Origin of the sequence: Pseudomarimonas salicorniae (assembly GCF_023156535.1) — a bacterium.
GTDB lineage: Bacteria > Pseudomonadota > Gammaproteobacteria > Xanthomonadales > Xanthomonadaceae > Pseudomarimonas > Pseudomarimonas salicorniae.
In genome coordinates, this window is record NZ_JALNMH010000007.1 from 56,025 (window position 1) to 271,350 (window position 215,326).

At 69.6% G+C, this 215,326-nt stretch carries 164 protein-coding genes and 1 pseudogene (1 of these 165 running past the window's edge); 58 read left to right on the forward strand and 107 right to left on the reverse strand.

All coding sequences use genetic code 11. The annotated features are described in order from the left end of the window. Positions 1-901 carry the 3' portion of a magnesium transporter gene (gene mgtE / locus M0G41_RS09325; RefSeq protein ID WP_248208464.1) on the forward strand. 461 nt of this gene lie to the left of the window's left edge, so only the last 901 of its 1,362 coding nucleotides appear in the window; its start codon lies off the left edge, out of view; the stop codon is at positions 899-901. Between the two features lie 98 nt (positions 902-999). Continuing rightward, a complete protein-coding gene (locus tag M0G41_RS09330; RefSeq protein ID WP_248208466.1) occupies positions 1,000-1,527 on the forward strand; it encodes a hypothetical protein in 528 nt (175 codons plus the stop codon). A 13-nt stretch (positions 1,528-1,540) separates the two neighbouring features. Here the strand turns inward: M0G41_RS09330 and M0G41_RS09335 are convergent, their stop codons facing one another. Both M0G41_RS09335 and M0G41_RS09340 read right to left on the reverse strand, forming a co-directional pair. Further along, positions 1,541-2,317: a hypothetical protein gene (locus M0G41_RS09335; RefSeq protein WP_248208469.1), complete on the reverse strand. Its 777-nt coding sequence runs from the start codon at positions 2,315-2,317 to the stop codon at positions 1,541-1,543. 11 nt (positions 2,318-2,328) lie between these two features. Continuing rightward, on the reverse strand, positions 2,329-3,249 hold the full coding sequence (locus M0G41_RS09340; RefSeq protein WP_248208472.1) for a DUF808 domain-containing protein: 921 nt from the start codon (positions 3,247-3,249) through the stop codon (positions 2,329-2,331). Positions 3,250-3,406: 157 nt separating this feature from the next. On the opposite strand from M0G41_RS09340, the gene M0G41_RS09345 reads away from it, so the two are divergent. Next, the gene (locus tag M0G41_RS09345) at positions 3,407-5,911 is read left to right on the forward strand and encodes a DUF1631 family protein (protein ID WP_248208474.1); all 2,505 of its coding nucleotides are present in this window, start codon (positions 3,407-3,409) and stop codon (positions 5,909-5,911) included. Here M0G41_RS09345 and M0G41_RS09350 read toward each other — a convergent pair. Next, on the reverse strand, positions 5,890-6,270 hold the full coding sequence (locus M0G41_RS09350; protein WP_248208485.1) for a YchJ family protein: 381 nt from the start codon (positions 6,268-6,270) through the stop codon (positions 5,890-5,892). The two genes, M0G41_RS09345 and M0G41_RS09350, sit on opposite strands and share 22 nt — an antisense overlap. Positions 6,271-6,481: 211 nt before the next feature. Between M0G41_RS09350 and M0G41_RS09355 the strand changes: the two genes are divergently transcribed. Beyond that, the gene (locus tag M0G41_RS09355; protein ID WP_248208487.1) at positions 6,482-7,210 is read left to right on the forward strand and encodes a cupredoxin domain-containing protein; all 729 of its coding nucleotides are present in this window, start codon (positions 6,482-6,484) and stop codon (positions 7,208-7,210) included. Between the two features lie 66 nt (positions 7,211-7,276). On the opposite strand, the gene tsaB is transcribed toward M0G41_RS09355, so the two are convergent. The 5 genes from tsaB to mrcB are packed head-to-tail and all read right to left on the reverse strand — an operon-like array spanning position 7,277 to position 13,210. Next, the gene (gene tsaB / locus M0G41_RS09360; RefSeq protein WP_248208496.1) at positions 7,277-7,996 is read right to left on the reverse strand and encodes a tRNA (adenosine(37)-N6)-threonylcarbamoyltransferase complex dimerization subunit type 1 TsaB; all 720 of its coding nucleotides are present in this window, start codon (positions 7,994-7,996) and stop codon (positions 7,277-7,279) included. After that, complete coding sequence (locus M0G41_RS09365; RefSeq protein ID WP_248208498.1) at positions 7,993-8,400, reverse strand: VOC family protein; 408 nt, start codon at positions 8,398-8,400, stop codon at positions 7,993-7,995. Before M0G41_RS09365 ends, tsaB begins: the two co-directional genes overlap by 4 nt. After that, positions 8,397-10,361, reverse strand: coding sequence for a DNA repair helicase YoaA (yoaA, locus tag M0G41_RS09370; RefSeq protein ID WP_248208501.1), 1,965 nt, complete (start codon positions 10,359-10,361; stop codon positions 8,397-8,399). Before yoaA ends, M0G41_RS09365 begins: the two co-directional genes overlap by 4 nt. A gap of 13 nt (positions 10,362-10,374) precedes the next feature. Further along, positions 10,375-10,935, reverse strand: a complete 561-nt coding sequence (locus M0G41_RS09375; RefSeq protein ID WP_248208506.1) for a tetratricopeptide repeat protein — start codon at positions 10,933-10,935, stop codon at positions 10,375-10,377. Between the two features lie 40 nt (positions 10,936-10,975). Next, a complete protein-coding gene (mrcB, locus tag M0G41_RS09380) occupies positions 10,976-13,210 on the reverse strand; it encodes a penicillin-binding protein 1B (RefSeq protein ID WP_248208509.1) in 2,235 nt (744 codons plus the stop codon). 941 nt (positions 13,211-14,151) lie between these two features. Between mrcB and M0G41_RS18975 the strand changes: the two are divergent. Both M0G41_RS18975 and M0G41_RS18895 read left to right on the forward strand, forming a co-directional pair. Next, positions 14,152-15,261, forward strand: a pseudogene (locus tag M0G41_RS18975) (glycosyltransferase family protein); the annotation flags it as partial. Positions 15,262-15,858: 597 nt separating this feature from the next. Continuing rightward, positions 15,859-17,961 carry a glycosyltransferase gene (locus M0G41_RS18895; RefSeq protein ID WP_425511245.1) on the forward strand — a complete coding sequence of 701 codons (2,103 nt, stop codon included), beginning with the start codon at positions 15,859-15,861 and terminating at the stop codon, positions 17,959-17,961. A 35-nt stretch (positions 17,962-17,996) separates the two neighbouring features. Here the strand turns inward: M0G41_RS18895 and M0G41_RS09390 are convergent, their stop codons facing one another. Then, positions 17,997-18,389, reverse strand: coding sequence for a hypothetical protein (locus M0G41_RS09390; protein WP_248208521.1), 393 nt, complete (start codon positions 18,387-18,389; stop codon positions 17,997-17,999). A 251-nt stretch (positions 18,390-18,640) separates the two neighbouring features. On the opposite strand from M0G41_RS09390, the gene M0G41_RS09395 reads away from it, so the two are divergent. Continuing rightward, positions 18,641-18,796, forward strand: coding sequence for a hypothetical protein (locus M0G41_RS09395; RefSeq protein WP_248208525.1), 156 nt, complete (start codon positions 18,641-18,643; stop codon positions 18,794-18,796). A 145-nt stretch (positions 18,797-18,941) separates the two neighbouring features. Here the strand turns inward: M0G41_RS09395 and M0G41_RS09400 are convergent, their stop codons facing one another. The 3 genes from M0G41_RS09400 to M0G41_RS09410 form a co-directional block, all read right to left on the reverse strand. After that, on the reverse strand, positions 18,942-21,425 hold the full coding sequence (locus tag M0G41_RS09400) for a serine/threonine-protein kinase (RefSeq protein ID WP_343226475.1): 2,484 nt from the start codon (positions 21,423-21,425) through the stop codon (positions 18,942-18,944). 96 nt (positions 21,426-21,521) lie between these two features. Then, positions 21,522-23,705 (reverse strand): RelA/SpoT family protein, encoded by a 2,184-nt coding sequence (locus tag M0G41_RS09405; protein ID WP_248208925.1) that lies wholly within the window; start codon positions 23,703-23,705, stop codon positions 21,522-21,524. Between the two features lie 116 nt (positions 23,706-23,821). After that, complete coding sequence (locus M0G41_RS09410; RefSeq protein WP_248208528.1) at positions 23,822-25,915, reverse strand: hypothetical protein; 2,094 nt, start codon at positions 25,913-25,915, stop codon at positions 23,822-23,824. A 389-nt stretch (positions 25,916-26,304) separates the two neighbouring features. Here M0G41_RS09410 and M0G41_RS09415 point away from each other — a divergent pair, with 389 nt between their 5' ends. Then, positions 26,305-26,772: a hypothetical protein gene (locus M0G41_RS09415; RefSeq protein WP_248208533.1), complete on the forward strand. Its 468-nt coding sequence runs from the start codon at positions 26,305-26,307 to the stop codon at positions 26,770-26,772. Here the strand turns inward: M0G41_RS09415 and hrpA are convergent. Further along, the gene (gene hrpA, locus M0G41_RS09420; protein WP_248208537.1) at positions 26,765-30,628 is read right to left on the reverse strand and encodes an ATP-dependent RNA helicase HrpA; all 3,864 of its coding nucleotides are present in this window, start codon (positions 30,626-30,628) and stop codon (positions 26,765-26,767) included. The genes M0G41_RS09415 and hrpA overlap by 8 nt on opposite strands. Positions 30,629-30,674: 46 nt before the next feature. Between hrpA and M0G41_RS09425 the strand changes: the two genes are divergently transcribed. The 7 genes from M0G41_RS09425 (at position 30,675) to M0G41_RS09455 (ending at position 41,108) form a co-directional block, all read left to right on the forward strand. After that, positions 30,675-31,247 (forward strand): Dps family protein, encoded by a 573-nt coding sequence (locus tag M0G41_RS09425; RefSeq protein ID WP_343226476.1) that lies wholly within the window; start codon positions 30,675-30,677, stop codon positions 31,245-31,247. Between the two features lie 541 nt (positions 31,248-31,788). Continuing rightward, the gene (locus M0G41_RS09430) at positions 31,789-33,366 is read left to right on the forward strand and encodes an AbgT family transporter (RefSeq protein ID WP_248208545.1); all 1,578 of its coding nucleotides are present in this window, start codon (positions 31,789-31,791) and stop codon (positions 33,364-33,366) included. Positions 33,367-33,505: 139 nt separating this feature from the next. Then, the gene (locus M0G41_RS09435) at positions 33,506-35,083 is read left to right on the forward strand and encodes a peptide MFS transporter (RefSeq protein WP_248208549.1); all 1,578 of its coding nucleotides are present in this window, start codon (positions 33,506-33,508) and stop codon (positions 35,081-35,083) included. 138 nt (positions 35,084-35,221) lie between these two features. Continuing rightward, positions 35,222-36,532, forward strand: a complete 1,311-nt coding sequence (locus M0G41_RS09440; protein ID WP_248208552.1) for a metal-dependent hydrolase family protein — start codon at positions 35,222-35,224, stop codon at positions 36,530-36,532. After that, entirely contained in the window at positions 36,529-38,037 is a 1,509-nt protein-coding gene (locus tag M0G41_RS09445) for a tryptophan halogenase family protein (RefSeq protein WP_248208554.1), read from the forward strand. The genes M0G41_RS09440 and M0G41_RS09445 overlap by 4 nt, the downstream gene beginning before the upstream one ends. Next, positions 38,030-39,874: a DNA helicase RecQ gene (gene recQ / locus M0G41_RS09450; protein ID WP_248208557.1), complete on the forward strand. Its 1,845-nt coding sequence runs from the start codon at positions 38,030-38,032 to the stop codon at positions 39,872-39,874. Before M0G41_RS09445 ends, recQ begins: the two co-directional genes overlap by 8 nt. A gap of 34 nt (positions 39,875-39,908) precedes the next feature. After that, entirely contained in the window at positions 39,909-41,108 is a 1,200-nt protein-coding gene (locus M0G41_RS09455; RefSeq protein WP_343226477.1) for a BaiN/RdsA family NAD(P)/FAD-dependent oxidoreductase, read from the forward strand. 205 nt (positions 41,109-41,313) lie between these two features. On the opposite strand, the gene M0G41_RS09460 is transcribed toward M0G41_RS09455, so the two are convergent. From M0G41_RS09460 to ubiH, 3 genes are all read right to left on the reverse strand, one after another. Next, on the reverse strand, positions 41,314-44,517 hold the full coding sequence (locus M0G41_RS09460; protein WP_248208570.1) for a sensor domain-containing protein: 3,204 nt from the start codon (positions 44,515-44,517) through the stop codon (positions 41,314-41,316). Between the two features lie 83 nt (positions 44,518-44,600). Then, the gene (locus M0G41_RS09465) at positions 44,601-45,779 is read right to left on the reverse strand and encodes an FAD-dependent oxidoreductase (RefSeq protein WP_248208575.1); all 1,179 of its coding nucleotides are present in this window, start codon (positions 45,777-45,779) and stop codon (positions 44,601-44,603) included. Beyond that, entirely contained in the window at positions 45,776-46,972 is a 1,197-nt protein-coding gene (ubiH, locus tag M0G41_RS09470; RefSeq protein WP_248208576.1) for a 2-octaprenyl-6-methoxyphenyl hydroxylase, read from the reverse strand. The genes M0G41_RS09465 and ubiH overlap by 4 nt, the downstream gene beginning before the upstream one ends. Before the next feature lie 164 nt (positions 46,973-47,136). On the opposite strand from ubiH, the gene M0G41_RS09475 reads away from it, so the two are divergent. From M0G41_RS09475 to murU, 3 genes are read left to right on the forward strand one after another with little or no spacing between them, the layout of a single operon-like run. Further along, positions 47,137-48,084 carry a histone deacetylase family protein gene (locus tag M0G41_RS09475; RefSeq protein ID WP_248208579.1) on the forward strand — a complete coding sequence of 316 codons (948 nt, stop codon included), beginning with the start codon at positions 47,137-47,139 and terminating at the stop codon, positions 48,082-48,084. Then, positions 48,081-49,094 carry an aminoglycoside phosphotransferase family protein gene (locus M0G41_RS09480; protein ID WP_248208581.1) on the forward strand — a complete coding sequence of 338 codons (1,014 nt, stop codon included), beginning with the start codon at positions 48,081-48,083 and terminating at the stop codon, positions 49,092-49,094. Before M0G41_RS09475 ends, M0G41_RS09480 begins: the two co-directional genes overlap by 4 nt. After that, the gene (gene murU, locus M0G41_RS09485) at positions 49,091-49,783 is read left to right on the forward strand and encodes an N-acetylmuramate alpha-1-phosphate uridylyltransferase MurU (RefSeq protein ID WP_248208582.1); all 693 of its coding nucleotides are present in this window, start codon (positions 49,091-49,093) and stop codon (positions 49,781-49,783) included. Before M0G41_RS09480 ends, murU begins: the two co-directional genes overlap by 4 nt. Before the next feature lie 428 nt (positions 49,784-50,211). Here murU and M0G41_RS09490 read toward each other — a convergent pair whose 3' ends face one another. After that, positions 50,212-50,961: a ParA family protein gene (locus tag M0G41_RS09490; protein ID WP_248208585.1), complete on the reverse strand. Its 750-nt coding sequence runs from the start codon at positions 50,959-50,961 to the stop codon at positions 50,212-50,214. A gap of 211 nt (positions 50,962-51,172) precedes the next feature. Here M0G41_RS09490 and M0G41_RS09495 point away from each other — a divergent pair, with 211 nt between their 5' ends. Further along, entirely contained in the window at positions 51,173-52,057 is an 885-nt protein-coding gene (locus M0G41_RS09495) for a M23 family metallopeptidase (protein ID WP_248208586.1), read from the forward strand. Between the two features lie 268 nt (positions 52,058-52,325). On the opposite strand, the gene gdhA is transcribed toward M0G41_RS09495, so the two are convergent. The 6 genes from gdhA to pssA all read right to left on the reverse strand — a co-directional run bounded on the left by gdhA (position 52,326) and on the right by pssA (position 58,381). Next, on the reverse strand, positions 52,326-53,690 hold the full coding sequence (gene gdhA, locus M0G41_RS09500) for an NADP-specific glutamate dehydrogenase (protein WP_248208588.1): 1,365 nt from the start codon (positions 53,688-53,690) through the stop codon (positions 52,326-52,328). Between the two features lie 138 nt (positions 53,691-53,828). Beyond that, a complete protein-coding gene (locus M0G41_RS09505; RefSeq protein WP_248208591.1) occupies positions 53,829-54,677 on the reverse strand; it encodes an ABC transporter ATP-binding protein in 849 nt (282 codons plus the stop codon). Positions 54,678-54,800: 123 nt separating this feature from the next. After that, positions 54,801-55,622, reverse strand: a complete 822-nt coding sequence (locus M0G41_RS09510; RefSeq protein WP_248208593.1) for an MlaE family ABC transporter permease — start codon at positions 55,620-55,622, stop codon at positions 54,801-54,803. Next, positions 55,603-55,920 (reverse strand): STAS domain-containing protein, encoded by a 318-nt coding sequence (locus M0G41_RS09515; RefSeq protein ID WP_248208595.1) that lies wholly within the window; start codon positions 55,918-55,920, stop codon positions 55,603-55,605. Before M0G41_RS09515 ends, M0G41_RS09510 begins: the two co-directional genes overlap by 20 nt. Before the next feature lie 37 nt (positions 55,921-55,957). Beyond that, the gene (locus M0G41_RS09520) at positions 55,958-57,607 is read right to left on the reverse strand and encodes an ATP-binding SpoIIE family protein phosphatase (RefSeq protein WP_343226478.1); all 1,650 of its coding nucleotides are present in this window, start codon (positions 57,605-57,607) and stop codon (positions 55,958-55,960) included. 15 nt (positions 57,608-57,622) lie between these two features. Then, entirely contained in the window at positions 57,623-58,381 is a 759-nt protein-coding gene (gene pssA / locus M0G41_RS09525; protein WP_248208598.1) for a CDP-diacylglycerol--serine O-phosphatidyltransferase, read from the reverse strand. 260 nt (positions 58,382-58,641) lie between these two features. On the opposite strand from pssA, the gene M0G41_RS09530 reads away from it, so the two are divergent. Continuing rightward, positions 58,642-59,061 (forward strand): DUF4124 domain-containing protein, encoded by a 420-nt coding sequence (locus M0G41_RS09530; protein WP_248208601.1) that lies wholly within the window; start codon positions 58,642-58,644, stop codon positions 59,059-59,061. A gap of 1 nt (position 59,062) precedes the next feature. Then, positions 59,063-59,323 (forward strand): DUF4124 domain-containing protein, encoded by a 261-nt coding sequence (locus tag M0G41_RS09535; RefSeq protein ID WP_248208604.1) that lies wholly within the window; start codon positions 59,063-59,065, stop codon positions 59,321-59,323. A 429-nt stretch (positions 59,324-59,752) separates the two neighbouring features. Here M0G41_RS09535 and trpE read toward each other — a convergent pair whose 3' ends face one another. The 9 genes from trpE to M0G41_RS09580 all read right to left on the reverse strand — a co-directional run bounded on the left by trpE (position 59,753) and on the right by M0G41_RS09580 (position 70,645). After that, a complete protein-coding gene (trpE, locus tag M0G41_RS09540) occupies positions 59,753-61,225 on the reverse strand; it encodes an anthranilate synthase component I (protein WP_282452838.1) in 1,473 nt (490 codons plus the stop codon). Between the two features lie 251 nt (positions 61,226-61,476). Continuing rightward, positions 61,477-62,217, reverse strand: a complete 741-nt coding sequence (locus M0G41_RS09545; protein WP_248208609.1) for a proteasome-type protease — start codon at positions 62,215-62,217, stop codon at positions 61,477-61,479. A 61-nt stretch (positions 62,218-62,278) separates the two neighbouring features. After that, positions 62,279-63,109, reverse strand: coding sequence for a transglutaminase family protein (locus tag M0G41_RS09550; RefSeq protein ID WP_248208612.1), 831 nt, complete (start codon positions 63,107-63,109; stop codon positions 62,279-62,281). Next, the gene (locus M0G41_RS09555) at positions 63,109-64,044 is read right to left on the reverse strand and encodes an alpha-E domain-containing protein (RefSeq protein ID WP_248208614.1); all 936 of its coding nucleotides are present in this window, start codon (positions 64,042-64,044) and stop codon (positions 63,109-63,111) included. Before M0G41_RS09555 ends, M0G41_RS09550 begins: the two co-directional genes overlap by 1 nt. Then, positions 64,044-65,474, reverse strand: a complete 1,431-nt coding sequence (locus M0G41_RS09560; RefSeq protein ID WP_425511246.1) for a circularly permuted type 2 ATP-grasp protein — start codon at positions 65,472-65,474, stop codon at positions 64,044-64,046. The genes M0G41_RS09555 and M0G41_RS09560 overlap by 1 nt, the downstream gene beginning before the upstream one ends. Positions 65,475-65,585: 111 nt before the next feature. Further along, positions 65,586-67,127 carry a cryptochrome/photolyase family protein gene (locus M0G41_RS09565; protein WP_248208618.1) on the reverse strand — a complete coding sequence of 514 codons (1,542 nt, stop codon included), beginning with the start codon at positions 67,125-67,127 and terminating at the stop codon, positions 65,586-65,588. Between the two features lie 366 nt (positions 67,128-67,493). Then, positions 67,494-69,482 carry an ATP-binding protein gene (locus M0G41_RS09570; protein WP_248208620.1) on the reverse strand — a complete coding sequence of 663 codons (1,989 nt, stop codon included), beginning with the start codon at positions 69,480-69,482 and terminating at the stop codon, positions 67,494-67,496. Positions 69,483-69,498: 16 nt separating this feature from the next. Continuing rightward, a complete protein-coding gene (gene pdsR, locus M0G41_RS09575; RefSeq protein WP_248208625.1) occupies positions 69,499-70,188 on the reverse strand; it encodes a proteobacterial dedicated sortase system response regulator in 690 nt (229 codons plus the stop codon). A 157-nt stretch (positions 70,189-70,345) separates the two neighbouring features. Continuing rightward, positions 70,346-70,645, reverse strand: coding sequence for a flagellar basal body protein (locus M0G41_RS09580; protein WP_248208626.1), 300 nt, complete (start codon positions 70,643-70,645; stop codon positions 70,346-70,348). Between the two features lie 151 nt (positions 70,646-70,796). On the opposite strand from M0G41_RS09580, the gene M0G41_RS09585 reads away from it, so the two are divergent. The 3 genes from M0G41_RS09585 to M0G41_RS09595 all read left to right on the forward strand — a co-directional run bounded on the left by M0G41_RS09585 (position 70,797) and on the right by M0G41_RS09595 (position 73,731). Further along, complete coding sequence (locus tag M0G41_RS09585; protein ID WP_248208633.1) at positions 70,797-72,836, forward strand: marine proteobacterial sortase target protein; 2,040 nt, start codon at positions 70,797-70,799, stop codon at positions 72,834-72,836. Between the two features lie 131 nt (positions 72,837-72,967). Further along, the gene (locus M0G41_RS09590; RefSeq protein ID WP_248208634.1) at positions 72,968-73,162 is read left to right on the forward strand and encodes a hypothetical protein; all 195 of its coding nucleotides are present in this window, start codon (positions 72,968-72,970) and stop codon (positions 73,160-73,162) included. Beyond that, positions 73,159-73,731 (forward strand): class GN sortase, encoded by a 573-nt coding sequence (locus M0G41_RS09595; RefSeq protein WP_248208636.1) that lies wholly within the window; start codon positions 73,159-73,161, stop codon positions 73,729-73,731. Before M0G41_RS09590 ends, M0G41_RS09595 begins: the two co-directional genes overlap by 4 nt. 61 nt (positions 73,732-73,792) lie before the next feature. On the opposite strand, the gene rpe is transcribed toward M0G41_RS09595, so the two are convergent. The 3 genes from rpe to M0G41_RS09610 form a co-directional block, all read right to left on the reverse strand. Further along, complete coding sequence (gene rpe, locus M0G41_RS09600; RefSeq protein ID WP_248208638.1) at positions 73,793-74,476, reverse strand: ribulose-phosphate 3-epimerase; 684 nt, start codon at positions 74,474-74,476, stop codon at positions 73,793-73,795. Between the two features lie 305 nt (positions 74,477-74,781). After that, positions 74,782-75,153 carry a J domain-containing protein gene (locus M0G41_RS09605; protein WP_248208639.1) on the reverse strand — a complete coding sequence of 124 codons (372 nt, stop codon included), beginning with the start codon at positions 75,151-75,153 and terminating at the stop codon, positions 74,782-74,784. After that, a complete protein-coding gene (locus M0G41_RS09610) occupies positions 75,150-75,518 on the reverse strand; it encodes a c-type cytochrome (protein WP_248208640.1) in 369 nt (122 codons plus the stop codon). Before M0G41_RS09610 ends, M0G41_RS09605 begins: the two co-directional genes overlap by 4 nt. Before the next feature lie 73 nt (positions 75,519-75,591). Between M0G41_RS09610 and M0G41_RS09615 the strand changes: the two genes are divergently transcribed. Next, complete coding sequence (locus tag M0G41_RS09615; protein ID WP_248208648.1) at positions 75,592-76,488, forward strand: phosphoribosylaminoimidazolesuccinocarboxamide synthase; 897 nt, start codon at positions 75,592-75,594, stop codon at positions 76,486-76,488. Between the two features lie 175 nt (positions 76,489-76,663). Then, entirely contained in the window at positions 76,664-77,554 is an 891-nt protein-coding gene (locus M0G41_RS09620; protein WP_248208650.1) for a DMT family transporter, read from the forward strand. Between the two features lie 167 nt (positions 77,555-77,721). Here the strand turns inward: M0G41_RS09620 and M0G41_RS09625 are convergent, their stop codons facing one another. The 10 genes from M0G41_RS09625 to M0G41_RS09670 all read right to left on the reverse strand — a co-directional run bounded on the left by M0G41_RS09625 (position 77,722) and on the right by M0G41_RS09670 (position 87,577). Continuing rightward, positions 77,722-79,860 carry a carboxy terminal-processing peptidase gene (locus M0G41_RS09625; protein ID WP_248208652.1) on the reverse strand — a complete coding sequence of 713 codons (2,139 nt, stop codon included), beginning with the start codon at positions 79,858-79,860 and terminating at the stop codon, positions 77,722-77,724. Between the two features lie 93 nt (positions 79,861-79,953). Next, a complete protein-coding gene (gene lipA, locus M0G41_RS09630) occupies positions 79,954-80,934 on the reverse strand; it encodes a lipoyl synthase (protein ID WP_248208654.1) in 981 nt (326 codons plus the stop codon). Beyond that, positions 80,931-81,617, reverse strand: coding sequence for a lipoyl(octanoyl) transferase LipB (gene lipB / locus M0G41_RS09635; protein WP_248208657.1), 687 nt, complete (start codon positions 81,615-81,617; stop codon positions 80,931-80,933). The genes lipA and lipB overlap by 4 nt, the downstream gene beginning before the upstream one ends. Then, entirely contained in the window at positions 81,605-81,883 is a 279-nt protein-coding gene (locus M0G41_RS09640; protein WP_248208659.1) for a DUF493 family protein, read from the reverse strand. The genes lipB and M0G41_RS09640 overlap by 13 nt, the downstream gene beginning before the upstream one ends. A 59-nt stretch (positions 81,884-81,942) precedes the next feature. Next, entirely contained in the window at positions 81,943-83,178 is a 1,236-nt protein-coding gene (locus tag M0G41_RS09645; protein ID WP_248208661.1) for a D-alanyl-D-alanine carboxypeptidase family protein, read from the reverse strand. 66 nt (positions 83,179-83,244) lie between these two features. After that, positions 83,245-84,135, reverse strand: coding sequence for a septal ring lytic transglycosylase RlpA family protein (locus tag M0G41_RS09650; protein ID WP_282452839.1), 891 nt, complete (start codon positions 84,133-84,135; stop codon positions 83,245-83,247). Then, the gene (mltB, locus tag M0G41_RS09655; protein ID WP_248208663.1) at positions 84,135-85,112 is read right to left on the reverse strand and encodes a lytic murein transglycosylase B; all 978 of its coding nucleotides are present in this window, start codon (positions 85,110-85,112) and stop codon (positions 84,135-84,137) included. Before mltB ends, M0G41_RS09650 begins: the two co-directional genes overlap by 1 nt. 117 nt (positions 85,113-85,229) lie before the next feature. Continuing rightward, entirely contained in the window at positions 85,230-85,577 is a 348-nt protein-coding gene (locus tag M0G41_RS09660; protein ID WP_248208665.1) for a hypothetical protein, read from the reverse strand. A 55-nt stretch (positions 85,578-85,632) separates the two neighbouring features. Beyond that, a complete protein-coding gene (locus M0G41_RS09665; RefSeq protein ID WP_248208666.1) occupies positions 85,633-86,616 on the reverse strand; it encodes a patatin-like phospholipase family protein in 984 nt (327 codons plus the stop codon). Beyond that, complete coding sequence (locus M0G41_RS09670) at positions 86,606-87,577, reverse strand: helix-turn-helix transcriptional regulator (protein WP_248208669.1); 972 nt, start codon at positions 87,575-87,577, stop codon at positions 86,606-86,608. Before M0G41_RS09670 ends, M0G41_RS09665 begins: the two co-directional genes overlap by 11 nt. Before the next feature lie 132 nt (positions 87,578-87,709). Between M0G41_RS09670 and M0G41_RS09675 the strand changes: the two genes are divergently transcribed. After that, a complete protein-coding gene (locus tag M0G41_RS09675; RefSeq protein ID WP_248208676.1) occupies positions 87,710-89,476 on the forward strand; it encodes a sodium:proton antiporter in 1,767 nt (588 codons plus the stop codon). 72 nt (positions 89,477-89,548) lie between these two features. Beyond that, positions 89,549-90,316 (forward strand): DUF481 domain-containing protein, encoded by a 768-nt coding sequence (locus M0G41_RS09680; protein ID WP_248208678.1) that lies wholly within the window; start codon positions 89,549-89,551, stop codon positions 90,314-90,316. A 345-nt stretch (positions 90,317-90,661) separates the two neighbouring features. Here the strand turns inward: M0G41_RS09680 and hemC are convergent, their stop codons facing one another. From hemC to M0G41_RS09705, 5 genes are all read right to left on the reverse strand, one after another. Further along, positions 90,662-91,585: a hydroxymethylbilane synthase gene (gene hemC, locus M0G41_RS09685; protein ID WP_248208680.1), complete on the reverse strand. Its 924-nt coding sequence runs from the start codon at positions 91,583-91,585 to the stop codon at positions 90,662-90,664. Between the two features lie 10 nt (positions 91,586-91,595). Further along, complete coding sequence (locus M0G41_RS09690; protein ID WP_248208686.1) at positions 91,596-92,330, reverse strand: LytR/AlgR family response regulator transcription factor; 735 nt, start codon at positions 92,328-92,330, stop codon at positions 91,596-91,598. Next, positions 92,311-93,408: a sensor histidine kinase gene (locus M0G41_RS09695; RefSeq protein ID WP_248208688.1), complete on the reverse strand. Its 1,098-nt coding sequence runs from the start codon at positions 93,406-93,408 to the stop codon at positions 92,311-92,313. Before M0G41_RS09695 ends, M0G41_RS09690 begins: the two co-directional genes overlap by 20 nt. A 202-nt stretch (positions 93,409-93,610) precedes the next feature. After that, positions 93,611-94,300: a TorF family putative porin gene (locus M0G41_RS09700; protein ID WP_248208690.1), complete on the reverse strand. Its 690-nt coding sequence runs from the start codon at positions 94,298-94,300 to the stop codon at positions 93,611-93,613. A 193-nt stretch (positions 94,301-94,493) separates the two neighbouring features. Beyond that, on the reverse strand, positions 94,494-96,704 hold the full coding sequence (locus tag M0G41_RS09705) for a putative bifunctional diguanylate cyclase/phosphodiesterase (protein ID WP_248208692.1): 2,211 nt from the start codon (positions 96,702-96,704) through the stop codon (positions 94,494-94,496). Positions 96,705-96,923: 219 nt separating this feature from the next. Between M0G41_RS09705 and M0G41_RS09710 the strand changes: the two genes are divergently transcribed. Next, positions 96,924-98,615 (forward strand): long-chain-fatty-acid--CoA ligase, encoded by a 1,692-nt coding sequence (locus M0G41_RS09710; RefSeq protein ID WP_248208693.1) that lies wholly within the window; start codon positions 96,924-96,926, stop codon positions 98,613-98,615. A 48-nt stretch (positions 98,616-98,663) separates the two neighbouring features. Here M0G41_RS09710 and M0G41_RS09715 read toward each other — a convergent pair whose 3' ends face one another. The 4 genes from M0G41_RS09715 to M0G41_RS09730 all read right to left on the reverse strand — a co-directional run bounded on the left by M0G41_RS09715 (position 98,664) and on the right by M0G41_RS09730 (position 105,408). Continuing rightward, positions 98,664-100,367 carry an autotransporter outer membrane beta-barrel domain-containing protein gene (locus tag M0G41_RS09715; protein WP_248208695.1) on the reverse strand — a complete coding sequence of 568 codons (1,704 nt, stop codon included), beginning with the start codon at positions 100,365-100,367 and terminating at the stop codon, positions 98,664-98,666. 67 nt (positions 100,368-100,434) lie between these two features. Then, positions 100,435-101,424 carry a Nudix family hydrolase gene (locus M0G41_RS09720; RefSeq protein WP_248208698.1) on the reverse strand — a complete coding sequence of 330 codons (990 nt, stop codon included), beginning with the start codon at positions 101,422-101,424 and terminating at the stop codon, positions 100,435-100,437. 161 nt (positions 101,425-101,585) lie between these two features. Then, positions 101,586-104,318: a preprotein translocase subunit SecA gene (gene secA, locus M0G41_RS09725; protein ID WP_248208699.1), complete on the reverse strand. Its 2,733-nt coding sequence runs from the start codon at positions 104,316-104,318 to the stop codon at positions 101,586-101,588. Positions 104,319-104,472: 154 nt separating this feature from the next. Continuing rightward, positions 104,473-105,408: a M23 family metallopeptidase gene (locus tag M0G41_RS09730; RefSeq protein ID WP_248208700.1), complete on the reverse strand. Its 936-nt coding sequence runs from the start codon at positions 105,406-105,408 to the stop codon at positions 104,473-104,475. A gap of 26 nt (positions 105,409-105,434) precedes the next feature. Between M0G41_RS09730 and M0G41_RS09735 the strand changes: the two genes are divergently transcribed. After that, positions 105,435-105,881: a DciA family protein gene (locus tag M0G41_RS09735; RefSeq protein WP_248208701.1), complete on the forward strand. Its 447-nt coding sequence runs from the start codon at positions 105,435-105,437 to the stop codon at positions 105,879-105,881. A gap of 78 nt (positions 105,882-105,959) precedes the next feature. Here the strand turns inward: M0G41_RS09735 and lpxC are convergent, their stop codons facing one another. From lpxC to mraZ, 15 genes are all read right to left on the reverse strand, one after another. After that, positions 105,960-106,874, reverse strand: coding sequence for a UDP-3-O-acyl-N-acetylglucosamine deacetylase (lpxC, locus tag M0G41_RS09740; protein WP_248208703.1), 915 nt, complete (start codon positions 106,872-106,874; stop codon positions 105,960-105,962). A 242-nt stretch (positions 106,875-107,116) separates the two neighbouring features. Further along, positions 107,117-108,310: a cell division protein FtsZ gene (gene ftsZ / locus M0G41_RS09745; protein ID WP_248208704.1), complete on the reverse strand. Its 1,194-nt coding sequence runs from the start codon at positions 108,308-108,310 to the stop codon at positions 107,117-107,119. A gap of 157 nt (positions 108,311-108,467) precedes the next feature. After that, positions 108,468-109,703, reverse strand: coding sequence for a cell division protein FtsA (gene ftsA, locus M0G41_RS09750; RefSeq protein ID WP_248208706.1), 1,236 nt, complete (start codon positions 109,701-109,703; stop codon positions 108,468-108,470). After that, on the reverse strand, positions 109,700-110,449 hold the full coding sequence (locus tag M0G41_RS09755; protein ID WP_248208708.1) for a cell division protein FtsQ/DivIB: 750 nt from the start codon (positions 110,447-110,449) through the stop codon (positions 109,700-109,702). Before M0G41_RS09755 ends, ftsA begins: the two co-directional genes overlap by 4 nt. Then, complete coding sequence (locus M0G41_RS09760; RefSeq protein WP_248208713.1) at positions 110,446-111,390, reverse strand: D-alanine--D-alanine ligase; 945 nt, start codon at positions 111,388-111,390, stop codon at positions 110,446-110,448. The genes M0G41_RS09755 and M0G41_RS09760 overlap by 4 nt, the downstream gene beginning before the upstream one ends. Continuing rightward, positions 111,387-112,817, reverse strand: a complete 1,431-nt coding sequence (gene murC / locus M0G41_RS09765) for a UDP-N-acetylmuramate--L-alanine ligase (RefSeq protein ID WP_248208714.1) — start codon at positions 112,815-112,817, stop codon at positions 111,387-111,389. Before murC ends, M0G41_RS09760 begins: the two co-directional genes overlap by 4 nt. Beyond that, complete coding sequence (gene murG, locus M0G41_RS09770; RefSeq protein WP_248208716.1) at positions 112,814-113,881, reverse strand: undecaprenyldiphospho-muramoylpentapeptide beta-N-acetylglucosaminyltransferase; 1,068 nt, start codon at positions 113,879-113,881, stop codon at positions 112,814-112,816. The genes murC and murG overlap by 4 nt, the downstream gene beginning before the upstream one ends. After that, positions 113,881-115,179: a putative lipid II flippase FtsW gene (gene ftsW, locus M0G41_RS09775; RefSeq protein WP_248208719.1), complete on the reverse strand. Its 1,299-nt coding sequence runs from the start codon at positions 115,177-115,179 to the stop codon at positions 113,881-113,883. Before ftsW ends, murG begins: the two co-directional genes overlap by 1 nt. Further along, positions 115,179-116,261: a phospho-N-acetylmuramoyl-pentapeptide-transferase gene (gene mraY, locus M0G41_RS09780; protein WP_248208722.1), complete on the reverse strand. Its 1,083-nt coding sequence runs from the start codon at positions 116,259-116,261 to the stop codon at positions 115,179-115,181. The genes ftsW and mraY overlap by 1 nt, the downstream gene beginning before the upstream one ends. Next, the gene (locus M0G41_RS09785) at positions 116,251-117,627 is read right to left on the reverse strand and encodes a UDP-N-acetylmuramoyl-tripeptide--D-alanyl-D-alanine ligase (protein WP_248208725.1); all 1,377 of its coding nucleotides are present in this window, start codon (positions 117,625-117,627) and stop codon (positions 116,251-116,253) included. The genes mraY and M0G41_RS09785 overlap by 11 nt, the downstream gene beginning before the upstream one ends. Further along, positions 117,624-119,102 (reverse strand): UDP-N-acetylmuramoyl-L-alanyl-D-glutamate--2,6-diaminopimelate ligase, encoded by a 1,479-nt coding sequence (locus M0G41_RS09790; RefSeq protein WP_248208727.1) that lies wholly within the window; start codon positions 119,100-119,102, stop codon positions 117,624-117,626. Before M0G41_RS09790 ends, M0G41_RS09785 begins: the two co-directional genes overlap by 4 nt. Before the next feature lie 8 nt (positions 119,103-119,110). Beyond that, a complete protein-coding gene (locus M0G41_RS09795; RefSeq protein WP_248208729.1) occupies positions 119,111-120,880 on the reverse strand; it encodes a peptidoglycan D,D-transpeptidase FtsI family protein in 1,770 nt (589 codons plus the stop codon). Beyond that, positions 120,877-121,146: a cell division protein FtsL gene (ftsL, locus tag M0G41_RS09800; RefSeq protein WP_248208746.1), complete on the reverse strand. Its 270-nt coding sequence runs from the start codon at positions 121,144-121,146 to the stop codon at positions 120,877-120,879. The genes M0G41_RS09795 and ftsL overlap by 4 nt, the downstream gene beginning before the upstream one ends. Beyond that, on the reverse strand, positions 121,143-122,075 hold the full coding sequence (gene rsmH / locus M0G41_RS09805; RefSeq protein ID WP_248208748.1) for a 16S rRNA (cytosine(1402)-N(4))-methyltransferase RsmH: 933 nt from the start codon (positions 122,073-122,075) through the stop codon (positions 121,143-121,145). The genes ftsL and rsmH overlap by 4 nt, the downstream gene beginning before the upstream one ends. 11 nt (positions 122,076-122,086) lie before the next feature. Next, positions 122,087-122,533, reverse strand: a complete 447-nt coding sequence (mraZ, locus tag M0G41_RS09810) for a division/cell wall cluster transcriptional repressor MraZ (protein ID WP_248208749.1) — start codon at positions 122,531-122,533, stop codon at positions 122,087-122,089. A 380-nt stretch (positions 122,534-122,913) separates the two neighbouring features. On the opposite strand from mraZ, the gene M0G41_RS09815 reads away from it, so the two are divergent. From M0G41_RS09815 to M0G41_RS09830, 4 genes are all read left to right on the forward strand, one after another. Further along, the gene (locus M0G41_RS09815; RefSeq protein WP_248208751.1) at positions 122,914-123,660 is read left to right on the forward strand and encodes an electron transfer flavoprotein subunit beta/FixA family protein; all 747 of its coding nucleotides are present in this window, start codon (positions 122,914-122,916) and stop codon (positions 123,658-123,660) included. Between the two features lie 45 nt (positions 123,661-123,705). Beyond that, positions 123,706-124,641, forward strand: a complete 936-nt coding sequence (locus M0G41_RS09820; protein WP_248208754.1) for an electron transfer flavoprotein subunit alpha/FixB family protein — start codon at positions 123,706-123,708, stop codon at positions 124,639-124,641. A gap of 183 nt (positions 124,642-124,824) precedes the next feature. After that, the gene (gene glmS, locus M0G41_RS09825; RefSeq protein WP_248208756.1) at positions 124,825-126,651 is read left to right on the forward strand and encodes a glutamine--fructose-6-phosphate transaminase (isomerizing); all 1,827 of its coding nucleotides are present in this window, start codon (positions 124,825-124,827) and stop codon (positions 126,649-126,651) included. Between the two features lie 545 nt (positions 126,652-127,196). Further along, a complete protein-coding gene (locus tag M0G41_RS09830) occupies positions 127,197-131,363 on the forward strand; it encodes a putative Ig domain-containing protein (RefSeq protein WP_248208759.1) in 4,167 nt (1,388 codons plus the stop codon). A 120-nt stretch (positions 131,364-131,483) separates the two neighbouring features. On the opposite strand, the gene M0G41_RS09835 is transcribed toward M0G41_RS09830, so the two are convergent. The 4 genes from M0G41_RS09835 to M0G41_RS09850 all read right to left on the reverse strand — a co-directional run bounded on the left by M0G41_RS09835 (position 131,484) and on the right by M0G41_RS09850 (position 136,653). Next, positions 131,484-132,224: a pseudouridine synthase gene (locus M0G41_RS09835; RefSeq protein WP_248208760.1), complete on the reverse strand. Its 741-nt coding sequence runs from the start codon at positions 132,222-132,224 to the stop codon at positions 131,484-131,486. Then, the gene (locus M0G41_RS09840; RefSeq protein WP_248208929.1) at positions 132,221-133,267 is read right to left on the reverse strand and encodes a class I SAM-dependent methyltransferase; all 1,047 of its coding nucleotides are present in this window, start codon (positions 133,265-133,267) and stop codon (positions 132,221-132,223) included. Before M0G41_RS09840 ends, M0G41_RS09835 begins: the two co-directional genes overlap by 4 nt. Positions 133,268-133,572: 305 nt before the next feature. Next, positions 133,573-135,432, reverse strand: a complete 1,860-nt coding sequence (locus M0G41_RS09845) for a S8 family serine peptidase (RefSeq protein ID WP_248208762.1) — start codon at positions 135,430-135,432, stop codon at positions 133,573-133,575. 219 nt (positions 135,433-135,651) lie between these two features. Continuing rightward, on the reverse strand, positions 135,652-136,653 hold the full coding sequence (locus M0G41_RS09850) for a LysR substrate-binding domain-containing protein (RefSeq protein ID WP_248208767.1): 1,002 nt from the start codon (positions 136,651-136,653) through the stop codon (positions 135,652-135,654). 293 nt (positions 136,654-136,946) lie between these two features. On the opposite strand from M0G41_RS09850, the gene M0G41_RS09855 reads away from it, so the two are divergent. Beyond that, positions 136,947-138,518, forward strand: coding sequence for a S8 family peptidase (locus M0G41_RS09855; protein ID WP_248208769.1), 1,572 nt, complete (start codon positions 136,947-136,949; stop codon positions 138,516-138,518). A 150-nt stretch (positions 138,519-138,668) separates the two neighbouring features. Then, positions 138,669-139,802: an acyltransferase family protein gene (locus M0G41_RS09860; RefSeq protein WP_248208771.1), complete on the forward strand. Its 1,134-nt coding sequence runs from the start codon at positions 138,669-138,671 to the stop codon at positions 139,800-139,802. Positions 139,803-139,819: 17 nt separating this feature from the next. Here M0G41_RS09860 and M0G41_RS09865 read toward each other — a convergent pair whose 3' ends face one another. Then, positions 139,820-141,169: a hypothetical protein gene (locus tag M0G41_RS09865; protein ID WP_248208773.1), complete on the reverse strand. Its 1,350-nt coding sequence runs from the start codon at positions 141,167-141,169 to the stop codon at positions 139,820-139,822. A gap of 74 nt (positions 141,170-141,243) precedes the next feature. Between M0G41_RS09865 and M0G41_RS09870 the strand changes: the two genes are divergently transcribed. Further along, positions 141,244-141,915 (forward strand): 4'-phosphopantetheinyl transferase family protein, encoded by a 672-nt coding sequence (locus tag M0G41_RS09870; RefSeq protein ID WP_248208783.1) that lies wholly within the window; start codon positions 141,244-141,246, stop codon positions 141,913-141,915. A 14-nt stretch (positions 141,916-141,929) separates the two neighbouring features. Here M0G41_RS09870 and M0G41_RS09875 read toward each other — a convergent pair whose 3' ends face one another. The 15 genes from M0G41_RS09875 to M0G41_RS09945 form a co-directional block, all read right to left on the reverse strand. Further along, the gene (locus M0G41_RS09875; protein WP_248208785.1) at positions 141,930-143,261 is read right to left on the reverse strand and encodes a TolB family protein; all 1,332 of its coding nucleotides are present in this window, start codon (positions 143,259-143,261) and stop codon (positions 141,930-141,932) included. Positions 143,262-143,391: 130 nt separating this feature from the next. Then, positions 143,392-144,342, reverse strand: coding sequence for a polysaccharide deacetylase family protein (locus tag M0G41_RS09880; RefSeq protein ID WP_248208787.1), 951 nt, complete (start codon positions 144,340-144,342; stop codon positions 143,392-143,394). Positions 144,343-144,448: 106 nt separating this feature from the next. Next, positions 144,449-145,924 carry a lipopolysaccharide biosynthesis protein gene (locus M0G41_RS09885; protein ID WP_248208788.1) on the reverse strand — a complete coding sequence of 492 codons (1,476 nt, stop codon included), beginning with the start codon at positions 145,922-145,924 and terminating at the stop codon, positions 144,449-144,451. Beyond that, on the reverse strand, positions 145,924-147,198 hold the full coding sequence (locus M0G41_RS09890; protein ID WP_248208790.1) for an O-antigen ligase family protein: 1,275 nt from the start codon (positions 147,196-147,198) through the stop codon (positions 145,924-145,926). Before M0G41_RS09890 ends, M0G41_RS09885 begins: the two co-directional genes overlap by 1 nt. After that, positions 147,198-149,060, reverse strand: a complete 1,863-nt coding sequence (asnB, locus tag M0G41_RS09895; RefSeq protein ID WP_248208791.1) for an asparagine synthase (glutamine-hydrolyzing) — start codon at positions 149,058-149,060, stop codon at positions 147,198-147,200. The genes M0G41_RS09890 and asnB overlap by 1 nt, the downstream gene beginning before the upstream one ends. A gap of 1 nt (position 149,061) precedes the next feature. Further along, the gene (locus M0G41_RS09900; protein ID WP_248208798.1) at positions 149,062-150,234 is read right to left on the reverse strand and encodes a glycosyltransferase; all 1,173 of its coding nucleotides are present in this window, start codon (positions 150,232-150,234) and stop codon (positions 149,062-149,064) included. Continuing rightward, positions 150,227-152,038: an asparagine synthetase B family protein gene (locus M0G41_RS09905; protein WP_248208800.1), complete on the reverse strand. Its 1,812-nt coding sequence runs from the start codon at positions 152,036-152,038 to the stop codon at positions 150,227-150,229. Before M0G41_RS09905 ends, M0G41_RS09900 begins: the two co-directional genes overlap by 8 nt. Continuing rightward, positions 152,035-153,153, reverse strand: a complete 1,119-nt coding sequence (locus M0G41_RS09910) for a glycosyltransferase (protein ID WP_248208802.1) — start codon at positions 153,151-153,153, stop codon at positions 152,035-152,037. Before M0G41_RS09910 ends, M0G41_RS09905 begins: the two co-directional genes overlap by 4 nt. After that, on the reverse strand, positions 153,150-154,379 hold the full coding sequence (locus tag M0G41_RS09915) for a glycosyltransferase family 4 protein (protein WP_248208804.1): 1,230 nt from the start codon (positions 154,377-154,379) through the stop codon (positions 153,150-153,152). Before M0G41_RS09915 ends, M0G41_RS09910 begins: the two co-directional genes overlap by 4 nt. Continuing rightward, positions 154,376-155,539, reverse strand: a complete 1,164-nt coding sequence (locus M0G41_RS09920; RefSeq protein WP_248208806.1) for a glycosyltransferase — start codon at positions 155,537-155,539, stop codon at positions 154,376-154,378. Before M0G41_RS09920 ends, M0G41_RS09915 begins: the two co-directional genes overlap by 4 nt. Next, positions 155,536-156,315, reverse strand: coding sequence for a polysaccharide deacetylase family protein (locus M0G41_RS09925; RefSeq protein WP_248208808.1), 780 nt, complete (start codon positions 156,313-156,315; stop codon positions 155,536-155,538). Before M0G41_RS09925 ends, M0G41_RS09920 begins: the two co-directional genes overlap by 4 nt. A gap of 11 nt (positions 156,316-156,326) precedes the next feature. Next, on the reverse strand, positions 156,327-157,637 hold the full coding sequence (locus M0G41_RS09930; RefSeq protein ID WP_248208810.1) for a porin family protein: 1,311 nt from the start codon (positions 157,635-157,637) through the stop codon (positions 156,327-156,329). Between the two features lie 3 nt (positions 157,638-157,640). Continuing rightward, the gene (locus tag M0G41_RS09935) at positions 157,641-158,345 is read right to left on the reverse strand and encodes a CpsD/CapB family tyrosine-protein kinase (protein WP_248208811.1); all 705 of its coding nucleotides are present in this window, start codon (positions 158,343-158,345) and stop codon (positions 157,641-157,643) included. After that, on the reverse strand, positions 158,342-159,907 hold the full coding sequence (locus M0G41_RS09940; RefSeq protein ID WP_248208812.1) for an XrtA system polysaccharide chain length determinant: 1,566 nt from the start codon (positions 159,905-159,907) through the stop codon (positions 158,342-158,344). Before M0G41_RS09940 ends, M0G41_RS09935 begins: the two co-directional genes overlap by 4 nt. Next, positions 159,904-160,527, reverse strand: a complete 624-nt coding sequence (locus tag M0G41_RS09945) for an XrtA/PEP-CTERM system exopolysaccharide export protein (RefSeq protein WP_248208814.1) — start codon at positions 160,525-160,527, stop codon at positions 159,904-159,906. Before M0G41_RS09945 ends, M0G41_RS09940 begins: the two co-directional genes overlap by 4 nt. A 142-nt stretch (positions 160,528-160,669) precedes the next feature. Here M0G41_RS09945 and M0G41_RS09950 point away from each other — a divergent pair, with 142 nt between their 5' ends. Beyond that, positions 160,670-161,368 carry a J domain-containing protein gene (locus M0G41_RS09950; protein WP_248208816.1) on the forward strand — a complete coding sequence of 233 codons (699 nt, stop codon included), beginning with the start codon at positions 160,670-160,672 and terminating at the stop codon, positions 161,366-161,368. Here M0G41_RS09950 and M0G41_RS09955 read toward each other — a convergent pair. Further along, positions 161,343-162,749 (reverse strand): TIGR03013 family XrtA/PEP-CTERM system glycosyltransferase, encoded by a 1,407-nt coding sequence (locus M0G41_RS09955; RefSeq protein WP_248208818.1) that lies wholly within the window; start codon positions 162,747-162,749, stop codon positions 161,343-161,345. The two genes, M0G41_RS09950 and M0G41_RS09955, sit on opposite strands and share 26 nt — an antisense overlap. Before the next feature lie 381 nt (positions 162,750-163,130). Between M0G41_RS09955 and M0G41_RS09960 the strand changes: the two genes are divergently transcribed. The 9 genes from M0G41_RS09960 to M0G41_RS10000 all read left to right on the forward strand — a co-directional run bounded on the left by M0G41_RS09960 (position 163,131) and on the right by M0G41_RS10000 (position 181,548). Beyond that, positions 163,131-164,423, forward strand: coding sequence for a nucleotide sugar dehydrogenase (locus M0G41_RS09960; protein WP_248208826.1), 1,293 nt, complete (start codon positions 163,131-163,133; stop codon positions 164,421-164,423). A gap of 28 nt (positions 164,424-164,451) precedes the next feature. Continuing rightward, complete coding sequence (locus tag M0G41_RS09965) at positions 164,452-165,459, forward strand: NAD-dependent epimerase (protein WP_248208828.1); 1,008 nt, start codon at positions 164,452-164,454, stop codon at positions 165,457-165,459. A 3-nt stretch (positions 165,460-165,462) separates the two neighbouring features. Next, positions 165,463-175,338 (forward strand): non-ribosomal peptide synthetase/type I polyketide synthase, encoded by a 9,876-nt coding sequence (locus M0G41_RS09970; RefSeq protein ID WP_248208830.1) that lies wholly within the window; start codon positions 165,463-165,465, stop codon positions 175,336-175,338. Between the two features lie 8 nt (positions 175,339-175,346). Further along, positions 175,347-176,063 (forward strand): serine aminopeptidase domain-containing protein, encoded by a 717-nt coding sequence (locus tag M0G41_RS09975; RefSeq protein WP_248208832.1) that lies wholly within the window; start codon positions 175,347-175,349, stop codon positions 176,061-176,063. After that, positions 176,060-176,884, forward strand: a complete 825-nt coding sequence (locus M0G41_RS09980) for an alpha/beta fold hydrolase (RefSeq protein ID WP_248208838.1) — start codon at positions 176,060-176,062, stop codon at positions 176,882-176,884. Before M0G41_RS09975 ends, M0G41_RS09980 begins: the two co-directional genes overlap by 4 nt. Then, positions 176,881-177,747, forward strand: coding sequence for a cupin-like domain-containing protein (locus M0G41_RS09985; protein WP_248208840.1), 867 nt, complete (start codon positions 176,881-176,883; stop codon positions 177,745-177,747). Before M0G41_RS09980 ends, M0G41_RS09985 begins: the two co-directional genes overlap by 4 nt. Before the next feature lie 40 nt (positions 177,748-177,787). Next, positions 177,788-178,792, forward strand: coding sequence for a UDP-glucose 4-epimerase GalE (gene galE, locus M0G41_RS09990; protein WP_248208842.1), 1,005 nt, complete (start codon positions 177,788-177,790; stop codon positions 178,790-178,792). Positions 178,793-178,794: 2 nt separating this feature from the next. Beyond that, positions 178,795-179,157 (forward strand): VanZ family protein, encoded by a 363-nt coding sequence (locus M0G41_RS09995; RefSeq protein ID WP_248208844.1) that lies wholly within the window; start codon positions 178,795-178,797, stop codon positions 179,155-179,157. Between the two features lie 579 nt (positions 179,158-179,736). Next, positions 179,737-181,548, forward strand: coding sequence for a DUF885 domain-containing protein (locus tag M0G41_RS10000; protein ID WP_248208846.1), 1,812 nt, complete (start codon positions 179,737-179,739; stop codon positions 181,546-181,548). 45 nt (positions 181,549-181,593) lie between these two features. Here the strand turns inward: M0G41_RS10000 and M0G41_RS10005 are convergent, their stop codons facing one another. From M0G41_RS10005 to trxC, 3 genes are all read right to left on the reverse strand, one after another. After that, positions 181,594-182,037: a hypothetical protein gene (locus M0G41_RS10005; RefSeq protein WP_248208848.1), complete on the reverse strand. Its 444-nt coding sequence runs from the start codon at positions 182,035-182,037 to the stop codon at positions 181,594-181,596. Between the two features lie 103 nt (positions 182,038-182,140). Next, positions 182,141-182,929: an NYN domain-containing protein gene (locus M0G41_RS10010; RefSeq protein ID WP_248208849.1), complete on the reverse strand. Its 789-nt coding sequence runs from the start codon at positions 182,927-182,929 to the stop codon at positions 182,141-182,143. Positions 182,930-183,015: 86 nt separating this feature from the next. Next, positions 183,016-183,474 (reverse strand): thioredoxin TrxC, encoded by a 459-nt coding sequence (gene trxC, locus M0G41_RS10015; protein WP_248208851.1) that lies wholly within the window; start codon positions 183,472-183,474, stop codon positions 183,016-183,018. Between the two features lie 82 nt (positions 183,475-183,556). Here trxC and M0G41_RS10020 point away from each other — a divergent pair, with 82 nt between their 5' ends. Continuing rightward, positions 183,557-185,941 carry an FAD-dependent oxidoreductase gene (locus M0G41_RS10020; RefSeq protein ID WP_248208857.1) on the forward strand — a complete coding sequence of 795 codons (2,385 nt, stop codon included), beginning with the start codon at positions 183,557-183,559 and terminating at the stop codon, positions 185,939-185,941. Between the two features lie 55 nt (positions 185,942-185,996). Here the strand turns inward: M0G41_RS10020 and M0G41_RS10025 are convergent, their stop codons facing one another. From M0G41_RS10025 to M0G41_RS10035, 3 genes are all read right to left on the reverse strand, one after another. Beyond that, a complete protein-coding gene (locus M0G41_RS10025; RefSeq protein ID WP_248208859.1) occupies positions 185,997-186,944 on the reverse strand; it encodes a cation diffusion facilitator family transporter in 948 nt (315 codons plus the stop codon). 42 nt (positions 186,945-186,986) lie between these two features. Continuing rightward, complete coding sequence (locus tag M0G41_RS10030) at positions 186,987-189,992, reverse strand: ligand-binding sensor domain-containing diguanylate cyclase (protein WP_248208860.1); 3,006 nt, start codon at positions 189,990-189,992, stop codon at positions 186,987-186,989. A 74-nt stretch (positions 189,993-190,066) separates the two neighbouring features. Beyond that, positions 190,067-191,668, reverse strand: coding sequence for an electron transfer flavoprotein-ubiquinone oxidoreductase (locus M0G41_RS10035; RefSeq protein WP_248208866.1), 1,602 nt, complete (start codon positions 191,666-191,668; stop codon positions 190,067-190,069). 169 nt (positions 191,669-191,837) lie between these two features. Between M0G41_RS10035 and M0G41_RS10040 the strand changes: the two genes are divergently transcribed. Both M0G41_RS10040 and M0G41_RS10045 read left to right on the forward strand, forming a co-directional pair. Continuing rightward, positions 191,838-193,187 (forward strand): amidase, encoded by a 1,350-nt coding sequence (locus tag M0G41_RS10040; RefSeq protein WP_248208869.1) that lies wholly within the window; start codon positions 191,838-191,840, stop codon positions 193,185-193,187. 61 nt (positions 193,188-193,248) lie between these two features. After that, complete coding sequence (locus M0G41_RS10045; RefSeq protein WP_248208871.1) at positions 193,249-193,875, forward strand: alpha-ketoglutarate-dependent dioxygenase AlkB family protein; 627 nt, start codon at positions 193,249-193,251, stop codon at positions 193,873-193,875. Between the two features lie 266 nt (positions 193,876-194,141). Here the strand turns inward: M0G41_RS10045 and M0G41_RS10050 are convergent, their stop codons facing one another. Genes M0G41_RS10050 through M0G41_RS10065 form a run of 4 tightly spaced genes read right to left on the reverse strand, consistent with a single transcriptional unit; the run spans position 194,142 to position 197,711 of the window. Next, positions 194,142-194,837, reverse strand: coding sequence for an ABC-type transport auxiliary lipoprotein family protein (locus tag M0G41_RS10050; protein WP_248208876.1), 696 nt, complete (start codon positions 194,835-194,837; stop codon positions 194,142-194,144). Further along, positions 194,834-195,799, reverse strand: a complete 966-nt coding sequence (locus M0G41_RS10055) for an MlaD family protein (RefSeq protein WP_248208883.1) — start codon at positions 195,797-195,799, stop codon at positions 194,834-194,836. Before M0G41_RS10055 ends, M0G41_RS10050 begins: the two co-directional genes overlap by 4 nt. After that, positions 195,799-196,587: an ABC transporter ATP-binding protein gene (locus M0G41_RS10060; protein WP_248208886.1), complete on the reverse strand. Its 789-nt coding sequence runs from the start codon at positions 196,585-196,587 to the stop codon at positions 195,799-195,801. The genes M0G41_RS10055 and M0G41_RS10060 overlap by 1 nt, the downstream gene beginning before the upstream one ends. Continuing rightward, the gene (locus M0G41_RS10065; RefSeq protein ID WP_248208887.1) at positions 196,584-197,711 is read right to left on the reverse strand and encodes an MlaE family ABC transporter permease; all 1,128 of its coding nucleotides are present in this window, start codon (positions 197,709-197,711) and stop codon (positions 196,584-196,586) included. The genes M0G41_RS10060 and M0G41_RS10065 overlap by 4 nt, the downstream gene beginning before the upstream one ends. A gap of 148 nt (positions 197,712-197,859) precedes the next feature. On the opposite strand from M0G41_RS10065, the gene M0G41_RS10070 reads away from it, so the two are divergent. Next, positions 197,860-199,095, forward strand: a complete 1,236-nt coding sequence (locus M0G41_RS10070; RefSeq protein ID WP_248208889.1) for a threonine/serine exporter family protein — start codon at positions 197,860-197,862, stop codon at positions 199,093-199,095. Between the two features lie 24 nt (positions 199,096-199,119). Here the strand turns inward: M0G41_RS10070 and M0G41_RS10075 are convergent, their stop codons facing one another. Continuing rightward, a complete protein-coding gene (locus M0G41_RS10075; RefSeq protein ID WP_248208892.1) occupies positions 199,120-199,434 on the reverse strand; it encodes an H-NS histone family protein in 315 nt (104 codons plus the stop codon). Between the two features lie 149 nt (positions 199,435-199,583). Between M0G41_RS10075 and M0G41_RS10080 the strand changes: the two genes are divergently transcribed. Together M0G41_RS10080 and M0G41_RS10085 are read left to right on the forward strand one after the other, a co-directional pair. Next, positions 199,584-201,401, forward strand: coding sequence for a hypothetical protein (locus M0G41_RS10080; RefSeq protein WP_248208894.1), 1,818 nt, complete (start codon positions 199,584-199,586; stop codon positions 201,399-201,401). Between the two features lie 41 nt (positions 201,402-201,442). After that, positions 201,443-202,267: a hypothetical protein gene (locus M0G41_RS10085; protein WP_248208897.1), complete on the forward strand. Its 825-nt coding sequence runs from the start codon at positions 201,443-201,445 to the stop codon at positions 202,265-202,267. A gap of 172 nt (positions 202,268-202,439) precedes the next feature. On the opposite strand, the gene M0G41_RS10090 is transcribed toward M0G41_RS10085, so the two are convergent. Then, positions 202,440-204,134, reverse strand: a complete 1,695-nt coding sequence (locus M0G41_RS10090; RefSeq protein WP_248208899.1) for a proline--tRNA ligase — start codon at positions 204,132-204,134, stop codon at positions 202,440-202,442. 56 nt (positions 204,135-204,190) lie between these two features. After that, the gene (locus M0G41_RS10095) at positions 204,191-205,075 is read right to left on the reverse strand and encodes a hypothetical protein (RefSeq protein WP_248208902.1); all 885 of its coding nucleotides are present in this window, start codon (positions 205,073-205,075) and stop codon (positions 204,191-204,193) included. A gap of 137 nt (positions 205,076-205,212) precedes the next feature. Here M0G41_RS10095 and rfbB point away from each other — a divergent pair, with 137 nt between their 5' ends. The 5 genes from rfbB (at position 205,213) to M0G41_RS10120 (ending at position 209,584) form a co-directional block, all read left to right on the forward strand. Next, on the forward strand, positions 205,213-206,271 hold the full coding sequence (rfbB, locus tag M0G41_RS10100; RefSeq protein WP_248208905.1) for a dTDP-glucose 4,6-dehydratase: 1,059 nt from the start codon (positions 205,213-205,215) through the stop codon (positions 206,269-206,271). A 106-nt stretch (positions 206,272-206,377) separates the two neighbouring features. Continuing rightward, positions 206,378-207,262, forward strand: a complete 885-nt coding sequence (rfbA, locus tag M0G41_RS10105) for a glucose-1-phosphate thymidylyltransferase RfbA (protein WP_248208907.1) — start codon at positions 206,378-206,380, stop codon at positions 207,260-207,262. Further along, positions 207,259-207,816 carry a dTDP-4-dehydrorhamnose 3,5-epimerase gene (rfbC, locus tag M0G41_RS10110; protein WP_248208908.1) on the forward strand — a complete coding sequence of 186 codons (558 nt, stop codon included), beginning with the start codon at positions 207,259-207,261 and terminating at the stop codon, positions 207,814-207,816. Before rfbA ends, rfbC begins: the two co-directional genes overlap by 4 nt. After that, positions 207,813-208,724: a dTDP-4-dehydrorhamnose reductase gene (gene rfbD / locus M0G41_RS10115; RefSeq protein ID WP_248208909.1), complete on the forward strand. Its 912-nt coding sequence runs from the start codon at positions 207,813-207,815 to the stop codon at positions 208,722-208,724. The genes rfbC and rfbD overlap by 4 nt, the downstream gene beginning before the upstream one ends. Further along, a complete protein-coding gene (locus M0G41_RS10120; protein WP_248208910.1) occupies positions 208,724-209,584 on the forward strand; it encodes an ATP-grasp domain-containing protein in 861 nt (286 codons plus the stop codon). The genes rfbD and M0G41_RS10120 overlap by 1 nt, the downstream gene beginning before the upstream one ends. Before the next feature lie 244 nt (positions 209,585-209,828). On the opposite strand, the gene M0G41_RS10125 is transcribed toward M0G41_RS10120, so the two are convergent. The 4 genes from M0G41_RS10125 to M0G41_RS10140 form a co-directional block, all read right to left on the reverse strand. Beyond that, positions 209,829-212,318, reverse strand: coding sequence for an efflux RND transporter permease subunit (locus M0G41_RS10125; RefSeq protein WP_248208911.1), 2,490 nt, complete (start codon positions 212,316-212,318; stop codon positions 209,829-209,831). A 54-nt stretch (positions 212,319-212,372) separates the two neighbouring features. Beyond that, entirely contained in the window at positions 212,373-213,485 is a 1,113-nt protein-coding gene (locus M0G41_RS10130; protein WP_248208916.1) for a WD40/YVTN/BNR-like repeat-containing protein, read from the reverse strand. 151 nt (positions 213,486-213,636) lie between these two features. Further along, positions 213,637-215,001, reverse strand: coding sequence for a DUF1329 domain-containing protein (locus tag M0G41_RS10135; protein WP_248208918.1), 1,365 nt, complete (start codon positions 214,999-215,001; stop codon positions 213,637-213,639). A 67-nt stretch (positions 215,002-215,068) separates the two neighbouring features. Next, positions 215,069-215,326: DUF1329 domain-containing protein (locus M0G41_RS10140; RefSeq protein WP_248208919.1), on the reverse strand; the 258-nt coding region annotated here is incomplete at its 5' end.

The following is a 215,326-nucleotide window of genomic DNA, read 5'->3' on the forward strand; positions in this document are numbered from 1 at the left end:
CAGTGTCGACGTGGTGCTGCGCTACCTGCGCCTGCGCGGCGAGCTGCCCGAGCACACCGACCATCTGTACGTGGTCAGCCGGCGTCACCAGTATCTCGGCCGCGTCTCGTTGGCCGCGCTGCTGACCCACGAGCCGGGCATGCCGATCAACGAACTGATCGACGATGAGCAGCCCGCGATCCCGGTCGAGATGAGTGCCGACCAGGTGGCCAACCAGTTCTCCGACCGCGACTGGCTGTCGGCGCCGGTGGTCGACGGCAACAACATCCTGCTCGGGCGCATCACCATCGACGACGTGGTCGACATCATCCGCGACCAGGCCGACCACCAGACGCTGGCCAGCGCCGGCCTCGACGAGGAGGAGGACCTGTTCAGCCCGGTGCCGCGGGCAGCTCGGCGGCGCGCGCTCTGGCTGGGCATCAACCTGGCCACGGCTTTCCTCGCCTCCTGGGTGATCGGCCTGTTCCAGGCCACCCTCGAACAGGTCGTTGCGCTGGCGGTGCTGATGCCGATCGTCGCCAGCATGGGCGGCATCGCCGGCACGCAGACCCTGACGCTCATGGTCCGCGGACTGGCCCTGGGCCAGGTGGGATTCGGCAACATGCGCGCCCTGCTGACCAAGGAGATGCTGGTCGGCGCGCTCAACGGCCTGGTCTGGGCCGTGGTCGTCGGCTCGCTCGCGGCACTGTGGTTCAGCGACCTGCGCATCGGCCTGGTGATCGCCGCGGCGATGTCGATCAACCTGATGGTCGCCGCGCTGGCCGGCGTCGCGATTCCCCTGCTTTTGCGCCGACTGGCCATCGACCCCGCGCTCGCCGGTGGCGTGGTGCTGACCACGGTGACGGACGTGATCGGGTTTCTTGCATTCCTCGGCCTGGGCACCGCCTTGTTGCTGTCCTGAACGGTAGCGCACCCGCAGCTGAACGCCCCGTTTCGCCGGGGGCGGACGGAGCCGATCGACCGATGAGCGGGAGACGGCTTGTCGTAAAGTTCCGCCCCATGTTGAACGTCGCTCGCGGCCTGGTCGCCGCCCTCCTACTGGCCTCCGCGTCAGCCGCCCCGGGAATCAGCCTCAACGTCGGTGAACCCGGATTCGTTGCCCTCGACGGGACCTACTACGCCTACGGACTGCGCACGCCGGCGCCCGCAATCACCGGGTTCGCGGCCATGTCGATGTTGGGCCAGGAGGGCTTCTACCTGCAGTCCGTGATGGACACCGGAAGCTGCCAGCGCGGCGACGGCAGCCCTGCGACCCTGGCCGGCGCCGGCCAGCCTCGCCTGCGCTTTGCCGACACTCCGCTCTCGGCCGCCACGCCGCCCGAGGGCATCGCCCTGGCCCGCATGGGTACCAATCAGCTGGCAGGTCTCGGGGTGGCGAGCTGCGGCGGCATCAACGTGCTGTTGCTGAGCTCGCTGGACGGCGACCTGCGCTGCGGCCTCGGCATCCGCTTCCCGTTCGAGCGCGGCGACTGTCCGGGCCTCGACGCCGCCGACCCGACCTACATCAGCCACGGCGGATTCGAATAATCCAGGCGGGGGCTCAGCCGGCCGGCTGCTGCCCCTCGAGAATCTTGCTGGCCAACCAGGCATCCCCCTTGGCCAGCAGTTCCACCGGCGTCATGCTCCACCCGGTCAGGCCAAGCGCCTCGCCGACCACCCATTCGCGCTGCACCTGGCTGAACTCGCGGCTGCCTCCGGCCACCGCCTGCAGAAGCGCCTGCGATGGCATCGGCCCCTGCTCAACGGCCGCACCGGCCGGCGCCGCGACCGCACTCGACTGACGATTGGCCAGCCACTCCACCCGTGCCAGGGCAAGGCTCTGGGCGTCGCGGTAGGCATCGGCCCCGGTCATCTCGCGGGTGGCCTCCTCCAGCGCATCGCGCAGGGTCCCCAGTGCGGTCTGGGCCTGGCCGGCGCGCAGGATCATCTCGTTCAGCCGGGTGCGCAGGGCGGCCAGCTCGGAGTGCAGGCGCTGCGCCTCGGCCTCGGCTGCGAGCAGTTCCTGGTCGGGGTCGCGCAGCTCGCGCTGGTCGAGCAGGCCCATCACCTTGTCGCGCAGCTCGGAATAGATCTGCGGTTGGGCCAGCATCAGGCCGCGGCAGGCAGTCTGCCAGGCCAGCGCCACCTGCTGAGAGCTGGTGCGCCCCTGGCTCGGTTCCTCGACAGCAGCCGCGGCACTGGCCTGGCCGCGATCGATCTCGCGGATGGCGGCGTCGATCCGCCCGCCCAGCGCCGCACCCTGGTCGCCGGCCCCCGCGCGGCGCAGCGCGATCCGGCAGTCGATCAACAGATTGCGCAGAGGATGCTCGGGAGGCACGGGCCGCTCCCTCAGCCGGCCTCGGCCGGCTTCTTGCCGCGCAGGGCGGCGATGGCCTTGACCAGCGCCAGGACGACGATGCCGGCGAGAATGCCGACCACCGCACTGAAGAGCATCTCGCCCAGCCAGCCCAGCGCGCCGAAGGCGGCCATGACCGGCTCGAGGAGGTGGTGCAGGAAGGGGATGCCGTGGACCAGGATGCCGCCGCCGACCAGGAACATCGCCGCAGTGCCGGCCACCGACAGGAACTTCATCAGCAAGGGCGCCAGGCGCAGGATGGCCCGGCCGATCGCCTGCACCGCCCCGGAGGCGCTCTTGCTGAGGTGCAGGCCGATGTCGTCCAGCTTGACGATGCCGGCCACCAGTCCATAGACGCCGACGGTGATAAGCACCGCGATCGCGACCAGGGTGGCGAGCTGCCGGCTGAACTCGGCGTCGGCCACCGTACCCAGGGTGATCACGATGATCTCCGCCGAGAGGATGAAATCGGTGCGGATTGCGCCTTTGATCTTGTCACGCTCGAAGGCGACCATGTCGACCTGCGGGTCGGCCACCGCCTTGACCAGGTCGCGGTGGTGGGCCTCGTCCTCGGTCGTCGAGTGCAGGAAGCGGTGGGCCAGCTTCTCGACGCCTTCGTAGCAGAGGAAGGCGCCGCCGATCATCAGCAGCGGAGTGATCAGGAAAGGGGCGAAGGCGCTGATCAGCAGGGCCGCCGGGACCAGGATGGCCTTGTTGAGCATCGAGCCCTTGGCCACTGCCCAGACCACCGGCAGCTCGCGATCCGGCTTGACCCCGGTCACCTGCTCGGCATTCAGGGCCAGGTCGTCGCCCAGCACGCCCGCGGTCTTCTTGGTCGCGACCTTGGTCATCACCGCCACGTCGTCGAGCAGGGTGGCGATGTCGTCGAGCAGCGTGAACAGCGATGAAGCCATGTCAGGTCCTGGTGGATTCCCCCGCCGCGATTCTAGCCGCAGCCGTGCACGGAAGAGCACCCGTCGGCGCACAACGCGGTAAAGGCGCCCACCCGCCCCCCACAGAAGGCCGCACGCGGCGGCTATGATGGGAAGCTGAACCCCGTGGCAAGGATCCATGCACGTCCCCGCCATCCTGGTCGACCTTCGCAGCCGCTCGCTGCAGCGCCTTGCGGACCTGGCGGGCCAGCTGCTCGACCAGGCCGACGATGCGCTGTTCAATCTTGCCCAGCGCAGCAACGGCGGCAGCGAGCAGCAGGACCATCTGGATTCGATGCGCAATCTGCGCAAGCAGCGGGCAGAACTGGTCCGCGGCTTTTCGGCCGGCGTCGCCGACGGCCTGGCCCTGCCGCCCGGCGAGGCGGGGGCTCGGCCCGCCGATCCGGAAATGCCGGGCGACGGGCTCAGCCTGATCGCCATCGACGACCTTGAGGAGCAACTGGCCCAGGAGCGCCTCGCCATCGCGGTGTCGCGCCGGCACGCGGAACCGCTGCTGCGCTTTGGCGCCGCCTTCGCCCGGATCTGGGAGCGCGAGGCTGTGGAGGAGGAGGACATCCCCCTCGGCCCCCTGCGCCTGGCCCGCGTCCTCTCCCAGGCAGTGCAGCCCGCCGAACTGCCGGTGGCCTCGAGGCTGGTGGTGCTGAAACTCCTCGAACGACTGCTGATCGCCGAATACGGCGACCTGCTGGGCGACCTCAACCAGTTCTTGCACCAGCGCGGCATCGCCGAGGCCGCGGCCCCTCTGCCCGCGCTGCGCCGCTCCGCCCCAGGGATTCGCCGCGGCGCACCACGGCGCGCGGCCTCGGACCACGAGGCCGCTGCCGATGAAACGGATGCGTGGCCCGACTCCGAGGACGAGGTTTCGGGCGAATCCGGCGCCCAGCAGAGCGCAGCCGCCGACGCCTGGTTCGCGGCCATGGCAGAGATGTTCGCCCATTATCTGGGCACGCCGGGCGCGGCTGGGGTGGAAGGCATGGGCGACCAGGGCAATCCGTCTCCCACCGCCGCGGGCGCGCGTCGGGGATTCAGCTTTCCGCCCCCCGGCCCCGCCGCACCAGCCTCGCTCGAGCGCGCGCAGGTGCTGGCCGTGCTCCGCGGTTTCCAGCAGAACCTGCCGCGCTCGCTGCTGCGCGCCGCCGTCCAGCGTGGCGTCGCTCTTGGCGAACAGCTCAAGGTGGATCTGCTGGTGGAGGCCCAGCGCGGCGGCGAAAGCGCGCGCCGACTGGATCCCGCAGACGAGCAGGCGCTGACCCTGGTCGGCATGCTGTTTGATGTCCTCTTCGACCAGAGCCAGTTCAGCGACCAGATGCGCGGGCTGCTGGCCCGGCTGCTGCCGGCCTATGCCCAGATCGCCCTGCATGATCCGCAACTCTTCGCCCAGCGCAGCCATCCGGCGCGGCGCCTGCTGAATGCGCTGACCGAGGCCGCCGATGGCAACGAGGGCGGATCGAGCGCGGAGCGCGATGCCCTGCTGCGGATCACGGCGGTGGTCGAGCGCATCGTCCGCGAGTACCGCGGCGACATCGGGCTTCTGGTCGACCTCGAGGAGCGCTTTGCCAAGGTCGTCGAGCAGCGCAAGCACCGGGCAGCGCTGGCCGAGCGGCGCACGGCCGAATCCCAGCGCGGCCGCGAACGTCTGGACGAGGCACGCACCACCGCGTCGCTGGAGATCGCCGCGTTGACCGCCGGCCAGCACCCGCCGGCGCCGATCGACGAGTTCCTGCGCCGTGACTGGGGTCACCACCTGACCGTGGTGCTGCTGCGGGCCGGTGAGGACAGTGCCGACTACGCCCGCGCCCGGCGAATCGGCGTCGAGCTGTGGAAGGCGGTCGAAGCCAGCCGCCGCGGCGAGGTGATTCCGGACTCGCTGCGCGACGGCCTCCGGGCGGTCGACGCCAGTACCGGCCGTCATCGCAGCGAGGAAGTGCTGGCAGCGCTGGCGGCGCTCGGCCCCAGCGGCTCCCGGCCACAGCCGGCGCCCCCAGGCACGCCGCCGACTCCGCCCCGGGCCGCCCCGGCCAAGCCCCCTGCGCCGCCCGCGAGGCCGCCGGCGCAGCCCGCCCCCGCATCTGGCAGCGACGGCTCCGACGCCCCTGCCAAGGCATCGTCAACGACACCCGCCGCCCCGCCTGCCCCGCAACCTCGCATCAGGACCGCGGCCAAAGCCACCGACGAAGGCGGCGCAAACCCCCCTTCGCCGCAACGCCCCCCGGCGCCCGAGGAAGTCGGCTTCCAGGTGATCGAGAAGGTCGGTGCCAAACCCGAACTGCCGACCGGAGACATCGAGCTGAGCATCGATCCGACCCAGGTGCAGCCGGGCGACATCGCCAAGGTGCGGGCGCTGAAACAGGGCTGCTGGGTCGACCTGGTCGATGCACAGGGCGAAACGCAGGCGGCCAAGCTGAGCTGGATCAGCCCGATCTCCCAGCGAATGCTCTTCGTCAACCGCAGCGGCGCCCGGCTGTGCCTGCTCTCGCCGCCTGAGTGCGCGGCCCTGATCACCCAACACAAACTGATCCCGCGGGCCGCCGAAGAGGCGTTCGACCGGGCCATGGTGGGGCTGCTCGAGCGCCTGCGCAGCGAGCGCGGCGCCGAAGCCAATCAGCCCGCGCCGTCGAGATAGAACCAGCGCCCCGCTTCCAGTACGAATCGCGAGCGCTCGTGCTGACGAACCGCGCTGCCGCCACCATGGCGGAATCGGGCAACAAACTCGACGCCAGCGTGATGATCGTCGATGCGCCAGGTCCGCTTTATCTCAAGGCCCAGCCAGCGAGGCGGCGGATCATCCAGAGCGAGGGTTAGCGGGCGGGTCGAGGCATGCCAGGTCGACAGCAGGTAGGCGGCGTTTCCGCGGACGAATGCGCTGTAGCGGGAACGCATCAGGGACTCCGGGTCGGGTGCCGGGGCGCCGGCATGCAGCGCCCCGCAACAGGCCCGGTAGGAACGGGCCCGCCCGCAGGGACAGGCTTCAGCAGCGGACATGGCGGACTCCAATCGGGTCTCTCAAACTGAACATGACTTAACTCATTGTCAGGGCAGCCGCCCCGCGTCTGCCCCGCCAAGCGGCGCAACGCAGGGCTTTGCGAGCCATGCTTCGCCTGCAGTTCACACGCTACCGACACGCCGCGGACTTGCCCGCGACCAGACGGCGCCGGATAGTACGGCATCCCGCCACGCCATCGAGAAACCACGCATGAAAATCTGGCACCGGACTTTTGCGGCCGCCCTGCTGCTCGCCGCCCATCCCGTCCTGGGCCTCGATTTCACCGAAGTCGACATGACCGGGCGACGTTTCGTGCCACAGGAAGTCACCATCTCGGTGGGCGACACGGTGATCTGGCGCAACCGCGACGGCTTCCACAACATCGTCGCCGACGACGGCAGCTTCACCTCGGGAAATCCCAACAACGAGCAGTTCGCCTTCGAGCACACCTTCGACAAGCCGGGGATCTTCGGTTACCACTGCTCGGTCCACGGCGCCCCCGGCGAGGGCATGCACGGGAAGGTCATCGTGCAGCGCTCTTCCAGCGAAGCCGGAAACCTGGATCCGAACTCCAGCGGCAGCTGGTTCAATCCGCAGACCGATGGCCAGGGCTTCCTCATCGAGGTCTCGGCCATCCCCAAGGTCTTTACGCTGGCCTGGTTCACCTGGGGCGACAACGGGGCCTATGACTGGCTGACGGCAGCGGGCAACTACACGGGCCCCACGGCGACCCTCGTGCTTTCGCGTACGCGCGGCGGCGCCTTCAACGACCCCAAGCCGGTGCAGTCCAACGATGCCGGCACGGCGAGCTTCCGCCTGACCGGCTGCGACACCGCCGAATTCACCTTCAGCATGACCGACCCGCCGCGCAGCGGCACCATCCCGCTGCGAAAGCTGTTGCCGGATCCGCTCTGCCCGACCCAGCCGGCGGCGCGCTGATTTGGAGAACCCGACCTTTCGCGCCGGGTCGCATCCCGGCCGCGACGCGAACCTAGCCCCGATTTCTCAGCCGGAACGCGCCGCAGGCGGCGCCACACCACGCTCGATGAGCGTCTGCGCCACCTTGTCGCGCAGGTAGGCAGGCTCGATGGAATGGGGCGTGGTGAGCACGCCCTGGTCCCACTGGCGGGCGCCCAGTCGGGCTACGGCGGCTGCCTGGGGATAGCGATCCGGCTCGACGCGATCCAGACGGTCGGCGAGGCGCCGGGCCAGCGCGCCTTCTGCCGCGGCGAAGCCGCTGCCGACCCCGCTCCAGCTTCCCTCGGCCAGCGCGGCCGGCTCGACCTGCGCCGGCGCCGCCATCCATTCCGGGGCCAGCGGCTCGGCGAGACCGCTGGCGTCGAGGCGGAAGGCACCGAGGTAGACCTCGCCCATCCGCGCATCGATCGCGGCGAGCACGGCATCGCCCGGCCCTGCTTCGCCCTGCATGGCCAGCGCGGCAAGGCTGGAGACCGCCAGCAGCGGGCGGTCAAGACCAAAGGCAATGCCCTGCGCCGCGGCCACCGCGAGGCGCACGCCGGTGAATCCGCCCGGCCCTCGGCCGACAGCCACGGCATCGAGCGCGCTGCGGGCAACGCCCGCCTCGGCCAGCAGCGCGTCGATCCAGGGCAGCAGCAGCTCGGCGTGGCGCCGCGGCGCAAGCTCGCTGCGCTGGAGCAGGCTGCCGTCGACCGAAAGGGCGACGCTGCAGCACTCCGTCGCGGTATCCAGCGCCAGCAGGATCATGGGCCCCCGGAGGCCGCATCGGGCGGCTGCCAGAGCTCGACAAGCTGGCCCTCGGGATCGAGCACGTAGCCGAACCGGCCCTGCTCGCTGTCCTCGCGGCGATCGAGCACCTCGCAGCCTTCCTCGCGCAGCTGGGCGAGCAGGGCATCAAGATCGTCGACGCGCAGATTGATCATGTAGTCCCGGTCGCCCGGCTCGAAATACGTGGTGTCCTGTTTGAAGGGACTCCACACCGAACAAGCCGGTCGGCCGGTACCGGCCTCGGCCCACTCGAACACCGCGCCGCCCCAGTCCTGCACCGGCAGCCCGAGATGCCTGGCATACCACTGGCCCAGGGCGCCAGGATCACGCGCCTTGAAGAACACGCCCCCGATGCCGGTGACCCGTGCTCGCTTATCGCTCATGGCAGTTCCTCCCCGATGGGCTCATCGACCGCCTGGAGCGCCATCGCCTCGAGAAAGGCCAGCACCTCGGACTCCTCGCGGGTTCGGGCGAACGGCGGCAGGCTGTCGATGAACAGCCTGCCATAGGGCTTGGTCACCAGTCGCGTGTCGCCAAGCAGCAGGACGCCGCGATCGGCGTGGGTGCGGATAAGCCGGCCGGCCCCCTGCTTGAGCGCGATCACCGCGCTGGGCAGCTGCCAGTCGCGGAACGGCTGGCCGCCACGCTGGCGCAGGGCATCCAGGCGCGCCTCCAGCACCGGATCATCTGGCGCGGCGAAGGGCAGCTTGTCGATGACGACGACACAGAGCGCATCGCCGGCGACGTCGACGCCCTCCCAGAAGCTGGCCGCGCCAAGCAGCACGCCATTGCCCGAGGCGCGGAACTCCTCAAGCAGGCGGGTGCGCGGCTGGCTGCCCTGGACGTAGAGCGGGAACTCGCCGAGCGCCTCCAGCCGCTCGGCGGCGACGCGCAACGCGCGATGCGAGGTGAACAGCAGGAAGGCGCGGCCACGCGAGGCGCGCAGCACCGGCAGGGCTCGATCCAGCAGCCGCTCGACGAACTCGGGATGCGAGGGTTCAACCAGACCCTTCGGCAGGTAGGCCAGGGCCTGGCTCGGGTAGTCGAAGGGGCTCGGCTCAAGCAGGGTGCGCGGCTCGAACAGGCCGAGCTGGATCGCGTAGTGGTGGAACTGCTTGTTCACCGACAGCGTGGCCGAGGTGAAGATCCAGGCGGCGCCGCTGCGCTCGCGGAAGGCGCGCAGCGGCGCGGCGACATCAAGCGGGGTCTGCGACAGGGTGAAGCCGCGCGCGGTGATCTCGTACCAGCGCACCTCGCCGGCCTTGCCCTCGCCGCGCAGGTCGTCCAGCCGCTCGTGCAGGTCGGCACCGCGCTCGGCCAGCGCCTTGAATCCCGGACTGCGCTCCTCGAGAAGCTCGAGCTGGCGGTTGAGGTCGGCAAGCTGGTCGATCAGCGAATCGATATGTTCGGCCACGCCGGGCGCCTCGAAGAACCGGGCGATGGCGCCGCGCGGCGGCAGCGCGTCGACGGCCAGACGCGCCTCGCGCAGGCCCTGCTCCAGGGCGCGCACCGGCAGCTGCAGCTCGGCCAGGGCGCCGGTCACGTTGGCGCACTCGGACAGCGCATCGCGGGCCAGCTCCTGCAGCTGGCGCACCGAGACCGAGACGCTGAAGAACTGTGAGGCCAGCTCGGGCACCTGGTGGGCCTCGTCGAGGACAAAGGCATGGGCACCGGGCAGGATCTCGCCGAACCCTTCCTGGCGCAGCGCCATGTCGGCGAGCAGCAGGTGGTGGTTGACGACAACGAGGTCGGCCTCCTGCGCTGCGCGCCGGGCCCGCACCACGAAGCAGTCGTCGAAGAACGGGCACTCGGCGCCGAGGCAGTTCTCGGTGGTCGAGGTGACCTGCGGCCAGAGCGGAGAATCCTCGGGGATGCCTTCGAGTTCGGCGATGTCGCCGCGCGCGCTGGACCCGGCCCAACGGTGGATCTCGACCAGCTGGCTGGCGATCTCGCGCGAGGCGAAGCGACCCTCGTTGCGCGCCTGTTCCAGGCGGTGCCAGCACAGGTAGTTGGCGCGCCCCTTGAGAAGGGCGGTCTTCACCGGCACGCCGAGCGCCTTCCGCACGCGCGGCAGGTCGCGCTCGTAGAGCTGGTCCTGCAGCGCCTTGGTCCCGGTGGAGACGATCACCCGCAGGCCCGAGAGCAGGGCCGGCACCAGGTAGCCATAGGTCTTGCCGGTGCCGGTGCCGGCCTCGGCGATCAGCGCTTCGCGGGCGGTCATCGCCTCGGCCACGGCCTCGGCCATGCGCACCTGGGCCGGGCGCGGGCGGAAGCCGGGAATGGCCCGGGCCAGCGCGCCGTCGTCTTGCAGGGCCTCGGCGCAGCGCGCCGGCAGATCGGTCATCGGCGGGCGCCGATCACATCCGCACCGGCGGCTCGATCAGGCAGCGGGCAGCCTGGCGCGAGGCGTTCTCGGCGCCGCCGGCATCGCCGCGCTCCTCGCGGGCCAGACGCACCGTGGTCCAGTTGCGCCGGCACAGCGGGCCCAACCGCGGCCCGCGCTCGAAAGAGCGGGCGGCCAGCTGTTCGGCCTCGTCCAGGGCGCGCTGGGCCAGCAGGAGCTCGGCCCGGCGCTGCATCAGGTCCGGATCGTCCGGCACCAGATCGACGGCCTGGCGCAGGGCGCGCTCGGCGGCGGCGATATCACCCCGGCGCTCGGCGTCCTCGGCCTGCTCCAGCAGGTCGACCACGGTTCCATCGCGCAGCGGCGCCACCTCGATCACGTCGCCGGCATCCGCCGCGGCAGCGCGCACCTCGGCCAGCAGGTCGCGCGGCGGCGGCGGCGGCGGGACCTCGGCCACGACCGGGACCGGCGCCGGCGCGGTGGCGCAGGCGGCCAGCAGCAGGGCCGTCAGGGCGGCGCTGGTCGCGCGAAGCCGGAGGGGAGAGGCGGACAGGCGGAAGTCGGGGCGCGACATGGCACTCACGAAAGGGAAGGAGGAAGGGGCGCGGAAGGGATTATCGCTCGCGACGGCCGAACCAGTCGCGCAGGCGCGCAAGCGTACAACCGCGATGCTCCCGGGGCGAGAAGCCGGCGACGAAAACCAGCTCGGTCGCATCCTCGCATTCAGGATCGGTGCGCACGGCCTCGTCGGCCGCCACCCACTGCCGCTCCAGCCCGCGCTCGTCGATCGCCAGCGGTTCGCTGGGCAGTGCCCGGAACAGCCCCGACCACAGGCGCATGGCTCCGGTGGAGCCGTAGAGCCCGGTCGGCTGGTTGGCGTCGTTGCCGACCCAGACCACGGCCAGCCGGTCGCCGGTCCAGCCGGCGAACCAGCTGTCCCGGCCGTCATTGCTGGTGCCGGTCTTGCCGGCCGGCTGCAGCCAGCCGAGCCCTTCGGCCTGCAGCCGGCGGGCGGTGCCTTCGCGCGCAGCGTGCTGCAGCGACCAGGTCACCAGCCGCGCGGCCACCGCGTCCTGCTCGGCAGGTCCGGGCAGATGCTGGACGTAGCGGCGCAGCGGCTGGCCGCGGGCATCGAGCACGCCACGCACCGCGCGCAGCGGCTGCCGCTCGCCGCCGGCGGCCAGGAACTGGTACATCTCGGTCATCACCAGCGGCGACAGGTCGACCGCGCCGAGCAGCAGGGACGGATTGGCATCCGGCGCCAGCCCGGTGAGTTCCTCCATCAGCCGCACCAGGCGATCGACGCCGACCTCCATGCCGAGCCTGACGGTCGCCTGGTTGTAGGACTGGATCAGCGCCTGGTGCAGGTTGATCCAGCCATGGCTCCGGCCATCGGCGTTCTCGGGCGACCAGGTGCGATTGGCCGCGACGCGCAGGCTGAGGGGGGCATCCTCGACCGGCGTCGCCAGCGAGAAGCGCCCGGGCTGGGCGAGGGCCAGCAGGTAGACGAAGGGCTTGAGCAGGGAGCCGACCGGACGCCGCGCGGAGAGGGCGCGGTTGAAGCCGATGCCGCTGCCGGCGCCGCCGACCAGCGCCTGCAGCTCACCGCTGCGCGTGTCGGTCACCACCATGGCCGCCTCCAGCGGCACGCCCTTGGCCGCCTTGGCCAGCTCGGGCAGGCGTTCGGCGATGCTGCGCTCGGCGGCATCCTGGGCCATCGGGGCCAGAGTGGTCAGCACCTGCAGACCCTGGCCGTTGAGCTTGTCGGCTGGGTAGTCGCGTCCCAGCTGCTGCTGCATCAGCTCGAAGAAGGCCGGGTAGCGGTTGATGCGCAGCCCGGAGCGCGCGGTTACGCCGAGCGGCTCGCGCATCAGGGCTGCGCCCTGCTCGCGGCCGATCACTCCGGTTTCGACCATCTGCGCCAGCACCCGGTCGCGGCGGGCCCTCGCCCGCTCGGGATGACGGCGCGGATCGTGCAGCGAGGGCCCCTGGATCAGGCCGACCAGCAAGGCGATCTCCTGCGGCTCGAGATCGGCCAGCTCGCGGCCGAACCAGAACTCGGCGCCGGCCCCGACCCCATGCACGGCCTGACTGCCCTCCTGGCCGAGGTAGACCTGGTTCAGGTAGACCTCGAGGATCCGGCCCTTGTCGAAGCGTGCCTCGATGCACAGCGCGTAGGCCGCCTCGCGCAGCTTGCGCAGGAGGGTCTGCTCGCGGGTCAGATAGAGATTGCGCACCAGCTGCTGGGTCAGCGTGCTGGCGCCCTCCCGCACCTCACCGGCGCGCAGGTTGCTGAACAGGGCGCGGAAGATACCGCGGAAGTCGATCCCGGCGTGATCCTTGAAACTGCGGTCCTCCACCGCCTGCACCGCGGCAATGAGCAGTGGCGGCACCTCGCGCAGGGCGACCAGACGTCGCTCGGTACGTTCACGGCCGTACAGGGTGGCAATACGCGCCGGATCGAGCCGCGCCGCGGGCAGCGGGTGGCCCTCGCCATCCCGCAGCGCCCTCAGGCGACCGCGGTCGATCTCGAGCTGGAGCCGCCGCGAGGCGTGGCGGCCATCGAGGTCGCTGAACTCACGTGTGGTCAGCACGAAGCGCCCGCCATCGCGCTGGAAACTGCCAGGCCCGCGCCCGCCCTGGCGGTAGCCCGCAGCTTCGAGTTCGACGCGCAGGGCCTCGGGGTTCAGCGGCATGCCCGGCGACAGCGCCAGCGGACGCGCGTAGACCCGGGTGGGCTCGCGCCATGACAGGCGCCCGAACTCGCCCTGCAGCCAGCGATCGATGGCCCAGAAGTAGAGCACCAGGAAGCCGAGCAGCATTCCGCCAAGGAACAGTCCGGCCGGCACGAGCAGCGCGCGAAGGCGCCCTGTGCCCTGGGACGGGGTGGGACCGGAAGACTCGGATGCGGACTTGCGGGAGCTACGACGGACGGACACGGCAACCTGGACGGCGGGTGGCGGCTGGCAGCAGCGGCCGGCCACGGGCGATAATCCGCCAGTGTAGCGGTTTGCCCGGCTGGCACCGAGCCTGGCTCGGGAACCCGGGCGGGGCGACGGGATCGAAGCCGGCAAGGCGTCGGGCACGAGCCGATCCGTGCCGCGCCGGTACCCCGGAGGGTCCCACCGGCAATAAACCCGGGCCGCTACCGTTCTTCCTGCAAGGTTCCAGACCACCCGTGACTGATCCGACCCCCGCGCCGGCCCCGCTCCGGCTTTGCCTCGACGCCCGCAAGGTCGCCGCCGACCGTCTGCCAGCGCTGCGCGCGACCTGGCCCGAATCGACGCCGGTCTGCGTGCTCGGCGGTGAGGGCCAGCTGCCCGCCGGCTGGGAGCGCCTCGATGCGGATCCGCAGCTCGACGCGCCCGGCGCGCTGCGCCGATTCACCCAGCGCTACCCGGGGCAGTCCGCGCTCTGGCTGGATGCGACGACCGGCCTGCCGCCGCACTGGTGGCCGCGCATGCGGGCAGCCATCGAGGCCGCGCCCGAAGCCGTGATATCGCCGCTCTGTGATCGCCCGGCCAGTTTCTCCCCCGGCCCCGGAGACGCCGGGCTCGCCACCCGCGATGCCAACGCCTGGCGCGCCGCTGAGCACCGGTTGCTGCCGGTGGCGGAGTGGTCGCCCCGGCTGAGCTACTGGCCCGCCAGCGCCCTCACCTCTCTCGGGGAGGCCGGCCAGCTCCCTGCCGAGCAACCGGCCCTGCTGCTCAACTGCCTGCTGGTCGAGGGGGATCCCGCTGACCCCGCCCACGGCGAGCCCACGCTTGCCGTCTCGGCGCTCTCGGCCGCCATGGCCGAGCCGCGCGCGCCGCGCTGGCCGGGCCTTGAGCCACGACCGGTGCTGCTGCACCTGGTGCATGGCTGGGGCGGCGGCGTCGAGCGCTTCGTCAACGACCTGGTCACCGCCGATGACCGCCATGCCCACCTGATCCTGCGCGCCGACAGCGACCCCGGCCGCGGCCAGGCCGCCCGCGCGCTCTGCCTGCATTCGCGCCTCGACGAGCCGGCCCTCCGCCGCTGGCCACTTAACCAACCGATCCGCAGCAGTGCGGCACAGCACGCCGAGTACCGCGGCATCCTTGAGGCGATCTGCGCCGAGTTCGGAGTCGCCGCGGTGCTGGTCTCCTCCCTGGTCGGGCATTCGCTGGATGCGCTGCGCACGGGGCTGCCCACCACCGTGGTCTGCCACGACTATTTCCCCGCCTGGCCGGTGCTGCATGCTGACTTCGGCGATACCCGCGCCGACTTCCGCGAGGGCGCCATTCCCGACGCCATCGCCGCCGCCGGGCCCCGTTTCGGCTTCGCCGAGCGCCACCCCGCCTGGTGGCAGGGCCTGCGCAGGGTCTGGCTGCAGTCGCTGAGATCCGCCGCCGTCACCCTGGTCGCCCCCAGCCACTGTGTGCGCGAGAACCTGTGCCGGATCGAACCCGCGCTCAAATCGCTGCGCTGGGCGCACATCCCGCATGGTCTTGCCGGCTGGGGCGCCGACGCGCCGCGCTGGACACCTCCTGCCGACCGCCTTCGGCTCGTGGTGCCTGGACGGATCAACGCCGGCAAGGGCGAGGCGCTGCTTGAACAGATCGTTCCCCACCTGCCGGATGGCGTGGAACTGATCCTGCTCGGCGCAGGCCAATCCGGCATGCGCTTCTTCGGCGCGCGCGGCGTGCACGTGCTGCTCGACTACCAGCGCGACGAGTTGCCCCGGCGCATCGCCGCGCTGCGCCCGCATGCGGCCCTGCTGCTCTCCAGCGTCGCGGAGACCTTCAGCTACACCCTCAGCGAGATGCTGGCCCTGGGCGTCCCGGTGCTGGCGACCCGGCGCGGCAGCTTCATCGAGCGGCTCGAATCCCGACCCGGACACCGCCTGGTCGAGGTCGACCCCGCCGCCGTTCTGGAGGCGATCGCCGCGCTCAAGGCGGCCCCGCCGCAGCCGCTGGCGCCGGAGCCGCAGCGCGATACGGCGGACATGGCTGCCGACTATGCCTCCCTGCTCGACGTGGCTGCCCGCAGCCCTGCCGCCCCGTCGTTGGCCCCGCCCGAGACGGCGCAGCGCGATGCCGCCCGGCTGGCGCTCGCGCGAGCCGAACGCGAAGGCCGCCGGATGAGTGCAGCGCTGGCCGAGGCGCAGCGGGAGTCCAGCCGCAGGGCAGACTGGGCGCAGCAGGAGTCCCGGCTCGCCGCCGAACGCCTCGACTGGGCGCGCCAGCTGGAGTCGACGCTCGAGGGCGAGCGCCTGCAGTTCTCGCGAGCGGTCGCCGAGCACGAACGCACCCGGGCCGATCTGGCTGATCTTGCGGTCCGCGCGGAGAACGAACGCCGCGAATTCGAGGCGGCCCTCGGCAGTGAGCGGCAGGCGGGTGAGGAGCTGCGCCGTTGGATCGAAGCGGTGAGCGCCCAGCGCGACGAGTTCGAGCGCGAGCGCAATGCCATCCTCGCCAGCACCAGCTGGAAGCTGACTGCGCCCCTGCGCGTTGGCAAGCGCCTCGTCCGCAGCGTGCTGTCGCGGCTGAAGTTCAATGCGCGGCGCACCGCCAGCCTCGCCCAGCGCGGCCGGCGCAGCCTCGCCACCCGCGGCCTCAAGGGCACGCTGCAGCGACTGCAACGCGAGTTCGAGCCGGCGCCGGCGCCGCCAGCGCTTGCCGCGCCCCCCACGGTCAGCCCTCGCCTCGACACCGACGGCATCGCCTTCGCCCCGGTCGATGCGCCGCGGGCCAGCATCATCATTCCGGCCTACAACCACCTCGACCACACCCTGACCTGCCTGCGCTCGCTGGTCGAGCACCCGCAGCGCACCGCGTTCGAGGTGATCGTGGTCGATGACTGCGGCCAGGACCGCACGGCCGAGCTGCTGCCACGCATCCCGAACCTGGTGTTCCACCGCAACCCGGAGAACCTCGGCTTCATCGGCGCCTGCAACCAGGGCGCCGCCCTCGCCCGTGGCGAGTTCCTGGTCTTCCTCAACAACGACACCGCGGTGCAGGCCGGCTGGCTCGACGCCCTGATCGACACCTTCGCCGAGCGCGCCGACGCCGGCCTCGTCGGCGCCAAGCTGGTCTATCCCGATGGCCGCCTGCAGGAAGCCGGCGGCATCGTCTTCAGCGACGGCTCGGGCTGGAACTACGGGCGCTTCGACGACCCCGCCGACCCGCGCTACAACTACCTGCGCGAGGCCGACTACTGCTCGGGCGCGGCCATCGCCATCACCTCCGCACTGTTCGCCGAGTTCGGCGGCTTCGATGCCCACTACGCCCCGGCCTACTACGAAGACACCGACCTCGCGATGAAGGTCCGCGCCGCCGGGCGAAAGGTCTATTACCAGCCGCGCTCGGTGGTCATCCACTTCGAGGGCATCAGCTCGGGCACCGACACCAGTTCGGGCACCAAGCGCTACCAGGTGGTGAATCAGGAGAAGTTCCTCGCCCGCTGGCGCGGCACCCTCTCCGCCCACGCCGCTCCGGGCACCGACATCCTGATCGCCCGCGAGCATCGCCGAAGTTGCCATGTGCTGGTGATCGACGCCACCACCCCGCAACCCGATCAGGATTCCGGCTCGGTAAGACTGGTGAACCTGATGCGCCTGCTACGCGCGGAGGGATGCTCGGTCAGCTTCTTTGCCGACAACCGCGCCTGGGTGCAGCGCTATTCCGCCGACCTGCAGCAGATGGGCGTCGAGGTTTGGTGGCACCCCTGGATCAGCGATCCGCTGGCCTGGCTGGCCGAGCACGGCAAGCGCTTCGACACGGTCATCGTCAGCCGACACTACATCCTCTCCAACTACCTTGAGCCGCTGCGCCAGCATGCGCCCAGAGCCCGGGTCGTGTTCGACACGGTCGACCTGCACTACCTGCGCGAGCAGCGCGAGGCCGAGCTGGCCGACAGCGACGAACTGCGCCGCGGCGCCGCGCGCACCCGCGACAGGGAGCTGGCGCTGATCGGTTCCGTCGACCTGACCCTGGTGGTCAGCCCGGTCGAGCAGGCGCTGCTTGCCCGCGAAGCTCCGGGCGCCGCGGTCGATATCCTCTCCAACGTCCACGAGGTCTACGGACGACGCAAGGGCTTTGCCGAGCGCCGCGACCTGATGTTCGTTGGCGGCTTCCAGCATCCGCCGAACGTCGACGCGGTCACCTGGTTCTGCGATGCGGTGATGCCGATCCTGCGCCAGCGAAATCCGGACATCCGCTTTCACATCATCGGCAGCAAGGCGCCCGAAAAGCTGGCTGCGCTGGGGCAGCGGGAAGGCATCGTCTTCCACGGCTTCGTGCCGGACATCGCCCCGTTCATGGACGACTGCCGCATCGCCGTCGCCCCGCTGCGCTACGGTGCCGGGGTGAAGGGCAAGGTCAACATGAGCATGAGCTACGGCCAGCCCGTGGTGGCCACGCCGATTGCCGTCGAGGGCATGTTCCTCGAAGCCGGCCGCGACGTGCTGGTCGGTGAAACGCCCGAGGCGCTGGCCGAGGCCGTCCTGCGGCTTTACGAGGACGAGGCGCTGTGGATGCAGCTCTCCGAAGCCGGCCTGCGCAACGTCGCCGAGCATTTCGGCTTCGAGGCCGCCAGGCGCGCCATCCAACGCGTCCTGACGGCCCCGCGCCGAGGCTGAGCCGGGCCGGCACCGACGGCCAGTCCCGAATCCGGTCAGGCAGCCTTCTTGAACAGGCTGGAGACCGTGTCGGGCAGGAAGTGCTTCATCCACTCAAGGTCGAGCTTGGCCGGATTGTCAATGTACTCCTGCGGATTCTCGACCACGGACACCAGGTAGTCCTTGGAGACCTTCCACTCGGTGTTGTGCTCGCCCTTGCCGCGCTCGACCAGCTCGAAGCGACCGGCGGTGTACTTGATGGTGAAGTAGTCGAACGGATGCGCGGGGTCGTCGCCGTACAGGGCTACGGCCGAGACATGCTTGTCGGCGAACTTGTCGAAGCCCTCGATCAGCTTGCCGTAAACGCCCTCGCCGCGATTCTCCTTCAGCGAGCGGTTCACCACATCCAGCGCGTCCATGAACAGGGTGTAATGGTCGTTGTGGGCCATGGTGGGCCTCCTTCTTCTCGGTGAGTGGGGAGGGGGAGCGATGCGTCCCGGCGCGATGGCCCCGGCTTCCATCCAGGCTCAGGGGGGCGAACATTGCGCCCCCGGGGCAACTGATCGCGGCGGCTCAGCCGCGCTCCACCGTGCCACCCTAACGCGGCTGGCGAGCCGAAGGCGTGATGAGAGCTGAACGGCCCTCTTAGCACAACGGTTGACCGCGCAGAGCGGACTATGCAGTCGAAAGATTCGCCGTGGTGATCCAGATGATCGATGGGATGAAGAACCCCGACGACAGGAAGGGCCGCAAAGAAGGCATTCATAGGGTGCGGCTGGCCGCACCGGGCGTACCGTCCGAACGCCCGTATCGGTGCGCCCAAGGCGAGGCCGTAGAGTCGAGCTTGCTCGACTGACATACCCGATGGGATCGCCGTACCGCTGCGCTTAGGCGAGCTGAGCTCGCCTCTACGTGCGGTGGGGGCGGGACGGTGAGGCGAACGTCCGCTTTGCGCCCGAATCCGCCGTTCGAGATCGAGAGCCCTCGCCAATCGCAGCCGGCTAGCCCCCCGCCGCCTCCAGCCGGGCGCGCAGGGTCACCAGCTCTGCGTTGTCCGGGTCCAGTTCGAGCGCCTGCTCGAAGCCGTCGCGGGCTCTCTGCAGTTCGCCGGCGCCCAGTCTTTCCGCAGCGTAGCCGGCATAGGCCTGGCTGAGCCTGCGCTTCATCGCGCCCAGCCCCGGGGCACTGGCATTGGTGCTTTCCAATCCTTCGACGTAGCCGCGCGCGCGGCCCAGACGGCCGGTGGAAAGCGCCGTCTCGAAGTGCTCCGCTGCGCGCAGGGGCAGCTGCAACAGGCCCTGCCGGGCCTCCGCATTGCTTGGCTCGGCGCGCTGCACCTGGCGGTACTTGTCGTAGGCGCTCTCGCCTGGCGGGCCCCAGAGGTTGCCCGCCGACGCGGCCTCGGCGGCCTGGTCCAGCAGGTTGCGCAGACGCTGCGGGTCCGCCTCGCGTGCGCGCTGTGCCTCGAGCGTCTCGGCCCGCTGGCGGACGGCTTCCAGGCGGCTGCGGGCCTGGGCGAGTGCGCGGTCCGACAGCAGCGCGTGTCGTTCCAGGGTGCTTAGCAGTTCCCCTGCCCGTTCAATGTCATAGTCCGCGGCTGCGCGGTCGAACTGCGTGTTCAAGTTCGCCGCGATCCGCTCGATGCCTCGCTTGGCGCGCTCCTCGTCGGGTGACTCCGCCAGCACGGAGCGGAACAGCGCCAATGCATTGGCCTCGCTGGGCGCAGTGAGCCGACCACGCTGGAGCAGGTTCTCGGCCTCCTGGAGGGCGGTCTGGCGACGGCTGCCCTCGGCCTGCCGGGCCTCGGCGAGCCTGCCCCGCAGCGTCGGCAGATCGGGATGCGCGGGCTCGTGTCCGGCAACGCGGGCGATCTGCGCCTCGGCCTCGACGAATTCCCCGGCAGTGATGGCCCGGCGCGCCCGCTCGACCAGGATGGCCAGCACCTGGCCGATGCCGTCGCGGGCCAGGGCGTTGCCGGGATCCTGCTCCAGCACCTGTCTATAGAGGGCAAGCGCGCTGTCGGGCCCGCCGTCCAGGCGGTCCTCATCGCGTGCCTGGCGGGCCTTGTCCAGCCAGCCGGAGAGGGAGTCCTCGCGCGCGCCCTGCTGGCGCAGCTGTTCGGCGACGGCGTCGACGCGCGCGGCCGGCACGGCGAGCTGGCGGGCCTGTTCGAGGGCGGCCTCGGCGCCTGCCACATCGCCGGCTCCTGCGGCCTGCTCGGCCCGTAGCAACCAGCGCTGGCCAACCCGGGCCAGGCCATCGCGGGCACGCAGATTGTCTGGATCGATCGCCAGGGCCACGGTAAACAGCTCACGGGCGCCGCTGCCGGTGGCGTCGTCGCTCAGCCGCCCCTGGGCCAGGGCCTGTTCGGCGCGATCAAGAACCTCGGCGGTCTGGCTCTGTGGCAACAGGGCACGCAGCTGTTCCTGGTAGCGCCATACGCCGGCACCGGCACCGACCAGCAGCAGGCAGAGCATCCAGGGCCAGAGCGGCCGGCGCTGCACGGCGCGGCGTCGCGGCCGTGCGCGGTCGGCGATCAGCCCGCCGTCCACCGAGCCCAGGGTCGGTTCGTGGCCCGCTGCGGTGACCGGCTCGCTTGCCCGGTGCAGCGGCGCGAACTGCCCCGGCTGCGGCATGCTGGCCTGCGGCGGCGGGGTCAGCTGGGGGGCCGTCGAGCGCATCGGCGTCGGCGTGAAGCGTTGCTCGATCTCGGCCAGCTCCTGGGCCAGTTCGCCCCCGTCCGACAGCCGCCGTGCCCGGTCCTTGGCCAGCAGCCGATGCAGCAGGGGATCGAGCCAGCCCAGCTCGGCAGGCAGGTTCGGCAGCGGCGCCGAGAGATGCATGATGCCCACCGAGATCTGGTCCTCGGCGGCATACGGCACGCGCCCGGTGAGCAGCTCGTAGAACACGATGCCGAGGCTGTACAGGTCGGAGCGGCCGTCCAGCTCCTCGCCCCTTGCCTGCTCCGGACTCATGTAGCTCGGCGTGCCCATGATCGAACCGGTCATGGTCATCCGCACGTTGTCGTTGGCGCGGGCGATGCCGAAGTCGGTCAGCACGGCGGCGCCATCCTCGCGAAGCAGGATATTGTCGGGCTTGATGTCGCGGTGGATGACGCCGCGGGCATGCGCATAGCCCAGGGCCGAGGCCATCTCGCGGGTCACCCTCAGGGCGAAACGCAGCCCGCGCGGCCCGCGCTCCCGGGTCACCACGGCCCCGCCCGGCAGGTACTCCATCGCCATGTAGTGCATCTCGCCGCAGGCGCCGACGTCGTGCACCTGCACCACATGCGGATGGCGCAGGCGCGCGGCGATTCTCGCCTCACGCAGGAAGCGCTCGCCGAACTGCGGGTCGCCGGCCAGGGTCGGCGCCATGATCTTCAGCGCCACTTCGCGCTGCACCGACTCCTGCAGCGCCAGGTGCACGCTGGCCATGCCGCCATGACCAAGCGGACGCAGGATTCGGTAACCGGGAATACTGATCACGCGGTGGAACGCCCCTGTCGACGGCCGCCTGGTCCGCCTTCGATCCGAGGATAGCCAGCCGCGGCGGCGAGGAACAGCACGACGGGCGTCGGCGGCTCAGCCCGCCCGGCGCACCTCGAGCACGCCGGGCACTCCGGAAAGCCGCGCCAGCAGGGTGCCAAGCTGATCGTAGTCCTGCACCTTCAGGCTGAAACGCAGCTCGGCCGCCCCCTTGTCCTCATCGACCCGGCTGTCCAGCGAGAGGATATGCACGCTGCTGGTGCCGATCACGTTGGTCAGGTCCTTGAGCAGGGACTTGCGGTCGTAGGCGCGCACCTGCACGCCCACCGCGAAGCTCTGGCCGCCGCGGCGCCCCCATTCCACCGGAAGCAGGCGCTCGGGATGCCGGGCGGCGAGACGCTCCAGCGAGGCGCAACCTTCGCGATGGATGCTCACGCCACGGCCCTGGGTCAGGTAGCCGACGATGGCGTCGCCGGCTACCGGCTGGCAGCACTTGGCGATCTGGGTCAGCAGGTTGCCGACACCCTCGACGGTGAAGCCGGAGGCCGGCTTGGGCGGCTTGACGTTGGACGGCACCTGCCGGGCGGGCGGCGCCTCGGGTTCGGGCTGCTGCGCCTCATGCAGCGCGCGCGCGACCTGGGTCGGCCCGACGTCGCCCAGCGCCACCGCGACGTACAGGTCATCGAGCTTCTGCAGGCGCAGCTTGGGCAGGACGCTGGCCAGGTCCTGCTGGTGCAGGCCGAGCCGCTTGAGCTCACGCTCCAGCACTTCGCGCCCCTCGGAAAGATTCCGCGCGAGGTCCAGCTTGTGGAACCAGGCGCGGACCTTGTCGCGGGCGCGCGCGCTGCCGAGGTAGCCGTTGTGCGGCAGCAGCCAGTCGCGGCGTGGCTCGGAGGTCTTGCCGGTCAGGATCTCGACGCGCTCGCCGCTGCGCGGCTGGTGCGTGAGCGGCACGATGCGTCCGTTGACCTTGGCCCCGCGGCAGCGATGGCCGACCTCGGTGTGCACGTGATAGGCAAAATCCAGAACCGTGCCGCCGCGCGGCAGGTCGATGACCTGGCCCTGCGGAGTCAGCAGGTAGACGCGGTCCTCGACCAGCTCGGTCGACAGGCCCGCGGCCAGCGCGCCCTCCTCCTCACCCTGCGAGCTGTCCAGCAGCTGGCGCATCCAGGCGATCTTGCGCTCGAAGCCGGCATCGGCACCGCCGCCCTCCTTGTAGCGCCAATGCGCCGCGACGCCCAGCTCGGCGTGCGCGTGCATCTCCCGGGTGCGGATCTGCACCTCGACGGTCTTGCCTTCCTCGCCCACCACGGCGGTGTGCAAGGAGCGGTAGTTGTTGCCCTTGGGATGGGCGATGTAGTCGTCGAATTCCTTGGCGACCGGCGTCCACAGCCCATGCACCGTGCCCAGCGCGGCGTAGCACTGGCCGACGTCTTCGACCAGCACCCGCACGGCGCGGATGTCGTACAGCTCGGAGAAGGGCAGGCCCTTGCGCTGCATCTTCTTCCAGATGCTGTAGATGTGCTTGGGCCGACCCGCCACCTCGGCATCGATGCCGGCCTCGCGCAGGGCCTCACGCAGGCGTCGCTTGAACGCCTCGATGAAGCGCTCGCGGTCGGCGCGGCGCTCGTCCAGCAGCTTGGCGATGCGCTTGTAGGTGTCGGGCTGAAGGTAGCGGAAGGCGAGGTCCTCCAGCTCCCACTTCACCTGCCAGATGCCCAGGCGGTTGGCCAGCGGCGAGTGGATGTCCGAGGTCAGCTGGGCCAGCTCGCGGCGCTCGGCCTCGGGCAGGGCGCTGGCAAGGCGCATGCGAACCAGCTGGCGGGCGAGCAGGATCAGGACCACGCGCAGGTCGCGGATGATCGCCAGCAGCAGCCGGCGGAGCCCCTCGGCACCGCCCTGGGCATGACGATTGACGTAGATCGACCAGACCTTCTCGGCCTCGCGCTGGCCCTGAACCAGCAGCTCCACCGCGTCCGCGCTGCCGGGCTCGATGGGCGGCGCGGCCTGGCCTTCCGCCATCGGGTAGAGGGTCGCGGCGATCAGCGTCTCGCGGTCTGCCCCGAGGGTGTCGAGCATGGCCAGGGTCTGGACCAGCTCGTTCTCGAAGGGCGGATGCGAGGCCAGCCGCTCGCGCACCCAGTCGACAAGCGCTGCAGGCAGGGCCGGGGCGGATTCCGGCCGCTCCTCGATCCAGACGGCGAAACTCAGTGGGGGTGCTTCGGCACGCTTCACGGGGGATGCTGCAGGACTCAGTGAAACCTCGGGTGCAGGCGCCAGCCGGTCCATACCGGATGGCGCACGGCCACCACCTTAACAAACCCCTTCGATAGCGGCCGCGGAAACGAAGGCGCCGGGACAGGCCCGGCGCTTCGTGATCCGCTTGGCCGGCCCGATCAGGAGCTGGCGAAGCGGCTGAAGATGACGCGGGTGAGGGTGTCCGAATCCGGCGAGGTGGCGGCAGGCGTACCGTTGTCGCGGATCTTGAGGTAGCAGGACACCTGCGCCGCGCTGCCCCAGGCCTTGCGGTAGGTGAATGTCAGGCCGAAGTTCGTATCGCCACCACTCACGGAGGACGCAGGGACCGGACCGCGATTGCTGATGTTGGCCGCGGGACCGGCGCCCGTATCAACATAGCCGATCGGCTGGCCGCCGAAGCTGAACTCGCCGAGGTCACCCGAGCAGTTCGAGGTGACGGACTCGACGGTCTGCCCCGACTCGTTCGGATCGCCGGCATCGACCGCCTGCATGACCATCGGGATCACCAGGGTGCAGGTGGCATCGCCGCTGCTCTCGCAGTTCGGCAGCAGGTAGGAATCCGGGGTCGGACTGATCACCGCGCCGGCGGCATCCTTCAGCACGGGCTGCGCTTCCCAGGCGCCGTTGACGGTCGACTGGCGCAACTCGATGCGCTTGATCGGCATGCTGAAGGACGGTGCGTCATTGACCTGGCTGACCGCCACGGTCACCGCCACCGGAGTCGCCGCCGCGCCAAGCGAGTCGGTGGCCGCAAGGGTGATGGTGGCCGGCGAGCCGTTCGGGGTGAAGGCGTAGGCCGGGATGTTGATCGTCAGCGGGTAGCTGCCGCCCGACTCGGCGCCCAGCGAAACCGGCACCGAGGTCGGATTGCTGCTGGTCGCGGTGAACGTGGCGATGCCGTCCGGATCGGTGACCGTGCAGCTGTACGGGAACGAACGCGGGCTGTCAGCCTCGGTCAGGCTGAGGTTCTGCAGCCCGGCGCAGCTGATGGTCGGGCCCGGATTGGCGGTCAGCTGGAACAGCGCGGAGGCGAGGTTCTCGGCGACGCCCACATCACCCTGGCCGGTCGCATCGGTCGGGCTGAAGAAAACCGCGGCACCCAGCACGGCAAGATTGCCGTCGGCCGCGTTCGGCTGGCCGCCGACGCTGGCCGGGAAGTTTCGGGTCAGGGTGTAGGTGCGGGAGGCACCGCCGGCCAGGCTGAAGCCTGCGCCGCCGACCGCCAGCACGCCGCTGCCGCTGCCGCAGTCGGTGCCGGGCGCGGACTGCGCTTCGCCCGGTCCGCGGTCGCGGCAGGTCCAGCCCTGCGCTTCGACCAGCGGCAGAAGCATCGGGGCGGGGGCCGCGGTGTCGGCGACGAACTCCTTCAGACGGATGCCGTTGGCGGTCGCCGGACCGGCGTTGCGCACGCGGATGCGGTACTGCACCGGGCTGCCGATGGTCGCCTGCAGGTTGCGCCGCAGGTAGGCAGAGGGACTGCCGACGTCGCCGTCGAGGATCTCGACGCGCAGGTCGGCGCGCTGCGAGGGCGGCCCGACCACCTCGAAGCTGTTGCCGAAAATGATGTCCACCAGGGCATTGCCCGGGGCGGGCTGGTCCGCGGCACCCAGGGCCAGGGTCGAGTAGGGCAGCGCATAGCACTGGGCCAGCGGCCCGTAGGTGGCCGTGGCGCTCACCGGCGCGAATCGCGCCGAGGTTGCATCCCCCTGGACGGGAAGCTTGTAGGAGAAGCCCGCGATGCCGGGGACCGTCTGCACGCGGCCGTTGGGATCGGTGATCGCCAGCGAAAGCGAACCCGGGCTGCCATCGTGATAGGACTCGCAGAGCACCGGCTCGGTGGAGGAGAACACCAGCCTGTTGGCCGGCATGCCCGCACCTTCGGCGAAGGCGAAGCTGGGCGCAGCGCGCAGCAGGGCGGTGTTGGACGACCCGCCCTCGAACTGCACGGACAAGCCGGCCGTAGTCGACTTCAGCACGCAACCGTCAACGTTCTTGGGCGTGACCTCGACCAGCTCGAAGCCGCCGAACACGTCGCGCAGCGCAAGTCCGGCCGGGCCCGGCTCGCCAGCGGCAGCCTTTTCGAGCACCGGTCCGGCGCAGAGCAGGGACTCGCTCGCAACCGGCTTGCTGACCGGCATGGGCGCGGCAACAAGCGCTCCGCAGGAGGCCGAGGCCAGGGCGATGGTGATGGCTTCGGCCACGCGGCGCCGACGGGAAAAGCGATCAGTCACTCGGTCACACTCCTTCAGGAAACACAGCAGCATCTACCCGGCCCATCGCAGACTTCACGGGGACTGGACAAGGGCAAGTATACCGGCGGGGACGCGGGCCGGACCTGCCGACCGGCTCAAACATCGGCATCGGGATATCCCCGGGGGCCGGGTGGGATTGGGGCGCTGGGCCTGCGCAAGGCTTGATCCGATTCATACCGGCCTGGCTTCGGGATGCCGCCTGGGACGGATGCGACACCTCGTGCCCGAGTGTAGTGGAACCCCTGATCCGGTTCTGAATGCGGAGTTAATCCTCCCGACTGCCGGCGCACATCGGCGGCATGACCGGTACAATCGCGACCCGAATCCCGCCGATAGTGAGTCTGCCCGTGCGCCTGGTCGTCGTTTTCATGCTTTTTGCACTGCTCGTTTCCCACGTTTCGGCCCGGGAGTTCTCCTCGCTGGAAGAGCGCATGAGCGCGGCGGAGTTCAGGGCAGCCGGTCTGGACAAGCTCAGCGCGGAAGAACTGGCGGCGCTCAACGCCTGGATCCGCGGCGACCGCGCACTGGCGCCCGCCACGGGTGGCGCGCCGCTCCCGCAGAGCGTGGCCGAGACCGACCGTCGCGGCCTGAGCAACACGACTGGTTACGGCGACGTGATCGAGTCCCGTATCCAGGGCAAGTTCAAGGGCTGGAACGGCACCAGGACCACCTTCGAGCTGGAGAACGGCATGGTGTGGAAATCCACCGACCCGGCCGCCAAGCTGGCCGTGAACCTGGTCGACCCGGTGGTGCGCATCACCCCGGGCTTCATGGACGCGTGGTTCCTGCAGGTCGAGGGCTATAACGCCAAGGTCCGCGTCAAGCGCCTCAAGTAGGCGCCGGCAGGTCCTCCAGCAGCCGGGCCAGCCGCTTCGGCGAGACCGGCTCGGCGGTGCCGAGCTCCTGGGCGAACAGCGAGACGCGCAGCTCCTCCAGCGCCCAGCGCAGGTCCCACCAGGCCGACGGGCGGCGATCCGCGGCATAGGCTTCGAGCCGCTGCTGGAACGGCAGCAGCTCCAGCATCCGTGTCTGGTCGCGGCCCGGATCGCGCGCCAGCCGCTCGGCGCGCAGTTGCATGGCCCTGAGGTAACGCGGAAAGTGCTGCAGCCGCTCGGCCGGCGTCTCGCGCAGGAAGCCCGGGTGGACCAGCGACTCGAGCTGGGCTGAGAGATCGTCGTAGTTGGCCTTGGCGAAGCCGACCAGGGGCGGCTTCAGGGCCGGTCTCAGCTCGGCGTACAGGGCAAGGATCTGCTCGGCGAGCTTGAGCCGCTCCATCGCCGCCGCGAACAGCCCGCGGCGGACCTCCTCGCGCAGCGCGGCAAAGGCCTCGGCGTCGCGGATCCCGCCCAGCGGGCGGTTGCTGACCGCAAGGAAGGCCGACTCGACGATGTCGCCGCGTAGCCGCTCCTGCGATTCGATCGCGGCGTAGAGCAGGCCGAGCTTGGGACTGACCGGCAGCTGCTTGCGCGCCTGCTTGACCGCATCCTGCAGACCCAGCCGCAGCAGGCGGCGTACGCCCTCCGGGTGCTCACGCTCGGCCTCCTGCCGGTCGGCGCGGATCTCCAGCGCGACGCTGTCCCCGCGGTCGACCAGGGTGGGAAACGCGGGCACGCCCGCCTCGCCCTTGATCTGCTTGGGCACCGGATCAGCGGGAAAATCGGTGAGCCCGTCGCGCGCCATGCCTCGCGAGACCCGCGCGGCAAACGCCGCCTCGGCCTTGCCGCCGAATTGCGCGCGCAGCGAATCGAGGTCGCGCGAAGCCGCCAGCTCGCGGCGCCCATCGCGATCCAGAAGGCACAGACGGAAGCGCAAATGCGCGGGCAGCGCCTCGGGACTGAAGTCAGCGCCGCCGATCTCGGCGCCGGTGGCGCGCTTGAGGAAACGCGCCAGCTCGCCCTCGAAGACGTCGGCGGTCGGCGCGGGATAGGCCTCGAAGAAGGCCTGGGCGAAGTCCGGCGCCGGGACGAAGTTGCGCCGCAGCGCCTTGGGCAGGCCGCGGATCAGCTCGGTGGCGCGCTCGGCAGCAAAGCCCGGCACCAGCCAGGTCAGGCGCACCGGATCCAGCGCGTTGAGCAGGTGCAGGGGCACGTCGACGGTGACGCCGTCCTCCTCACTGCCCGGCTCGAAGCGGTAGCTGAGCGCCAGCCGCGCCTCGCCCAGCGGCAGGAACTTGGGGAAGCGATCCTGTTCGCCGCCCTCGCCGGGCATCAGGTCGACGACGCTCCACTCCAGCGCCGCCTGCTCGGCCTTCGGGAGCTTGCGGTACCAGGTATCCAGACCACCGGCCGAGTTGATCTCCGGCGGCAGCCGATCGAGATACCAGCGCGCCTGCCAGTCCTCGTCGGCGACGAGCCCGGCGCGGCGCAGCTTGGCCTCCTCCTCGCGCGCCTTCTCCAGCGTCTTCAGGTTGCGCTCGACGAAGCCGCAGCGGGTGTTTATCTCGCCGGGCAGCAGCCCCTCGCGGACGAAGATCTCGCGCGCCTCGTCCGGATACAGGCCGCCGTAGTGGACCGGCCGCTTGGGCATCAGCACCAGACCGAACAGGCTGATCTGCTCGGAGCCGATCACCCGGCCCTGAGCGCGCGACCAGTGCGGATCGAAGTGCTTGCGCGAAACCAGATGCTCAGCCTGCTCGACGACCCACTCCGGCTCGATCCGCGCACAGGTGAGGGCGTAGACGCGCTGGGTGTCCAGCAGCACCGCCGAGAGCAGCCAGTTGGGCGGCTGCTTGGCCAGCTTCGAACCGGGGAAGATCGCGAAGCGTCGCTGTCGCGGCGCCTCGAAGACGCCTTTTTCTATCTTGTGGCCGACCTGCATCGGCATGCCGGCGATCAGCGCGCGATGCAGTGCGCCGTAGTCGGCCGCCGCCTCGTTCTGCGTCCAGCCGGCCTCGCGGGCCAGCAGCAGCAGCTGCCGGTGCAGCTCGCGCCATTCGCGCATGCGCAGGAAGGACAGGAACTGCTTGCCGCACCAGTCGCGCAGCTTCGACTGGGTCAGCGCCTCGTGCTGCGCGCGGTAGGCCTCCCACAGGTTGAGGATGCCGACGAACTCCGACTTGGCATCGGCGAACTGCGCATGCGCGGTGTCCGCGGCGCCCCGCGCGTCGGCCGGACGCTCGCGCGGGTCCTGGATGCTCAGGAAGGCAGCAATCACCAGCAGCTCGCGCAGCACCCCGATCTCGTGCGCGGCGATCAGCATGCGCGAGAGCTTCACGTCCACCGGCCAGCGCGCCATCTGCCGGCCAGTGGGGGTCAGCCGGCGCTCCTTGTCCACCGCACCCAGTTCCACCAGCTGCTGCCAGCCTTCGGCCACCGCCCGCGGATCGGGCGGGTCGATGAAGGGGAAGGCGTCGACCTGGCCGAGGCCCAGCGAGAGCATGCGCAGGATCACCCCGGCCAGCGCGGCGCGGCGGATCTCTGGATCGGTGAAGGCCGGGCGGGCCTGGTAGTCGCTTTCGTCGTAGAGGCGGTAGCAGATGCCCTCGGAGATGCGCCCGCAGCGTCCCTTGCGCTGGTCTGCCGCGGCGCGGGAGATCGGCTCGATGTGCAGCCGATCAAGCTTCTGCCGCGGGCTGTAGCGCTTGACCCGCGCCGTGCCCGGGTCGATCACGTAGCGGATCCGCGGCACCGTCAGCGAGGTTTCGGCGACATTGGTCGCCAGCACGATGCGCCGCTTGGGCCCGGGCCGGAACACCCGGTCCTGGTCGCGCGCCGAGAGCCGCGCGTAGAGGGGGGCCACCTCGGTCTCGCGGTACTTGCGCTGCTCCAGCGCCCGGTGCAGCTCGTGGATCTCGCGCTCGCCGGGCAGGAAGATGAGGATGTCGCCCAGCCGGTCACCGCGGGTGATCTCGTCCACTGTGGCGACGATGTGCTCGGTCGGCGAGCGCGCCTCGCGCACCGCCTCGCCGGACTCGTCCTCGATCGCCACCCCGCCGTGCGGCGGCCGGTAGCGCACCTCGACCGGGTAGCTGCGGCCCTCGACGCTGAGCACCGGCGCGTCGTCGAAATGCCGGGCAAAGCGCTCGGTGTCGATGGTCGCCGAGGTGACGATCAGCTTCAGGTCACGCCGCTTGCGCAGCAGGCCTTTCAGATAACCGAGCAGGAAGTCGATGTTCAGGCTGCGCTCGTGGGCCTCGTCGAGGATGATCGTGTCGTAGCGCGACAGGAAGCGATCCGACTGGATCTCGGCAAGCAGGATGCCGTCGGTCATGAACTTGATCGCGGTGTCCTCGCGCACCTGCTCGGTGAAGCGCACCTGGTAGCCGACCACGCCGCCCAGCTCCACCTGCAGTTCCTCGGCCACGCGCCGCGCCACCGAGCGCGCCGCGATGCGCCTGGGTTGGGTGCAGCCGATCATCCCGGCCGCGCCGCGCCCGGCGGCAAGGCACAGCTTGGGCAGCTGGGTGGTCTTGCCCGAGCCGGTCTCGCCGGCGATCACCAGCACCTGGTGCTTGCTGATCAGCTCGACGATCCTTTCGGCCTCGCGCGAGACCGGCAGATCCTCCGGGAACGCCGGGGTCGGCAGGCGCTCGGCGCGCGCCGCCACGGCGGCCTTCGAAGCCTCGATCTCGGCAAGCAGGCGTGCCTGGGCCTCGGCATCGGGCTTTTGCTGCAGCTGGCTGGCCCGGCGGCGCAGCCGGCCGTAGTCGCGGGTGGCGACGCCACGCAGATTGGGTCGGGATCCTGGGCTCATGCAGAAGGCGGGGTCGGCAGCCCGCGCCAGTCGGCGGGGGACGAAGATGAAGGCGGCCAGACCGGGCGGCGTGCGATCACGCCGGTCTGGCGGAAGGGATCGTAAGCTTACCGGCAGTTTCGACCCCGTGAGGAGCTTCAGGATGAAGATCGACATCGGCATCACCGACACACAGCGGCGCGAAATCGCCGAGGACCTGTCCCGCCTGCTCGCCGACAGCTATGGGCTCTACCTCAAGACCCACAACTTCCACTGGAACGTGACGGGCCCGATGTTCAATACCCTGCACCTGATGTTCGAGACCCAGTACACCGAACAGTGGACGGCGCTCGACGAGATCGCCGAGCGCATCCGCGCCCTGGGCCACCGCGCGCCGGGCTCGTACAGCGAGTTCGCGAGTCTCACCACCATCAACGACGACGCCAGCAGCGTCGAGGCCGGTGACTGGAAGGGCATGGTCAAGGCCCTGGTGCTCGGCAACGAAGCGGTCTGCCGCACGGCGCGCAAGGCCTTCGACGCGGTCAACAAGGCCGATGACCAGCCCAGCGCCGACCTGCTGACCCAGCGACTGCAGATCCACGAGAAGAATGCCTGGATGCTGCGCTCGCTGCTGGAATAGCCCCCCGCGGTCAGGGTCCGGGGTGGCGCGTTGCGGGCGCAATCCGGACATTCATAGGGTGCGGCTTGCCGCACCGGGCATACCTTCCAAACGCCCGTATCGGTGCGCCAAGGCACACCCTATGGGGCTTCGCCGACGCGCAACGAAGCCCGACTGTGGGAGCGTCCTTGGGCGCGACCGCGGAAATCCGCTCTGGCCGCGGTCTGTGGTGAATCCTTAGCGCTGCGGTCGCGCCCAAGGGCGCTCCCACAGTCGGGTCTCGTTGAGTTGCGAGAATGCGGTCGAAAGAGGGCGGGATTCAGACGCGCCGGAAGGGCGCAAACCGGCCCTTACAGCGCCGTTGCGTGTAGGAGCCAGCTTGCTGGCGATAGGCGCTCCGGATGGGACGATCGCCAGCAAGCTGGCTCCTACTGCGGGTTTTGCGGAAGGTCTGCTTCGCGCCCTTTCCTCGCCTTGTCGCCTCGCGCCGCCGAGTCGCCGCTTGGCTACTGTTCAGGTTCCGGGTTAGGGTGCGCGCTTTGTCACCGCGGAAACCGACCGTATGAGCGAAGCCACCCTGGACCCGCCCCGCGGCCTTGTCGCCCGAGCCCTCGATTGGGTCGAGCGGGTCGGAAACAAGCTGCCCGACCCGGCCGTGCTGTTCCTGCTGCTGATGATCGTGGTCTGGGTGGCCTCCTGGCTGCTCTCCGGCATGAGCTTCGCCGAGATCGACCCGCGCACCGGCAAGGCGATCACCATCAACAACCTGCTTGCCGGCAGCGCGCTGACCGGCTTCATGGCTCAGATGGTCAGCACCTTCGTCAACTTCCCGCCGCTGGGCGTGGTGCTGGTGGCCATGCTTGGCCTCGGCGTTGCCGAGCACACCGGCTTCATCAACGCCGCGCTGCGCGCCCTGCTCAGTGTCACCCCGCGCATGCTGCTGACCCCGGCCCTGATCGGCGTCGGCATCCTCAGCCATATCGCGGTCGATGCCGGCTACGTGCTGGTGATCCCCCTCGGCGCGGTGATCTTCTATGCCGCGGGGCGCCACCCGCTCGCCGGCATCGCGGCGGCCTTCGCCGGCGTCTCGGGGGGCTTCTCGGCGACCTTCTTCCTGCCCTCCAGCCTTGATCCGCTGCTCTCCGGCCTGACCCAGTCCGCGGCGCACCTGATCGACCCCAGCGTGGTGGTCAATCCGCTGAACAACTTCTACTTCACCAGCGCATCGACCCTGCTGATCATGCTGGTCGGCTGGTTCCTGACCGACAGGGTGATCGAGCCGCGGCTGACCAAGACAAAGGTGGACGGCGATCCCGCCGGCCTGCCGAAGATGGACGACCTGACCGCGGCGGAAAAGCGTGGCCTGGCCTGGGCGATCGGTGCGATGGCCCTGACCGCCGCCCTGTTCATCCTCACCCTGCTGCCCGAGACCTCGCCCTGGCGGGCGCCGGCAGGCACCCCGCTGCTCGCTGGCCAGAGCGATCTGCTGGTCTCCCAAGCCCCGCTGATGCAGTCGATCGTCCCCCTGATCTTCATCTTCTTCCTGGTGCCCGGCGTGATGTATGGCTATGTCTCGGGCAGCGCGAAGTCGCACCGCGACATCATCGCCGGCATGGCCAAGGCGATGAGCGGGATGGGCTACTACGTTGTCATGGCCTTCTTCTGCGCGCAGTTCATCTACGCCTTCGGCCAGAGCAATCTCGGCGCGCTGCTGGCGATCAAGGGCGCCAACCTGCTCCAGACCATGGGTCTGCCGATGTCGATGACCCTGGTCGGCATCGTCCTGCTCTCCGGCTTCGTCAACCTGCTGGTGGGCTCGGCCTCGGCCAAGTGGGCCCTGATCGGCGCCATCATGGTGCCGATGCTGATGCAACTCGGCGTCTCCCCGGACCTGACCCAGGCCGCCTACCGCGTCGGCGATTCCAGCACCAACATCATCACCCCGCTGCTGCCCTACTTCCCGCTGATCGTGGTGTTCTGCCGCAAGTATGTGCAGAACAGCGGCATCGGCACCCTGGTCGCCCTGATGCTGCCCTACTCGGTGACCCTGCTGGTGATCTGGACGACCTTCCTGATCGGCTTCTGGGCACTCGGCATCCCGCTCGGCGTGGGCGCGACATATTCCTATCCGGCCGGCTGACCCAACCCGCCCGCGCCGCGGTCGGCGTACCGCGGCGCGCATTGACTTGACCCGGGGCCGGGGGTAAACACGGCCGCACCCGTTCCACGGCCGCCGCCGAGAGCCGGCGTCCGATCCTCGACACAGGAGTTCCACGCGCTTGGCCACTTCCTCCCACGCCGCCGAAGAGGGCAAGACCCTGCTCGGCCATCCCCGCGGACTGTTCGTCCTGTTCTTCGCCGAGATGTGGGAGCGCTTCTCCTACTACGGCATGCGCGGCCTGCTGATCTTCTACCTGGTCCAGCACTGGATGTTCTCGGACAGCGAGGCATCGGTGATCTATGGCGCCTATACCGCGCTGGTCTACATCACGCCGGTGATCGGCGGCTATCTCGCCGACCGCTACCTCGGCCAGCGCAAGGCGGTGCTGTTCGGCGCGGTGATGCTGACCATCGGCCATGGCCTGATGGCGGTGGAGGGCGACGGAGGCCAGCAGGGCTTCGCGATCAGCGTGTTCTGGCTGGCGCTGTCCTTCATCATCGTCGGCTCGGGCTTCCTCAAGGCCAACATCTCGGTGATCGTCGGCCAGCTCTACAGCCGCACCGATATCCGCCGTGATCCGGCGTACACGATCTTCTACATGGGCATCAACCTCGGCGCGGCGCTGGGTGCGATCGTCGCCGGCTGGCTGGGCCAGACCTACGGCTGGGCCTACGGCTTCGGCGCCGCCGGCATCGGCATGCTGCTCGGCCTGCTGGTCTTCATCTGGGGCAAGCCGATGCTGCTCGGCCGCGGCGAGTCGCGTTTTCCGGAGACGCTCGAGAAGCGCGTCGGCGGCATCCGCTTCGAGTGGGTGCTCTACGCCCTGAGCTTCGCCTTCGTCGGCGTGGTCTGGCTGCTGATCCAGAACCAGGACCTGGTCGGCTGGATGCTCGGCATCGCCGGCATCATCCTCGTCGGCTACGTGCTGTTCACCGCGGTGTTCAAGCTGCCGCGCGATGACCGCGACCGGATCTTCGCCGCGATCTACCTGATTTTCGGCTCGATCCTGTTCTGGGCCCTGTTCGAGCAGGCCGGTTCCTCGCTGAACCTGTACACCGACCGCTCGGTCGACCGGACGATCTTCGGCATCGAGGTGCCGGCCGCGGTGTTCCAGTCGATCAACTCGATCTACATCATCCTGTTCGCCCCGGTCTTCGCCTGGCTGTGGACCTGGCTGGCGCGCAAGGGTCTGGAGCCTTCGGCCCCGGCCAAGTTCGGCATCGGCGTCGTCCAGCTGGGCGCCGGCTTCCTGGTCCTGGTCGCCGGCGCGCATGCCGCAGGCACCGGCAACCTGACCCCGGTCCTATTCATCTTCCTGATCTACCTGCTGCACACCACCGGCGAGCTGTGCCTGTCGCCGGTCGGCCTGTCGGCGATGAACCGCCTGGCACCGGCCCACCTGGCAGGCCTGATCATGGGCACCTGGTTCTTCGCCTCGGCCACCGGCAACTTCGCCGCCGGCCTGATCGCCTCGGCCACCGGCGCCGAGGGCGCGGGCGAGGATCGCGTGCTGGAGGTCTACAGCACCGTGGGATGGACCGCGATCGGGGTCGGCGTGGCGATGATCATCATCGCCCCCCTGGTGCGCCGCCTGATGCACCTCGACACCCTGCGCGACGAGGATGCCCACCTCGCCGGCGAGGCCGAGATGGGCGAGCCATCCGCGGCCGGCGTGCATCCCGCCAGCCGCAGCTGAGCGGGGCGTCCACGCGCTTGATCCGGAACGGCGGGCCTGGCCCGCCGTTCCTCTTTCTGCGGCCCGGCGCATCGCCTCTTCACGCTGCTTTTCGGTAGCCTTGCGTCCGTGTCGCCCCCTGTTCCGGCCGAATCCTCCATGCGTCTGACCCTGATCGCCTGCCTGCTCGCCCTCGCTCCGGCGCCCGTCCTTGCCGAGTGGCAGCTGGTCCACGCCGGCAACGTACTCGACCGCCCCGGACAGCCAGCGCGCGGCGCCACCACCCTGGTGATCGCGAATGGGAAGGTCCACTCGCTGCACGAAGGCCATCGTGCAGCCGGTGAGCTGGAAGGCGTGCCGGCCGATGCCCGGGTGATCGACCTGCGCGACCAATTCGTGCTGCCCGGCCTGATCGACAGTCACGTGCATCTGGATTCGGACCGCGCCGGCGTCGACGCGCAGCTCGACGAGGTCAGCCTGTCGCCCGCGGCCAAGGCCTTCGACGCCGCGGTCAATGCGCGCAAGACGCTGATGGCGGGCTTCACCACCGTGCGCAATCTCGGCGATCGCGACGGGGTGACCCTCGCCCTGCGCGACGCGGTGCGCGAGGGCAAGGTGGCGGGGCCGCGCATCCTCGATGCCGGCACCTCGATCTCGGCCACCGCCGGTCATATGGACGGCACCCTGGGCTACCGCGAGGAGCTCCACGCCGCAATCGATCGCCACGCGAATACCTGCGATGGCCCAGACGACTGTCGACGTGCGGTGCGCCGCCAGGTAGGCCGCGGGGTCGACGTGATCAAGTTCGCCAGCACCGGCGGCGTCAACAGCCGGATCGGCGCCGGCATCGGCCAGCAGATCTTCGAGGACGAGGCCCGCGCCATCGTCGAGACGGCTCACCTCTACGGCAAGAAGGTGGCGGTGCACGCGCATGGCGGCGACGGCATCCTTCTCGCGCTGAAGGTCGGCGCCGATTCCATCGAGCACGGCACCCTGCTCGACGAGGCGGGCCTGCGCGCCTTCCTCGACAGCGGGGCCTACTACGTGCCCACGCTGTCGACGGTGAACGGCTACAAGGAGCGCCTGGCGAAAAACCCCGAGGCCTACACCGGCGAGGTCCTGGCCAAGATCGAATGGCGCATCGCCATCACCGGCAAGGCGCTGCGCCTGGCCCACTCGCGCGGGGTGAGGATCGCCTTCGGCACCGATGCCGGAGTCAGCAAGCACGGCCGCAACGCCGACGAGTTCCTGCTCATGGTCGAACACGGCATGAGTCCGGCCGATGCGCTGGTCGCCGCCACCGTGAACGCCGCCGACCTGCTTGGCCTCGGCGCCGAGATCGGCACCCTGGAAACCGGCAAGACCGCCGACCTGATCGCGGTCGACGGCAATCCGCTGGAGGACATCGCCACGCTGCAGGACGTCCGCTGGGTCATCCAGGGCGGCAAGGTGGTGAAGTCACCGCAGTGAGCGAAGCGGCTCCCATCGATGTATGCGTGGTCGGTGGCGGCACCGCCGGCTGGATGGCGGCCAGCATGATGGCGAAGTTCTGGGCGGACCAGCCGGTCCGGCTCAGCGTGGTCGAATCGCCCGACATCGGCATCGTCGGCGTCGGCGAGGGCTCCACGCCCTCGCTGAAGGGCTTTTTCGACTACCTCGACATCGACGAGGCCGAATGGATGCCGGCCTGCCAGGCCACCTACAAGCTCGGCATCCGCTTTGTCGGCTGGTCGCGGCGACCGGGCTTCGGCAGCTACTTCCATCCGTTTCCCTCGGACCTCGACGACCGCTCGGCGCCGGCCTTCTATTACCACGCCTTCGCCCGGCGAAACGGGGTCGACCTGCCGGCCCATCCGGACCGATTCTTCCTCAACACCCTGCTTGCCGACCAGCGCCGCGGTCCGCATGCCGATCATAACTTCCCGTTCCGCCTTGCGTACGGCTATCACTTCGATGCCCAGCTGATCGGCCGCTTCCTGCGCGGCTGGGCCACCCGGCGCGGCGTCGAACATATCGAGGCGACGGTGGCCGAGGTCGAGCGTGGCGAGGACGGCGATATCCAGGCCCTGCGCTGCAGCGACGGCCGGCGCATCGAGGCCGACTTCTTCGTCGACTCGACTGGCTTCCGCTCGCTCTTGCTGCAGCGGGCGCTGGGCGTGCGTTTCCTGTCCTTCGCCGACAACCTGTTCAATGACCGAGCGGTGGTCGCGCAGACGCCGCTCGACGACCCGACGGCGCCGCCCTGCGAGACCCGGGCGACGGCGCTCTCCGCCGGCTGGTGCTGGCGGATACCGCTGACCGCGCGATCCGGCAACGGTTATGTCTACAGCTCGCGGTTCATCGAGCCAGAGGCCGCCGAGCGCGAGTTCCGTGATCACCTCGGGCTCGATGCGGATGCCGGCGTCCGCCATCTGGAGATGAAGGTCGGCCGGGTCGAGTCGGCCTGGTCGAACAACTGCCTGGCCGTCGGGCTCTCCCAGGGCTTCGTCGAACCGCTCGAGGCAACCGCCCTGCACGTCGTGCAGGAGACCGTGCAGCGCTTTCTCGAAGCCTTCGAGGAAGGCGGCCGCACGGCGCGCCTGCGCGAGCGCTTCAACCACCAGATCAACCGCCGCGTGGAGGGCATCCGCGACTACATCGTCTGCCACTACCGGGCCAGCCAGCGTGATGACAGCGAATACTGGCGGGCCTGCGCCGGCATCGAGGCGCTGTCGCCCTCTCTGCGCGAGCTGCTCGGCGTCTGGTTCGCCGGCGGCGACCTGGCCGAGGAGATCAAGCGGCAGCAGATCGGCGCCTACTACGCGCCGCTCTCCTGGCACTGCCTGCTCGGCGGCTATGGCGTCTACCCCGACCCCGCCCGGCTGCGCTCGCCCGAGGCGCGCATGCAGCGTTTCGACCTGGCCAGGATCGACGACTTCCTGGCCCGCTGCGCGCTGAACTTCCGCGCCCACGCCGAGCAGTTGGCGCATGGCTGAGCGCCCTTCAGCCGCCGCATCCGGGCGCGATCCGCTGGAGCTGCTCGAGCATGTCTTCGGCTACCGCGCCTTCCGCGGTCCGCAGCAGGCCATCATCGAGAGCCTGGTCGACGGCCGCGACGCCCTGGTGCTGATGCCGACCGGCGGCGGCAAATCGCTGTGCTACCAGATCCCGGCCCTGCTGCGCGACGGCGTCGGCATCGTGGTCAGCCCGCTGATCGCCCTGATGCAGGACCAGGTCGAGGCGCTGCGGCAGCTCGGCGTGCGCGCGGCCTTCCTCAATTCCTCGCTGGAGGCGCGCGAGGCCTTCGAGGTCGAGAGCCAGCTGCTCGACGGCGCGCTGGACCTGCTCTATGTCGCCCCGGAGCGCCTGCTGACCGGGCGCTTCCTCGACCTGCTCGAACAGGCGCCGATCGCCCTGTTCGCCATCGACGAGGCGCACTGCGTCTCGCAGTGGGGGCATGACTTCCGTCCCGAGTACCGGCAGCTCGACGTGCTTCACGAGCGCTGGCCCGCGGTGCCGCGGATCGCGCTGACCGCCACCGCCGATCCGCGCACCCGCGAGGAGATCGCCGAGCGCCTTGGCCTGCGGGACGCCGAGCGCTTCGTCAGCAGCTTCGATCGGCCGAACATCCGCTATCGGGTCGAGGCCAAGCAGAACGGCCGCAAGCAGCTGCTCGGCTTCCTTGACCGCCACCGCGGCGAGTCGGGCATCGTCTACTGCCTGTCGCGCAAGGGCGTCGAGGCCACCGCCGAGATGCTGGTCGGCGAGGGGCTGAATGCCCTGCCCTACCACGCCGGCATGCCGGCCAACGAGCGGGCGCTGAACCAGCGCCGCTTCCTGCGCGAGGACGGCATCGTGATGGTGGCCACGATCGCCTTCGGCATGGGCATCGACAAGCCCGATGTGCGCTTCGTCGCGCACATGAACCTGCCGAAGTCGGTCGAGGGCTACTACCAGGAAACCGGACGCGCGGGGCGCGATGGCGAAGCGGCCGAGGCCTGGCTCTGCTACGGCCTGCAGGATGTCGTCCTGCTCAGCCAGATGATCCAGCAGGGCGAGGCCGGCGACGAGCGCAAGCGCATCGAGCGCGGCAAGCTCGACGCACTGCTCGGCTTCGCCGAGTCGACCCGCTGCCGGCGCGCCCTGCTGCTCGGCGCCTTCGGTGAGCCCTTCGAGGGCCCCTGCGGCAACTGCGACAACTGCCTCGAGCCGCCGCGCACCTGGGACGCCACCGCGGCCGCCCAGCAGGCGCTGTCCTGCGTCTATCGCAGCGGCCAGCGCTTCGGCGTGGCCCACCTGATCGACATCCTCCGCGGCAGCGAGTCGGACAAGCTGCGCCAGTACGGCCACGACCAGCTCAGCACCTTCGGCATCGGCCGCGACATCGATGCCAACCGCTGGCGCTCGCTGTTCCGCCAGCTGCTGGCCGCCGGCCTGCTCGAGGTCGACGCGGAAGGATACGGCGGCCTGCACCTGACCGCCGCCGCGCGCCCGCTGCTGCGCGGCGAGGCTCGCTTCGAGGCGCGCTTCGAGGAGGTCCGCCGCGGCCGCCCCGGGCGCGATGGCGCGCGGCAGAAGGCCGCCCCCGTGCAGCTCGACGATCCCGAGGCGCAGGCCCGCTTCGAGCGCCTGCGCAGCGCCCGCGCGCGCCTGGCCAGGGCACAGAACGTCCCCGCCTATGTGATCTTCCACGACGCCACCCTGCGCGCGATCGCCGAGGCCGATCCCGACTCGCTGCACCAGCTCGCCGGGATCAGCGGGGTGGGCGATGCCAAGCTGGAGCGCTACGGCGCGGCGATGATCGAAGCCCTGCAGGAAGCCGGCGAGGAATGAGCACCTCCCGCGCAGCACGTGCCCGGCGGTCGCCGTGCCGATAAGGGAAGTCGACTGCGTCATCATCGGCGGCGGCGCGGCCGGGCTGATGTGTGCGGCGGCGGCGGGTCAACGCGGTCGCTCGGTCGTCGTGCTCGACCACGCCAACAAGGTCGGCAAGAAGATCCTGATGAGCGGCGGTGGCCGCTGCAACTTCACCAATCTGTTCGCCACACCGGCGAACTACCTGTCCGGCAACCCGCATTTCTGCAAGTCGGCGCTCAGCCGCTATACCCAGCACGACTTCATCGCCCTGGTCGAGAAGCACGGCGTGCCCTATCACGAGAAGACCCTGGGCCAGCTGTTCTGCGACCGCAAGTCGCGCGACATCCTCGACCTGCTGCTGGCCGAGTGTGCTGACGTCGGCGCCGAGGTCTGGACCGACTGCGCCGTACAGCGCATCCGCCGCCACGATGCCGGCTTCGATCTGCACACCGCGCTGGGCGACTACCGCTGCCCGTCGCTGGTCATCGCTACCGGCGGACTGTCCATCCCGCGCATGGGTGCGACCGGCTTTGGCTACCAGGTCGCGAAGCAGTTCGGGCTGAAGCTCACGCCGCGCGAGGCCGCCCTCGTGCCCTTCACCCTCAAGGGCCGGCTTCTCTCTCTGGCCCAGGGTCTGGCCGGCGTCGCCCTTCCGGTGATCGCCGAGTGCCGCGGACAGCGCTTTCCAGAGGCGCTGCTGTTCACCCACAAGGGCCTGAGCGGGCCGGCCATCCTGCAGGTATCCAACTACTGGCATCCGGGCGACCCTGTGCAGATCGATTTCCTGCCCGGACAGGATCTCGCGGCCCTGATCTCCGAGTGGCGCGCCGATGGTTCGCGGGCCGAACTGTCGACGCGACTGTCGCGACTCATGCCGAAGGGCTTCGTGCAGGCCTGGCTGTCCCACCACGGCCTGGAGTCGGCGCTGGCCGGCAAGCACCTTGCCGACCTCAGCCAGGCGGATGTGTCACGACTCTGCGATGCCTTCCAGCGCTGGACCTGCGTCCCTGATGGAACAGAAGGCTATGCGACCGCCGAGGTCACCCGCGGCGGCGTCGACACCGCCGAGGTGTCCTCGAAAACCTTCGAGGCGCGCAGCGTCCCCGGCCTGTATTTCATCGGCGAGGTGCTCGACGTCACCGGCTGGCTGGGCGGATACAACTTCCAGTGGGCATGGGCCAGCGGCTGGTGCGCCGGGCAGTACGTGTAGGGCGGGTCCTGGACCCGACACCCGGAATCACGTTTCGCGTTGCTCGATCGCCCGAAATGCAGCGCGTGTAATGCAGGAGCGCACATGGGCGCGACCGCAGCGCCTCGCAGTCGCCTCAGAACGGGAAAGAACAGCTGCGCCGCGGTCGCGGCCATGTCCGCTCCTACACGAGGCAGTTCTCGGCCAGCACCCGCACCGCACCCGGTCACCCGGTCTGGTCGGCCTCGCTCGACGCGACGGCGGGGGTGTCCGCGTCCGCTGACACCGCAGCGGACAGGCACCGGGCGGCCTCCTCGGCGGGGAGCGGGCGACCGATCAGGAAGCCCTGCAGTTCGTCGCAGTGCGCGCGCTCGAGGAACTCTCGCTGGGTCGGGGTTTCGACGCCTTCGGCGACCAGCCGCATCCGCAGTCGGCGGCCGAGGTCGATGATCGCGCTGATCAGCTGGGTGCTGTGGGTGTCGCGTCCGAGGTGGGCAACGAAGCTGCGGTCGATCTTCAGCGCGTCGATGGGGAAGCGGGCGAGGTAGCCGAGGCTGGAATAGCCGGTCCCGAAGTCGTCGAGGGCGATATGCACGCCCAGCGCCTTGAGGGCCTTGAGCTTCTCGACCATTGCCTCGGGATCCTCGACCAGGAGCGACTCGGTCAGCTCCAGCTCCAGGGCGTCGGCCGGCAGGCCGCTACGGGCCAGCACGCCGGCGACCTCATCGACGAAGTTGCCGACGCGGAACTGCCGCGCGGAGACGTTCACCGCGATCGAGATATCGTGCCCCGCCTCGCGCCAGCGCTGGGCCTGCGTGCAGGCCTCCAGCATCACCCACTGGCCGATCGAGACGATGGTGCCGGTGCGCTCGGCAAGACCGATGAAGCGATCCGGCGGCACCAGGCTGCCGTCGGCGGCGCGCATCCGCAGCAGGGCCTCGAAGCCGCAGACCGCGCCGCGCCCGCATTGCAGCTTGGGCTGGTAGTGCAGTTCGAAGTCGCCGGCCTGCAGGGCATTGCGCAGGCTGCTGTCGAGCTGCAGCAGGTCCAGCGCCTCGCGGTTCATCTCGCGGGTGAAGAAGCAGACCTGGTTGCGACCTCCCTGCTTGGCCCGGTACATGGCGGTATCCGCGGCGCGGATCAGCTCCTCGCCGGTATTGCCGTTGCCCGGATACACGGCGATGCCGATGCTGGCGCCAAGGAAGACCTCCCGGTCCTCGATCAGGAACGGCTGCTCCAGCGCGTGCAGCAGCTTGTCGGCGACATGCGAGGCGTCCGCGCCGGCGTGCAGGTCCTCGGCAATCACCAGGAACTCGTCGCCGCCAAGCCGGGCCAGGGTGTCGTTGCCGCGCACCCGATGGTGCAGCCGGTCGGCGACCTGGCGCAGCAACCGGTCGCCAACCGGATGACCGAGACTGTCGTTGATCCGCTTGAAGCCATCGAGGTCGAGGAAGACCACGGCGAGTCGCCGCGCGTTGCGGTCGGCGCCGTCGATGGCGTGCTCCAGGCGCAACTCGGCCAGCATGCGGTTGGGCAGGCCGGTGAGGGCGTCGTGGTGGGCGAGGTAGTGCAGCTGCTGCTCGTTGCGCTTGAGTTCGGAGATATCGGTGCCGACGGCGACATAGTGGGTCGGATGGCCGCGCTCATCTCGGACCTGGCCGAGGTCGAGCCATAGCGGAACCAGCTCGCCGTCGCGGCGCCGGCTCCAGACCTCGCCGCGCCAGTGACCGGTCGACTGCAGCGCCTCCAGTGCCTCGCGCACGAAGACCTCGTCGTGGCGCTCGGCGCGGAGCATCGCCGGCGTCCGCCCGACCAGGTCGATCGCGCCGTAGCCGGTGATCCGCGAGAAGGCGCTGTTCACCGCCTGGATGCGGCCGTCGAGGTCGCAGATCAGGACCCCGTCGTGTGTGGCCTCGAAGACCTTGGCGTGCTGTCGCATGCGCTGCTCGCGACGGCGACGCTCATGGGCCGCGGCCAGCGCGGCGCCGGCGATGTGCAGGGCACGCTCCTCGCCGGCGCCCCAGGCGCGCTGCGGATCGGCCGAGCCGGCCAAGAGGAAGCCCCAGCAGCGCGCGTCGAAGCTGATCGGCACGACGATCGCGGAGCGCGAGGACTCGCCGAGCAGGACACCCTCGGCGCGGGACGCGTCGCCCGGCTCGGTCCTGAGCGTTGCGCCCTGCAGAAGTCGCGCATGCCAGCCGCGCAGGTGGGCGTGCACATCGTAGCTGGTCGTTTCATCGACTCCCAGGCCGAGCCGCGCCTGCCGCTCCCAGCGCAGCAGACGGCGCGCCTCCTCGCCGATGCCGTCGGCGGCGCCGGCGAACTTCCACAGGCCCAGCGCGTCGCAGCGTAGCGCGCCGCCGAGCATGGCCAGCGTGGCCTCGAAACCCGCCGAACCCTCGACGGGACGCAACAGGTCAAGAGTGACCTGGGCGGCGCTGTGCAGCAGGGCGAGCGAGGACTCGTCGCCCTCGGCCGACTGCCCGCGGTCGATCAGGAACAGCTCGCAGTGGGCCGGTGCCTCGAGCAGGACGCGATGCAGCACGGCATGCACCAGCCCACCGTGGCGATGCCGCCAGCAGTATTCCACTGGCCCGTCCGCGGGCGAGGCCCGCCAGGCTTCGAGGTCCAGCGCCAGCCGCGCCTCGGCGCCTTCCGGGGCCAGCAAGGAGGCCAGCGGGTGGCCCAGGGCGTCGCTGCGGGCATAGCCGTAGCGGGCCTCGGCGGCGGCATTCCAGGCGCTGATCCGATCCTCTTCGTCGATGCCGATCAGGGGCAGGCCCGGCAGCTGCTCGACCAGTTGCCGCCAACGCTGCTCGCTGCGCTGCAGGGCATGCTGCTGCAACCGCTGCCGACCGCTCTCGCGCAGGCTGGCAAGCACCACCGGCCGGCCGTCGCGGCTGAGGCACCGCAGCCGGGCGTCGAACCAGAGCACGCTGCCGTCGCGCTGCGGCACGGGCCAGTCGAAGCGCGGCTCGCCACCGCCGAGCGCCTCGTCGAATCGTGCCAGCAGTTCGCGCGCGGGCTGCGCGCCGCTGCCCGCGCTGAGCTTGGCAAGCGGCCGCCGCAGCAGGCGGTCGCGATCCTCACCGAAGGCACTGCCAGCGCGCTGGTTGGCATCCAGCATGCGGCCGCGCTCGTCAAACAGGAGCTGGGCGTCGGCCGAGAGCTCGAACAGCTGACGCTCGTCGGCCAGCTGCTCCTGGCCGAGCCGGCGGCGACGGCTCCGTTCGCGGGCGCCGAGGACCAGGGCCAGCGCTGCAATCGGCAGCAGGCCGAGCAGCCACCAGGCGGAGACCGGCCAGTCCGGAAGTGGCCCGACACGGCTCTGCAGCAAGTCGAGCGCCGGCGGCCCCAGCCCGATCCATGCGATGAGCAGCGCGCACGGCAATGCCCAGATCAGGCGCGCCTTGTTCAGGCCATCCCGCATCGATCCGTCCCCTCCCCCCTGCGACGCAAAGCCTACTCCATGCGGCTCGACGCTGCGCCGGCAGCGGGCTGCGCAGACATCGCTCAGGCCCCCGCGGCGCGGCGCCAGAGCAGGGACTTGAGCGGTCCGAACCGGTCGGCAAGACCCAGTAGCGGGCCGCGGAACAGGGTCGGCAACAGCGCCGAGTTCGAGAAACCGCGATGGATGGCCTCGAAGGCATAGGCGGCCAGCGCGTTGTCGCTGCGCAGGCCGCGCGCGAGCCGGGCCAGGCGCTGTGGGCGGGACGGATCGTCGGGATAGCGGCGGACGTGGGCTCGCAGCGCCAGCACGTCGCGCAGGCCGAGGTTCACCCCCTGCCCGGCCAGCGGGTGGACCACATGGGCGGCGTCGCCGATCAGCAGCCCGCGGCCGGATGCATAGGTCCTGGCCAGCTGCCGCCGCAGCGGGAACGAGCGGCGATCGGACACCCCGCGAACCCGCCCCAGGCGGGCATCGAAGGCCCGCTCCAGCTCGGCCACGAACTGCGCGACGGGGGCGTCCTGCAGGCGCTCGGCCTCGGCCTGCGGCAGGCTCCATACGATCGAGCAGCGACCGTCAGGGACCGGCAGGAAGGCCAGCGGGCCACCGGGCAGGAAGCGCTGGTAGCAGCGCCCACCGTGCGCCTGTTCGCATTCGACATAGGCCACCAGGCCGCTTTGTCCGTAGTCGTGGCGCTCGACCTCGATACCGAGCAGCGCGCGGGAGGGCGAGGCCGCGCCATCGGCGCCGATCAGCCAGCGCGTGCGCAGGCTGCGGCCGTCGCTGCAGCGGATCCGCAGCGGGGCAGCCGGCTCTTCGCCGGGCTCGACGGACTCGATGCCGGCACCGGCATGAACCGTGACCATCCCCGCCGCCTGCAGGGCCTGCCAGAGGCGGTCGACCAGAAGCGCGTTCTCGACGATGGCGCCGAGCTGGGTGCGGCCTTGCTGGGTGGCCTCGAACACCAGCCGCTGGTCGCTGCCGGCGTCCCAGACCTCCATCGACGTGTAGGCCTGTGCATGGGGCCTGGCCGCCTCCCAGACGCCGAGTTCGCCGAGCAGGCCGATGCTGTCTTCGGCCAGGGCCAGCACGCGCAGGTCCGAAGCCGGACCTTGCCAGGGCGGCGGGGGCGAGGGCTCGACCAGGGCGACCCGGAGACCCTCGCCCGCCAGGGTCAGCGCAGCGCTTGCGCCGACGATGCCGGCCCCGACCACCACCGCGTCATGCACCTGCCGCGCGCTCATGCCGGCGCCCTCCATTCTGCCGGCATCCCGTGCAGGCCCATGGCGGCCTCGACCAGGGGCGTGCGCGCCATCCGGCTGGCGCCGAGGGCGATCAGGCCGAGCGAGCGCAGCAGATGAGCGGCGGCACCATCGGAGGCGGTCAGCCGGGCCAGCCCATCGGCGAAACGCCAGGTGTTGTCGCGATCCGGCTGGCGTGCGGCCGAATAGGCCTCGAGCGCCCGCGCGGCGCCAGGGTCGTCCGCCTCGCGCAGCGTGCTGGCCAGGGTCAGGGCGTCGCGCAAGCCGAGGTTGAAGCCCTGCGCGCCGATCGGATGCAGGGTCTGCGCCGCATTGCCGACCAGCACCGCGCGCTCGTCGACCAGGCGCCGTGCAATACGGCTTCGCAGGGGGTAGAACGTTCGCCTCCCGGGCCGGTCGAGGCGTCCGGCACGCCAGCCGAAGCGCTGCTGCAGGTAGCCGGCGTAGGCGGCATCGTCCATCGCGGCGACCCGAGCGGCATCGTCCTCGCCGATGCCGCATACGGCTCCCCAGCGGCCGTCATTGCGCGGCAGCAGGGCCACCGGCCCCTTGCTGCTGAAGCGCTCCCAGGCCATGCCCGGCGTGGCCCGCAACGGGGCGACGCTGCAGACGGCGAGCTGCTGGCCGTAGTCATGCTCATCGCAGGCGATGCCGAAGCGCTCGCGCAGCGGGCTGTCGCTGCCGTCCGCCGCGACCAGCAGCCGGCAACGCAGGGTGTCGCCATCGGAAAGCCTCAGGCGCCAGCCGCCCTCGACGGGTTCGGCCGAGGCGGCACGGACCTCGCTGCGGAACTCCAGCCCGCCCTCTTCGATCACGGCGGACTGCAGGGCGAAGCCGAGATCGCGGGCCATGACCACGCCGCCCAGCGCCTCGACGCCGTGCTCGGACGCGCGCAGGTCGACGGCGCCCAGATCTCCAAGCCGGCTGATGTGGATGCGGGTGATCGGCTCGGGCCGGCGCGGCAGCCGGTCGAGCACGCCCAGTCGTTCCAGCGCGTCGAGGCTGGCCCGGGCCAGGGCCAGGTTGCGTTCGTCGAAGTTCGGCGGCGGCGCGGCGGTCGTGCGCCCCGCGGCCTCGAGCAGGCAGGTTTTCCAGGGGCTCCGGGCCAAGGCCAGGGCCAGGCTGCAGCCGACCAGTCCCCCGCCCACCACCGCCACATCCGTTGTCGCTTCCACGCCGTCTCCTGACTGCTGTCCTGGCACCGCCCCAACGGGCTTCGACCGATGGCTTCCGGTCCGGCGCCCCGCGGACGTGGGCAAGCCCCGTCTCCACGGTCTCCCGCCCCGGCCTCGGCTATGCTACGAAGCTAGCCCATTCCCCGCCACGCCAGGATGAACGTGTGCCTGCCCCAGCCGGTTCCGGCCGCCCGGTGAACCTCGCTCTCTTTACCCACCCCGCCTGCCTGCGCCACGACCCGGGCGCCGGCCACCCCGAGGCCCCCGCCCGCCTGGCCGCGGTGCTCGAGGCCCTTAACTTGGCGTTCCCCCAGCTGCCCTGGCAGGAGGCACCGGCAGCGAGTCGGGAGCAGATCGAGCGCGCGCACTCACCGGCGCTGTTCGAGGCGCTGCTTGGCCATCCGGTCCACGGTCGGCGGCAGATCGACGCCGATACCGCGATGAGCGAGTCCTCGGCCGAGGCCGCACTGCGCGCCGCCGGCGCGGTGGTCGCCGGCATCGACGCGGTCATGGCCGGGCGGGCCCGGCGCGCCTTCTGCGCCGTGCGCCCACCGGGCCACCACGCCACCCGCGGCGAGGCGATGGGCTTCTGCTTGTTCAACTCGGTGGCGGTCGGCGCCCGCCACGCGCTGCAGCACCACGGGCTGCAGCGGGTCGCCGTAGTCGACTTCGACGTCCACCACGGCAATGGCACTCAGGACATCCTCTGGGACACGCCCGGCAGCCTCTACATCTCCAGCCACCAGGCGCCGCTCTACCCCGGCACCGGGGCACGCTCGGAGACCGGCGGCGCCGGCCGCTGCCTCAATCTGCCCCTGTCGGCAGGCTGTCCGAGCGCCGAGTTCCGCGACGCCTGGCGCCGCGAAGTTCTACCGCAGCTGGACGCCTTCCGCCCCCAGCTGATCCTCGTATCGGCCGGCTTCGACGCCCACCGTCTCGACCCGCTGGCCTCGGTCGACCTGGATACCGGTGACTACGCCTGGCTGACCCTCGAGCTGGTCGACATCGCCGAGCGTCACGCTCACGGCAGGCTGGTCTCGGCGCTCGAGGGCGGCTACAGCCTCACCGCGCTGCGCGAGTGCAGCGTGGCCCATGTCGGAGCACTGCAGTGAGCGGGGCCCGTGAAGCCCGGCGCCTGGCCTTCGCCCGCGAAGCGCTGGACGATCCGCGAATCGGCCTCGAGCCCGCCTCCAGCGACGCCAGCTTTCGCAGCTACTGGCGCACGCTCGGCGTCGAACCTTCGCGGATCGTGATGGACGCACCGCCGGACAAGGAAGACCTTGCCCCCTTCCTCGACGTCGCTGCGCGCCTCGAGGCCGCCGGCGTCGCCGCGCCCCAGGTCCTGGCCCGCGACATTGATGGCGGATTCCTGCTGCTCTCCGACCTTGGATCGCGCCTGCTCCTGCCCGAGCTGGACGCCGATCGGGTGGAGGACCACTACGCCCGGGCGATGGCCCTGCTGCTGCGCATGCAGAGGGACGTCGACGACAGCGGTCTTGCCCGCTATGACGAGGCGCGGCTGGTCACCGAGATGGAACTGATGCCGACCTGGTTCGTGCAGCGCCATCTCGGCATCACCCCCGGCTGCGAGGACTGGGACGTCATCGAGTCGGCCTTCCGTGCCCTGCTCGACAGCGCCGCCGCCCAGCCGCAGTGCTTCGTCCACCGCGACTTCCACTCGCGCAACCTGATGCTGCAGGAAGACGGCGCTCTCGCCGTGATCGACTTCCAGGACGCCGTGCGCGGCCCGGTCACCTACGACCTCGTCTCGCTGCTGCGCGATTGCTACGTCGAGTGGCCCGACGCTCGGGTCGAAGGCTGGGTCGAGGACTACCGTCGGCGCCTCGCCGCCGGCGGGCTGCCGGTGCCCGATGCCGACCGCTTCCTGCGCGCATTCGACCTGATGGGGCTGCAGCGGCACATCAAGGTCCTCGGGATCTTCTGCCGGCTCTGGTACCGCGACGGCAAGGCCGGCTATCTCGGCGACCTTCCGCGGGTCTGGGGCTATGTCCATCGCGTCGGCCTCCGCCATCCGGAGATACGCCCGCTGGTGGAACTGCTCGATCAGTGGATTGCCCAGCGCGACCTGCGCCGCCCGGCCGGGGAAGGCGTCGCCGCGTGAAGGCCATGGTCTTCGCCGCAGGCCGTGGCGAGCGGCTGAGGCCGCTGACCGACCACACCCCCAAGCCGCTGATCCCGGTCCACGGCCGCCCGATGATCGAGTGGCACCTGGAGCGCCTGGCCGCCTGCGGCGTGGACGAGGTGGTGATCAACACCTCCTGGCTCGGCGACCGATTCCCTCAGGCCCTCGGAGACGGCTCGCGCTGGGGGCTTGCCCTGCGCTACATCGATGAGGGGGCAGTGCCGCTGGAGACCGGCGGCGGCCTGCTCAACGCCCTGCCCCGCCTCGGCCGCGAGCCGTTCTGGCTGGTCAACGGCGACGTCTTCACCGATTACGATTTCTCCCGCCTGACGCGCCGTCCCGCTGGCCTTGCCCATCTGGTCATGGTGCCGACCGCGGTGCACACGCCGGGCGGTGACTTCGCCCTGGGCGAGGACGGCCTGCTTCACGCCGAGGGCGCGGCGAAGCTCACCTATGCCGGAATCGGCTGCTACGACCCGGCCCTGCTGGATGACTGGCAGCAGGTGATCGGCGAACTCGCCCCGGCCGACCGCGATCCGCCGCGCTTCCGACTCGCCCCCCTGCTTCGCGCCGCCATGCAGCGCGGCCAGGTCAGCGGCGAGCTGCATGCCGGGCATTGGACGGACGTCGGCACCCCGGAGCGCCTGCGCCAGCTGGAAGCCCTTTGAGGGCGCAGAGTGCGCATTCGCCCCGGTCCCATCGTAGGAGCCAGCTTGCTGGCGATCGTCCCTTCCGGGGCGCCTATCGCCAGCAAGCTGGCTCCTACGTGCAACGGCGCTGCCAAGTCCGGTTTGCGCCGCAAAGCAGGCCTTGCCGCGGTCAAATTGTGGGAGTGCCCTTGGGCGCGACCGCAGCGCTACGGATTCACCACAGACCGCGGCCAGAGCGGATCTCCGCGGTCGCGCCCAAGGGCACTCGCACAGTCGGGCTTTGCTGGCCGTCAGCGAGGCCCCATGGGGTGTGCCTTGGCGCACCGATACGGGCGTTCGGACGGTACGCCCGGTGCGGCCAGCCGCACCCTATGAATGTCTTCTTTATGAATGTCTGCTTTGCGCCCGAAACGAGCCCCCGTGCCCCAGGGCCGCTGTGCGAAGCTTCATCCCGCTCTGGCGTAGAAATCCGCCAGCAGGGCATCGCATAGCTCACGCCATTCCTGGGCCGCAGCGGCGCTGTTGCCGCCACGCCAGACCGGGCGGCGATCGGCCAGGGCGTCGGCCACGGCGATGCGGCGGTGCAGCCAGGGCTGGCGCAGGTTGACCATGCCGGCCAGCCGGGCCGCGGTGCGCTGGTGCGACTTGGCCTGCTTCATCACCATGTTGAGGACGAAGTCGGCGGGCTTGAGCTGGGGATTGAGGTGCTCCTGTATCGCCGTCGCTTCGCCGAGCAGCGAGGCCACGCCGTCGACCGCATAGGCCTCGGGAATCAGCGGCACCACGACCCGCGTCGAGCTGGACAGCGCGGCAGTGAGGCGCAGGCCGAGCGCCGGGGCACAGTCGATCACCACTACGTCGTACTCGGCGCCGTAGTCGCGCAGGAAGCTGCGCGCCTGCAGCCCGGCCGACAGGTTAAGGCGGTCGGTGTTGTTGAGCGCGGCGGCCGCAGGCAGGAGGTCGACGTTGTGGATGCCGGTGGCCATGGGTCGCGGCTGGCGATCGCCGCTGAACAGCAGCTCCGAGGCCGGCTGCCCGACCATCTCGCTGCGCGGCACCAGGGTCGAGCTGAGGTTGCCCTGCGCGTCGAGGTCGACCGCCAGGACACGCCCGCTCTCGGCCGCGCGGAATACCAGGTGCGCGGCGACCGCCGTCTTGCCGACGCCGCCCTTGTGGTTGGCCACCGTCACGATCATTTACTGCATTCCCGTGCCTGCGGATGCCGCTCAGTGTCGGCGCCTTCGCCCACAAAGAAAAGTCCGGTGCCCCGTGCTGCGTGCGATCTGCCTGACGCCGGCATGCAGGCCGCCCGCTCATCGGGGCCGGATGGCGCTGCAGCACTTGTCCCGATGCACGGCATGCGACTTGCTATCGAGACAGTACTCATTCCAACCACTGGAGATCCCCATGCCTTCCCGTCTTGCCTTGTCCGCCCTGATCGCCTGCAGCTGCAGCGCAGCGCTGGCCGCCTCGCCCCGTATCGAAGTGGCGCAGGGCGGGGTCGCCCGATGGAGCGGCACCGATGCCCGGGCCTGCATGATGTACGGCAACCGCTACCCGGCTGTGGGCGGCGACTGCTACTTCCCGATCGACATCCAGGCCAAGCCAGCGAGCCACGAGGTCGCTGTGATCGATGAGGCGGGCGCGCTGCGAACCGCCTGGATCGAGGTGACCGAACGCGACTGTGCCGAGATGGAGATCGAGATCGAGGACGAGCGCTTCGTCAGCCCGAAGGGTGAGGATCTCGAGCGCCACCAGCGCGAGCGCGCCGGGGTGCTGAAGGCGCTGGAGGTCGAGAGCGGCGAGGCGCGTTTCAGCCTGCCGCTCACCGCGCCGGCCGCGACGATGCCGCGTGGCGACGACGACTTCTGCGCAACGCGCTATTTCAACGATCGCGAGGCAGGCAGCGTGCACACGGGCCGCGACTACGAGATCACCCAGGGCAGCGAGGTCCGTGCCGTCGCTCCGGGGCGTGTGCTGATCGCCGAGGATCACTTCATGACCGGCAACTCCGTCTACGTCGATCATGGCGGCGGGCTGGTCTCGATGTTCTTCCACCTGGGTGAGCTGAGTGTCGACTCCGGCGACGAGGTCGAGGCAGGACAGAAGGTGGGCACGATCGGCTCGACGGGTCGTTCCACCGGACCGCATCTGCACATCGGTCTGCGCTGGATCGATCAGCGCATCGACCCCGCCCTGCTGCTGGCTGATCCGGATTCGCTGCCGGACCTTGCTGAGGCTGGAGAGGACGCGGCCGCCAAGGCGGATGAAGACCCGGGCCGCGGGAGCTGAATTCCCGCCCGTGGATTCGCCCTTCCAAGCCGGGCGACCTCACCCAGGAGAACTGTCCGGCGGCGCTTGCGGTTGGCGCATTGCGGCCTGACGCGTCGAAGTTTCCGCGCAGTCGCTTCACTCTCTTCGGGCATCGGGTTGCGCGAGCCGCGAGCCATCGGAGTGAGGCGCGAGCGGTGCGGGCGAAATCAGCGGTATGTCGGTGCGCGCAAGGCGCACCCTATGGGCCCGCGCCTCGCCGCTTCGGCGGCGAGGCGCAATACTTCGATCAGACCACGCCCTGGGCGATCATGGCGTCGGCGACCTTGACGAAGCCGGCGACGTTGGCGCCCTTCACGTAGTCGACGTACTTGTCCTTGCCTCCGGTCTCGCCGCCGTACTTGACGCAGCGATCGTGGATGCCCTGCATGATGTCGCGCAGCAGGCGCTGAAGCTCGTCTTCCTTCCAGGTGATGCGCGCCGAGTTCTGGCTCATCTCGAGGCCGGATACGCCGACGCCACCGGCGTTGGCGGCCTTGCCCGGTGCGAACAGGATGCGCGCCTGCTGGAAGCGGTGCACCGCCTCGAGCTCGGTCGGCATGTTGGCGCCCTCGGAGACCGCGATGATGCCGTTGTCCAGCATCATCTTGGCGTCATCGGCGGTGATCTCGTTCTGCGTGGCGCAGGGCACCGCGAGGGTGCCGGGCACGCGCCAGGGGCGTGCCGCGTCGCCATGGAACTCGGCACCGAACTTGCGCGCGTACTCCTCGATTCGCCCACGGCGCTTGTTCTTCAGCTCCTTGACGAAGGCCAGCTTCTCCTCGTCGATGCCGTTCTTGTCGTAGATGAATCCATCGGAGTCGCTCAGCGTCACCGGTTTGGCGCCGAGCTGGAGCAGCTTCTCCACCGCGTGCTGGGCCACATTGCCCGAGCCCGAGACGATGGCGACATGGCCCTCGGGCGACTTGCCGACGTGCTTGAGCATGTCCTGCAGAAAGTAGACCGCGCCGTAGCCGGTGGCCTCGGTGCGGATCGGGCTGCCGCCGTACTCCATGCCCTTGCCGGTCAGCACCCCGACGTAACGATTGGTGATGCGCTTGAACTGGCCGAACATGTAGCCGATCTCGCGGCCACCGACGCCGATGTCGCCCGCAGGCACGTCGGTATCCTCGCCTACGTGACGGTACAGCTCGGTCATGAAGGCCTGGCAGAAACGCATGATCTCGGCGTCCGACTTGCCCTTCGGGTTGAAGTTGGAGCCACCCTTGCCGCCGCCCATCGGCAGGCCGGTCAGCGCGTTCTTGAAGGTCTGCTCGAAGGCGAGGAACTTGAGGATCCCCTGGTTCACCGAGGGGTGGAAGCGGATGCCGCCCTTGTAGGGGCCGATCGCGTTGTTGTTCTGCACACGGTAGCCGCGATTGACCCGGACATTGCCCTGGTCATCCTGCCAGCAGACCCGGAAGCTGACCACGCGATCCGGCTCGGCCATGCGCTCGAGGATCTGGTGCTCGTGGTACTTCGGATGGTCCTTGATGTAGTCAAGCACGCTGGCGGCGACTTCCTTGACCGCCTGGATGAACTCCGGCTGCCCGGGATTGCGCTTGTCCACGCCGTCTACGAACTCCTCCAGCGTCGGTACATGGTCACGACTCATGGCTTCCACTCCCCTCTGGTTGGCCGGCCCACCCCCGGGCCGAGGAACCTGCAGCCTACTCCGGTCTCGCAGCAGGCGGAACCGCGCGGCGCAGCAACCGGCCTACGGCGGAGGTCCCGGCATGGATGCGGCGGGCGTTCAGGCCTGCTCTTCGGTCAGCCGTCGCAGATAGTCGTCGACGTCCACCTCGACCTCGCGCGGCCTACGGTTGAGCAGGTCCTGGATGCGCTGGTTGTCGCTGGCCTTGACCTCGTCCACGCTGCCAGTGAGCAGCACGTTGCCCTGGTCCAGCACGGTGATGCTGTCGGCGATCTTGAACGCCGACTCCAGCTCGTGGGTGACCACCACGATGCTCATGCGCATGGCGTCGCGCAGCTGCAGGATCAGCTCGTCGAGCTCGGCGGAGACCACGGGATCGAGACCGGCTGAGGGCTCATCGAAGAACAGCAGCTTGGGGTCCATGACGATCGCCCGCGCCAGCGCCGCGCGTTTGACCATGCCGCCCGACAGCTGGCTCGGCATCAGGTCCTGGAAGCCACCGAGGTTCACCACCTCGAGTTTCAGCCGGCTCATGATGCGGATGGTGTTCTCGTCCAGCTCGGTGTGTTCGCGCAGCGGCAGGGCCACGTTGTCACCGACCGTCATCGAGGTGAACAGGGCGCCGCCCTGGAAACTCACGCCCAGCTGGCGGCGCAGCGCCAGCACCTCGCGCGTCGGCGCCCGGGCAATGTCCACGCCGAGCAGTTTCACCGAGCCACGCACCGGCCGCTGCAGCCCCAGCAGGTGGCGTAGCAGGGTGCTCTTTCCGGAACCGGAGCCACCCATGATCACGCGGATCTCGCCGGGCATGACCTGGAAATCGATCCCGTGCAGGATCCGCCGCCTGCCGTAGTAGGCCTCGAGGCCGTGGACGTCGATGATCGGCTCGGCGCCGGCTCCTGCCGGCGCCGAGCCGTGATTCTTGATCTGTGATTCGTGATTCGTCATGTGCTGCAACGTGGATCCTGGCACGGGCGCGGCTCCCGGACCGGCACGGACTGGAGCGACAGGAGCAAAGTGAAACTTGGGCGCGGGCTCGAATCACCCATCACGAATCACCAATCACGGCTCCTACCGATTCAAGAAAAACGAGAACAGCATGTCCGCCACCACGATGGCGGTGATCGACATCACCACGGCACGGGTGGTGGCGCGGCCAACGCCCTCGGCGCCGCCGCTGACCGAGAAGCCGGTGCTGACGCCGACCAGGGTGATCAGCACGGCGAACACCACCGATTTCGACAGTCCTTCCCACAGGTCGCGCGGCTCTAGGTGCTGCAGGGTGGTGAGAACGTAGGTGGTCACGCTCATGTCGAGCGGGCCGGAGGAGTACAGCCCGGCACCGAGGATGGCGACGAAGTCGGCAATCACGGTCAGCGTCGGCATCATCACCAGCATGGCGATCAGCGCCGGAGCGACGAGGTAGCGGACCGGCTCGATGCCGATCACCTTCAGCGCGTCGACCTCCTGCGAGACCACCATCGAGCCCAGCCGGGCAGCGAAGGACGAGCCCGACCTGCCGGCGACCACGATGCCGGTGATCAGCGCACCGAACTCGCGGGTGATCGACTTGGCAGCGGCCAGCACCACCTGCGACTCGGCGCCGAACTCGCCCAACGCGGCAATGAACTGGATGCCCAGCATCACACCGATGGTGAAGGACAGCAGCGAAACGATGGGAATGGCGTCGATGCCGACCTGGCGCATCTGCTCGAATATCATCCGCAGCCGCACCGGCTGACCCTGGCGCCAGCCGAGCAGCAGGAACCAGCAGCTCTCGAACAGCAGCATCCCGGCGTAGCCGAACTCGGCCACGGTCGCGACGGTGCGCCGCCCCAGCCGCTCCAGCGGCCGTAGCAGCACGTCGGCGGGTTCAGTCCTCGATTCGCTCACGGAGGGTGAACACCTTGTCCAGGCGAGCCAGTTTCAGCACGGCCAGCACCGCGCTGCTGCATTCGACCAGGACGAAGCTCTGGCCCTTGCCACGCGCCCGCTGGAAGCCCTCGACCAGGGCCGCGATGCCGGAGGAGTCGATATAGCTGACGCCGGCGAGGTTGACCGCCACGCGGGGTGACTTGTCCAGCGCATCGAGCACCGCCTTGCGCACCTCCTGCGACCAGGACATGTCGACCTCTCCACCGAGGCGGATGACCCGGTAGTCGCCGACGTTCTCGGTGATGCACTGTCCCATGCAAACCCCCGCTCGCTGCGTGCGTCCCGCAGTATGCCTACTCGGCCCCGGCTTCCGCGACCCTCAAACGCTTGTGCATCAGCAGCCGGTTGCCGCCGCCCTCGACCGGCTCCATCTTCCAGGCGTCCATCAGGGCGTCGATGATGTTGATGCCCAGCCCCCCGGGCCGCGTCTCGCCGAGGTCGCGCGGCTTGATCTGCGAGGGGTCTATGCAGGGCGCGCGGTCGCGCAGCTCGAAGTGCAGCTGCTCGCCTTCGCGCTCGATGCGCAGCAGGATCTCGCCCTCGCAGGGACCGTGGTAGGCGTGCCGGATGATGTTCGAGGCGGCCTCGTCCAGGGCCAGCACCAGGGCCCCGCGGTCCTCCTCGCTGGCGCCGCTGCCGACCAGCGCCTCGCCGATGCGCTGGCGCATTTCGGCCAGGGCCTCGGGGCGGGCCTCGAAGCGATGCTCGAGCAGGCACTGGCGGCCCGCCGGCGGCCCCTGCAGCAGCATGAAGGTGATGTCGTCAGTGACCCGAAGGCCGCGCAGCCGGCGGATCAGATCGCGCAGCCGGGCCTCGGCGCGCAGGCCACGCAGCGACTGCAGGGCCGACTCGATGCCCTCGACATCGACGATCTTGCCCGACGCGTCGCGCACGTCGGTCACTCCGTCCGAGAACAGGTACAGGCTGGCATCGGTCAGGTCGCAGCCCTGCGCCGGAAAACTCATGCGCGGCAGGATGCCGAGCGGCGGCCCTTCCGCGGCGAAACGCTGGCTGCCGCCGTCGGCGGCAATCCGCAGCACCGGCGGGAACCCCGCCGAGGCCCACTGCGCCTTGCCGGTGGCGGGGTCGAAGTACCCGGCGACGGCGCAGACGAACATGCCCGGCGGGATCGCCTCGCAGAGCTCGTCATTGACCCGGGCCAGCCACTCCGGTGGGGCGAGTGCCTCCTTGCCTGCCCAGCGCAGCAGCGAGGCGCAGCGAACCATCAGGAAGGCCGCATCCAGCCCCTTGCCGGCGACATCCCCCAAGGCAAACGCAATGCGCCCATCGGGCAGGTCGAAGAAATCGTAGAAGTCGCCGCTGATTTCCTGCGCCGGGAGGTTGATCGAGCGCAGCGGATAGGCGCCGCGACGGCGCCGCGGCAGCAATGAGCGCTGCAGGCGCCTGGCCATGGTCAGCTCGCGGCGGATGCGGTTCTGTTCGAGCAGTGCTTCGGCCAGGCGCGCCCGGTTCAGGGCCAGCGCCGTCGGCGCGGCGAGCACGCGCAGTGCGTCGCAGTCCTCGTCGTCGAACAGGCCCTCGTCGGCCTTGTTGAGTACCTGCAGGGCGCCGATCGGACCTTCCGCGGTGAGCAGGGGCGCACAGAGCACGCTGCGGGTGACGAAGCCGCTGTCGCGCTCGAGACGGCGGCCGGCGAAATCGGGATCGCTGCGCGCGTCGCGGACGATCTGGCACTGCGCCGAGGCCACGGCACGCCCGACGATGCCCTGCCCCGGGGCCAGCCGCAGACCACGCACGTCGACCGGGCCGCAGCAGGCGCGGCAGACCAGCTCACCCTGCTCGACCATGAACACCGAGGCCGACTCGGCCCGCATCGACTCCGCGATCAGGGCGACGACCTGGCGCAGGGTTTCTTCGAGGTCGAGCGAGGCCGCCAGCCGCTGGCTGAGGTCGGCGAGCAGCGCGAGCAGCCTGCGGTCGATCGGCGGATCTCCGGCTTAGCCGGCGCTGCGCCGGCGGACGCGCTGCCAGACCCAGGTACCCGGGCCGGACAGCGCGTAGAGGAAGGCGATGGCGAACAGCACCGAGGGCGGATCGATGGCCAGGGCGACGAACACGCCGACCAGAATCAGGATGGCGACAAAGGGCACCCGCTCGCCGGCCGGCCGGCCCTTGAAGCTCTGGTAGCGGAAGCGGCTGACCATCAGCAGGGCGGCCAGCGCGGTGACCACCGGCGCCACCGCCCGCATGCTGTCGCCGGACAGGTCGTTGGCGCTGCAGATCCAGACGAAGGACATCATCAGCGCCGCCGCCGCGGGACTCGCAAGTCCGATGAAGTAACGCTTGTCGACGCTGCCGGTCTGCACATTGAACCGGGCCAGGCGCAGTGCGGCGCAGGCAGCGTAGAGGAAGGCCAGGGACCAGCCGACCTTGCCCCACACCGGACCCATCAGCTTGAGCCCGGAGAGCGACCAGAAATACATCACCAGGGCCGGAGCCAGGCCAAAGCTGACCAGATCGGCGAGGGAGTCGTACTGGGTACCGAATTCGCTCTGCGTGCCGGTCATGCGCGCCACGCGGCCGTCGACGCCATCGAGCAGGCCGGCGATGAACACCGCAATGCAGGCGTCGACATACTGGCCGGCGCTCGCCGCGATGATGGCGTAGAAGCCGGCGAACAGGCCGCCCGTGGTGAACAGGTTCGGCAGCAGGTAGATCCCGCGGGAGCGCGGGGCTGGAGCGGCAGGGTCGGTCATGGGCACCATTCCGGAGCGTCGCCCGAAGTGTACCCCAGGCCTTCACGCCGGCTCCGCGGTGGGCCGACCCGCCCCTGAATGATCCTCGGGCAGAGGCCGGACGGCGCCGCATCATCGGGCGGGAACTGAACGATACCGGCCCATGGGGCCCGGCTGCGCCCCCGGCAAGGAGGGCCACTCGACCGTTCGACTGCCGCATTGCGTCAGATCACGCCGGATCGGGCACAATATCGCCACTCGTTGCCTGCCCGGAGCCAGTCATGCGCCCCATCGTCATCGTGCTCAGCTGCCTGCTGGCCCTCCCGGCCGCTGCCGGGGAGATCTACAAGTGGACCGACGAGAAGGGTCGAACCCACTACAGCGACCGCCCGCCGCCGGCCCAGGTGGAGAGTGAGCGTCGAGCGATCCCGGCCGAGCCAGCCCCGGCGGTCGACGGCGATGCCGCCGCATCCGGCGAGGCTGCCGCGCAGGACAGCCCGCCGGCGGTGGCCAGCAATCCCGATGCCGAGGCCTGCAATCAGGCCCGCCTGACCCTGCGCCGGCTGGAGCGTGATGTGGCGGTGCGCATGGACCTCGACGGTGACGGGGTCGAGGAATCGCTCGATGCCGAGGCGCGGCTGCAGCAGATCCAGCTGACCCGGGACCTGCTCGAGGCACGCTGCAGCGGCGACGCCAGCTGAGATGCCTCGCGCCCTGAAATGGGCCGTGGTCCTGCTGCTGGCGGTCGCCGGCGCCGCGGCCTGGGTCTGGTACCAGGCGCCCGAGCATCTTCCGCCCCACCTCAGGGTGAAGAATCCGAATTCGATCGACTATGCGCCGACCGTGTATCGCTGGAAGGACGACCAGGGCCGCACCCAGCTCACCGGTGAGCCCCCGGAAGACGGCCGCCCCTACGAGGCGGTGGTGATCGATCCCAAGACCAATATTGTTCCCGAGCTCTAGGCGCCGAGGGCCGGTTCGGGCGCAGAGAAGACGTTCATAGGGTGCGGCTGGCCGCACCGGGCGTACCGTCCGAACGCCCGTATCGGTGCGCCAAGGCACACCCTATGGGGCTTCGCCGACGCGCAACGAAGCCCGACTGAGGGAGCGTCCTTGGGCGCGACCGCGGAGATCCACTCTGGCCGCGGTCTGTGGTGAATCCGATGCGCTGCGGTCGCGCCCAAGGGCGCTCCCACAATTTGACTGCGGCAAGGCCTGCTTTGCGGCGCAAACCGGACCTTGCAGCACCGTTGAGTGTAGGAGCCAGCTTGCTGGCGATCCTCCCGTCCGGGGCGCCTATCGCCAGCAAGCTGGCTCCTACATTCGCCTTCAGCGGAGGGTCTGCTTCGCGCCCTGAACACGCCCTCGGCACCGGCGGGCCCAGAGCCCGCCCTACAGCCCGCCGGCGGCCTGGGCCACGGCGCGGAACAGCGCCCTGCCCTTGTTCATCGTCTCTTCCCACTCCGACTGCGGGTTGGAGTCGTAGACGATGCCGGCGCCGGCCTGGACGTGCAGGCGGCCGTCCTGGATCACTGCGGTGCGGATGGCGATGGCGGTGTCGGCGTCGCCGTGCCAGCCGATGTAGCCGATCGCTCCGGAGTAGATGTTGCGCTTGACCGGCTCCAGCTCGCGGATCACCTCCAGCGCGCGGATCTTCGGCGCGCCGCTCACCGTGCCGGCGGGGAACGTCGCGCGCAGCACGTCGGCATAGGACAGCCCCGGCTGCAGTTGGCCGGTCACCTCGCTGACGATGTGCATGACATGGCTGTAGCGTTCGATCACGAACTGCTCGCCGACCTTGACGCTGCCGGCCTCGGCCACCCGACCGACGTCGTTGCGGCCGAGGTCGATGAGCATCAGGTGTTCGGCGCGCTCCTTGGGATCGGCCAGCAGCTCCGCTTCCAGCTGCGCGTCCTGCTCGGCCGTGGCCCCGCGGGGACGGGTGCCGGCAATCGGCCGCACGGTGACCTCGCCCTCCTTGAGCCGGACCAGGATCTCGGGAGAGCTGCCGACGACCTGGGTGCCGCCAAGGTCGAGGAAGTACATGTAAGGTGAGGGATTCATCGCCCGCAGCGCGCGGTAGACATCGACCGGCCGGGCGCGAAACGGCACCGACATGCGCTGGCTGAGGACGACCTGGAAGATGTCGCCGGCGCGGATGTACTCCTTGGATTTCTCCACCGCCGCGATGAAGCCCTCGCGGGTGAAGCCGGAGACGAAATCGGACTCGTCGACCAGGGCCGGATCGAGCACGTCGGGATAGCTGGCGCCGGCGTGGCGCAGGCGATGGACCAGGGCGTCAAGACGCTGTCCGGCGCGCGCGAAGGCCTGCGGCTGAGACGGGTCGGCGTGCACGACGAGATACAGCCGCCCCTTGAGATTGTCGAAGACGGCCACTTCCTCGCTCTGCATCAGGAAGATGTCCGGACTACCCAGCTGGTCGGGCTTGTCGCCTCCGGCAAGGCGCTCCTCGATATAGCCGATGCACTCGAAGCCGAACCAGCCGACCAGGCCGCCGCTGAAGGCCGGGAGCCCCTCCAGCTGCGGAACCCTGAAGCTCTGGCGCAGACGCTCGACCTCGGCCAGCGGGTCGTCCACCTCGCGTCGCTCCACCAGCTCCCCATGCTCGGCCACTTCGAGCACGCGCCCCCTGAACGAATAGCTTCGCCGACAGGGCAGGCCGATGATCGAATGCCGACCCCAGGTCTCGCCGCCCTCGACCGACTCCAGCAGGTAGGTGTTCGGTCCGTCGGCGAGTTTCAGGTAGACCGACAGCGGGGTATCGAGGTCGGACAGCACCTCGCGAACGACCGGGATCCGGTTGTAGCCGGCGGCGGCAAGGCGATCGAATTCTTGGCGATCCATCACTGGGGCAAGGCAAGGGGAAGCGGCCGGCCAGTATGCCAGCGTCTGTCAGCGGTGGCCGAGAGGAACGGCGAAAGCGCCAGACGGGAGCGTCGTTGCCCTGTGCTGTGCGTTGGCGAGCTCTCACGGGGTACGCCCTGGGCGCAGCGATACGGGCATTCCATCGGTACACCCGGCGCGCCCAAGGCGCACCCTATGGATATCCGGGCTGCGCGCGATACCGTCCGCAGGCGACGGGCGGCGGCCCCGGCTCAGAGCGAGTACGGCACCGCCGGCAGCTCCCGGTAGGCGGCGCGCAGGGCCTCGGACCAGCCGGCGCGGAGATCGCGGAAGTATTCATCGTCCTCGGTGATCCGCCAGGTCCGCGACAGGTCAAGGCTGTCACGCGGATAGACCGTGAGGTCCAGCGGCAGGCCGACGCTGAGGTTCGAGCGCAGGGTCGAGTCCATCGAGATCAGGGCCAGCTTCACCCCGTCCAGCAAGGGCGTGTCCGGAGTCACCGCGCGATCGAGGATCGGCTTGCCGTACTTGTGCTCACCGACCTGCAGGAAGGGCGTGTCGTGCGTGGCGTTGATGAAGTTGCCCGCAGCGTAGACCTGGAACAGGCGCATGGTGCGTCCGGCCAGCTGGCCACCGAGCAGGACCGAGACGTCGAAGGGGACCCCCTGATCCTTCATCGTCGGACCGTGCGAGCGGTAGACCTGGCGCACCGCGGCACCGACCAGGGAGGCGGCAGCGAACATCGAATGCACGCTGTAGATCGTCTCGATCTCGCCCGTGTCCGGGTGCTCCAAGCCCTCCTGCACCAGGTTGATCACGGCCTGCGAGACGGCAAGATTGCCAGCGGTCATCGCCACGATGGAGCGGTCGCCATCACGCTGGAACAGGTGCTGCTTGGCGAAGACCGAGATATTGTCGACACCGGCATTGGTGCGGGTGTCGGAGAGCAGGACCAGTCCTTCGTTGAGGAACAGGCCAACGCAGTAGGTCATGTCTGGATCCGGGCATGCAATGGCCGCGAGCTTAGCGCAGCCGCGTGGCCAAGCTCTATGTCTACTGCTGCTGCGACTGGGTCTGCTGCAGGGCCTGGGCGACGCGCACGGTGACCTCGAGCGACTCCACCGCACCGCCCTCGCGCAGGCCGCGGATCGGCGCGGCGTCTCGACCATCGCGTCCCACCGCAATCCGCACGTAGGCGTCGGTCGGGCAGACTCCGTTCGCCGGATCAAAGCCGACCCAGCCCAGCGCCCCGAGGAACAACTCGCACCAGGCGTGACTCGCCGGCGACTCCGACTCGCTATCCGTCCACAGGTAGCCGGACACGAAGCGCGCCGGCACCCCGGACTGGCGGGCCACCGCGATCATCGCGTGGGCATGGTCCTGGCAGACCCCTCGGCCATGCGCCAGGGCCTCCTCGGCCGTGGTTTCGGCGTGGGTCTCCTCGGTCTGGAAGGCGATCCGGTCGCGCACGGCGCTCATCAGCGCATGCGCCGCAGCCACGCCCTCGCCGCGGTCGGCGGGCAGGCTGCCGAGCAGCGCGCCGACCTGCTCACCGGGCTCGGTGAGCGGTGAGGTGGTGAGGAAGTACATGGGCGGCAGCGGTTCGCGGGTGCCGCGCACGACGCCATGGGTGTCACCGGTCACGACCTGGCCCTGCACGCTGACCACCAGTTCCTCGACCGGCCCCTCGAGGCCGAGGGTGGCCTCGGCGTTGCCGAACCCGTCAGTGCTGCGCGGTTTGAGCAAGCGGCCGCCGACCCGCACCTGCCAGTCCGCCACCTGCTGGTGTTCGCAGGGCGCGGGCCACAGGCGCATGGCCTGGACGATCCGGCGAGCCGGGTGCTCGTAGCGGTAGGTGGTGGTATGACGAATGGAGAGGCGCATCAGAAGAGGTACGCACGGGCGATGGAGCCGCCGAGGTCGGAAGTGCGGTCGACGATATCGCTGAGATACTCGTGCAGACCACCCTGCATGACCTGGTCGATCTGCGCGTACTGCAGCTGCACATGGAGGCTGTGCGCGGCGCGCTTGGGCTCGGCGGCGCGGACCGGATCGACGTCGTGGATCCAGTCCAGGTGCTCGGTGATGCGCTGGTAGCAGAAGCGCAGCGAGCGCGGGAACTCGGGGCGGAGGATCAGCAACTCCGCCACGTGGCGCGGCTCCACGCGCCCCTGGAACATCACGCGGTAGGCGCGCCGGGCGGCCACCACGCGCAGGATCGCCAGCCACTGGTAGTAGTCGAGCACGCCGCCGACGTCCTCCACCTGCGGCAGCTCGACGTGGTACTTCACGTCGAGCAGGCGGGCGGTGTTGTCCGCGCGCTCGAGGAACTGGCCGAGCCGGGCGAAGTGGAACCCATCCATGCGCAGCATGGTGTTGGAGTACACGCCCTGGAAGAGGCCGGCGCGCGCCTTGACCCAGTCGAGGAAGGCAAGCAGCTCGTCGGTCTCGCCGCCGCGCTTGAACTGACGAAGTTCGAGCCAGGTGCCGTTGACCGCCTCCCACATCTCCGAGGTCAGCGCCACGCGTACGGCGCGGGCGTTGCGCCGCGCCGTCTCGAAGCAGGACACGATCGAAGAGGGATTCTCGGGGTCGAAGGCCAGATAGTCGATGACCGAGGCTTCGGTGGCCTCGCGATCCGGAAAGAACGTCTCGCGCCCGCCGGCGGCCACGATCGCCGAGGTCCACTCGCTGCTGCCGCCGTCGCCGGGCCGCAGCGAGGACATCTGTCCGGCGACCTGCAGCAGCCGGGCGAGGTAGCCGGCGCGCTCCATGTAGCGCGACAGCCAGAACAGGTTGGAAGCGATCCGGGCAAGCATCAGACCTCCAGTACCCAGGTGTCCTTGGTGCCACCCCCCTGCGAGGAATTCACCACCAGTGAGCCCTCCTTGAGCGCGACCCGGGTGAGCCCGCCGGGCACGATGCGCACCTTGTCACCGCTGAGCACGAAGGGCCGCAGGTCGACGTGTCGCGGAGCGAGTCCGGACTCGACGAAGCAGGGCACCGTGGACAGCGACAGCGTGGGCTGCGCGATGTAGTCCTGCGGCTTGGCCTTGAGCTTGGCCGCAAATTCCTCGAGCTCCTTCTTGCTGGCGTGGGGACCGACCAGCATGCCGTAGCCCCCGGAGCCATGGACGGCTTTCACGACCAGCTCATCGAGGTGCTCCAGCACGTAGCGGAGCTGCTCGGGGTCCTGGCAATGGTGGGTGGGCACGTTCTGCAGGATCGGCTCCTCGCCGAGGTAGAAACGGATCATCTCTGGCACGTACATGTACACCGCCTTGTCGTCGGCGATGCCCGCGCCGATGGCGTTGCACAGGGTCAGGTTGCCGGCGCAGGCGGCGTAATGGATGCCCGGCACGCCGAGCATCGACTCGGGACGGAACACGAGGGGATCCAGGTAGTCGTCATCGATGCGGCGATAGAGCACGTCGACGCGGCGCAGCCCGCTCGTGGTGCGCATGTAGCAGACGTCGTCCTTGACCATCAGGTCCTGCCCCTCGACCAGCGAGATACCCATCTCGTCGGCGAGGAAGGCGTGTTCGTAATAGGCGCTGTTGTAGATGCCCGGCGTCAGCAGGGCGACGGTCGGCTCCCCGTCGCAGTGCGGCGGGGCGACCGAGCGCAGGGTCTCGAGCAGCTCGTCCGGATAGTGAGCGACCGGTGCGACCCGAGCCTTGCGGAAGACCTCGGGAAACAGACGTTGCATCACCTCGCGGTTCTCCAGCATGTAGGAGACCCCCGACGGCGTCCGACAGTTGTCCTCGAGCACGTAGTACTCATCCGGCCCGGTGCGCACCATGTCGACGCCGGCGATGTGCGTGTACACGTTGTGCGGCAGCGACTGACCGACCATTTCCGGTCGGAACTGCGGGTTATGCAGGATGAGTTCCGCAGGCACCTTGCCGGCGCGCAGGATGTCCTGGTCGTGGTACACGTCATGGATGAAGGCGTTCAGCGCGCGCACCCGCTGACCCAGTCCGCGCGCGAGGAATTGCCACTCGGACTGGGCGAGGATGCGCGGGACGAGATCGAAGGGGATCAGCCGCTCCGGGTCGCCGCCTTCGGTATAGACGGCGAAGGTGATGCCGATGCGCCGGAACAGCAGCTCCGCCTCGGCGCGCTTGGTCTCCCGTCGCTCTGCGGGCATGGACTTCAGCCACTCGTCCACCAGCGTGAAGGGCGCCCGGATGGCGCCTTCGCTACCCATTTCGTCGAAGCCTGAGACCACGCATCCACTCCCTTCGATCGGACCCCTACCCTGCGCCGAACTCGCTTTCGATGCAAGCCCGTCGTTGCACGACGTTGGCGCGAAATGCGTATGGAATCCGTTGGAAAGGAACGAAGAGCGAGGTCGTCCTCACTCGGCAAGGCGCTCGCGCAGCGCCTTGGCCTGCCGGGCGATCGCGTCGCGCTCCTGGTCCGACTTGCGCGCCAGTGACTTCCACTGCAAGGCGGTGCGCGGATGGTCGGAGAAACGGTCGCGATGCCGCTCAAGGAAGTCCCAGTACAGCGTGGTGAACGGACAGGCATCGTCCCCGGTCGCATTGCCGTACCGGTAGCGGCAGCCGCCACAGTAATTCGACATGCGGTTGATGTAGTTGCCGCTGGCCACGTACGGCTTGCTGACCATGAATCCGCCGTCGGCGTACTGGCTCATGCCGAGCACGTTGGGCAGCTCGACCCATTCGACGGCGTCGACGAAGACGGCCAGGAACCAGTGGTGGATCGCCTCGGGCTTCACGCCGAGCAGCTGCGCGAACAGGCCTAGCACCATCAGCCGCTGGATGTGGTGGGCGTAGCCGAAACGAAGTGTCTGCCACAGCGCATCGCGCAGGCAGGCCATGTCGGTGTCGCCGGTCCAGTAGAACGCGGGCAGCGGCTGGTCGGCGCCGAGTACGTTGGCCTCGGCGAAGTCGGGCATGCGCAGCCAGTAGACGCCGCGGACGAACTCCCGCCAGCCGATGACCTGGCGGATGAACCCCTCGACAGCGGCGATCGGCGCATCGCCGGCCCGATAGGCCGCTTCGGCCGCCTCGACGACCTCGCGCGGCGAGATGAGCTTGAGGTTCATCGCCGCCGACAGGCGCGAGTGGTAGAGCCAGGGCTCACGCGTCCACATGGCGTCCTGGTACTGACCGAAACCCGGCAGCCTCCGGCGGATGAAGTCGTCAAGCGCCTGGCGCGCCTGCGCGGCGTTGACCGGCCAGTCGAAGTCGTCGAGGGTGCCGGGATGGTCCGGAAAATGGGCCTCGACAAGTTCAATCACGCCACGGGTGATGCGATCGGGTTCGAACGCGTGCGGCGCCGGAAGCAGGCCCGGCCCCTCGCGCCCGAAGCTGGCGCGGTTCTCGGCATCGAAGTTCCACTCGCCGCCGCAGGGCTCGCAGTCGTCGAGCAATACCGACTCGCGCCGGCGCAGCCAGCGGTAGAAGTGTTCAAGGCGCAGGGTCTTTCGTCCCTTGGCCCACCCGGAGAAGGACTCCGGATCGCAATAGAAGTGGCGGTCCGGCACCTCCACCCACTCGCAGCCGGCCGCCTCCACGGTCTCGCGCAGCGACTCGCGCAAGCGCCATTCGCCGGGACAGACGCAGAGCACGCGTTGTGGCCGGTGCACCTGGAGGCTGGCCGCCAGCGCCTCGGCCAGCCCCGGGAAGTCGTGCTCGTCCAGCGCCAGGTAGTCGAGTGGCCAGCCGCGCCCATGCAGCACCTGGCGGAAGTGCCGCATGCCAGCCAGGAATACCGCGATCCGCGCCTTGGTCGACCAGACATGCGTGGCCTCGCCGCCGACCTCGGCCATCCAGACGCGATCGGACTCCGGCTCGAAGCCCTCGAACAAGGCCGAACCGGCATCGAGCTGGTCACCAAGAACCAGGCACAGATTGCGCATGGGTCCACTCATGCGCACAGCCTGCGCCCCGCGGCGTGGGGATTTCGTGTGCCGCGGGGAGAAATTCGGCGAAGGCAAGCTTGGGCGCGAAGCAGCCATTCATAAAGAAGACAATCATAGGGTGCGGCTGGCCGCACCGGGCGTAGCGTCCGAACGCCCGTATCGGTGCGTCCAAGACGCACCCTATGGGGCTCCGCCGACGCGCAACGAAGCCCGACTGTAGGAGCGCACATGGGCGCGACCGCGGCGCGGCGTATTCACCACAGACCGCGGCCAGAGCGAATCTCCGCGGTCGCGGCCATGTCCGCTCCTACGAAGAGCCCGCCCGATCGGGGTCGGTGGCGAATGTCCGATTTGCGCCCGGAGTCCGCCCTGGCCCTAGCGCCTGGGCATGCCCCGCAGACTGAGCACGAACTCGACGCCGTCACCTCCGGGCAGGTCACCGGCCTCGGCGCGGCCGCCGTGGAGCTCGGTGACCAAGCGGACGATGAACAGGCCGAAGCCGAGGTGCACGCCCTGCTTGTGGCTGCCGGGCCGCTGGCTGACCAGGGACTCGAACAGCCGTCCGCGGATGGCCTCGGGCAGGGTCGGGCCGCTGTTGGCGAGCACGATCTGCGGCCCGTCGAGGCCGCGCTCCAGGGACAGCCGCACCCAGCCATCGGCTGGACAGAAGCCGCGGGCGTTGTCGACCAGCTTGTCCAGCGCCTGAACCAGCAGTTCCGGCGAGCAGTGCAGCCACAGCTCGCCGTCGGGCAGGGACAGCTCGAGCCGGCGCGGCGCGAGCAGGGCGCGGTAGCCTTCGGCGCACTGGCGCAGCATGCCGACCAGCTCGACGTCCTCGCCCTCGGCCCCGGCGATGGCCTGCTCGACGCGGCTGGCCTCGCTCATCGCGCGGACGATGGCAGCCAGCCGGTCGCTGCCGCCGCGGGCGCGCTGCAGCAGGGCGGCGGTGCCCTCGTCCAGCCGGGTGGTATCGATGTTGTCGAGCGAGCCGCGGACCACCGCCAAGGGCGTGTTCAGCTCGTGCGACAGCTTTCCGGCGAGGCTCTGCAGGTAGGCCTGGCTGGCCCCGATGTCGGCCAGCAGGCGAGCGAAGCTCCGCGACAGGTCGCCGACCTCGTCACCGGCGCGGCTCGGCGTAAAACCCTGGATGCCGCCATCCTTGGACAGTGCGTTCTCGACGCCATTGCGCAGGCGACGGATGCGCTGGCTGAGCCGGGTGGCAAAGCCGAGCAGAACGGCGGCAGCCAGGCCCATGGCCAGCAGGCTGCTGAGCAGCAGTCCGGACAGCGCGCGATCGGCCAGCAGCAGGGTCTGCTGCTCGCGCTGCAGCCACAATGCCGCCACCGGCTCACCCTCTCTTTGCAGCGGCACGGCGCTCGCCAGCAGCAGGCGCGGCGCGCGGGTGTCGCGGCGCCATGCGTGTCCGGCCGCCCCGCCGAGGGCAGCCTGGACCTCGCGCCGTGCGTCGCGGGTGGACTCCCCCGCCTCGTGGTCGAGCGGTTCGTCGGCCCAGGCCAGCGCGTACCAGAGCTGGCGTCGCCACCAGGGCAGCGGGTCGGACTCGGCCGGGGGCAACTCGCCGGCCCGCGCGTAGATCCAGCCGTCGCCGTCGACCAGCTGGGCGCGGATGCCCTCGGGCAGCGCCCCGCGCAGCAGCTGCTCGGCCTCCTCGCGGTATTCCCAGATCGGCCAGCCGCCGCCGTCGACCTGGCCGAAGCGACGCATCGCCCCGGAGGAGTCCACATCCACGGCAACCAGCCCCAGCCGGGTAATCGGCCACCCCGAGGGCAGCATCAGCTCGACCCGGTAGCCGCCCTCGATCTCCTGCCACTCCCCGGCGAGACGCAGCCAGGACGGGCTGCCGTCGTTCGAGGTCACCACCAAGGCACCGCTGGCGGCATTGGCAAGACGCATGCGCAGCGCGCCATTGGGGCCGTCCAGCAGCAGCTGCAGGTGATCCGAACGCGCCGCCCGTGGCCAGTGGGCATCTGCGCGCTGCGGTGTCGGATCACGCACCTGCACCAGCAACAGACGCAGCGCCTCGTGGCGACCCAGCGCCACGCGCAGGCGCGGGCTGCCGGAATCGTCGGCGAACTCGCGCATGACGGGACTGCCCCAGTCACCGCCCTGCCCGTCCAGCCGGGGCTGCCGCGGCAGGGGCTGGGCAAACCAGCGCGGCGCGGCCGGCGGCAGCAGCCCGGGACGCTCCCCAAGGGCACGACGCAGGCTGTCGGCCACGGCTTCGAGCGTCTCCTCCTGGCCTTGGCGCAGCAGCGACTCCATCTGCTGCAGCACCTGCCAGCCGCCCCAGGGCAGCAGCAGCAGGCACAGCGAGACCAGGGCCAGCTGCAGGCGAAGCGGCATGTTCAGGCGGCGTGGCTCAGGGGCGCCAGCGGTAGCCGGCGCCGTGCACGGTGTCGATCTCGTCGAAGCCCGCGTCGATGGCCTCGAACTTGCGGCGGATCCGCTTGATGTGGCTGGTCACCGTGGCGTCGTCGACCTCGACCTCAGCCTCGCGCATCAGCTGCTCGCGGGAGCGCACATGGCCGGGATGGCGGGCCAGCGCGTGGACCATCCAGAACTCGGTCAGGGTCAGCGGCACTTCCTCGCCGTTCCAGGTGATGCGCAGGCGCTCAAGCTCCAGCCGCAGGCCGCGCAGCGACAGCACCTGCTCCTTCGCGGCGGGCTGGCGCAGGGCATCGAGGCGACGGAACAGCGCGGTGACCCGGGCGGTGAGCTGGGGCAGGCTGATCGTCTTGCTGAGGTAGTCGTCGGCCCCCAGGCGCAGCCCCGAGATCACGTCGAGATCGGAGTCGCGGGCGGTCAGGAACAGGATCGGCAGGGACGCCGAGCGCGCCCGCAGGTGCCGGCACAGCTCGAACCCGCCTTCCGGCTCGTCGCCCAGGCCCACGTCGATGATCACCAGGTCCGGCAGGCGCAGGGCAAAGGCCTGCATCGCGCTCTGCCGCTCGCCGAAGCCGGCTACTTCATAGCCGTAGCGACGCAGCGCCTCCTCGTAGTTGGCGCGGATGGCGGGTTCGTCCTCGACGATGGCGATGGTTCGGCTCATGGCGGCAGCATAGGCAGAGCCGCGATGCGTGAACAAGCCGGCAACGCGCCGGCGCCCATCGCCCGGCCCAGGCGTCATCTTCTCGAAAGCGGGGATCCAGCTCTTGCCCTCGCCCAATGCAGCCAGGCCGATGTGCTAACCGGCAGCCGGTAGCCAGCTAGGCGAACGCGTCGAACAGGCTGCCCAGCATGCGGTCCTCGGCGCGCAGGACCAGCAGGTTGGCTTCGAAGGCGCGGGTCGCGGCCAGCACCTCGACGGCGTCCTCGACGTACAGGCCGGGCCGCGACTCGGCCTCACGGGTGATCACGCCGCTGACCCCGCCGGGGCCGGCCACGGACTCGACCCGCTGGCGCTGGTAGCCGGGCGTCGCGGCATTGGCGATGTTGTTCGCCGCCGCCTGCAATCTCTGCTGGGCGACATTGATGCCGGACAGGGCGATCGAGGAAATGCTGCTCATGGGTCAGGTATCGGCCGCGTTGCCGGAAACTTGAATCGCGACCGAACCGCCCGCGAATTGCCACATCTGGCCCGCGCCGTGCCGCGCTTCGGGCCGGGGATTGACCGTTGCCCGGCGCCTACTGGACCTGCCCCCACCGCAGGAGTCCAGCATGCAGCCCGCCGACCGCGTCACCCGCAAACCCCGCCTCTACGCCCGCCCGGGGCGCCGTCGCCTGCCGCGCTGGCTGATCCTGCTTGGCTTGTCGCTGGCCCTGCCGGTCCAGGCCGCGGAGTTCGGCCTCGAGTTCCGCGCCGCCGATGGCGAGTGGCAGCCCGGCCTGGCCATGGACACCGATATCGCGATGACCGTGGTCGGCCTGCTGGCCGAGGTGCGGGTCACCCAGAGCTACCAGAACGACACCCCGCACTGGCAGGAGGGCCGCTACCTGCTGCCGCTGCCGGCCGAGGCCGCGGTGGGCAGCCTGCGCATCCGCGTCGGCCAGCGGCTGATCGAGGGCGAGGTCCAGGAGAAGCAGCAGGCGCAGCGCACCTACCAGGCGGCGACCGCGAACGGCCAGCGCGCCGCCCTGGTCGAGCAGGACAGGCCCAACCTGTTCCGCACCGCGGTGTCGAACATCGCCCCCGGCGAGCGGGTCGAGATCGAGATCGGCTACTGGCAGCAGGTCGACTTCCGCGACGGGCTGTTCTCCCTGAGCCTGCCGCTGACACTGACCCCCCGCTACCGCGCCGGCGGCTCGCCGGTCGATGCGCCGACCGGCGACGCGCCCCGTCCGGCCGCGGCTGCAAAGCTGAGCCAGCGTGCGCTGGAGCCCACCGTCGCACTCAGCGCCTGGCTGCACGCCGGCCTGCCGCTGGCCGAGGTGGCCAGCCCGACGCATGACATTGATGTGCGCCGCGACGGTGACGCCCATCTGATCCGCCTCGCCAACTTCGTCGAGGCCAGCGACCGCGACTTCGCGCTGACCTGGCGCCCGGCACCCAGCGCCAGCCCTCAGCGCGCGCTGTTCACCGAGGAGGTCGACGGCGAGACCTTCGCCCTGCTGATGGTGGTGCCGCCGAACCAGCCGGTGGCCCCGGTGCCGCGCGAGTTGATCCTGGTCATCGACCACTCCGGCTCGATGAGCGGCACCTCGATGCAGCAGGCCATCGCAGCCCTCGACAGCGCCCTGGCGAAGCTACGGGTGGAGGATCGCTTCAACGTCGTGCGCTTCGACCACACCACCGAGGCGCTGTTCGCCGAGTCGGTGCCCGCCCTGCCCGGCAACGTGCGGCAGGCGCGCCAGTGGGTCCAGCAGCTCAGCGCCGATGGCGGCACCGAGATGGCGCCCGCCCTGAGCCTGGCCTTCTCCAGCCCGCCGGTGCCCGGCCACCTGCGCCAGGTGGTGCTGGCCACCGATGCCGCGATCGGCAACGAGAACCAGCTGCTGGCGCAGATCGAGGCCGAGCGCGGCGAGGCGCGACTGTTTCCGGTCGGCATCGGCAGCGCCCCGAACCAGCACTTCATCCGCCGCGCGGCCGAGAGCGGTCGCGGCAGCTTCGCCCTGATCCGCAGCGTCAGTGAGGTCGAGGCCGGCATGGGCCTGCTGCTGGCGAAGATCGACCGGCCGCTGATGCAGGACATCAGCGTCGACTGGCCGGTCGCGGCCGAAGGCTATCCGCATGCCCTGCCCGACCTCTACTCCGGCGAACCGCTGCAGCTCGTCGCGCGCATCGACGGCCTGGCCGGCGCGTTGAAGCTGCAGGGGCAGACCCGGCACGCGCAGTGGAAGGAAACCCTGCCGCTGGCGCTGGGCAAGCAGAGCCGGCAGGCCGGCATCGCCCGGCTCTGGGCCTCCGCCAAGCTGCGCGACCTGCAGAATGCCCTGCGCGGCGGCGCCGACGCCGCGGCCATCCGCAAGGCCAGCCTGGAGGTCGCCCTGCGCCATGGCCTGGCCAGCGAGTACACCAGTCTGGTCGCGGTCGAACGCAAGCCAGTGCGCCCGGCCGCTGCCGATCTCGCTTCCACCGCCATCGCCAATGCCGCGCCGGCCGGCAGCCTGGCCCTGGCCCAGGGCAGCACCCCCGCCCGCCAGCAGCTGGGCTGGGCCCTGGCCCTTTTGCTGATCGGCATGGCGCTGTTCGGAACGCGACGGGATGCAGCCACCTCAACGCAGGGCCGAGGGGCTGGGCGCCCGCCTGCGCGGGCATGACGAAGCCCGAGTCGCCTTCCCCCTCCACCGTCATCCCCGCGAAGGCGGGGATGACGATCCTTAGCTAACCACTTCACCAAATCCCTCATCGAGACCAAACAGCCGTGCGTCCCGCGACCAAGGAGCCCCCCGTGATCCTGCACTTCGACACCCCGCCGCCGCGCAACAACGAACCGGTCGGCGAAGCCTGGGAACGCCATGAGGCCCTGCTGCGCGCCCTGCGCCGGATGGGCTTCCATGACCCCGAAGCCCTCGCCGGCCCGGCGCCACCGCGACCCGGAACGGTCGCCGACCAGGGCAACGACGCGCTTCCGGAGGCTGCATGAACCCGGTGTCCGCCCTGCGCCGCGGCGTGATCGGCCTGCTGCTGACCTCGGCCTTGGCACTGGCTGTCGACGCCGGCTGGATCCATGCCAAGGCGGCGCTGTCGCAGGTCCTGCTGCGCCAGGCCTGGCTTGAAAGCCGCCTCGATGGCGCCACCCACCGGCCCTGGCCCTGGGCCGATACTCATCCTGTCGCACTGCTTCGCGTGACGGAACTTGAGGTTGAGCAGGTGGTTCTCGCAGGGGACAGCGGGCGGGTGCTGGCCTTCGGCCCCGGCTGGGCGCCGGCCAGCGCGAGCCCGGAGGGCGGCGGCACCATCGTGATCAGCGGCCACCGTGATACCCATTTCGCCTGGCTGCGCAGTCTGGTCCGCGGCGACCGGGTTGAGCTCGAGACCACCCAAGGGCTGCGCACCTGGCAGGTCAGCGAGATGCGCGTCGCCGACAGCCGCCGCGAGCGCATTGCGCTCGACGCAGACCGCGGTGAGCTGCTGCTGGTGACGTGCTGGCCCTTCGACGCCGTGCGCGCCGGTGGACCGATGCGTTATGTGGTGCGGCTGATCGAGACCTAGGGCGCGTCCCGGTCGCGCCGTCCAGCGGCTCGGGGTCTGGGTGGCGGGCCCGAGACCCGCCCTATGCCTGCCTTGTTCCGGCCTTGGCGATCTCCTCACGCATGCGGGCGATGACCTCGGCGTAGTCCTTGGCGCCGAAGATCGCCGAGCCGGCGACGAAGGTATCCGCCCCGGCCGCGGCGATCTCACGGATGTTGTCGACCTTGACCCCGCCGTCGATCTCGAGCCGGATCGGCCGGCCGCTGCGCTCGATACGCTCACGCACCCGACGCAGCTTGTCCAGGGCGCTGGGAATGAAGGCCTGGCCACCGAAGCCCGGGTTCACCGACATCAGCAGCACCAGATCCAGCTCATCCAGCACATAGTCGAGCACCTCGACCGGCGTTGCCGGATTCAGCACGAGGCCGGCCTGGCAGCCGTGCGACTTGATCAGCTGCACGGTGCGGTGGACGTGCTCGCTGGCCTCAGGATGGAAGCTGATCAGCGAAGCGCCAGCGCTGGCAAAATCGGGGACGATGCGATCGACCGGCTTGACCATCAGATGCACGTCGATCGGCGCGGTCACGCCGTGCTTGCGCAATGCCTCGCAGACCATCGGCCCAATGGTCAGGTTGGGCACGTAGTGGTTGTCCATGACGTCGAAGTGCACCCAGTCGGCGCCCGCAGCCAGTACCGCATCGACCTCCTCGCCGAGGCGGGCGAAGTTGGCGGAAAGAATGGAGGGGGCGATGGCGGGGGACTGCATGGTGGACTCCTTAGGTTTTCCGTTTCACTGCTGGGCGGACGCTTTCGGGGCAGCGGGCTGCCCCCCTCCCAACCGCCCGGCCCTCCGGCGCAGCCTCCGGGCGTTCTTCGGCACGCAAGCCTACGGCTTGCAAGCGTGCCTCATCACCCCCCTCCGCAGCCAAGCCGCGCAAGGGGAGGGGCAGGAGCGGCTGCGGCGGCGGGATGGTGCCGAACGGCGCCGGTGTTGTTCGCTCCTCCCCTTGCCGCGCGCAGCGCGGGAGGGGGAGGTCGGGAGGGGGTGGGTCGGTCGCAGCGGCAGCCGCCCTACTCCCCCGAGTTCGCCTTGCGCGCCTTCTGGATGGCTTCGTAGGCGCTGTTGATCTCCCGCGCCCGCGACTCGGCCAGTGAGCGGATCTCCTCGGCCGCACCGCTGACTTTGTCCGGGTGGTAGTCGGAAATCTTCCGGCGGAAGGCGCGTTCGACCTCCTCGTCGCTGGCCGCCGGCTCGACGCCCAGCGTGCGGTAGGCCTCCTCAAGGGCCAGTGCCTTCTGCCCCTGCCCGCCGGAGGACTTGTCCGGGAACAGCCAGCCGGCATCAAAGACGTGACCGAGCACCGCGCCGAGCACGGCGCCCGCGGGGTGGCGCATCAGCATCCAGCCCAGCACCGCGCCGAACACCTTGCCGTAGATCCTCATTGCTTCTCCCGTGGCCCGAGGCCATCCCGGGGCAGCTGGGCATAGTAGCGGGCGAGGGCTGCGATGTCGGCGTCGCTCAGCCCGCCGACCACCGCCTTCATCGGCGCGTGGGGCCGTTCGCCGCTGCGATACCTCAGCATCGATTCGCGCAGGTAGGTCTCGTCCTGCCCGGCGATGTGCGGGTGCCCGGGCAGACCCGAGACGCCGTACTGGCCGTGGCAGGCCACGCACAGGCCAGCCTTGGCCGGACGAGCGGAGGCCTCGTCGACGGCCGCGGCGCCGGCTTCATCCGCCGCTGGCGTGGCCGCGGTACCACAGCCGGCAAGGGTGAACAGCGGGATCAGCAGAAGCAGTTTCGGATTCATGGGCGCGAAGGATAGCAAGCGGGCATCAAGGCGCCGTCGCGTACAATCCGCGGCTTTCCGCGCGTGACCGGCCATGCCCACCACCCTGCACACCTCCGAGCTGCCCGGCCTCGAGCTGCTCCACCGCGGCAAGGTCCGCGATGTCTATGTCCTGCCCGGCAACCGCCTGCTGATGGTGGCCAGTGACCGGCTCTCGGCCTTCGACGTGGTCCTGCCTGACCCGATTCCGGGCAAGGGCGAGATGCTCTGCCAGATCTCCAACTTCTGGTTCGCCAAGACCGCCCACCTCCTGCCCAACCACCTGACCGGCGAGGACGTCGCCGCGGTGCTGCCGGACGGCGTCGATCCCGCGCTGTACGCCCGGCGCTCTGTGGTCACCCGGCGCCTGAAACCGCTGCCGGTCGAGGCCATCGCCCGCGGCTACCTGATCGGCTCGGGCTGGAAGGACTACCAGCGCAGCGGCTCGCTCTGCGGGATCAGGCTACCGGCAGGTCTGCAGCAGGCGGCGCGCCTGCCCGAGCCGATCTTCACGCCGAGCACCAAGGCCGCGGTCGGCGACCACGACGAGAACGTCAGCTTCGACGCCGTGGTCCGGGCGATCGGCGGCGACCTGGCCGAGCAGGTCCGCGTTGCCACCCTGCAGGTCTACCGCTTCGCCGCCTCGCTGGCCGCCGAGCGCGGCATCATCATCGCCGACACCAAACTCGAGTTCGGCCTCGACGAGGCGGGGCAACTCCAGGTCATGGACGAGATGCTGACCCCGGACTCGTCGCGCTTCTGGCCGGCCTCCGAGTACCGCGAGGGGATCAGCCCGCCCAGCTACGACAAGCAGTTCGTCCGCGACTATCTCGAGACCCTCGACTGGAACAAGAGCGCCCCCGGCCCGCGAATCCCGGCCGAAGTGATCGAGGGCACCCGCCAGCGCTATGCCGAGGCGCTGAAGCGGCTGGCTGGCATCGAGCTGGATTGAGCGTGCCAGCGAGCCGCTCCACCTGTAGGAGCCAGCTCGCTGGCGATCACATCCCGCAAACAGCCCGCCCGCTTCGCCAGATCGGTGCTTTTCCAGGTGAGCCGGATCGCCAGCAGGCTGGCTCCTGCACCGGTGCTGCGCCCTCGCGGAGCGGACGCGAGCCGCGGGTCCGCAGGTGAGCACTCCACAACGCCTGCCGCCGCTGCATGTGCTGCTGATCGGCATCATCTGCCTGGGCTGGGGCGGCAACTTCCTCGCCTCGGCAGCGGCGCTGACCGAGCTGCCGGCCCTGCTCTTCACCACCCTGCGACTGGCCCTGGTCGGCCTGCTGATGCTGCCCTGGCTGCGCCCCCCGCCGGGCGGGCGATGGGGCACGCTGGCGGCGGTAGCGCTGTGCAACGGTGCCCTGCACTTCGGCCTCAGCTTCTGGGCGTTACGCCTGGCCGGCGACATCTCGTCGCCGGCTATCGTGATGCAGACCTATGTGCCGCTGACGGTGCTGCTGTCGGTGCTCTTTCTCGGCGAACGGATCCGCTGGAAGCGGGCCAGCGCGATCGTCGTCAGCTTCGCCGGCGTCCTGGTGCTGGGCTTCGATCCGGCGGTGCTCGACGCCCCGGCAGCCCTGGTGCTGATGCTGGTCTCGGCCCTGTTTCTGGCCGTCGGCACGGTCACCATGCGCGGGCTGGCGGGCATGCACCCGTTCTCCCTGCAGGCCTGGGGCGCGGTGATCGGAATCCCGGTCTTGGCGGTCGCCAGCCTTCTGCTGGAGGGTGACCCGCTTGAGCACATGGCCGCGGCCGGCTGGCGCGGCTGGGGCGGCATCGCCTATTCGGCCCTGGTCGCCTCCGTGCTCTGCCACAGCCTGTTCTTCGTCCTGATCCAGCGCCATCCGGTGTCGCAGATCACGCCCTTCCTGCTGATCGCGCCGCTCATCGCCATCGCCCTCGGCGTGCTGGTCTGGGGCGACACGCTCGGCCCGCGACTGATCCTCGGCGGCAGCATGGTGCTCGGCGGGGTGCTGGTCATCGCCCTGCGCAACGCCGCAACCTCGCCGGGGAGGCGCTGAGCCGGCCCACAACGGGCACCGATCGAGGCGCGGGATCCGACGCCAATCAGCACCCATAGGGTGCGGCTTGCCGCACCGGACGTATCGATCAATGGCCCGCGTCGCTGCGCCCGAGCCGCGCCCCATGGGAAGCGCAGCGCGGTCGCCTCGGCCGCGCGGGCGGGGCCTCAGGGCGTGTTCGCGACGCCCCGCTGCGGGTAGACCTGGGCGGCGAGGCCCTGGTCGCGGCGCAGGAGATCCACCGCGTCGACCAGCACATGGGCGGCCTCGCGCAGCAGCGGGTCGGCGCGCTCCTCGGCCTCTTCGGCATCGGCCTCGGGCGCGCGTTCGTCGGCCTGTAGACCGTCGTCGCTCTGCGCCAGATCCTCGCCGGACAGGCCCAGCTCCTTGCGCTGTGCCTCGCGCTGCTCGCGGCGCGCCTCGATCTGAGCGCGCTCGCTGCGGCGCTCGGCCAGGTTCAGCGAGATGCTCTTCTTCTCGCGCTGCTCGCGGTACTGGGCGACATCCTCGGACCACCAGACAAACTCTGGGTCCTGCTTGGCGCGCTCGCCGTGGCGCTGCGTCAGGATCGGGACCAGCGGTGAGAAATCGGCCAGCTTGCTGTGCGTGGCCGGGGCGATCTCGCTCCAGGGCAGCGCGTTGTCATAGGTGCTCTCGCCGTAGTGCTCGGCGTCCAGGGTGACCGGGAAGGCGATGTCCGGGACCACGCCCTTGTGCTGGGTCGAGCCGCCGTTGACGCGGAAGAACTGGGCGACGGTCAGGCGCAGCTGGCCCAGGCCGGGCGAGTCCTTGCGGGCAAAGCGGTCGAGGTCGACCAGATTCTGCACGGTGCCCTTGCCGAAGGTCGGCTCGCCGATGATCAGGCCGCGGCCGTAGTCCTGGATCGCGGCGGCGAAGATTTCCGAAGCCGAGGCCGAGGCGCGGTTGACCAGGACCGCCAGCGGGCCGTCCCACAGGGTGCCGGAGTCGAAGTCCTGCTCGACCTGGACCTGGCGGCCCTGGTTGCGCACCTGGACCACCGGGCCGCGGTCGATGAACAGGCCGGTCAGCTCGATAGCCTCGGTGAGAGAACCACCGCCGTTGTTGCGCAGGTCGATGACCAGGCCCTCTACTTTCTCGCCCTTGAGCTGGTCGATCAGCCGGGCAACATCGCGCGAGGCCGAGCGGTAGTCGGGCTCATCGCGGCGGCGGCCGTCGAAGTCCTGGTAGAAGGTCGGCAGTTCGATCACCCCGACCTTGCGGGTGCGCTCGCCTTCCTGCCACTCGATCACCCGCTTCTTGGCGGCCTGCTCTTCCAGCTTCACCTTCTGCCGGGCCAGGGTGATGATCTCGTGCGGTCCATCGATGCCGGTCGCCGCGGGGATGACGTCGAGGCGGACGTAGCTGTCCTTGGGGCCGCGGATCAGCTCGACCACGTCGTCGATGCGCCAGCCGACCACGTCGATCATCGGCCCCTCGCGTCCCTGTCCGACGGCCGCCACGCGATCGCCGACCTTGAGCTTGCCGGACATGTCCGCGGGCCCGCCCTTGACGATCGAGCGGATCACGGTGAATTCGTCGTCGCGCTGCAGCACCGCGCCGATGCCTTCCAGCGACAGCCGCATGGAGATGTTGAAGTTCTCCGAGGCGCGGGCGTTCATGTAGGCGGTATGCGGCTCGATGGCGCCGGCATAGGCATTGATGAACGACTGGAACACGTCGTCGGACTTGATCTCGCGAACCCGCTGCTCGAAGTTCGCGTAGCGCTTGTCGAGGGTCTCGACGATGGCCTCCGGCTCCTTGCCGGCCAGCACCAGGCGCAGGTAGTCGTTCTTGACCCGCTGCCGCCAGACCTCATCCAGCGCCTTCCGGCTGGATTCCCAGGGCAGGTCCTCGCGACGGAAGTGGTATTCCTCGTCTCGGGTGAAATCGAACTCCTGCTTGAGCAGGGCGCGGGCGTGCGCGGTGCGCTCGGCCACGCGCTGGATGTAGACGTTGAAGATGTCGAAGGCCGGCTGCAGGTTGCCTGCCTGCAGGGCGTCGTCGAAGCTGGCTCGCAGCGGGGCGAAGCGTTCGATGTCCTGCTTCAGGAAGAACAGCCGATCGCCGTCGAGTCCATCAAGGTAGGCATCGAAGATCTCGGCGGAGAGGGCGTCGTCCAGCGGCTTCGGGCTGTAGTGGAAACGAGCCTGGCTGAGGAACTGGCGCACCCAGCCGGTCACGTAGGCCTGGTTGTCGCCCGGCTCGAGCAGGATGCCGGTGTCTTCCACCTTGGCCGTGGCCAGCAGCGGAACCAGCAGCAGTCCGATCCAGAATCCTCGCTTCATCTCTTGCACCTCGCGCGCTTTGCCTTGATCACGCTGCACCTTGCCGGCACAGGCAACCAGTGTCGTTGGTACCGGTCGTCAGGACCAGCCCGATCAGCCGACGTAGCCGGCTTCCGCCGCCATGCGGTCCGCGTGGTAGGACGAACGCACCAGGGGACCGGAAGCGACATGGGTGAAACCGAGCGACTTGCCGACCTGCTCCAGCTCGGCGAACTCCTCGGGCGTCCAGTAACGGAGGACCGGATGATGCGCCGGGCTGGGCTGCAGGTATTGACCGATTGTGACCATATCGACCGCGTGACGACGCAGATCGTTCAACGTCTCGACAACCTGGTCCCACGTCTCGCCGAGACCAAGCATGATGCCCGACTTGGTCGGCACCTCCGGGTGCTGCTCGCCGAAGGCCTGCAGCAGACGCAGCGACCAGTCGTAGTCGGCGCCCGGGCGGACGTTCGGATACAGCTCGCGGACGGTCTCGAGGTTGTGGTTGAACACATCCGGCGGATCGCCGGCCAGGGCCTCGAGGGCCCGCTCCATGCGGCCCTTGCCGCGGAAGTCGGGGGTCAGGATCTCGATCTTCAGCTGCGGGCTGCGCGCCCGGGCCTCGCGGATGCAGGCGGCGAAGTGGGCGGCTCCGCCATCCCTGAGGTCATCGCGATCGACCGAGGTGATGACGACATAGCGCAGCTTCATCTGGGCGATGGTGTCGGCCAGCATCAGGGGCTCGGAGGCGTCGGGCGGCTTGGGCCGGCCGTGGGCCACGTCGCAGAAGCTGCAGCGGCGGGTGCAGACTTCGCCCAGCACCATGAAGGTCGCCGTGCCGTGGCTGAAGCACTCGTGGATGTTGGGGCAGGAGGCCTCCTCGCAGACCGTCACCAGGCGATTCGCGCGCAGGGTCTTCTTCAGCTCGGCGACCTGATTGCCGGCCGGGATACGCACGCGGATCCAGGACGGCTTGCGCAGCACCGGCGCCTCGGCAAACTGCACCGGGCTGCGGGCGATCTTGTCGTGGGCCACCTGCTTTTCGCCCTCGACCAGCAGCGGAATGGTCTTGCTCGTGACAGCCTCGGTCATGCGGGTTCCGGCGTGGAGGCGGCGAGCGGAAGTCCGTCGGGCGCGGCCTCGGCGCGCAGGCCAAGCTGCGCCGAGAGCGCCGCCACCAGCCGCGGGCTCACCGCATCCAGGCTGGCGTTTGGCAGGAAGTCTAGCACCTGGGTGACGGCCATCCCCTGATAGCCGCAGGGATTGATGCCGTGGAACGGCGACAGGTCCATGGCGATATTGAAGGCCAGGCCATGAAAGCTGCAGCCGCGCCGCACGCGAAGCCCGAGGGCGGCGATCTTGGCCTCGCCGACGTAGACGCCGGGCGCGCCGCAGCGTCGTTTCGCGTCGATGCCGTCCGCGGCCAGCACGTCGATGATGGCCTGCTCGATGCGCTGGACCAGCTCGCGCACGCCAAGCTTCAGCCGGCGCAGGTCGATCAGCGGATAGGCGACCAGCTGGCCGGGGCCGTGATAGGTGACCTGGCCGCCGCGATCGACCGGGATGACCTCGATCCCGCCCGGATTCAGCACGTGCTCGCGCTTGCCGGCCTGGCCCAGCGTGTAGACCGGGTCGTGCTCGACCAGCCACAGCTCGTCGGGCGTGTCCTCGCCACGGCCGTCGGTGAAGCGCTGCATGGCCTGCCAGACCGGCCGGTAGCCGCGCCGGCCGAGCTGGCGCACGCGCCAGGCTGGCAGGCCGGCTACAGCGTCCACTTGATGTCGGGATGTTTGCGCAGCACTTCGTGTGCGGCCTCGTAGTGTTCGCGGGTCTCGGCGAAGACGGCGACGGTCACCGACAGATAGTTGCCATTGCTGGACGGCCGCGTGCGCAGCACCTCGCTGACGCCGGCGACGCCGGCCTCACGCAGCAGCCCGGGCACCAGCGCGGCCAGCTCGGCCGCGGCCGGCCCCATGGCGGTCAGTTCGAACTCGCCGGGGAACTGGAAGCCCTGGTCAGGGGATTGCGGGGTCAGTTTCATGGGCAGGAGGTGGGGCCGGTAACGAAGCAATCCAAGGCTAACCTGCGCCGCCTGAAGGTTCAGTCACTCTCCCACCACATCCAGAAGCTGTCGTTCATGCGCTTGAAGAAGCCACCCTCGGCGACCGCCTGGCGGGTCACCAGAGGCACCTCGGCGACGAGCTTGTCGTCAAGGCTGAGTCGGATGCTGCCGACCTGCTGGCCGGCCTCGAAGGGTGCCACCAGCTCGGCCGGCACCGCCATGCTGGCCTCGAGGTCGGCATAGCGGCCGCGCGGCAGGGTGATCTTCAGTGGCTCGGCGACGCCCAGCGGCAGGGTGTCCTGCTCGCCCTTCCAGACCGCCGGCTCGGCGACGACCTCCTGGCCGGTGTAGACGGTATGGGTCTCGAAGAAGCGGAAGCCCCAGTTGAGCAGGGCGAGGTTGCCCTCCTCGCGGAGGCGGAAGCCCTCCTTGCGGCTGCCCTCGATGCCCATCACCACCGAGATCAGTCGCTGGCCGTCGCGCTGCGCGGAGGCGGCCAGGCAATAGCCGGCGGCCGAAGTGTGGCCGGTCTTGATCCCGTCGACGCTGGCATCCTTCCAGAGCAGACCGTTGCGGTTGAACTGGCGGATGCCGTTGTAGGTGAACTCCTTGATCGCATGCAGCGCATAGTGCTCGGGGAAGTCACGGATCAGCGCCCGCGACAGCAGGGCGACGTCGAGCGCGCTCATGGTGTGGCCCTCGGCGGTCAGGCCATGGGCGTTGACGAAGTTCGACTGCGCCATGCCGAGCTGCCGGGCGTACTCGTTCATCAGATTGGCAAAGGCCGCCTCGCTGCCGGCGACGTGCTCGGCCAGCGCGATCGAGGCGTCATTCCCGGACTGGATCACCAGCCCACGCAGCACCTCGCCGAGCTTGACCTTGCTGTTCACCGCGAGGCCGGAAAACGAGCCGTCGGTCCCGGCGCCACCCTCTCTCCAGGCGGTCTCGCTGATGTGCACCTCATCGTCCAGCGAGACCTTGCCTGCCTTCACCTCGGCGGCCACCACATAGGTGGTCATGATCTTGGTCAGCGACGCCGGATGCAGCGGCTCGCGGGCGTTGTGCTCGGCGAGGACCTGGCCGGTCTCGTAGTCCAGCAGCACATGAGCCTTGCCGGCGGCGGTTGGCGCCGGCGGAATCGGGGTCGCCACGGGCTGCGCGGTGGGCACCGGCACGGGCGTCGGCTGCGGGGTCGGGGTCGGCACCTGGGCGTGGACGCAGGAGACAAGGCTGCCGGCAACCAGCAGCGCCTGGAGGGAACGATGGAACAGCATGACGGGGAACAACTCCTGGGTGGGGCCGGCGCGCCGCGGCGGCGGCTTCCGGATGAAACGGTAGGTTCAGAACTCGCGGACCTGCTGCGGCTCGCCAAGGCCGAGCCGGAACAGCGTCCGGCGCACGGGGTCAACGTCGGCGGCCGAGCGCAGCGGGCCGATCCGCACCCGCCAGACGTCGCGCCGGCCGATCTCCGCCTTTTCCAGATGGACGCGGCCGACGTCGGCGTCTTCCAGCCGGTCCTTCAGGCGGCGGGCATTGGCCTTGTCGGAGAAACTGGCGACCTGCAGGTAGAGCCGCCCGCCGCCTGCGGCCACCGGCGCACCGAAACCGGAGCGATGACGGCGCTCGCCCGGATCGCCCGCAACCAGCGTGGGGGTATCGCCGGCATCGATGGATTCGACCTCCACCTCAGCGGTGCCGCGGAGGTGGATCCCCAGCTTGACCGCGGCCACATAGGACAGGTCGATGATCCGCCCGGCGTGAAACGGGCCGCGGTCATTAACCCGCACGACCACGCTGCGGCCGTTCTCAAGATTGGTGACGCGGGCGAAGCTCGGCAGCGGCAAGGTCTTGTGCGCCGCCGTGTACTTGTACATGTCGTAGGGCTCGAAGCTCGAGGTCGGCCGGCCGTGGAACTTGTTGCCGTACCACGAGGCAATGCCGCGCTCGCGGTAGCCGCGGGCGTCCTCCATGACCTGGTAGGTCTTGCCGAGCACCTTGTAGGGCGAGCGGTTGCCATAGCGCGAGCGCGGCTCGGGCACCGGGATCGGCTCGGCGATACCGCGCAGGTCCGGCGGCAGCGCCGGGCCGCCATCGGGGATGTGCGGTGCATACAGCTCGCCGGTCTGTGGCCGCGCGCGGGCACTCTCCCGCTCGGGGAGCGGCGCCTTCCTCGGCCCGCTGGCGCAGCCGGCCAGCAGCAGAATGCCGAGCAGCAGCGCCAGCCCGCGCATCAGGGGGCGGTCCCGCTGCCGGCCTTCCCGGCCGCGATCTCCCCTGCCAGCTGGTAGACCGCCATCGCGTATAGCGGTGAGCGGTTGTAGCGGGTGATGACGTAGAAGTTGTTGAACCCGATCCAGTGCTCGGTGCCCGCTTCGCCTTCCAGCGAGAGCAGGGTGGCGGGCAGGGGCTCGGCGGGCGGCTCCACCGGCGTGTATCCGCGGGCAGCGAGGTCTTCCAGGGCAATCTCGGCCTTCAGCCCGTCCGGTTTGAAGTCCGCCGCGCCTTCCGCGCGGCGCGCCGGCACCACCACCGGCTGCCCCGGTGTCCAGCCGTGGGCGACGAAGTAGTTCGCCACCGAGGCGAAGATGTCCGGCAGCGAGCCGAACAGGTCGCGCCGGCCGTCGCCATCACCGTCCCTGGCATAGGCGCGATAGCTGGAAGGCATGAACTGGCCCCAGCCCATCGCCCCGGCATAGCTGCCCTTGAGGGTGAGCGGATCGAGCTGCTCTTCGCGGGCCAGGGCAAACAGATGCCCCAGCTCGCTGCGGAAGAAGGGCTGCCGCGGCGGATAGTGGGCGCCCAGCGTGAACAGCGCATCGATCACCCGCCAGGAGCCGGTGATCTTTCCGTAGTGGGTCTCGACGCCGATGATCGCGACGATGATCGAGGCCGGCACGCCCGTATCCAGCTCGACCTTGGCCAGCGCGTTGGCGTGTTCGGCAAGGAAGGCCCGGCCCTCGCTGATCCGCTTCTCGGTCAGGAAGATCTGCCGGTAGGCCTTCCACGGCTTGGCCTCGGCGGGTCGTGTGATGGCATCGATGATCGCCTGCTTGTACTCCGCCTCGCGGAGCACGGGCAGCACGACCGCTGGATCGAGCTTGTGGGCGGCGGCCAGCTCGCGGGCCAGAGCCTCGCGGTCGACAGGAGTGGGCGCGGCCAGAGCGACGCCGGCGAGGCTGAACAGGATTCCGAATGCGGTAAGGCGCATGAGTTCCGACGCTGCGAAAAACCGCCGGAAGTGTACACGCCGGGCGCCGCCGCCGCGCCGCGGGACGCGGCGGCCCCGTTCAGCGTCGAGCCACGCGGGGCGAGCGTCGACCGGTGATCAGCGCGGCAGCGGCGCCAGCAGGGCGGCGAGCAGGGCCGCTTGCTGGCGCAGCCGCAGCCGCACCCGCGGGCGAGGGCGAGTGCGCCTGGCCATGCCGCGGCGCGCCAGGCTGCGTCGTTGCACTACCGTCACGGGCGCGGCCCCACGCAGTTGCAGCAGGCGGGTGATGACGGCAGAGGCCGGCAGCAGCAGACCGTACACGGTCGCCGGCGCGAAGTGCCCGGCAGCGGCCAGTTCGGCGGAGAACAGCAGGCAGCCCAGCCCTCCGGCCAGCAGGGCCAGCAGGGCGAGGGCAAGCAGCGGGTCGATCAGGGCTTGAGTGCGGGCGGCGGCAGTGCGGAACATGGCGGCAGGCTCCTTGGGGCTTGCCGGGCAGCCTTGCAGCCCTCCATCTCAGCGGCTAAGACTGCAGTCGCTCCTCGCTGGGCGGCAGGGCGGCCTGGTCCTCGCCCTCCGGCACCGGCTCGCCGCGCAGGGCTTCCAGCGCCCGCCGGGCGGCCTGGCGGCCGATATCGATCACCTCGCGGGCACGCCAGTACTCGTGGAACATGCAGGTGTCGCGCGGCACGCGGATCAGCAGGTCGGGCGGGTCCATGGCCAGCTGCAGGCGCGATAGCTGGGCCTGCATGGTGTCCAGCGAGCGCGACATGAGATTGAGCAGGCCGGGCTGCTGCGGCGGGGCCGGGCGCTTCTCGAACAGCGAGTCCATCAGCTGGGTGATCCTCCCGCGCAGGCTCTCGTCCGGGGCCTCGTCTCCTGCCTCCTCGCCCAGCTCCAGCAGGTCGGCGCGCTCGCGGAAATGGCGCAGGGCCACAGGCACCCGATCGTTGACGTCCACCGCGACCACCAGATCGACGTGGGTCAGCCGGGTGGCGGCAATCGGCAGCGGCGCCAGCAGTCCGCCATCGACCAGCTCGCGGCCGCCCACGCGGTGCGGGGTGAACACCATCGGGATGGCGATGGAGGCGCGGATGGCATCGAACAGCGGGCCACGGTTCAGCCAGACCTCGCGCTGGGTGGCGATGTCGGTCGCCACCGCGGTGAACGGGATCGGCAGATCCTCGATGCGATGCTCGCCCACCAGCTCGCGCATGACCCCGATCAGGCGCTCGCCCTTGATCAGGCCCGGGTGGCCGAAGGCGAAGTCGAGCAGGCGGATGACATCGCCGCGCTCCAGCGATCGGACCCAGTCGCGGTAATCGCGCAGCCGGCCCGCCGCGTGGATACCGCCGACCAGGGCGCCCATCGAGGCACCGGCGATGGCGGCAATGCGAAAGCCCGCCTGCTCCAGTTCCTCGATGACACCGATATGCGCGAGGCCGCGCGCCCCGCCCGACCCCAGAACCAGGGCGATGTCCAGGCGGTCGCCGTCCTCAACCGCCATAGTTGGACAGCGCCAGCTGCAGCAGGATGCGCATCTCGGCGCGCAAGCCGGGCGGATCGACCACCTCGGCGTCCGGGCCATAGCGGAGCACGTCCATCAGCAGCTCCTTCGGATTCGAATACGGAAGCTTCAGCTCGTAGCCACCATCGTCGAGGCGGCGGCCCTGCTGCTTGCTGTGCCAATGCTCATCGGCCACCCAGCGCGCCGCATGCGGCGAGAAGCGCAGGGTTGCCCAGCCCTTGGCCGGTCCGGAAAAGATGCCGTAGCTGCTCGCCAGATGACCATCCAGCTCGGCCTCCGCCACGTCGATGGCCGCCTCGTCCCTCCGCTGCGGCCGGGCGATGCGGTCGACGGCAAAGCTGCGCAGCGCCTCGCGGTCGTGGTCCCAGGCATCGAGGTACCAGTTGTCCCGGTAGTGGGTCAGCCGCTGCGGAGAGACCCGACGCCGGGTCTGGGCATCGGTGGAGCGCGCCCGGTACTCGAAGTCCAGCCGCTGACGCTCTAGCACCGCCGAAGCGATGGCGCGGAAGGCGACCTCGTCCAGGGAGCGGATCGCCGCGGCGATCACCCGTACCCGCTCGACCGGGAAGCGCTTGCCCCCCGCCTGCTCGGCCAGCAGCCCGTCGATGCGGGCTTTCAGCGGTGCCAAGGCCGACGACAGCACGCCGGGTCCGGTGCGGGCCAGCAGCTGGTGCGCGGCGAGAAGGGCGTGCAGCTCGTCCGAGGTCAGCCACAGGCCCGGCAGCTCGAAGCGCGGTCCCGAGGCTTCGGCATAGTGGAAGCCCTCGGGGTCCTCGCTCTTCTCGATCGGCGCGCCGAGCGCATCGCGCAGGTGGGCGATATCGCGGTAGATGGTTGCGCGCGAGCACTCGAGTTCGTCCATGAGCCGACGCAGCGGGACCGGGTAGCGGGCGGCCGAGAGCAGCCGGTGCAGCGAGAGGATGCGTTCGTAGCGGTCCATGGCGTCCCTGTGGGCGCGGAAGCGCCGTGGCAGGCCCCGAAGGGCCAGGTCCGGCGACTGCCGCAATGGGCACATTTTGCGTTCCGCCCCGCACAGACGCCACCATTGGCATCCCTTCGACCGGCCGACCCCATGACGCTGGATGCCGCCCTGACCTTCGCCGTGCTGCTCGGCACCGTCGCCCTTTTCGTCAGCGAGAAGCTCTCCGTCGACGTGGTGGCCCTGCTGGCGCTGGCGGCCCTGCTGGTGCTGGGGCTGGTCAACCCCGAGCAGGCCCTGTCCGGATTCGCCAGCGAGGCGACCATCACGGTGGCCGCGATGTTCGTGCTCAGCGCCGCGCTGTCGCGGACCGGGGCGCTGCGCGCGATCGCCCATCTGTTCTCGAAACTCAAGACACCCGGACGGTTCACATTGGTGGTGATGGCCTGCCTTGGCGCCATGTCGGCCTTCGTCAACAACACCGCTGCGATGGCCGTGTTCCTGCCGCTGGTGCTGGCCAGCGCAGCGCGCAACAAGTTCTCTGCCTCCAAAGTACTGATCCCTATGTCCTATGCCGCGCAGATGGGAGGCGTGTGCACCCTGATCGGCACCTCGACCAACCTGCTGGTCGACTCGATCGCCCGCGACCTCGGCCATCCGGGCTTTGGCCTGTTCGACTTCGGCCTGCTGGGCCTTGCCACCATGGCCGCCGGATTCGTCTACCTGCTGCTGGTCGGCCGCCATCTGCTGCCTTCCAACCGCCAGGCCGAGCTCAGCGAGAACTACGAGCTGGGCAAGTACATGACCGAGCTGCGCGTGCTTGAGGGCTCGCCGCTGGTCGGGCAGTCGGTCGCCGACGCCAAGCTTGGCGAACGCTACGGGGTCTACGTGCTGGAGCTGCTGCGCGGCGACGAGGAGGTCTGGGCTCCGCGGGCGCAGAAGCTGCAGGCGAACGACATCCTGCTGGTCCGCGGCGACTGGCAGAAGCTGACCGACATGCGCGATGAAACCAAACTGGTGCTGGAGCCCAAGTTCAAGCTGCGCGACTCGCAGTTCGATGCGCCAGACCAGGTCCTGACCGAGGCGATGATCTCGCCCGGCTCGCGCTTTGTCGGCCATACCCTGGCCGAGCTGGACTTCCAGTGGCACTACAACGCCACCGTGCTGGCCATCCACCGCCGCGGCGAAGTGCTGCGCAACACCCTGCGCGACGCCCGGCTCAACGTCGGCGACGTGCTGCTGATGCTGGCCCGTTCGGACGAGATGCCGCACCTGCGGCGCAACCGGAACTTCATCGTCCTGAGCGCGCGTGAGGACGACGCCGCGCAGCGACGCAAGGCCTGGCTGGCCATCGGCACCATGGCTGCCGTGGTCGGCGTCGCCGCGGCCGGCTGGCTGCCGATTGTCACCTCGGCGATCATCGGCTGCCTGGCCGTGGTCCTGCTCGGCTGCCTTGAGCCCGAAGAGGCCTACGAGGCGATCGACTGGCGGGTGATCATCCTGCTTGCCGGCGTCCTGCCGCTGGGCATCGCCCTGCAGACGTCAGGCGCGGCGGGTCTGCTGGTCGACGGCGCGCTCGGCCTCATCGGGGACGGCAGTCCGCTGCTGGCCCTGGCCATGATCTACCTGCTGACCGCCACCCTGACCGAAGCGATGAGCAACAACGCGGCCGCCGTCCTGCTGGCGCCGATCGCCTTCGCCACCGCCCAGGCGCTCGGCGTCAGCCCTACGCCCTTCCTGGTCGCGGTCGCCTTTGCCGCCTCGACCAGCTTCGCCACTCCGGTGGGCTATCAGACCAACACCATGGTCTACAGCGTCGGCGGCTACCGCTTCGCCGACTTCGTGCGGGTCGGCCTGCCACTGAACCTGGTGTTCTGGGCCCTCTCGGTGTTCCTGATCCCGCGCCTGTTCCCGTTCTGATCCTTGTTCACCCGGGGTTTCCGGGTATGGCGGGTACCATGTCGGCCGTTTTTTGACCGTCAGGAGCCCCGCATGATCCGTAACGCCCTCGCCCTGGGCCTTGCCCTTGGCCTTGTATCCACCGCCGCCCTTGCCGACGAGACCGAGAAGACCGAAGGCTGGTCCGGGACCGGCGAGCTGGGTTTCGCTCTGGCCCGTGGCAATGCCAAGTCGGAGAACCTCAACACCAAGCTGAGCTTCGTCAACGAAGACGATCAGTGGAAACACCAGTTCAACCTGTCGGCGCTGCGTGCCAAGGGCGAGACCTCGGGTGACTTCGACGGCGACGGGATCGAGGAAGAGCGCTTCGAGCTCAACGCCAACCGCTACCAGGCGGGTGCCTCCAGCGCGCTCAAGATGAACGAGCGCGCCTACTGGGTTGGCACCCTGCGCTACGAGAACGACGACTTCGCCCCTTCCGAACACCAGACCACCTTCGCGCTCGGCTACGGCTACAGCGTGATCAAGAACGACACCACGCTGCTGAACCTGGAAGCCGGCCCCGGCTACCGCCGAGCCAAGAACGCCAGCACCGGCGAGACCGACTCCGACACCATCTTCCGCGCCCAGGCCGAGTTCGCTCACCAGCTGACCGAGAACACCTCGCTGGACAACCTCCTGCTGGTCGAAGCCGGCGACGACAACACCTTCGTCCAGAACGACTTCGGGCTTAAGGTGGCGATGAACAGCAAGCTGGCGCTGAAGGCGGGCGTGCAGGTCCGCAACAACAGCGACGTCGGCCCCGGCGTCGACAAGACCGACACGCTGACCACGGTGAATCTGGTCTACACCTTCCGCTGAGCCGCATCCGACGCACCCCATCCGGGCCTGCAGCAAGCCGCTGAAGGGCTGGATGGGGCGCGAAGCAGACATTCGCCACCGTCCCCGATCGGGCGGGCTTTTCGTAGGAGCGGACATGGCCGCGACCGCGGAGCTTCGCCCTTGCCTCGGTCTGTGGCGAACACGTCACGCCGCGGTCGCGCCCATGTGCGCTCCTACAGTCGGGCTTCGTTGGGCGTCAGCGAAGCCCCATAGGGTGCGTCTTGGACGCACCGATACGGGCGTTCGGACGGTACGCCCGGTGCGGCCAGCCGCACCCTATGCATGTCTGCTTTGCGCCCTGACCGGCCGCCGCGTGCGGTGGGCTCAGGCCGGCTCGCCGAGCAGCCTGCGAGCGCCCTGGGCGAGCAGGGCCTCGGCGACCCGCTCGCCGAGTTGCCCGGGAGATTCGGCCTCGGCCGCGGCCAGGTGGGCGCGGATCAGTTCGCCGCTGGCGGCATCGCCCACCAGGCCCTGGAGGTCCATGCCGCCGCCTTCGCGCAAGGTGGCGAAGGCCGCGACCGGCACATGGCAACTGCCGTGCAGATGCCGGTTCATGGCCCGCTCCGCCTCGACGCAGCGCCGCGTATCGAGGTCGTCGAGGGGCGCCAGCAATCCGGCGACCTCGGGATCCCCCTCGCGGGCTTCGATGGCGATGGCCCCCTGGGCTGGCGCCGGTAGCCACTCGGGGGCGGCCATCCGGTCGCGGATCCTTGCGTCGAAGCCAAGACGCATCAGTCCGGCGCAGGCCAGCACGATGGCGTCATACTCGCCGGCGTCGAGCTTGGCCAGTCGTGTGTTCACGTTGCCGCGCAGGTCGCGGAGCACGAGATCGGGGCGCTGCGCGCGCAGCTGGGCCTGGCGGCGCAGCGAGGAGGTGCCGACCACGGCGGCTTCCGGCAGGTCGTCGAGCGTCGCATGGCGCGGGCTGACGAAGGCATCGAAGGGGTCCGCGCGCTGCAGGATCGACGGCAGACAGAACGGGCCGTCGAGCTCCATCGGCACGTCCTTGAGCGAATGCACTGCGCAGTCGGCTTCGCCGCGCAGCATGGCCAGCTCCAGCTCCTTGAGGAACAGCCCCTTGCCGCCTATCGCGGCCAGCGAGCGGTCCAGCACCTCGTCGCCGCGGGTGGACAGCGGGACGAGCTCGACCACCAGGCCAGGGTGGAGTGTGCGCAAAAGCGAAGCAACATGTTCAGTCTGCCAGAGGGCCAGCGCACTCTTGCGCGTGGCGATGCGAAGTGGTCTCACGGGCGATCGGTCACAGTTCCAGAACTTTCTTTCGTAGGCCCGGCAGGCATCGGCGGGATACATCGAGCAGCTCGCTCGTATTGCGCAGCCGGGCCCGGGTGTGGCCGTCGGCTCCGCGGCGCAGCTCCATGATCTCGTCGGCGGCGACCAGGCAGTTGCGGTGGATGCGCAGGAAGCGGTCGCCGAACTCTGATTCCAGGGATTTCAGCGAGTCCTCGATGAGATCCTCGCCGTGGGCGTGGTGGATGACCACGTATTTCTCGTCGGCCTGCAGGTAGCGGATCTCCTCGATCGGGATCAGCCGCATGCTGCCGCGAAGGCGTGCGCACAAGTGGGTGCGCTGGCGCTCTTCACCGGCGGCCTCGTCGATCGCCGCAAGCCCCGGTGGCCCGATGCGCCGGGCGCGCCCCAAGGCCTCGCGCAGGCGCTCGACGCGCACCGGCTTGAGCAGGTAGTCGATCGCGCCGGCTTCGAAGGCGGCGAGCGCGTGCTCGTCATAGGCAGTGCAGAAGACAACGGCCGGGGCGTGGCTGGTCGAGGCCAGATGCGCAGCCGCCTCCAGCCCGTCCATCACCGGCATGGCGATGTCCAGCAGCACGAGGTCGGGCTTGAGCGCAGCAGCCTGCTCGCAGCCCTCCCGTCCATTGCTTGCTTCGGCCACCACCTCGGCGCCCTCGACCTGGCCGAGCAGATCGCGGAGTCGCTGCCGCGCGAGCGGCTCGTCGTCAACGATCAGGATGCGCATCGTTCGCCGTGTCCTGCAGCGGAAGTCGGACAGTACAGCGATAGTAGCCGTCATGATAGCCGCGGGTCATCCTCGCCGCGTCGCCGAAGTGGTAGGACAGACGCTGCAGGATGTTCGGAAGGGCATGGCGATTGCCGCCGGACAGCGCGTCCTGCGGCGGCGGGCAGGGATTCAGCACCTCGATTTCCGCAGCGCCCCCGCGCGCATGGACGCCGATCGAGATACGCCCCCCTCGCGGCAGCCGCGCCAGGCCGTGGTGAACGGCGTTCTCGATCAGTGGCTGGATGCTCAGCTTGGGCACCCGCACCCGGCCCACCAGGGATTCGTCGAGGCGCCAGTCGACCTCGAGACGCTCGGCCAGCCTCAATTTCTCGATGGCGAGGTACTGACGGCACAGCGCCAGTTCCTCGTCCAGGCCGCACATGCCGTCGCCCGCGCCCAGAGCGGCTCGGAACAGGTCGGCGAGGTCCTCCACCGCGCGCTCGGCGGTCTCGGGATCATGCCGCACCAGGCTGGCGATGCTGTTCATGCTGTTGAACAGGAAATGCGGACGGATCCGCGCCTGCAGCGCGTCGACCGCGGCCCTCGCCTGGGCCCGCTCATTACGCAGCCAGAGCTCCTGTACGTGGAAGTAGCGCAGCAGGAAGGCGCTTAGCACCGCGCATATCGCGCCGCTGCGCCAGACCAGCTCGGCGCCGAGGCCGTCTTCGGAACCGGGCACGATGAGCACGTCAGAGAGTTCCACGACCAGGGCGCAGGCAAGAAGTGTGGCCAGAACCGGCAAGGCCCAGGCGACCAGCGCCCCGGCGGGCAGCGGCAGGCGGCGCAGCGGGTCGCGCATCTTGCAGAGCAGGACGGCGCAGAGCACGGCCAGCCACAGGGCCAGCGCGCTGGCGGCGAAGAAGGGTCCGCCGCCCTGCAACCCCGAGGGCGCCAGCCAAAGCACCACCACCACCAGTTCCGCGGCCACCAGGGTAGTGAAGAGGATCTTCGCCCGGCAGAAATCCGCCGGCTCGAAAGGGGTTGCCCAGGCTCGATGCCAGTGCCGACGCCAGCGTTCCCAGCGATGCGTCAACATCGGAACGGCGTCCTGGCTTTGTGGCTCTGCGCTCGCCCACCCATTGCCCTTCCCCGGAGCCCGAACCCGGCCTCAAGTGGAGCATGTCCGCGGGCGCAGGGCCAAGCCCTGCCGTCGACGGCAGCGTCGCGTGCGTCGGAAGGGCGCGGACACGAGGACGCCCGGGCACGCGGCCCGGGCGTCGACGGTCAGCACCGGCTGATCAGAAGATGTCGACGCTGGTCGAAAGGGTAAACAGGACCCGTCCGTCGGCGTTCGGCGCATCATCAAGGCTGGTGTCGGAATAGCCGACGTAGAAGCTGAACGAGCCGACTTCGCGGGACAGGCCGACCTGGCCGTGCGTGTAGTCCTCGAGCGAGCCGTCCGAGTAGTTCACCCGGGTGCCCTCGAGGTCCAGCGACCAGTTCTCGCTGATGGCGAATGAGTGGAGCAGCTTGAAGCGGTTGAAGCTGCCGCCGAAAACGTCATCGTCGTCGCCGAGGAAGAGCTTCGCCGTGGTGCCGGTCGGGAAGGTCAGCGCGCCCATGACCTCGCCGTAGTCGTAGCTGGAGGGGGCTCCGGTGTAGGTGTAGTACAGCACGCCCACGTCCCAGCCCCAGCCACTGTCGTATTCCTGGGCATAGCCGGCGTAGTAGTCGATCTCGATATCGGCCGGATCGCCGTCGCCGAAGTCGACGTTGGAGCCCCAGATGCCTGCGTAGAAGCCGCTGTCCGCGGCGTAGTCGAAGCTCGCCTGGAAGGCCGGGTGGAAGTCGCCGTCGTCGCTGCCCTGGGTCTGGCTGATGCCGTCGAACAGGTAGTCGGAAGCGAAGGTGAAGGTGGCCGAGGCCGAGCCCGCCACGGCGGAGCCGCCGAAACCGGCAAGGGCCAGGAACAGGATGGTGCGACGCATGTGAACCCCCTTTCTAACGTGCCTTGGGTCGATATGCCGATGGCGGCGGGGCATGGCCGCGCGCCGCGGCGTCTGCTTTCGGATTGCGGTTGCCGGATCGGGGACCGGTGAGTCGATGGTGGCCGTGGGAAATCCGATTTGCAAACCCTTTTCGGGGATTATTGCGGTGCAACATGCACCAGACCGGGGCGACCTACAGCAGCAGCTTGGCGGCCAGGTCCTCCGCCGGCATAGGCCGCCCGAACAGGTAACCCTGGGCGTCGTCGCAGCCCATCTGCAGCAGCTGTTCGCGCTGCGCCGGCGTCTCCACCCCCTCGGCGATCACCCGAAGGTGCAGCAGGTGGCCCATGTTGATCACCAGCGCGGCGATGACCTGGTCCTCGGCGCGCTCGGTGAGGCCGGTGATGAAGGCGCGGTCGATCTTCAGCCGGTCGATCGGCAGGCGCTGAAGGTGGCTGAGCGAGGAGTAGCCGGTGCCGAAATCGTCGATGGCCACGCCGGTACCCATCTCGCGCACCTGCTGCAGCACGCGGGACAGGCCCAGCGTGTCTTCCATCATCAGGCTCTCGGTGACCTCCAGCTCGAGCATGGAAGGATCGACCGAGGTCTCCTGCAGCACGCCGCGCAGCATCGGCACGAAATCCGGATCCTTGAGCTGGCGCATCGAGACATTGACCGCCATGCGCAACCGGCGGCCGGTCTGCCGCGTCCACAGCTGCTGCTGGCGGCAGGCCTCGCGGAGGATCCACTCGCCCATGGCGACGATCAGCCCGGAATCTTCAGCCGCCGGGATGAAGGACAGCGGCGGAACCAGTTCCTGCGCCGAACGCTGCCAGCGGACCAGGGCCTCGACCCCGAACACCTCGCCGCTGGCGAGCGTCACCTGCGGCTGGTAGAACAGCTTCAGGCACTGCCGCTCGACCGAATAGCGCAGCTCGCGGATGGTCTGCAGGCGCCGCTGCAGGGCGCGCTCCAGCCCATCGTCGAAGAACTGGAACGAGGAGCGACTGACCCGCTTGGCCTGCTTGAGCGCAATGCCCGCATTGCGGAACACCACCGAGGGCTCGGCGCCATGCTGCGGGAAGCGCGCGATGCCGAGCGACATCGACAGCGGAATCTCGTTGCCATCGATCTCGATGTTGTGCTCCAGCCGCCGGGCCAGCTCGCGCAGGCGCGCCTCGAGATCGGCCTGCTCGCCTTCGTGGAGCAGGGCGAAGGTATCGGCCGAGATCCGGGCGATGAAGCTCTGCTGGCCGAACACCGCGCGCATGATCGCCCCGGCGGCCTGCAGCGTGCGGTCGCCGATCTCGTGGCCGAGTCCGTCGTTGACCGCCTGGAAGTTGTCGATGTCGGCCACCACCAGGCTGAAGCGCGCGTCCTCGGCGCCCCGACGCTCGATCTCGCGCTCGAAGGCGGCCCGATTGGGCAGGCGGGTCAGGCGATCCCAGTAGGCGAGGTCCTCCAGCGCCTCGAAGAGATGCGCGTTGTCGAATCCCACCGCGATGTTGATCGAGAACAGTTCCAGCAGCTTGCGATCCAGGTCCGAGAGCTGCTTGCGGGTGGTGATATGCACACACAGGGCTTCGCCGCGGGGAGAGCGGATGTAGAGCGCGGCACGATCGGCAGCGAAGAAGCTTTCGCGTCGCGCCAGGACCCGTTCGACATCCGCGACCAGCTGCGAATGGCCCACTTCCTCGACCGGCAGGCCACGGAAGGCCGCGAAGCGGCCGGAGCCGGCCAGCACCCGGGCCGGGCCTGCTCCGGCAACGGCGGACTGCACGCAGACCACGCCATCGTCGGGGGTCTGCAGCAGGGAGCAGATCTGGATGAGCACGCCGCTGGAGAACCGCCCTACCGCCTGCACGGCAAGCAGGTTGGAAGCCGCGCCGATGATCTCCTCCAGGCCCCGCCGGTTGGCCTCGATGGTGCGGATCTGCTCGTAGGAACGCAGCGCCGACGCCAGCGTGGTGATCAGGCGTGTCGAGGTCAGCTCCGACTTGGCCTTGTAGTCGTTGATGTCATAGCGCTGGACCACGTCCAGTTCCGGGGCATAGCCCGGTTGTCCGGTGCGCAGGATGATCCTGACCGCCCGGTCGGCCAGGGTGTCGCGGATATAGCCGACCAGCTCAAGGCCGGCATCGTCGGCCTCCATGACCACGTCGAGCAGGACGCAGCTGTAGCGGTGCGCCGCCATCATCTCGCGTGCCTGGGCGGCAGAAAAAGCGGAATCGAACCTCAATCCGCGATCGAACAGCCTCACCCCGCGCAGGGCGAAGGTCGTCGCCCGGTGGATCTCCTCATCGTCGTCGACGATCAGGATCCGCCAGGATTCCCGCGGCTCCACCGCCGGTGGCGGCCCGGGCTCTGCATCGTCCAGGAACTGCAGCAGATCCTCGTCATGCATCGAGCAGCCCGCCGTCCGTCGCCCACCACTGCCTCCTCACGCCAGACCCCCCTGCCGCTGCATGACCTGTCGACCTGCGGGCCGACCCCGGATGATTCGACGCATGATCCTGCCACGAGGCCTGCCGCAGCGCCATGACCTCGCCCTGGCGCCCACTGGCGCGCAGCCGCCGGCGCGGGTAGCGTTGGAGAAGGCCGCAGGGGCTCCCAGGGAGGACGGATGGAAAAGATCTGGCTCAAACACTACCCGGCCGGAGTGCCGGCCACGGTCGACACCAGCGGCTATTCCTCGGTCGTGGCGCTCATCGAGGAAAGCTTCCGCAAGTACGGCGACAACCCGGCCTACGTGTGCATGGGGCGCAGCATCAGCTTCGCCGACCTCGACCGGCTCTCGGCCCGCTTCGGCGCCTTCCTGCAGTCCCGCGGACTGCAGCGCGGAGACCGGGTCGCGGTCATGCTGCCCAACGTGCTGCAGTATCCGGTGGCCGCCGCAGCCGTGCTGCGGGCGGGCTTCGTCCTGGTCAACGTCAACCCGCTTTACACCCCCCGCGAGCTGCGCCACCAGATGGAGGACTCCGGGGCGAAGGCGATCGTGGTGCTGGAGAACTTCGCCGCCACGGTCGAGAAGGTGCTGCCCGACACCGGACTGAAGCTGGTCGTGGTGTGCTCGATGGGCGATCTGCTGGGCTTTCCCAAGGGCGCCATTGTCGACTTCATGGTGCGCAGGGTGAAGAAGCTGGTGCCGCCTTTCTCCCTGCCCACAGCCGTCTCCTTCAAGCAGGCCATGGCCGAGGGCGCCCGCGGCAGCCTCAGCCCGGCGACCCTCGAGCAGGACGATGTCGCCGTGCTGCAGTACACGGGCGGCACCACCGGCGTGGCCAAGGGCGCGGTGCTGCTGCATCGCTCGCTGATCGCCGCCCTGCTCAGCTCGGAGGCCTGGATGCAGCCGGGGCTCAAGCGCCGGCCGACCAGCGGTCCGCTGACCATCCTCTGCGCACTGCCGCTGTACCACGTCTTCGCCTTCGTCACCTGCGGCCTGCTGGGGATGCGTACCGGCGGCTGCAACATCCTGATCCCCAACCCGCGCGACATCCCGGGGCTGGTCGCGACGCTCAAGCAGCACCGGATCAACATCTTCCCTGCGGTGAACACCCTGTTCAACGCGGTGGCCAATCACCCGGACGCGGCCACTGTCGACTGGTCCGAGCTGCTGATCTCCAACGGTGGCGGCACGGCGATCCAGCAGGCGGTGGCTGAGCGTTGGCTGGCGCTGACCGGCTGCCCGGTGGTGGAAGGCTACGGGCTGTCTGAGTCGTCGTCGGGCATCACCTGCAACCCCACCGACAGCGATGCCTACACCGGGACGATCGGCATGCCGATGCCCAACGCCGACCTCCGACTGGTCGACGACGAAGACCAGGATGTGGCCCCGGGCCAGCCGGGCGAGATCGCCCTCAAGAGCCCGCAGATGATGGCCGGCTACTGGCAGCGCCCCGAAGAAACCGCCAAATCGATGACCGAGGACGGATACTTCAAGACCGGCGACATCGGCGTGATCGACGAGCGCGGCTACCTGAAGATCGTCGACCGCAAGAAGGACATGATTCTGGTCTCCGGCTTCAACGTGTATCCGAACGAGGTCGAGGCCGTGGCCGCGGGCTGCCCCGGCGTGCTCGAGACCTGCGCCATCGGCGTGCCCGACGAGGCCAGCGGCGAGGCAGTGAAGCTGTTCGTGGTGAGGAAGGACCCGGCCCTGACCATCGAGGCGGTCAAGGCCTACCTTTCCGAGCACCTAACGGGCTACAAGAAGCCCAGGCATATCGAGTTCCGCGACGAACTGCCGAAAACGCCGGTCGGCAAGATCCTGCGCCGCGAGCTGCGCGACGAGGAAATGAAGAAGCGCAGCGCCTGATCCGATTGCCGCGTCGGCACGAAGCCGACGCGTCAGCCGACGCCGGACTCAGAACTCCAGTCGCAGTCCAAGGCTCCAGTACGCCTGGGACGTGTTGGCCAGCCCGAACAACCGACGGTACGACACGAAGCCCGACGTGCCTCCGGCGCGCAGCCAGGACAGGGTAAGGCCGGCATCACCATAGCGGCTGTCCACCGCGCCCCCCGGCAGCAGGAAGGCCGTGCCGGCCGGGTCATTGACGAAGCGGCCACGAAGCGACTCGGCCTCGTCCTCGAACTGCAGGACCCAGGCCGCATCGAACTGCGGCAGGAGGACGCCCCAGCGGGTGGAGATCGCCCACTGTGCGCTTCCGCCCAGCCGCGCGATCAGCGAGCGGATGGTCTGCTCCTGAATGGCCACCGCAAAGGCATCCGAGCCGTCGGTGGCACGTTCGGAGAAGCCGTCGATCCCGAAGCGGCTGTACTCGAACGCGGCCCGCGGCCCGAAGCTGGCGGCGCCCCGCTGCCAGTCCCAGCCGGCGGACACGCTGGCGGTGAGCAATTCGGTGTCGGAATCCGCCGCAAGGACGTCGACCGCTTCGAGGGACTCGTCGTCGGTCACGGCGGAGAAGCGCGCCACCCGTGACTGGTCAAGGCTGCCGCGTCCCCAGCCCAGACTGGCATCGACAAATCCCTGCCCGAAGCCCCGGCTGGCATACCCGACAATCGAAGTCTGGCGCAGTTCGAGAGCGCCGGCACCCGCATCGAGGTCGGCATCGAATCGCGTATGGGCCAGCGCCATGCCGAGCACCCAGCGGCCTGTTCCCGGGCGCCAGTCCGCACCCAGCAGGAAGGTGTCACTGTCGCTGTCGAATCCGCTTTCCAGCTGCGTCGCGTCGCGATCGGCGTCGCCGCGGGTATAGGTCGCAAAGACGCCGATGCCGCGTCCGAGCAGCCCGGCTGCCTCGTCCTCGGCAGCCGCCAGAGGCAGGAAGCCCAACACCCCATCCAGGCCATCGGCCTGCAGCGCAAGCCCCTGCCCCGCGCCGCCGCGCACCGCCTGGAGCCTGCGCCCCACCGAACCCAGCTGGCCACCCGCCAGAGAGCGGAATCCCCGACGCTGACTGGAAAGCTCCTCGCCCAGAACGCCGCGCAGGGTGTCGACCAGCTGCCTTGCGGCGCCGGGGTCACGCAGGGCCAGCCGCAGCAGCTGGCAGCGGCGCTGCAGCTCGCTGCCCGGCGGCGGGCGACTGGTCGCACAGAGCTGGGCGAGGCTGCTCAGCTGCGACTGGACCAGCGGATCAGGCGTGTTCTCGATGATCAGTGCCAATCGATCGCGCAGGGCAGCAGGATCGTCATCGTCATCGCGAATCAGCACCGTGAAACTGCTGGGCGTGCCCAACCGATAGCAGGGACTCGGGCGCAGCACCACGCGCAGGTCCTCATCGGGCTCGGGCCGATCATCGTCGATGATCTGGATGCGCACCTCGGCGCGCATGCCGCCCTCGGGAATCGGCGGGATCATGTCCAGCAGGCGGAAGTCCTCGCCTTCCCGCGCGCTGCCGCCGGCCAGGTCGACCTCGACGCAGACGCCGCCGGGTGGCGCCGGCCGGTCGAGTCGCAGCTCGACCCGCACCGGGTCGCGGGAACCTTCGGTGGCGATCGCACGGCTGACGGCCACGCTGAGTGTGGGCGGCTCCTGCTGCGCCATCGCAGCGCCGACCGGCAACCAGGCAAGCAGCGCGAGGCTGCAGATCCGAAGAGTGGCGTTCATGCTTCCCCCTCTGAACACTATGTTCAACCGCCAGCAGGCGGGACCCCGGGGCATGATCGCGCGTTGTTCAGCCGCTGGCCACCCTTGCCTGGTCGGGCCACAGTCCGCGGATGGCGGCGATACCCTGCGCGCCGCAGGCGCGGGCGGCGGGAAGGTCTTCAGGAACCAGGCCGCCGAGGGCGTAGATCGGCAGCGCGCAGCGTGCGCGCAGCGCGACGAATTCCTCCCAGCCGAGGGGGCGGGCGCCCGGGTGGGTGGCGGTGGACGCCACCGGCCCCAGCAAGACCGCATCGAGATCGAGCGATGCCGCGCGCGCGAGCTCGCTGGCGTCGTGGCAGGAGGCCGTGATCGCGTCCAGCCCGTACAGCTCGGCGCGCTCGACAGTCGCCAGCATCGACGAACGCAGGTGCAGTCCGCAGCCCAGCCTGCGCGCCTCGTCCGGCTCGCCATTGAGAAGCACCTCGATGCCCGCGGCGCGCAGCCGCGCCAGCTGGGCGGCGAGCAGCCCGATGGCCGCGCTGCGCTCCCACTGCGGCAGCCGCCACTGCAGGCGCAGCGGACTGCCTTGGGCGATCAGCCGGTCAAGACCGCGAACCAGCGCCTCCGTTCGGTCTGCAGCCAGATCAGGGGTAATGGCATAGCAGGCGGGATCGAGCAGCGCCGCGGTCACCGGCAGGTCGGCGGGCGGCATCGAATAGGCGCGGAGCCGCTCCGCCGCGACCCAGGCCAACGCCTGTCCCTCGCGCCCGTGGGCCTCGCCCTTGAAAGCCTGCACCTCGAAGGCGCAGAGCCTCCAGGGACCACGTGCCCCGGTCTGGGGCACCTCGATCAGCGCCGAGATGCCGCCGATGACGACGCCCAGTTCCTCTTCAAGCTCGCGGCGCAGGGCCTCTTCCAGCGACTCGCCGGGCTCGGCCTTGCCGCCCGGATACTCCCACCTGCCCGCATGCTCACCGCGCGTGCGCTGGGCCAGCAGGATGCGCCCCTCGGCGTCGCGGAGGATGCCGGCGACGACCTTGGCCTCATGGCTGGAGGGGGGGGATGGGCGATCCGTCATCGCGCCAACTCCTGCAGCGGCGGTGACGCGGAACCACCTGTCCCGCGCTGTTGCGAATCACCAATCACGAATCACGGGCTGGGCGCGCTGCCCGGCCAGCGGGCCTGCATGCCCGCTGCCGTTCGAGGGCGCGCGAGGCTGCGCCTCGCTGGCGCGCCCTCTCACCCCAGCTGCCCGTGGCAATGCTTGTACTTCTTGCCGCTGCCGCAGGGACAGGGCTCGTTCCGGCCAACCTTGGGCGCCTCGCGGGTCATCGGCGAGGCCTGGCCGGACTGCGCGGCCAGCACCTGGGCCGCTTCCTCGTCGGCGCTGTAGCCGCCGGCGCTTTCGTGCTGGAAGCGCAGGCGGTCAGCCTGGGCCTGCTGCCGGCGCCGCTCCTCTTCCTCGAGGCGGGCAACTTCCTCCTCGCTTCGGATGCGCACGCGAGCCAGCAGGGTGATCAGGTCGCGCTTGACCTTGTCCAGCATCTCGGAGAACAGCTCGAAGCTCTCGCGCTTGTACTCCTGCTTCGGCTGCTTCTGCGCATAGCCACGCAGATGGATGCCCTGGCGGAGGTAGTCCATGCGCGCAAGGTGCTCCTTCCAGCTCTGGTCGAGCACGTTGAGCATCAGGTGCTTCTCGAGCTGGCGCATCATCTCGGCGCCCACCTGCTCTTCCTTCGCAGCGAACACCTGGTTGCCCAGCTCGCGGATGCGCTCGGCAATGACCTCGGCCGTGAGGTCCTCGTCGGCCTCCGCCATCGCCTTGAGGTCGACGCGCAGCCCGAAATCGGACTCCAGTTCGCGCTCAAGGCCGGGTAGGTCCCACTGCTCGTCGATCGAGCCGGGCGGCACGTGCTTGTGCACCGTCGCGGTGAACACGTCATCGCGGATGCCGAGCACGCTGTCGTGGACGTCCTCGGCTTCGAGCAGATCGTTGCGCTGCTCGTAGATGACCTTGCGCTGGTCGTTGGAGACGTCGTCGAAATCGAGGAGGTTCTTGCGGATGTCGAAGTTGTGCGCCTCGACCTTGCGCTGCGCCTTCTCGATCTGCCGGCTGACCAGCTTGTCCTCGATGGCGTCGTCTTCCTTCATGCCGAGGAAGGCCATCGCCTTCTGCACCCAGTCGGCAGCGAAGATGCGCATCAGGTTGTCTTCGAGAGACAGGTAGAAGCGCGAGCTGCCCGGGTCGCCCTGGCGACCGGAGCGGCCGCGCAGCTGGTTGTCGATGCGCCGCGACTCGTGGCGCTCGGTGCCGATGATGTGCAGACCGCCGGCCTCCAGCACCTTGGCGTGACGCTCCTTCCACTGCGCCTTGACCTTCTCGACGTCGGCCGGATCGGGGTTCTCGCCCAACTCGTGCAGCTCGGCCTCGAGGTTGCCACCCAGCACGATGTCGGTACCGCGGCCGGCCATGTTGGTGGCGATGGTCACCGCCCCCGGGCGTCCGGCCTGGGCCACGATCTGCGCTTCGCGTTCGTGCTGCTTGGCGTTCAGCACCTCGTGCGGGATCTTCTCGTTGGTGAGGATCTGCGCAATCAGCTCGGAGACCTCGATCGAGGTGGTACCGACCAGCACAGGCTGGCCGCGCTTGTGGCAGTCGCGGATATCCTCGACCACGGCGCGGAACTTGGCCTCCTTCTTCAGGAAGACGAGGTCGGGGGTGTCCTTGCGAACCATCGGCCGGTGGGTGGGGATCACCACCACCTCGAGTCCGTAAATGGTCTGGAACTCGTAGGCCTCGGTGTCGGCCGTGCCGGTCATGCCGGCGAGCTTGCCGTACATGCGGAAGTAGTTCTGGAAGGTGATGCTGGCCAGCGTCTGGTTCTCGCGCTGGATCGGCACGCCTTCCTTGGATTCGACGGCCTGGTGCAGGCCATCCGACCAGCGCCGACCCGGCAGGGTGCGGCCGGTGAACTCGTCGACAATCACCACCTCGCCGTCGCGGACGATGTAGTCGACGTCGCGCTGGAAGAGGTGGTGGGCGCGGAGGGCCGCATTGAGATGGTGGACGACCTGGATGTTCTGGCCGTCGTACAGGCTGTCGTCGGCGCCGATGATCCCGGCCTCGCGCAGCAGGGCCTCGGCGTGCTCCATGCCCTGCTCGGACAGGTGCACCTGCTTGCCCTTCTCGTCAACGTAGAAGTCGCCCTCGGCGTCCTCGCTGGCCTGGCGCTGCAGCTCCGGCACCACCCGGTTGACGCGGATGTAGAGCTCGGGCGACTCGTCGGCCGGTCCGGAGATGATCAGCGGCGTACGTGCCTCGTCGATCAGGATCGAATCGACCTCGTCGACGATGGCGAAGTTGAGCCCGCGCTGGAAACGGTCGTCCTTCGACAGCGCCATGTTGTCGCGCAGGTAGTCGAAGCCGAACTCATTGTTGGTGCCGTAGGTGATGTCGGACCCGTAGGCGCCCTTCTTGTCGGCGTGCGGCATGCCCGGATAGACCACGCCCACCGACAGACCCAACCAGTTGTAGACCTTGCCCATCCAGGCGCTGTCGCGCTTGGCCAGGTAGTCGTTGACGGTGACCACGTGCACGCCCTTGCCGGACAGCGCATTGAGGTAGACCGGCAGGGTGGCGACCAGCGTCTTGCCCTCGCCGGTGCGCATCTCGGCGATCTTGCCGAGGTGCAGCACCATGCCGCCGATCAGCTGCACGTCGTAGTGGCGCATGCCGAGCACGCGGCGGGCCGCTTCGCGCATGACCGCGAAAGCCTCCGGCAGCAGCGCATCCAGCGTCTCGCCCTGTGCGTAGCGCTCCTTGAACTCGGCGGTCTTGCCCTTCAGGGCCTCGTCGTCGAGCGCCTGCATCTGCTGCTCGAGGCCGTTGATGCGGGTGACGTTCTTGGACAACTGCTTGAGCAGGCGCTCGTTGCGGCTGCCGAAGACGCTGGTCAGGAGTTTGTTGAGCATGGGAAGTCCGGCTGATGGCGCAGGGCGCCCGCCGCTGGCGGACGCAGAGAAGCGAAAGGCCGCGCGGGGCGGCCAGTCGGCTATTGTAACCTTGGGGCGCCTTCGCCGCGAATCAAGGCAGCGGAGGCAGGCCCGCCGCCGGCGGGCGCGGCGCTCAGCCGCGTGCCGGGCTGGCGCTCTTCAGGTAGGCGTGCGGGTTGACCGGACGGTCGTTCAGCCAGACCTCGAAGTGGACATGGACGCCGGTGGCACGGCCGGAGCGGCCCATCAGGCCGATCACTTCGCCGGCGCGGACCCGCTGCCCCGGCTCGACCAGGTTCTTCTGGTTGTGCGCATAGCGCGTCATGTAGCCGTTGCCATGGTCGATGTCGACCATGTTGCCGTAGCTCGGGTGACGACCGGAGAAGGCCACCACGCCGTCGGCCACGCTCAGCACATCCGAGCCCAGCGGTCCGCTGAAATCCATCCCGCGATGAAACTCGCGCTTGGCAGTGAAGGGGTCGCTGCGCATGCCGAAGCTCGACGAGGCGTAGCCGGCGCGGACCGGCAGGCCGGCCGGACGCAGCGCGGTGTCGACGTCGCGGTCGAGCAGGAGGTTCTCGAGCAGATCGAGCTGTTGGGTCTGGGTTTCGATGCGGCTGGCCAGTGCCTCCAGCGAAGCGCGCACACTTCGGTCGGCCGGCGTGCCGAAGTCGTCATAGGATTCCGGGCCGCCAAGCGCAGGGGCCTCGCTGAAGTTGAACTCGCCGTCGTCGAGCTGGGCCATCCGCGTCAGCCGCTCGCCGAGCGCGTTGAGCCGGGTGGACTGGGCCTGCAAGGCGCCCATCTGGGCGGCCATGGCGTTGAGCTCGCGATCGACCTGGGCACGCGCCTCGGCCAGCTCCTCGCTCTGAAGGGTCAGCTGGTCACGCATCTCGCCGATCTCGGCCAGGCCGCCATGGGAGCCGGCTCCACGCAGCAGCGCGCCGCCCGCCGCTCCGAGCGCCAGCACGCACAGCAGGGCAAGGCCCGCGGCGCCGATCAGGCGCGCGTCGTTGATGGCGAACTGCCGGGGAGCGCGGAGAAATTTCGCTACGATGATGATCTTCATTCGGCCTGTTATCCGTTCGTTTGCCCGTGCAGCCCACAGATCGATCATCGTTCAGACCGGCGCTAGGCGCCGCCCGCGACGACCGGCTCCGGTCGCTGGCCGAACGCGCCCAGGCTCTGGATGCGCTCGACCGGCGGCTGCGCCAGTCCCTGCCCCACGAACTTGCCCAGCGGGTCAGGCTGGCCAACGTCCGACAAGGCAGGCTTGTCTTTCTGGTCAGTGCCGCCAGCCTCTCTACCGCACTGCGCCTGCACACGCCCGAACTGCTGCGTGCCGCACGCGAAGCCGGAGTCGAGGCGTCGACTCTGACTGTGAAAGTGGCAACGATGCAGACCGTTCCCCCGGCCGAGACACCGCGTGCACCACCCCTCTCCTCTGCAGCGGGCAGGGAACTGCGCGCTGCGGCAGCTAGCGTGGCCGACCCGGATCTCCGGGACCAGCTGCTGCGAATGGCCATCCTGGCCGAAGAATAGTTCCGAAAACTTACCCCTCGGGCCTCCCGTGGAAAGCCCGCCGAGTCACAGTTCCAACGATTGCTGCGCGCCGGGCCCTCAGACGGAAGCCTGCGCGGGGTGCGCATAGGAGATCGGCGCAGTGGCAGGATCGGTGAAGGTCACCTCCTCCCAAGCACTTTTCTCCGCGCGCAGGGTGCGCAGCAGGAGGTTGTTGAGCTGGTGCCCCGACTTGTAGCCGTAGAAGGCACCGATGAGCGAGTGACCCAGCAGATACAGGTCACCGATCGCGTCGAGGATCTTGTGTTTGACGAATTCGTCCTCGTAGCGCAGACCATCCTCGTTCAGCACCCGGTAGTCGTCGAGCACGATGGCATTGTCCATCGAGCCACCGAGGCCGAGGTTGCGCTCGCGCAGCATCTCGACATCCTTCATGAAGCCGAAGGTGCGGGCGCGGCTGACTTCCTTCACGAAGGAGGTGGTCGAGAAGTCGATCTCGGCACTCGAGCTCGACTGGGTGAACATCGGATGCTTGAAATCGATCGAGAAACCGACCTTGAACCCGTCGAAGGGTTCGAACCGGGCCCACTTGTCGCCATCGCGGACGATGACCGGCTTCTTGATGCGAACGAAGCGCTTGGCGGCGGACTGCTCCTCGATCCCGGCCGACTGCACCAGGAACACGAAGGGGCCGGCCGAACCATCCATGATCGGCACTTCCGGCGCCGACAGGTCGACATAGGCATTGTCGATGCCAAGGCCCGCGAACGCGGACAACAGGTGCTCGACCGTCGATACCCGGACGCCATCCTGGATCAGGGTGGTCGACATATTGGTATCGCCGACCTTTTCCGCGCAGGCGCGGATCTCCACCGGCTCGGGGAGGTCTACGCGGCGGAACACGATGCCGGTGTCGACCGCAGCCGGGCGCAGGGTCATGTAGACCTTGTCGCCAGAGTGCAGGCCCACGCCAGTCGCGCGGATGGTGTTTTTGAGGGTTCTTTGTCTGATCATTATTGTGCGGTCTCCGGGGCAGGAGCGCGACAAAAGTGCCCGGAGAATAGCACAGCGCTCCCGATGAGCAACACCGAAAACGACACTTCGAGTGCTCGCTGTCGCTTTTCTGCAACAGCGGTCTGGCAAGCTCCGCTCGGAGACCCTGTGGTCGCCGGCGGCCGGGCTGCCGGTGCCGGACCCTCCCGGGCCCGGACCGGAACGGCTCCGCTGCGAGGCCGGAGCCGTCCCGTCGCGCTGGGTCAATCCGCCTGCCGACGCAGGAAGGCGGGGATATCGAGGTAGTCGAGCGAGTTGTCCGAAGCCGGCTCGGCGCGCGGGCGGCTGGGCGTCGGAGCCGGAGCCGGGGCCGCCATCGTCTCGGCCGCGGCCATTGCGTGCAGGTCGACCATGCCGGTGGTGGCATTGCGGACCAGCTTGACCTGCGGGCGCTGGACGACCTCGGAGCGGCTCTCCTGCCGGACCGGGGTGCGGGTGGCCATGCGGTTCAGGCCGGTGGCGACCACGGTAACCCGGACCTCATCCTGCATCTCGTGGTCAAGCACGGTGCCGATGACCACGGTGGCGTCCTCCGAGGAGAACTCCTCGATCGTGCGGCCGACCTCGTCGAACTCGCGCATGGTGAAGTCGGGGCCGGCGGTGATGTTGACCAGAATGCCGCAGGCGCCGGAGAGGTTGATGTCATCGAGCAGCGGATTGGAGACCGCGGCCTCGGCGGCCGCCATCGCACGGTCATCGCCACGGGCGTGGCCCGAACCCATCATCGCCATGCCCATCTCGCTCATCACGGTGCGGACGTCGGCGAAGTCGACATTGATCAGGCCGGGACGGACGATCAGGTCGGCGATGCCCTGCACCGCCCCCTGCAGCACGTCATTGGCCGCACGGAAGGCCTGCATCATGGTCGCTTCGCGGCCAAGCACGGTGATCAGTTTCTCGTTGGGGATGGTGATCAGCGAGTCGCAGTGCTGGGCCAGCTCGTCGATCCCCTTGAGCGCGACCTGCATGCGCCGACGACCCTCGAAGGGGAACGGTTTGGTGACCACGGCCACGGTCAGGATGCCCATCTCCTTGGCCAGCTGCGCCACCACAGGCGCGGCGCCAGTACCGGTGCCGCCGCCCATACCGGCGGTGATGAACACCATATCGGCGCCCTCGAGGCACTCGACGATGCGCTCGCGATCTTCCAGCGCCGCCTGCCGGCCGACCTCGGGATTGGCCCCGGCGCCAAGACCCTTGGTCACGTTGACGCCCAGCTGCAGGGTCGACTTGGCGCCGACGCCCTTGATGGCCTGGGCGTCGGTGTTGGCGCAGATGAACTCGACGCCCTCGACCTGGCTGTTGACCATGTGGGCGACTGCGTTGCCGCCGCCGCCGCCGACCCCGACGACCTTGATCACCGCATTGGGTGCGATCTTCTCGACGAACTCGAACATCTTCCTTCTCCTCGCAGAATGTGTTGAATCGATTTGCTTGTGTCGTTCTTCTTCTTGGAGGGCTTAGGGCCTAGGGGCCAGGCCCTAGGAAAGCGCCTCGCCCTGAGCCCTGAGCCCTGAGCCCTGAGCCCTGAGCCCTGAGCCCAGGCCCGGGCTCCTAAAACTCTCCACGCGCCCAGTTGCGCACCCGGCTCCACCAGGAGCCGACCCGCCCAACCGGCAAGACCGGACGGCGCGGGTGTTCGACCTGCGCCCCCCACAGCAGCAGGCCGACGCCGGTGGCATGCACCGGATTGCCGACCACTTCACCCAGGCCCTGCACGTACTGCGGGATGCCCACCCGCACCGGCATGTGCAGCATCTCCTCCGCCAGCTCGGCCACGCCCTCCATCCGCGCGGCGCCGCCGGTCAGCACCAGGCCGGCGCGGACCAGCTCCTCGAACCCGGAGCGGCGCAGCTCGGCCTGGACCATCTCGAAGATTTCCTCGTAGCGGTTCTGCACCGCCTCGGCCAGGGCCTGGCGGGCCAGCCGCCGCGGCGGCCGGTCGCCGACGCTGGGCACCTGGATGCTCTCCTCGGCCGTGGCCAGCTGGGCCAGGGCGCAGGCATAGCGCACCTTGATTTCCTCGGCATGCGGAGTCGGCGTGCGCAGCAGATGGGCGATGTCATTGGTGACCTGGTCGCCGGCGATCGGCAGCGAGGCCGAGTGGCGGATCGCCCCCTGCACGAACACCGCCATGTCGGTCGTGCCGGCGCCTATGTCGACCAGCACCACGCCGAGCTCCTTCTCGTCCGATGTCAGCGTCGCCGCGCTGGAGGCGATCGAGCTGAGCACCAGGTCGTCAACCTGGAGACCGCAGCGGTTGATGCACTTGCCGATGTTCGCCGCCGCCGACTGCGCGCCGACGATCAGGTGGGCACGCACCTCAAGCCGCACGCCGGACATGCCCACCGGATGGCGGATGCCTTCCTGGGAGTTGTCGACGATGTATTCCTGCGGAATGGCGTGGAGGATCTTCTGGTCGGAGGGAATGGCCACCGCCTTGGCAGCCTCCAGCACGCGTTCCATGTCGGCGTAGCTGACCTCGCCGTCACGGATCGGCACGATGCCCGGGGAGTTGCGGCACTGCACGTGGCTGCCGGATATCGAGGCGTAGACGCTGCGGATCTCGCAGCCGGCCATCAGCTCGGCCTCCTCGACCGCGCGCTGGATCGAGTTCACCGTGCTTTCGATGTCGACCACCACGCCGCGCTTGAGGCCGTGCGCGACATGGGAGCCGATGCCGATCACCTCGATCGGGCTGTCGGGGCTGTACTCGCCGACCAGCGCCACCACCTTCGAGGTGCCGACATCGAGTCCAACGATCAGGGATTTGTCGCCTTTGCGGTTCATGCTTGGGGATTCGGGATTCGGGATTCGGGATTCATCGGCGTCGCGCCGGCCGTCTCGGCCCAGCGCAGCGCGAAGCCGTTCGCGTAGCGCAGGTCGGCGCGCTCCAGCGGGCGCTGCTCGACCGCGCGCAGCTCGGCGAACAGCGGAACGAAGCGTTCAAGGCGCGCCATGGGATCACCGCGGCCGGCCATCACCACGGCGCCCTCGGCCAGACGGAAGGACCAGCTGCCGCGGGCAGACAGGCGCAGGCCGACCAGCTCGCTGCCATGCAGCGCAAACAGCGGCGCGGCAAGGCCATGGACACGCATCAACTCGGCAGCGTGCTGCTCGCCACCCTGGAACTCGGGCAGCGCAAGGCTGGCGGCATCGGCCGGCAGCGGAAACAGAAGGCCGCGGGCCGAGAGCAGCCGGTCCTCTCCCCAGCGTGCGAACGGCTGGTGCTCCTCGACGGTGATCTCGAGCCGGTTCGGCCAGACCTTGCGCACCTCGGCGGCGGCCACCCAATCCAGGCCGAGGACCGCACGGCGGACCTGGTCGAGGTCGACGGCAAAGAACCCCTGTCCGGCCGCCGGCGCCACCGCGGCGCGGATCTGTTCGGCGTCGACGCGACGGTACTCGGCGTGGATGCGCAGCTGCTCGATCGGCCAGCGATCGGCCGCCAGCCAGCCGTTCAGCACCGCCACCACCGGCAGCAGCACCAGACCCAGGGCCAGCATCCAGATCGCAAGGCGGGCGAGGACGCTCATTCGGCCGCCTCGACCTGGGCCAGTGTCTGGGAGAGGATCCGCCAGCACAGCTCGGGAAAGTCGATGCCGAGCTGGGCAGCGGCCTTGGGCACCAGCGAGTGGCTGGTCATCCCGGGCGCGGTGTTCACCTCGAGCAGCCAGTTGCGGCCGGCCTCGTCGCGCATCACATCGACCCGGCCCCAGCCGGCGCAGTCAAGGGCGCGGAAGGCAGCCAACGCCAGGCTTCGAAGGCCCGCCTCGTCGCCGCCCTCCAGCCCCGGGCACAGGTAGCGGGTGTCCTCGGCCACATACTTGGCGTGGTAGTCGTAGTACTCGCCGGCCGGGACGATCTGGATACTCGGCAGGGCCATCTCGCCAAGGATGCCGACGGTGAACTCGCCGCCCACCACCAGCTGTTCCATCAGCAGCTCGCCGGGGTAGCGGCGGGCCAGCTCGATGGCTGCGTCGAGATCGTCCTCGCTGAACACGCGACTGATGCCGACCGAAGAGCCTTCGCAGGCCGGCTTGACGATCACCGGCAGCCCCAGCTCGCGGGCCGCTGCGCGCACGTCCTGGCCGGGCAGCAGCCGGCGGTAGGCCGGCGTCGGCAGGCCGATCGACTGCCAGACCTGCTTGCTGCGGATCTTGTCCATCGACAGCGCTGAACCGAGCACACCCGAGCCGGTGAAGGGCACGCCACAGGCCGCAAGCAGCCCCTGCAACACGCCGTCCTCGCCGCCGCCGTGGCTGCCATGCAGCACGTTGAAGACGCGGTCGAAGCGGGTCTCGCGCAGGGCCTCGAGCAGGGCCGGAATGCCGTCGACCGGCGCCGCGTCGACGCCGCGCGAGCGCAGCGCCTCGAGCACGTTGCGCCCGGAATCAAGGGAGACCTCGCGCTCGCTGCTGGTACCACCCAGCAGGACCGCTACCCGCCCGAAATCGCCGGCCTGGGGCCCGTTCATGCCTGCTCTCCATCAAGCCCGTGCCGGGCGAGCTGCTGGGCTGCGCGTCCGATGTCGCCGGCGCCGAGCAGGATCAGGATGTCGCCGTCGCGCAGCACATCCGGCAGCACGCTGGCCAGCTCGCGCGGGTTTGCGACCAGCACCGGCTCGATCCGCCCGCGCGAGCGGATCGCCCGGGCCAGCGACTTGCCGTCGGCACCGACGATCGGCGCTTCGCCAGCGGGGTAGACCTCGGTCAAGACCAGGGCGTCGACGCTCGACAGCACGGCGGCAAACTCGTCGAGCAGGTCGCGGGTGCGCGAATAGCGGTGCGGCTGGAAGGCCACCACGAGGCGTCGGTCCGGCCAGCCTTCCCTTGCCGCCTCGAACACCACCTCCAGTTCCCGCGGGTGGTGGCCGTAATCGTCGACGAGCAGGGCGCTGCCGCCGCCGGGCAGGTCGATATCGCCAAGCAGGTTGAAACGCCGGCCGACTCCCTGGAACTGGCCCAGGGCGCGGGCAACCGTGGCGCTGGGGATCCCGAGCTGGTAACCGATCGCCGCGGCGGCCAATGCGTTCTGTACGTTGTGGCGGCCAGGCAGGCTGAGCTGCACCTCAAGCGGCTCGGCCTCGGGAAGGTGGAGCAGGAAGTCGGTACGGCTGGCCTGCTGGCGCAGCGCACTGGCGCGCACCTCGGCATCCTCGGACAGCCCGTACGTGACCACGTGGCGCGGCATCTCCTGGGCCAGGGCGCGCACCTCGTCGTCGTCGATGCAGAGCACGGCGAGTCCATAGAACGGCAACCGGTGCAGGAACTCCGAGAACGCGGCCTGCACGCGAGCGAAGTCGCCGCCGTAGTTCTCGAGGTGGTCGGCATCGATGTTGGTGACGACCGCCACCAGCGGGTTCAGGCGCAGGAAGCTTCCGTCACTCTCGTCGGCCTCGGCCACCAGCCATTCGCCCTGACCGAGTCCGGCATTGCGGCCCGCGGCGAGCAACTGGCCACCGATCACGAAGGTGGGATCGAGGCCGCCCTCGCTGAGCACGCTGGCGACCAGGCTGGTCGTCGTGGTCTTGCCGTGGGTGCCGGCGATGGCGATGCCTCGGCGAAATCGCATCAGTTCGGCCAGCATTTCGGCGCGCGGCACCACCGGGATACGCCGCTGGCGGGCAGCCAGCAGCTCGGGATTGCCGGCGGCGATCGCGCTCGAGGTCACCACGACATCCACATCGCGCAGGTGTTCGGCGCGATGGCCGACAAAGATCTGGGCGCCAGCCTCGCGCAGGCGTTCCAGGGCCGGGCCGTCGGCGAGGTCGGAACCGGAGACGTCGTAGCCCAGCGTGCACAGCACCTCGGCAATGCCGCTCATGCCAACGCCGCCGACGCCGATGAAATGCACCCGGCGGAAGGCCGCCGCGATGTCGCCGCCCTGCTCGAGTCGCTTCATGGGCGTGCCTCCGAGAGCACGGCCTCGGCGACCCTGACGGCAGCGTCGCGATGTGCCAACGCACGGGCGCGGACGGCCAGCTCGGCCAGGCCGCTCCGATCCGACAGTCGCGACATGGCCGCGGCCAGACGATCGTCCAGGCCCTCGCCTTCGACCAGCAAATGGGCGGCGCCGGCCTCGACCAGATAGCCGGCATTGAGTGTCTGGTGGTCGTCGACCGCGTGCGGGAAGGGCACCAGCAGGGCGCCGACACCGGCCGAGGCCAGTTCGGCGATGGTCAGCGCACCGGCCCGGCAGACCACGAGATCGGCCCAGCCATACGCCTCGGCCATATCCTTGATGAATGGCTCGACCTGCGCTTCGACCTCGGCCTCTGAATAGGCCTTCCGGGCGGTCTCGACCATCTTTTCCCCGCACTGGTGGCGTACGGTCCAGCCGGCTTCCAGCCCGGCCAGCGCGCGCGGCACCGCGGCGTTCAGCGCACGGGCCCCCTGGCTGCCGCCCAGCACGAGCAGGCGCAGCGGCCCTTCGCGTCCGGCAAATCGCTCGGTCGGTGCGGGCAGCGCGGCAATCTCGGCGCGCACCGGATTGCCCACCACCTCCAACTTGGGCGAGCGTGGGAAGGCGCCGGGGAAGCCACACAGCACGCGCCTGGCCAGCTTCGCCAGCCAGCGGTTGGTCAGGCCAGGCACGCGGTTCTGCTCGTGCACGCATAGCGGAACCCGCAGCAGCCAGGCCGCCAGGCCACCGGGCCCGGCGGCGTAACCACCGAAGCTGATGGCGCTGCGCGGTCGGGTGCGGCCCATAAGCCGGATCGCGGCGAACAGGGAGCGGGCCAGCATCAGCGGCGCGGTAAGCAGCGTGCGCATCCCCTTGCCGCGAAGTCCACGCACCGGAAGGGTCGCGATCTCGACGCCATGCTCCGGCACCAGCCGGGTTTCCAGCCCACCCTCGGCGCCCAGCCAGAGCACCGGCACGTCACGGGCGCGCAGTTCCGCCGCCAGGGCGAGGCCCGGGAAGATGTGGCCGCCGGTGCCGCCGGCCATGATCAGCACGGGCGCCATCAGACGGTTTCTCCGAGCTGGGGTTCGACGCGCAGGCGGACATTGCGCCCCAGCCGCAGCGGTGCGTTGATCGCGGGCGGCGGCAGGGGCACTTCTTCGATCTCCTCGATCTGCAGCGGGCGCGGCTCGCCACGGTGCAGGGCCACCTGGCGCTGACTGCGGTCCAACTCGTAGCTGACCCGCAGCAACACGCCGAGGGCAGCGCAGGTCATCAGCACGCTGGAGCCGCCGGAAGACACCAGCGGCAGGGTCAGGCCCTTGGTCGGCAGCAGGCCAAGGTTGACGCCGATCGACACGAAAGCCTGGAGCCCGAGCCAGAGTCCGACACCGAAAGCGCAGAAGCCGGCGAAGGTGCGGCCCATCTCGACCCCGCGCAGGCCGATCTGCATCGCCCGGCCGACCAGCACCACGAACAGCCCGATCACCAGCAGGATGCCGGCAAAGCCCAGTTCTTCCGCGATCACCGCGAAAATGAAATCGGTATGCGCCTCGGGCAGGTAGAACAGTTTCTGCACGCTGCCGCCGAGGCCGACGCCCAGCCACTCGCCACGGCCGATGGCAATCAGGGCCTGGGTCAGCTGGAAGCCGTCCTTGAACGGATCGGCCCAGGGGTCGAGGAAGGAGGTGAGCCGGCGTACGCGATAGGACTCGGACACCGCGGCCCAGGCCAGCAGCGGCAGCGCGCACAGCGCCGGGACCAGGACGTGGACGATGCGCACGCCGCCCAGCCAGATCATGCCGGCGGTGATCGCCAGCAGCAGGGCCGCCGAGCCGAAGTCCGGCTGCATCAGCAGCAGGACGGTCATCGCGCCGACCACGGCGAAGGGCTTGAGCGCGCCCATCATGCTGGTCTGCACCTGGTCGCGGTAGCGGGCGAGATAGCTCGCGGTCCAGATGATCAGCAGGAGCTTGACCGCCTCGACCGCCTGGAAGCCGGTGATCCCGAGGTTGAGCCAGCGCTGGGCGCCATTCACCGTCCGTCCGAGACCCGGAATGAATACCGCCAGCAGGAGCAGGAACCCCAGCAGCAGCAGCATGCGGCTGTAGCGCTCCAGCTCGCGCAGCTCGTAGCGCGCCAGCGCCAGGCCAAGTCCGAGGCCTGCGGCGAGAAAGACCACGTGGCGGATCAGGAAATGGAAGTCGTCGACCTTGAGCCCCTCGGCCACGGCCAGCGAACTGGAGCCGATCATCACCACGCCCAGCGAGGCCAGCGCGGCGGCGGCGAGCAGGACGACGCGGTCATAGCGACCCTCGATCTCCTCGGCCCTCAGTGCCTGGTGGAAGCGCTCGTTGCCCATCAGCGCACCTTCAGCGTGGCAAGCCCGACCAGCACCAGAACCACGGTGATGATCCAGAAGCGGACGATTACCCGCGGCTCGGGCCAGCCCTTGAGCTCGAAGTGGTGGTGGATCGGCGCCATGCGGAAGACCCGCCGGCCGGTGAGCTTGAAGCTCGCCACCTGGATCATTACCGAGAGGGTCTCGACGACGAAGATCCCGCCCATGATCACCAGCACCAGCTCCTGGCGGACGATCACCGCGATCGCGCCGAGCGCCGCACCGAGGGCCAGCGCCCCGATGTCTCCCATGAACACCTGGGCGGGGTAGGTGTTGAACCAGAGGAAGCCGAGGCCGGCGCCCGCAATGGCCGCGCAGACGATGGTCAGCTCGCCGGCGCCCGGGATCGCCGGGATCTGCAGGTAGTTGGCGAATACCGCATGCCCGGAGGCGTAGGCGAAGATGCCCAGGGCGCCGGCAACCAGCACGCAGGGCATGATCGCCAGACCATCGAGGCCATCGGTCAGGTTGACCGCGTTGGAGAAGCCGACGATCCAGAAGTAGGCCACCGCGATGAAGGCAATGCCCAGCGGCAGGGCGACGTTCTTGAACAGGGGAATGGTGAACTCGGTGGCTGCGGGCACGTCCGCGGTGACGAACAGGACGACCGCCGCAGCCGCACCGAACAGCGACTGCAGCAGGTATTTGTGCTTGGCGCGCAGACCCTTGGGGTCGCGGCGCACGACCTTGATCCAGTCGTCCAGCCAGCCGACCAGGCCGAAGCCGACCAGGACGCCGAGCACCACCCAGACATAGCGGTTGGAGAGGTCGGCCCAGAGCAGGGTCGAAAGGATCACCGCCAGCAGGATCAGCGCCCCGCCCATGGTCGGGGTGCCGGCCTTGGACAGGTGCGACTGCGGCCCATCGCTGCGGATCGGCTGGCCGCCCTTGAGCCGGCGCAGGAAGTTGATCACCGGCAGGCCCAGCCACAGCGAGAGGCCCAGCGCGGTCAGCGCCGAGAGGATGGCGCGGAAGGTGATGTAGGCGAACAGGGCGAAGCCGCTGTCCAGCGCGCGCAGCCATTCGGCCAGTTCAAGCAGCATGGCTGTCCTCCTCGTCGGGTGCGAGCGCCTGGACCAGGCGATCCATGCGCGATCCGCGCGAGCCCTTGACCAGCACGTTGGCGCCGGGCACCAGAGCGCCGCGCAGCGCCGTGAGCAGCGCCTCCTGGGTGTCGAAATGCTCGCCGCCGGCGCCGAAGCCCTCGGCCGCTGCGCGCGACAGCGGGCCGGTGCAGAGCAGGCGCTCGATGCCGGCGCTACGGGCCCGTTCGCCTGCCTCGTGGTGCAGCGCCACGGCCTGCTCCCCCAGCTCGCGCATGTCGCCAAGCACCAGCACGCGGGGCGGGCTCTGGGCGGCGAGGAAGGCGATCGCAGCAGCCAGCGAACCGGGGTTGGCGTTATAGCTGTCGTCGATCAGGGTCATGCCGTCCGCAAGCGGGATCCGGCGCAGCCGCCCGCCGACCGCGCTGACCCGCGACAGGCCGGCGACGATGGCCTCAGGGCCGACGCCCGCGGCATGGGCCATGGCCGCGGCGGCCAGCGCATTCATCACGTTGTGCCGCCCCCCCAGGGGCAGGCGCAGCGCCCTCTCCTGCTCGCCAAGCTGGAGGACGAACTCGCTGTGCCCGGCATCCAGCCGCAGCTCGCGCGCCATGACCTCCGCCGGCACCTCGATGCCGAAACGCAGCCGCGGCTGTGCCGGCGGCAGGCGTTGCTCGAACCAGGTGCCGAAGGCATCGTCGGCATTGATCACCGCCACGCCATCGACGGGCAGGGCGGCATAGATCGCCCCCTTGGTCTGGGCGACACCGAGCAGCGAACCCAGCCGCTCCAGATGGGCCGGGCCGACATTGTTGACCAGGGCCACCTGCGGCATGGCGATGGCGGCGAGGTGGGCGATATCGCCCGGCTGCCCCGCGCCCAGCTCATACACGGCGAAGCGCGCGTCCTCGGGCTGGTCGATCACCGCCAGCGGCATGCCCAGCTCGTTGTTGCGATTCCCGGGAGTCGCCCAGGTCGGGCCCACCTGTTCCAGGATCGAGGCCAGCAGGGTCTTGACCGTGGTCTTGCCGTTCGAGCCGGTCAGCGCCAGGACCTGGGTGCGGCGCTCGCGGCGCAGGGCCGCAGCCAGCTGGGCCAGGGCGTGCAGCGCGTCGGTCACGCGCAGCTGGGGGAGCACGACATCGGAACGGGGCGTTGTCACCAGCGCCGCCGTGGCGCCCCGCTCCATCGCCTGGGGCAGGAAGTCGTGGCCATCCGCGCGTTCGCCGCGCAGGGCGACGAACAGGTCGCCCGGGCGCAGCTCGCGGGAGTCGGTGACCACACGCTCGATGCGCAGCTCGGCCTCGCCCTTGGGCACGGCCACCCCGACGCTGTGGGCAATGAATGCGAGGGAGAGCGGCTTCATGCGGCGCGCGCCTCCAGCCAGCTGGCGGCGGTCGCCGCATCGTCAAAGGGCCGCTTCCGGCCAGCGGATTCCTGATAGGCCTCATGCCCCTTGCCGGCGATCAGCACGGCGTCGTCGGCGCCAGCCCCGTCGAGTGCCAGCGCGATCGCCGCCGCGCGGTCGCGCTCGATGCGCACGGCCTGCGGCCTCTCGAAGCCTTCGAGGATGGCGGCAACGATGGCATCGCCATCCTCGCCGCGCGGGTTGTCGTCGGTGACCACCACCAGATCGGCGCCCTGCTCGGCGATCGCCGCCATCAGCGGACGCTTGCCGGGGTCGCGCTCGCCACCGCAGCCGAACACGCAGATCAGGCGGCCAGTGACATGGCTGCGCAGCGAAGCCAGCGCCTGCTGCAGGGCATCCGGCGTGTGCGCGTAGTCGACCACTACCAGCGGCTGACCCGGCGCGGCCTCGATGCGCTGCATGCGACCACGCACTGGCGCCAGGCGTCCGAGGCTCGAAGCGACCTCGGCCAGCGGCCGCCCCAGGGCGCGCAGGCAGCCGGCGACCAACATGAGGTTGTCGACATTGAAGCGGCCGACCAGGGCAGCATGCAGGGCGAAGCGCTGGGCGCCCTCGACCAGATCGAAGTGCAGGCCATCCGCGGCGCAGCGAACCTGTTCGGCACGCAGGCGCGCTGCCGGGTTGCCGGCGGCGCTGACCGTCCAGGCATCGAGCGCCGGATCCAGGCCACCGGCCAGCTCGCGGCCGAAGCCGTCATCGAGGTTGATCACCGCGGCGCGCAGGCCGGGATGGGCGAACAGGCGCGCCTTGGCGGCGCCGTAGGCCTCCATGCTGCCGTGATAGTCGAGATGGTCGCGGGTCAGGTTGCTGAAGGCGGCCACATCGAAGCGGATGCCGTCGACGCGGCCCTGGTCCAGGGCATGCGAGGACACTTCCATCGCCGCGCTGCGCGCGCCGCGCTGTTCGAGATCGGCCAGCAGTCGATGCACGCTGAGCACATCCGGTGTGGTCCGCTCGCCTTCGAGCCGCCAGTCAGCAAGACCAACGCCCAACGTGCCGATATGGCCGCAGGGTGCGAAGTCCGGCGTGCCGGACAGGGCCTGGGCCAGTAGCTGGACGCAGGAGGTCTTGCCATTGGTACCGGTGACCCCAAGCAGGCGCAGCCGCGCCGAGGCATCGCCATAGCGCCGCCTGGCCAGTTCACCCAGCCGCGCGCGCAGGCCGGCGACGACGATCAGGTCATCGGCCGCCGGCAGTTCGCCGGCGCCCTCGGGCTCGACCAGCACCGCAAGCACGCCCGCGGCGCGCACCGTCGGCAGGAACTCGATGCCGTGGCGGCGGCTGCCGGGAAGGGCGACGAACACATCGCCGCGCCCGGCCTCGCGGCTGTCGATCACCAGCTCGCCAACCTCGCCGCTGGCCAGGGCGGCCGGCGCGTCGACGATGCCATCGAGCAGGGTCGCAAGACTCATGCGCGGGCTCACCGGACCCCCTCCGGCAGGCTGCCGTCGTCGATCAGCGCCTCGGCAGCGGCCTCGTCGAAGCGATGCAGGGTGTCGACAGCCGGCTCGGCGGCCAGCCATTGGGCGATGTTGTCCGGTGGCACATTCATGACCCGCAGCGCGGCCTCCATGGTCCGGCCGAACACCGGCGCCGCGACCAGGCCGCCGTAGTAGGCGCTGCCCTGGGGGTCGTTGATCATCACCACCATGGAAAAGCGCGGCCGGGTCGCCGGAATCAGGCCGGCGAACAGGCTGATGTAGCGCTTCTGATAGCCGCCGGCGACGGCCCGCCGCGAGGTGCCGGTCTTGCCGGCGACGCGGAAGCCGGGCACCACCGCCGACTTCGCCGAGCCCTCCGGCCCGGCGACGGTTTCCAGCATGCGCAGCAGGGTGTCGGCCAGCTGCGGGTCGATCACCGTGCGCTGCTGCGGCGGCGCGCCGTGGATGAAGGTCGGGACGGTCATCACGCCGCGGTTGCCGATCGCCGCGTAGGCCTGGGCCAGCTGCAGGGCGGTCACCGACAGGCCGTAGCCGAACGAGATCGTGGTCCGGTGCAGGGTGCCCCAGCCATTGGGCGCGGTCAGAACGCCGGCGGCCTCGCCGGGGAAGCCGCTGCCGGTCGGCACGCCGAATCCGAACCGGCGCAGCACGTCGTGCTGGTGCTCGGCCGGCATGTCCAGGGCCAGCTTGGTGGCGACGATGTTCGAGGACTTGGTCAGCATCCGGGTCACCGACACGGTGCCGAAATCACGGATGTCGCTGACCCGGTGCCCGGCCACCATCATGTAGCCCGGACTGGTCTCGAAGCTGGTATCCGGCTTGTAGCGGCCGGTCTCCAGCGCCGCGGCCGCGGTGAAGGTCTTCAGCACCGAGCCCGGCTCGAACAGGTCGGTCACGGCGCGATTGCGCTGGTTGGACGGATCCAGCCCCTCGCGCGAGTTCGGGTTGTAGGACGGCTGGTTGACCATGGCGAGCACCTCGCCCGTGGCCACGTCGAGGATCACGATCGAGCCGCTCGATGCGCTGTGCTCGATCAGGGCCGACTTCAGCTCGCGGTAGGCGAGATACTGGATGCGCCGGTCGATAGACAGGCGCAGGTCACGGCCGGGCTCGGCGGAGCGGATCAGGTCCACGTTCTCGACGATCCGCCCGCGACGGTCGCGGATCACCCGCTTGGCGCCCGGCTTGCCGGTCAGCCAGTCATCGAAGGCGAGCTCGAGTCCTTCCTGACCGCGGTCGTCGATGTTGGTGAAGCCCAGCACGTGGGCCATCACCTCGCCCTGCGGATAGAAGCGGCGGAACTCGCGCTGGCTGTAGACGCCGGGGAACTCGCGCTCAAGGATCTCGGCGGCGAGGTCGGGGTTCATGTGCCGGCGCAGGTAGACGAATTCGCGGTCGGCGCGCTGGGCGAGTCGCGCCTCGAGCAGCCCCGGCTCGGTGCCCAGAGCCTCGGACAGACGCGCGATCTGCTCCGGATGCGGCAACAGCTCCTTCGGGTTGGCCCAGAGCGATTCCACCGGCGAGGACACCGCCAGCGGCTCGCCGTTGCGGTCGACGATCATCCCGCGCGAGGTGGCGATCGGCAGCTCGCGCAGGAAACGCGCATCACCCTGCTGCTGGTAGAAGGCCTTGTCGACGAACTGCAGGTCGACGGCGCGCACCACCAGCGAGGTGGTGGCCAGCGCCAGCACCCCGCCGAGCAGCTTCATCCTGGTCCGCGTGTCCACGCGCGAGGTCGAACGGCTCACGGGGTCACCACGCGCAGGTCGGTGGCTTCGGGATACTTCATGCCCAGCGGACCACGGGCGATCTGCTCGATCCGGTTCGGATCGGCCCAGGTCGCCTGCTCCAGCTGCAGCCTGCCGAACTCGATGTTCAGCTCGTCGCGCTGCTTCTCCAGCTCGGACAGCTCGACGAACAGCTGCCGGTGCTGGTGCCGACCGTGGACCACGGCCAGCGCGGAGATCACCACCGCGATCAACAGGGCGAGACAGAAGAAGGTCGAGAACCTCATGCCAGCCGCTCCGCGACACGCAGCACGGCGCTGCGCGCCCTCGGGTTGGCCGACAGCTCGGCGGCATCGGCGCGCTGCGCCCCGCCGATCAGCTTCAGGCTGGGGACGAAGGTATCGAGCTGCGGCAGGCGGCGGTCGGCCGGCGGCGCCTTGGCCTTGCCGGCCATGAACTGCTTGACCCGGCGATCCTCCAGCGAATGGAAGCTGATCACCGCGAGGCGGCCGCCCGGGCGGAGGCAGGCATGGGCGGCGGCAAGGCCAGCCTCGAGGTCCTGCAGCTCGCGGTTGATGAAGATGCGCAGGGCCTGGAAGGTCCGCGTGGCCGGATGCTTGCCGGGCTCGCTGCGGCCGATGCAGCGGGCGACCAGCTCAGCCAGCTCGGCGGTGCGGGTCAGGGGCACCTCGCCGCGACGGGCGACGATGGCCCGGGCGATGCGCCGGCTCTGCCGTTCCTCGCCGTACTCGAACAGGACGTCGGCGATCTCTCGCTCATCCGCCTGCGCCAGCCACTCGGCAACGCTCTGCCCGGAGTCGGGATCCATGCGCATGTCCAGCGGGCCGTCCTGCATGAAACTGAAGCCGCGGCCGGCGACGTCCAACTGCGGCGAGGAGACGCCAAGGTCGAGCAGGATGCCGTCGAGGCCACCCTCGGTCTCCGACCAGTCGGCAAGGCCGGCAAAGCTCGCCTGGCGCACGCGCACGCGGCCGTCAGCGGCGGCTAGCCGCTCGGCCTCTGCGATCGCTTCGGGGTCCTTGTCCATTACCAGCAGCCGTCCACCTTCGCCGAGCCGCGACAGCACCGCGCGCGCATGCCCCCCGCGACCGAAGGTGCCGTCCAGATACGTTCCCTGTTCCACCACCCGCAGTCCGTCCAGGGTCTGCGCCATCAGCACCGGGATGTGGGTGGGAGCAGCCTCGTGCCCGCCCATGCCCGACCCCGCTACAGCGACAGATCGAGCATGGCGTCGCTGACGTCTTCATCGCCGATGGTCTGGCGGATCTGCGCCATGTGCGCCTGCTCGCTCCACAACTCGAACTTGTTGCCCATGCCGAGCAACACCGCTTTCTTCTCGATGCCCGTGGCATTGCGGTGGCTGGCCGGCAGAAGCAGGCGGCCATTGCCGTCCGCCTCGACGAAGGTGGCGCCACCGACCAGCTTGAGCTGCATGGTGCGGTGGACCCGCTTGGCCATCGGCAGCGCATTGACCTGATCGCGCACCGCCTCCCAGGCCTTCACCGGGTAGAGCCACAGGCAGCCCGCCTCGTAGGGGTTGTAGGTCACCACCAGGCAGTTGCCGCACTCGCGCGCGACAAGGTCCCGATAGGCGGTGGGAATCGCCAATCGGCCCTTGTCGTCAACGGTGATAGCGGTTTCGCCCTGGAACATAAGTGACCACGGGGACCCACGATTTCCCCTGATTTTCTACAGGCGCCCACCTTATGACTGCCCCCTGGTGGTGTCAAGGAAAAGTCGCTTGTGAAAGAGCACAGCTAAACCCCTGCCAGCGTTGGACTTTTCCCGGGAAAATCGTTCATTTTGGAAAGGCCCGCCAATACAGTCACTTAGGCGATATTCCTCACCCTCTGCATTGGAAGAAGCCAGATTCCGCCCGACCCCTGCCCGGCGCTCGGCCGGAGACCCTGGCGCAGTGGCTGCCGGGGCTGTCTTGACGGAGCCGCCGGCCGCGCTGCGGTTATGATGGGCGGCCCGGTCCGGGGCCATTCCCCCGGCACGATCCCCAGAAACGCGAAAGGAATCCCTCGCCGATGAAGATCCTGGTCGCCTACAAGCGCGTGGTTGATTACAACGTGCGCATTCAGGTCAAGCCGGACGGCAGCGGCGTCGTCACCGACGGCGTCAAGCTTTCCGCCAATCCCTTCGACGACATCGCCCTGGAAGAGGCGCTGCGGCTGCGCGAGAAAGGCGTCGCCAGCGAAGTGATCGTCGCCACCATCGCGCCCGCCGACGCCCAGCCGCACCTGCGCAACGGCCTCGCCATGGGCGCCAATCGCGCCATCCACGTCGTCAGCGACGGCCCGATCGAGCCGCTGACCGCCGCCCGCGCCCTGCTCAAGCTGATCGAGAAGGAGCAGCCGGGCCTGGTGCTGATGGGCAAACAGGCGATCGACGACGACGCCAACCAGACCGGCCAGATGCTGGCCACCCTCTGGGGCCGCCCGCAGGCCACCTTCGCCGGCAAGGTCGATATCGCTGACAACCGTGCCACCGTGATCCGCGAGGTCGACGCCGGCCTCGAGACGCTGGATGTCGAGCTGCCGGCGGTGATCACCACCGACCTGCGCCTCAACGAGCCGCGCTTCATCAAGCTGCCGGACATCATGAAGGCCAAGAGCAAGCCGCTGGAGACCGTGCCCTTCGCCGACCTTGGCGTCGAGGGCGGCAACCAGCTCAAGGTCAGCCACTACGCGCCGCCGCCCAAGCGCTCGCGCGGCGTGATGGTCAAGGACGTGCCCGAGCTGGTCTCGGCGCTGAAGTCCAAGGGCCTGCTCTGACCGGGGAACTCCCCCGCGTCCGCCCCCTCATTCAAGGAACATGACATGAGCAAGATCCTGATCATTGCCGAGCATCTCGATGGCAAGCTCAATCCCTCCACCGCCAAGTGCGTCAGCGCGGCCAAGGCCGTGGGCGGTGACATTCACATCGCCGTGCTCGCCGCGGACCCCACCGCCATCGCCGCCGAGGCGGCAAGGATCGAGGGCGTCGGCAAGGTGCTGGCGGTGGCCAACGCCGCCAACGCGCACGCCATCGCCCAGGTACTGGCGCCGCAGATCGCCAAGCTGGCCGAGGGCTACAGCCACGTGTTCGGCCCCTCGACCACCTTCGGCAAGGATCTGATGCCCTGCGTCGCCGCCCTGCTCGGCAGCGCCCAGGTCAGCGACGTCATGACCGTCGAGTCGAGCCACGTGTTCAAGCGGCCGATCTACGCCGGCAACGCGATCATCACCGTGGAGGCGCCCAGCGACCGCCCGGTCGTCGCCACCATCCGCGTCGCCTCCTGGGCCGCGGCCGGCGAGGGCGGCAGCGCCGCGGTGGAGAACGCCAGCGTCGAGGCCAGCCTGCCCACGCACACGAAGTTCGTCGAACTGAAGCAGGGCAAGAGCGACCGGCCCGACCTGCAATCTGCCCCGCGCGTCGTCTCCGGCGGCCGCGGCGTCGGCTCGGCCGAGAACTTCTCGATCATCTTCTCGCTGGCCGACAAGCTTGGCGCCGGCGTCGGTGCCTCGCGTGCCGCGGTGGATGCGGGCTATGTGCCCAACGACATGCAGGTCGGCCAGACCGGCAAGATCATCGCCCCCGAGCTGTACGTCGCCATCGGCATCTCCGGCGCGATCCAGCACCTCACCGGCATCAAGGACGCCGGCACCATCGTCGCCATCAACAAGGACGCCGAGGCGCCGATCTTCGAGGTCGCCGATATCGGCCTGGTGGGCGACCTGTTCCAGATCGTGCCCGAGCTGGAAAAGGCCCTGTAACAGCGCGATCGAGTAACATCGCGTTTCCGCGACGCCGCGCACGGCGGCGTCGCGCGATGCCTTCCCCCGTCCTTGCGGGGAGGGCCGGGAAGAGGACCGGCGCCGCTGCCCCAGCCCTCGCTCCCCTGCCCCGCCCGACCCGGGCGATCAGCCCCATCTACTGAACAAGGACAATCGATACCCATGTGCGGCATCGTCGGCATCAGCGCGCAACGCGACGTAACAAGCGACCTCCTTTCCGGCCTCAAGGCACTCGAATACCGCGGCTATGATTCGGCCGGCATCGCCCTTCTCACCGAGCGCGGGATGCAGCGCCTGCGGGCCAAGGGCAAGGTCCGCGACCTGCAGTCCCTGCAGGCGCAGACCCGGTTGTCCGGCGTGGTCGGCATCGCCCACACCCGCTGGGCCACCCATGGCGTGCCTTCCGAGGCCAATGCCCATCCGCATGTCTCCGGCGATGGGCTGTCGGTGGTCCACAACGGCATCATCGAGAACCATGCCGAACTGCGCGCCGAGCTGCAGGCGGCCGGTTTCAGCTTCACCTCGCAGACCGACACCGAGGTCATCGCCCACCTGGTCGAGCAGCTGCAGCGCAATGGCGCCGGCCTGCTGGAGGCGGTGACGGCCGCGACGAAGCGCCTGCACGGCGCCTACGCCATCGTGGTGATGTCGGCCCGCGAGCCCGGGTTGCTGGTCGGCGCCCGACGCGGCTCGCCGCTGGTGCTGGGCTACGGCGACGATGAGAACTACCTCGCCTCCGACATCCACGCCCTTCTGCCGCTGACCCGGCGTTTCGTCTACCTCGCCGAAGGCGATGTGGTCGAGCTGCGCCGAGATGGCGTGCGCATCCTCGACGAGCGCGGCGCCTCGGTGGAACGTCCGGTCAAGGAGTCGAGCTTCTCGCTGGACGCCGTCGAGCGCGGCGAGTACCGCCACTACATGCTCAAGGAGATCCACGAGCAGCCGCAGTCGGTGGCCGACACCCTCGAGGGCCGGATCAGCGGCGGCCGGGTGCTGCCGGGTATCTTCGGCAGCGGCGCTGACGAGATCCTCGCCAAGGTCAAGCAGGTCCAGATCATCGCCTGCGGAACCAGCTTTCATGCTGGCCTTGTCGCCCGCTACTGGATCGAGTCGCTGGCCGGCATCCCCTGCCACACGGAGATCGCCAGCGAGTTCCGCTACCGCCAACCGGTGGTGGCGCCGGACACGCTGTTCATCACCATCTCGCAGTCAGGCGAAACCGCCGACACCCTCGCCGCCCTGCGCATGGCGAAAGAACGCGACTACGCCGCGCGGCTGGCGATCTGCAACGTGCCCGAGGCCTCGCTGGTGCGAGAGAGCGACCTGGTCCTGATGACCCGCGCCGGTCCGGAGATCGGCGTGGCTTCAACCAAGGCCTTCTCGACCCAGCTCAGCGCGCTCGCCCTGCTCGCCCTGCGTCTGGCCGAGACCCGCGGCATCGACGCCCAGCGCTACGCGGCTGCGATCGCCGATCTCGAGGTCCTGCCCGGGCTGATCCGTGACGCCCTGCAACTGGACGCCGAGATCAAGTCGCTGGCCGAGCAGTTCGTCGACAAGCAGCACGCCCTCTTCCTCGGCCGAGGCACGCAGTTCCCGATCGCCCTCGAGGGTGCGCTCAAGCTGAAGGAGATCTCCTACATCCACGCCGAAGGCTATCCCGCGGGCGAGTTGAAGCACGGGCCGCTGGCCCTGGTCGACGAGACCATGCCGGTGATCGCCGTCGCTCCCAATGACGCCCTGTTAGACAAGCTGAAGTCGAACATGGAGGAAGTCCGCGCGCGCGGGGGCCAGCTCTACGTCTTCTGCGACACCCGCATCCGCCACGGCATGGGCGAGGGCCACGTCCTCGAGCTCCCCGCCTGCGGCGAGATCGCAGCGCCGGTGCTGTTCAACGTGCCCCTGCAACTGCTCGCCTACCACGTCGCCGTGCTCCGCGGCACCGACGTCGACCAGCCGCGGAACCTGGCCAAATCGGTGACCGTGGAGTAACAGGGAAACCGGGCCGCGGCCGGCAAGTTCGGGGCGCCATCAGGCACAGCGCCCCGTCGACGAAGCAAAGAGAAGGTTCAGAGCCGCCCAGTCCTTGATCCGGGGCGGAGTCGCCGAGCGGACTCCGCATGGTCTCGCCGGGACCGCGGGTCTGCGCACGCAGTCGACCGGATCCTCCCGCGGGCGCGGCCATTCCTTCCGCGCCGGTCCAGCACTCGGCCCCCGGGGCCCGGGCACCCGGCCGCACACCCCGGGCCGGACGCTCCAACGACCTGTTCGGTAGGCCCTTGGGTTGCACGCGTGAGTATTTGCACCGCCTGATGAAATTTCAGGGCTAGGCAACCGAGTCGTTCGTCCCTATCTTGCGCTGCCGCTGCATCGGCCCGATCCCCGGATCGGGCCGGTGAGCAGGATCTCGCCCGAATTCCGTTACTTCATACAGCCGCCGGACAAGGGGGCAGCGCGAAGCCGCGCTGCAAGGCCCGGCAGCGCTGGGGATAGGGCTACCGGCGACCACGTTTTCAACTCAAGGGGCAGGCAGGGAAATGTCGAGGCAACGATGGGCTACACCACTGGCCTGGCTGGCGCTGGTCGCAATGGGCGGGAGCGGTCCGGCGCTGAGCCGGGGGCTGGAAACCGGGACGGTAGCGGTATCCGCCGAACAACGGTCGGCATTGCGCGAGGCGCTGGACAAGGCGCTCTCGGCAGGCACTCGGCTAGAGGCGGCCAGCAACGGCGACGGTGCAGTCGGAGACCAGTTCGGTGTGTCGGTGGCCGTGGACGGCAACACCGCGCTGATCGGGGCCTGGCGCGACACCGTCGGCGACCGACCACACCAGGGCTCGGCCTACGTATTCGTCCGCGACGGGCAGGAGTGGGTCCTGCAGGCGAAGCTGATTGCCGAAGATGGAAACGCCAGCGACCAGTTCGGTTATGCCGTCGCCCTGGATGGAGACGACGCGCTGGTCGGCGCGCTTTACGATGATGTCGATGCGAGGACGGACCAGGGTTCGGCCTACGTGTTCCGTCGCACCGGCGAAAGCTGGCAGCAGATCCAGAAGCTGACCGCCGATGGCGGGGAGGCCGGAAGCCTCTTCGGCTCGGCGGTTGCCCTGCAGGGCAGCACGGCGCTGATCGGCGCATTCGGCGCAACCGTCGACGGACGTGGCAATCAGGGCGCTGCGTACGTGTTTCAGCGGTTTGGCAGCGGCTGGCACCAGCAGGCCCGGCTCACCGCCGCCGACGGCGAGGCCAACGACATGTTCGGCACCGCGGTGGCGCTTGACCTGGAGACCGCGTTGGTCGGCGCGCCATTCGACCGCGTCGGCAGCAACAGCTGGCAGGGATCGGCTTACCTGTTCACCCGGGCCGATAGCGAGTGGTCGCAGTACCAGCGGGTGACCGCGATCGACGGCGCCTTCAACGATCAATTCGGCAGCGCGGTGGCCTTGAAGGGTTCTCTGGCCCTGATCGGTGCGCCGGCCGACGACGTAGGCGGCGTTCCGGACCAGGGCTCGGGCTACGTTTTCCAGAAGAACGGACCCACCTGGCAGCAGATGACGCGTCTGAATCCCGCCGATGGCGCGCAGGGTGACCAATTCGGCTCGGCACTGGCGATCACCGAGTTTGCCTGGGCGATTTCCGCCCCATTCGCCAGGCAGCAGCGCGGCGCGATCTATACCTACAAGCTGGACGAATCCGGCGCCTGGCCGCCGCACATGACCCTCGCCGCCAGCGACGCGGAGGACGGTGATTACTTCGGACGCTCGGTGGCCCTCTCGCAAACGGAGCTGTTGAGCGGCGTGTATCTCGACGACGTTGACGGCCAGGTAGATCAGGGATCGGTCCGCATGTTCTCCAAGATCGGCGCCAACTGGCACGATCAGGGGCGGCTCGACAGCGGCCAGGGCGCGGGCGGCCGAAGGCTGGGAGAGGTGCTGGCGCTGGACGGCGATACCGCCGTCGTCGGGCTGCCATCCGCGACGGTGGCCGGGCGCCCGGGCCAGGGAGAGGTGCTGCTGTTCGCCCGTCAGGACGACGCTTGGCGTGAATTCCAGCGCCTGCACCTCGAGGACGGAAACAGCGGCGACGGCTTCGGCAGCGCCGCGGCCCTGCTCGGGGACACGCTGCTGATCGGCGCCCCGGGCGAGGACGCCTTGGGGGACAGCGACCGCGGTGCGGTGCATGTTTTCCTTCGCATCGACGGCAGCTTCGTGGCTCAGGGGCGGCTCCTGGCCGAAGATGGCCTGCCCGGCGATGCATTCGGCGGCGCCTTGGCGCTGTCCGCCGACCATGCCCTCATCGGCGCCGCCTATCGCGACCACGACACGCTCGAGGACGTCGGTGCGGTGTATGCATTCGAACGTCTGGATGGCGGATTCTCCCCCACCCAGCTGCTGGTGCCCCTGGCCTACCAGGAGAACCAACGCATCGGCTCCGCGCTGTCGATCAGCGCGGGACGCCTGCTGGCCGGGGCCCCGGGCTACAACGATGGCGAGGGCGCTGCCTACGTGTTCGCGAAGGCGGGGATGGCCTGGCAACAGCAGGCAAGACTGCAGGCAAGCGGGGGCGTACCCGGAGATCAGTTCGGCAGCGCAGTGTCCCTGGATGGCGACACCGCCTTGATCGGCGCCCCGTTTACTGTAATCGGCGCGCACGTGGCCCAGGGCGCGGCCCTGGTCTTCCACCATGACGGGCAGGCCTGGGTCGAGGAGACACGGCTGACCGACCCTGCCGGGTCGGGTCAGGATCATTTCGGCAGCGCCGTGGCGATCAGCGGGGAAGCCGCGCTGATCAGCGCCCCTGGGGCGGACGGTACGCTCGCCGATCAAGGGGCGGTGATCCTGTTTGCCCGTCGCCAGTCGGGCTGGGCACTGCATGCCACCCTCCTGGAAGCACAGGGCCGGACATCGGCCGCCTTCGGCAGGGCGTTGGCCGTCGCCCAGGATCGCGTTCTCATTGGCGCACCGGGCAGTAACAGTGGGCCACCGTTCGGCAATCCCGACGAGGGGGCCGCCTACATCTTCGACGGCGTGGCACCGAGACAACGCACTGCCACCTCGTTTACCGCCCAGACCCCGGTAAGCGCCTCGGTAGCCACGTGGACCGTCGTGGAAGCGCTGGTCAGCGGGGAACAGGCCGAGCCACAGGGTGGCGAGCTCACCGTCACTGCCAGCAGCGGAGAGTCCTGCCAGGATCCGATCTCCACCGACGACCCCGGGTACGGCTTGCGATTCGCCTGCTCCCTGCGCTTCTCCACGCCAGGGCCGCGTACGCTCGTCGCCCACTACAGCGGCAGCCCCGATCATCAGTCCAGTGAGTCATCGCCATGGCCGCTGCAGGTGGATGCCACGCTCACCGTCACTCCGGGCGTGCTTCCCTCCGCCATAGTCGGTCAGATGTATCACCAGGTGCTGGGCGCTTCCGGCCAGGGCAGCAGAGCGCCCTACCGGTTCGCGGTAGTGGAGGGCGCCCTGCCAGCCGGCCTTTCGCTCGACCCGACGAGCGGCCTGCTCGACGGCGTGCCGACCGTTGCCGGCGGCTATACCTTCACCGTCGAGGCGCGGGATGGCAGCGGCGCCGAGCTGGGGGGGCCGTTCAGTGGACGACGTGGATTCAATCTCGCCGTGCTGGCCGGGGGCAGCCCGCCACGGATCGTCGTCGCCTCACGACTGACCATGCTGGAAGATGAGTCCGGCGTCGTCCTGCCCATCGACATCAGCGACGCCGAAACCCCGGCCAGCGGGCTGTCCCTGAGCATTACCAGCAGCGATCAGGCCATCATCAGCGATGCCGCGCTGGCCGCAGGATTGGGGGGAGTCGCGGGTCAGCGCCAGCTTCGGCTGCAGACTGGCACCGACGCAAACGGCCTTGCGCTGCTGCAACTGACGGTGCGCGATGCCGATGGGCAGACCGGGCTCGCCACCGTGGAACTGCAGGTGATGGCGGTCAACGACCCGCCGCAGGTGCGCTTTGGTCCGAACCAGTACTGGCCGGTCGGGACACCCGGCCCGCATGAGGTTGGCGACTTCATCGTCAGCGCGAATCCAGGGCCGGCAGACGAAGCCGGCCAGCAGATCAGCTTCTCCGCCGCCATCAGCGACGACCCTGATGCCGTGCTGACATCGGTCAGCCTGTCCGAAAGCCGGGGATTGAGCTATGTGCTGAGCGGCAACCCGGGCGTCGCAACAGTCACGCTGGGGGCAACGGACGACGGCGGTGACGCCAACGGCGGCATCGCCGTGGCGACGCCCCGAGCGCTGCGAATCGTTGTGTCGGACCGCAGCGACCTGAGCGTCAGCATCCGTCGCCAGCTGCCGAAGGCTGCCGTCCTGGGCGAGGCCCTGGCCAAGGGAAGTACCCTCGCGAGCTATCACATCGAAGTGCTCAACCATGGACCGGTGGCCGCCAGCGAGGTTCTGCTGCAAGTGACCCCTCGCAGCGGGTTGAGCAGGGTGACCTGGACCTGCACCGTGGCCGGAGCGACCTGCCGCCCTCCCTTTGGAGCCGGACCGGCGGTGACCCGCCTGGATCTCGCCGTCGGCCAAACCGCGCTGATCGAACTTGATGGGGTGATCGAGCCTACCCAGAACTTCGTCGAAATCTCGGCGCGGGCTACCGGTAGCGGCAGTGTGTTGCTTCCTGAGGATGACCGGGCAACCCTGATCGAGCCTGCGAACGGTACCGCCATCTACCGGGGTGGCTTCGAGTGAGGGGGTCGCCCGTCGACGCATCCGCCCTACCGGTCGGAGGGTACCGCTGCTGACCGGATAGCCCGGCCCGATGGCGGTGCGCCGTGGTGCGGCCGCGGCGGCCCGCCACGGGCCACCGCGCTATCGATTGCCGGACGCGCCCTGATCCATCGCGGCCGTTGGCGCTGCAAACAGCCGCACCCTGTCCTCGGGCCCAAGCAACCGCCATTGCCCCTCCGGCAGACCGGCCAGCTCAAGCCCGCCAATCCGTTCGCGATGCAGGCTCAGCACGTGGTTTCCGCTGGCGGCGAACATCCGCCGGACCTGGTGGTAGCGGCCCTCGTGCAGGGTCAGGCGCGCCCGACGCGGGGCCAACACCTCGAGTTCCGCCGGAAGCAGCGGCGTTGTCTCCGACTCGAGCATCAGCGAGCCACTGGCGAACAGCTCGGCCTCATCGCCGCGCAGGTCCTCGGCCAGCTCGGCGCGGTAGACCTTGTCGAGGCGCGACTTCGGCGAAACGATGCGATGCAGCAGGGCGCCGTCGTCGGTCAGCAGAAGCAGGCCGCTGGTGTCACGGTCGAGGCGGCCGACGGTGGAGAGCTGCGGCGAGCGCTGGCGAAAGCGCGGAGGAAACAGGTCGTAGACCAGACGCCCGGTGTCCTTGTGCGAGCAGGTGTAACCAACCGGCTTGTTGAGCAGGATCAGCATCCCCGGAGCGGGATCGAGCGGCTCGCCGTCGAGGCGGACCTGGTCGTGTTCGATCACGTCGTCGGCGTACAGCGGCTCGCCGTCCGGCGTGGTGATGCGGCCCTCGCGGAACAGGCCGGTCACCTCACGGCGACTGCCGTAGCCAAGGTTGGCGATCAGCCGCAGCAGCTTCATCCGCCGCCTCCGGCGCGACGCGCCTGGACCACCTTGAAGCCGTCTCGCTGGCAGACAGTTCGAAGCGAATCGAAGCCCTGGGCCAGTTCGGCCTCGTAGGGAAGATGGCGGTTGGCGACCAGCCAGAGCTGGCCGCCCGGATTCAACGAAGCGGCCGCAGCGGCGATGAAGCGGCGGCCGATATCCGGCCGGTCGCCGGCGCGCTGGGTGTGGAAGGGCGGATTGCAGACGATCACGTCGTAGCGGCCGGGCACGCCCTGGATGACGTCATGCCAATGCGGGGTAATGGCGACCCGCCCGGCATGCGCCTCGAGGTTTTTCTCGGCCAGCGGCAGTGCGCGGGCCTCGGCTTCAAAAAGGTCCAGGCTGTGGATGCCCACGCAGCGCTGCAGCAGGCTGGCGGAGAGATAGCCGTAACCCGCACCGAGATCGGCCGCCGCTCCGGCAAGATCATCAGGGAGTTGCTCGACCAGCAACCTTGAGGCTGGATCGACACGATCCCAGGCAAACAGGCCGGGGCGACTGTGGAAGCGGCCGTCCAGAATCGGCCGCGGCGCATCCAGTTCGCGCCACTCGGCAAGCAGGGCTGGATCGCTGCCGGTTTCGGCACGCGCCCAGTAGACCCGGCAGTGATGCTTGGCCAGCGACTCGATCGGCCCGGCCAGCTTGCGCAGATCGGCCTCGCCGGACTTCGCGCCTTCGTCATTGGCCTGGCAGGCAAGCAATACCCCACCCGGCGCCACGCGATCGAGCGCCCGCGCCAGCGTCGCTCGGGCGTGCTCGCGCTGGCGCGGTGGCAGCACCATCACCAGGGGATAGCGCGTGTCCTCGGGCTCGCGTACGGCCAGACCCGAGCGCAGCAGCGCATCCACATCGGGTTTGAAGCTGGATTCGCAGACCAGGTCCGGCAGCGATCTCTGATGCAGCGGCCAGCCATCGCGTGCGCCGATCAGCAGCCCCCCGCCCTGCGCGGGCCAGTGCAGGTGGCCGAGTTCGAAGGGCCTGAACAGGGTGAGCAGCGGGGTATCGGTGGCGATGGACAGCGTGGGGCTCCTGGGCGCGGCAATCGATAACCGCGAGGCGGATTGTCTGGGCAGCGGGGTCATGCAGCAAGGCGGTCTTCGGGGTCTCCCTATCCGCGGCCAGCGCATCGAAGGGCCGGCAAGGCGGGGCTGCGGCCTGCTGGCGGGGATGCAGAGGCATGGCGACCAGACGTGGAAACAGGGCGAGCCGTCTACATCGCCGCTGGCCCCTCCCCAGACAGGCGCGGCCAGTTCCCCGTGCTGCCGAAAAGAAGAAACCCGCGGCGAGCCGCGGGTTTCTGGTCAGACATCGAATGTGAAATGGATCAGTAGGTCACAGTGACGGTGGCGGAGCAGCTGGTGGTGCCGGCATTGCACACCTGGTAGTTCGCCGAGGTCACGCTCAGGTTCTCGTTGAAGCTGCCGGTGTTGTTTTGCGTGGCGACTTTGCTGCCATTGCGGAAGATATCGACCGTTGCGCCACCACCGTTCCAGTTCAGACGGTACTGATAGTTCTTGCCCTTCCTGGAGACCGAACCGGTGAGGCTGTCCGGAGCGCTCGCCGGCGGCGGCTCGTTACCTCCACCACAGCCATTTGCCGTCAGGAAGTCGCTGGCCAGCTTGGCCTTGACGATGCCGTAGCCGAAGTACACGTCCTTGCCCGGCGTACCGGCATCCTCAGCGGTGTTCTTGAGCGCGTCGCGGATCTGGGCGCCAGTGCAGGTCGGGTGGTTCGACCAGACCAGGGCCGCGACCCCGGCCACGCCCGGCGTCGCCATCGAGGTGCCACTCATGTAGCCGTAGTCGCTGCTCCCGATGCTGATCGACGCGGAGGCCGCAGCCAGCAGGGCCGCCCTGTCCTCGAACGCCGCGCCCACCGCCGGGATCGACGTGTTGTTGGGGCTGCCGAGCGTGCCGTAAAGCATGCCGGCCACGTTGTTGATGATGATCGCGCCGATGCCGCCGGAGTTCTGGCAGTTCTGCACCTTGTCGTGGAAAGAGATGACGCCACGGTCGATGACGCAGACCTTTCCGGCCGCGCCACTGTTGGTGGACTCGGCCGTGCCCATGAAGAAGGTGGCGCCGGACGCCGCGCCAAGGTTCTCCATCGCCGAGGAGGCGAAGCCGGCGCCGCCCGCTTCCAGGGTAGACAGCGTGGCGCCGCCCGAGGGGTAGGTCGACAGGGTGTCGACACCGCCCGCCGTGGCCTCGACGCAGTAGCCGTCATCGGTTTCGGTGGTGGCGTTGCGACCGCGGCCACTGGTCACCGTGCAACCCGGGAACTGCGAGAAATCAGCGATCTGATTGTTGGCGTCGTTGGCGCCGATCATCATCACCGACTTGTAGCCGGCCGGATAGGAACGCACGCTGTTGCCGTCGTTGCCGGCCGCCGCGAGGACGAGACCGCCGGCGGCAGTGAACTGGTCGAAGGCATTCCGTTCAGTGCTGTTCGCGCCGCCGCCGCCCAGGCTCATGGTGATGATCTTGGCGCCGGCCTCGCTGCACTTGGAGGCGGCATGGGCCAGATCGGACGAGTAGCCCCAGCCGGCCGCGTTGAAGACCTTGACGATGTGCATCGGGTTGCCCGGGGCCATGCCGACCACACCGAAGCCGTTGTCCAGCGCCGCGACCGTACCGGCCACGTGGGTGCCGTGCGGGCCGCCGTCCTGGTACCAGTTGCCAGTGCCGCTGTCATTGCTGCCGGTAATGTTGGTGGCCGAGAAGTCCGGGTTCGCACCGCCGGTCTCACCCTGACCGAGGTAGGCGAGTCCGGAATCGATAACGCAGACCTTCTTGGCGCTGGCCATGTTCAGGGCGAGCTGATTGGCCTGCGACTGGTAGATCGCGTAGGGGGTGAGCTGGGTCGTCGCCGGGTTGCCCGGGTCATCGTTGTAGAGCGCCAGCAGATAGCGGGGAGCGTCCTGTTCGATGTTGAGGATGTTGGGGTTGTTGCGCAGCCCGTCCAGGGCCTGCGGCGGGACGCTGACTGCGATGGCGTTCAGCGACTCGAGGCGGCGATGCACATCACCGCGCGCGCCGCGCAGTGCGTTCTCGACCTGGGCGGCTGCGCCGGGGGCGAAGGTCACGATCACGCGGTTCGGGTCCGGACCATCGGCCAGGGCGGAGCCGGCGAGAACAAGGCCTACGGCGGCGCAGAGGGTGTTGCGAACGAACTGTTTCGACAAGACGGCTTCTCCAGCGAAAACCAGGGAAAGGCACGGGAACTTCAACGGCCGTGCGAACCCCTACCATACCTCCGTTCAGCTTCCAGTCAACTTTCTACGGTTTCTTGTGCAACCGCCTGCCCGCTGGCTGTTCGAGGGAACCTTGCGCAGCCACGGAATCCACCCAAGCCGGGTCAAGCGGCCTGTTGTGTCCTGGTTGACCGGATCGCGTGCCCACCCTCAGGCGAGCGCGCTCGCAAGCATCGGCGCGGCCCGGACGTAGCTGGGTGGATCAAGCCCCTCGAGGTCGGCCTCACCCCGCAGCACCGCCTGGATACGCTCCGGCTCGATATGGGGGGCGAGGAGCTGCAGCAGGGAGAGGGCGATCGGCCGCGGCGATCGGCTGCGCGGCAGCAGGGCCCAGGCAATGCACTCGGGCAGGCGCGCATCAAGCTCGATCACGGCGAAGTCGTCGTGGTCGGCGGCGCAGAGGGCGAACTCGGCAACCAGACCGACGCCGAGGCCGGCACGGGCATAGGCCTTGAGGGTCTGCGGGTCCTGGGCCGAACAGGCGAACTGCGGCTGCAGCCCGGCCGCGGACATCACCCGGCGGAACGAGGAGTCCTCGCGCCGGGCGGCCTCGTAGGTGACCAGCGGCCAGCGCACCAGCTCCTCCAGCGGCAGCGGGCCGCGGAAGCCGGACAGCGGGTGCCATCGCTCGACGATCGCCACGCGCCGCCAGCGGAACAGGGGCACCGAACCCGGCTCGACTCCTTCGTCGCCGGCCGTGCTGGTCATGAACAGGTCGCCGGCCGGGTGGTCGGCAGGGCGCATGGGCTCGCCCTCGCCCAGCGTGCGCAGGCGGACCGACAGGGAGGGGTGTGCATCGCAGAGCTGCCGCAGAAGCGGCGGAAGCACGTGTAAGGCGTAGCCCTGCGGCGCAACGATCGCCAGCTCCTCGCTGCCCTCAGCCGGCTGGTTGCCGGCCAACCGGCGCAGCCGGCCGTAGTCGTCGACCATGCGCCGGGCGATCGCCAGCACCTCCCCGCCCGCCGGCGTGAGGGAGACCAGCCCCCGACCGCGGCGGGCGAACAGCCTGACGCCCAGCGCCTGCTCGATCTGCGCCAACTGGCGGGAGACGCTGGGCTGACTGAGGTGCAGGGACTGGGCGGCGGCGCTGACATTCATGCCGGCATCGACGATGGCGACGAGACAGCGCAACCCGGTGAGCGAGACGGCCACGCCCGCTAGCTCCCAGCGCCCTGCGGCATAAGGGAAGAAGGATCCGAAAGCCGTCCGTCGGCAGCGGTCGGTTTCCCCGGCAACCTGTGACCCGCGCCACCCGTGGCGTATCGGATTTGCGCGCGACGCGTATTCGTAAAACGCATTGGACTTCTCCCCCCCACGGTCCTATCACTCGATGCGCCTGATTCAGGCCTGGTTAATCCGCTCACCAGGGGGCCGGAGTTTCCGGCAGGGCGGCTCCAGTATCAATCCATGTTTCTACCTATCCACTCGTTGGGGAGCTTCCTTAGATGAACCTTGTACACCGTACCCTTCCCGTACTGATCGCCGGCGCCCTCGGCGCCACCAGCCTCGCCAGCGAGGCCGCAGAACTGCGTCGCGCCGAGCGTCCGATCGACGGCCAGTACATCGTGGTGCTGAAGGACGAAGTTGCCGCCATGGGCAATGAGGTCCGCGCAGCGAACATCCCCTCCGTGGCCCAGGCCGCCCAGGCCATGGCCGGCCAGCACGGGGCCCGCATGCGCCAGGCCTTCTCGCATGCCGTGCGCGGCTTCGTGGTCGAAGCCAACCCGAGGGCGCTGCAGAAGCTGCTGGCCGACGACCGGGTGGAGTACGTGGAAGAGGACGGCATCGTCGAGATCGCCGCGACGCAGAGCGGTGCGACCTGGGGCATCGACCGCGTCGACCAGCGCGACCTGCCGCTGAACGGCACCTACGTCTACAACACCACCGCGTCGAACGTGAACACCTACATCATCGACACCGGCGTGCTGGGCAGCCACAGCCAGTTCAGTGGCCGGATGATCGGCGGCTACACGGCGATCAGCGACGGCCGCGGCACCAGCGACTGCAACGGCCACGGCACCCACGTTGCCGGAACGGTCGCCGGCAGCACCCACGGCATCGCCAAGGGCGCCAAGATCTCGCCGATCCGCGTGCTCGGCTGCAACGGCTCGGGCACCAACTCCGGCGTCATCGCCGGCATGGACTGGGTCACCGCCAACCACGTCAAGCCGGCCGTGGCCAACATGAGTCTCGGCGGCGGCGCCTCCAGCACCACCGATGCCGCGGTCAAGCGCATGACCGACGCCGGCGTGGTCGTCGTCGTCGCCGCCGGCAACGACAACAGCAACGCCTGCAACTACTCGCCTGCGCGGGCCGCCTCGGCGATCACCGTCGGCTCCACCACCAACACCGACGCCCGCTCGAGCTTCTCCAACTACGGCTCGTGCCTGGACATCTTCGCGCCGGGCTCCTCGATCACCTCGGCCTGGTACACCAGCAACTCGGCGACCAATACCATCAGCGGCACCTCGATGGCCTCGCCGCACGTGGCCGGCGTCGCCGCCCTCTACCTGGCCGCCAACCCGACCGCCAGCGTCAGCGCGGTGACCAACGCCATCATCAACGCCTCGACTCCGAACAAGGTCACCGGCGCCCAGACCGGCTCGCCGAACCGCCTGCTGTACTCGTTCTTCGACGGCAGCGGCGGTGGCGGCGGCGGCGGCGGTGGCGGCACCACGCAGACCTACACCAACGGCAGCAACTACACCATCCGCGACAACTCCACCGTCGAATCGCCGATCACGGTCTCCGGCCGCAGTGGCAATGCCCCGTCGGCGACCCGCGTCGACGTGCGCATCATCCATACCTACATCGGCGACCTGATCGTCCGTCTGGTGGCACCGGATGGCAGCACCTACACCCTGCACAACCGCAGCGGCGGCAGCGCCGACAACATCATCGGCTACTACACCGTGAACCTGTCCAGCGAGGCCATCAACGGCACCTGGAAGCTGCGCGTGCAGGATGCCGCCAACGGCGACACCGGCTACATCGACAGCTGGTCGATCACCTTCTGATCGATCCGCTGCAGGCAGCCTGATCCGGACCCCGGCCACGCGCCGGGGTCTTTTTTTCCGGTCCGTCGGGGCTGGGCGCCGCGGCCTTCGACTATGCTTGGCGGCTGCCGATGCAGACCCCGCATCGCCCCATCCCGTCAGGAGCCCGGTTTGGTTGCCTCGATCCCCCCCGCCTCGCCTGCCCGCCACCGCCTGCTGGGCCTCGACGCGCTGCGCGGCATCGCCGCCCTGTCGGTGCTGCTCTACCACTACACGACGCGTTTCGATCAGAAGCACGGCCACGGCGAGCCGCTGCCCTTCAGCTTCGAGAGCGGCTTCCTCGGCGTGAACCTGTTCTTCGCCATCAGCGGCTTCGTCATCTTCATGACTCTGGACCGGGTGCGGGTGCCGGCGGACTTCGTCGTCTCCCGCTTCTCGCGGCTGTTCCCGGCGTTCTGGGCGGCGATCGCCCTGACCTTCACCATCGAGTGGCTGGCCCAGCCGCTGGCGCAGCCCATCGCGCCCGGTCAGGCGCTGCTCAACGTCTTCATGCTGCACGGCTATTTCGGCGTGCCTTCGGTGGACGGCGTCTACTGGACCCTGCAGGTCGAGCTGTTCTTCTATCTGGGCATGTTCCTGCTCTGGCTGGGTGGTGCGCTACGCCAGCCATTCTGGGCGATCAGCGCCTGGCTTCTGGCCAGCTGGGGCACCTGGCTCGCCCCCATGCTGCTGGGTCGCCCGCTGCCCCACGCGCTCAGCGAAGCCCTGCTGCTGTCCCACTTCCCCTACTTCGCGCTGGGCATTGCGGTGTATCTCGGCCTCGCTCGCGAGGTCCGCCAGCCGCGGTCGGCGGCAGTCCTGGCCGTGCTGGCCCTGCTCTCCGTGCTGCTGGCCGAGGGCCTGGTCCGGGCCGGCTGGGCGCTGCTGTTCGGCATCGCACTCATCGCCGGCCTCTACGCGGGCCGCCGCCCGCGCGCCTGGCTGCGGCCCCTTGTCTGGCTGGGCGCGATCTCCTATCCGCTCTACCTGCTGCACCAGGACATCGGCTATGTCGTGCTGCAGTGGCTGCAGGCCGAGCAGGTCGGGCTGCTCGCGCGTATCGGGTTGACCACCGCCGTGGCCATCGGCCTCGCCGCCCTCGTCCACTACGCGGTCGAGAATCCGGCCATGCGTTGGCTGCGCCGAGGCCTGCGTCCGAACTCCGACCGCATGCCGGCGCCGCGCCGGCACTGGCTGGTCGGAACCGCTGGCCTGGCCGGTGCGCTGGTCGTGGGCAGCGTGGCCATCAGCCGGCTGGCGGCCTGAAACCTGGCCGCCTGCGCCTACTGGACCTGGATCTGGATCCGGGCCCAGGCCGACCACGCGCCCTGATCGTCCGCCACCCGCCAGCGGATCCGGTCCGATCCGCGGTATCCATTGCTGTAGTCGAGGTCGACGGTGAACGGATCGCGGTCGTTCTGCACCGCCGAGACGCCGTCGAAGGTCGACAGGTCCAACTGCAGGGTGGCCCAGTCGACGCTGCCCTCCAGGTCGCGGGCGTTGGCCGAGAGATTGGCCTGGGTGAACGGCGAGTTGCGCGGCACCGACTGCGGCTTGTCGCTGACCTCGGGGGGCGTGTTGCCCGCACCCAGTGCGCGATAGCGGCGCTCCAACGCGGACATGGCACCGCCCGAGCCCTGCACCTCGGCGCGCATCGAGCGAAAGCCCACCGCCGGGCTGAAGCTGAAACTCGCCCCGCTGTGCCGCAGAAGACCCGCATCGTCGAACCAGTGGATGTCGGCGCTGATGTCGCCCAGCGCATCATCGATCGCGGCGGCGCTGAAGCGCAGCGGCTGGCCGGCCGGCACCGCCGCGTCCTCTGCCGGCTCGCTGATCGTCAGCTGCACGCTGCTCGCGCCGGTCGGACGGTAGAAGCGATTCACGGAAAGATCGACCGCCTGCTTGAGCTGCGTGCGCTCGGCGCTGCTCAGCCGCGCCGCCGCCTGGGGCGAAATGCTGGCGACGTTGGCGACGCTCTGCCCGGTGAAGAAGCGTGTATAGACCAGGGCATTGAGGTACTCGCCGACCGCGCTCTGATGGGTGTTGTCCGAGCGCAGCTTGGCATGCAAGCTGGACGAGCCGAGCCGCACCTGTTCCCAGGCCCGACCGACCTGGACAGCGAAGGCATTGGGCTTGGCGTCGGCGGCGCCCTCAACGGCCAGCGCCGCGGTCGGATGCTGGGGCGAACCGGGATCGGTGAGGTAGGGCCACATGCCCTCATAGAGCACCACCGATCCGGCCGCGGTGGCCGCATCGTGCAGCGGCTTGACCGCGCTGGCATAGGCCGCCGCGCTGTCGAACCCGACGTAATAGCCCTGCAGGTTGACGAAATCGTAGGCGGGGTCGGACAGCGCTGCCATGGTCGATGGCGTCTGCGCATGGTTGGAGAACTCCGCGCCGCCCGGAGTGATGGCGTCGAAGCTGAGGGTGATGCCGAACTCGGCCAGCATCGGTGCGAGCCGCGCAGGCAACGCACCCTGCGAGTAGTCGTTGAAGTCGGGCGGCGTGTTGGTCAGCGAGTTGCCGAGCCAGAGCGTATGGATCCGGCTGCCGGGCGGCACCCCCTCGCCGGCCTGGCTCTCGAAGCCGTCGCCGAAGAAACCCTGGGCACTGCCCACGCACAGCAAGGCCATCACGCACAGCAGTCGCCGCGCGAGAGGCGAACCGCGTTTACCATCGCCACACATCGCCCTGCGTCGCCCTCGGAATGTCCCTGAGCCTTTCACTCTACCGCCTCGATGAGGTCGATTCCGAGCTGCGCCGCGAGGCGCTCGGATGGCTGGAGCCGGACCAGCGCCAGCGTGCCGGGCGCTTTGCCACCGAGCTGCTGCGGCAGCGCTTCGTCGCCGCCCAGGCGCGGCTTCGCCAGCATCTGGCCGAGCGCCTCGGTCGCGAACCGGGCAGCATCGTCCTGCGCCGCGATGAGCACGGCAAGCCGCGGCTGGCCAGCGCGGAGGCGCTGCATTTCAGCCTCAGCCACAGCGGCGGCTGGGCAATGGTCGCCGCCGCGGAGATGGAGGTCGGCGTCGATCTCGAGGCGATGATCGACCCCGCCCGCGCGGCGCTGGCTGGGCAGTTCCTGGACGCCGAGGCGCTGTCCGCGTGGCAGGCGGCGCCCGCCGACCGACAGGCTGCGCTGCTGACCCTCGCCTGGTGCGCCCGTGAGGCGGTGCTCAAGCTCGACGGCCGGGGACTGACCCTCGATGCGCGCACTATATCCCTGCCGCTGGGCTTGCCGGCCCGGGCGCACTGGGAGGCGGATCGCCGAAGTGCCGAGGTCATTGCCCTCCCGGCGCCGGCCGGCTACCGGGCATGCCTGGCCAGCCCGGGGCCGCTGGCCCTGCCCGATTCGATTCCCGGTCTGGATGCAGGGGCCTGACATGCGCCGCCGGCTCAGGGCAGGAAGTCCGCGGGCAGGACGACCATGTAGGCGTCGATGTTGTCACAGGGCGAACCGCCCCAGTTCGAGCTGAACAGGATGCGGCGGAAGTCGCGACTCACCGTGGCGTGCGGCTCGGTGAAATAGGGTGTGTCGCCGGAACCGCAGTATTCGCTGTGGTGATGGGCGATGTTGAGGATCCGCGGCGAGGCCGCCAGCTCCACGGCGAAGATGCGCCGGTGCAGCCACTTCTCCGAGGGGCCGTAGTTGTTGTAGGTGGAAATCAGCACCCAGCCCGGCGCGGCGAAGTTCTTGCCGGAGACATGGTAGGCGGTCGCCGTGCCCTGCAGATAGGTCGGGAACAGCGTGGTGCGGGCGCCCGTGTCCAGATTCACGCTGACCATGTCGCCTTCGTTGCTCTGGTAGTCGACGAAGACGAAGGCGTCCTGGCCATTGGCGTCCAGGGCGAGGTCGGAGTGCTCGGAGTTGCCGTGGAGCAGCCGCGACTGGCTGAAGTCGCGACTCCAGGCCACCACGTTGAAGTTGGAGTTCGGGGTGTTCGGGTACTCCTCGCCCGAGATCACGCACCAGCGGCCCGAAGCCGACATGCTGACGTGGTCGGGCCGCTCGCTGAGCGGGTGGGTGCCCAGCACGGTGCCAGTCTGCAGGTCATAGGTGAACACGCCGCGGATGCGGAAGTCGCTGGTCTCGGCATGGAAGCACCAGTAGCGGCCATCGGCCGAGGGGCTGCCCTCGGACTTGGTCCAGACCCGGGCGACGTTGCCCCAGGGCAGCTTGCCGGCGAAGCTGGTCGCCACGCTGCTCTGGTTGGTCTCGACGTCGATCTGCAGCAGCTCCATGCCGCCATTGGTCTCGACGTAGTACAGCCGTCGCGGATCGGTCGGATGCCACTGCGGCTCGGCGTCGCCGCCCAGGCCGTCGAGGATGCGCAGGTGGGCCAGGCTCTGGGCGTCATAGAGGTGCCATGCGCCATCGCGGGCGTAGGCGAGGAACCGCGTGCCGTCGGCATTGAAGGCCTGCCGCCGCGAGTAGTCGTTGCGGGCGAAACCCACCGGCGGCTCGCTGGCGTGGCTGGTCGCCCGCACCACGCAGGTGCCGAAGGCCGGGTCGCTGAAGCTGGCCCCCTTGGCCGGTCGCGGCGAGCTCGGCGACAGGGCGATCGCCTGGCCGGTCACCGGGGTGAAGCCGGCGGCATAGGCGTTGCTGCAGACGCCCCCCTCGTCGCGCTCGAAGCCCGAGGCGAACATGCTCTGGCCGGCCGCGGCGCCACTGAGCAGGGCCAGTGCAAGCCAGCGGACTGCGGTACCCAGCGAGTGGCTGCGCATAAAACTCCTCGGGTCAGGCGGCCGCGGACACGGCCTGAACGCGGGAATTATAGGTTGAGTAGCATGGGAGGATGTGCGGCCGGGCCGCGGTTCGCGAACGCGGCCATGGGAGATTCAGCTTCGCGGCCGCTCAGGCGAGCAGCAGGCTCGTCACCATGTCGACCGGGCGCCCGGCGGCGGCGACCCGGGGGATGGCATGGACGTCGTCCGAGCTGCGGTGGATGCCCTGCGAGGTCGTGCAGGACAGCCGATAGCAGCGGGATACGGCGCGGCGGACGCGCAGGTCATGGTCGCCATTGGGAAAGCAGAAGGTGTCGATGGAAGCCCCGGTTTCGGCCGCCAGTCGTTCACGCGAGCCCTCGATCTCATCGGCCAGCTCCGCATCATCTAGGCCCGAAGTGAGTACCGGATGGCAGCGGGTGTGGGAGCCGTACTCCACGCAGTCGGGACGGGCGCGCACCTGGTCAGCGCCGGCGAGGCGGTACTCGCGGTCGAACCAGTCCGCGAACTCGACACCGGCCGCCTCGCTGCGCGCATCGACCTCACGACACAGCGCGATGCGCTCGGCATGCGGCAAGGTCTTGACCCGCGCGACCTCGCGCCGGGCGGCCTGCCAGCGCTCACCAAGGAGTCCAAGGCCCGGCGGATCCGCGGGAAGCAGCGGGCAAGCCGCCGGCAGCTGCGCATCGGGCAGGGCGTAGAGCTGGTAGCACAGCCGATGGTTCCACAGATAGCGCAGGCCGTCGAAAACCCCGGAGACGATGAAGAAGGTCGCCTTGAGCCCGTGCTTGCGCAGCAGGGGCACGGCCAGCTCGAAGTTGCTGCGCATGCCGTCGTCGAAGGTCAGCACCAGCGGCGGCGCGCGGCCCTTGCCAGCCGAATCGAGATCGGAGAAGAACCGCGTCTCGAAGTGCCGGGCGTAGAAGGCAAAGTGTGCATCAAGCTGCTCGGCGCTCACCGTCAGCGGCGAGATGCCGTGGTACATCACCACCGGCACGTCACCGCGCCGGCCTCGCCGCTCGAGCAAGGCACCCGCCAGGCCGCTGGCGAACGCGGCCTGTTTCGCGGCCCGCCTGATCATCCCCATCGCTAACCTGCCCTTTCCCCGGTGGGCCGAATCGCGTCTTCCTGCCGCTCCGGGCGGCGAACCCGCACTTTAGACCAAGATCGCCCTGCGGCCAAACTGCTCACCTCCGCCACCGCGCCGCAAGTCTGGGGACCAGCAACCGCACGCTGCCGCGTACCGAGGCGTCGAACAGGCCGACGATCAGGCTGAAAAGACCGAGTGCCACGAAGCTGTGCAGGACCAGATCCCACCAGGGCGAGCCGCTGCGCAGGGCCATCGTGACGGTGTCGCTGACCACGAACGCGACGGCACTGACCACGAAGGTCCACCAGGGAAAGCCCACGCGCAGCTCGTTCCGGCCCATCCACAGCGCGAGGGCCAGCAGCAAGGCAAACGACGCGGTGGTGGCGAACGCCGCACCGACCAGGCCGAAGCGCGGGATCAGCAGGACGTTGAGCAGCAGGTTGAACAGCGCTGCCGCGGCCGCCAGCCCGAACATCGCCTGTGAGCGCTTGCGCAGGAACAGCCCGGCAGCGGCGACGCCGACGTAGCTCTCGAGGGCGAGGCCGAACATCACCCAGGGCACGATCTCGGTGCCGGCGACGAACTTTTCCGAGGCGAGAATCGTGATCAGCGGCTCGGCGTTGACCGAGACCAGCGTCGCCACGAGCATCGAGAAGGCAAGGAAGCCCCGGGAGTAGGTGGCGAGGAAGGCCTCGGTTGCCTCCCTGCCCTGCTCTTCCCAGATCCGCATGTACATCGGACCGACCGCGGTGGCCACCGCCGCCATGGTCGCCAGCTTGGCGTATTCGCAGAGGTTGTAGGACGCCGAATAGATGCCCACCTGGGCGGCACCGAGCAGGATCTGGATCACGTAGCGGTCGCCGACGGCAAGCAGCGACCAGGCCATCTCCATGCCGACCATGGGCAGGCCGAAAGCCAGCATCGCCCGCAGCAGGGGCGACGAGAAGCGCGAGGGCCGCAGCGGCGCGGCGCGCAGCACCACCCAGAGCAGTCCGCCGATGGCCAGGGCTTCAGCGAGGATGGTGGCGAGGAACAGGTGCCGCGCATCGGCGCTGATGAACCATAGCGCGGCCACGACCAGGATCAGGCTGAGATAGCGCCGGATGATGCTGTACAGGGAGATCGTGCCGCTGCGCTCCTGGGCATAGAGCAGGTTGTGCAGGGCGCTTTCGGTGACCCGCAGCCAGACCAGCACCACGGTGAGCAGGAGCAGGGCCTTGAGCTGGTCCGAGTTCAGCCATTCGGCGGGCAGCACCGCCAGCAGGCCCGCCCAGAGCAGGGTGGCGATGGCACCCATGGCGGTCATGCCCAACAGCTGGGTCGCGGCGAGCGTGTCGGCGCCGTGCTCGGGGTCCAGCCTGCGCTGCTCGTGGTAGAAGCGCACCGTCGCCTTCTGCATCCCCAGCTTGCCGATCGCCACCACGAGGCCGATCGTCGCGGTGACCGTACTCATCAGGCCGTAGTCCGCGGTGCTGAGCAGGCGGGTCAGGATGGGAAAGGACACCAGGCTGGCCAGGGTGACCAGCGCACTGCTTATCGCATAGCGCGAGGCGTGGCGCAGGAGGCCGGCCATCAGCCGGCCCGCCGTGCGGGATCGAAGTGGGGGGGCGCCTCCTGCAGGGCCTGCCGGGCGTGCCAGGCCTGCTGCATGCGCAGCTGTGTGTAGCGTTCGATGATCGCGCACAGCGCCCAGATCGCGCACATCACCGAGCCCTCCGAGAACGGGCTGCCGTAGACGTTGCCCAGGGCCATGCCGACGAGGGCGACGCTGAATCCGTAGGTCAGCGCCCGGGACTCGGCATCATCGGCATGGCGCGCCGCCCAGCGCGCCAGTCGCCACATCGAAAAGACCAGCCAGAGCAGGGCGATCACGCCCTGCGGGCCCGCTTCAGCCAGGGTCAGCACGTAGAAGTTGTGCGCGTCCTTGCCGGAGTAGCCCGAGTAGTTGCCGATCTCCTGCTTGAAGCGGTTGAGGCCGACCCCGGCGGGGTTCTCCCCCCACATCGCGAAGGCGCCCTGCCAGAGTTCCCAGCGGCTCTCGGTGCTCTCGTCGTAGCGCTCCTCGCCGGTGGCGGTCTCCTGCTGGGTCTCCTCGACGCGCTCGAAGGCGCCCTGCGGGAGGAAGGGTAGCGCGATCGCGAAGACCAGGCCGGCCAGCAGCGTGGTTCCGATGCCGCGGCGCCAGACAAGCAGAAGGATGGCCAGCAGGCCGATGAAATAGGACTGCCGCGAGTAGGTGACCAGGATGCCGCCAACCAGGACTAGGGCGCCGACCGCGCCGAGCATGCGCCAGGACAGCTTGTGGCGGGCAAAGAGGAAGAAGGCGACGAACATGGGCAGGAGCATGGCGTAGAACACGCCTGCGCGGTTCGCGGTGCGGTAATCGGGACCGAACGGACCGGAGGCGCGGTGGGTCTCCGAGTAACCGCCGAGCCCGTACGCGCGGGCCTCGGACCAGGCCTCGAGGCCGGCCACCACGGCCACGGCGAGGATCGCCAAGACCAGCCGCCGCGCGCTGCGCAGGTCGTCGACGGCGTAGTAGAAGAGGAAGTAGTACAGCGGGTAGAAGATGATCGTCTTGAGGTAGGTCAGGTCCGACATCAGGTCGGTCGGCCGGGTGGCGATGCCGATCAGGGCGCCGAGCGCCATCAACAGGAAGTAGGCCCGCAGCGGCCCGCCGAGGCGGCTGGGCGGACGCGGCGCGGCATCTCCACGCAGCAGGACCAGGGCCAGGACGCCGGCGAACAGCAGGTTGGCGACGTTGACCCCTGGAATGCCGAGGTCGGCCGGCAGATGGATCTGGTTGATCGTGTACAGCACCAGCAGCGCCAGCAGGGCGTTCAGCATCAACCGCCCCCTGCCCCGTCGATGAAGCGCCGGGCCCAGAGCTCGAGGCAAAGCAGCTGCCAGAGGCTTTCGGCATGGTTCTCGCCGCCGCCGCGGTGGCGGGCCAGCAGGTCCTCCGCGGCCGCCGGATGCACCCAGCCACGTTCGCGGAAGGCGCGCGAGGCGAACAGGTCGGCTGCCATCCCGCCGAGCGGGCCGCGGAACCACTCGTCGAGGGGAATACCGAAGCCCTGCTTGGGCTTGTCGAGCACCTCGGCGGGCAGCCAGCGGCGCGCGACCTGGCGCAGCAGGTGCTTGCCGCGGCCGTCGCGAACGCGCAGTCCCACCGGCAGGCGCAGGGCGAACTCGACCACACGGTGGTCGAGCAGGGGCGCCCGGCCCTCAAGCGAGGCCGCCATGCTCATCCGGTCCAGCTTGACCAGGATGTCGTCTGGCAGATAGCTGTGCAGGTCGACCTCGACAATGCGGTCGAGCAGCGGGCGAACATCACCCCGGTGGAACAGCGGGTGAAGGCTGGCGTAACCCTCGCGACCCGCCTCGCCGATCAGGGCGATGGTCTGCTCAGGACGCGACAGGGCCACGCCGCTCAGGTAGCGGTCGGCGAGCCCGAGGCCCAGGCGCTCGCCGATCCGGCGCAGGCGGAAGCCGTGGCGGCCGGGCAGCAGGCGGCCGCCGATGCGCAGGGCCAGCGCAGCCGGCCCGCGCAGCGCGCCCAGGCGCTCCAGAGCGAGCAGACGTAGATAGCGGTCGTAGCCGGCAAAGGCCTCGTCGCCGCCGTCGCCCGAGAGCACCATCTTGACCTCGCGGGCGGCCAGCTCGGAGACGAGGTAGGTGGGCAGGGCCGAGGCATCGGCGAAAGGCTCGTCGAGGTGCCAGACCAGACGCTCGACCATGGCCGTCGCGTCGGGCTCGACGACCAGTTCGTGGTGTTCGGTGGCGAGGTGCGTGGCGACGCGCCGGGCGTCGGACAGTTCGCTGTAGCGCGCCTCGCGGAAGCCGATAGAGAAGGTCTTGACCGGGCGGCTCATCTGCCGCGCCATCAGCGCCACCACGACGCTGGAATCAAGGCCGCCGCTGAGGAAGGCGCCGAACGGCACGTCGGCGACCAGACGGTCGGCCACCGCCTCGTGCAGCAGGCCGGCGAGGCGCTCCTCGGCCTCGGCCTCGCTGCCGGTGAACACCGGCGTCGAGGTCGGTCGCCAGTAGCGATGCTGCCGGTAGCCGCCTGCGTCGAACTCGGCGTAGTGGCCCGGCGGCAGCTTGTGCACGCCCTGGAACACGCTGCGCGGCGTCGGCACGTAGCCGAAGGCGAAATAGGCCGGCAGCACGCCGAGGTCGACCTCGCGGCGAAAGCCCGGCAGGGCGAGCAGCGACTTCAGCTCGCTGGCAAAGGCGAGTTGCCCGTCGTGCTCGCGGACGAACAGCGGCTTCTTCCCGAGCCGGTCGCGGGCCAGCAGCAGGCGCCGCTCGCGGCCGTCCCAGATGGCGAAGGCGAACATGCCCTCGAGTCGCTGCACCGCGTCCCGGCCCCAGGCGAGGTAGGCGGCAAGGATGACCTCGCTGTCCGAGTCGGTGCGGAAGCGCTGGCCCAGCGCCTCCAGCTCCCGGCGCAGGCGCCGGAAGTTGTAGATCTCGCCGTTGAAGACCAGCACCACGCGGCCGTCGTCGGAGAGCATCGGCTGGTGGCCGCCGGCGAGATCGATGATGGCGAGGCGACGCATGCCGAGCAGGGCGTCGCGCTCGCGGTGCAGGCCGCCGTCATCGGGGCCGCGGTGGATGATCGCCGCGTTCATCGCCTCGCCGACCTCGGCCGAGGGCACCTCGCGGCGGCCGTCGCCGACCACGCCGATGATTCCGCACATCTCAGCGCGCTCCACCGGGCTGGCCGCGGTACAGCGGCAGCAGGGCATCGATCACCGCCGGCAGGGCGGCGCGGGTCAGCAGGTCGGCGCGGGCGTTCGCGCCGAGCACGGCGCGGGCCTGGTCGGACTGCGCGGCACAGTCTGCAAGGCAGGCGGCAAGACCGTCGACATCGCCTGGCGCACATAGCCAGCCGTTCCGCCCGGGCTCGACGAAGTCCTCGCTGCCGCTGATCCGCGTCGCGACCACCGGCAGGCCGGCGGCCATGTATTCGAGCAGGGTGTTTGACAGGCCTTCGGTGCGCGAGGCGAGGATGCCGGCGTCCGCCTCGGCGAGGTGGCGGGGCACGTCCTGGCTGGGCCCGACCCATTCCAGGCTCTGCCCGATGCCGAGCCGTTCCGCCTGGGCGCGCAGGACGGCCTCCTCGGGCCCACCGCCAACCAGACGCAGGCGCCAGCCGGCCGCGGCCATACCGGCCCGCTGCCAGGCCTCCAGCACGGCATCGAGCGACTTCTCCGGCACCAGCCGGCCGACGAAAACCACGCGACGGATACCGTCGGTGATCGGGCGCGGGCGCGGCAGGGCCTCGAAGCGCGCGGTCCGGACGCCGTTCGGGGTCCAGTGGATGCGCACCGGATCGAAGCCCGCGGCGACCAGGTCCTGGCCGATGCGCCGGCTGATGGCCTGGACCGCGCTGGCCCGCCGCAGCAGGACACGGGCCAGAGCCGGCAGCGGGCCTGCGCCGCGACGCAGGCAGCCCTGTTCGGCCTCCCACCAGCCGGAGAACTTCAGCACCACCGGCTTGCCCAGCAGGTGCCCGACCAGCGCGGCCACCGCGCCCATGTTGTGGGCGATATGGACATGGATCGCGTCATATCGGCCGCGCCAGCGCCAGAGCAGCAGGGCCAGCCGAAGCTGCAGCAGCAGGCTGCCGAGCAGCGGGATGCGCGGGTAGCCGATCCGCCACAGCGTGAGCCCTGCGTGCTCGCCGGCTCCCGCCGGGTGGGCGGCATCCAGCCTGGGCAGCACGACGGTGACCTGGTGGCCGCGCTCGACCAGGCCGCCGGCCAATGTCTCCAGCTGGCGCTCAGCGCCGCCCATCGAAGGGAAGTGCGCCTCGAGCAGCAGCAGCAGGGACAGCGGCCTCCCGGTCGCGGAAACGTCCTGTTCAGGCATCGAGGTGCCGCCTCATCCACAGCTCGAGAACCGCCATCTGCCACAGCTCCGGGGCATGGTCCCAGGCGCCGGCCAGATGGCGTTCGAGCAGCCGCTCGACGAAGGCCGGCTGGAACCAGCCGCGGGCGCGGCTGCGCTCGGAGAGCAGCAGGTCGGTGAGCATCTCGCGGAAGCCCGGGTTGTCGCGGATCCACACCGCCACCGGCAGGCCGAATCCCTGCTTGCGCTTCTGCAGGATCATCGGCGGCAGGATGCCGGCCATGGCCTGCTTGAACAGGTAGCGCTTCTCGCCGCCGCGCAGCTTGAAACGCGCCGGCAGCCGACCCGCGTACTCCACCAGGTCCGGGTCGAGGTAGGGGAAGCGCGCGCCGACCCCGGCGTGACGGCAGGCGCCATCGACCTTGACCAGGTCGTTCTGGGCGATGGCCAGCTCGAGGTCCAGCGCCATCAGCCGGTGCAGCTCGGCCGAGGCGCTGCACGCAGAGTAGGTCTCGCGCATCCAGCCCAGAGACAGGCCCGGCTGCAGCTGCGCTCGCAGCGCGTCGCCGAGCAGCGCATCGAAGTGTTCGGAGGCGAAGGCGTCGTCGGTGTAGAAGCGGTCCGGATTGGGCAGGCTGGCGCGGCGGGTAAAGTTGTCGATGCGGTTGAGGAAGCGTTGGCGGCCGCCGCCCAGGCTGCGCCCGACCCAGCGACCCAGCCCGCGCAGCGGCGCCGGCAGGCGGTACCAGGCCTGCATCAGGCGGTCCTTGGCGTAGCGCTCGTTGCCGCCGAAGATCTCGTCGCCGCCGTCGCCGGCCAGCAGCACGTTGCGCCCGTCGCGCGCGGCCATCGCCGCGCAGGCCAGGGTCGGCACAGCCGAGGCATTGCCGAAGGGCTGGTCATAGAGCTCGACCAGGCGCGGCAGCACGGCCAGGGTCTCTGCCTCGTCGATGCTTCCGAAGTGACCTTCGGCGCCGCAGGCACGGGCTGCCTCGCGGGCGAAGTCCAGCTCGTTGTAGTCGGCCTCGGCGAAACCGATCGAGTAGCTGTGCACCGATGCGCCGGCGTGCTGCCGGGCGAGGATGCTGGTGATGCTGGAGCTGTCGGTGCCGCCGCTGAGGAAGCAGCCCCAGCTGGCCTCGCTACCCGGACGATAGCGCTGCACGGTGGCGACGATGCGCTCGCGCAACTCACCGGCGCGCTGGCCGTCCTCGCCATCGAGGTCCTCGGCATAGGCCGGCCGCCACCAGCGTTCGACGCTCGGCGCCCCACCACGCCAGCGCAGCACGCCGGCCGGCGGCAGGCGGCGCACCTCGGGCACGATGGTGTGTGGAGCCGGCACGCAGGCGAAGTTCAGATAGTGGAACAGGGCCTCCGGGTCGGGCCGCCGCTGACACCAGGGCGCGCGCAGCAGGGGCCCTAGGCGGTTGCAGAGCAGCAGCTGGTCCTGCTCGACGGCGTAGTACATCGGCAGGGTGTTGAAGTGGTCGGTGACCGCCAGCCATTCGCCGCCGTCGCGACGCTGGGCGGCAAAGGCGAAGCGCCCGCGCCAGCGCTGCCAGCCGCCCCCGTCGAGCACCGCATCGAGTTCCCGCGGATCACCCTCGACGAGGTCGAACAGGCCCACCGCCTGCCAGCGCTCGCCCTGCAGGCAACGCACTCCGCCCTCGCCCGCCGCCGGCAGGCCGCCGGGGATGGCCGGCCAATCGGGTGCCAGGGCTGCGCAGTCGGGCACCGGCCGGGCGTCCAGCAGGAAGCTCCCGACCGCCGCGGCCGGCTGCACGCGCATCGACAGGGTGTCGCGCAGGGCGAGGGTGGCACTCATGCCGGCGCTCCATCCAGGCAGCGACGGTAGATGGAGAGGGTGCTCTCGACCATGGCGCCGCTGGCAAAGCGGCGCTCGATGGTCTCCCGGGCACCAGCGCCGAGTCGATGGCGCAGCTCGGCATCGCCGAGCATCCGATCGAGCGCCGCGGCCAGTGCGGCTTCATCCTCGTTCGGCACCAGCAGGCCGGATTCGTTGTCGGTGATCAGCTCGGGACTGCCGCCGACCGCGGTGGCGACCACCGGCAGGCCATGCGACATCGCCTCGAGGATCGAGTTGGACATGCCCTCGTCGCGCGAGGAGGAGGCCAGCAGGTCGGCCGCCTGCATCAGCACCGCGGCGTCCTTGCGCTCGCCGAGGAAACGCACCCAGGGGCGCAGGGCCAGCTCGTCGCAGAGCCCCTCGAGGAACCCGCGCTCCGGGCCGTCACCGGCGATCCACAGCCAGGGCCGCCGGGCTTCGGGCAGCCGGGCGAGCGCGCGCAGCAGCAAGCCGATGTTCTTGAAGCCGACCAGACGGCCCACGTAGGCGACCAGGGGCTGCCCGGCCGGCAGGTCGAGCGCCTCGCGCGCGGCGGCACGGCGCGCGGCATCGATCGGCTCAGGGAGGTCGACCGCGTTGGGCACCACGTCGATCCGCTCGCGCGGCACCGCCGAGCGCTGGGCGACCAGATCGGCGCCGGCAGCGCTGTTGGAGATGATCCCGGCCGATCCCGCGGCGATCCAGCGCTTTGCGCGGAAGGTCCAGGCCGGATCATCGAGACCGAGGCCACGGATCGAGCTGACCAGGCGCGTGCCGGGCACGCCGTAGAGCGCCAGGCGCACCCAGACCTCGGCGGTGATCGAGAAGGCATGCACCAGGTCGAAGCGGCCGCGCCGCAGGAATCGCCACAGCGCGGCGAGAAAGCGCGGATCCAGCGCGCTGCGCTTGTCGATGCGCTTTACCGGAATGCCGGCCTCGACCACGGCATCAAGCAGGAAGGAGGGCTTGCGGAAGTACAGCAGGCTGACATCGACGCCGCGACTCTTCAGCCCGAGCAGCAGGCGGACGATCTGCCGCTGGCTGCCGCCGACCTCCATCTCGTCGCTGACCACCAGGATCCTCTTGCCGCTCATGCATGCTCCTGCGCCAGCACGGCGCGAAAATGATCCAGCAGGCGCCCGGCCTCGATGCCGGCGTCGAACTCGCGCTCGATGCGCCGCCGCGCGGCCTCGCCCAGCCGGCGACGCAGCGCCGGATCGCCAAGCAGGCGGGCGATCGCCTCGGCGAGGGCGCCGGCATTGTCCGGCGGAACGAGCAGGCCGTCGACCTCGTGCGTGATCAGCTCGGGCAGGCCGGATACCGTGGTGCCGATCACTGCCGCGCCACTGGCCATGGCCTCCATCAGGGCCACCGGAATGCCGTCCTGGTTGCCTTCGGGAGTGAGCACGCTGGGCATCACGAAGATCGCCACCCGCGAAAGCATTTCCCGCACGCGCTCCTGGGGCTGCGCACCGGGCATGGCCAGCGAAGTATCGAGACCCGCCTCGCGGCGCTGGGCCTCCAGCGCCGCGCGCTGCGGGCCCTCACCGATCAGTTCGCATTCGAACGCAATGCCCTGCTCGCGCAGGCGGCGCAGTGCCTCGATAAGCACCGGGAAGCCCTTGATCGGGTCCAGCCGCCCCACCGTGCCGAGGGCTTGTGGTGCGCGGTCGTCGAGACGCAGCGGCAGCTCGGACAGATCCACGCCGCAGTGGACCACCTCCAGCGGCGCGGCGTTCTCGTCCCGCCAGCGTGCGAGATGGCGGACGTTGAATCGGGAGATGGTCACCGCCAACCGCGCCGAGGCGAGCTTGCGCGCCAGCAGCTGATCCTCGACGAAGATGTCGTGGGCGTGGGCGGTGAAGGAAAACGGCCGCAGCATCAATCGACCCAGCATCCAGGCCGCGGTCGAGGGATAGGTCGCCCAGTGCGCATGGATCCACTGCGGGTCGAAGCGCCGCACCTCGGGCAGCAGGGCGAGCGTGCGCCACAGGCCGACCAGGGATTTGGCCAGCGGCAGCGGCTGCCGCCACATGCCGCGGACCAGATGGGCGAGCACGGCCAGCGTGCCCAGGGGATGGCGCAGCACGCTACCAAGCGCCGGCAGCGCCTCGCGCAGCCAGCCACGAGGACCGATCACCCGCGGCATCAGCGCCGCCGCCCGCGCCTGGACGAAGGCCTCCGAGGGCGGACGCAGGGACAGGATGCGCACCTCGACGCCGCGTGCGATCAGCTGCTCGATCTCGCGGACGATGAAGGTCTCGGACCAGCATGGAAACAGCGAGACCACGTAGAGCACGCGCTGCGGCGCCGGAATCATGGCCGCTCCCCCGCGGCGCCGAGGGGGGTGGTCTGCCACAGGTGCGAGCGGCTGCCTCGCAGGTGGTCCCACAGGCCGAGTACGGCGTAAAGGTTCAGCTCCCATACCGCGGCGGCGAGGCGAAGCGGCAACAGGCGACGCAGCGCCGGCATCGTGAGGGCCGCCAGGCCGGCGAGGTGCCCGGCCAGCTGGCAGGCCAGCAGGGCCAGCCAGGCCGGCTCACCGTCCAGCGCCAGCAGCGAATTGCCGACCAGGGCGCCGAGCAGGAAGAACGGGATCAGCAGGCGCAGCACCTTGTGGCAGAGAAAGCGCCACCACAGGGGATGCGCGAAGGGCAGCAGCAGGGCCGGCCAGCGCGCCAGCAGCTGCCAGTTGCCGGCGAGGGTGCGCCGCTTGCGCGCGGCCTCGACCCCGGCGCTGGGCGCGGGCAGGTCCCAGGCAATGGCGGCATCGACAAGACCGATCCGGCCGCCGCGCTCGGCGACCTTCAGCGGAACGTAGAGGTCGTCGAGCACCAGGCCGGCAGGGATTTCCGGCAGGTCGCTGCGGCGCAGCGCGTAGAGCGCACCGCTGACCCCGACCACCGAGCCACTGAGCGCCTCGTTGCGGCGCAGCCAGGATTCGAATCGCCAGTAGACGCCGACCGAGGCCGAGCCGCTGGGCCCGGGGCGAAAGCGGAGGCTGCCCCCGGCCACCGCCAGTTCTCCGCCGCCCAGCGCGTCGCACAGGGCCTGCACCGCGCCCGGCTCCAGGCGCTGGCGCAGGTCGCAGAACACCAGCACGTCGCCCGAAGCCAGCTGCAGCGCCTCGGCCAGGGCGGCGCTTTTGCCCCCGCGCGACTCGATCACCCTGACCCGCAGCCGCTCACCTGCCCGCCGACGCAGGATGGCTGCGGTGCCGTCGCTTGAGCCGTCGGACACGACCACCAGTTCCATCAGCTCGGCCGGATAGTCGTGTTGCAGGAGGTGATCGAGCTTGGACTCGAGTTCGGAGTCGCCATTGTGCACGGCCATCAGCACGCTGACCCGTGGCTGCCAGGCGCGGGTGGCCCAGGGTCGCGGCCAGTGCGCCGCACGCAGCGCAATCCCCAGCGGGTACAGGAAAAAGGTCAGCGCGAGCAGGGCGACACTGGACAGCAGCAGCCACAGGGCAGCGCTCATCCGCCCGCCCCGCCAAGCAGGGCACTGCGCAGGCGCTCATAGCCACGGTCGCCCAGCAGGCGCTTGGCTCCGGCGAGCAGGCCGTAGCGAAGGCGCTGCCGGCGCAGCGCGGACTGACCCTGCAGCGCCCAGCGGCAGAGCTGCTCGGGCGCGTGCCCGGCCAGCACCGCGACGCGCGGTGCGATGCCCCGGACCTGGCCGCGCTGCAGGGTGCCCGGCGCCGAGCCGAGCACCGCCGCGTAGCCGCAACTGCGGGCGAGGCGATCCAGGCCGGGCGGGCAACGCCCACCCGGCGGCGCCAGCAGGCTGACCGGGCGGCCAAGCGCATCCTCGATGGCCAGTCTGGAGCGCCTGAGGTCCTCGACGAGGGCTTCGGGGGAAAGATGGGTGAAGTAGCGATGATCCATGCCATGCGACTGGATACTCATCCCGGCATCGGCCATCTCGCGCAGTTGCGCCCAGCTGCAGAAGCCTCGGGTTCCGACGCGCGCCGGGTTGACGAAGAAATCGGCGCGCAACCGGCGCTCGGCGAGCAGCGGGAAGGCCGCCTGGTGATTGCTGAGATCGCCGTCGTCGAAGGTCAGCCACACGCCCTCGGCTTCGCCGGCCGCCAGGCCATCGCGGGCCGAACCAACGTGACGGCCGGTGGCGGCGAGCGCATCGAGGTGTTCGGCGAAGCGGGCGGCTGACACCGTGTAGTGCGGGTCGGCGCCGTGCGGGCCGCCGTCTCCGGCATCCACGGCGTGGTACATCAGCACGAGCACTTCGCCCGCCACGTCGCCCCCCGTCAGCGCCGCAGGCTCAGGGTGAGCAGGGCGCGGTCATCGTCGAAACGCTGGGTGGGGTCGGTGCTGTCCCGCTCGCTGCGGCTGAGCTCAAGTCCGATCGCCAGACGGCGGGTGCGCTGCCACGTCCAGGTCAGGCCATAACGGAGGTCCTGGTCGTCACGCGTCGAGCTCAGGAAGCCGCGGTCTTCGCGAGCCGCAAAGGCGCCGAGACGGTGTCGCGCACGCACCTGGCGGGCGAGGGCCACGGACAGGCCTTCGAGATCCTGGTCGAGGGACTCGCTGCTTTCATAGCGCTGCTCGCGCAGGTAGCCGACCAGGGCGAAATTCCAGGTATCGCCGCCGTGGGTGAGGGCGAGTGAGCCGCCCTGTTCGATGAACACCTCCGAGCTGACAACGGTAGTGCGCAGATCGGCCGCGGCAATCGGCTGCTCGAACTGCTCCGGCGTGGGCGCGGCGTCGAGCACATCCTGGGCGGCATCGGACACCTGACGTTGCAGGCGCGCATCCAGCCGCGTGCGCGGACGCAGTTCGAATCCGGCGCGGGCGCGGAGAAGCGGCTCGTCGATGCGCCTCGCGGGTCGATCGACACGCGCATCGAAGCGCAGCCCGGTCCAGCCGGCGTCCAGCGACCAATCTCCGCCCTCGAGCCGCCGGTCATAGCGGACGAACAGGTTCTGCCGGCGATAGTCGGGCGTGGCGCCGGTCGCCAGGTCGAAATCGACATCGCCTGCCTCGGCATGCGCGGACAGGGTGCTGAGCGGATCGAGCTCGAAAAGGGCCCGCGCGGCGAGACTGCTGCGGGTGGCATCGAATTCGCGGTTGCGCTCGGCATCGCTGCCGCCGGTCCGCAGCTCGACCGCTAGCCGCGCACGCGGCGTCGGCCGCAGGGTCAGGGTCGGGCCGGCAGTCCAGACATGCACCCGCTGGCGATTGTCCGGCGACTCGGCAAGGAAGCTGTTGACCGGCTGGTCGCTGAGCGAGTCCTCGAAGGCGAAGCCGAGGCGCTGATCGAGTATCTTCCAGTTGCCGCGCAGGCCCACCCGGGCCAGGGTCTCGTCCTCGAAGCCGCTGCGATCGTAGAAGCGCTTCTCAAGGTCGCCCGCGGCGCGCAGGGAGAGCCGGTCGCCCTCCTCGAGGAGGGCCAGCGAGAGCCGCGGACTGGTCACCAGGTCATCCACCGGCTCGGCCCGACGGGCGAGGTTGCTGGCATGCTCGATGCGCAGGTCGACGCGATAATCGAGCGTCCAGGCGCGGGCGCCGGGCGCGGCCAGCAGGGCGCCGATGAGGAGGGCGAGCGGCAGTCGGGCCATGGCTCAGGGCACCCGGTTGAAGACCAGTCCGGCCATCCGCGCCGGATCGAATACCGCGGCCGCCTCGCGCACCGCCGTGGGGGTATCGCGGCCATAGCCGGCGACCAGGACCGACTGGTCCGCCACCTGGGAGAGGATGCGTGCGTCGGGCGAGGAGGACACTGCCGGGCCGTCGAGCACGATGCTCAGGCTGGCGTCGGCGGCGCGCAGCGAATCCAGCAGGGCGACCATGCGCTGCGAGCCGAGCAGCTCGCCGCTGGCCTCGCGGCGGCCGCCGGCCGGAACCAGCATCAGCCGGGCGACTCCGGTCGGGTAGACGACGTCGGACAGCGACTCGACCCGGCCCTCGAGATAGTCGACCAGCCCGCCCTTTTTCGGATCGACGGCAAGCCGCTCGTGCAACTGGGGTGCGCGCAGGTTGCAATCGATCAGCACCGCGCAGCGGCTCTCATCGAATGCCACGGCGCTGGCGAGATTCAGGGCGACGAAGCTGCCCCCATTGCCGCGCTGCACCGCCGCCACCAGGATCACGCTGTTCCCGGCGTGGTGCGCCAGCAGCTGCGTGCGCAGGTCGCGGAAGGCATCGGCGGGTCGCGGATCGGCCATGTCGTGGCTGATGATCCGCCGCGTGCGGAGCTGGCCGCCGGAGAAGCTGTCCGTTGGGGACAGGGCGCCGGGAAACACCCGGCTCAGGGCATTGCCACTCATATCGCCACGCCTCCGCGGGTCAGCGCCACGATGGCGTAGACGGCCATCACCAGACCGATGACCAGCAGCGCGCCGAGCTGGCCGAACAGTTCCCGGCGACGATCGGCCCGGGTCCGGTACTCCGGCACCGCGACCAGAAGCGGCAGCCCGCTGGCCGAGGCCAGGGTCTTGCCGCTGCGGGCGCGGGGGTCGAACTGCAGCAGGGCCAGCAGCAGGCCGATGGGCGCCGCGACGCCGAGCAGCAGGCCGGCCGCCGCGAAGTGCAGCAGGCGCAGGCCGGCCGGCTGCAACGGCAGCGCCGCCGGCTCCTGCACGCGGAAGCTCAGCCCGCGCTGTTCAGCGTCCAGGCTCATCGACAGGCGCGCGTTCTCGCGACGCTTAAGCAGGTCCTGATACAGGTCACGGTTGACCTCGTAGTCGCGGGTCAGCTCGGCAAGCTCGGCCTCGGAGTCGGCGACCCTGCGACCGCGTTCAAGGGCCTCGTTGAGCAGCAGGTCGTTCTCGCTGATCCGGGCCCGAAGGGCGGCCATGTCCGAGCGCACTTTCGCCAGGCTGGAGCGCAACTGCAGATACAGAGGGCTGGTATTGAACTCGGGGTCCTCACGCGCGCCGAGGGCCTCGCGCTCCTGCTCGCGGCGCAGCAGCTGCTGCATGTCCTCGATCTGCAGGCGCACCCGGACCACGTCGGGGTGCGCGTCTGTGAAATCCAGCTTCAGCCGGCCCAGTTCGTTGTTCAGCTCGACCAGACGCTGCTGGTACTGCGAGCTCTGCCGGCGCGAGTCGGAGATCTCCGACTCGCCGCTGAGCTGCTCCTGCAGGTCGCGCTCGACCATCTGCAATTCGGAAAGCTCGGTGCGCGCCTTCTCGATGCGCCCGCGGACCTCGGCCACGCGCGTGCGGACGTCGACGTCGCTGCCCGGCCGGGCCTCCAGATTGTCGGCGCGGAAGCGCTTCAGGTTGGTCTCGGCATCGACAAGCTTGCGGTGATAGTCCTCGACCTGCTGGGCGATGAACTCGTAGGCCTCGCGGCTTTCGCGCTCCTTGGCCTCGAGGCTGTTGGCGATGAACAGCTCGGAGAAGCGCTGCGCGACCTTGAAGGCCCGCGCGGGGTCGCCATCCCAGTAGGCGATGCGGATCAGGTTCGCGCCTGGCGTGGAGATGCTGGTGCGGCGCTTGATCTCCTCGATGGTGCGCTCGGCCTCGATCGGATCCTCGATGTCCTTGTCCCAGCCGCCGACGGTCAGGATCTCGTTCATCACGGCCCGCGAGAAGATGACTTCGCGGGCGATCCGGGCGCGGTCGCTGGCGCTGGTCGGCACCGCGCGCCCCTCCATCAGCGGGGCGATGATGTTGCCCTCGCCGATCAGGATCGTGGTCGCCGAGGTGAAACGCTTGGGGACCAGCATGCCAACTGCGAGCACCGCCAGGGCCACCGCGGCGAATATCACTGCCAGCCAGAGCGCCTTGCGGCGCAGCTCGTGGCCGAGGGTCGGCAGCAGGGCCAACCACGCCGGCGTCGCCGACCCCTGCTGCGCCATCCCGGGCATCGGCTGGTAGTTCAAAGAACCCGCTCCGGCACGGTGATGATGTCGCCCGGCTGGACGTCGAGGTTGGTCTCAAGGTCGCCACGCTTGAGGATGCTGTCGAGGCGGATGTCGAACGTATCGGCCTCGCCTTCGCGCTTGCGGTAAAGGCGGGTGCGGTTGGCCGAAGCGAATTCGGTGAGGCCGCCGGCTGCCAGTACCGCGTCGAGCACGGTCATGCCCTGGCGGTAGGGAATCGAGACCGGCTGGCGCACGGCGCCCGTGACTCGCACCCGCGAGATGTACTCGTGGCTGCGCAACTCGACCAGGATGACGGCCACCTTGGGTTCGCGAAGATAGGCCTTGAGCTGTTCTTCGATGTCGGCGGCGACTTCCTCGGGCAGGCGCCCTCCGGCGCGCACATCTCCGAGCAGAGGCACCGAGACCATGCCGTCGGGACGCACCGGCACCGTGATGCTCAGTTCGGGGTTGCGCCAGACCGATACCTGGATGCGGTCATCAACCCCGATTCGATAGGCGCTTCCGGCCGACTCGGGTTCCGCCATGGCCGGCGCCGCCAGCGCCAGCAGCGCCAGCAGGAAGGCACGCGCGGCCTGCGCCGGCGTCGAACGCGGTCGCGCCGCAGATAGAAGACTCACCTGATTACTCCTGGTTGCCACGCACGGCGAGCCGCTACCGGACCGCGCCTCGCGGGCGGGCCGGACCGCCGCCGGCAGGCCGCGATGATACGCGTAAAGCCATGATATTGTGAATCGCATCACAGTTCCCCCGCCCTCCTGCATGCCCGTCTCGCCCGACTATCTTGCCGATTACCGGACTCTCGACTGCGCGCCGGGCTGCACGGTGGCCGAGCTGGAAAGGGCCTGGCGACACGCACTGAGCCGCCACCATCCGGACCGCGCCGAGCCCGGCCGGCATTCCGAAGCCGCCCTGCGCACCCAGGCCCTCAACACCGCGTACCGCCGACTGCGAAGTTTCGCCGATCAGCACGGCCGGCTGCCTGGCAGCGCGGGCCCGGCCGCCGTGAAGGTCGAGGCCAGACCGCAGCCCGGAGCACGCCCCGCCGAAGCGGTACCCGAGGCCCCGGCCGCGCGAAGTCCGCGACGAAGCTGGCTGGCCGTCACCGCCGTGTGCCTGGTGCTCGGGGCCTCCTGGCTGCTGCAGCCCGGGCCGGAGCTCGCCAAACGCTCCGTGGAGACCAGCACCGGCCCAGCCCCCACGACGGCCGCGGCCCTGGTTGCGGGCGCGCCCCTCGAACTCGACAGCAGCGCCTCGGAAGTACGAGCGCGAATCGGACGACCACCGCTGCGCCGGGTGACCGGGTTCGACAGCGAGGTCTGGGAGTACGGACCCTCGATGGTCGCGCTGCGCGACGACCGGGTGGTCGACTGGTACAACTCGCCGCTGCGCCCACTCCCCTTCCCCTCCGAGCGACCGGAGAATGCCGGCGCCATCAACGAGCCCCTTTCCCGAAGATGACCACTTCGCAGGTCTGCAGCAGGATCATCAGGTCGAAGACCAGGCTGTGGTTCTTCACGTAATAGAGGTCGTAGCTGAGCTTCTCGCGCGCATCCTCGACCGAGGCGCCGTACGCGTAGCGGATCTGCGCCCAGCCGGTGATTCCCGGCTTGACCGCCTCCCGCAGTGAGAAATAGGGGATCTTCTCCGCCAGCTCGCGGACGAACTCCGGGCGCTCGGGCCGGGGCCCGACGAAACTCATCGAACCCTCGAGCACGTTCCAGACCTGAGGGATCTCGTCGATGCGAAGCTTGCGGATCACCTTGCCGACCCGGGTGACCCGGTCGTCGTCGCTGCTCGCCCAGCGCGCCTTGCCGTCCGCCTCGGCATCGGTGCGCATGCTGCGGAACTTCAGCACGTTGAAGGTCCGCCCGGCGAGGCCGACCCGCTGCTGGCGGTAAAGGATCGGCGCCCGCGGGCCGCTTTCCAGCACGATGGCCAGCGCAGTCAGGAGCATCAGGGGCGAGGCGAGCAGGAGCAGCAGGCTGGCCATGATCAGGTCGAAACCGCGCTTCGTTGCGGCCCGCGTCGAGCCGGCGTCGAAGCCTTCGGCGAAGACGACCCAGGAAGGCCGGACCAGCGTCAGGTTGACGCGGCCCGACTCGTTCTCGAAGAACTGCGCCATGTCGGTGATCTCGACCCCGCGCAGGCGGCATTGCATCAGCGCCTCGAGCGGCAGCGCACCGCGCTGCTCATCCGGTGCGGTGACGATCTCGTCGATATCCAGGTCTTCGACGATGTCGACCAGCGAACGGCCGTTCTCGATCCACTGCGCCTCCTCGACTTCGGGCGTGTCGCCCTTCATCGGGATGTAGCCGACGACCTGGAAGGTGCGCCGCTCGGCCCGTCTGCGCATGCGCGCGTCAAGCTGCTTGGCCCGGCGACCCGTGCCCAGGACCAGAACGCGACGCTTGATCAGCTCGGCACGGACCACGTGCAGCGCCAGCCAGCGCAGGCCGATCACCGCCAGCCAGCCCAGCGCAAGCGCCATGGCCATCACGCCGCGCCCGATGGTCTTGCCGGGGATGAGGTACTGCAGCATCACCAGCGCCAGGCCCCCGACGGCAAAGGCCACCAGGCCGCGCACCATGTAACCTCGCACCCCCTCGCGGGTGTACATCACGTACATGCCGAGCGCGGCCATGGCCAGCACCTGGACCGAAGTAAAGACCAGCGCCCGCGGCATCACCGCGCCGAAGGCCTGGGCCGCCAGCGCGTCATCGCCCCAGAAGCGGATCCAGACGGCGAGGTGGAAGGCGCCGAACAGCACGGCGAACTCGGCCAGGCCAAGCACCACCATCCACCGGCGCGCTGGATGGAGCGCATCCGAAAGAGAACGCATCCCTAGATCCCCATGTGCTTTCCTTGCGTAGGGACACCCCTACGCAGCGCCGCGCCGAACGGACGCAGGCGGGATTCCATCCACCCCTCAAGGGTGGCGAGTGTGTCATTCTCGGCTGAGCCCATGAGCCTGGGAAGTAAAGTTCCTGCACTGTTTGTGCGCGCGGCCCGGAGGCCTCATCGTGTCCGGCGCCGCCGGACGATCCAAAAGCGGTCACGCGTTGCCGAGTGCCGCTGGGCCCTGATTCCTGCGGGACCAAGCGGGGCGATCCCGGACAGCAAGCGTCCCTTAACGCCCTGTTGGGACAGTCACGCCCTCCACTGCCTGCAGACTGCCGGAATCCTCAGCTAAACTGCGCAACCGATCACACTCCCGGCCCCCATGCCCGCATCCGCCGCAACGCTTCCCGAGTCCCCGCGCATCGCCATCCTGGGCCTGGGTTATGTCGGACTGCCCCTCGCGGTCGAGTTCGGCGGCACGCTACCCACGCTCGGCTTCGACATCAATTCAGCACGCATCGACGAGCTGAAGGCCGGTCGTGACCACACGCTCGAGGTGGAGCCCGCGGAACTCGCGGAGGCGAAGCAGCTGCGCTATTCGGCCGACCCGGCATCGCTCTCCGACTGCAATGTCTTCGTGGTGACCGTGCCCACCCCGATCGACACTGCCCGACGACCGGACTTCGGTCCACTGCTCGCAGCCAGCACCACGGTCGGCCGCGCCCTGTCTCGGGGCGACGTGGTCATCTTCGAATCGACCGTCTACCCGGGCGCCACCGAAGAGGTCTGCGTGCCGCGCATCGAGGCCGAGTCCGGCCTCAAGTTCAATGTCGACTTCTACTGCGGCTACAGCCCCGAGCGGATCAACCCGGGCGACAAGGCGCATCGCCTGCCGGACATCGTCAAGGTGACATCGGGCTCGACCCCGGAGGCGGCGGATTTCGTCGACGCGCTGTATCGGAGGATCATCCGCGCCGGCACGCACAAGGCTTCCAGCATCCGCGTCGCCGAGGCGGCGAAGGTGATCGAGAACACCCAGCGCGACCTCAACATCGCCCTGGTGAACGAGCTGTCCCAGCTGTTCTCGAAGATGGGCATCGACACGCTGGAGGTGCTGGAGGCCGCCGGGACCAAGTGGAACTTCCTGCCTTTCCGACCGGGGCTGGTGGGCGGCCACTGCATCGGCGTCGACCCCTACTACCTGACCCACAAGGCGCAGGAGATGGGCTACCACCCCGAGATCATCCTCGCCGGCCGTCGGATCAACGACGGCATGGGCGAGCACGTGGCGATGCGCGTCGTGCGGCTGATGGCGCGCAAGGGGCTGGACGTGGCCCGCGCGCGGGTGCTGGTTCTCGGCCTGACCTTCAAGGAAAACTGTCCGGACCTGCGCAACACCCGTGTGGTCGACGTGGTCGACGCGCTGCGCGACTACGGCATGAGCATCGACGTGCACGACCCCTGGGTCGACGCCGACGAAGCCCGCCACGAGTACGGGCTGGAGATGGTCGCCGCGCCCGAGCGCGGCCGCTACGACGCCGTGGTCCTGGCCGTGGCACACCGCCAGTTCATCGAGCTGGGCGCCGGTGAGATCCGCCGCTTCGGTCGCGACGATGCGGTGCTCTTCGACGTGAAGTCCGTGCTGCCCCTGGCCGAGGTGGACGGCCGGCTGTGAACCATTGACTCCCTCACGACGAGATCCCATGCGCATCCTGGTCACCGGCGCCGCCGGCTTCATCGGCTCCACCCTCGGCCACCGTCTGCTCGATGACGGCCACGAGGTCCTGGGCTATGACAATCTCAACGACTACTACGATCCCAGCCTCAAGCAGGCGCGTCTGGATCGTCTGACGCCGCGCGAGGGATTCCGCTTCGTCAAGGCCTCGCTCGAGGACAACCGGGCGATGCAGGCGGCCTTTGCCGACTTCCGCCCGCAGCGGGTGGTCAACCTCGCCGCCCAGGCAGGCGTGCGCTATTCGCTGGAGAACCCGCGCGCCTACATCGATGCCAACATCGTCGGCTTCCTGAACATCCTCGAGGCCTGCCGCCACGGCGAGGTGGAACACCTGGTCTATGCCTCATCGAGCTCGGTCTACGGCGCGAACCGCAAGCTGCCCTTCGCGGTCGAGGACAGCGTTGATCATCCGGTGAGCCTGTACGCCGCCAGCAAGAAGTCGAACGAGCTGATGGCGCACACCTACAGCCACCTGTTCGGCCTGCCGACTACCGGCCTGCGCTTCTTCACCGTCTACGGCCCCTGGGGCCGGCCGGACATGGCGCTGTTCCTGTTCACGCGCAGGATCCTGGCCGGCGAGCCGATCGACGTCTTCAACTTCGGCAAGCACACGCGCGATTTCACCTATATCGATGACATCGTCGAGGGCGTCGCGCGAACCCTGTACAACACGCCGGCTCCGGATCCCGATTTCGATCCAATGAACCCGACCCCGGCCAGCAGCCGCGCGCCCTATCGGGTCTACAACATCGGCAACCACACGCCGGTGCAGCTCTCGCGCTACATCGAGCTGATCGAGGAAGCGGTCGGCAGGAAAGCCGAGAAGCGCCTGCTGCCGCTGCAGCCGGGCGACGTGCCCGACACCGAGGCCGATGTCGCCGCCCTGGTGCGCGACACCGGCTACTCGCCGGAGACACCGGTGGACGTCGGCGTGAAGCGTTTTGTCGAGTGGTACCGGGACTACTACGGAGTCTGAGCAATGACCGGGAACAGGGGAGAGGGGACGGTGCAGGCGGGCCTTGAGGCCACGACCGAAACCATCGGCGCGATCTGGCGCGACCTGCTCTCCATGCCCGAGCTGGACGCCCGGGCCAACCTGTTCGAGGCCGGCGCGCACTCCCTGCTGGTGCCGCAGTTCCTGTCCCGGGCGCGCGAGGCCGGGCTCGACGGGCTGGCCGTCGCCGACGTTTATGACGCACCCAGCGTGTTGGGCCTGGCGCGCCGGCTGCACGCCCAGCCGGCGGCGGGCGCGCCGCGCAGCAGCGCGCGCAGCCGGCCGACCGAGGGCATCGCCATCGTCGGCATGTCGGCGCGCTGCGCCGGTGCCGAGAACCTCGATGCGCTGTGGGAAAACCTGCTCGCCGGGGTCGAATCGCTGTCGCGCTTCTCCCCCGACGAGGTCGACCCGGACGTGCCCGAACGGCTGCGCAACAGCCCGCACTTCGTGGCCGCGCGGGGGGTGCTGCGCGATGTCGAGGGCTTCGACGCGGAGTTCTTCGGCATCTCGCCCCGCGAGGCGGTGCTGCTCGATCCGCAGCAGCGCATGCTGCTCGAGCTCAGCTGGCATGCGCTGGAGCATGCCGGCATCGACCCCGCCCGGCATCCGCGGATCGGCGTCTACGCCGGCACCGCCAACAACCAGTACGCGCCGCTGCTGCAGCGCCACGCGCCGCAGCTGATTCGCGCCAGCGGCGACTTCACCGCCATGCTGGGCGCCGAGAAGGACTTCGTCGCCACCCGCATCGCCCATCGGCTGGACCTCAAGGGCCCGGCCGTCACCATCCTCACCGCCTGTTCCACCGGGCTCGTGGTGGTCGTCCAGGCCTGCGAGGCGCTGGCCGCCGGCGCCTGCGACGCGGCCCTGGCCGGCGCTTCCACCGTACTGCTGCCGCAGGCCGGCGGCTATCTGCACGTCGAGGGCGGCATGGAGTCGGCCGACGGTCGCTGCCGGCCGTTCGATGCCGAGGCCTCGGGCACGGTGTTCTCGAACGGCGGCGCGGTCGTCGTGCTCAAGCGCCTGGAAGACGCGCTGGCCGACGGCGACACGATCTACGCGGTGATCCGCGGCACCGGGCTCAACAACGACGGCGGCGGCAAGGCCAGCTTCACCGCACCCAGCGTCAGCGGCCAGGCCGCGGCGATCCGCATGGCCCTCGACGCGGCGGGCGTCCCGGCGCGCGATGTGGGCTATATCGAAGCCCACGGAACGGCCACCGCGCTCGGCGACCCGATCGAGATCAGCGGCCTGTGCAGCGCCTTTGCTCCCGACACCGATGAGCGCGGCTTCTGCTGGCTGGGCTCGGTCAAGGGCAACATCGGGCACACCTGGGCCGCGGCCGGAATGTTCGGCCTGATCAAGGCCGCGCTCGCCCTGCACCACGGGGTCATTCCGGCCAGCCTGCACTTCCGTCGCGCCAATCCGCAGATCGATTTCGGGGCCACGCCGTTCAAGGTCTGTGCCGGCAACCAGCCCTGGCCGCGTGGCGATCGCCCGCGCTATGCCGGGATCAGCTCCTTTGGCGTCGGCGGCACCAATGCCCATGTGCTGCTCGGCGAGGCGCCGGTCGCGACCTCGACCGGCGTCCACGAAGACGGCCCCCAGGTGCTGGCGCTCAGCGCACGCAGCGAATCGGCCGCCCTGGCCCTGGCCGGTCAGTTGGCGGACCGCCTCGAGCGGGACCCCTCCGGTTCGCTTCCAGAATTGGCCTACGCCCTGCTCCGTGGCCGCCCCGAACAGCGCTGGCGCCTTGCAGTGGCGGCGGAGACGGCGGCCGACGCAGCCGCCGCCCTGCGCGGCGCCCGGCACGCCGTCGAGGCCCTTCCCGAGGCGCGGGTGGTGTTCCTTTTTCCCGGCCAGGGTTCGCAGCAGGCGGGCATGGCGGCGGCGGCCTACGATGCCCTGCCCGGATTCGCCCGGGCCCTGGACCAGGCGCTCGACGCGGTCGCCCCGCACCTCGATGTCGACCTGCGCAGCCTGCTGCTGGAGGACCGCCCCGGCCATGCCGAGCGACTCGAGGAGACCCGGCATGCGCAGCCGGCCCTGTTCTGCATCGAGTGGGCCTTTGCCAGCTGGCTCGGCCAGCTCGGCCTGCGTCCGGCGGCCCTGATCGGCCACAGCATCGGCGAGCTGAGCGCGGCCTGCGTGGCCGGTGTGCTCACGCTTGAGGAGGCCGCCCGACTGGTCTGCGCCCGCGGTGCGGCGATGTGGTCGCAGCCGAGGGGAGCCATGCTCGCCGCGCGGGCCAGTGCGGAGGTGCTGCGTCCGCTGCTCGGAGCAGAGATCGAGATCGCCGGGCTCAACGCACCGGAACTGACCGTGCTGGCCGGGCCGGGCGCGGCCATCGACACCCTGGCAGGCCAGCTGGAGGCCGCCGGCATCCAGTCGACCCGCCTGCGCGTCTCGCACGGCTTCCACAGCGAGGCCATGGCCGGTGCCATGCCGAAGGTCGAGTCGGTAGCAGCCGGCCTTGCCGCCCGGGCGCCAAGGCTGCCGCTTTATTCCTGCATCGACGGCGCCCGCTGGCCGGACCAGGCCCCTGCGCCCGACTACTGGGCACGCCAGCTGCGCGCCCCGGTGCACTTCTCGGCGGCGCTGGCCAAGGAGGCGTCGATCCCCGGGACGCTGTTCGTCGAGGTCGGCCCGGGCCAGGCATTGAGCGCCCTGGCCCGCCAGCACCGCGCTGCGGACGGCAGTGCGCTGCGGGTGATCGCGCTGCAGCCGCCCGCCGGGCGCCCCGCCCACGCCTGCAGTGCCCTGCAGGGTCTGGCCCAGCTCTGGGCGCAGGGCGCAGCGGTGGTCTGGCCGCAGCCCGGTGGCCGGCGGCGCGTGCCCCTGCCGCTGTACCCCTTTGCCCGCACCCGCCACTGGTTCGAACGCGGCGAGGGCAGCATCGAACATCAGGTCGCGGCTGATACCGCCCCCCAACGCCCCTCCCTTCCGCGTGAGGAGACCCCCGTGGCTTCCCGACTTCCCGCCCTCCGCGCCGAGCTGATCCAGGTGTTCGCCGACGCCTGCGGACTCTCGCCCGCCGAACTGCGCTGCGACCAGGCCCTGGTCGAGCAGGGCCTCGATTCGCTCTCCGCCACCCAGGCGAGCCTCGAGATCGAACAGCGCCTGGGCGCGAAGCTGCGGTTTCGCCGACTGCTCGAGGACCTCGATACGGTCGACAAACTGGCCGGGTTCTTCGACGCAGAGCTGCCCGCCGACCGCTTTGCGCCGGCGCCGACGACTGCGGCTTCCGTGGAGCACCCCGCTCAGACGGCGACGACAGCGGGGCTGCCTGCCCTTCCCGCGCTTCCGGCGGCAGCCGATGGCACGGTGCAGGCCCTGGTCCAGCAGCAGCTGGCGCTGATGCAGCAGCAGCTGGCTCTGCTCGCCGGACACCCGCTGACCGCGGCCACGCCCGCCGGGCCGGACCCGGCTTCGGCCCCTGCCGCAGCCGCGTCCTCGCCGCAGGCAGCGCCCGGCGCAGCCTCCGGTGACGAGCCGGCCAACCTGATCAGCAAGCCCTTCGGCGCCTCGGCGCGGATCACGCTGTCCGCGCAGTCCGAGCTCAACGACGCCCAGCGTCGCTGGGTCGATGACTTCACCGCCCGTTACCTCGAACGCTTCGGCGCCTCCCGCGAGTTCTCCCAGCGCCACCGCGCGCTGATGGCCGATCCGCGCGTGGTGACCGGATTCAATCCGCAGTGGAAGGATCTGGTCTTCCCGATCGTCGCGGACCGCTCGGAGGGGGCGCGGCTCTGGGACATCCAGGGCAACGAGTTCATCGACCTGCTGTCCTGTTTTGGCGCCAACCTGCTCGGCTACAAGCCCAAGGCGATCACCGAGGCGATGCATGCCCAGCTTGACCGCGGCATCGAGGTCGGGCCGCAGCACCCGCTGGCCGCCGAAGTCTCGGCCCTGCTCAGCGAGTTCTCCGGACATCCGCGGGTCGGCTTCTGCAATACCGGCTCGGAGGCGGTGATGGGCGCGATGCGCATCGCGCGCACGGTGACCGGGCGCAAGACCATTGCAATCTTCACCAACAGTTACCACGGCATCTTCGACGAGGTGCTCGTTCGCGGCACCCGCCAGCTGCGTTCGCTGGCCGCCGCGCCGGGCATTCTCGCCAGCTCGGTGGAGAACGTGCTGGTGCTCGACTATGCCAGCGAGGACGCCCTGCGCGTGCTCCGCGAGCGCGGCCGCGAGCTGGCGGCGGTGATGATCGAGCCGGTGCAGAACAAGTACCCGACGCTGCAGCCGCGCGACTTCGTCCGCGCCCTGCGCGAGATCTGCGACGAGGCCGGCTGCGCGCTGATCTTCGACGAGGTGGTGACCGGCTTCCGCCTCGCCGCGGGCGGCGCGCAGGAGTTCTACGGCGTGCGCGCCGACATCTGCAGCTACGGCAAGATCATCGGTGGCGGCCTGCCGATGGCGGCCATCACCGGCAGCGCGAAGTGGCTGGACGCGCTCGACGGCGGCCACTGGCAGTACGGCGACGCCAGCTATCCCGAGGCCGGCGTGACCTACTTCGCCGGCACCTACGTGCGCCATCCGCTGGCCCTGGCCGCGGCCAAGGCCACGCTGGGATACATCAAGCAGCGCGGCCCGGCTTTGTTCGATGAGCTGAACGCACGCACCCAGGACCTGGTGGATCGGCTCAACGCCGGCTTCCTCGCCCGCCAGGCGCCGGTCAAGGCGGTGCATTGCGCCTCGCTGTGGCGCCTGCACTGGGACGAGGACCAGCGCTACGTCAGCCTGTTCTACTACCTGGCCCGCTACCACGGACTGCATCTGTACGAGCAGTTCGGCCATTTCGTCACCGAACCGATGGATGCAGCGGTCATCGACCGCATCGTCGAGGTCTTCCTCGGCGCGGTCGACGAGCTGATGGAGCTGGGCCTGCTTACCCGTCGCGACGGCCTGCCGCCACCGGACGGCGGGAAGCCCACGGGCAGCGACCGCGAGGGCGCGCTCTCGCCGGGCCAGGGCGAGCGCTGGCTGGCCGCCAACTTCGACAGCCAGGCCCTGCGCGCACTCAACGAAACGCTCTGCCTGCGCCTCGACGGGCCGCTCGACGTCGAGGCCCTGCGCGGCGCCCTGGGCGAGCTGCAGCGCCGCCATGCCGTGTTCCGGCTGCGCATCGAGGCCGATCGGCCGCTGCAGCGCGAAGTGCCGGGCAGCGAGCGGGCGCTGGACTGGAAGGATCTTTCCCAGGCAGCCGACCCCGATGCCGCGCTCGATGCCTTCGCCCGCGAGGCCGGCCTGCAGACCGTCGAGCTGGGCGAGGGCCCGATGATCCGCATGACCCTGCTGCGCCTCGACCCGCAGCGCCACGCCCTGCACCTGGTCTACAGCCATCTTGCCGTCGATGGCTGGGCGATCAGCGTGTTCCTCGAGGAGCTCGCCCTGCTCTATCGCGAGCGCACCGGCGGCGGCGCGTCCGGACTGCCGACGCCGGGCCTGCCCTGGGAGTTCGCCCGCCAGGAGCAGGCGCGCATGGCGGGGCCGGATGGCCAGGCCGACGCGGCTTTCTGGAAGCGGCTGCTGTCCGATCCGCCGGCAGCGCTGTCGCTGGGCGACCTGCCCCCGTCCTCATCACGCAGTTTCACCGCAGACACCGCCTACCTGCGCATCGAGGGCGCCCGTTTCGCCGCGCTGAAGCAGCTGGCCAGGGATCGCCGGGTGACGCTGTTCCAGCTGCTGCTCGGCACGGTGGCGACCCTGGTCGGCCGCCTCGGCCGGCAGTTGGAGTTCCTGCTCAGCATTCCCTATGCCAGTCAGGGTCTCGGCCGGCATCCGGCGCTGATGTCCGACGGCGTGCTCGATCTGCCCCTGCGCGTTGCGCTGGCCGACGACCGCGACGTGCTCGGCAACCTGCCGGCAATCCGCAGCGTGCTGATGGACGCGCTGGAACATCCGCTGATGACCCAGGGCCTCGCCGCCCGCCTGCTGGCCCTGCCCAGCCGCGGTGACCGGCCACCGCTGACCGGCGTGTACTTCAATCTGAACCCGCGCGTGGTGCTCGACGGCTTCGCGCCGCTGCGGGCCAGCATGCGCGAGGGCCGCAAGCCGGGCCTGCTCAGCGAGCTGATGTTCAACTTCTACGAGGAGGACGAGGCACTGGCGCTGGATCTGCACCACAGCACCGAGTTCTTCAGCCCCGGGCGCATCCGCGAGATCCTCGAGGCGCTGGACGCGGACATCGGCGCCCTGACCGGCGGCGCGCCCGCCTCTCCGGCAGCTACGTCGCCGACCGCCTCCGACGCCTCGACACCGAGCGCTTTCGGCCAGGCCATGCCCGCCCGCGATGCCGCACTGGGCGAGACCCCGCGCATCGAGCGCTGGATCTCGGCCCAGGCACAGCGCAGTGCCGACCGTATCGCGATCAGCGCCGGCGAGGAGCACTGGACCTACGGCCAGCTCGAAGCGCAGGCCAACCGTATCGCGCAGACGCTGCAGGCGCGCGGTGTGCGGCCGGGTGACTGGGTCGGTCTGTGCCTGCCCCGCGGGCCGCAGCTGATCGCCGCCCTGCTCGGCATCCTCAAGTGTGGGGCCGCCTACGTGCCGCTGGATCCGGCGTTTCCGCTGCAGCGGCTGCGCGACATGATCGAGGATGCCGGCCTGCGCCTGCTGCTGAGCGACAGCGAGAACGCCGCGCGACTTGAGGTCGGCGCGCTGGAGACCCTGCGGATCGACCTCGACGCCGCCGAGATCCGCGCCGCGGCCGGCAATGCTCCGCGCGTCGAGATCCGCGGCGACGCCCCGGCCTACGTCATCTATACCTCCGGCTCCACCGGAAAACCCAAGGGCGTGGTGGTCCTGCAGCGCGGCGTGGCCAACTTCCTGCGCAGCATGGCGCACACGCCGGGCATGCGCGGCGACGATCGCATCCTTGCGGTCACCACGCTCAGTTTCGACATCGCCGTGCTCGAGCTGCTCCTGCCGCTCTGCCTGGGCGCGCGGATCGTGCTCGCCCAGCGCACCGACGCGATCGACGGCCAGGCGCTGCGCCAGCTGATCGAACGGCATCGGGTCAGCATCATGCAGGCCACGCCGAGCACCTGGCACCTGCTGCTGGAGGCCGGCTTCCGGGCACCGCAGGGCTTCCGCGCCCTGTGTGGCGGTGAGGCACTGAGCCCCGCCCTCGCCAGGCGCCTGCTCGACTGCGGCGTGGACCAGCTGTGGAACATGTACGGGCCGACCGAGACCACGGTCTGGTCGACCGTGTCGCAGGTCACCGACGCCCAGCACATCAGCGTTGGCCGACCCATCGACGATACCGTCGTGCGCCTGCTCGACGACTCGGGCCAAGAATGCGGCGTCGGCGAGCCGGGCGAGATCTGCATCGGCGGCGCCGGCGTGGCCCAGGGCTATCACGCCCGCCCCGAGCTGACCGCCGAGCGCTTCATCGCCGATCCCTTCGACGCCAGCCCCGGCGCGCGGCTCTACCGCACCGGCGACCTCGGCGCCTGGAACGAGGACGGCACGATCCGGCACATGGGCCGGCTCGACCACCAGGTCAAGCTGCGCGGTTACCGGATCGAACTGGGCGAGATCGAGGCGCGCCTGGAGCAGGTCCCCGGCGTCGCCCGCGCGGCGATGCGGGTGGAGAGCTTCGGCGAGATGGACGACCGGCTGGTCGCCTATGCGGTCCCGGCCCCCGGGCAGGCCCTGCCCGCGCTGGCCGCGCTGCGCCGCGAGCTTGGCCGCCATCTCCCCGACTACATGCTGCCCCAGGTGCTGCGCGAGCTGGCCGAGATGCCGCTGCTGCCGAACGGCAAGATCGATCGCAAGTCGCTGGGCGCCGAGCTCGGCAGCGCGGCCTCGGCAGGGGCTCCGGCGAGCGCTCCGGTGGCGGCCACCCCGCAGCCTGCAGACCGGACAGCGAACGACGCGAGCCTGGTCATTGCTGCCGAGATGGGCCGCCTGCTCGGCCAGGAGGGCTTCTCGCCGAGCGCGAATTTCTTCGAGCAGGGCGGCCACTCGCTGTTGGCCGCCGAGCTGGCAGCGGCGATCAAGTCGAAGCTGGGCGTGCGACCCAGCCTTCGCACGCTGTTCGAGTCGCCGACGCCGCTGGCGCTGGCTGCGGCGCTGGGCGCCACCCGGAGCACCACGGACCCTGCGCCGCCCGGCGCAGCCGAGCCGCGCCGCCGCGAGGATCGCCGACAGGCGCCGCTTTCCGTGCAGCAGCTTCGCGCCTGGTTCCTCGAACAGACCGCCCCGCACGGCAGCGTCAACCTGCTGCCCTCTGCCCACCGGCTGATCGGGGTCCTCGACGTCGATGCGTTCCGCCGCGCCCTGCGCGCCCTGGTCAGCCGCCAGTCGGTCCTGCGCAGCGTGTTCCTGCCCTCGAACGACGGCGTGGTGATGGAGGTCCGCGAGGCCTTCGATCCGTCGCTGCCGATGACGGATCTGTCCGGCCTAGCCCGCGAGGTCGCCGAGTCGCGGGTGCGCGACATCGTCGCCGGCCTGCAGGCCGAGCCCCTCGACCTCGGCCGCGGCCCGCCGTTCCGCGCCGCCCTGCTGCGCATGGGCGACGAGGAGCACGTGTTCGTCTTCGTCGTCCACCACCTGGTCTGGGATGGCTGGTCGTTCGACCTGCTGTATCGCGACATGGCCGAGCTCTACCAGGCCGAACTCGGCGGCGGCGAGGGCCCGGCGCCGCTGGAGCTGGAATACGGCGATTACAGCGCCTGGCAGCGCGAGCTGCTGGCCTCGGACGCGCTGCAGCCACAGATCGCGCACTGGCGGCAGCGCCTTCTTCCCGCGCCGGCGCCGCTGGCCCTGCCGCTTGACCATCCGCGCCCGCCGGAGATGAGCGGTCGCGGCGCCTCGGTCCGCCTGGTGCTCCCGCCCGAACAGCTCGAGCGCCTGCACCGCCTCGCCCGGACCCGCGGCACCACCGTGTTCGTGATCCTGCTCACCGCCTATGTGGCCATGCTGCAGCGCCTGACCGGGCAGCGCGACCTGATTGTCGGGACGCCGGTCCGCGGCCGCGAGCACGCCGCCTTGCTGCCGGTCATGGGCTTCTTCGTCAACGCGCTGCCGCTGCGCTTCGACGCGCCCCTTTCCGAGCTCGAGCCCGCCGTCGAGGCAGTCAAGGCGGTGGTCAGCGACGCGCTTGGTCACCCCGACGTGCCGGTCGAGGCCCTGGTCCGCGAACTCAAGCTGCCGCGTGACAGCAGCCGCCCGGCCCTGTTCCAGACCCTGTTCTCCTTCCAGGATGTGCGCGAACGGCCGCGCCGCTGGGGGCCCCTGCGCCACGAACGGGTCGGCGTTCCGGTCGGTGGCTCCAGCCACGAGCTGAGCCTGTGGTGCGTCGAAACCGCGGTCGGGCTGGAGACCATATTCACCTTTGCCGCCGACCTGTTCGCGCCCGACACCATCCGCGGCTGGGCCATGGCCTATCAGCGCCTGCTCGGGGCCATCGACCAGGAAGCCCTGTCCGGCCTGCTGGCTGCGCTGTCGGACAGCAGCCCGGATCGATCATCCGGCGCGGTCCCTGCTCCTTCCGCGGCCGCGCCCACGCGGGTCACGGAATCCGCCCCGCAGGGCGCAGCGCGCGAGCTGCTTCGGGCAATCTGGAAGGAGCTGCTCGCTGTCGATTCGGTATCGGACGACGACAACTTCTTCGAGCTGGGCGGCCATTCCCTGCTGGCCCTGACCATGGTCGGACGGGTCGAGGTGGCCTGCGGCAAGCGGCTGTCCCTGCTTCGCGTGGGCGACAGCAGCCTCGGCGCACTGGCCGCCGAGCTGGAGGCCGGGGAGCCGCGCCGCGAGCCGGAGCCGGCCCTGGCCACGTCATCCGTGGAAGCGACCGCCCGCCCCGCCGGCCGCAGGTGGATGCGCAGATTGCTCGGCCGCGAATGAGCAGCCCGGTGCTCGAACCGGTCCGGATCCCGGTGGGTCCTGCGTGGATCCACGCGCTTCTGCGTCGGCCGCCGACGCCGCGCGCCGTGCTGCTGGTGGCGCCGCCGTTCTTCCACGAATGGCAGCGCAGCTACCGGCTGTTCGCCCAGCTCTGCGAGGCGCTCGTCGAACACGGGCTGGCCAGCCTGCGCCTCGACTACCGTGGCTGCGGCGACTCCTGGGGTGACGACGCCGACTTCCTCCCCAGCCGGGCCCTGGCCGATGCCGAGTGCGCCCTGGGCTGGCTGCGCGAACGCTTCGAAGCCCTGCCCTGCGCCCTGCTGGGCATTCGCGGCGGCGCGCTGATTGCCGAACCGGTAGCCCGGGCCGCCGGCTTGCCCTGGGCGGCCTGGCAGCCCGTTCCCAGCGGACGTGTGCATCTCGACGAGCTGTGGGCGCGCGAGCGCCGCGAGCGCAGCAGCCGCGGCCGCTATCCCTGGCTGCTCGAAGACGTGGCCGAAGATCCCGGCGTGCTGATGGGGCAGCGCGTGCATCCGGAGTTCGGCATCGAGCTGTCCACCCTGCGCGCGGAGACGCCGCCCGACCTGCTGCTCGACGAATCAACCGACGACGGGCTCGACCCTGCCCTGTTCGGCTGGGTCCAGCAGATCTCCATCGCCGGCCAGCCGCCGCTGCCGGCGGTCCGCGCCGCGGCCCGGCGCCTTGGCGAACGCTTCGCGCCATGATCCGCGAGCGAAGCCTCCTGTTCGAGGACGGCCGACTGGCCATCCTGACCGAAGCGCAGGGCCCTGCCCGGCTGGTCCTCGTGCTGTCCAATGCCGGCTTCATCCACCGCATGGGACCGTTCCGGCTGCACGTCGCCCTGGCCCGGCAGCTTGCATCGCTGGGCGTCTGCACGGTGCGCGTCGACCTGCCGGGAATCGGCGATTCGCTGCGCGCCGCCAGCCGTCCCCAGCTCAGCCTGGCCGGGGAACTGCTCGATCGCCTGGCGCAGGAAACCGGCTGCGAGCGCTTCATCGTCGGCGGCATCTGCAGCGCGGCCGACTTCGGCTGGTCGCTGGCTCTCGCCGACCCGCGCGTGGCCGGCGTCCTGCTGCTCGACGCACTCGCCCGCCGCGAACTGCCGGCCTACCGGCTGGGCCAGTTCCAGCTGCACTGGCGTCGCGGCCCGCGGGCCTGGCTCGACACGCTGCGCAGGCGACTGCGGCCGCGCCCTGCGCAGGAGGCGGGCGCAGGGCCCCGCGCCGCGCCGCCCACCGATGCCGAGCTGCGTGACTGGCCGGCGCCCGGCAGCGAGTCCGCCCAGCTCGCGAAGCTGGTCGAACGCGGCACCGAACTGCTCTTCGTCTACACCGGCGGGGCGCTGACCTACTTCAGCCATCCGCGACAGTTCCACACGGGCTACGGCCAGGCTACCCGCTCGCCGCGGGTCCGCTTCCGCTTCTGGCCCGATTGCGACCACCTGTTCTACCGCCCCGAGCACCGCGAGCGACTGCTCGGTGAAGTGTCATGCTGGATCCAGCAAAGATTCGGAGAAACGCCATGAACATCGATCGTGTGGGGCCCATCAGCGTGGCCGAGTTCCACGCCGAGTTCGTCGTGCCCCGCAAGCCCGTGGTCCTGACCCGCGCCATCGAGGACTGGCCGGCCTTGTCCACCTGGTCACCTGAGTGGTTCCGCGAGACCTGGGGAACGCGCAAGGTCCGCTGCCGCGGCGCGAAGGGCGAGACGACCCTGGCCGAGTACATCGACGGCCTGGCCGGCTCGACGATGGAATCGCCCTCCCCCTACCTGCGCAACCTCAACATCCAGACCGATTGGCCGGAGCTCGCCCCCGCCATCAGTCCGCGCTGCGCCTACACCCAGGACGACTGGCTCAGCTCCCGCGTGCTTCCGGCCGGCTGGCCCCGTGCGGCCAAGCACCTCAACCAGCTCTTCATCAGCGGCACGGGCACCTACATCCCGCTGCACTTCGACGACTGGATGATGCACGCCTTCATCAGCAATGTTCACGGCGACAAGCGCTTCGTCCTGTATCCGCCCGGGCAGGCTGACCTGCTCTACCCGAGGGACGACTACTACCTCGTCTCCCGGTTCCCCAACCCCTTCGAGGTGGACCTGGGCGAGTTCCCCCGCTTCGCCGAAGCGACCCCATTGAGCATCGACCTGCACAAGGGCGAGTCGGTCTTCATTCCGTGCGGCTGGTGGCACACCACGAGAACCCTCTCGCCGTGCATCTCGGTCAGCTCCAACTTCGTATGCGAAAGCAATTGGAACGACTTCGCCGACGAGCTGTGCCACATGCGTGACCGGCTCGGCGGACGCACCTGGAAGACCCCGCTCATCCGCGGCTACCTCGCCCTTGCCGGCCAGGCGCTGCGCTCCGGCCGGCGTCTGCGACTGCACTGAGCATGGCGCCCCGCGACCCCATCCAACGCATGGACTCGAAATGAGCACACAGTGCAAAGCCCCCATCCTGGTCACCGGCGGCGCCGGCTACATCGGCAGCCACGTGGCGCTGCAGCTGCGGGAGGCCGGAGAGCGGGTCATCGTGCTGGACAACCTCAGCACCGGCTTCCGCGAGGCGGTCCTCGATGCCGAGCTGGTGGTCGGCGAGGCAGGCGACTTCGCCCTGGTCCACGGCCTGCTGGAGGCGCACGGCATCGACACAGTGCTGCACTTCGCCGCGCGCACCATCGTCCCCGAATCGGTGGCCGACCCGCTGCGCTACTACGGCAACAACACCTGCGCCACGCGCAACCTGCTGGCGGCCTGCGCCCGCGCCGGGGTGCAGCACTTCGTGTTCTCGTCGACGGCGGCGGTCTACGGCGTCCCCGAGGGCGGCCGCTGCCGCGAGGACTCGCCGAACGCGCCGATCAACCCCTATGGCACGTCCAAGCTGATGAGCGAGTGGATGCTGCGCGACCTCGCCGCCGCCAGCGAGCTGCGCTACGTCGCCCTTCGCTATTTCAACGTCGCCGGCTGTGACCGCAAGGGCCGCATCGGCCAGAGCACCGAGAAGGCGACCCTGCTGGTCAAGGTGGCCGCCGAGGCGGCGCTCGGGCGCCGTCCCCGGCTGGCGATCTTCGGCACCGACTACCCGACGCCGGACGGCACCGGCGTGCGCGACTACATCCACGTCGAGGACCTCGCCCGCGCCCATCTCGACGCCCTGCGTCATCTGCGCGAGGGGGGCACTTCGCAGACGCTGAACGTGGGCTACGGCCACGGCTACAGCGTGCGCGAGGTGATCGACACCATGACCCGCGTCCACGGCGCACCGATCCCGACCGTCGAAGAGCCACGTCGAGCGGGCGATCCGCCGGTGCTGATCGCCGAGTGCGAGCGGGTCAAACAGGTGCTTGGCTGGACGCCCGAGCTCGACGATCTCGAGATGATCTGCCGCACTTCGCTGGACTGGGAGCGCCGACTCACCGCCTCTCGCGGTCACTGAACATGCCATTCCCTCCCGACCAGCGCTCTGCGCTGGCGCGCGCCCTTCTATTCAGTGGGCTCGGCGTCGTTGCCCTGCTGCTGCCGCTGCCCCCGATGCCGGAATGGCAGAGCCTGATCAACCTGGCTCACGTGCCCCTGCTCGCCGTGCTCGCCTGGCTCTGGCTCGATGCCCTGGCCAGCCTCGGGGTGCCGCGGCTGCGCGCGATGATCGGCGTTCTGTTGCTCGGGGCGGCGGCCGGCGGCGCGATGGAACTGATGCAGTGGTTCATCCCCGGTCGCTGGCCCGATCCGAACGACTTCCTCCTCAATCTCGTCGGCCTGCTGCTGGGCCTCTTCGCGCACTGGCTGTACAGAAGAGACTGAGACGCACGGGCGGGACCCGATCAGATTCGCCGGCCTCGCGGCGTGCCCGTCCCAGGCCCAACCCGAAACCCAGCCGCCTGCCCCCTGCCACCCGCCGCGGGTTTGCCCAGCATCGCCAGAAAACGTGATCGCGCTCTGCCCACCGCGCCTCCCGGCGGCGGAGACACAGCTGCCGGCAGAAACCGGCCAGGAGTGAGCGTAGCGGAAGGTGAACTCCGGGCGCGAAGTTCGCATTCGCCCCGGCCCCGCTGTAGGAGCCAGCTTGCTGGCGATAGGCGCCCCGGATGGGACGATCGCCAGCAAGCTGGCTCCTACATTCGGGTGTTGTGGAAGGTCTTCTTCGCGCCCGAAGCTCGCATCGGCGACGGCTCACTCCGGGTCGACAACGGCCGATCAACGTTTCGCCGGAGTTTGTCAACGGCCGTGCCTGCCGCAGTTCGAAAGGAGGGCTTAGCTGCGTGCTCAGGCGCGCGAAGTCCAAGCAGCCGGCGGGGAAGGCGCACTTTCACCTCTCGGGAACACCGTTGCTCCGCCCGCGCACGTATCTTTACTGCCTGTCACCCGCCGTTCGAGCCCCGCATGCCCACTGCCATCTCCCGCGTCTGCCTGATGCTGATTGCCTGTCCACTCCTGCTCGCCGCCTGTGCCCCGCCGCCCGACCACCGCACCGCCGCCTCGTCGGTGGCCGCCGCGCCATCGGTCGCCCGGTTCTTCGCCGACTTCACCGATTCCTGGATGAAGCGGCAGCCGGAGCAGGCCACGCAGAGCGCCTACTTCGATGGCGAGGCGCAGGACGCCCTCGATGGCCAGCTGTCTCCGAACACCCGTGGCTTCCGGGAGGAGACCGTCGCCCTCGCCCGCGAGGGACTGGCGCAGCTGGCAGGCTTCGACCGGGCCGCGATGAGTGCGGCCGAGCGGCAGTCGGCCGAACTGATGGACTGGCAGCTGGAGGCTCTGGTCGCGCGCGAGCGCTTTGCCGACTACAGCTTTCCGCTGAACCAGTTCTCCGGGGCCAACGTGCGCCTGCCGAGTCTGCTGACCGTGGTCCATCCGCTTACCGAACCGGGCGATGCCGAGCGCTACCTCGCTCGGCTCGAGCAGTTCGATCAGCGCATGGGGGAAGCGGTCGAGCGCTCGCTCGAGCAGGGGGCGGCAGGCATCCTGCCGCCGCGCTTCATCCTCGACGCGACCATTGCCCAGATGGAGCGGTTCGTCGACGGGCCGGCAGCGGAGAACCCCCTGGTGGCGACCTTCAGCCAGCGGCTCGGGCGCGTCGAAGGACTGGACGAGACAGCTCGCTTGGAGCTCGTGGCCCGCGCCGAGCAGCTGGTCACGGATGAGGTCTACCCGGCCTGGCGGCTCGCGATCGAGACGCTGCGCGGCCAGCGCGACTCGGCCACCGACGATGCCGGGCTGTGGCGCTTTCCCGAGGGCGAGGCGGCCTATGCCAATGCCCTGCACCAGTTCACCACCACCCGTTTGAGCGCGCAGGAGATCCACGACATCGGCCTGCGCGAGGTGGCCCGGATCGAGGGCGAGATGGACGCCATCCTGCGCGGGCTTGGCCGCGAACGGGGCAGCGTCGCCGAGCGCGTCGCCCAGCTGCGCCGTGACCTGGGGTACAGCGACGATGCCTCTGGCCGGGCGGCGATCATGGCCGACATCGAGACCATGATCCGCGACGCCGAACGGCGCGCCGACGCCCTGTTCGACATCCGCCCCGAGTCGGAGGTGATCGCCCAGCCCTACCCCGAGTTCCAGTGGGCCAGCGCCGCCGCCAGCTACACCGCACCACCGCTCGACCGCTCGCGACCCGGCATCTACCAGATGCCGCTGCGCGCCGAACGCCTGACCCGATTCGGGCTGCGCACCCTGGTCTACCACGAGACCGTGCCCGGTCATCACTTCCAGGTCGCGCTGTCGGTGGAGAACGAGTCGTTGCCGCGCTTCAGGCAGGTGCGCGCCTTCGGCGGCATCTCCGCCTTCAGCGAGGGCTGGGCGCTGTACGCCGAACGCCTGGCGGTCGAGGAGGGCTGGTACGAGGGCGACCCCGAGGGCCTGCTTGGCCAGCTCGACGCCGAGCTGTTCCGCGCCCGCCGTCTGGTCGTCGACACCGGCCTGCATGCATTGCGCTGGACCCGCCAGCAGGCGATCGACTACGGCATCCCGTCCTCCGAGGTGGACCGCTATGTGGTGATCCCCGGCCAGGCCACCTCGTACAAGATCGGCCAGCTGGAGATCCTCCGCCTGCGCGATCGCGCCCGCGAGGCACTGGGCGAGCGCTTCGACCCGAAGGCCTTCCACAATCGCGTCCTGCTCACCGGCGTCGTCCCCATATCCATGCTCGAAGCCGAGGTCGAGGCACTGATCGCCGAGGCCGGACAGCGCTAGGGTTCGCGCGGACCCACCCGCCGCAGCCGCTGCGCCGGGTGGGCCTCAGCGCAGCTGCGAGGGATCGAAGCCGGCGGACTCGAGCCAGTCGAGCGCGGCGTCGCGATCATTGAAGTAGCGTGCCACGCAGCTGTCCGGACCGGCTGCGTAGACCTGGTCGAACTGGCTTCGGGTGACGCCCTGGGCGACGGCATCGGGGGCATGGACGATAGCGATGAGACGCAGGCCCATCGCGACCCGCCAACGATGCAACTCGATCAGCGCCGGCAGCGAGCCCGGCGTGTACAGGGCCTCGCCGTGCAGGTCGACCAGCATTGCCCAGGGCTCGCCGTCGAACTGCGCTGCCATCACCGCGGGCCGGGTGTGCTCGCAGAAGAACTGCGCCGCCTGCTCGTTCCAGGGGCCCGTGGCATCGATGTGGAGCAGCTGGCCACGCACGCGGATGTCGTAGAGCCCGTGCGCGCTGAACTGGGATTCCGGGCGGTTCATGGCGCGGTTTCCAATGAGCGTTAGATCCTAGCACCGGCGACCGCCTTGCAGACTGCGAGCTCGCGCACGGATCGTTCTGGACGGCGCTCCGCACCGCGGCGGTTCAGCTCCGCAAGCGCACGTAGACCAGCTTGCTGCTGCCGCCGGCGAGCGGCTCGGCGCGCAGTTCGAACTCACCGGGATAGGCCGCGAACAGGTCGCTGAGCTTGCGGTGCCCGAACAGGCGCGGATCGAAGTCCGGACGCAGCGTGTTGAGGTAGGCGCCCACCGCAGCCAGTGCCACCCAGTCGCCGTCGCCATCCACCTCGTCCACCGCGGTTCGCAGCAGGACTGCCGGATCGACATCGCCCGGCTCGGCGGTCTTCGGCTCCGGGCGCGGCGGCTTGCCGCGGGCGACCGCGGCATCCTCCTCGCTGCGCGCCTCCTCGCCCGGACGGTCATCCGCCGGGGGCCGAAGCAGTTCGGTGTAGATGAACCGGTTGCAGGCGGCGACGAAGGGCTGCGGCGTCTTGCGCTCACCGAAGCCGTAAACCTGCAGCCCCTCCTCGCGGATGCGCACCGCGAGCCGGGTGAAGTCGCTGTCGCTGGAGACCAGACAGAAGCCGTCGAAACGCCGCGTGTAGAGCAGGTCCATGGCATCGATGATCAGGGCGCTGTCGGTGGCGTTCTTGCCCGAGGTGTAGGCGAACTGCTGCACCGGCTGGATCGAATGGGCCAGCAGATGGCGCTTCCAGCCGCCGTGCGCGGTGCGCGTCCAGTCGCCATAGATGCGGCGCACCGTCGCCGCGCCCAGCCTCGCGACCTCCTGCAGCAGGCCCTCGATGATCGAGGGCTGGGCGTTGTCGGCATCAATCAGCACCGCAAGGCGCAGGGGCTCTCGGGATCCGGCCATCGGGGCGCTCCTGTGTCGGAAGCCAGCAGCCTCGCCGCTGAGCGGAACGCCGTCAATCCGACGCCGCCCAACAACGCCTCGGGTGTCTATCCCTCGCCCAGGTGCCTGATCAGGGCGTTCCGCGCGAACTGGATGATGGCCTGGGCCGGCATCGCGCCCGACTGACGGGCGATTTCCTCGCCGCGCTGCAGCAGCACCAGGGTCGGGATGCTGCGGATGCCGAACTGCGCGCCGAGCTGGGGCTGGGCCTGGGTATCCACTTTGACCAGGTGCATCCAGGGCTCGAGCTGGGCGGCCGAGGCGGCGAAGGCCGGGGCCATCTGCAGGCAGGGCCCGCACCAGGGGGCCCAGAAATCGACCAGCAGCGGCAGGTCGGCCCGCAGGGCGTGGCTGTCGAAATGCTCGGCATCGAGCGCGAAGGGCACGGCGGCGAACAGCGGCTCGCGGCAGCGGCCGCAGTTCGGGCGCTCGTCGAGGCGCGATTGTGGCACGCGGTTGAGCACGTGGCAGGCGGGGCAGGCGATCTGCAGCAGGTCGTCGCTCATCGGCGGGTACCGGGTGAAGGCAGGCGCCGAGTGTAGCCGCGGCGCGACCGCGGATTCACGGCCACCGGCCTAGCCTTGGGGGATGAGCCATGCCCTTCCCGACTGCCTGCCCGAGGCGCTGCGCCAGCGCTGCCGCCTGCTCAATGACCGCGACCTGGCCGCCGGAGGCGACTACGTGCTGCTCTGGGCCCACCATGCCCTGCGCGACCACGACAACCCGGCTCTGGATGCGGCCCTGCACCTCGGCGTCGCGCTCGATCGGCCGGTGCTGGTCTATCAGGGCCTTGGCGGCGGCCACCGCTTCGACGCCGACCGCCACCACGCCTTCATCCTGCAGGGCGCGCACGATTACCAGCGAGCGCTGGCCGCGCGCGGCATCCGTCACCACACCAACGTACCCGGCCTGACGCCCGGCGCCGGGCTCGCCGACCTGCTGCCGCGCGCCGCCGCCCTGGTCTGCGAGGACTTCCCCGCGCCGCCCTTCCCGCGCTGGACGCGTCGCTGGGCGGAACGGTGCGATGTGCTGTGCCTGGCGGTCGACGCCGCCTGCATCGTGCCGATGGCCGCCACGGGAACGCGCTTCGACCGCGCCTTCGCCTATCGCGAGGCGATGCAGGCGCGCTTCCAGGCCGAGCTGGATGCCGGCCCCGCACCGCCGCCTGCGGCCAGGCCCTGGAAGCCGGGCACGGACGGCCCGACCGGCGGCCTCGACTGGGACGGCTTCGATCTCGCGACGGCGCTGGCCCACTGCGCCATCGACCACACCGTGCCACCGGTGGCGGATACGCCGGGAGGCAGCGCCTCCGGCTATGCCCGCTGGGCGGAATTCCGCGGCGAAGGGCTGCGCCGCTACCACCAGCTGCGCAACGACGCTGCGGTCGAACCGCCGCTCGGCGTGTCGCGGATGTCGCCCTACCTGCACTACGGCATGGTCAGCCCCTGGCGGCTGGCCCGCGAGGCGCGCGAACAGGGTGGCCCCGGGGCGAAGAAGTTCATCGACGAGCTCTGGGTATGGCGCGAGCTGGCCTGGCAGTGGTGCTGGCATACGCCCGATGTCGAGGCCGAATCCGCGCTGCCGGGCTGGGCGCGGGAAACCCTGGCCGAGCATGCGGCCGACCCGCGGCCGGACTACACCGACGAGTCACTGCATCGCGGCCGCAGCGGCGAACGCCTGTGGGACCTTGCGCAGCGCTCCCTGCTGCGTCACGGCGAGCTGCACAACAACCTGCGCATGACCTGGGGCAAGGCGCTGGTCGGCTGGTCGCACGACGCCGGCGAGGCCATGCGCCGGCTTCGCGATCTTAACCACCGGTTCGCGCTGGACGGCAACGACCCGGCCTCGTATGGCGGGCTGTGGTGGTGTCTGGGCCTGTTCGACCGGCCGTTCACGCCGGCCCAACCGGTGCTGGGCACGCTGCGTGGGCGCTCGATCCGGGGCCACGAGCGGCGCCTGGATGTCGCGCGCTACGCAGCCCGCGTCGGGCGCGCAAGCCGGTCACTGCCGCGGGTCGCCGTTCTCGGCGCCGGACTTGCCGGCGCGGCCGCGGCCCAGGCGCTCGTCGACCAAGGGTACGCGGTGCAGGTGGTCGACAAGTCGCGCGGCAGCGGCGGCCGGCTCAGCACCCGGCGCAGCGAGGTCGGCCCCTTCGACCACGGGGCGCAGTTTCTGCGCGCCCACGATCTGCGCTTTCAGGCCCAGGTCGCCCGCTGGCTGCAGGCCGGGCTGCTGCAGTCGTGGACGCCTCGCGCTGTCAATGGCGAAGCGCTGAAGGGAGCACTGGTCGCGGTTCCCGGTATGAGCGAGCTGGTCAAGCCGCTGCTCGATGGCGCCGACCTGCAGCTTGGCCGGGCGGTGACCCGGTTGCAGCGCGAGGGTGGCATCTGGCGGCTGCTCGATGCCGAGGGCGCAACGCTGGCCGAGGCCGAACAGCTGATCGTCACCGCCCCGGCGCCGCAGGCCGAGGCGCTGCTGGGCGGGGCCGCGCCGAGCCTGGCGGGGCGCCTGCGCGAGGCACGCTATGCGCCCTGCTGGGCGTCGATGGTCGAGATCGAAGGCGAAGCCGAGGTCGACCTGCTGCGCGAGCGCGGGCCGATCGCCTGGGCCACGGCGGACGCCAGCCGGCCGGGGCGACCCGACGGTGGACGGTGGCTCATCCACGCCACGCCGGCGTGGAGCCGGAAGCGGCTGGAGTCACCCGCAGAAGATGTCGGCGAGGCGCTGGCCTCGGCCCTGTCCGAAGCGCTTCAGCGGCCGGCGCGCCTGGTCGCCGCCCACCGCTGGCGCTACGCCCTGGTCGAACAGCCGCTGGGCGTCGACTTCCTTGCCGAACGCGAACTCGGCCTGCGGGTGGCCGGTGACCATTGCCTCGGCGGCCGGCTGGAGGCCGCCTGGCTGAGCGGCTGCGCCGCCGCCGGCGACCTGATGCGCGAGGTGGCGCTGCCCACCCAGGTAGAAGGCACCGGCTGAGCGACGGATCAGGCGGCGCCCCGGCAGTCCCCGCCCAGGGCAGGCGGCCGGGGTCTCAGTGGCAGTGGTCGTCGAGCACGTCGTCAGCGGCGCGGGCCAGCTGACGGTACTGCGGCGACTCCGGCTGCAGGGTGGCGTGGCCGATGCCGAACTCGTCGCGCAGCCGGCGCTGGGCGGCCATCAGGGTGGCGGGCCAGTTCTGGTCGCTGTCGACCGAGAGGTGGGCGGACAGCAGCAGACGGTCGCCGGCCAGGGTCCAGACGTGCAGGTCATGCACTGCAACCACCCCCTCCACCGCGCCCAGCCGGCGGCGCACGGCGTCCAGATCGGTGCCGGGGGGCGTGGCTTCCATCAGCACCCGGATCACGTCGCGCAGCAGGCGCCCGGCCGAAACCAGGATCAGGCCGCAGATCAGCAGGGTGAGCAGCGGATCGATCGGAGTCCAGCCGGTCAGCCAGACCACGAGGCCGGCGATCAGGGCGGCGACCGAACCGAGCAGGTCGCCGATGACGTGAAGCACGGCGCCGCGCATGTTCAGCGCGTGGCTGTGCGTGCCGTGCAGCTGCCACAACACCAGCAGGTTCACCCCCAGGCCGATCGCTGCGATCAGCATGACCACGCCGCCCTGCACCGGCACCGGCTGCTGCAGCCGGCCGATGGCGGCCAGACCCAGCGCCACCACCAGGATCAGCATGAACACGGCATTGAGCAGGGCCGCCAGCACCTCGGCCCGGCGCCATCCGTAGCTCATTTCCGGGCTGGGCGGCCGCTGGGCCAGCCGCGCGGCGAGGAAGGACAGCGCCAGCGCCACCGTGTCGGTGACCATGTGGCCGGCATCGCCGAGCAGGGCCAGCGACCCCGCCCACCAGCCACCGACTGCTTCCACCCCGGCGAAACCAAGCGTGATCGCGATGGCCCACCCCAGCGCCTTCGCCCTGCCCTCGGCGTCGGATGACGTGTGCGAGTGGTCGTGGTGGCCGTGCTCGTGGCCGTGCGCGCTCATTGGCGAAGCATACCCAAGCTGCGTCGCCAAAGACCGCTCCGCTCAGGCCAGCGGGTCTTCTCCATAGGTGCCGACGAACCGGAGCGCATCACTGTTCTCGAAGGCCGACTCGTCGAAGCGCAGTGCCTCGATGATGGTGGACATGGACGCCTCGTCGTTCGGCCGGTAGGCGCCCCAGCCATTCCGCCCGGACCGCTTCACCCGGTACAGCGCGCGGTCGGCCAGTTCAACCAGCTGCTCCCAGTCGAGACTGGTCTTGGCATCAGTGAAGAGCGGGTACTCGACCAGGCCGACCGAGCAGGTGACCTGGCCGCTGCGCCCGTTGCCGAAGTCGAACTCGCGTTCCGCGCAACCGCGGCAGAGCCGCTCGCCGAGCAGGGGAACGAACTCCGCCGGCGTCGGGCGGAACACCACCATGAACTCCTCGCCGCCCCAGCGCGCCACGTAGTCACCGGTGCGTACCTGGTTCTGGAGCAGGCCCGCGAACTGCTCCAGCACCCGGTCGCCGGCGGCGTGGCCATGCTCGTCGTTGACCCGCTTGAAGAAGTCGATGTCGAGCAGGGCGAAGACAATGACCTGGCCCAGGCCCGGATTGCGCTGCAGCTCGCGCCCGTAGAAGGCGAGATCCTTGGGGATCTGCTGGGAGAGGTAGCGGCGGTTGCGCAGACCGGTCAGCGGGTCGGTCAGGCTGGCCTCCTGCAGCTGACGGTTGGCCTCGGCAAGATCCGCCGTGCGCGCCTGGACAAGGCGCTCCAGTTCGGCGGCGCGCTGTTTGTAGCGTCGACGCTGGAGGAGCAGCAGTCCCAGCCCGCCCAGTGCCAGCAGCAGCCCCAGCAGCGCGCGGAACAGCCCGGTTTCGGTGAATCGGGGCGGCACGCTGAACTCGATTGCGGCAGGCTTGCTCCAACGACCCTCTACCGTCGAGGCCTGTACCTCGAAGCGGTAGTCTCCGGCCGCGAGGTTGGTGTAGGCGGCGATGCGCAGTTCGGCGGCCTCGGGCTCGCGCCAGTCCTCGTGGTAGCCGATCAGCCGGTAGCGAAAGGCGACGCTGCGGGGATCGAGGAAACTGATGGCGGTGAACTCGATCGACAGGTCACGCTGACCCTCGGGTAGCGGGCCCGCCATTGCGTCCACGGCCCGCCATTCGCCGCCGACGCGCCAGCGCTCGACGATCGCCGGTGGCGGCTCACGGTCGAAGCGCACGTCGGCGGTATCCAGCGCGACCACGCCGTCGCGCGTCGGTGCCCACAGCACGCCCTCGCGGAACAGCCCCTTGGCAAGGCCGGCGCCGTTGCAGCAGAAGCCCTTCTGGCCGCCGCGGCGATCGCCGCGTTCGTTGAGCAGCATCTGCCCACGGACCCGCTTGCGCTGACCGGCGGCGAAACCGGCGAGATCGGCGAGCGGCACCCGATAGATGCCGCGTATGCCCGCCACCCAGAGCATGCCGGCATGGTCGGCGACAAAGAAGGGCGCGCTCTGCGGCACGCCCTGCGGGGCGCCGAAACTGTGCCAGCGCTGGCCATCGAAGTAGTGCAGGGCCTCGTTGAGGCTACCGAGCACCAGGCGCCCGTCGGGCAGCTCGTGCTGCACGGTGATGTCGAGACCCGGCGGGAGCCCCGCCTCGAGGCCGATCGGCACGAAGCGCTCGCCGCGAAACTCATGCGGCCCCGACTGGCTGCCAACCAGGAGCCGGCCATCGCGGGTCAGCAGCAGGTGGCGAACCCGCGCGTCGAGCAGGCCATCGTCCTCGTCGAAGCGCTGCAGGACCTGGCCGTCGTCGCGGAACAGCCCTTGATTGGTGGCGATCCAGAGCAGGCCCTCGGCGTCGCGGAGCAGGCCGTTGACCTGCGCTCCGCGCAGGGCGACGAAGCGGGTGGGCTCGCCGAGCTGTCCGTCCTGCCACAGCGCCAGGCCCGCCCGGGTACCGATCCACAGCCGGCCGTCCTCGGGCAGCAGGGTGTAGGCATTGGGGTGCGGCAGCGCGCTGCCGGGCACGACCGACTCGAAGCGACCATCGACCAGGCGCTGCAGGCCATTGTCGCTGCCGACCCAGAGCCCGCCCTGGCCATCCGCCGCCAGGGACCAGAGCAAGGGCGACTCCAGGCCCTCGCGACGGCCATAGCGCCGGGTCCAGCCGTCCCTCAGCCGGCTGAGCCCGTTCCATTGGCTGCCCAGCCAGAGGTTGTGCTCGCGGTCCTCGAAGATCCGTCGTACCGCCAGCCCGGCCTCGCCGTCCACCACCCGTTCCACCGGCCGGCCGTCGCGCAGCCGGGTCAGATGGGCCAGCTCGGCCACCCAGAGGTTGCCATCCCGATCCTCGTGCAGGGCCTCGATGGTGGCAGCGACCAGGTGCGGGGCCTCGACGTAGGGCTGCCACAGGTCACCATCCAGCCAGAACAGTCCCGCCGTGGTGCCGGCCCACAGCCGGCCCTGGGCGCGCACCAGACGCGCGGCCACGGCGGTGGCGGCCTCGGTGGGCAGCTTCAGGAACTCGGTCTGACCGGCGGCATGCCGGTACACGCCTCCCAGGCTGCCGATCCACAGCGCATCGTCCTCTACCAGCAGGCTGCGTGCCGGGCCCGAGAGCTGCAGGCGAAGCTGCAGACGGGCGTCGACCACCGCATACACGGCATTGCCCGAGGCGGCCAGCACGGTCTCGCCCTCGGCCGCGAGGTCGGCGATGTCCGGCTGCGCCTCGACGTCATCGGCCAGCGGAATGGGCTCGAAACGGCCGTCCTGTCGCCGCGCCAGGCCCTTGTAGGTGGCGATCCACAGGACGCCGTCAGGGCCGCTCAGCAGATCGTTGACCCAGCCTCCGGGCAGGGCCGGCTCGGCCTCGGGCGTGTAGACGGTGAAGCGGTGACCATCGAAGCGCGCCAGGCCCGCCTGGGTGCCTATCCACAGGTAGCCTTCCCCGTCCTGGGCGATGGCCCGGGCGCTGATCTGCGGCAGGCCCTGCTCGATGCTCCAGACATCCCGGACGTAGTCATGGAAACGCTTGTCGGAATCGAGCGCCGCGGCGACGCCGGCCAGCCACAGGGCCGCCAACGCCAGCAGCGCGCGGATCGCCCCACACGCACGGACCGTTCTTCCCGTGCCCGGCAGATGACTCCCGGAAACTCTCACAGGTTCTGGTAGTTCGGTCCGGCGCCGCCCTCGGGCGTCACCCAGTTGATGATCTCGTAGGGATCCTTGATGTCGCAGGTCTTGCAGTGCACGCAGTTCGCGGCATTGATCTGCAGTCGGCGTTCACTGCCCTCGCCAACCATCTCGTAGACCCCGGCCGGGCAGAACCGGGTGCAGGGATTACCGTACTCGGTCGTGCAGCGGGTCAGGCAGATGCTGGTGTCGGCGACCTTCAGGTGGACCGGCTGGTCCTCGTCGTGCTCGGTGGCGGCAAAGTAGACGCCGGCCAGGCGGTCGCGCGGCGGAAGCTCGCGATCGACGTAGTCACGCTTGGGCGACTCCTGCTCGGACAGCTTGTTCAGGGTGGCGTGATCGGAGGCCACCTTCAGGGTCCACGGCGAGGCACCGGCGACCAGGGTCTCCCAGGCCGAATTCAGCAGACCGAACCAGAGGCCTTTCTTGAAACCCGGCTTGATGTTGCGGACCTTCTTCAGCTCGGCCATCACCGCCGAGCCGCGCAGCTTCGCGTCCCAGCCTTCGCTGCTGACCGAGGCAGCGATATGTTCAGCGGCGAGCATGCCCGAGCGCAGCGCCTGGTGGGTGCCCTTGATCTTCGGCACGTTGAGCAGTCCGGCGGTGTCGCCGATCAGCATCGCGCCCGGCATCTCCAGCTTCGGCAGGGACTGCCAGCCGCCGGTGACGATGGCGCGCGCACCCGCCGAGAGGATATTGCCGCCCTCGAGCAACGGCTTGATGGTCGGATGGTGCTTCCACTGCTGGAAGGCTTCGTAGGGCTGGTAGTTGGGGTCGCGGTAGTCGAGCCCGGATACGTAGCCCAGCGCGATGCGGTCGCCATCGAGGTGATAGAGGAAGCTGCCGCCATAGGTGCGGGTGTCGGCCGGCCAGCCGAGCGAGTGGACGATCTTGCCGGGCTTTACCCGGCCCGCCGGCACCTGCCACAGCTCCTTGATGCCGATCGAATAGCTCTGCGGGTCGCTGTCGGCGTCCAGGCCGAAGCGCTTGACCAGGCGCTTGGTCAGGTGACCGCGGGCGCCCTCGGCCAGCACCGTCAGCTTCGCGCGGATGTCGATGCCCTGGGTGTAGCCGGCCTTCTGCGAGCCGTCCTTGGCGACACCCATGTCGCCAATGCACACACCGCCGACCGACCCATCCTCGTTGTAGTAGATCTCGGAGGCGGCGAAGCCGGGATAGATCTCGACCCCCAGTGCTTCGGCCTGCGGCGCCATCCACGCGCACATCGCGCCGAGGCTGACGATGAAGTTGCCGTGGTTGTTCATCTGCGGCGGCACGATGGGGAACTTGAAGCCACCGGTCTTCGTCAGGTACCAGAACTCGTCCTCGGCCGCCGGCACGCAGATCGGCGGCGGGTTGTCGCGCCAGCCGGGCAGCAGCTCGTCGAGCGGCTGCGGCTCGATCACCGCGCCGGACAGGATGTGGGCGCCGATGGTCGAGGACTTCTCGATCACGCAGACCGAGAGGTCGGCCTTGAGCTGTTTCAGACGGATGGCCAGCGCAAGCCCTGCCGGCCCTGCGCCCACAACCACCACGTCGTATTCCATGAACTCGCGCTCGCTCATCGCTGGCCGTCCTGTGCTGTCGCGCGACGCCCGCCGCGCTGGGGATGTGTGCTTGCTCACCGCGACGTCGCGGCCCTGCCAGGCCTGCGCCCATGCGGCAGCGCGGATTATAGGCCGCCCACCGCGCAGGCATAATGCGCCCAGCGCCCCACCACGGAACCCGGAGCCGATGAGCGACGCAACTTCCGCCTTGCGGAACTCCTCGATGTGCCGGCAGCTGAGCCTGCTGGCACGTGGCGAGTTGAGCGCACGCGCGCTGACCGAGTCCTATCTCGGCGCGATCGAGCGCGAGAATCCCGAACGCAACGCATTCTGGGTCATCGACCAGGAGGGCGCGTTGGCGGCCGCCGATGCCGCCGACCTGCGTCGCGCCCGGGGCGAGCCACTGGGCCGGCTCGACGGTATTCCGCTGGCGGTCAAGGACAACTTCGACGTCAAGGGCCTGCCCACCAGTGGAGGACTGGTCGGACGCCGGCAGATGGTCGCCGAGCAGGACGCCCACTGCATCGCGCGGCTGCGCGGCGCCGGCGCGGTGATTCTCGGCAAGACCAGCCTCGACGAGGCCATGCTTGGCACCACCGGCGCCCATCCCACCTTCGGCCATGTTCCCCATCCGCTGGATGCGGGCCTGGCCGCCGGCGGCTCCTCCGCCGGGTCGGCGGTGGCGGTGGCGGCCGGCCTTGCCAGCGCCGCGATCGGCACCGATACGCTCGGCTCGGTGCGGATCCCGGCGGCCTTCTGCGGCGTCTACGGGCTGCGCCCGACCCAGGGAGAGATCTCCTGCGCCGGCGTGTTGCCGGCGCTGCCGCGACTCGATGTGGTCGGCCCGCTGGCCCGCTCGCTGGATGACCTCACCCTGCTGCTTCAGGTGATGAGCGGCTACGACAACAACGACCCGCGTTCACGCCGTCGGCGGGTACCACTGGCCCTCCCCGACTGGGAGCCGGGCAGCCTGCGCTGCGGGGTGATCGCCGACCCCGCCGACCTCGGCGCCGAGCCTGAGGTGGTCGCGGCCTTCGATAAGGCCATCGAGGAATGCGGCCGCCTGCTGGGCAAGATCAGCTCGGTTCCCCTGGCCGGATTCGAGCTGCCGCGCCTGCGCCGCGCCGCCTTCCTGATGATGGAGGCGGGTCTGGCCAGCCTGCCCGCCGCAGAGCTGGAGGGCGCCTCGGCGCGCCTGCAGTCTATGCTCGACTTCGCCCGCTGCCGGACGGCCGTGCACTACGCCCATGCCGACCGCGCCCTGGATAGCGCGGTGATTGCCACCCGCCGCCTCTTCGAGCAGGTCGACGTGCTGCTGCTCCCGACCGTCCCGCAGCCGCCGCCACCGCTCGGCGCCGAGGAGCCCTCCCACCTCGCCGACTTCTGCAGCTTTGCCAGCCTCGCCGGCTGCCCGGCGCTCAGCCTGCCCCTGCCGGGCCAGCTCGGCCTGTCCCTGGTCGGTCCGCGTGGAAGCGACCTGCGCCTGCTCGAGCTCGGCGAGGTGATTGCCGCCCTGCTGGGGAACGAGCAGGAGTAGGGTGGCCGACAACGCCATGCGGGTGCTCCGACCGCACACGGCGCATGCCAGGCTGGCTGTCATGGGAGAACACATTCCCGCGCTGATCACCGATCTGCCCGGCGCCATCCTGCGCTGGGCGCCGGGGTTCCTCGATCGCGACCAGGCCGACAGGTTGCTTCGCCAGCTGCGCAATGAGATCCCCTGGGAGCAGCACCACGTGCGCCTGTTCGGACGAAGCCATCCGGCTCCGCGACTGTCCTGCTGGGTAGGCGATGCGCAAGCCCGCTACCGGTATTCCGGCACGCTGTTCGAACCCCGCCCCTGGACGCCAGCGCTCTCAGCGCTGCGCAACCGATTGAACGACCTGTTGGGCGCGGGATTCAACAGCGTCCTGGCCAATCTTTACCGCGGCGGCGCCGACGGTATGGGCTGGCACGCCGATGACGAACCCGAGCTCGGCCCCGACCCGCTGATCGCCTCGCTCAGCCTCGGCGCGCCGAGGCGCTTCCTGCTGCGCAGCCGCGACCGCCGCCAGCGCGCCGAGCTGCTTCTCACGCATGGCTCCCTGCTGCTGATGGAGGGTGCCACCCAGCAGCACACCCAGCACAGCCTGCCGAAGACCGCCCGCCCCAGCGGCGAGCGGATCAATCTGACCTTCCGCCGGATCGTCAATGCCACACCGCCGGGAGCGCGCGGGGTACGGTAGGAGCCCGACGGCTTTCAAGCCAGGCAGGCGGCGGCCTGCCGACGAAACCCGCTGCGGCCAGCGAGATACACCGCGCGCCGGCTACCGGAAAGCGCGGTCGCCGACCAGGACATGGCAGAGACCGAGGACCAATTCGGGCGCGAAGTTCGCATTCGCCCCGGTCCCGCTGTAGGAGCCAGCTTGCTGGCGATAGGCGCCCCGGATGGGACGATCGCCAGCAAGCTGGCTCCTACATTCGGGTGTTGTGGAAGGTCTTCTTTGCGCCCCTACCGGCCCTTCGCCGCGTCCTGCTGCGGGGCGGCGGCGGTATCGGTGTCGGTGATCCTCTCGCTCGCCGCCGCGGCCTGGGTCGTGGTCCAGCGGGCGAGCTCGAAAACGGCTGCGTGGGCGGCGCGCTGCAGGGTCTGCGCGCCCGCGGCGCTGCCGCCGCCCTCGACCGGCGCGTCCTGCACGAACCGGGCGCTGGCGACGGCGCGCGCGCTGGCGGCGTCGAGCAGCAGGGCGTGCAGTTCGACGCGGGCCTGCGCGCCGGCACTGTAGTCGAGCTCGAAACGCTCGATGCGCAGGACCAGCTGCAGGTCGGGCTTGATGCCGCCGCCCGGCGCCGCGGCGGCCGCGAAGCTGCCGGACAGGGCGCGCAGCAGCTGCGACTGCAGCCATCGCGGGGTGCGATCGGGCAGGGCCACGCCCGCGAGCTGGGCCAGCTGGCCGGCCTCATCGCGGACCAGGATGCGGGTGCCGTCGAGCAATGCCGAGGCCTGCGGCTCGGGCACCAGCAGCTGCAGCGGCAGGGCCTCGGCGGAGGCCATCGGACTCGCCTGAGCCGGCACATCGACCACGGCCAACGGCGCCCTGGGCGTAAGCCCGCAGCCGGCAAGCAGGCCGGCGGCCAGGGCGATGCCCGCAAGCTTCAGGCTGGAGCGGAACGGACGAACGGCAGGTCGGGCGTACGGGCGGTTCATTCGGGCTGGTACTCCGGGAGCTGGTCACGGCCGAGCACGAAGCCCGGGGGGTTCTGTTCGAGCTTCTGGCTGATCCGCCGCCAATCCTCAAGCAGGGCGCGCAGCTCGGCGAGGGTGGGGCCGACCTGGGCCAGACCCTCCTGGGTGAAGCCGGTGAGCGCGGCACGGTTGTCCTGGACCAGCTCGGCGCTGTCCCGGGTCAGTCGCTCGATCGAATCAAGGCTGGAATTGAGCTTCGCGCTGAGTTTCGGCAGCTCTTCGCTCAGCGCCCCGTCGGCCCGGGCCAGACTGGTGTCGAGCCGGCGCATGGCGGATTCAGCACCGTCCAGCAGCTCGGCGAGGCGCTGGCTGGCGTTGGCCGCCTCGGCGAGCACGGTGCGGATGTCCGACTCGCTCTCCGCGGTGGCGCGGCTCAGCGTTTCGAGGTGTTCAAGCGTGGCCGACACCCGGTCGACGTTCTGCTTGGACAGCAGCCGGTTGATCCGCACCAGCACCTGGCTGGTGGTGCTGGCGATGTCCTCGCTGCTGCTGAGGAGCTGGGCGATGGCCGAGGGCTGCGCCTGGATCACCGCCGGGTCTTCCTCGCTTCCGAGCAACAGGGGCGACTCCGGCTTGCCGCCGCTGAGCTGGATGATGGCGACGCCGGTCACACCGGTGAAGCTGAGCTTGGCCACGGTATCGGTGCGCACCGGCACCTCGGCGCCAATGCGCACCGTGGCCCAGACCCTGGACGGATCATCCGGGTCGAGCTGCAGCCGGCGCACCTCGCCGACCTGGATGCCGTTGTACTGCACCGCACCGCCGACCGTGAGCCCGGTGACGGACTCCTCGAAGATCACCCGGTAGACATTCCACTGGCGGTCGAGCGCGGTCTTGCCCAGCCACAGGGCAAAACCCATGGCGACGGCGACCACGGCCAGCGCAAAGGCGCCGATCATGACGTGGTGGGCGCGGGTTTCCATCAGTGTTCTCCTTGCGGGTCGGTGGCGCGCAGCGCGGCGCGTCCGCGCGGGCCGCCGAAATAGTCCTGCACCCAGGGGTGGTTGAAGCTTGCGACCCGGTCGAGGCGGTCGCTGACGATGACCTTGCCACCGGCGAGCACGGCGACCCGGTCGCAGACCGCGTGCAGGGTATCGAGGTCATGGGTCACCAGGAACACGGTCAGGCCCAGAGAGCGGCTGAGGGTGCGCAGCAGCTCGTCAAACCGCGTCGCCCCGATCGGATCGAGGCCCGCGGTCGGCTCGTCGAGGAACAGGATCTCGGGGTCGAGGGCCAGGGCGCGGGCGAGGCCGGCGCGCTTGCGCATGCCGCCGGACAGCTGCGACGGGTACTTGTGCGCCGCGCTATCGGGCAGGCCGGCCAGACGGATCTTCAGCAGGACCAGCTTGTCGAGCAGCGAGGCCGGGAGGTTGTGGCGCTCCTTGAGCGGCACGGCCACGTTCTCGCCGACGGTCAGCGAGGAGAACAGGGCGCCTTCCTGGAACAGCAGGCCGATCCGGCTGCCGACCTCGCGGCGCTCACCGTCGTTGCAGCGCGAGAGATCGACGCCGAACACCTTCGCGCTGCCCGCGGTCGGCTCGCGCAGTCCGACGATGGTCCGCAGCAGCACCGATTTGCCGGTACCCGAGCCGCCGATCACGCCGAGGATCTCACCGCGCCGCACGTCGAGGTCGAGGCCGTCGTGCACTGTTTGCGAACCGAAGCGGTTGAGCAGTCCGCGCACCTCGATGACGTGGTCGGCCGCGCTCACAGATCCAGCTCCATGAAGAAGATCGCGAACATCGCGTCGAACAGGATCACCAGGAAGATCGACTGCACCACCGAGGACGTGGTGTGCCGACCGACCGACTCCGCGCTGCCTTCGACCTTGAAGCCTTCGAGGCAGCCGACCACGGCGATGAGGAAGGCGAACACCGGCGCCTTGACCAGCCCGACCCAGAGATGGCGGATGTCGGTCATCTCCTGCAGCCGGGTGACGAACATCACCGGGCTGATGTCCAGCGCCAGGCTGCCGACCAGGGCGCCGCCGAGGATGCCAGCCAGGGTGGCTACGAAACTGAGCAGGGGCAGCATCACCAACAGGGCAAGCAGCCGCGGCACCACCAGAAGTTCCACCGGATCCATGCCCAAAGAGCGGATCGCGTCGACCTCCTCGCGCGACTTCATCGACCCGATCTGGGCGGTGAACGCACTGCCCGAGCGGCCGGCCAGCAGGATGGCGGTCAGCAGCGGACCGAACTCGCGGAGGAAGGAGACGCTGACCAACTCGACGGTGAACAGCTGGGCGCCGAAGTCGCGCAGCACCGTGGCGCCGAGGAAGGCGACCACCGAGCCGATCAGGAAAGACAGCAGGGCCACGATGGGCACCGCATCCAACCCGGTCTGCTCCATGTGGAACGCGGTCGCGGTCAGCCGCAGGCGGCGACGACCGATCAGGATCTGCCCAAGCGTGCCGAGCGACAGTCCGACGAAACCAAGCAGGGCGATGCTCTGACGCCATTGCGCTTCCAGGGCGGCGCCGGTGCGCCCGAGCAGCTCTCGCAGGCCGTTCTCAGGCTGGACGGGGACCTCCGCCGGCTGACCCTGGCCGGCGACCAGGCGCAGCAGGGTCTCGGATTCGTGACTAAGACCGACGAAGTGCGCCAGCGGTTCGGCCGCGTCCGCCGGTGGCAGGCGCTCAAGCCAGAGCAGGGCGCCGGCACTGTCGAGGGCGGCGACGCCGCTGGCCTCCACCTCGCCCACCTCCAGTCTGCGCGGCAGGCCTGCCAGCGCACGGCGCGCCTGATCCAGACGATGCAACGTCCACTCGCCGGACAGCCGCAGGCGGGGCAGAGCGTCGGCAGGGCTTTCCAGCTGGGCTTGGGGGTCGGTCAAGGGAAGAGGCAAGGATCCGGGCGGCACGCAGCTTACCGCGGACGCAGGGCGCCGTCGCAGCGTCCGATGCCGCGGCGCCACCAGTTCAGCAGCCAGCGACCGGGGACATGCGAGAGTAGCGGGCTTTCCTCCTGCCCTGCCCGCCGAGATGACCGAGGCCGAGTCCTTCCGCGCCCGAACCGAGTTCGTGGTCGAGCTGTCGCGCCGCCTTCACGCCTACGGGACCACCTCGCAGCGCCTCGAGGCCGCCGTCGGAAAGGTCGCCAAGCGCCTCGGGCTGACGTGCGAGATCTGGGCCAACCCGACCGGCATCATCATCAGCTTCGGCGGCGGCATCGGCCCGAACGGCGGCCCGGAGAACACCCGCGTGCTGCGCATGCCGCCAGGCGATGTCAACCTCGCCCGGCTGTGCCGCGCCGATGCCATCGCCGAGCAGGTCCTGGCCGGCGAGCTGAACGTCGCCGAAGGCAGCGCGGCGCTGCGCGCCCTGGAGACCGAGGTGTCGAGCGCCTGGGCGCGCCTGCTGACGGTGCTGTGCTTCGGGCTCACTTCCGCCTCGGTTGCCGTGCTGTTCGGCTCCGGCTGGGCGGAACTGGTCGCGGCCGGACTGATCGGACTGGTGATCGGCGTCCTCTGCGAGGCCGCGGTGTCCCGCCCGCGGCTGAACGAGTCGGTGGACGCCCTGGCGGCCTTCGTCGCCACCTTCATCGCCTTTGCCATCTCGGAGTTCATCACGCCGCTTGCGCTGGACTCCGTGGTCATCGCCGCGATCATCGTCCTGCTGCCGGGCCTGACCCTGACCAATGCGGTGTCCGAACTCTCCACCCAGCAGCTGGTTGCCGGCACGACGCGCTTCGCGGGCGCCGTGGCCATCCTGCTCAAGCTGACCTTCGGCGCGGTGGCGGCAATGCAGATTGGACGCGCCCTGGGCTGGGTCATGCTGACCAGCGCCTCGCAGCCGATGGGCGACCTGGCGCTTTGGGTGGCCTTGGCTGTGGCCGCCTGCGCCTTCGCCGTGCTGTTCCGCGCCGAACTCCGCGATTATCCGCTGGTCATCGCCGCCGCCATCGGTTCGTTTCTGGCCACTCGAATGGCCGGGGCGGCCTTCGGCAGCGAGGCCGGGATTTTCTTCGCCGGCCTGCTGATCAGCGCTGCGGCCAATCTGTATGCACGTCTGGCCAATCGCCCCGGCGCGGTGATCCGGGTGCCCGGAATAATCCTGCTGGTTCCGGGATCAACCGGTTTTCGGAGCGTGTCGTTCGTATTCGAACGCGATGTCTTCAATGGCCTCGAGGCCGCGGTCACCGTGATCACGGTGCTGATTTCCCTGGTCGCCGGCCTGATGTTCGGCAATCTTCTGGTTCCGCCGCGGCGCAACCTGTAAGCCGCGACGGCCCCAACGCGTGACTCAGATTTCCAGTGACTCCAGCGACTTGCCCGCGTCCAACTGGGCCTGGACCCAGCGCGGACGTTTGCCACGGCCGGTCCAGGTCTGGGCGGGGTCATCGGGGTTGCGGTACTTCGGCGCCACCGTGCGCCCGGCCTTGCCGCGACCCGTTCCGAACAGCTCCTCGATTGTATAGCCCTCCTCCCGGGCCATTTCGATCAGCTTGCCCCGGACCTCGGAAAGACGCTGCTTCTGCAGCTTTTTCTTCTGCTCCGCCGCGGCGACAATCAGCTCTTCGAGTTCACGCGAGCTGAGATTTTCAAGATTCACGGCCATCTGGATATTCCTCGGATTTTCTGCGGGGGAAACGGATAATTGCCGGCGAGACTACCCAAGCACCCGCGCTCAGGCAATCGGTGGCAAGTTGCGGACCAGCGGGCCCTTGAACGCGGTAGAGTCGGGCGTCCCCGCCGGAAATCGAATCTATGCGTCGACCGATGGTTCGGCTGACCCACGTCGTTTTTCTCGCCGCCCTCGCCCTCAGCGGTGCCGCCAGCGCCCTTGAGACACGTTGGCACCTCGCCGAGGGCGTACTCGGCATGTGGGCGATCGAGGTGGTCCCGCTGGATCCGTCCAGTGCGAAGGCGTTCGTCGATCCCGCCCTGCCCCACTACCGCAGCTGGCGAAGCGCGGCGCAACCCGGCAGCCGCGATGGCCTCTGGACGCTGCCGGGCCTGCGGCTTCGCCGAGGCGACCATGAGATTGTTCTGGAGCAGATTCACCTGGAGCTCGACCCGGCCCGCGCCGGCGTCACGGTGAGCGATGCCGCCGGCCGTCCCTGGCTGATCGCCGACCTGGCACACCAGATGCCGGGCCTGGAGCTCGACTGGCGACATCTGAGCCTGCGCCCCCTGCCGGCGCTGGCCCGGGCCCTCGGCGAACCGGCGCTCGAGCATGTGGTGCTCGGCAGCCTGGCGCTGCGCGGGGGCCCGAACCTTTCCGCCAAGGGTGCCGGCGACTGCACGGCAGGTGGCAACTGGCCGGCCCCCGGGCAGCCGGCCGACATCGCCCTGACTGCCCTCGGCACGGTCGCCGGGTTCGCCAGCCGCGACTGCAGCGGCGGCAGCTGCGTGCAGCCGAGTCCGGCGGGAAGCACCGCCGGCGAGGTGGTGCTGGCACCGGATGCACTGCTGGTCAACGTAGGCGAGCGCGACGTCGCCTGGTACACCAAGTTCTATCCTCTGAATGCCCAGCAGACATCGCCCCCTGACCTGCCCTACCCGGTTGACCAGCACCCCTACCTTGTCTGGGCGCTGTATCGCGAAGAGGCCGACGGGACCCTCGTCCCGCTCGGCAGCTCGGGCGTCAAGCACGCCTTCTTCGCCCAGAACTCCGGCTGTGGCTGCCGCGGGGACTACGTGCTCTTTCCCGGCTGCGGGGACCTGTATTCCGCGGCGACCAACGACCTTGCTTCGTTGCTCGGTCCACGCCGCGAGATCGATCCGCGCTCGGGCCGCTGGGGCCGATGCGGCTCGGTATTCGATCCGGACTGCAATGGAATGCAGGACTTCAGTGGCTACGCCCAGCCCTTCGAACGCCGGCTGCTGGCCGCCGAGAGCGAGCTTATAACCTCGGCGCATCCGGGGGCCCGCTGGTTCATCGAAGCCTGGTACGTGGTCCGGGATGACGGCAACATCGACAACAGCATGGCCCACCGCGAGATTGTTCCCGCCAAGTCGGGCAGCGGCTGGCTGTTCCCGACCTCGGGCGAGCTCGTCGCCGGGCCTGTGATCAACCGCTGGGTCCCGCCGGCCGGCAACACGACGACCGAGGCCTCACAGCGCCTCGACCTGCCCGAGGGCCGCCTTCAGATGGCGGTCAAGGTCGATGAGCTGGGCAGCTGCCGCTACCGCTATCGCTACAGCCTGATGAACCTCGACTACGCCGACTCCGAGTTCAGCGGCAGCGACCCCAATCTGCGGATGCTGTCTTCCATCGGCATACGCGGACTGGCCTTTGCGGTCGACGCCCGGTCAGTGAGCGGCCTGCGCTTCCGTGACGATGACCGTCAGGCGGGCAACGACTGGACGGCCAGCAGCAGCGGAGCGCTCATCCTGTCGGCCCCGGCCGGAGGCGATCTGGGATGGGGTCGTCTGGCCACGCTGGAGTTCGAGTCGGACCTGCCGCCGGGCCAGGGCCCCGTGGAGGTCAGCCTTGGCCAGTCGGACAGCGCCAGCTTCACGCTGCCCGCGCCGACCACCAACGGCGAGCGGGCCCACTGCGACGGCTTCGAACAACGCTAGCCTGCTAGACTCGGCGGCGGTCCGGACTGGCCTCGATAGCGATGGGACTGCTTGACGACCTTGAAAAGGAAGCCGAACGCCTGCGCGAGGAAGAGGCGCGCAAGGCCGGCTCTGACGCCCAGCGCGAACAGGCCTGGACCGAGCGGCTGGAGCCAGCCATGCGCGAGCTGGAGGCCTACCTCAAGCGTCTGACCGAGAGCCTCAAGCTGCTCAAGAAGCGGATCCGCGCCGTGTACACGGTCAATGGCTACGGTGAGGTGGTCGTCTACATCGACCCCGCCTTCGTGGTGCGCACCGAAACCGGTTCGCGCAGCATCGACGTCATCGTCGAGATGGTTGGCCAGGTCGCCACCGAGGAGTGCCCGCTGGTGGTCGCCGACACCCTGACCCGGGCCAAGACCCTGTCTTCGATCCTCCAGCAGCATCGGCTCGCCGGCATGTTCGATGCCAGCAAGAACGCCAACGGGGAGGTCACCGCGGCCAAGTTCCAGGCCCGGGGCAAGATTCCCATGCAGCTCACCGTGCACGCCGACCAGGAAAGCGGAGTCGCCCGCTTCTCGTTCAAGAACATGGAAGGCTTCGGCCAGAGCGCGAGGCAGTTTCCCGCCGAGCAGATGAGCGCCGAACTGTTCGATGCGCTCGGCCGGTTCCTCACCCGCGAAGACAGCGGATTCGCCCAGGAGAGCCTCGGCGAGAACGTGCGGCGCGAATTGCAGAGCAAGCTGCAGCGCGAGCAGGCCAAGCGTGAATGGGAAAGCCGCCTCGCTGTCCAGCTCGTCGAGGACGAGGCCAAGGTCCTCGGCAGCCTGGACGCGTCCCTGCGCCCCGGACTACTGGGCGGCCTGCGCCGACTGCTCGGGCGCTGAGCGCCCCGGCCCTGCAGATCCGTTTCGGGCGCGATGCAGGCCTTCCGCAAAACCCGAATGTAGGAGCCAGCTTGCTGGCGATAGGCGCACCGGACTAAACGATCGCCAGCAAGCTGGCTCCTACAGCGGGACCGAGGCGAAGGCGCACTCCGCGCCCGGATCCGCTGCTGACCTAGGCGCCCAGCTTCGCCAGCAGCGCCGCCCGATCCAGCTGTTCGGCAGCGTCGGCGCGTCGGGCTCGGTATTCGAAGGTGCCGGCGGCAAGGCCGCGTTCGGAGACCACCACGCGGTGCGGAATGCCGATCAGCTCGATGTCGGCGAACATCGGCCCCGGGCGCAGGCCGCGGTCGTCGAGCACGCAGTCGACGCCGGCTTTGTGCAGGTCCGCCATCAGCGACTCCGCGGCCTCGATCACGCCGGCGTCGTTCTTCGGGTTGATCAGGCAGATCGCCACCTGCCAGGGCGCCATCGGTTCCGGCCAGCAGATGCCGCGCTCATCGTGGTTCTGCTCGATGGCGGCGGCGACGATGCGCGAGACGCCGATGCCGTAGCAGCCCATCGACATGACCTGGGACTTGCCCTGCTCGTCCAGCACCGTCGCGCCCATCGCCTCGGCGTACTTGCGACCGAGCTGGAACACGTGGCCGACCTCGATGCCGCGCGCCAGGCGGATCTCGCCGCCGTCGGCCGCACGATCGCCCGCCACGACGCTGCGGATGTCAGCCACGGTCTCGGGCTCGGGGAGGTCGCGTCCCCAGTTGACACCTGCCAGATGGAAGCCACGCTCGTTGGCGCCGACGACGAAGTCGGCCAGCGCCGCGACCTCGCGGTCAGCGATGACGCGAATCGCCTGCTTCGGCCCCACCGGACCAAGAAAGCCGGGCTCGCTGCCAAGGTGCGCCTGGATCTCCGCCTCGCTGGCGGCGCGGTAGTCGGCCATGCCCGGCAGCTTGCCGAGCTTGATCTCGTTGACGCTGTGATCGCCGCGCACCAGGGCCAGAACGAAGCCGCCGTCGGTCATCACCGCCACCGACTTCACCGTGCGTTCCAGCGCGATGCCGAGCAGCTTGGCCACGTCCTCGCAGGTCTTCTGCGTCGGCGTATCCACCTTGCGCATTGCCTCGCTCGCGGCCGGACGCGGACCCGGCGCGGCAGCCTGGGCGGTCTCGACGTTGGCGGCGTAGTCCGAGCCGGTGGAGAAGGCCAGCCCATCCTCACCCGACTCGGCCAGCACATGGAATTCCTGCGATGCATCGCCACCGATCGCGCCGGAGTCGGCCTGAACCGCACGGAACTCCAACCCAAGACGAGTGAAGATGCGAATGTAGGCCGCCTTCATGTTCTCGTACTCGCGCGCCAGGTCCTCATCGGTGAGATGGAAGGAGTAGGCGTCCTTCATCAGGAACTCGCGGGCGCGCATCACGCCGAAGCGCGGACGGATCTCGTCGCGGAACTTGGTCTGGATCTGGTAGAAGTTGACCGGCAGCTGCTTGTAGGACTTGAGCTCGTGGCGGGCGAAGTCGGTGATGACCTCCTCGTGGGTCGGCCCGTAGCAGTAGCCGGCTTCCTTGCGGTCACGGATCTTCAGCAGCTGGCCGCCGAACTTCGCCCAGCGGCCGGTCTCCTCCCACAGCTCCTGCGGCTGGATGGAGGGCATCAGCACCTCGATCGCCCCGGCTGCGTTCATCTCCTCGCGGACGATGTTCTCGACCCGGCGCAACACGCGCAGGCCGAGCGGGCTCCAGGTGTAGATGCCGGCGGCCAGCTTGCGGATCATCCCCGTGCGCAGCATCAGCTGGTGGCTGACGATCTCGGCGTCGGCGGGGGTTTCGCGGGCGGTGCTGAGGTGGAAGCGGGACAGGCGCATGGGACTCGGCGGCTTGGACGAAAGCCGACAAGTGTAACCGCCTGCAGGCCGCCGCCCTATTCGGGGATGAGGCCGGCCTGATCGGCCGCGGCGAGCAGCGCCTCGCGCTGGCCCTCCTTCGACCAGCCCGAGACCGTGGCGACCACCTGGCCGTCGCGCAGGAAATAGAAGACGGGCGTGGCCCAGCTGTCCACTTCCGGCCAATCGGCCTCGCGGTGGACCCAGTTCAGCGGCAGCGTGACGCCGCCCGGCCTCCACGCCCCCTCCTCGGCTGCCGCGAAGCGTCCGGCCTGGTGAACCAGCAGGGTGGCATGGCGCGCAAACAGCGCCGCCAGCTGCGGGTCGGCCGCGATGGCCTCTGCCGCCCGCTGGCTGGGGCCGCAGTGCGGATGGCTGCTGACCAGAATGCCGTCGGACGGCGCGGGCAGCCCGACCGCCTGAAGCCGCTGCGAGTCGGTTCCGGCCTCGACCCGCCACGCCAGCCGTTGGCCCGGCGGCAGTTCCGTCACTGGTGAGCGGCCGGGCAATGGCTCCAGACCGGCCTCGGGATGGCGCGCGGCGAGCGCATCGGCCGCATCGAAACGGCGCATACGCACCAGGCTGACATGCAGGTTCTCGATCTGCGCATCGGTCGGCGCTCCCTGCGATTCGAGCCCGGCAAAGGCGCGCTGCAGATCCTCGAGGTGCGCCGACTTCGGGCTGTAGAACAGCGCCAGGTAAGCGGCCTCGAAGCTGGCGGACGGTTCCCGGCCCACCCCATCGGCGCCCGAAGCCTTCAGATCGGCGTAGACCCGATCCACCAAGGCGGCGAACCGGCGGTCGTCGAGCCCGCCGCGCTGGTCGGTGATATCGCGAAGGGCGGACAGGCCCGCGGCTGCGCACGTTTCCCAGGCCATCAGGCCCAGCAGTAGACAGGCACTGGCTCTGCTCATGATGCGCATCGTGTTCTTCTTCGAGGGGCCTCGCTGGATCATCGGGTAAGGGTCATCGAGCCTGCAAGCGGTTATCCTAGGCGGCTTCCGGGCACTTCGCGGCCGCGCTGCGGTCGAAGCTTGCTCCATCGAATTCAGGAGCCTTCATGCAGACCTGGCTGGTTACCGGCGGTGCCGGCTTCATCGGCGGCAACTTCGTCCTCGATGCCCTGGTCCGGGGCGGGGTCCGCATCGTCAATCTCGATGCGCTGACCTACGCGGGCAACCTCGACACGCTGTCCTCGGTGACGGGGGATCCGAACCACCTGTTCGCGCACGGCTCGATCGGTGACCGTGCCCTGGTGGGCAAGCTCCTGCGCGAGCACCGACCGACTGCAATCATCAACTTCGCGGCAGAGAGCCATGTCGACCGGTCGATCGACGGTCCGGCGGCCTTCGTCGAAACGAACGTGGTCGGCACGCTGGCCCTGCTCGAGTGCGCGCGGGACTACTGGCGCGAACTGGAGGGCCCGGCCAGGGAGGGATTCCGCTTCCTGCACGTGTCCACCGACGAGGTCTACGGCTCGCTGGGCGACACCGGCGCCTTCACCGAGACCACGCCGTATGCACCGAACTCGCCCTACTCGGCCTCGAAAGCGGCGTCCGATCACCTGGTGCGCGCCTTCCACCACACCTACGGGCTGCCGACCCTCACCACCAACTGTTCCAACAACTACGGGCCGTTCCAGTTCCCCGAGAAGCTCATCCCTCTGATCATCGCCCGGGCGGTCGCCGGCGAGCCGCTGCCGGTCTATGGCGATGGCATGAACGTGCGCGACTGGCTGTTCGTGCTGGATCACTGCAGCGCGATCCGCACGGTGCTGGAGCGTGGCCGCATCGGCGAGGTTTACAACGTCGGCGGCGAGGCCGAGAAGCCCAATATCGAGGTCGTGAAGACCCTCTGCGCCCTGATCGATCAGCGCCGGCCGCGCAGCGACGGCCAGCCGCGCGAGAGCCAGATCAGCTTCGTCAAGGACCGCCCCGGCCATGACCGCCGCTACGCCATCGACTGCTCGAAGCTCAAGCGCGAGCTGGGCTGGACACAGAGCGTGGACTTTGCGGCCGGCATGGAGAAGACCGTCGACTGGTACCTCGGCCACCAGGACTGGGTACAGAAGATCCTTGACGGGTCCTACCGCCTGGAGCGGCTGGGGAGCGCGGCATGACCGGGCAGGTCATGCGAGGAGCAGGTGCCCGCCCGGGGCGTCCAGCGCCCGGACAGCGGCTTCTGACGAATCACGAATCCCGAATCACGAATCACGGCTGTCAACCATGATCCCCAAAGGCATCATCCTCGCCGGAGGCAGCGGCACCCGGCTCTATCCGATCACCCAGGGCATCAGCAAGCAGCTTCTGCCGGTGTACGACAAGCCGATGATCTACTACCCGCTCAGCACACTGATGCTGGCGGGCATCCGCGACGTGCTGATCATCAACACCCCGCACGAGCAGCAGCTGTTCAAGAGCCTGCTGGGTGATGGGTCCCAGTGGGGCATGCGGCTGACCTACGCCGTGCAGCCGAGCCCGGACGGCCTCGCCCAGGCCTATCGGATCGGCGCCGAGTTCGTCGACGGCCAGCCCAGCTGCCTGGTGCTCGGCGACAACATCTTCTACGGCCACGGCTTTTCCGAGCTGCTGCGCCGCGCTGCGACCCAGGTCACCGGAGCGACCGTGTTCGGCTACTGGGTGCATGACCCGGAGCGCTACGGCGTCGCCGAATTCGACCGCGAAGGGCGCGTGGTGGGGCTCGAGGAGAAGCCGGCCAAGCCGCGCTCGAACTACGCGATCACTGGAATGTACTTCTACGACGGCCGTGCCGCCGACTTCGCGGCCAAGCTGAAACCGTCCCCGCGCGGCGAGCTTGAAATCACCGACCTCAACCGCTGCTATCTGGAAGAGGGCGCGCTGCGTCTGGAGAAGCTCGGCCGCGGCTATGCCTGGCTCGACACCGGCACCTTCGAGTCCCTGCTGCAGGCCGCCAACTTCATCGAGACCATCGAGCAGCGCCAGGGCCTGCGGGTCTGCTGCCCGGAGGAAATCGCCTTCGTCAATGGCTGGATCGACGCCGCACAGCTGGAAGCGCTGGCCAAGCCCCTAGCCAAGAACGGCTATGGCCAGTACCTGCTGGGTCTGCTGACCCGCGGGCACGTCGCATGAAGGTCACCGAGACCCGATTGCCGGGCTGCCTGATCATCGAACCCAAGGTGTTCGGCGACGCCCGCGGCTTCTTCATGGAGCAATGGAACGCGGCGCGCTATGCGGAGCACGGCATCGTGATGGATGCGGTACAGGCCAACCTGTCGCGCTCGGCGCACGGTGTGCTGCGCGGCCTGCACTACCAGCTGCCGAATCCGCAGGGCAAGCTGGTGTCCGTACTTGAGGGCGAGGTCTACGATGTCGCGGTCGACATCCGGCGCGATTCCCCCACCTTCGGCCAGTGGACGGCGGCGGTACTGAGCGCGGAGAACCGCCGCCAGTTCTGGATTCCGCCGGGTTTCGCCCACGGTTTCGTGGTGACCTCCGATTTCGCCCTGTTCCACTACTTCTGCAGCACCCTGTACGACGGCCCGGCCGACAAGGGCATCGCCTGGAATGATCCGGACCTGGCCATCGACTGGCCCGTCAAGACGCCGTCGCTGTCGGCCAAGGACCAGGTCGCGCCGCGGCTGAAGGACGTCGACCCGCAACACCTTCCCGCCTTCGCCGCATGAAGATCCTGCTGACCGGTGTCGACGGGCAGGTCGGCTTCGAGCTGCACCGGGCGCTGGCGCCGCTCGGCAGGATCGTCGCCAGCAGTCGCTCAGGCGCCTTGAGCGGCGGAGGCCAGGCGCACGGCCTCGACCTGTCGAGCGCCGAAGCCATCAGCGCCACCCTTGACTCGCTGGAACCGCAGGTGGTGGTGAACCCCGCCGCCTATACGGCCGTCGACAGATCGGAGAGCGAGCCCGAACAGGCGCATCAGGTAAACGCACGGGCGCCGGCCGTGATGGCCGACTGGTGCGCCCGACGCGGCGCATTGCTGATCCACTACTCCACCGACTATGTGTTCAATGGCGAATCCGACCGCCCCTGGCGCGAGCACGACCCCACCGGCCCGCTCGGGGTTTACGGCGCCAGCAAGCTGGCCGGCGAGGAGGCGATCCGCGCGTCCGGCTGCCGCCACCTGATCCTGCGCACCGCCTGGGTCTATTCGTCGCGCTTCGCGAACTTCCTCAAGACGATGCTCCGGCTGGGTGCCGAACGCGACGAGCTGGGCGTGGTGTCGGACCAGATCGGCGCCCCGACGACCGCTCGCGGCCTCGCCGAAGTGAGCGCCGCCCTGCTCGCGCGCATCGATTCGCTCGACGGCGAGCGACTCGGTACCTTCCATTGCGTCCATGCCGGGCAGACCAGCTGGCACGGCTTCGCCGAGGCGATCTTCGCCCGCGCGGTGGAATCCGGACTGCTCCCGCGCGCGCCGCTTGTGCGCCCCATCGGCACCGTCGACTACCCGACCCCGGCCCGCCGGCCTCCCTACTCGGTGCTTGACTGCAGCCGCCTGCGCGAAGTCCATGGTCTTTCCCTGCCCGAGTGGCAGGACGGGCTGGACTGCGTCATCGGCGAGCTGGCGGCGCGCTGATGCGCATCGCCCTCGCCACCGCCATCGCTGCGTGGGAACAGGACGCCGATCTGCCGCCGCTGCTCGAGGCCTTCGCCCGGGCCGGCATCGGTGCAGAGGCGCTGGCCTGGGACGACCCGACCGTCAGCTGGTCGCGCTTTGATGCGGTGCTGTTGCGCTCCACCTGGGATTACGCGGTGCGCCGGGATGCCTTTCTGGACTGGTGTGGCCGGGTGGAGAAGGCCACCCGTCTGGTCAATCCTCTCGAGACCGTGCGCTGGAACTCCGACAAGCGCTACCTGGCCGACCTGGCCGCGCGCGGCGTCGCCATCGTCCCGACGGTATTCATCGAATCCGATCGCGACCTGCCGCGCATTGCGGAACAGTCCGGGGAGTTCGTGCTCAAGCCCAGCGTCGGCGCCGGCTCTCGCCATGCGGCACGCTTTGATCCCACCCAGGCGGCCGAGGCCGATCGTCATGCCCGACGCCTGCTGGCCGAAGGCTACTGCGTCCTGCTTCAACCCTATCTGGAAGCGGTCGACGAGCACGGAGAAAGCGCCCTGGTCCATATCGGCGGGCGCTACACACACGCCATCCGCAAGGGCCCCCTGCTGCCGCGCGGCGGCACGGCTTCCGACCTGCTCTTCGCCGCGGAGGATATCCGGCCGCGCATTGCCACCGACGCCGAACACTCGGCCGCCGAACGGGTGCTTGCCGCCCTGCCGCATCCCGCCCTCTACGCTCGCGTCGACCTGCTTCCCGGCAAGACAGGCCCGCTGCTGCTGGAGCTGGAGCTGGTCGAGCCCTCCCTGTTCTTCGAAGGCAGCGAGGACGCCGCAGACGCCCTCGTCGACGCCCTGGTCGAGTCCCTGCAAGGCTGACTGAGGCGTATCGTGGCGCGGGTCACGCAGGGCGCCGAGCGGAGATCCAAGGGGTACGCCTTGGAGGCATCGATACGGACGTTCGAGCGGTACGTACGGTGCACCCAGGGCGCACCCTATGCGGATTCGCGTCCGCGCGGCGAGCGGCTCATATGTGCCTGAGGCGGTCGCTTGCCAGTGGGCGTCCGGTTAACTGACGAGGCGGTCCGTCGGCCCCGGGCCGACGGACCCTGGATGGGCCTGATCAGGCCGCTTTGGGCTTGCTCCAGCCTGCCTTGGTCAGCAGGCGGAGCAGGGCGGGGAGGAGGATCAGTGCGCCGATCATGTTCATGACGAACATGAAGCTGAGCAGGATGCCCATGTCGGCCTGGAACTTCAGCTCGGAGAAGATCCAGGTGCCCACGCCGACGGCCAGGGTGACCGCGGTGAACAACACCGCCGTGCCGGTCAGGCGCAGTGCCTTGTAGTAGGCCTCGTGCAGAGATTCGCCCTGGTCGAGGAATTCCTTCATCCGGCTGTAGATGTAGATCGCGTAGTCGACGCCGATGCCGACACCAAGGGCCGCGACCGGGAGGGTGTTCACCTTAAGGCCGATGTTCATGTTGGCCATCAGTGCATTGGCCAGCACCGAGACCAGGGCCAGCGGGGCCACGATACAGACAGTCGCCATGATCGAGCGGTAGGTCAGGAGGCAGAGCACGATGACCGCGAGGTAGACCCACATCATCATCGGGAACTGCTCGGCCTTCACCTCTTCGTTGGTCGCCGCCATGACGCCGGCATTGCCGGTGGCCAGGCGCAGGTTGACCGCATCACTGTCGAACTCGCCGCCATCGGCGAGCACCTTCTCGGCCTCCTCCGAGAGCTGAACACGCAGGTTCACCCCCGGGTGCCAGGCGTCGTTGGCAGCCCGGAACTCCTTCACCGCATTGATCACCCGGTCGATGGTCTCGGCCTTGTGGTCGGTGAGGAAGAGCATCACCGGCATGGCGCTGCAGTCGCTGTTGAGAAGGCCCGAGTCGGTCTCGAAACCCTGCGTCGCCACACGCAGCGAATCCGGATTGCGTGGCAGCACGCGCCAGCGGATGTTGCCTTCATTCCAGCCGGCGTTGACGATTTTCGCCGCCATCGGCAGGGAGATGACCTGCTGGACGCCTTCCACGTTGGCCATGTGCCAGCTGAACCGGTCCACCAGCTGCATCACCTGGCTGCTCAGGGTGCACGCATCCGGCCGGGCCTCCACGATCACATTGATGGCGTCGATGCCGAGCCCGAAGCGCTCGGAGATCGCGCGCGCATCCTGGTTGAAGCGGGCGTCCTGGCGCAGTTCCGGCACACCTGCCTCGGAGTCGCCGATCTTCATGTTCTTGGCTTCGTGGCTGCCCCAGACCGCGAGGCCGATGCCGATCAGCACGGCAATGACTGCCGGGACGGGCTTGGAGAACGACGACAGCGCGTTCCAGAACGGATGCGGCCGGCCCTCGCGACGGATGCGCTTCTCGCGGTAGGCGCGGTAGCGTTTGCCGAAGCCGGTCATCGACAGCAGGACCGGAAGCAGGATCAGGTTGGTGAGGATGATCACCGCCACGCCCACGGAGGCGGTAATGGCCAGCTCCTGGATGATGCGGATGTTGATGAAGAGGATGGTGATGAAGCCGATGCAGTCGGAGAGCAGGGCGATCGAGCCCGGCACCAGCAGTCGGCGGAAGGTCCGCTTGGCGGCCTCCAGCGAATAGACGCCGGTCGAGGCCTCAAGGGTCTTGGCGTCGCCTTCCACCCCTCCGAACAGGCGCTCTGCCAACCAGGAGTTGATCATCTGCACGCCGTGGCTCACGCCGATCGCGAAGACCAGGAAGGGCGTCAGGATATTCATCGGGTCGATGCCGAAGCCCATCAGCCTCAGCGCACCGAGCATCCAGATCGTGGCGGTGATGGCCGCGAGCACGGTCCAGCTGGCGAGCCTGAAGGAGCCCGAATAGAGCAGAAGCAGGATGAACGTGAGGACGATGGCGATGCCGAAGAACATCACCACCGATTTGGCGCCGTCGGCGATGTCGCCGACGATTTTGGCGAAGCCGATGATGTGGATATCGTACTTGTCGCCCTCGTACTTCTGGCGCAAGGCCTCGAGATTGGCGGCCACCTGCTGGTAGTCGAGGTTGCGGTTGACGTCCTCGGGCACCAGCTCGGCCCAGATCATGGCGCCCGAGTAATCCTTGGCCACCAGCCGGCCAACGATGTTGGCCTTGACGATGTTGTTGCGGATGGTGGCGAAGTGCTCTTCCGAGGCCTCGAAGCCGGGCAGGCTCGGGGTGAACTCCTGCGGGATCACGTTGCCGCCCGCAAAACCATCCTCGACCACCTCGACGAAGCGTACGTTCGGCGTGAAGATCGAGCTGACCCGCGAGTCGTCGGTGGCATCAAGGGCGATGACGTCCTTGGTCATCTCCTCCATGGTGCGCATGAAGTCGACGCTGAACATGTTGCCGTCCTTGGCGATCACCGCCACCAGGACGCGATTGGCACCGCCGAACTCCCTCTCATAGTCGAGGAAGGTCTGCATGTATTCGTGGTGCAGCGGAATCTGTTTCTTGAATCCGGCCTCGACGCGCAGCTGGGCGGCGAAGTAGGCCATCAGGATCGTGCCGAGCACGAACAGGACCAGAATCAGCCGGCGCTGGCCGAAGACCAGCTTCTCGGCAAGACGGTGGAAGGCGCTATCAGGGACGCTCATTGTGGATTCCTTGGCAGCGGATCGCGGGGGCGTAGGAAGCGTGGCGGCCGGGCACTACCGATCCCGGGCCGGCACCTCGTAGCGCGCGATGCCCTTGTCACTGGTGAAGAGAAAGGTGCGGGCACCCATCGGCACCACCGCTGAGAGCACCGGTGTCTCGCCGGAGTCGTTCTCGAAGGTGTAGAGCGTGAAGGCGGATTCTGAATCGGCGCGATGAAGAACCACGCCGTTGGCTCCGACGATGACCGCGCCGCCGTTCGGCAATGCGGCTCCGCCCATCAGGCTGAGCTCGGTACCGGTCCTCACGAGCTCCCAGGTATCCCCACCGTCGCGTGTCTCCTGCACATGACCGCGAAGTCCGTAGGCCAGCAGGTGCTGGTCGCCGAGCACCAGCACGCCGAACATCGAGCCCTCGTAGGGCAGGGAGATTCGTTCCCAGGTCTCGCCATCATCGCGTGAGCGGAAGGCTGCGCCACGCTCGGCAACGATCATGAAAAGTCCGGCCGGGGTGCGCGCGATGGCGTTGAGATGGGGGTCTTCCTCCTCGTCGAGCATCAGCTCGTCGGCATCAAAGGTCCAGGCGTCTTCGCTGTCGCTCTCAGCCGGGGCGGCAGCTTCCTCCCCCTCCTCCCCCTCAATGGCGGTCTGCCGGAGCAAGGGCACGCGCCTCCAGGTGGCGCCGGCGTCATCGGTACGCAGCATCAGGCTGTAGGCACCTACGGCGTAGCCGACGTTCGCGTCGAGGAACAGCACGTCGAGCAGGGGCGCGGCGTAGCGGGGCGTCCAGTCAGGCGAGTCGAAGCCCTCCTGGGTCCAGGTTTCCTCCCGCTGCAAGGTCCAGCTCAGGCCGCCGTCGGGGCTGTGCAGGATGGTGCCGTCATGACCCACCGCCCAGACCTTTTCGCCGACGGCGTCGACCGAAGTCAGGGTGGCCCGGGTGGGGACCGACTCGGCCTGGCGCCATTCAGTGCGCGATTCACTGAGCAGGACATGCCCGCGTTCGCCGACGGCCACCGCGCGCGAGGCCGACTCGGTGGCATCCAGTACCAGCGATCGCTGGGCGGCCAGCGGCATCCGCTCGGCCTCGTCGCTGGCTGCGGCGATGGACACGGCGCCGGCTGCCCAGGCAAGGCCCAGTCCGGCCAGCAGGATCTTCGATGCGTTCATTACGCTCCCCCTTGCGCGTACCGTCCGTGGCCCGCCACCTGGCGGGGCGTGGTCGGTGTCTTTCTACCAGCGTGCCGAATCTGCGGCGGCGGCGCCAGTCCCCGGACCGGCGTCGCCAATGGGCGGCGTTCCACGCCGCCCGGCATGCCGATCAGCGTACGCCGCGGCTCCGCAGCGCCTGCGGCGAGAAGTTCTCCGGGGTGGTCTGGAAGGAGAAGTCGTAGGCCGTCTCCTGATTGTCCAGACCGACCGCGATGTAGCGTCCGGACTGCAGGTCGTGGTGGTTCTCCATCGTGCTCCAGAAGACCGGCACCTCGTAGTAGTTCACCGACGGCGCATCGGAATAGCGCCACAGGCGACCCTGGCCGTCGTAGTGATCGATCATCAGGATCTGCCAGCTGTCCTCGTCGAGGTAGAAGGTGCGCCGGGAGTTGATGTGGCGCTTGCCCTGCTTGAGCTTGGCGTCGACCACCCACACCCGGTGCAGCTCGTAGCGCAGCAGATCGGGATTGACGTGACCCGGCTTGAGCAGGTCGTCGACCTTGACCTTGTCGCTGTGGGCCTTGTAGGAGTTGTACGGGACGTACATCTCGCGCTTGCCCTTCAGCTCCCAGTCGAAGCGGTCCATCGCGCCGTTGAACATGTCGGTCATGTCATTGGTACGCAGGCCATCCGAGGCGGTGCCGGGGTTGTCGTAGGCGACGTTTGGCGCACGGCGGACACGCCGCTGGCCCGGGTTGTAGATCCACGCCTGCCGCGGCTGCTTGATCTGGTTCAGCGACTCATGGACCAGCAGCACCTGGCCGGCGAGGCGGGCCGGGCTTTCAACGACCTGGTAGAAGTACAGCAGGATGTTGTTCGTGGACTCGATGGTGCTGCCCGGCTTGTAGTAGAGGCCGAGGCCCTCCTCACGGATGCGGACCAGGTTGTACTGGCCGCCGGCGGTCGGCGCGGCCTGATTGGCCCAGCGGGCGAAGGACACGCCCTTGTACTTCAGCTTGTGGTTCCAGATCGCCTCGTAGCCATCCTTCGGAATCGGGAAGGGCAGACCCTCGGCGGCATCCACCACGCCGTCGCCGCCGCTTTCCAGCTTCGCCGTGGTGGCATTCTTCTTGGTGAAATCGTAGGTGCGCTGGGGGAACGCCGCCGAGCGACGGGTCGGGTAGACGTCCATCCGGAAGGTCGGATAGCGCTCGAACATCGCCTTCTGGCCTTCGCTCAGCTTGTCGGCGTACTGCTTGTAGTTCTGCGGGGTGATCGCGAACTGGACCTTGTCCGAGGCGAACGGATCAGGGTGGTGGTCGCCCAGCTTGTAGCCGGCCGGCGGGCGGGTAATGCCACCGGTCCATTCGGGGATGCTCTTGTCGGCGTTGCCCGCCTTCTCGGCACCGACCGGGGTGAGATCCTTGCCCAGGCGGGCGGCCTGCTCGGCACTGACCGCGGCCAGGGCCGGGGCTCCCACCAGCATCGCCACCGCCAGACCGAGGACCTGCGATCGCACTGTCAGACCTTGCATCAATCTCTCCCTCATGAGCTTGCAGAAGACTGCGGCGCCCCGGGGGACGCCGCAATGGACACCATGATTATCTTACGCCGGTCACCCGCAGCGACTGCGGCGAGAAGTTCGCCGGATCCGCGTCGTAGCCGAAGTCGTTGACGGTCTCCTGGTTGTCGATGCCGGAGACCAGATAGCGACCCGACTGCAGGTCATTGTGGATCTCCAGCGTCGACCAGAAGGTCGGCACCTCGTAGTAGTTGATCGACGGCGCCTCGGACAGCCGCCACAGACGGCCCTGGCCGTCGTAGTGGTCGATCACCATGATCTGCCAGCCGTCCTCGTC

Excerpts from the sequence above, each read along its gene's own strand:
- M0G41_RS09330 (WP_248208466.1), top strand. The coding sequence starts at position 1,000 with ATGTTGAACGTCGCTCGCGGCCTGGTCGCCGCCCTCCTACTGGCCTCC.
- M0G41_RS09340 (WP_248208472.1), bottom strand. The coding sequence starts at position 3,249 with ATGGCTTCATCGCTGTTCACGCTGCTCGACGACATCGCCACCCTGCTC.
- M0G41_RS09345 (WP_248208474.1), top strand. The coding sequence starts at position 3,407 with ATGCACGTCCCCGCCATCCTGGTCGACCTTCGCAGCCGCTCGCTGCAG.
- M0G41_RS09350 (WP_248208485.1), bottom strand. The coding sequence starts at position 6,270 with ATGTCCGCTGCTGAAGCCTGTCCCTGCGGGCGGGCCCGTTCCTACCGG.
- M0G41_RS09355 (WP_248208487.1), top strand. The coding sequence starts at position 6,482 with ATGAAAATCTGGCACCGGACTTTTGCGGCCGCCCTGCTGCTCGCCGCC.
- tsaB (WP_248208496.1), bottom strand. The coding sequence starts at position 7,996 with ATGATCCTGCTGGCGCTGGATACCGCGACGGAGTGCTGCAGCGTCGCC.
- M0G41_RS09365 (WP_248208498.1), bottom strand. The coding sequence starts at position 8,400 with ATGAGCGATAAGCGAGCACGGGTCACCGGCATCGGGGGCGTGTTCTTC.
- yoaA (WP_248208501.1), bottom strand. The coding sequence starts at position 10,361 with ATGACCGATCTGCCGGCGCGCTGCGCCGAGGCCCTGCAAGACGACGGC.
- M0G41_RS09375 (WP_248208506.1), bottom strand. The coding sequence starts at position 10,935 with ATGTCGCGCCCCGACTTCCGCCTGTCCGCCTCTCCCCTCCGGCTTCGC.
- M0G41_RS09390 (WP_248208521.1), bottom strand. The coding sequence starts at position 18,389 with ATGGCCCACAACGACCATTACACCCTGTTCATGGACGCGCTGGATGTG.
- M0G41_RS09415 (WP_248208533.1), top strand. The coding sequence starts at position 26,305 with ATGCTTTTTGCACTGCTCGTTTCCCACGTTTCGGCCCGGGAGTTCTCC.
- hrpA (WP_248208537.1), bottom strand. The coding sequence starts at position 30,628 with ATGAGCCCAGGATCCCGACCCAATCTGCGTGGCGTCGCCACCCGCGAC.
- M0G41_RS09425 (WP_343226476.1), top strand. The coding sequence starts at position 30,675 with ATGAAGGCGGCCAGACCGGGCGGCGTGCGATCACGCCGGTCTGGCGGA.
- M0G41_RS09430 (WP_248208545.1), top strand. The coding sequence starts at position 31,789 with ATGAGCGAAGCCACCCTGGACCCGCCCCGCGGCCTTGTCGCCCGAGCC.
- M0G41_RS09440 (WP_248208552.1), top strand. The coding sequence starts at position 35,222 with ATGCGTCTGACCCTGATCGCCTGCCTGCTCGCCCTCGCTCCGGCGCCC.
- recQ (WP_248208557.1), top strand. The coding sequence starts at position 38,030 with ATGGCTGAGCGCCCTTCAGCCGCCGCATCCGGGCGCGATCCGCTGGAG.
- M0G41_RS09460 (WP_248208570.1), bottom strand. The coding sequence starts at position 44,517 with ATGCGGGATGGCCTGAACAAGGCGCGCCTGATCTGGGCATTGCCGTGC.
- M0G41_RS09465 (WP_248208575.1), bottom strand. The coding sequence starts at position 45,779 with ATGAGCGCGCGGCAGGTGCATGACGCGGTGGTGGTCGGGGCCGGCATC.
- M0G41_RS09490 (WP_248208585.1), bottom strand. The coding sequence starts at position 50,961 with ATGATCGTGACGGTGGCCAACCACAAGGGCGGCGTCGGCAAGACGGCG.
- M0G41_RS09495 (WP_248208586.1), top strand. The coding sequence starts at position 51,173 with ATGCCTTCCCGTCTTGCCTTGTCCGCCCTGATCGCCTGCAGCTGCAGC.
- gdhA (WP_248208588.1), bottom strand. The coding sequence starts at position 53,690 with ATGAGTCGTGACCATGTACCGACGCTGGAGGAGTTCGTAGACGGCGTG.
- M0G41_RS09505 (WP_248208591.1), bottom strand. The coding sequence starts at position 54,677 with ATGACGAATCACGAATCACAGATCAAGAATCACGGCTCGGCGCCGGCA.
- M0G41_RS09515 (WP_248208595.1), bottom strand. The coding sequence starts at position 55,920 with ATGGGACAGTGCATCACCGAGAACGTCGGCGACTACCGGGTCATCCGC.
- pssA (WP_248208598.1), bottom strand. The coding sequence starts at position 58,381 with ATGACCGACCCTGCCGCTCCAGCCCCGCGCTCCCGCGGGATCTACCTG.
- M0G41_RS09530 (WP_248208601.1), top strand. The coding sequence starts at position 58,642 with ATGCGCCCCATCGTCATCGTGCTCAGCTGCCTGCTGGCCCTCCCGGCC.
- M0G41_RS09535 (WP_248208604.1), top strand. The coding sequence starts at position 59,063 with ATGCCTCGCGCCCTGAAATGGGCCGTGGTCCTGCTGCTGGCGGTCGCC.
- trpE (WP_282452838.1), bottom strand. The coding sequence starts at position 61,225 with ATGGATCGCCAAGAATTCGATCGCCTTGCCGCCGCCGGCTACAACCGG.
- M0G41_RS09545 (WP_248208609.1), bottom strand. The coding sequence starts at position 62,217 with ATGACCTACTGCGTTGGCCTGTTCCTCAACGAAGGACTGGTCCTGCTC.
- M0G41_RS09550 (WP_248208612.1), bottom strand. The coding sequence starts at position 63,109 with ATGCGCCTCTCCATTCGTCATACCACCACCTACCGCTACGAGCACCCG.
- M0G41_RS09555 (WP_248208614.1), bottom strand. The coding sequence starts at position 64,044 with ATGCTTGCCCGGATCGCTTCCAACCTGTTCTGGCTGTCGCGCTACATG.
- M0G41_RS09565 (WP_248208618.1), bottom strand. The coding sequence starts at position 67,127 with ATGAGTGGACCCATGCGCAATCTGTGCCTGGTTCTTGGTGACCAGCTC.
- M0G41_RS09570 (WP_248208620.1), bottom strand. The coding sequence starts at position 69,482 with ATGCCGCTTCGCCTGCAGCTGGCCCTGGTCTCGCTGTGCCTGCTGCTG.
- pdsR (WP_248208625.1), bottom strand. The coding sequence starts at position 70,188 with ATGAGCCGAACCATCGCCATCGTCGAGGACGAACCCGCCATCCGCGCC.
- M0G41_RS09580 (WP_248208626.1), bottom strand. The coding sequence starts at position 70,645 with ATGAGCAGCATTTCCTCGATCGCCCTGTCCGGCATCAATGTCGCCCAG.
- M0G41_RS09585 (WP_248208633.1), top strand. The coding sequence starts at position 70,797 with ATGCAGCCCGCCGACCGCGTCACCCGCAAACCCCGCCTCTACGCCCGC.
- M0G41_RS09595 (WP_248208636.1), top strand. The coding sequence starts at position 73,159 with ATGAACCCGGTGTCCGCCCTGCGCCGCGGCGTGATCGGCCTGCTGCTG.
- rpe (WP_248208638.1), bottom strand. The coding sequence starts at position 74,476 with ATGCAGTCCCCCGCCATCGCCCCCTCCATTCTTTCCGCCAACTTCGCC.
- M0G41_RS09605 (WP_248208639.1), bottom strand. The coding sequence starts at position 75,153 with ATGAGGATCTACGGCAAGGTGTTCGGCGCGGTGCTGGGCTGGATGCTG.
- M0G41_RS09610 (WP_248208640.1), bottom strand. The coding sequence starts at position 75,518 with ATGAATCCGAAACTGCTTCTGCTGATCCCGCTGTTCACCCTTGCCGGC.
- M0G41_RS09615 (WP_248208648.1), top strand. The coding sequence starts at position 75,592 with ATGCCCACCACCCTGCACACCTCCGAGCTGCCCGGCCTCGAGCTGCTC.
- M0G41_RS09625 (WP_248208652.1), bottom strand. The coding sequence starts at position 79,860 with ATGAAGCGAGGATTCTGGATCGGACTGCTGCTGGTTCCGCTGCTGGCC.
- lipA (WP_248208654.1), bottom strand. The coding sequence starts at position 80,934 with ATGACCGAGGCTGTCACGAGCAAGACCATTCCGCTGCTGGTCGAGGGC.
- M0G41_RS09640 (WP_248208659.1), bottom strand. The coding sequence starts at position 81,883 with ATGAAACTGACCCCGCAATCCCCTGACCAGGGCTTCCAGTTCCCCGGC.
- M0G41_RS09645 (WP_248208661.1), bottom strand. The coding sequence starts at position 83,178 with ATGCTGTTCCATCGTTCCCTCCAGGCGCTGCTGGTTGCCGGCAGCCTT.
- M0G41_RS09650 (WP_282452839.1), bottom strand. The coding sequence starts at position 84,135 with ATGCGCGGGCTGGCGCTGCTGCTCGGCATTCTGCTGCTGGCCGGCTGC.
- mltB (WP_248208663.1), bottom strand. The coding sequence starts at position 85,112 with ATGCGCCTTACCGCATTCGGAATCCTGTTCAGCCTCGCCGGCGTCGCT.
- M0G41_RS09660 (WP_248208665.1), bottom strand. The coding sequence starts at position 85,577 with ATGTTCCGCACTGCCGCCGCCCGCACTCAAGCCCTGATCGACCCGCTG.
- M0G41_RS09665 (WP_248208666.1), bottom strand. The coding sequence starts at position 86,616 with ATGGCGGTTGAGGACGGCGACCGCCTGGACATCGCCCTGGTTCTGGGG.
- M0G41_RS09670 (WP_248208669.1), bottom strand. The coding sequence starts at position 87,577 with ATGGACCGCTACGAACGCATCCTCTCGCTGCACCGGCTGCTCTCGGCC.
- M0G41_RS09675 (WP_248208676.1), top strand. The coding sequence starts at position 87,710 with ATGACGCTGGATGCCGCCCTGACCTTCGCCGTGCTGCTCGGCACCGTC.
- M0G41_RS09680 (WP_248208678.1), top strand. The coding sequence starts at position 89,549 with ATGATCCGTAACGCCCTCGCCCTGGGCCTTGCCCTTGGCCTTGTATCC.
- M0G41_RS09690 (WP_248208686.1), bottom strand. The coding sequence starts at position 92,330 with ATGCGCATCCTGATCGTTGACGACGAGCCGCTCGCGCGGCAGCGACTC.
- M0G41_RS09695 (WP_248208688.1), bottom strand. The coding sequence starts at position 93,408 with ATGTTGACGCATCGCTGGGAACGCTGGCGTCGGCACTGGCATCGAGCC.
- M0G41_RS09700 (WP_248208690.1), bottom strand. The coding sequence starts at position 94,300 with ATGCGTCGCACCATCCTGTTCCTGGCCCTTGCCGGTTTCGGCGGCTCC.
- M0G41_RS09705 (WP_248208692.1), bottom strand. The coding sequence starts at position 96,704 with ATGCATGACGAGGATCTGCTGCAGTTCCTGGACGATGCAGAGCCCGGG.
- M0G41_RS09710 (WP_248208693.1), top strand. The coding sequence starts at position 96,924 with ATGGAAAAGATCTGGCTCAAACACTACCCGGCCGGAGTGCCGGCCACG.
- M0G41_RS09715 (WP_248208695.1), bottom strand. The coding sequence starts at position 100,367 with ATGAACGCCACTCTTCGGATCTGCAGCCTCGCGCTGCTTGCCTGGTTG.
- M0G41_RS09720 (WP_248208698.1), bottom strand. The coding sequence starts at position 101,424 with ATGACGGATCGCCCATCCCCCCCCTCCAGCCATGAGGCCAAGGTCGTC.
- secA (WP_248208699.1), bottom strand. The coding sequence starts at position 104,318 with ATGCTCAACAAACTCCTGACCAGCGTCTTCGGCAGCCGCAACGAGCGC.
- M0G41_RS09730 (WP_248208700.1), bottom strand. The coding sequence starts at position 105,408 with ATGAAGATCATCATCGTAGCGAAATTTCTCCGCGCTCCCCGGCAGTTC.
- lpxC (WP_248208703.1), bottom strand. The coding sequence starts at position 106,874 with ATGATCAGACAAAGAACCCTCAAAAACACCATCCGCGCGACTGGCGTG.
- ftsZ (WP_248208704.1), bottom strand. The coding sequence starts at position 108,310 with ATGTTCGAGTTCGTCGAGAAGATCGCACCCAATGCGGTGATCAAGGTC.
- ftsA (WP_248208706.1), bottom strand. The coding sequence starts at position 109,703 with ATGAACCGCAAAGGCGACAAATCCCTGATCGTTGGACTCGATGTCGGC.
- M0G41_RS09755 (WP_248208708.1), bottom strand. The coding sequence starts at position 110,449 with ATGAGCGTCCTCGCCCGCCTTGCGATCTGGATGCTGGCCCTGGGTCTG.
- M0G41_RS09760 (WP_248208713.1), bottom strand. The coding sequence starts at position 111,390 with ATGAACGGGCCCCAGGCCGGCGATTTCGGGCGGGTAGCGGTCCTGCTG.
- murC (WP_248208714.1), bottom strand. The coding sequence starts at position 112,817 with ATGAAGCGACTCGAGCAGGGCGGCGACATCGCGGCGGCCTTCCGCCGG.
- murG (WP_248208716.1), bottom strand. The coding sequence starts at position 113,881 with ATGGCGCCCGTGCTGATCATGGCCGGCGGCACCGGCGGCCACATCTTC.
- ftsW (WP_248208719.1), bottom strand. The coding sequence starts at position 115,179 with ATGGGCAACGAGCGCTTCCACCAGGCACTGAGGGCCGAGGAGATCGAG.
- mraY (WP_248208722.1), bottom strand. The coding sequence starts at position 116,261 with ATGCTGCTTGAACTGGCCGAATGGCTGCGCGCGCTGGACAGCGGCTTC.
- M0G41_RS09785 (WP_248208725.1), bottom strand. The coding sequence starts at position 117,627 with ATGAAGCCGCTCTCCCTCGCATTCATTGCCCACAGCGTCGGGGTGGCC.
- M0G41_RS09790 (WP_248208727.1), bottom strand. The coding sequence starts at position 119,102 with ATGAGTCTTGCGACCCTGCTCGATGGCATCGTCGACGCGCCGGCCGCC.
- ftsL (WP_248208746.1), bottom strand. The coding sequence starts at position 121,146 with ATGAGGTTCTCGACCTTCTTCTGTCTCGCCCTGTTGATCGCGGTGGTG.
- rsmH (WP_248208748.1), bottom strand. The coding sequence starts at position 122,075 with ATGGGCGGGCACGAGGCTGCTCCCACCCACATCCCGGTGCTGATGGCG.
- mraZ (WP_248208749.1), bottom strand. The coding sequence starts at position 122,533 with ATGTTCCAGGGCGAAACCGCTATCACCGTTGACGACAAGGGCCGATTG.
- M0G41_RS09815 (WP_248208751.1), top strand. The coding sequence starts at position 122,914 with ATGAAGATCCTGGTCGCCTACAAGCGCGTGGTTGATTACAACGTGCGC.
- M0G41_RS09820 (WP_248208754.1), top strand. The coding sequence starts at position 123,706 with ATGAGCAAGATCCTGATCATTGCCGAGCATCTCGATGGCAAGCTCAAT.
- glmS (WP_248208756.1), top strand. The coding sequence starts at position 124,825 with ATGTGCGGCATCGTCGGCATCAGCGCGCAACGCGACGTAACAAGCGAC.
- M0G41_RS09830 (WP_248208759.1), top strand. The coding sequence starts at position 127,197 with ATGTCGAGGCAACGATGGGCTACACCACTGGCCTGGCTGGCGCTGGTC.
- M0G41_RS09835 (WP_248208760.1), bottom strand. The coding sequence starts at position 132,224 with ATGAAGCTGCTGCGGCTGATCGCCAACCTTGGCTACGGCAGTCGCCGT.
- M0G41_RS09855 (WP_248208769.1), top strand. The coding sequence starts at position 136,947 with ATGAACCTTGTACACCGTACCCTTCCCGTACTGATCGCCGGCGCCCTC.
- M0G41_RS09865 (WP_248208773.1), bottom strand. The coding sequence starts at position 141,169 with ATGGCCTTGCTGTGCGTGGGCAGTGCCCAGGGTTTCTTCGGCGACGGC.
- M0G41_RS09870 (WP_248208783.1), top strand. The coding sequence starts at position 141,244 with ATGTCCCTGAGCCTTTCACTCTACCGCCTCGATGAGGTCGATTCCGAG.
- M0G41_RS09875 (WP_248208785.1), bottom strand. The coding sequence starts at position 143,261 with ATGCGCAGCCACTCGCTGGGTACCGCAGTCCGCTGGCTTGCACTGGCC.
- M0G41_RS09880 (WP_248208787.1), bottom strand. The coding sequence starts at position 144,342 with ATGATCAGGCGGGCCGCGAAACAGGCCGCGTTCGCCAGCGGCCTGGCG.
- M0G41_RS09885 (WP_248208788.1), bottom strand. The coding sequence starts at position 145,924 with ATGGCCGGCCTCCTGCGCCACGCCTCGCGCTATGCGATAAGCAGTGCG.
- M0G41_RS09890 (WP_248208790.1), bottom strand. The coding sequence starts at position 147,198 with ATGCTGAACGCCCTGCTGGCGCTGCTGGTGCTGTACACGATCAACCAG.
- asnB (WP_248208791.1), bottom strand. The coding sequence starts at position 149,060 with ATGTGCGGAATCATCGGCGTGGTCGGCGACGGCCGCCGCGAGGTGCCC.
- M0G41_RS09900 (WP_248208798.1), bottom strand. The coding sequence starts at position 150,234 with ATGCCTGAACAGGACGTTTCCGCGACCGGGAGGCCGCTGTCCCTGCTG.
- M0G41_RS09905 (WP_248208800.1), bottom strand. The coding sequence starts at position 152,038 with ATGAGTGCCACCCTCGCCCTGCGCGACACCCTGTCGATGCGCGTGCAG.
- M0G41_RS09910 (WP_248208802.1), bottom strand. The coding sequence starts at position 153,153 with ATGAGCGGCAAGAGGATCCTGGTGGTCAGCGACGAGATGGAGGTCGGC.
- M0G41_RS09915 (WP_248208804.1), bottom strand. The coding sequence starts at position 154,379 with ATGATTCCGGCGCCGCAGCGCGTGCTCTACGTGGTCTCGCTGTTTCCA.
- M0G41_RS09920 (WP_248208806.1), bottom strand. The coding sequence starts at position 155,539 with ATGAGCGCTGCCCTGTGGCTGCTGCTGTCCAGTGTCGCCCTGCTCGCG.
- M0G41_RS09930 (WP_248208810.1), bottom strand. The coding sequence starts at position 157,637 with ATGGCCCGACTGCCGCTCGCCCTCCTCATCGGCGCCCTGCTGGCCGCG.
- M0G41_RS09935 (WP_248208811.1), bottom strand. The coding sequence starts at position 158,345 with ATGAGTGGCAATGCCCTGAGCCGGGTGTTTCCCGGCGCCCTGTCCCCA.
- M0G41_RS09950 (WP_248208816.1), top strand. The coding sequence starts at position 160,670 with ATGCCCGTCTCGCCCGACTATCTTGCCGATTACCGGACTCTCGACTGC.
- M0G41_RS09955 (WP_248208818.1), bottom strand. The coding sequence starts at position 162,749 with ATGCGTTCTCTTTCGGATGCGCTCCATCCAGCGCGCCGGTGGATGGTG.
- M0G41_RS09960 (WP_248208826.1), top strand. The coding sequence starts at position 163,131 with ATGCCCGCATCCGCCGCAACGCTTCCCGAGTCCCCGCGCATCGCCATC.
- M0G41_RS09965 (WP_248208828.1), top strand. The coding sequence starts at position 164,452 with ATGCGCATCCTGGTCACCGGCGCCGCCGGCTTCATCGGCTCCACCCTC.
- M0G41_RS09970 (WP_248208830.1), top strand. The coding sequence starts at position 165,463 with ATGACCGGGAACAGGGGAGAGGGGACGGTGCAGGCGGGCCTTGAGGCC.
- M0G41_RS09980 (WP_248208838.1), top strand. The coding sequence starts at position 176,060 with ATGATCCGCGAGCGAAGCCTCCTGTTCGAGGACGGCCGACTGGCCATC.
- M0G41_RS09985 (WP_248208840.1), top strand. The coding sequence starts at position 176,881 with ATGAACATCGATCGTGTGGGGCCCATCAGCGTGGCCGAGTTCCACGCC.
- galE (WP_248208842.1), top strand. The coding sequence starts at position 177,788 with ATGAGCACACAGTGCAAAGCCCCCATCCTGGTCACCGGCGGCGCCGGC.
- M0G41_RS09995 (WP_248208844.1), top strand. The coding sequence starts at position 178,795 with ATGCCATTCCCTCCCGACCAGCGCTCTGCGCTGGCGCGCGCCCTTCTA.
- M0G41_RS10000 (WP_248208846.1), top strand. The coding sequence starts at position 179,737 with ATGCCCACTGCCATCTCCCGCGTCTGCCTGATGCTGATTGCCTGTCCA.
- M0G41_RS10005 (WP_248208848.1), bottom strand. The coding sequence starts at position 182,037 with ATGAACCGCCCGGAATCCCAGTTCAGCGCGCACGGGCTCTACGACATC.
- M0G41_RS10010 (WP_248208849.1), bottom strand. The coding sequence starts at position 182,929 with ATGGCCGGATCCCGAGAGCCCCTGCGCCTTGCGGTGCTGATTGATGCC.
- trxC (WP_248208851.1), bottom strand. The coding sequence starts at position 183,474 with ATGAGCGACGACCTGCTGCAGATCGCCTGCCCCGCCTGCCACGTGCTC.
- M0G41_RS10020 (WP_248208857.1), top strand. The coding sequence starts at position 183,557 with ATGAGCCATGCCCTTCCCGACTGCCTGCCCGAGGCGCTGCGCCAGCGC.
- M0G41_RS10025 (WP_248208859.1), bottom strand. The coding sequence starts at position 186,944 with ATGAGCGCGCACGGCCACGAGCACGGCCACCACGACCACTCGCACACG.
- M0G41_RS10035 (WP_248208866.1), bottom strand. The coding sequence starts at position 191,668 with ATGAGCGAGCGCGAGTTCATGGAATACGACGTGGTGGTTGTGGGCGCA.
- M0G41_RS10040 (WP_248208869.1), top strand. The coding sequence starts at position 191,838 with ATGAGCGACGCAACTTCCGCCTTGCGGAACTCCTCGATGTGCCGGCAG.
- M0G41_RS10045 (WP_248208871.1), top strand. The coding sequence starts at position 193,249 with ATGGGAGAACACATTCCCGCGCTGATCACCGATCTGCCCGGCGCCATC.
- M0G41_RS10050 (WP_248208876.1), bottom strand. The coding sequence starts at position 194,837 with ATGAACCGCCCGTACGCCCGACCTGCCGTTCGTCCGTTCCGCTCCAGC.
- M0G41_RS10055 (WP_248208883.1), bottom strand. The coding sequence starts at position 195,799 with ATGGAAACCCGCGCCCACCACGTCATGATCGGCGCCTTTGCGCTGGCC.
- M0G41_RS10070 (WP_248208889.1), top strand. The coding sequence starts at position 197,860 with ATGACCGAGGCCGAGTCCTTCCGCGCCCGAACCGAGTTCGTGGTCGAG.
- M0G41_RS10075 (WP_248208892.1), bottom strand. The coding sequence starts at position 199,434 with ATGGCCGTGAATCTTGAAAATCTCAGCTCGCGTGAACTCGAAGAGCTG.
- M0G41_RS10080 (WP_248208894.1), top strand. The coding sequence starts at position 199,584 with ATGCGTCGACCGATGGTTCGGCTGACCCACGTCGTTTTTCTCGCCGCC.
- M0G41_RS10085 (WP_248208897.1), top strand. The coding sequence starts at position 201,443 with ATGGGACTGCTTGACGACCTTGAAAAGGAAGCCGAACGCCTGCGCGAG.
- M0G41_RS10090 (WP_248208899.1), bottom strand. The coding sequence starts at position 204,134 with ATGCGCCTGTCCCGCTTCCACCTCAGCACCGCCCGCGAAACCCCCGCC.
- M0G41_RS10095 (WP_248208902.1), bottom strand. The coding sequence starts at position 205,075 with ATGCGCATCATGAGCAGAGCCAGTGCCTGTCTACTGCTGGGCCTGATG.
- rfbB (WP_248208905.1), top strand. The coding sequence starts at position 205,213 with ATGCAGACCTGGCTGGTTACCGGCGGTGCCGGCTTCATCGGCGGCAAC.
- rfbA (WP_248208907.1), top strand. The coding sequence starts at position 206,378 with ATGATCCCCAAAGGCATCATCCTCGCCGGAGGCAGCGGCACCCGGCTC.
- rfbC (WP_248208908.1), top strand. The coding sequence starts at position 207,259 with ATGAAGGTCACCGAGACCCGATTGCCGGGCTGCCTGATCATCGAACCC.
- rfbD (WP_248208909.1), top strand. The coding sequence starts at position 207,813 with ATGAAGATCCTGCTGACCGGTGTCGACGGGCAGGTCGGCTTCGAGCTG.
- M0G41_RS10120 (WP_248208910.1), top strand. The coding sequence starts at position 208,724 with ATGCGCATCGCCCTCGCCACCGCCATCGCTGCGTGGGAACAGGACGCC.
- M0G41_RS10125 (WP_248208911.1), bottom strand. The coding sequence starts at position 212,318 with ATGAGCGTCCCTGATAGCGCCTTCCACCGTCTTGCCGAGAAGCTGGTC.
- M0G41_RS10130 (WP_248208916.1), bottom strand. The coding sequence starts at position 213,485 with ATGAACGCATCGAAGATCCTGCTGGCCGGACTGGGCCTTGCCTGGGCA.
- M0G41_RS10135 (WP_248208918.1), bottom strand. The coding sequence starts at position 215,001 with ATGCAAGGTCTGACAGTGCGATCGCAGGTCCTCGGTCTGGCGGTGGCG.